The organism is Burkholderia sp. PAMC 26561 (genome assembly GCF_001557535.2).
Classification (GTDB): domain Bacteria; phylum Pseudomonadota; class Gammaproteobacteria; order Burkholderiales; family Burkholderiaceae; genus Caballeronia.
Genome location: NZ_CP014315.1, coordinates 1204214 through 1434899 on the forward strand (window position 1 = coordinate 1204214; position 230686 = coordinate 1434899).

The window sequence follows — 230686 nt, forward strand, 5'->3', positions numbered from 1 at the left end:
ACGTTTCGTGCGGCTGGCCGAGACCGGGCGCAAAACTTTCACGATCACCGTCGACGGCGTGGAACGCCAGGCCGCGGAGGGTGACACGCTGATGGTCGCGTTGCTGACCAGCGTGAAGTCACTGCGCGATTCCGATTTCGGCGATGGCCGGCGCGCGGGATTCTGCCTGATGGGCGCGTGCCAGGACTGCTGGGTGTGGACGGCGGGCGGCGAGCGGCTGCGCGCATGCAGTACGGTGGCGCAGCCGGGCATGTCGATCGTGACCCGGCTCGGGTCGCACGAGGAGGGCGTATGGCTCGGCGTGTGATCGTGATCGGCACGGGGCCCGCAGGCGTGCGTGCGGCGCAGGAACTGGTGTTGGGCGGGCTTCGCCCCACCGTGATCGACGAAGGCGTGAAGGACGGCGGCCAGATCTACAGGCGGCAGCCCGACGGCTTCACCCGTTCATATGCAACGCTCTATGGCACGGAGGCCGCGCATGCGCAGTCGTTGCATCTGGACTTCGACGCGCTCAAGGGCAAGATCGACTATCTGCCCCACACACTCGTCTGGAACATCACACCGGGCACGGTGCATCTCGTGAATGACGGGCAATACCGGACCATGGAGTTCGATGCACTCATCATCTGCAGCGGCGCGACGGATCGCCTGCTGCCGGTAAAAGGCTGGCAGCTCGCAGGCACCTACAGTCTCGGCGGCGCGCAGGTCGCACTGAAATCGCAAGGCTGCGCAATCGGTGCGCGTGTCGTGTTCATGGGTACCGGCCCGCTGTTGTATTTGGTCGCGGCGCAATACGTGAAAGCGGGCGCAGGCGTCATGGCGGTGCTGGACACGTCCACGTTTGCCCAGCGTCTTCGCGCCTTGCCGAAGCTCCTGGCCATTCCTGGTGCGCTGAAAAACGGTATAGCGCTGATCTCGGTGCTGCGGCGCGCGGGCGTCAGGATTTATCGCGGCGTGCGGCCGATGGAGATCACTGGCACGCCGGAAATCGGCGTCTCGGGTGTGCGCGCTGCATCGCAAAGCGGCGTGCCCGTCGATATCAAGTGCGACGCCGTGGCGCTCGGCTATCACCTTCGGCCCGAAACCCAGCTTGCGGATCTCGCCGGTTGCGAAATGCGCTTCGATGAAGCCGCGCAGCAATGGCTCGTCTCGACTGATGACGAAGGCCGCAGCAGTATCGATGGGATTTATATTGCAGGCGACGGCGCCCGCGTGCGCGGCGCGAATGCCGCCGAATGCAGCGGACGCATTGCCGCGCTGGCCGTGCTGAAAGCCGCCGGCATGCAGCCGGAAGGGATGGCCGAATCAATGTCGAAGCACAAGACCGAGCTAGCCCGCTTCACTCGATTTGCCAATGGCCTGCGCATTGCGTTTCCATGGCCGTCGCGTCTCGTGGCATCGATGCCCGACGAAACCATTGTCTGCCGATGCGAAGCGGTCACCGCCGGCGAGTTGCGCCGCGTGGTGCGCGAGACGGGCGCGAAGGAAGCCAACAGGGCGAAAGCGTTCTCGCGTGTTGGCATGGGGCGTTGCCAGGGACGATACTGCGCGCATGCGGGCGCCGAAGTGATTGCGGCAGCAGCTTCGGTGCCGTTGTCGTCAGTCGGACGGCTGCGTGGCCAGGCGCCGGTCAAGCCGCTGCCAATGGCGCTCGTCGAGGAGCCCGACGAATGACCGCGTTGAGTCAATCTGCCACCCGCGCCGATGTGATCGTGATCGGCGGCGGCATCATGGGCACGAGTACAGCGTTCTTCTTGCGGCGTCGCAATCGTTCGGTGATCCTGCTCGAACGCGGTCTTACGGGACAGCAGGCGAGCGGCGTAAATTTCGGCGGCATTCGAAGGCAAGGCCGCGCGCTGCCACAACTCGCCATGGCCAGCCGTGCGCTCAGGATTTGGCAGAACGCGCGTGAACTGCTTGGCGAGGACGTCGAATTCCTGCCGTCGAGCCATACGCGGGTCTGCTATCACGCACACGATGCCGAGTATTTCGACCGCTACGCGCAGGAGGCGCGCGAATACGGTCTCGATCTCGAGGTGTTGCACGGCGAAGCCGTGTTCAGGCGCTTTCCGTTTCTCGGCCGCGAGGTGCTGTCCGCGTCCATTTCTCCACTCGACGGTCATGCCAATCCGCGACTTGCCGCACCGACGTTCGGTCGTGCGGCGGCGCGTCTCGGCGCGTTGATTGTCGAGAATACGGAGATCGTTCGCGTCGATAAGGATGGCGATACATTCCGCGTGGAGAGCGCGAACGGGACCGTGTACCGCGCGGCGCAGGTCGTGATCTGTGCTGGCGCATGGGCGAGCAAGCTCAGCGGGCAGTTTGGAGAGCCCGTGCCCATTCGGGCTAGCGGCCCGCAGATGGCGGTGACCGAGCCAGTGCCTTACGTCTTCAAGGCGTCGATGGGCGTCTATACATCGATCAAGGAAGAAAGCGTTTATTTCAGGCAGATTCCGCGCGGCAACATCATCCTGGGCGGCGGTCCTCCCGGTCCCGCCGACGCCGCCACGCGCCGCGCCAGCGTGCTGCCCGAAAACACCGTGCGCCAGATGAAGCAGTTTCGCCGCATGGTGCCGGCGCTGGGCGCACTCAACGTGATTCGCGTATGGAGCGGCGTAGAGGGGTATCTGCCCGACGGCGAACCGGTGATCGGTCCGAGTTCGAAAGTGGACGGTCTTTTCTACGCGTTCGGTTTTTGCGGATCAGGTTTCCAGATTGGCCCGGGCGTCGGCGAGACGCTGGCTGAACTCATCGATACAGGCAGTACACCCATTGCGCTCGATCCCTTTTCCGTGCGGCGGTTCGCTGCCGAATCCATCATGCAACCCGCAGTGGCGCCGCCATGAAATCCACCGTAGCGCTCAGTGAAGCGCGCGCTTTCATAGAAGCGCATTTCGATGAACCCGTGACGCTCGCGCAGCTTGCCGAATTGTCGGCGTTGAGCGTGCCGCGATTCGTTACGGTATTCCGGCAACAGTTTGGGTCGTCGCCTTACCGGTACCTGTGCGGCTTGCGAATCGAGCGCGCGCAGATGCTGCTGCTGGCAGGCGTGCCCGGCTCCATGGTCGCGGCTGAAGTCGGCTTCTTCGACCAAAGCCATCTTGCGCGACACTTCAAGCAGTTTTGCGGCATGACGCCGACCGCGTTCCTGAAGCGCGCGCGCGGCAAGGCCACCACGCACGAGCACAGCGCCCTCGTCAATTCAGCACCAGCCCCGCGCTTTTGAGCGCATTGCGCACGCCAAGACCCGGATACGCGGTCTCGACCGTGCGCATGTCCGAGCGTGTCTCTTCGATGATCCAGTCGCGCACCGATTTGACGATCGGCCGCAGTGGCCGGTTGGGCGGCGAAACCAGACAGCAGCGGCGATGCGTTGCAATCAGTTCCTGCTCCGCCGGCATCAACGCGCCTTGCGCAATCCAGTGCGATACCACGTTAAGCCAGCCGAGCGCCACGCCCTGACCAAGCAGCGCGGCTTGAACCACGATGGCGTAATCGTTGAAACTGAGCATATGCGCTGCGCGCCGCCGATGTCCGGCGAACGCTGCAAAGCGGTCGTGCCAGCCGCGCTCTTCGTCGTCCATGACGATCACCGTGTCTTCGTGCTCGCCAGCTGAATTAATTAACCGTTGATCGTGATAGCGCTGGTTGCACACCGGCAGCAGGAGTTCGGGCATGACGAGGACGCTGTTTTCATCGATCTCGTCCTGAGTCACGAACCGCATGCCGAGGTCCACGTCGATCAGCGGACCGCCAATACGCCCCGAAATCAACTGGAATCGCAGGTCCACCGACGGAAACGCCTTGTTGAGCCGGTTCATTCGCGGCATCAGCCAGTGCGTGGTAAAGGCGGTGGAAACCGAGAGCGTCACGGATTCCACCCCGGTCGAACGCGCTTCGATCTCGCGAATCGCCCCCTCGATACCGTTGAACCCCTCCGAAATCTTCCCGTACAAAATGCGGCCGTTTTCCGTCAGTTCGATACCGCCGCGCGCGCGCTCGAACAACTGCACGCCGAGATGGTCCTCCATGCGCGCCAGCATGCGGCTGACTGCCGGCTGGCTCACATACAGTTCCTGTGCGGCGCGCGTGAAGTTTCCGCAGCGCGCCGCGGCCTCGAAAACAAACAGCGCGTTGGCGCTCGGCAGTTTCTTGCGTAGATTGGGCATGACCTCATGTTATGCCTGATCCAACAATTCGGGAATTGCCGCCAATAAAAACGCGCCGTATATTCGATTTGACCGATACATGAAAACCCATGTCCCGGCATGAATACCAACGAGAGAAACCAGCATGGATGCAAGGGCGAAAGCAGGAGTATCGATCCGGTCGGCTGCAAAGCGCTACGGCGCGGTTGTCGCACTCGACGACGTTTCGCTCGATATCGCGCCCGGCGAATTCGTCTCGTTGCTCGGGCCGTCGGGTTCCGGCAAGACCACCTTGCTCGGCATTCTCGGCGGCTTCGTCCAGCCGAGTTCCGGCTCGGTCTGGGTCGGCGATCGCGACATTACATTCGCGCCGCCGCATAAGCGTGACATCGGCATCGTGTTTCAGAACTACGCACTGTTTCCGCATATGAGCGTCGGCGAGAACGTCGCGTTTCCGTTGCGCGCACGACGTCAGCCAAAGGCCGGATGGGCCCGCAAGGTGTCCGACGCACTTGCCATGGTGGAACTCGGCGGATACGAGAGCCGCGGCATCAGCCAGTTGTCGGGCGGGCAGCGCCAGCGCGTCGCGCTCGCGCGCGCCATGGTGTTCGAGCCGCAACTGATCCTGATGGACGAACCACTCTCGGCGCTCGACAAACAATTGCGCGAAACCATGCAGATCGAACTGCGGCGCCTGCACAGGAAACTCGAGGCGACCATCGTCTACGTAACACACGACCAGCGTGAAGCGCTGACCATGAGCGACCGCGTCGCCGTGATGCGCAACGGCAAACTGGTGCAGATCGACACCCCGAGCGTCTCTACGACCGGCCTTGCGACGCTTTCGTCGCGAGTTTCATCGGCGAAGCGTCCATGTTGCCCGTCACGCGTGCAGGAGAAGACGCTGTGATGCTCGGCAACACGCTGTTGCGCACGGCACATCCGCTGCCGCATGGCGACACGCTCCTGCTTGCAGTGCAAACGGAGAAACTCGTCATCGATACCGCGCTGAACCACTCCGGCGTGAACCGGCTTGTCTGTCGCGTCACTGAAGTGCTGTATCAGGGCGAAAGCCTGCGCGTGTTCGCAACGCTTGCCGACGGCACGGCCATCAGCCTGCGTCAACCCGGCAGTCATGACGCACGTCAGCGCATCCCGGCTGCGGGCGCGCAAATGACGGTCGTGCTCGATCCGCAGGACACCATCGTCGTGCCTGGCTGAATCTTTCCAACGCGTATTGCGCAGGCTCAACGCGTGTTATTTGACGAACTATAGAGGATTACGAAATGAAACTGACGGACTTCAAGGTGTTGACGTTTGATGTGGTGGGAACGCTGATCGACTTCGAGCGGGGCGTGCTGGCTTCCGTGAGGCGTCTCGGTGGCGACGCGGCCCGCGACCTCACCGACGACCAGATCTTCGAGCCGTACATGCGTGGCCGTGCGGCTTTTCCAGGCCGTTCGAGCAAGGCGATGTCGAAGGTCTACCAGTCGCTTGCGAATGAACTCGGCCTGCCCTCGGACGATCAGACCGCTGCCGCGTTTCAGCGCGACGTGCTCGACTGGCCCGCATTCGAGGATTCGGTCGCAGCATTGAAGCGCTTGCGCAAGCACTTCCGGCTTGTCGCGATGACCAATGCGGACCGCGTCGCACTGTCGTCGTACGCACACACGCTCGGCGATCCGTTCGACGATACCGTCTGCTGTGACGAGACGGGCGTCGCAAAACCGAATCCGCAATTCTTCGCCTACAACCGCGGCCGGCAAGCCGCGTTCGGCTACAAGTTCGGCGAGATCCTGCATACAGCGCAAAGCCAGTATCACGATATCGGCGTCGCGACCGAACTTGGTTATTCGACATGCTGGATCGAGCGGCGTCAGGGACAAAAAGGATTCGGCGCAACGCCCACGCCCGATGCCGTGACAACGCCGACCTTCACGTTCGCGACGCTTGGCGCGCTCGCGGACGCGGTCGAAGCAGAAGCGCGCGCAGCATGATGAACACGCCGCCGGCACGGCCGCTTGCGCCATCGTTATGGCGGGCCATGGCGGGTCCGGAACCCGTGCCGCGCGCCCCGCTTGCAAGCGATATCGACACCGATGTCGCAATTATCGGCGCGGGGTATTCGGGTTTGTCGGCGGCGCATGCGTTGCATGAACGCGGCGTGCGGGCGGTCGTGCTCGACGCCAATCCGGTCGGCTGGGGGGCAAGCGGGCGTAATGGCGGCGTAGTGTCGTCGAAGTTTCGCTTGTCGTTTCCGGCCATCGAGCGCATGCACGGACTCGAAGCCGCACGCACGATGCACCGACTCGCGCATGACGGCGTGCGCATGGTGGAAAGGTTAATCGATGAATTCAAGCTCGAAAACGCGCGCTTCGAACATACCGGAAGCCTGCGGTGCGCCCATACCGAACGTGCATTGCAAGGCATCCGCGCGGAGGCCGACTGGGTGCGCACGCAACTTGGCGACACCTCCATGTCCGTGCTGTCGCGTGCCGAGACGCAGCACGAGACCGGCTCCAAAGCGTTTGTCGGCAGTGTGCTGAGTGCCGACGCCGGCACGATTCTTCCGCTTCACTATGTTCGTGGCATGGCCGACGGGCTGACGCAACGCAACGTCGCCATTCATGAAAATACCCCTGTGCTGGACATGCATCGCCTGGACGGCGGTGCGGGCGCTATCCTGCGTACGCCGAATGCAACCGTGCGGGCAAAGCAGGTGATTGTCGGGACGAACGCATACTCGAACCTGACGCCTGCGACATCGGACTATCAGCGCGAACTCGTGCCGTTTCGCAGCGCGATGATAGCGACAGCCCGTCTGTCTCCCGAACTCGATGCCCGCTTGATGGCGAATCACCGGAGTTATACGGAAACCCGGCGCATGATGAAGTGGTTCCGCAAGGTCGATGGCCGCATGTTGTTCGGTGGCCGCGACGCGTTTGGCAAGGAAGGGCAGACCACGGGTTTCGACGCACTGCAGCGCGCCATGGCCGAGCTGTTTCCGGAACTCGCGGACGTGCAGGTGGAGTATCAGTGGTCGGGATATGTAGGCATGACTTTCAATTCGTTGCCGCATGTAGGACGCAGCGACGACGTCACGACTTTTTGTCTGGGCTATAACGGAGCAGGCATTGCAATGGCGAGCCTGCTGGGTCAGCATGCGGCGGCGCTCGCGATGGGCGAGCGGCCGGAGTTGTCGCTGCTGGCTTCAGCCGGGCTCGATCCCGTGCCGTTTCATTCGTTGCGCGCGCCGGGGGTTCGCCTCGTCGCTGCGTGGTACCAGTTCCTCGACGCCGTAGGTGCATGATGTCAATCGCCAACCGGATTCTTTCAGGGCAGGGCACGAGCGTCATCGCGCGCTCCGATCCCTTTCGGCAATACCAGCGTCGCGAAGACCGGACGATGTGGCTGCTGATGACGCCCGCGCTCGTCGTAATCGTGTTGCTGCTGGTGGTGCCGCTCGTATGGCTGTCGTGGCAGTCCATCTGGAATCACGGCTTCACGCTCGCGAATTACGAGCGGGTGTTCACCGGCGTGTATCTCGATACCTTCCTGCTGACGTTCAAGCTCAGCTTCATCGTGACGGTCATTACGTTGTTGCTGGGTTATCCGGTCGCTTATCTCGCCGCGTCCGTCTCGCCCAGATTCAGCACGCTGATCCTCGGCATGGTGATCCTGCCGTTCTGGACCAGCGTGCTCGTGCGTACCTACGCCTGGCTCGTCTTGCTGCAGCGCACCGGAGTGGTCAACAAGCTGCTGATGGCGAGCGGCCTGACCGACCACCCGCTGCAACTCGGCTACAACCAGATCGGTACGGTAATCGCCATGGTGCACATCCTGCTGCCGTTCATGGTGCTGCCGCTCTATTCCGCGATGCAGAAGATCCCCGCGAACCTCTCGCATGCCGGCGCGAGCCTCGGCGGCTCGCCACTGCACGTTTTCTTGCGGGTGTTCCTGCCGTTGTCCATGAGCGGCGTGATCGCGGGCGTGACGCTCGTTTTCATCCTGTGCCTCGGCTTCTATATCACGCCCGAACTCATGGGCGGCGGCAAGTCGGTGATGGTGTCCATGGTCGTGAGCCGCAATGTGGAGATCTATAACAGCTGGGGCGCGGCGAGTGCAGTCAGCGTGGTCCTGCTGGTCTGCGTGTTCGCCATCTTTTATGCGGCGAGCCGCGTAGTGCCGCTCGAAAAGACATTGGGGGCAAAATGAACCGGCTCTCTTTCGCACGCGTGGCGCTGGCAGCCGGAGTGGTCGTGATCCTCGTCTTCCTGATGGTGCCGATCCTGATCGTCGTGCCGCTGTCGTTCTCCGACACCCGCTTCATGACCTTCCCGCCACCCGGATATTCCCTTCGCTGGTATCACACGTTCTTCGGCAATTCCGCTTGGATAGACGCGGCCCGCACCACGCTGATTGCTTCTGTGTGCGCGTCGCTGCTGGCCACGCCATTGGGCGTGGCTGCCGCCTACGCCATCCAGAACGGGACGCACCGGTTCATGCGGTACATGCGGACCTTGCTGATGCTGCCGTTGATGGTGCCGATCATCATCGTGGCGGTCGGGGTTTTCTTCGTGTACTCGCAGGCCGGTTACGTGAATACACTTGGCGGCCTGATCCTCGCCGATACCATGCTCGGGCTGCCGTATGTCCTGATCGCGGTCGGCGCGGATCTTCGCACTTTCGATCCCACGCAGGAAATGGTGGCGCGCAGTCTCGGCATGAACCGGTTTCGCAGCTTCATGACGGTCACGCTGCCGCAGATCCGCTCGAGCGTGATCTCGGGTGCGGTGTTCGTCTTCATTCAGGCGCTCGATGAAACCGTAGTGGCGCTGTTCGTTTCAGGAGGCGCCAACCAGACGCTGACGCGCCGCATGTTCGTCACGCTGCGCGACGAAATCGATCCGACCATTGCCGCGATCAGCACCATGCTGACGGCGATCACGTTATGCCTCGTGATGATCGTGGTGGTGAGCCGGAAGTCGGCCGCGCGTGTTTGAACGCATTAACCAAGAGGTCATTTCGATGAATCACGCGTTGCAGTTTTATATCGGCGGCGAGTGGGTGGAACCGCTGGGGTCGGCCCGGCTCGGCGTGATCGATCCGTGCACGGAGGAGACGTTCGCTGAGATCGCCATGGGAACGCCGGCCGATATCGACCGCGCGGTGGCCGCGGCTCGTCATGCGTTCGCCTCGTTTGCGGCGACATCGCCCGACGAGCGGCTTGCGCTGATCCGCAAGATCCTGGCCGCCTATGCGGACCGCTACGAAGAAATGGCGCTGGTAATTTCACGCGAAATCGGCGCGCCGCGCGCGCTTGCGCATGGCTGGCAAGCGGGACTCGGCACGCGCCATCTGAAGGAACTGATCCGCACATGCGAGGCGTTTGTCTGGCAGCGCATGAAAGGCACGACGCTGATCACGCACGAGCCGATAGGCGTGGCCGCGTTGATCACGCCATGGAACTGGCCGATCAACCAGATTGTCTGCAAGGTCGCGCCTGCGATTGCGGCCGGTTGCACGATGGTGCTCAAACCAAGCGAAGTGTCCCCGCTCAATGCGCTCCTGTTTGCTGAGGTGCTCGACGCTGCAGGGGTACCTCCCGGGGTGTTCAACCTCGTCAACGGTGACGGTCCGCTCGCCGGCGCCGCGCTGTGCAGTCATCCCGACGTGGACATGGTGTCGTTCACCGGTTCGACTCGCGCGGGTATCGAGATTGCACGGCTCGCTGCGCCCACGGTCAAGCGCGTGCATCAGGAACTCGGCGGCAAGTCCGCCAATATCATCCTCGGCGATGCTGAACTTACCGCCGCGGTCACATCCGGCGTCAACGCGTGCTTTGGCAACAGCGGACAGTCGTGCAACGCGCCCACGCGCATGTTCGTGCCGGCCGCGCGTCATGCCGAAGCGGTGGCGATAGCGCGCGAGGCTGCGCAAAAGCACGTCGTCGGCGCCGCTGACGATGCACGCACGACGCTTGGTCCGGTCGTGAGCGCGGTGCAATTCGACCGCATTCAACGGCTGATCCAGCAGGGTATCGACGAAGGTGCGGACCTTGTCACGGGCGGTACCGGGCGTCCCGAAGGATTGGCGCATGGCTATTACGTGCGTCCCACCGTCTTCGCGGGCGTGCGGCCCGACATGACCATTGCCCGCGATGAAATCTTCGGCCCCGTTCTGTCGATACTCCCCTACGACGACGAAGAGCATGCCATTGCGATGGCAAACGACAGCATCTTCGGTCTCGCGGCCTACGTGCAGTCCGGTGACCGCGAGCATGCGCGACGTGTCGCGCGCCGTCTGCGCGCGGGGAGCGTGCATATCAACTACCCGGCTTGGGACGCGGGCGCACCGTTCGGCGGTTTCAGGCAATCGGGCAACGGCCGCGAGTATGGCGAGTGGGGACTTGAGGCGTTTCTTGAAGTGAAGGGCATCGTGGGATACGCAGCGTGATCACGATGCTTCATTGAGCCGGTTCCGAGCGAATCATTTCCGCGATGCGCTCGGCAATCATGATGGTCGGAATGTTGGTATTTGCGCAGGGAATGGACGGCATGAGGGACGCATCGCAGACCCGCAGGTTCTCGACGCCATAGACGAGGCCGCATGAGCCGGTGACGGCATGTGGATTGTCAGGCGCGCCCATCCGGCACGTACCCGATGGATGCCACGTGCCACCGACCGAGCGCGTGACGAATTCTGTCATTGCCCGGTCGTCTCCAAGCAGCGTCTCAAGCGTTACGCCTTGCGTGACGAGCGTCCTGATCAGCCTCGCGCGCCAGGGCCCCGCAACATCCAGCAGCACGCTCAATGCGCCGCGCTGCAAGGCGTTCCATACGCCGGGCACTGCCACCCTCGCCACACGGGGGGAATAACTCGATGGAAAAAGCGCACCGGCCCACTCTGTCATCGCAGAATCGCTCAGTGCGGTCGCGCCAAAGCGAATCGCGAGCTTGAGCCGGTCAAGATCACGCGCGTCCGACAGCATGTTGAATTCGACTTTGGGCTCATCCCGCGCATCCAATGAAACCAGTGTCACCCGTCCGCGCGAGTACGACTTGTTGACCCAGAAAAACAGCGTTCCCAGTCGATACCCGATCGAGTGCCAGCCTGAGCGGGACAGGATCGCGCCGTGCATGTCGCCGGGAACCGTGTCGGGTAATCCTGAGGAAAACCGTACGATCGCCTGTTCATGATGTTCTTCCGGAAACAGGGTGCGCGCGGACTTTTTGAGGAACGCGGATACGGCGATCGACGGATGTTCCATCAGGTTGCCGCCGACGCCCGGACGGTCCGCGATCACTTTCATTCCCAGCGCGCGAAGGTCGTCCGCGGGGCCTATGCCACTGCGCAGCAGCATCGCCGGGCTGTGGATTGCGCCTGCGCAGACGATTACATTGCGTGCCTGGATGATTTCGCCGGAACCCAGCAGCGCGCCGGTCGCGCGCGTTCCGTCAAAGAGAATGCGATCAACGCTTGTGTCTGTCCTGATTGAAAGATTCGGGCGTTGGCGGACTTGATCGGTCAGGTAGCAAACTGATGCAGGAATGCGCTCGCCTTGCTCGCTGACCGCAATCGAACCGATGAAGGAGCCATCTTCCCAGGGGCCATTCTGATCGTCGCGATTCGGGTATCCCGAACGGTCCAGCACCTTCAGCACCGCGCGCACGAACGGCGAAATCCGGGCGCGCTCAGTACGCCCTATCCGGACCGGTCCATTTGTACCGTGTAGTTCACCCGTGAAATCGGTGTCCGTTTCGAGCTTGCGAAAAGCGGGCAGGCATGCCGCCCAGTTCCATCCGCTGGCACCGAGCGATTCCCATTCATCATAGTCCGCAGGTGCGCCGCGATTGGCCATCAACGCGTTGATCGCGGAACCGCCGCCGAGGAGTCGCGCCTGTTCGTATCGGCGAGGCGAAGCGGGCGTGCTCATGCGCGCCGAAAGACGCTTCCAGAGGTTGTCGGCGTCGAGATAGGCGCGCCCCGGGTAGCGGCTTCGCACTTCGGCGGGCATGGTCGCCGCGGATATATCACGACCGGCTTCGACGAGCATCACCTGTCTGCCGGTATCTTCGGAAAGACGCGCGGCCAGCACGCAGCCGGCCGACCCGCCGCCAAGTATCAGAGTGTCGATCACGAGGTATGTGGTGCGTGGAGAAAGGCGAACGCGCCCTGTAACACGGGCGCGGGAGAATCCGGACCTACGGACGTCATTGCATGAATTTCAGCCAGCGCGCCTTCGCCTGGATGCCCGGCTCCGAGGCCCACCATTCTTCCGACATCAGCGCCTGCTTCGCTGCGTTCTCGGGCGAGCTGGGCAGTTCGGCCGCACGCTTCGCGGTGATCTTGCCGGTCTTGAACGCAGCCGGATTGCCCGGACCATAGTCGATATACAAGGGCAGGTTGGCCTGCAGGTCCGGGGACATGGCGGTGTTCAAAAACTGGATCGCGGTCGGCAAATTCGGCGCGTTCTTGAGGATGCACAACTGCGTGTTCTGCAGGATGCCGTCGTTATACGTGAAGGCGACATCGGGATTGTCCTTTTGCACGGCGCTTGCGCGACCGTTCCAGATCATTTCCATATCGACTTCGCCGTCGTGCAGCAACTGCGCCGACTGGCCGCCGGACGTCCACCAGACCGTTATGTCCGGCTTGATCTGATCGAGCTTCTTGAACGCGCGGTCCACGTCGAGCGGATAAAGCTTGTTGCGCGGGACGCCGTCGGCGAGCAGTGCCGCCTCGAGAACGGTTTGCGGATCATTGCGCAATGCGCGCGTGCCGGGGAACGCCTTCACATTCCAGAAATCCGCCCAGCTCTGCGGGACCTTCTTCAGTGACTTCTTGTTGTAGCCGATCACCGTCGAATAAAACTCGTAGGCAACAGAATAGGGCGTGCGGTATTGCTCGGGCATGGCAGCGGCGTTCGGGATCTTCGAGAAGTCGAGCTTCTCCAGAAGACCTTCTCGGCCGCCGCGCAGACAGTTCGCGGTGGGGGTATCGATCACGTCCCAGATCGGCTTGCCGGTTGCGCCCTGGGCTTTGACCGCCGGCCATGCGTCGGGGATGCTGTCCTGGTTCACTGTGATGCCGAGCAGCTTCGCGGCAGGGTCGAGAATCGCCTTGGTCTGCGCTTCCTGGTAGCTGCCGCCCTGCGAGACAAATGTGATCTGACCGGCGGCAAGTGCCGGGACGCTGGAGGCGAGAAATATCGACAGAAACAATGCGACGGGGCGTAGCGGCAGATTTTTCATCGACGTCGGTCCTGGGGTCATTGGAAGGGCAGTTGCGCGGAGTGTTCGATGTAATGATCAAGCGTGACACGGTGGCCGGACTCTAGTCGGCAGGTCCTGCCCGCGCTGAGGAAAAATATAGGGCGCCGTTATGGGCGTGGCAACGCCGGAATTGTTTGAGGGGCTATTACATGAGGTTATGAAGGCGGCTTTGTTTGTGACGTGGGAAGGGTCAAGGCTGGTCGCCGCTCAGTCAGCGCAAAAGCGGTGAGCGGACGCTCGGCGGCCATTTTGAGAGATTCGACTGCCAGGACCCGCGTAAGCCAGCGGCCACTATTGCTGCGTGAGCATCAGGTTCAGGTTCTGAACCGCAGCGCCGGAGGCACCTTTGCCGAGATTATCGAAAACCGCGGATAGCAGCACATGCCCGTGCGCCGTGTTGGAAAATACGCTCAAGCGCATGTCGTCCGTACCGTTCAGCATTTGCGGATCCAGGTGCTTCAAGGCGCTTGATTCCTGCAGCGGCAAGACATGCACGTGCGTCGCCCCGCAATAGTGGCGTGTGAGGCACGCGTGTAATGTGGCGCCGTCTACGTCGGGTGCCAGCAGCCGTACATCCAGGGGCACCGTCAGCACGATGCCCTGCCGGAACGCACCATACGCAGGGACGAAGATCGGACGCTGCGCGAGTCCGGCGTGCTGCTGGATCTCCGGGGGGTGCTTATGCGCGAGTTCCAACCCATAGACCTGGTAAGAAGGCGCGTTGACGGCGCCCGGCCCCTCGTGCTCCTCCACGCCGGCGCGTCCACGTCCCGAGTAGCCGGACACCGCGTGAATGCAGACCGGATAGCTGTCTGGTATGAGCCCGGCCTGCAGCAGGGGACGCAGCAGGCCAATCGCACCGGTCGGATAGCAACCTGGGTTGGTGACCCGGCGTGCGTTTGCAATGCGTTCCGCCTGTCCCGCAGTCATCTCCGGAAATCCGTATGTCCAGCCCGGTTGTGTGCGGTGGGCGGAACTTGCGTCGATAACTCTGACGGCGGGATTGACAATGGCGTCCACCGCCTCGCGCGCGGCGGCATCGGGCAGGCAGAGGATAGCGATGTCGCAGGCGTTGATGGCTTCGGCGCGACGCTTCGGATCCTTGCGTTGCGCAGCGGGAAGCGTAAATAGCTTCAGGTCGCTTCGATCGCGAAGCCGTTCGTGGATCTGCAATCCGGTGGTGCCTTGGTCGCCGTCGATGAAAACGAGGGGAGAGCTCATGCGCGGAATACTCCGGTGACTGGGTCATGACAAAGAAAACGAACCCCTATCTTCTGCGCACCGCTAAAATAGTGAAAGTTGAATTTCACAACGCTGACATTCAGTTTTTCTGAATCAGGACCCTGACATGCGAGAGATCAGCCTGGACCGCTTGCGCACTCTGGTCGCCATTGTCGACCGTGGCTCATTCGCTCACGCGGCGCGTGCGCTGCACCTGGCGCCGCCAACGGTCAGCCTGCACATCGCTGAACTGGAAAACCGCATCGGGGCTCCGCTCCTGTCACGCAAGCGCGGACATGTTCGACCGTCGGCAATAGGCGAGATGTTGGTCGCGCGCGCGCGTCGACTGCTGGCCGACGCGGAACAGGCGCTGGACGACGTTCACCGCCAGGTAGACGGGCTCGAAGGGCGCGTGCGGCTCGGTGCGTCGACCGGCGCAATCGCGCACCTGTTGCCGCAAGCGCTCGAGGTGCTGCGTCAGCACCATCCGGCTATAGACATTCAAGTTGCAGTGCTCACATCGCATGAAACGCTGTCCCGACTAGCGGACGGAACGCTGGATGTCGGGCTGGTTGCTCTGCCTCAACCCCCGATTGCGGGGCTCACAATAAAGCCTTGGCGTCGCGACCCCGTCATGGCCTTCGTGCCGGCACATTGGCAATGTCCGGCTCGCATCACGCCCAAGTGGCTCGCGGCTCAGCCGCTCATTCTCAACGACTCCACCACGCGTCTCTCGCGTCTGACTGCGGGGTGGTTTGCGACCGGCGGTCACCACCCTGCGCCACGCATCCAGCTCAACTACAACGACGCAATCAAGAGCCTGGTCGCGGCGGGTTACGGGGCAGCGCTATTGCCTCATGAAGCCACTACGCCTTTGCCCGACCGGCGCATTGCCATGCATGCGCTGCGCCCTGCGTTGTGGCGTCGCCTCGGCGTTGCACATCGTGCGGGATACGTCGAACGTTCCACGCAACACGTACTCGGTGTGTTGTGGGATCTCCGATTGGCGTAGGAAAACGCCATTTGCCGCCTAGGCACTGGTTCTCGAGCAAGCTGGACGGCAGTAAGCAAGCGACCCTTGCTTCCATACATAGCCGTGCCGCAATCGGATGCGCCGACCCGGCAGAACAAAATAGCCTCGCCATCGGATGGCTCGCACGAAACCCGGGGGCGCCCACCCGATGGTCAACGCGACGCTCAGATGCCTTGGCCACCCGAGACTTCGATTCGCTGTGCATTCACCCAGCGGTTGTCGTTGTCGAGCAAGCTTGCAATCATCGGTCCCACGTCATCCGGCACGCCCACGCGGCCGAGCGCGGTCATGCCCGCGAAAAACTTATTGAACTCCGGTGTATCGCGCACGGCACCGCCGAAGAAATCAGTTTCAATCGCACCGGGAGCGACTACGTTGACGGCAATTCTGCGCGAGCCCAATTCTCTTGCCATGTAGACAGTCAGGATTTCAACCGCGCCCTTTACAGCCGCGTAGGCGGACCAGCCGGGCGCCGAAACTCGCGTCAGTCCCGTCGAGAGGTTCACTATACGGCCGCCGTCCGCGAGCAATGGGAGAAGCGTTTGAGTGAGAAAAAAGACGCCCTTGAAATGCACGTCGACGAGTTTATCGAACTGCGCCTCGGTGGTTTCTCCGATTGATGCGACCTCGCCATGTCCCGCGTTGTTCACCAGATGATCGAAGCTATCGCGTTGCCAGGTCCGCAGTGTTTCGCGAAGTCGATCTGCGAAACCTGTGAAGTCTGCGACTTTTCCTGTGTCGAGCTGGAGGGCGATTGCTTTGCGACCGAGCGCGGCGATGTCTGCAACGGTGGCGTCAGCCGCTTCGCGATTGCCGAGATACGTGAGGACGACATCACCACCTTTGCGGGCAATATTCAGCGCCGCACTGCGGCCAAGACCACGGCTGCCGCCGGTCACGAGAGATATGGTATTCATTGTCGGGCCCCTGTTCGTTTGAGAATGTGAGGCTATTGTGAGCAGTGCGGCTCGTCTGCAGTAGAGAGCGCGAAAGTGTTTGATTCACAACCAAAAGTTGATGATAGTGTGAAGGGTGCGATACGAATCAGCGACGCCGCTGTACCGCACGCGGCAGGCGTGCCGCTCGCAACTTCAGTTTCCTGTTCTCTGGCGCTTTGCCATTGCATGTAACTCGGGAACAGGAACGCTGAATGTCTGACTGCTTTGCAGCCGCTCGACTGTAAAGTCGATGAAGCGACGTACACGGCCTGGCATATCGGCGCGCTGCGCGTAGTAGAGATACAGGCCCATACGCGCACTCGTGTAGCGGACCAGCAAGGGGACAAGCTCGCCTGAAACCAGAAACGGCGTCGCGTTGATGCTGTCGATCTGACCAATACCCATGCCTGCCAGTACGGCCTGCATCTCGGCTTCCGGGTCGCTGCAGCAGACGGCGTAGGGCATCGCTTTCGAAATGGTTTCCGAATGCACCTGAAATTCCCATGGCATTGGGTGTCCCGTGCCAGGCTGCCGGTATCCGATACACCGATGACCGGACAGATCATCAATGCGTGTCGGCGTCGGATGGTCCTTGAGATACGCAGGCGCAGCACAAACAAGCAACTGAACCGCGAAAAGGCGACGCGACACAACCTGCGCAGTAGGCGCATTGCCGGCCTTGAAGCCAAGATCGATCCGGTCGGCGACCACGTCCGTTGCGCGATCTTCAAGTACGAGATCAAAGGTGACGCCCGGGTAGATCTTGCTGAATGCAGCAAGCAGGGGAATCAGGACTCTGCGGCCTACCGCACCGCCCGCGCTGATGCGGATAAGTCCTTCGTTTTCGTGCGCCGCGTCCTTGACCCGATCCATCGCGGTGCGCAATCCATCCATGCTTTCGCGGACGGATTCCAGCAATCGCGATCCTTCTTCGGTAAGCGAACTTCTGCGCGTGGTCCGATGAAAGAGTCGCACGCCAAGATGTTGTTCGAGTTGCCGAACGGTTTTGCTGACAGCTTGAGGCGTCACGCCATGCGCGTGTGCGGCCTTATTAAAACTACCGCATTCGGCTGTTCGAATGAATATGGATAATGCGCGGAGTTCGTCCAATACGGGCCTCAGCAACTTGAGCGGGAAGGCATAGCGTAAACCGGAATGTCAATGACGTCCGAGAAAGAAATTGTCGTGAAGTTTTGCCTGCCGCTCCCGCGTCGGAGCCATCGCAACGGCGCGGGGCGGTAACGTCATTGGCCGGTCTGCCAGCGCAGGACCAGATGCGTCGCTCCACCAGGCATCGCCCATACGCCTGCAGGACCGAAGTCATAAGACACAAATGATGCGGGCGTGCTCATCTGAGCGGTCGTGAGCCCGCTGGATGCAGGTATGGGCGTGCCATACACGGTGCCAACCGTAGCTGCCGTCGTGTCTTTGTTCCAGAATACGTCGTTTGTGATGGTGCCGAGATTCGTCCGTGCGATTCCTATAGGCTGATAGAACGGCTGGGTGACGAGGCCTGTCGCAAACGACTGGCTGATGGTCCCTTCGTTGACGACGACGAGTCCCGCGCCGCCACATGGCGTGCCGGCGCTTCCGCGGCAGTAGCCCTGAAGCAGGGTAGGGCTTGTCGAATACGACTGCGTGATCGATCCCAGGTTGTAGCCGACAAGGCCACCTGCGCCTTCGTTCGTATAGCCCAACGACGTTAGTGCACCAGTGGAGTACGACTGAATGATTGCGCCCACGTTTTCGCCGACGAGACCGCCGAGCATTCCGCCTGTGGTAGCGACGACCGCGCTCGACGAGCGCAGGATGGTGCCGAAATTGCCGCCCACGAGTCCGCCGGCAGTCGTTTCATCGACGTTCGTCGGTTGCGCAGGTCCCGCGTCGCCAATATTGAGGTTGCCCGATGCGCTGCCGCGGACGACCGTTCCGTAGTTGGCGCCCGCGAGCAGCCCGACATAGGCCCTCACAGAGGGACCCAGATGGCCATTGCCGTTCACGCTCAGGTCGCGCACCACCCCCTTCTCGCCAATGACGCCGAACATGCCCATTGCCCCCGGGCCGTCGCTAGCCGGGTCGCCAGCCACCAGCCGCCCAAGGGTCAGCGAACTCACCGTCTTGCTTTGCCCATCGAATTGCCCGGTAAACGGCGTGTTGATGTCGCCGAGCGGAACGTAGGAGCCGTCGCCCGTCGCACTGGCGTCGATATCCTTTCCCAACGCGTAGTTGCCGGCCAGATCGCTGGCAACACTTCTCAGGTCGCCAAGTGAATTGACAAGCTTGTAGGCGGTAAGCTGCGTCAACAAACCGCTGTACGGACCGGCTTTCCACGCGCTGTTGGCGAGGATGGTGCCAGGGCTGTAGCTGCCATTCATGTCATAGAACGACCTTACGAAACCAGTGCTGCTCGACCAGTCGACCATGCCCTGGTTGGCCACGCTGCCGGCGTTGTCGATGCCCGCCGCGTCCGCGCGCAAGCTCAGGTTGCCGCTGCCGGTGTTTTTAAGTGTCGTCGCCGGCGCAATTGTCACGTTGCGAAAAGCCCCGAGCGATAACGACGCTGGCCCTTGCCACTCCAGATTCGAACCAACGGTCAGGTCGCCGCTTGCGCCATTGGTGCCGGTCGCAATGGCATCGACGGACGTTCCGGCGTTCAGGCTGCGCATGAAAGCGCCGGCCGTGGCGCTATCGACGGTGAAATTCGGCGTCGATACGTTCCAAAGTCCCGCTTGCACTGCCGCGCCGCTTTGCAAAGCGAGCGTGTTGGCGAGTGTATCCACGGTGCCGCCGCTACCATCGACGTTTGTTGCCGCTATCGTTCCCTGCTGCGTGACGTGACCATTGTCGGCAACCAGCCAGATGTGGCCGTCGCGCATCGCCGTGCCAGTCGCGCGGATACGCGAGCCACTCCCGGCAAGCGCATAGATATTGCCGTCTGCTGCTTCGAGGTTGATCTGCGCGGCCTGCGTGATACCGCGATCAACTACCGTGCCTTTGCTGCTGATCTGCACGAATACCTGGCGGCTGCTCGACGACTCGTACAGCACCACTTGCTTTCCCACGACGTATTCGGCCGTGCCGTTCGGTGCGCTGACCGAACCTCCGTTCACTACGGCATCGTGCGCGATAAGAAAGATATCGCCGCCACTGGAACTGATCTTGCCGAGATTCACCACCTGCCCATTCGATGACCCCGCGAGCACGAGCGTCCCGCCATTCATGAATGCGGTATCGGACAGATCGAGTGTTGAAGCCACGAATCGACCGCCCGTGCTAATTACGCCGGTCCAACCGACCAGAATGCCTTGAGGGTTGACCAAATACACGCTGCCCGTTGCCTTCAGATTCCCGAGAATTGCCGAAGGCGAGCCGCCGGTCACCCGATTGAGTGTCGTGCCCGAGCCATTGTCAAAGGTGACCGTGTTGCCTGTGCCGATCGAGAAGCTGTGCCAATCGATCACGCCACGGGACGAGGACTGGTTGATCGTGAGCGAACCGGGGCCGCCGCTGATCGCGCCCTGGCCCTGGACAAAGCTGCCATTCTGCGGCAGCGGTCCGGCCGCGTGGGCTACCGGCATGCACCACATCGCGATCGCGAGCGGCACCGGTAATACAAGCGTCCGCTTGAAATGCCGGGACCGATACGCGGCAAGCGGTGCGCCGGCAAACCCCAATGTGAAGGGCAGCCCCTTGCGTGATGTCAATGGCGACTCGCTTGCCAGTCTGGATGATTGACGCAACATGACCGCTCCCGAAACGTGGTTCGTGGAAAGCCGGTGCGCGGAACGCAGGTTGTTGCGACCAGTGAAGGCGTGAAAGCCGCTGTACCGCACAGTACATCTAATCATAGCAGTGCGTTCGGAAGGCAAACCGGTATTTGTGCATGCATCCGGTGCTCGCCGGCGCCTTGTCAAGCGGGCTGTGCGCCGGTCGCATGCTCAGAACACCCGCTCAACATTTCACATTCCAATTCACCGCCCGAGCGGTTCGCGCCTTAAGAACCAGGTGATGTTTCGATGTCCGCACTAACTGATTGCAGCCAGTCGATGAACGCCCGCATATGAATCGGTTTGTCAGCGTCATGCGAGATCAACGCGTAGTAAGTAGACCCTAACGACCGCAGTTCAGGAAACGGCGTCTGCAGCCGGCCGCTTGCACAATCGGCCTCGAGCGTTGGAAATGGTCCGATGCCGAAACCTAATGCGTCGGACACGGCTTGCAGCGTCACAAAAAAATGATCGAACCTTAACGTGCGATTGGCTCGAAGCGTGGGGCATCCCGCGGCTTCGACCCATGCTTCCCAGTCGCCCGGACGGGTTTCGCTTGTCAACCAGATTTCATTGCTCAATTGTTCAACGGTCTTGACGCCTGATCGCAAAATCAGCGCGGGACTCGCAATGACTGTATTCGACTCCCGGAAAAGTGGCCACGTCTGATACTGTTAAGGATTGTTGGACGCCTGCCCTACACCGCAGGCGTGTGACTACCCCGGTGCCGGCGGGCGGGCGTCCAACAATCCTTACCAATTCCGGCCTTCGAGATCGCGGACTGGGTCGTTGGCAACCGATCATTCCGCTCGACTTTACCTGCTACGATGACTTTGTCCATTCAAGGAGAAGCGGTCGATGACGAACGTAGAAGCGCTTCGCGCATTTTATGCGCGATATATAACAGCGAAAGGCGCGTGCAGAGACCCGAGAATCCAGGACGCATTTGCGATGGTCGAAAGGGAAAAGTACCTGGGCCCCGGTCCATGGAACGCTTACACGCTGACGGGATACGTCTCGACCGACACGTCCGACCCTGCCGTTCTCTATCAGGACATTCTAATCGGGCTCAAGACCGATCAAGGCATCAACAACGGCGAGCCGAGCCTCCATGCACGCTGTCTGGACGCTGCGGCCATCTCGCCGGGCGAGACCATCACACACATTGGTTCGGGAACCGGCTATTACACGGCACTTCTCGCGCTTCTCACCGGGGAAGCCGGGCGCGTAACCGCTTATGAGATTAACCCGGGGCTCGGTGCGCATGCGACGTCGAACCTTGCTCATCTGGCGCACGTTCGGGTGCTGGATGAAAGCGGAGCTGATGCGGTGCTGCCGCGATCGGATCTGATTTACGTGAGCGCAGGCGCGACGCACCCATTGAATGGCTGGATCGAAGCACTCAATGAAGGCGGCCGTCTGATCTTCCCATTGACGCCGAACCGCGGTCTGGGCGGCATGCTGCTTGTGACACGCGTCGCCGCAGACTCATACGCGGCAAAGTTCATTTGCCCGGCGACGTTCATCGAATGCATCGGCGCTCGCGATGATGCGACCGGGGAATCTTTGGTCAATGCGTTCGAATCAAATACTCACGATGCCGTCAAGTCGCTGAGGCGAAAAACTCCCGCGGACCAATCTGCGTGGTTCGTGGGGGACGGTTGGTGGCTGTCGACCTCCGAGCCGCTCGATGCCGCTGATTGATATCGAGGTCGCATCGCCTGACGACGTTCAGTGCACTACTGCCGGGACGTCACGGCATCTTTGGTACCGAACAGCTCCGCGGTCAGACTCAACCGACTCACGTTTGAGCGAGCACGATGTCGCGGGCGCCTCCGGACTGAATCATGATGTACACCACGTCGTCGGCCGTCTCATTCCTGACGTGATGCATGACACCCGGTTCGACCGTGTGATGATCGAAGACTTGGGTTCTGTCGATCAGATCGCCGAGCTTCTTCTCGACGGTCAACACGCCTCGAACGACGACAAAGCGGTCACGCACGGTCGTATGGAAGTGCCATTGCGTTTCGCCGCCGGCGCGGACCGTGGTCCTGGAGACGCTGTAGTCTTCCTCTGTCAGCAAGGTTTCGTAGAGAACCTTGCTGTTTGCGAGCGGGATGTTTGTATCTGTCATTTGAGCTCCTTATGTCTCGCGGATGCGATGAACTATTCGTTGACGCGGCCTTAATGTAATTTCGGCGACGTTCCACGGGTAGCGATAAATTTGTGCACAATGCTGTGAGTTAAATCGACGTCCAAACCGCATGCGCCGACTTCCCCCGCTCAACGCGCTTCGCGCCTTTGACGCAGCCGCCCGGCAGTTCAGCATCTCGGCCGCCGCGCAGGAACTGCACGTGACCCACAGCGCCGTGAGCCATCAAGTTCGCCAACTGGAGGAGTGGCTCGGCAAATCCCTGTTTGTGCGCCACGCGGGCGGCGTGCGGTTGACCGATGAAGGGCAGAGCCTGAAGCAGGCCGCCGACCAGATTTTTACGCTGCTGGAGACCCGTTGTGCGGAGATCGCGCAGCACGCGCCGATAGCCGAAATCGTGCTGGGCGCTCCGGGCAGCTTCCTGTCGAACTGGCTCATTGCGCGGCTCGAGCGGTTCGAGGCGGCCAATCTGGACATCCGGGTCCGCTTGCAGACGAGTACGTCGATGGACGATCTGCAGCGAGATGTCGTTGATTGCCTGATCGTCAGCGACCGAACTTGGCCGGCGGATGTCGAGGCCGCGACCCTCTTCGAAGAAACCGTCGGTCCTGTCTGCGCGCCTGACTGGCCTCATGACATTGCGACGCCGGCAGATCTGATCGGTCAGCCGCTCCTGCATACGACTTCGCGTCCACACGCGTGGGCGGAGTGGGCGGCTCGGAATGGCGTGGATCCAGCACTGTTTGCGAGCGGTCGTCGGTTTGACCACTTGTCCTTGCTTCTGGAAGCGGCGGCATCCGGTCTTGGCGTGGCCATCGCGCCTGCGTTACTGGTCGAGCGCGAGTTATCGAAGGAAAGATTGATCGCTCCACTCGGGTTCGGACCGAGCGACGCCTTTTTCGCTTTCTGCACGATGCGCGGCCGGCCCGACAAAGCACTTCTCCGCCTGCGCGAGTGGCTCAAGACGCAGAGGCTGCATACGGCGACAACCACCTGATTTGAAGTGGGCGCCTCCGGCAGCCGACCGAAAAACCGGAACCGCAATGTGGAGCGATCAATTGCGCGAGTCGATGCGGACAAGCAGACACGCGAAAGCATTCGCCATCGCCTGCTAAGATGGGTTTTCGAAATCATGACAACCAAGCGAGCTTTATGCGCACTACGGTGCCAGACGATGCTGTGCGACCATCCGTGGCCATGGTCGACCCACCGCCGGTGCTGCACTGGTCATCCAAAGGGGGCGCGCACGCCACGCCTGAAACGCGTGAGGGGCGTACGCCATGCCGGTCTCCGGAATGCGGATCAACGGCGATACCTCGCGTCGTCTGGACTTACTGGAATGGGACGCCACTGCCGCGTATCGTCGATGCTTGCTTGCTGAGTTGGCGCAGACACTTGACGGGATACCGTGTTCGGTTGCTAGGTCCCGACAGTCTGCCGTCAGGCCTGCCGCCGTTGCCACGCGGTTTTGCGCTGTGGGCGCCACAGGTTCAATCGGACTGGGTAAGGCTGGCAGTATTGACGACGTTCGGAGGCGTCTGGATGGACGCGACGACGCTTTTGTCCAGCTTGCCGCACACCTCGGCATCAGCAGACGACAAGATGCCTTCCTCGCCGCTATCCTTTGTCGAGGCTCTGGACACGCTCGACCGGCCGGATCTTGTCGGCTATTTCAATTCGGAGCGCACGTACGACACGGCGTATCCAATGCTGGAGAACTGGTTTTTGGCGGCGCCTGCGCGTAGTGTCTTCATGATGCACTGGTTCCATACCTTCAGTGCCATGCTCATGCCGGACGGCCGCAGCGATATTGACCACGTAGTGAAGGGAGTGACGATCCCGGCCTTGTTGCAGGGTTTCAGCCATGCGCCCCAATATTTCGCCTGCCATGCAGCGGCACAGTGGGTCATGCGGCAACACGGCGGACGACTCGCGTTGATACCGGCCGAACTGGATGCATTCCTGGAACCTCATTCACGCGGGTGGGACTCTGAGCGCGTGTGCAACTGGTTGTGCGATGCGTCCGCGGATGGGAAGCGACCATCGGCAAGACCGCTGACCAAACTGATCAGCTTGCTGTGGCGTCCGCTGGAGGAGCGGTTGCAGCGCGGGGATTTCCACCGCGAGTCGATCCTTGGGGAACTCGGCTCCGCCTCGCACGCGTGACAATCGAACGCGATTACGAATACGCGGCCGTTCACGGCAAGCTTCCAAAAGGATCAAGGGTTAACACTTAGTTTCAACAATAATGCTTTGTCCTGTCGATGCTTAATACAGTGCGGCCCCCGGTCTAGACTTCAATCACTGAAACGCAAACGGGTGTTTGCGAAAAACCAAGTCTGGAGGTAAAGCATCATGAAACTCGTTCAATCGCTCATCGTTGCCGTTGCGTTGGTCGTTCCGGCTGTCTCGTCTTTCGCTCAATCAAATCAACCCGTAACCCGCGCCGAAGTGAAGGCGCAACTGGTCCAACTGGAAAAAGCAGGCTATAACCCGACTGGCGATCAAACGCAATATCCGGCCAATATTCAAGCGGCTGAAACGCGCGTGAACAGCGACAACGTGGCAGCCAGCAGTTTTGGCGGCGTGGCCGATGGAGCATCGGCATCGGGTAGCCATCATTCACTGCGCGCGGTCGAAGGCGATGTTGCTCGCGTCGGTCACAAGATTGGCTCGTCGGTCCGCCCGGATGCCAACGATGGAATGCAACCGGTGTATTTCGGTTCGTAAGGATTGAGACTGGTCAAAGATGCAAACTGAAGGCGCGCAAAAGATTGCGCGCCTTGTTTTTTTTAAGCGCTGGACCGGCAATCGGCGTTGTCTGCCCAGCCGATTGCCGCGGCCGCCTCCGGTTCGCATTAAATGAGACCAGCCAAAAATCGTGTTGCGTGCGTAGCGCGAACCTTGCTCAAGATTGTCGATGGACGACCGTTAACCCGATGAAGCGTTAGCAATAGTCGGGACATCATGAATCATCGACCGAACCATTTCGACACTCTCAAACTGACACACGATGCACCTGCGGAGGTCGTTCGCGCAGCATACAAGGCGCTGAGCCAGCGTTACCATCCGGACCGGAACGCTGCGCCTGAAGCAGCCGAGATCATGTGCTCGCTCAATCTTGCTTACAGCATCTTGAGCGATCCGCTGAAGCGCCAGGAATATGAGTATGAGCTGGCGCTTGCGAGAAATAAGTCGCCGTCGGGCACGCTTGCTCGTCGAACGAATCCATCCAGCGAAGATTATTGGCCCCGAGGCAGAACACGAGCACGCCGACGGCAGAGAGCCGTCACCCGCTTTTCCTTGCTGATGTGCCTCGTGTTCACTTCTGCCGTAGCGGCAGTTTTCATTCAATCGGAACACGCTTATGCCTTAAGCATGGGCACGCATGAGCAATCTTTCCCAATCAATGCGGCGCACTACAAGCAATCCGCGTTGCAAATATCGCGGGCAGATCGCTCGTCCGAGTAGGCCGACAGCCTGACAGCAGACAAGGACTCAAGGAAGGGGAGAGGCGCTTCCTTGTCCCTCACGAATATTCCAGACCATTGGAAACAGCGGATGTTCCATGGGCAAGCCTTCGGGCAAGTCTGCCGCAAGGCCTGGGAATTCCGGCGAGGTTCTCCACGGTCTCGGTGCATGCCGGACATCGTCGCCAATGAACCGTACTGAAAAAGCCCTGCGACGATGCGCACCCGGGACGCCGCCCGACGCATGCAGCGTCAGCATGTTGAAACACACCATGTCGCCAGGCTCGAGCGCCCAGCCGCGTACATCGAAAGCTTCACGATCGCCATCGATGTCAGGCAAATCCGCGAGACTCCCCTCCGGAAACCACTTCGCCTCGTTTTCCATGAACGTCCGGGGCATCAGCCACGGCCCGCGGTGTGAACCCATGACAAACTCGAGTGTGGACTCGCGCGACACCGGGTCCACAGGAATCCACATGCTGACGTTATCCGATCCCACGATATTGTAGTAGGGCTGGTCCTGATGCCAGGGCGTCCGCTGCCGCGTGTTCGGTTCTTTAACAAGCACGTGATCATGGTAGAGCCGCACTGTCTTCCCACCGATCAACGCCGCCGCGGCGGTCGGCGCTGGTGACTCGAAAATGAACTGCCTATATGCCGCGTTTTCCTGCCAGTTGCAAAAGTCTTCAAAAAACCAGCCGGGGTCATCGGGGCGGCTCGCAGTCTTCGCGCGAATACTGGGTTGCGCAATGTTGTGATCGATGCCGGAACGAAGCCGAGCGATCTCGTCCGCATTGAACAGACCCCGGATGCATACCGCGCCATTCTGGCGAAACTCTCGAACCGTGTTCGGCGTGACCGCTTTCGCCACGCGCGCTTCAAAGTCTGACGTCATCTCCGGCTCCCTCAGTCGCCATAAATATTGAAATCGAAGTACTTGTGGGCAAGCCGATTGTAAGTGCCATCATGTCGTATCGCGGCAATGCCGGTGTTCAGTTTCGCAGCCAGGGCGGTGTTGTCCTTGCGTACACCAATGGCCACACCGTCGCCCGCGACTCGCTTGTCTTTGACTTCTTCTCCTGCAAACGAATAACCCTTGCCACGCGGGGTCTTGAGGAAGCCGATGTCCGCTTGCACTGCAGACTGGAAGGCTCCATCCAGGCGACCCGTGGTCAGGTCCTGATAAATCGCATCCTGCGTAGGATATGAAATGACCGTCACGCCTTGCGGAGCCCACTCCGCCTTGGCGAAGGTCTCCTGCATCGAACCCTGGTCCACGCCGATTCGCTTGCCTTTTAGCGACGCGGCTTCAGGCACGAGCGTTGAGCCTGTTGCCGCTACCAGACGGGAAGGGCCGTTATAGATCTTGTCGGTGAAATCGATCTGCTGTTTGCGTACCGCCGTGGCGGACATGGCTGACAAGATGGCATCGAACTTCCGCGCTTGCAAAGCCGGGATCATGGCGTCGAAGCTCTGTTCGACCCAGACGCATCTGGCATGCAGGTTCGCGCAAATCGCATTGCCCAGGTCGATGTCGAACCCGACGAGCGTCCCGTCCGGCGCCTTCGATTCAAACGGCGGATAAGTCGGATCGACCCCGAAGCGGATCACTTTCGAATCCTGCGCGTGGGCAGCGAGAGGCAGTATCGCGAGAAGCAGCAGATTCAGTAAGCTATAGCGTTTCATGGTGCGATTCCTGGGTGAGTGGATCGGTCCGGCGCGTCTTTATCCGGGGGCGTTGAAGCGAGGGAACTCATCGCGCGAGCGAAGACCTGCTGTGCGCGCAATGCCGTCAACTCGCGCCAGTGAGTATCGGCGGGGAAGAAATGTTCCAGCAGTGCGGCCTTGATGCGACGGCCCGTTGCATCGAAGGGATCGCCGAACAGGTGCAGCCAGTGGTCGTCACGCAATAATCGATGCGAGCGCGCAGGGTCGTATGTGCCGCATTCGATAACGAATTGCATCAGGTCCACGTCACTGAGCTGGTCGAGCATGGCTTGCAATGTATAGCCCGTTGCTGTGGCAGCAATGCCGGTGTCAGTGGTGGATGATGGACTCGTGACAATGGTATGCAGCCACGGACCGTAGAGTGCCTGCATGCGTGACAGCATCGGGTAAGCCTTTGCAGTGATCGCCATTAGCATGGGATGGCCAAAAGCGCCTGCGCCAGTGTGCAAGTCAAAGCATATTGCCGTCTGCGCGTCGGCAACGTGCTTTTCCATGATCGCGCGCAGGGTGCGGTTGCTCCAGGCCGGCTCGCGGCCACCGAAAAACAGGCCGTCGGCGTGCACGTACTGTCCCGCTTCCACGACGCTCATCACTGCAGCATTGCCATCGCGGGCAATGCACGCCGCCAATGTTGCGTCGGCAATGCTGCGAGCCGGGCCTTCGAGTTCAGGACACAGGTAAATTGGGTGCATCGATTCATAACCGGCGTTAGCCGGGAGGGGGCGGTCGAACGCGACATAATTTCGATTCAGATCGACGTTATCTTCCGTTACGCGCCGCAGCCACGCCGTTCCCCACGGATTCACGAGATGGACGATCACAACGCTCACGCCTTCGGGGACGCCGTGTATTCGAAGGGAATCGAGTAGCGCGATCTGGCAGTCGGAACCATAAAAGCCCTCGACGCCATGGGTCCCCGACAGCACGACCAAGCGGGAGGGCGCTTGCGGATCGCCAAGCACCGCGACATCCGTAACGAGCGTTTCTCCCCGCGGTCCTTTCAACGGATGCAGCCACTCCGTCATGGATGCATTTGCCATGCGGGCAGCGTTTAGAAAGCGCTCGCGCTGGCGATCGAATGAGGGTGCTTCAAGAAAATACGAATTCATTTAGGTATCTTAAATGTAAAAAGATGACTGTTCCGCATTATCGTGTTGCTCTGCGTCGATCAGGCGTTGCACGCCCCGGCGAAATCGTGTTGGTCCCGCGTCGAGCGCGAGGTTGATATTCGGTGTCCGCCGGTTCGCCATCCCGGCATGCACGGCGGCGAGGATCACGCGATCTTCATCGAATGCGTGGCGCACGTCTTCATTGAATTGCTCCGACACGAGCGCGTCGCTCTGGTCGAAATTTCGAGCCTGGAACCAGTAATAGCGCGTGGTCGATTCGTCTACAGGCGTCAAGAAGTTATAGGAGTTCATGAGGAACACATCGGGATGCATGGGTCCGGACTCGCTGCCGCTGCCCGCAGGCGTAAAAACAGCCTTGATCACAGCGTGAGATGGAAAGCGCACTTCGTATTGCTGTTTCCGGTCGCAGCGCCCACTGAACTTGACATAGCGTGCGTAGAAAGGCGCGACCTCCACGTTGCGCATCCAGCGCGACACCGTCACACCTTTTCCGTTTTCCAGGGTGCTGAGCGGTTCGCCCTCGCACGCTGCATTGCCAAACGACGATGGATGCACCCATGCGACATGCGACGGATCGAGAAGGTTGTCAGTGACATACAGGTAGTGGCAATCGACAGTCATTGCGTCGCCCTGATTGATGCCCCACGCGGGGTCACCCCATTCCGGCACCTCGATAATGGCGGCTGGATCCGCATGTTCCGGCGGTCCCATCCATAGCCACACCAAACCATAGCGCTCGTGCGCCGGATAGCTTTGTACCCGTGCACCAGGCGGAATGCGCGCGTTGCCAGGCGCGCGAACGCACGTGCCCGCGCCATCGAATGTCAGTCCGTGATATCCGCATTCAACGTGTTCGCCTTTCAGGCGCCCCATTGATAACGGCAACTTGCGATGCGGACAGGCGTCTTCCAGTGCGGCTACGGACCCGTCGAGCTGGCGGTACAGCACGACCGCCTCGCCCAGCAGCCGCGTTGCGTGGAGCCCGGGCGGCGCGTGTCAAGGTACTTGTCGCCTCAGTCATGCAGCCAAAGGCTGTTTAAGTGTGGCGTGCGAGGCCATCGTGACGACTGACTCGCGCTCCGGATTGAGCGTGACGGCACCGATGGGCGTCCAGTCTCGCATGCAGCCTGACCAGCGGGCCGGGTTACGTTCCCGCGCCTGGACATACACCTCGTGACGAGCGGCGAGGATCGCGTGATCGTCTCCGTCATGGCGCTGCGCCGGGCTGACGTAGCGGATGCTGCTGTGACGGTGGTCGAAGTTGTACCAATGCACGAAGTCGCTCGCCCAGTTGCGTGCAGCATTGAGCTCGGCGAAGCCCGTGGCGGGGAACTCCGGGCGGTACTTGGCCGTGCGGAACAGCGCCTCGGCATAGGCGTTGTCGTCACTGACGCGTGGGCGTGAGTACGATGGCTTCACGCCAAGCCAGTGGAGCATGGCCAGCACGGTCGTGGCCTTGAGCGTGGAGCCGTTGTCTCCATGCAGCACCGGCTTGTCCGCCAGAGTAACGATGCCCTCGGCCAGCGCCGTGCGCCGCACCAGATGGGCAGCGTGACTGGCATCGTCGCGCTCGTGCACCTCCCATCCGACGATCTTGCGGCTGTACAGGTCCAGGATCAGGTACAGGTAAAACCATTGACCGACGACCTCGGCGGGCAAGTACGTCATATCCCAGCACCAGACTTCCCGTGGTGCGCAAGCGATGTGCGTGGTCGGCGGCCGGCCAGCCTTTGGCGCTTTGGCCCGGCCGCGGTGTGCGGTCTGCCCGTGCTCGCGCAGCACGCGGGCGAAGGTGGATTCGCTGGCGATGTAGACGCCCTCGTCGGCCAGCATTGGCACGATGCGCGCAGGAGGCATATCGGCGAAGCGCGCCTCGTTGGCCACGCGAAGCACTTCAGCACGCTCGACGGCGCTCAGCGCATGGGCGGGTTGCGGGCGTACCGAATTGGGCCTGCCATCGCCCGTGACGAGGCCCTCGCAGGCATTCCAGCGCTGCAGGGTGCGCACATCGATGCCGGCCGTCTCGCAGGCCAGACGCAGCCGTGCGCCGGCCTTGTGCGCGGTATGGATGTCATGGGCCAAGGACTGGCGATCTTCGAGGCCGATCATTCGTCCTCGCCCGTGCGGAAGATCGCCGCGACTTTTTTTGATAGCACCAGCAGGGCCGCCGTCTCAGCCAACGCACGGTCCTTGCGCAGCAGCTCGCGCTCGAGTTCCTTGATGCGCCGCCGGTCCTGCTGGGTTTGCTGTGGGCTGGCACGCGCCTCTTCGGGCTTAGCCAATGCTTGCGTGGCGCTTTGCCGCCAGGTGGCCAGCTCCTGTGGATACACGCCGTTGGCGCGGCACCACGCGCTCTTGCCAGCCTCGTCCATCGCAGCGGTCGTCAGCACGGCATCGAATCGGGCCGCCGCTGTCCAGGCCCGCTCGCGAGCGGGCCTGGACAGCGCATCACTGCGCCAGCGCTCCAGCGTCGCCACTCCCACGCCAACCTCACGTGCAACGTCTTCCAACGCCGCGCTCTCCGGCGGCAGCAACCGCGCAACCGCTCTGTCCTTGAATGCTTGTCCGTATTTTGCCAATTCGTTTTCTCATCATCGCCCCCGGTTCATCGATTCTATCGGGGCGACAAGTATTCTGACGCGGGGGCGGGTCCGACTTCGTCGCTGCGGGCAGCGACATACCATGCGTTTCTGACGAACATGAATGCATTCCTTGGCTTTCACCGGTTTCTATCCGGTCAATGTCCAAAGCTTAGGAAGTCAATATTCAAAAGAATAGAGGGTTGATTTTGCGAGTTCGTTTAGAATTTCTAAAATGACACAGCCGGAGAACTCTGATGGATACGTTGCCGCCTCTGCGCGCACTGCAAGTGTTCGATACGCTGGGGCGTTGCCAGGGCGTGATCGAAACCGCTCGACGACTGGGTGTTTCTCCGGGCGCAGTCAGCCAGCAGATCAAGCAATTGGAGGACTCGGTCGGCATGCGTTTGCTGGCGAAAGAAGGCAAGCGGTTGAGATTGACCGAAGCCGGGCGAATTTATCACGCCAGTTGCGCGCAGGCGTTCGAAAGTCTGCGGCTGGCGCGTGCGGAACTGGAGCGGGGCAAACTGAAGCGTAGCCTGAGCATCAGCGCGTTGCCGTCGGTCTTGTCGAAGTGGCTTGCGCCACGCATCTATTCCTGGCAGCGGGAGCATCCCGAGATCGACATCTTTCTCGATGGCACACATTCTGAACCGTCGCCCGATGGCCATCACATCGATTTCCGCATTACCTATGGCGAAAGCCTCGATCAATCCGGAACGCGCGCTGAACTGTTCCGCGACAAGGTCGTGCCTGCGTGCAGTCCCACTTTGATTGACGGGAAGGTGCTGGCTCACCCTGGCGACATACTCAATCATCCGTTGTTGTCGATTGACTGGCTGCCCAAATTTTCGTCGCCACCGTCATGGCGGGACTGGTGTGCGGTAAATGACGTGGACGACGATGGCGCTCGCGCCACCCGGCTGGTCTTTTCACTGTCGAGCCTGGCAATACAAGCGGCCATTGATGGCGAAGGGTTCGTACTCGCGCAGACGTCCATGATTGCCGCCGATGTTGCGGCTGGCCGGCTTGTCGTTCCCTTTCCCTCCGGTGTGGCGCTTTTGTCGCCGTACTTCGTCACGTGGCAGGCTAGTGCGTTCGATCACTCGCACTGCCGTGCGTTTCATCGATGGATTCTGACGCAGGGAAGGGAGCAACAGTCGGTCAACGACACGCTTGCCGGTTAAACGGTTCGCACGTCAGGCCGCTCATGTGGGTGGGTTGAACACGTTCTGGGAAATCCAAACCTGTGTCTCCGGAAACGACGACGCGTCGAGTTCTAAAATGCGATTTTACATAAGATAAATTATCCACTTTTTCGCATGTAGCAGCTAAGTTGTAATGTCCGCTTCTAGCCAGATTCAAATGTCCGCTTCTCGGCGGCTTAAGCTTAGCCGGCGTCGATTCCCACGGCGCCGGAGGCTACGATGGCGGCGACGGACAGAATCACCATGACGATGCGCGAGTTGGACCGGTTTAAAGTGATTCAGTCGGTGGTCGACGGGCAGCTCAAGCCGTGGCGAGCCGCCGAGCGATTATTGTTGACGACGCGCCAAGTTCGACGCTTGGCGGCACGTCTGCGCGAACAAGGACCGCCGGGGTTGAACTTGAACGGCGTCGTTCCTGATAACGCACGGTTGGACGCGCAAAACCTGCCGAAAATCCGCATGCCGAACCGAAACGGCTTCGTGTCGAATCTGCAGCCCACAGTACGTTGAATGCCCTTGCCTGCTCGCGCTGACGATCCACGTTGCTAAGCGTTTGGATTCGCGACCGGCCGTTTTTAGTATTGTTCTGCAGCCGACTGCGTGCACCGGCACTTCGCGTGTCTTTAAATCGCCTGGCTTCAGCTAAGGTGTAGGCGCTCAGCGGGGTCGTCGCTTCTGAATATCATGAGCGTTACTGTGGACACTGCGAGCGCGAATGACGGCCGTCAACGTCGGAGCCGCGCGATATAAACCATCGCACTTGCTCGCTCCTTCAGTTCCAGGGTATCGAAGGACTGAAAGACCGGCTGCGCGGTAGTCGAGCGATGCTTGGTTGAAGCAGGTAACAAAGTACTTCCAAATTCCAATGTACGGAAGCATACGGTAATCCTGTCGGAAGCTTAATAAGATATTGAAAGTGCACCGTGCGACCCCAGTTGCTGCGCGGCGGACGCCCGCGACCATTACCGAATACAACCGGTGCCTATGGCCGCCGTTTTTCATCCCTTAAAACTAGCATTGGTGATAATAAAAATGTGGATGCGGAGATATTCAGTAAAGGGCCCGGACTTTACCGGGGTCGTGAGCATGGGCTTGGTTCTTAACTTATTCCTGATGCGTCCAACGGCGCTTGGTGAAACATATACGTCTCTGGGCATGGTATTGGCCGTTCCGCTCGTGTACCTTCATATATGGCACAACACAAAACGAACTCGTTATTCGAATGCCGTGATTCGGTGGGACATTGCCTCGCTGCTGAGCTTGCTATGTGTGTATTGGCTGTATATTTGCCCCATCTCGATAGTCTTCGAAATGTCGCAACTCGACTGGGTATTAAAAGAGTTCGTCACCACTCTCATGATCGCGCTTGTCTATGGCATGTTCCTCATCGATGTGGAAGCCAACCGCAGATTTTTTAGGACTTTGTGTACGGTTATTTCTGTGCTCGGTCTATCCAGCGTCATTACCGTCGTACTGGCGGCAATACTCGGGAGCAAGGATGCGTTGTTTCTTTTCTCGTTGAACGTGAAAGGATATACCGAGATCACTCTGCACCAGGAGACATCGACAGGTGCTATCTATTTTCCCTTTTCAATGCTCTACGGTGATTACGTATCAGGAACCGTCAAGCTCGACCGTTATTGTGCCTTCTTCCGCGAAGCGGGCATCTATCAGGCAGTTGCATGTTTTTGCCTTGCATATGAAGCGTTCACGCGACGATCCAGACTTGTGATGTTTGGACTTGTTGGCGGGACGATTTGTGCGTTTTCGTCTCTAGGAATCGCTCTGCTTGCAATGAGCATTGGAACCATCTTTTTATTCTCGGGTTCGCGAGTCGCGTCATGGCGTGTAGTAATCACGGCGGTCATGATTGGGCTAGTGTATCCGGTGTCGATGTACACGCCTTATATCGGACTGGAAGACAAGGCACTTACGCACGGCGCCTCACTCTCAGACCGCTCGAGTTCAATCGAGCGGGGTCTCCGGGATGTGCGGCGCAATCCACTTGGCAATGGCCTTTATTCGAGCCTTGGCAAGAACGATGGGATCTGCCTGCTCGCGGAGCTGGGAATGATCGGACTGTTTGGTTTCGCGTGCAAGGTCCTGCTACTCTCCGGATTGAGACTAGGCCCTGGTCTGAGCTGGAAGAAAGTCGCGACTTGCGCGCCGTTGTTGATCACGGCGCTGGTATCGCAGCCGATCGAAGGAGCGCCCGTCATGCTTGTGATAGGCATGGCATTTGTTCCACGCGTCGTCAATCGAAAAAGTAGCGTAGTGCATCGCCTGGTGAAGCCGGGTATGTCCGCGGCGTTTGCAGCTAAGCAAACGTCATTGGAACTGCCCTTGCCGAAGTCGCCAATGGTCAATCAGTGATCGCTCTATTTATTTGACGACGTTCTGCCCGACTGCGCTGCGCTTTGACAGGCGCAGCGGCGTTGGGCAATCAATAATCGTATTTCCGGAAACCGAGCTTTCCGCTACTGCGTTGATGCCTTGCGCGAACCCCGAGACGTAGTTGCCGGTAATGATCGTGTCGGAGGTACCGGGGTCAGGCAGCAGGATGCCAGTGTTACCGCCGCGAGTCGTGGATCCTTGCACATGATTATCGGCAATGACCGCGCGGGTGACCGCCCGCGCGTCGTGACTGACGCTCGGATCCACGCCGAATTGAATCCCATTGTTCGCCCCAAGCGCGGTCACCACGTTTCCGGTGATGGTAATCGCCCCGCTCGCGTCTTCGACATGAAGCGTACCGTTCGCGCTCGCGCTGTTCGAAGCGACCGTGTTGCCGCGAATGACGAGATCGGTCACGTGCGCTACATTGAGCGGCAGATCGAGCTGCAGCTTGCCAGGCGTGATCGTATTTCCTTCAACGACAACGTTGGAGCACATGATATGAGGCGTGTTGACGCCGATGCTCGCGTCCACACAGCTATTGCCGCTGATGTGCAGATGCCGGGATGGTTTGCCCAGCGGGTTCTCCCTGACCCGCCTTTCCATGCCGTCTTGATTGTTGATTTGAACTCCATATGAGCACTTTTCAAACACATTGTCTTGTACATACAGACCGTTGAGCCCGGTGCCGAGGAACCACGGGCCAAAGATGTTTGACTGGGACTTCGACGCTTCCGTTGTACGCGAGAAGACACGGTTTCGAAAAAAACGCTGGTTGGAAGCGTCGTTGACCGCGTTGAGCACACCCTGCATCGTGTCCTTGCCGATGTTGGAAAGATCAAAGACCAGCTCCGTGACAAACGTATCGGATCCACCCCATTCAAAGGCGCAACTTGCTTTTGCACTGTCGACTTTACAAGTCAGGGTCGCCCCTTCACCGACAGTCGTGACATCGCGAGCGTAGATGCTTCCCTTGACAAGATAAGTGCGTCCACGCAAGAACACGGTGCGAATCGAAGTGCCCCGGACGTGCGCATACATTGCATTCAACGCGGCGGTGTCATCGGATACGCCGTCTCCTTTCGCGCCGAAACTCATCGGCGTGACAATGGAAGCGTTTCGCATGGCGACTTCGTGGGAAAACGTTCCGGTTTGCGGCGTTAGTGTTGCCGCATGCGCGATGTGCCGGGTCGCGAGGAACATGCCGCTCAGCACGGCGTTGGTACAAAAAAGGCGGCGTGGGTTTTGTGGACGCTTCATTGAGAGACATTGACAAGACAGGACGTTCGCGGGCAGTCGATTATGCGATGAATATGCAGCCCATTGTAGTTAATCCTCCCACAATCTCTACTCTTCAAAGCGCTCAAATTTGCCTTACATCGACAAGTCGTCAACCAAAGTTGTTGCTCTCTGTCCACTTGCAACTAGAGTTGAAACCTGACGATCGCGAATTTTCAGCATAATCACCGTATCGTTAGCCGCACGTTCAATCCAAGCGGCGCGCGGCGCATCCAGCATGATTGTGTTAGCGGTATGGAGCACCATCGAGAGCCTCAAGCCTTTTATGGTGAGTAGGCGCGCAGTGTCATGCGGGCCAGCATCCATGCTGTGAATGGGATTTGCTCAATGATGAGTGACGCGCCTGCCCGGCCGCGCGGCAATCTCGCGTGCGAGTTCCACGAACGCGCTCAACACCGCAGGCGGCGATGGATTCGTCCATGCGAGTTGCAATTCGCTCACCGCCTGGCGTTCGCGAAGCGGCCGGTACACCACGTTATCCATGTGCACGTGCTGCACCGAGGCAGGCACCAGCGCAATGCCGAAACCCGAGCTGACAAGTCCGAGCGATGCGTAGATCTGCCCCATTTCGAATAACGGCGATGGCGAAAAGCCGCCCAGCGCGCAGAGCTGATTGATGATTGCGTGATAGTCAGGCGCGACATCCTTGCGATAGTTGATCACGCGCATGTTCGCGCAATCGACGATCGAAATGGTGCGTTTAGTGGCAAGCGGATTATCTTTCGCCAACGCAACGACGAACGGCTCACGCAGGATCATCGTGGATCTTAGTTCCGTGTCGGGCGGCACGGCGCGCACGAACGCGACATCGACTTCACCGCGCGCAAGCGCGTTGAACTGCTCGGCAGCCGTGAACCAGCGCAACTCAATGGATACATCGGGAAAGCGCTGCTGGAACTCGCGAATGAGCGCAGGCAACAGCGTGTACGCGATGTGTTCGAAGAAGCCGACCGCAAGCCGCCCAATCTCGCCGCGCGCCGCGCGTTGTGAGTCGATGACGGCAGCATCTGCCGATGCCAGGATGCGCTGCGCGCGGTCCGCAAACACCATCCCCGCCGACGACAATGTCACACGCTTGCCCCGCCGGTCGAATAGTTCCACGCCAAGTTCATTCTCGAGTTCGCGAATCTGCCGGCTCAGCGGCGGCTGCGCCATGTGCAGATGCTCGGCGGCTTTGGTGAAGTTCAGGGTTTGCGCGACGGCCAGGAAATAGCGCAGATGACGAAGTTCCATGTCATACCTTTAAGGTACTGAAAGCGAACTAATTATATCTTTTACAACACTCCCCGATGCCGCTACGATCCGGCTTGAAAGAGATCAACCAGGAGAGATTCATCATGAAGCTCGGTGATGTACAACTGACCGCGTATGCGCGCGACGGGTTTGTCGTGCTGCCGTCATTGCTGTCCAATGTTGAAGTTCAGGAGATGAAGCGCGAGCTGAAACGCATTCAGCAAATCGATACCGACCATCTGGTTCGTGAAAAAACCGGTGGCATTGCGAAGACGATCTACAAGGTGCATGAAACAAAGAGTCCAACGGCGTCGCCCGTTTTCCACGCGGTATCGCGTGCACCGCGACTGCTCGAACCGGCACAACAATTGTTGGATGATCCGGCGCTCTACATTCATCACACGAAGTGCAATCTGAAGACCGCCATCGATGGTTCTGTATGGCAATGGCATCAGGACTTTGGAACATGGCACCTGGACGGTGTGCCAAACCCGACGATGACCACCGCGCTAGTCATGCTGGATGAACCCACTGAAATGGGGGGCTGTCTGTATTTCATTCCAGGAAGCCACAAGCTCGGCTCGCTGCAACCCGCTTTCGACGACGCGACCGGATACCGCTTTTACGTCGTGCCAAAGCCGAAAATGCTCGAAGTCTTATCGACTCATCCGAGAGCGGTACCGATCATCGGCGCGCCGGGAACGGTCGTATTTTTCGATGCCAATATTGTGCATTCGTCTGGCCATAATCTTTCGGGGGACGACCGCTGGCAAGCGTATATCGTGTACAACCAGGTCGCAAATCGTCCCGCCGAAGTGGAGAAGCCACGTCCGGATTATGTGCGTTCGACTAACTTCGTGCCATTGCAACCGGGTAGCGACGACATTTTGAACCGACCGCATACGGTGCACTACTGAAGGCGAGCTAGACGTCAATTCGATAAGGTAAATGGGTTCCACAATGCATGCAGCGCTGGCCACAGCTCGAGAACGATCCAATAGCTCATGCCGCTCGCAATGCATTATCGACTGCGTTGAGCAACGCTTCCGGCCCGACTGGCTTTCGTAGAATGATGGCATTGCCAATTTCATCCAGCGCGAGCGTATCTGCGTAGCCGCTCACGAAAATGATCGGAAGCGAAGGTTGCTTCAAGCGAGCAAGGCGCGCGACTTGAACCCCATTCAGCCCCGGCATGATGAAGTCGATGACAGCCAGCACCGGTTTGATCTCGTCGAGCACGCGTAGTCCGTCCGCGCCGTTTTCTGCTTCGGTCACGTCGTAACCGGCGCTACGGAACATTTCCGCGAGCGCAATACGTACATGGTCGTCGTCGATCACAAGAAGTGGCCCAGGGCGCGATGTTGCGAGAACAGGTGGCGCGCCCGGTTCGAGAGTACGCGGCCCCGCTGTTGCCCGCTCGGCAGTGAGCGGCAACAGCAGATCAATCGTGGTGCCCCCTCCCGGCGCGCTTCGAATGCGCAGATCGCCACCACACTGCTTCACCACCCCGTACACTTGCGCCAAGCCGAGGCCCGTGCCCCTGCCGCGCTCCTTCGTGGTGAAAAACGGATCGATCGCCCGCTCGATGACTTCGGGCGTCATGCCCACGCCGCTGTCACTCACGCGGATCATGGCAAAGCCTGCATCGCCTGGGTCGTGACGTAGCGAAGTGTCGTCCAGTGTGAGGATGCTGAACGTGCCGCCGGCGGGCATGGCATCACGCGCATTGAGCGCGAGATTCAAGATGGCGAGGTGAAGCTGGTCGGCATCGGCGCGGATCCAGGCACCGGGCGCGAGCAACTCGAGGTCGATCGCGACTGTTGGTCCAAACGCATGATCCAGCAAACCTCGCGCATCTTGCACGACCGCGTCGAGTTCGATTGGCCGCATGTCGAGCCGCTGCGTACGTGAAAACGCCAGCAACTGGGCGGTCAGTTTCGTTCCACGCTGAGTGGCGACTACAGCATTGTCCACGTAGGTACGCGCTGGATGCTCGTCACCCAGCCGGCTTTTGGCAAGGTGCAAGTTGCCCGAGACAGCCATAAGCAAGTTGTTGAAATCGTGCGCGATACCGCCGGTCAATTGCCCCACTGCTTCCAGCCTTTGCGCGCCGTACATTGCAGATTCGGCTTTCGCGCGCTCGGCGCTTTCGTGATTGAGTGCCGCCGCCTGCTCGGCAAGGCGGGCGGTGAGACTGTCTGCAGTCTGCTGCTTCAGTCGATCCGACAACTCCCGTTCCAGGTCGAGCGTGTCAAGCGTCTTGCCGTCGTGCAGGATCAGTGCGATCAAAGGGGCAATCGTGATCATGACGAGCAGTGCCATCGCGACGGCCGTCCCTAGCCTGCCACTGTGCATGGCTTCTAGCAGCGCACCACCCACGACTGGCGGCAGCAGCGTGAATGCAAGCTGATGCCGGGTTGCCGCGCCGCCCGTGCGCGAGGATGCAATCATCCGCGCCCAGCCGTGGTCTGCTTGCGCAAACACCGTGGCGAGTCCAAGCGCGAATAGCGCGGCGGCAGTGTGGACCGCCATCGTATTGAAAAGAAAGAGCGCGTAGAGGTCTCGAACGCCGTACGGGTCTCGAACGCCGTACGCGTAGCCTAGCAGCGCCGTGCCCGAGAGCAGCAACGCTGCACTCGCGAGCATATCGGCCAGGAGGTGCCGCCGCAGGAGCCGCTGATGTTGCGCGAGACCGACAAGCGCAATTGCGATCGCAGTAGCGATCGATGTACGCCCACTCTGCCCGGGCGGCAGGCCAAAAAGAACGTGCGCCAGGTTTGGACTGATGACGTCTCGCCCGAAAGCCGCATGGGAAGCCAATGCGACAATGGCAGCCAGGAGTGCAGTCCAGCCGGCGACCAACGCTGCCCGGCGCCGGACAAAGAACGCAAGGGCGGCGCATCCTATACCGAGGGCCGTCAACAGCGACATGCCCTGCAACGAAGGTGCGAACGTAATGAGCAGCGCAGAGTGGGTGACATACCCAATGAAGACAGCTGAGACGACCAACAGCGCCAGCGCGGCTAGAACCTGCGCGGATCGGGTCATCATTCTGACGTATATAAGGTTCACCGGCTTTTCGTTATCAGCGTTACGGGAATCAAAACCTACCGACACGGATGGCTATCCAAGGGAGCCACGCATCCAACCGTGGGGTCGTATGTAGCAACGATCAAAACCCATTTGTGCGGACACGCGATTCACTTGGGGGTAACGCCTCCATCAATTCAAATATCTTGCTGATCGGCACCGGCTTTGCAAAATAGTAGTCGAAACCGGCTTCGATCGCTTCCTTATGGAATTCAGCCGTCGTGTACCCGCTTAAGGCGATCAATGTCAGCGGCTCGTTATTGAATCGTTCCCGCAAACTGACCGCAACATCGAAACCAGACATGTCCGGCAACCCGATATCGACTATTGCAAATGTTGGTCGAAATCCCGCATCCAGGCTCAGCGCGGCTTTCCCACTAAGGGCGATGCGACATTCGTGACCATTCATGTTCAATAATGCTTCCAGTGAACTGAGCGAGTCTTCGTTGTCATCCACGAGCAGCACTCTCTGCGGTTGCCCTCCGTATGTTGGTGCGCAGTGGTCCGGTATGTCAGGCGCAAGGTTGTGAACACGCGGCAACTCGACTACAAAGGCGCTGCCCTGCCCAATGCCCGCGCTATGTACGCTCACAGTGCCACCATGATCGCTCACCAGGCGCTGCACGACCGTCAGCCCGATGCCGAGGCCGGCTTCCTGACGCCCAAGCCCCATGGACGCTTGAGCAAACAAATCGAACACGCGTGGAAGCATGTTGGCGTCGATGCCAATACCCCGGTCAACGATCTCCACGCGCACGCTATGGTCGTCGAAGTCGACTCGAATGGTGATCTCATCTGCTTGTGACGTATAGCGCGCAGCGTTGTGAATGATGTTGCCGAACACTTGCTTCAACCTGCCGACATCGACCCGAACCATGACAGGCTCGGGCGGATACTCGGTGACTACGCGGTGTCCATGGCGCGCCACTTCAGCAGCAGTCATTTCAACTGCTCCATCAATCAGCGTATCAACACGCGCAATTTCAGTCCTCAACTCGACTTTGCCACGTGTAAGCCGGGATACGTCGAGGAGGTCGTTGACCATGTGGGAAAGATGCTGCGTCTGGCGGCCGATCACCGCCAGGGTCTTTGTCTGATTCGCACTGAGCGGCTCGGCGCTGCGCTGCGCGACTTCGAGCGATAACGAGATTGCCGAGAGCGGATTGCGCAACTCGTGCGCGAGCATGGCAAGAAACTCGTTCTTGCGGGCATCCGCATCTTCAAGCTCGGCCTTGTTGCGGCGCAGTTCCTCGAGCGCAAGGAGCATCTCACGATTCTGCCGCTCGAGCTCCTCGACAGGCGTCTGTGCCTTCCTGCGCATCAACTGCTCGACCAATCGATTTAACTGGATGGTGGTAAGTCGGGGCGTATCGCGGGGAAGGAACATTTCCAACGATACCGTCGTCCCCTGGCCCGGTTGCGAACGGATAAAAAATCCGTCGGCCATACGCCGGCTGCCCGGAATCCCGATGGTCGACGTCCTTTCGGGCCGTGTCGCGTCGGCAAGCAGTTCGTCGATGTTCGTAATACCCGGCCCTTTGTCCGAAATCTGCGCCACCACGCACTGCATGTTGATTGCTTCGCTGGCGTCGCCGACAAGAAATGTCAACGTACCTCCACCAGCAAACTGTACGGCATTGCGCGCGATTTCAGAGATGGCCGTGATGAAACGCGTGCGTTGCAGATTGTCGAGCCCGAATAGTTCGCCCACCTGGCGCGACCGGTCGCGGATCGCGACGAGGCTCAGATTGGTGCTGATCGGCGTGGAAAGAATTCGATGAAGCATCTCAAACCGCCTTGACGACGACAACGGTCGCATCGTCCGTGTCGCGCGCGAAGTCGCGATGCAGGACTGCGGCAATCAGGCTTGGATGATGTTGAATCAGACCCGGATGGCGATTCAGGTTCCAGCGGGTCGACAAGCCATCCGTTGTCAGGATGATGACGCTTCGGGGCGTCCATTCGATCGAAGACTGACGCACAAGGCGCATGTTGTAGCCCACTGTTCCATCGGTGGAAAGCAGATGCTGAATGCTTTCGCCGGACGCCACGATCCCCACGATGTTGCCTACTCCGGCAAACTTGATCGAGCCGGTTGATGTATCGATTTGCACCACCGCCATGACAGCGCCGCGCGTCGATTTGAGGGCTTCATGCGAGCGACGGAGAATGCTTTCCGGAGTGTCGTTCCGGTCGGACTGACGGAAGATGTCCACTGCACAACTTGATGCAACGGACGCGAGGGGACCATGACCCAGGCCATCCAGAAGTACTGCGCGCATTAGACCGCCCCGCTCGTCGGCCCCCCAGGCGTCACCGCAAATTTCCTGGCCAGCCTTCGGAGTCGACCGTGCCCCGACGGCATATGACGACATGTCGGCGGCATGCGATTTCGAGTTCTGGATGCGTGCCAGGACGGCGGTGCCGGCCCCTGCAACGGAATAGATGTCGAACAAGTGCGAGTGACGCGACATCGTGCCGAATCCCGCACCCAGACTCCCGCCTGTCGAGAACCCGTCACGCCGGGCCGCGTCGAGGTTCGCGATACCTGGCCCACGGTCGAGAGCGAGCAATTCGAGGCCCAGGACGTCGCCGCTTGCATAGCGCCGCAGCAGGATCTCACCGCTCCCGGCGTACTTGATGATGTTGGTGGCCGCTTCGGTTGCGACCAACGCGGCGTCCGCCTGATAGCGCTCGGAAAATCCGAGGCTTTGCGCAAGCTTGATCGTTGCGCGCCGCGCTTGCGCCACCCCGCTTTGATCCGTGAGACTCAGCGCCTCTTCCATTGCGTAATGCTCACTCTAGTGCCGCCATTGACGGTCGATGTTATTTCGAATTCGTTGACCAGGCGGCGCGCGCCCCCTAGTCCCAGCCCCATGCTTTTCGCCGTGCTGTAACCGTCTTCCAGCGCCCGTTCGATATCCGGAATCCCTGGCCCTTCGTCCGCAAACACGAGCTTGATTCCGGTGCGCCCGTCGCGTTCGACCTCGGTGATCGTGACCGTGCCCCCTTTGCCGTGTACAAGCGTATTGCGCGCAAGCTCGCTCGCCGCTGTGACGAACTTGGTTCGTTCGAGCGTCCCGAAAGCAAGTTTGATTGCGAGTTCCTGTATGAATTTACGCGCACCGTTGACCTGGTCGGACGTGCGTATTTCAAGAACGGCAGGGCTCAGTGCAATTATGAGGATTCTCCCGTCCCGTCCGACGCGTCGAGCGCCCGCCGCAGCAGCGCCATGCCCTTGTCAACGTCGAGCGCCGTGCGAATTCCTTTTAACGACATGCCGAGTTCGACCAGCGTGATCGCGACGGCCGGGCGCATGCCGACAAGGACCGTAGTGGCGTCCAGCACGCGCGCCATGGCAGCAATATGTCCCAGCGTCCGTCCGATAAAGGAGTCGACGATCTCGAGCGCAGAGATGTCGATAAGCACACCGCGCGCCCTCGTCTTTTCGATGCGCGAGGTCAGGTCGTCCTGTAGATTCAATACCAACTCGTCGTGTAGCTCGACCTGAATCGATACCAGCAGGAAGTCGCCGAGCTTGAGAACCGGAATTTGCTCCATACTTATTCGCCTGTCTTGACGCTGCCCAGCTTGCCGACTACCAAACCTACCCTGCGCAACGCGATCTTGAGCGCTTCGGCCAAGGTGGCCTTGGTCACGACATCGCCAAGATCGACACCCAGGTGCACGATCGTTTGTGCGATCTGCGGTCGAATGCCGCTGATGATGCACTCTGCGCCCATCAGCCGCGCGGCGGCGACGGTCTTGAGCAGGTGCTGCGCGACCAGCGTGTCAACGGTCGGTACGCCCGTGATGTCGATGATCGCAATCGCGGCTTCGTTCTCAACGATCGAATCGAGCAGACTTTCCATCACGACCTGGGTGCGCTCGCTGTCGAGCGTGCCAATCAGCGGCAATGCAACGATTGAATCCCACAGCTTGACGACTGGCGTAGTGAGATCGAGCAATTCCTGCTGCTGCCGCTCGATGATCTGTTGACGGCTCTTCTGGTATTCGGAGATCGTGACGAGACCCAGTTTGTCCATCATCTGCGTCAGCTTCCAGAACTCGTCGTTCAGACGATCGATGTCCTCGCCCGAATCGCGCAAGCCGTTGAACAACGGTTTTTTCAGCGAGAAAATAAAGGTTGCGGTTTCCTCGGGGGAAAAACCTTGAAGCACACGTTCTCGCGAAAATTTTGACAGATGGGCTTTGACGTCGTCCCAATGAGCACCGCTAAGCTGCTCGTCGTATCCATTTTTTACTGCATTTGCCAATACTGACAAGAAAGCCCGCGATGCCTCCTTGACGTCTGCCTCCGACAACGCGCCCTGACGCGTTTCGCTGGAAAGTTGCTCCGCTACCCAGCTTGAAAGAATTTTTGCTTCATCTTTTTCGAAAATGCCAGCTAACCCTGCGTGCTTACTCAAGTCACTCTCCTAATCTTGTTTTGCGGATTTTTTCAGAATGTGATTATATGGGACATCTCGTCGGACCCCAATTTAAGGCGGTCGGGCGCCGTAGCTCCCTGCATACACGGGATTCAACGCCGCGGGCGGGACCGCATTGACCGCTCGCATTGACGAAGGCAGCAGCGCCAATGTGACGCTCAACGTCGGCATTCCTTCTTGTCGGGAAGGACAGTTCAAACAAGCGCCGGCGGCTTCGTCTTGCGCTTTCATTGGTCGCGGGTTCGCCCCTGCACGGCCGATTGCGCCCCTTCTTCAGGCGACTGCTGTGAAGTCGACATGAGACGACTAGGTGAAGATAGGGCTCGCTGCGGCGCCGGTTGGCAAAATCGTCTCCGATAATCGGATGGCGTAAGTCCCATGACCTTGCGGAACACGCGACGAAACCCGGTGGCGTCGCCGTAGCCAAGGCTCCAGGATATGTCTTCAACGGAAGCTTGCGAGAACTCAAGCATTTCGCGGGCTCGAGTGATCCGGAGCCGCTGCTGATACTCATTTGGCTTCATACCGGTGGCTGCAAAGAAACGACGCAGAAATGTCCGCTGCTCAAGTTCTGCATGCCGTGCCAGATCAGCAACGCTGACGTGACGCTCGCGTTGAGTGAGAAGCCATAGCTGTGCCTTTAATATGGCTCTGTCTCCGTGTTTCGTTTTTGGATCGAACTCGCAATAGAAGCGTTGCTCGCGTCCAGGAGGATCAACGAGCATAAAACGCGCTGTCTCCAGCATGACCGCTGTACCCAGAAATCTTTCAGTGAGTCGCAGCCCGAGGTCCGCCCAAGCGAGCACTCCTCCGGCCGTGACTACGTCTCCATTGTCAATGACCATGTGATCGGTTTCCGTTAAGACGTCAGGAAACTGCTCAGCAAATACATCATTGAAGGACCAGTGCGTCGTCGCTTGCCGGCCAGCAAGAAGCCCCGTTCTTGCCAAGATGAAGACACCACCACATACCGCTGCGAGGACAACCCCTTCAGCATGTTTTTCACGAAGCCAATGCAAGAGCGGGCTAATTCGTCCGGTCTTTTCCGGAGCTTGCACGCTTCCCGGAATCACCAGCAGTGACAGCGTATGAGTTGAACTCGGGCAACTGTCGTATGCACAGCGGACCTCAGTCGCGTCCTCGTCGTCCGCCCGCCAGTGCGTAATGCGGATAGCTGATCCTGCACAGCCGCCATGCCGTTTCGCAGCGAACTCGCCAGCATAGGTGAACAAGTCTGTCAGACCATAGATACCTGTGTTCGATGTACCCGCATCGCAAGCAAGTCCAATCTCAACCCATGGACTCGAAGTCAGTGCCGTTTTTGCCATGTTTTCTGTCATTTTCGTCCGTTGTGTTGTTCAGGCACGCCGAATACCCTGACGACGGCAGACCAAAATTTCAACAAAAAGCGAGGCGTGGGCAGCGCGGATCGTGCGCCCAGATTCTTGGGCCAACGCTGTCATCCACTTTACGACTCAATACTTGGTAACCGGCTTCTTGAAGTAGCGTCTGCGCTTGAACAACAGTTATCTCTTCGTCAACACCGTTTTTTAAGGATACGAAATGGAAGCGAATTCTGGAAGTTCATACGTGACGACCGCGGATGGAACGCAAATCTTCTACAAGGACTGGGGCACAGGCGATCCATTGGTATTTCATCACGGATGGCCTCTTTCCGCAGATGATTGGGACGCGCAGCTCATGTTTTTCCTGGACCACGGATATCGGGTAATCGCTCACGATCGCCGAGGTCATGGCCGGTCCACCCAAACCATTCGCGGCAACGACATGGACACCTATGCAGCAGACGTCGCCGAGCTCGCCAAGGCGCTCGACCTCAGGAACGCGGTGCATATCGGTCATTCAACAGGCGGCGGCGAAGTGACACGGTATGTCGCCCGACACGGCACCGGAAACGGTCGCGTAGCGAAGGCGGTGCTGATCAGCGCAATTCCCCCACTTTTCATCCAATCGGAAAAGAACCCTGATGGCGTGCCACGGAAAGTTGTCGACGAGATACGCAACGGCACGGCGAATCATCGATCGCAGTTTTACCAGGACATCACGATTCCGTTTTATGGTTTCAACCGGCCTGGCGCGTTGGTGTCCGAAGGAATCCGCGAGAACTGGTGGCGGCAGGGCATGATGGGCGGCATCAAGGCGCAATACGATTGCGTCAAGGTACTGTCGGAAACCGAGTTTTACGACGATCTGGCAATAATCGACGTTCCAGTACTTGTGATGCACGGCGAGGACGATCAAATCTGCCCGTTTCCCACCACGGGCGCAAAGTCGGTAAAGCTTCTGAAGCACGGGACGCTTAAATCGTATCCAGGATTGCCACACGGGATGCCGACCACCCATGCGGAGCAGATCAACGCAGACTTGCTTGCATTTATCAGGTCCTGATTGGTGACGGTTTCCCCGCTCCCTCACCGCTCGTCAAGGCATTATTGCCACCTCGTCGACCGGCGAAGCAGCGTACAGGAACGGCGTCGCCGACACTAAACAAACACGCCGTGACCCAGCCTTCGATCGAAGACTGGGTCACGGCGTTCCAGAATGACTTCCCTGCTGGGAAAGCACTGCTGCAAGGTATGCGTAGGCGAAGGCGACATCTGCGGGTCGATCCGGTGAACGCCGAGCGGCGTTTTCTGCGTGAGTGCCTCCACCAACTTCAGCTCAAGCGGCGGTTCGGGGTCTTGCCGCCTTTCGCGCTTCCTTCAGCGCCTGGGTAAAGCGGCTCCAGTTACACGTCGATTCGGTATTGAACAAGCCAGGGACGACTGCGCTTACAGTCACATGGCGTCAACATGGACGCCTCATGTCTCAACAGTCCCCGTTAATCACCACCGCTGCAACGCAAAAACACGATCCAACAAGGAAGGCGATCCTTACAGTGAGAGTAGCACTCGGTCATCGAAAATGCGCTTTGCATTGATGTAAGTGAGATTCCAGGTTGGAGTGTTGGGTTGATCAGGCGCTTCTAAACTGGTCGATCGCAGCCGGCGCATTGTCTGCAAAGAATGAGCGTGGTATCACCAGGCAAGCAGCGCCCCAATCGTCGTTATGTGCTTCTTGCGCTAGTGTTCTCTTTCCGCAAATCAAACGGAGTCGACCGCTTGCGTTGCCCCGTCGAACCATAAATGGCATTGGCGATAGCCGAAGTGACCGCCGGACTCGACAGCATGTTCCTGACATAGACAACAAACAGGGCGTGGTTGGTGACTCAAGGCGGACAAATTCGTTCAATACAAGACGCCCGACTTCAGCGGCCTGTCGGGCAGCGCGATGTACAGCCTCGGCAATCAGGCTGGACAAAATGAATGGAGAGATCAAGAGGCCCAATTTCCCTACTTTCATGGTCCGTTAGCAGCGACTGGCGTGTATCAGTACGTGAATGTCATTGAGACAACTGCTAACGGGTTTGCATTGTGGTGAAGAGGACTATCAGAGTAGCTATATACGCTGTATTCGCCTTGAACGCCTTGCTCTGGGGATATCTTCCGCCCTAACCTGTATTTGACGTTCAGCTATCCTTCCAATAGTTTCCGTACCGGCTATCTCATGCAATCCATACTCCTCAAAAGTCCGATTTTGGAAGACCAAGCGCCTGTTGGGGAAGACATGCGTGACAACCTCCTCTCCGTCATCGTTACGCGGAAATGGCAACTTGCCGAGATTTACCATGCCGTAGAAATCCAAGCTAAGTCCCGATCGGAGCTTCCCTCGTTTGACGATGGAGCTTGCGTCACGATAGTTCTCGACAACGCCGCTTATAAGGAGAGGATTTATCCTCTGTGCTCTTTTAGCTCTCAGCCATGGGCATATGTAATCGCAATGAGACATGATGATTGCGGCGCGAACACAACAACGGCGGACCCCTTGTTAAGCCAAGGAAACGAAATGTTTATCGGAGCGTTACAGAACCCTACTGTTGTTTTGAACTCTTGCACACGATCGATACTTTTTTCTGGTGGCGTAGGCGTTGCATCTATCGCGGGGATTGCGAATCAACTCGCCAATGCAGGTCAAATTTTCGAGCTGCACAACTTTGCTAGATCACCTGGACGCGCAGTCTTCCGGGACGAACTTGACGCGCTTGGAAGCGAAGGCAAGGTCAATCATCATTTTGGTTTGGATGCTGACCAAGTAGCGCAGACAATTTCTCACGCGATGAGCCCAGCACATCCGAATACTCAGATCTACTGCAGTGGTCCTCCGGCTTTTATGGACCTCATCGAGCGCCAAGCTCGCCACTGGGTGTATCCAGATAATATCCACCGAATCGTCTTGGGTGGCAAAAAAAGCAGTTCGTTTACTGGATATAGATGAGCTAGCGATCGGTGGGACGCGCGGAGCCACTACTGCAGCGACGGCTTTGTGGAGATCGACAACTTGCCGGCAGCACGCGCACCACGCGGCGTAGCGCTGCGCTGGCATAACTGATTTTCACGGGCTCGGATAGCGGTGGCTTGGGCAGCTGCCATCAACGCTACTCCGAAAGGGTATCGCGTCATTCGCGCACAGCGGTCAGATGCGCTGGCGCAGCGCTTCGGTGGTCTCGCCTGAACCATCCGCGCGCCAACCCGGCGGCAGGAACACGTAGCGAATAGCAGTCGAGACGCTGCCCGCCGATGCAATGTCGCGTGCAAGACTGGCCCAGTGCTCGAATTCGACGACAAGCGGATTGCGCGAGCGCGTTGGAGTGGTGAGACCGTAGCGGCACGGCTCCTCAGCGTGCTCTTCTACATACGTGCCGAATAGCCGGTCGAATATGACGAGCACGCCACCAAAGTTCGCATCGAGATAATCGATGTTCGATGCATGGTGCACCCGGTGCGCGGATGGCGTATTGAACACCCATTCGAGCCAGCCCAATTTCGGCATCCACGTGTTGTGCAGCCAAAACTGATAGAGCAGATTGAAGCTCAGTGTTGCGAGCACGATTTCCGGACGCACGCCGAGCCAGACGAGAGGCGTGAAAAATACTGCCGAGCCCGTCAACTTGCCTGTCAGCCCAAGCCGATAAGCAGACGAAAGCGTCAACTGGTTCGGCGAGTGATGGACAGCGTGCGTTGCCCAGAAAAAGCGGATACGGTGCGACGCGCGGTGGTACCAGTAGTAGCAGAATTCCTGGCCGATAAAAAGCAGGAACACCATCAGCGCGCTGTTGAGCGTGACGGTAAAGATCCTGTGATCCCAGGCAAGGGCGAAAACCGGCGCTGCAAGCGAGAGCGGAAGGAGTGCGAGCAGTTTGCGGCCGGCCATGTCGGCCAGCGAAATCCACACTTCATACCAGTCGAATGGCGTGTCGCTATTGCGCTGTTTGCGGGTGAGCACACACGCCTCGATCAACGAGACGCCAACAACGAACAACAACACAAAGACCGCGATTTTTTCAGTGGTGAACATGATGGGCAGCTTATGGGTGTGAGGAAGACGCGTGGTCTGCGGGTAACGGACGTTGTCGCTTCGGCTGAGGCTAATGTAATGGGCTGACCGGCAAAAAACCATGCGAAAACCATGTCGCCGGATGTCACGGAATTCGTACCGCAGCGGCGCACGCCAGGCGCGCGAACCTTGCCGCTCGGTGTAACACCGCGACATCTTTTCGAGCGCGATTATTTCGCGGACTCCTTTTATAGTTCGTCCCGTTGCCACGCCGCAGTGCGTGACTGAACCGAACCTTGAAGGATCCCTTATGAAACTCCGTTATCTCACCTCAGCCATCGCTTCGCTGCTCATCGCCGTCAGCACGCCCGCTTTCGCCGGATGGGCAAGTCACGGCACGGCCTACACGCCACACGGCGCCTACGACGGAGCGCGCTACGGCTCCTGCGCGGGCGGCACGTGCGCGCACGCTGGCGGCGTCCAAAACCCCTACGGCGGCATAGCCACCAACACCGGCTCAGTGACCCGCACCGCACCCGGGCAGTTCTCGAACTCCGGCACGGCCATCGGCCCCAACGGCCGTCAGGTCCAGCACTCGGGCGACACGAACTGCGCCGGCGGCACGTGTGACCACACCGGCAGCCTGACCGGCTCTGACGGCCACAGCGCCACCACATCAGGCAGCGTGACGCGCAACGCGCCGGGTCAATACTCGTCCTCGGGAACGATCACCGCAGCGAACGGCAACACGACCAGTCACTCGGCATCGACAGACTGCGCGGGTTCCACCTGCGTGCGTTCCGGCACCGTGACGGGCAGCGATGGCGGAACCGTTACTCATTCCGGCAGCGCGACGCGCGTAGCCGCAGGCGTGGTGGCGACGGGCACCGGCACGACGGTTGTACACAGCGGTACGGTGACCACGGGCGGCACCGTCACGGCAGTGGGCGGGACGGTTGCGGTGGGCACGGCACCGGTCGTTGTCGCGCCGCCGGTTGCCGTTGTATCGGCGCCGGTACCAGTGGTCGTGACGCCGCCGGCCGCGTACGTAACTCCGCCCCCGCCGCCACCTGCTGTCTACGTCGCGCCTCTTGCGCCGAAGACCATTTACATTGCGCCGCCCGCGCCCAAGGTCGTCTACGTCGCGCCGCCCCCGCCGCCGCGCCTCGTGTACGTCGCGCCGCAAGTACGAACGCTGTATCTCACGCCGCGTCCGGTGTATGTAGCACCCGTGCCGCGTGCCGCGGTGATGGTGCCCGGACACTGGGCCGGCCGTGTCTGGGTACCGGCGCACTGGGCGTAGCAGTAACGTCAGATCAATGAATCAACCCTGCCGGCCATGAGCGTCGGCTACATCACGGAGCAAATGATGAAAAAGATGATTGCGGTCCTTGTCTTGTGTATTGTTTCGGCAACGGCATCCGCTCAGGTCGGGCTGCCGCTTGTCGAACCCGCGCGCGGCGAGCGTGCAACGCAGCAATTGCAGGCTCGCTTTGCCAGCGCCAACACCACAAGCGACGGCAAGCTGACTCGGGACCAGGCGGCGGCCGGCATGCCAATGGCGGCGAAGCACTTCGACGAAATCGATACACAGCGGGTCGGCTACGTCACGCTGCCGCAGATCGAAGACCTGATGAAGCAAAAAGCAATGGCACGCTGAATGTAAGTGACCGTGGGAGACGCGTCATGGAACAAGTGAACAGGGTTATCGTGCTGGACGACGAAGCCGAGCTGCGCAACATGCTGCAACGGTTCCTGACAAGCCACGGCTTCTACGTGCGCGTCGTCGCCGACGGCAAGCAACTCGACCGCTACTTGCAGCGCGAACCGTATGACGTGCTGGTGCTGGACCTGATGATGGAACCGGAAGACGGGCTGACGGTGTGCAAGCGGTTGCGCGCCGAAGGACAGACGCTTCCCATTCTCATGCTGACCGCGAAGGGCGATGCGGTCGACCGCGTCGTTGGCCTTGAAACCGGCGCCGACGACTACCTCGCCAAGCCCTTTCTCCCCGATGAACTCATCGCGCGAATCCGTGCGCTCCTGCGCCGCCAGAAAATGGCCGCCGGCGTGCCGACCGTGACCTCGCAGACGCTGCGCTTCGGCGAGTACCAGTTCGACGTCTCAAAGCAGACCTTGGTGCTTCGCGGCGAGCCCGTCGAGATTCACTCAGCGCAGATGTTGCTGCTGCATGCGCTGGGTTCATCGCCGAATCGGCCGGTCAGCCGGGAAAACCTGCTTGCGCGGGCGCGCGGCCGAGATCATGAAGCACTCGGTCGCAGCATTGACGTACAGATCCTCCGGCTTCGCCAGATCGTCGAAGAAGATCCGGCCAAACCGCGCTTCATCAAGACCGTATGGGGTGTCGGCTACATGCTCGTTGCGGGCATCGAGCCGTGAGCACGTCATCGCTTTCGTACCGGCTCGGCGGATGGTTGCCGCGTTCGCTGCTGGCCCGCAATATCACACTGCTGGTGGCGCTTGTCGCGCTGACCCAGGCGTGCTCGTTCGCGGTGCTGCTGAATTTCGTGCAGCGCCCGCGCATTGACCGCGCCGCGATCATCTTTTCGGACTATGTGAAGACGCTCGATGGCGTGTTGTCCGCCATGCCGCCCGACGAAGGCCGCGCCGCGGCCGCGCGCCTGGGCGGCCAGACTGACTTACCCGAACATCTCGAACGCGAACCGCAGCCGAGCCCGCTCCGCTTGTTCCGCACTTGGCAACGCGACGTCTTCGTGGGTGCGCTGCAGCGCGATCTGCCGCCCGACATGCAGGTCCGCTGGCAGACCAGCGACGGCGAGCGGCTCTGGATTCGTCTGCACGTCGCGGGCGACACCCGCTGGATCGCGCTGCCGATGACCGAGGATGCGCAAGCGAGCGGCATCGTGACGACACTCGCGCTCTGCGCAGGTCTCGCGTTGCTGGCCGCTCTGACGGGCTACCTGATCCAGTTGCACATCAACCGTCCCCTCAAGGATCTCGCGCGCGCCGCGCGCCACGTGAGCGCCGGTGAGGCGTCCGTCACTCTCCCAACTGACGGGCCAACTGAAATCGCCCAGGTCAGCAGCGCGTTCAACCAGATGACTCATGCGCTGAAGCAAGCTGAATCAACACGCGCGCTGATGCTGGCGGGCGTTTCACACGACATCCGCACGCCACTCACCAAGCTTCGTCTCGCGATGGCAATGGCGATTCCGCGGGGTGCCGACGATACATTCGTGGCGTCGGCAGAGAGCTATATCGACCACATTGACACGATTCTTCAGCAGTTCATGGACTACGCCGGCAGCGGTGAACGCGAGCTGCCGCAAGCCGGTGAACTCAACGCGCTGATCGGCCGGCTCGCCGCGGATTTTGCCGGGCTGGGGCACGAATTCGAATTGTCGCTCGGAGACGTTCCCGTGTTCGCATACCGGCCCGTGAGCCTGATGCGGCTCCTCATGAACCTGATGCAGAACGCAATCGTCTATGGGCGCACCGGTCTCGCCGTCCGAACATGGACGGAAGGCAACATCGCGTGCGTCGCCGTGTGCGATCGCGGCACGGGAATCGCCGCCTCGGAAATGGAAAACCTGAAGACGCCGTTCAGCAGGGGTACGAACGCCCGGACGCATTCGGGCGGCTCGGGTCTGGGGCTTGCCATCGTTGAGCGCATCGCGCGTCTGCACGGCGGTGCCCTGGTATTTCGCGTGCGTGAAGGCGGCGGTCTCGAGGCATGCGTAACGTTGCCAATGAACCGGCATTCTTCATAAGGACGCGGGTAGCTGCCGTTCGCACGTGTCAGATCACGGCGACATCGCGCGACATAATTCCTGAATGGTGCGCACGGCCGCTTCCTTCCATACTCACGTTCGCGTGCTAAGGCACACCTCTCTTCCGACATCTTGGCACGACGGTGCCATAACAAACCACCATGCAAATCTCACTCAAATTTTTCATTCGTAATGCCAAGCATCTGACGGCCTCCGCGCTGGCGGCGGGGTCGCTAATTCTGGGTGGGTGCGCCTCGGCCGCCACCGAGACCATCGAGACCTACACCGCGCCGAACGTTCGCGCGGACGTTATATACGTATGTTCTTTCGGCGCCACGTCCAGCCAGGTGAAAATGGATAGCGGGCTGGCACACGAAGGCAAAACGCTCATCAGCGGCGGATCGTTGGTTCAAGAACAAGATCAAACAGCAACCGATACGCGTGAGCAGGTCGCGGATGAAATCGTGCGCAAGCTGCAATCAGCAGGATTGCGTGCAGTACGCGCAGACTGCGCTGCGCCGCCCAATCAGAACGCGCTGCTTGTCGAAGGCAAATTCCAAACCATCGACGAAGGCAAGCGACGCCGCCGCGTCCTGATCGGTCTTGGCGCAGGCAAAAGCGAAGTGAGTGCGTCGATCCAGATCCTCTACAAGTCCGCCGATGGCGCACTCATGCCACTTCGCAGCTTCGCCCTTGAAGCCGACAGCGGGCGCATGCCAGGTGTCGCAGAAACAGCGGGGGTTGGCGCGGTTGCCGGCAATGTTGCAACGGCTGCCGCGACGGGCGGGTCCTTGCATGGCGTGTCCGAGGCGAAACGCAACGGCGTCGCCGGTGACGCGAAAAAGCTGGGCGACTTGATCGCGAAGCAGATTGGAGCGGCAAGTTTAGCGAACGGATGGATGTCGGTCGAACGGACAAACTGATTTTGTGCTGTGCAAAAAAGACGCAAGCATCCTTCAGTTCGACGACAAAAAAAATAATTGAGCCCCCCCTTGAAATTTTTTGGCTATTTCCTATTTTGGATTCGAAAGCAGCCGCGGTTTTCGCGCTGCGTGTTTCGATTGGTTTGTCAGAGACTCGGCAGACGAACTGGAGCGCGTATGCCGGTTCGTCTCCTGCCACCTATAGGAGATTGCAGTCATGAGTGATGTTCTTTTCAATACCAGCTTGTTCGATGAGTTCGACCGTCTGCAACGCCAGATGTCGTCGGTGTTTGGTGGCCTGCCAACAAGCATCCGAGCATCGCGTTTCAGCGCCTTTCCCCAGATCAACCTCGGCAGCACCGACGATTCGGTCGAGATCGTTGCATTCGCCCCAGGCATCGATCCGGCAAAGATCGAAGTGACCGTAGACAAGGGGCTGCTCACCATCAGCGGTGAGCGTGCAGGCGTCGAATCTCCGTCCGAAGGCCGCACTTATGCGCAAGAGCGCTTCGCGGGAAGTTTTCGTCGGGCTATCGAGTTGCCGCGCGATGCAGATCCCGACAAAGTGAAGGCGCGCTATGTAAATGGCTGCCTTGCCATCAGCGTGGGCAAACGCGAAACGTCACGGCCGCGCACCATCGCGATCCAGTAATCAGCCTGTCACAACATTCGAGGAGGACAACATGAATACGCAAACTCAACTCGCGGAACGCAAGCTCAACGCTCTTGCGCGGACCAACGAAGAAAACGCACGAAAGGGACTCACGATCGCCCCGGCCGTCGATATCCATGAAGACGCTCATGGCATTACGCTGTGGGCCGATCTTCCCGGGGTGTCGCGTGATCGTTTGAACGTGCATGTGCAGGACGGGACACTTTTCATCGAAGGCGAGGCATTGATCGATACGCCGGGTGGGCTGCGCCTGCACCATGCAGAGATCCGTGAACCTCGGTTCGCGCGTGCCTTTTCGTTGAGCACCGATTTCGACACGTCGAAGATCGAAGCCAACTTGAACGATGGCGTGTTGAAGCTGAGCATCCCGCGCCGCGAGGAAGCGAAACCGCGCCGGGTAGAAGTGAGTGTTGGATAAGCACGAAGGGGCGCTCGCAGGCGATAGTAGCAACAGCGAGCGCCCAACGAATCGGGAAAAGCCTGTGGAATTCGAGACTACAGAGTTCCTCAAGCGTGATCGGATATATTGATTGATCACTCCTTGCCCGATAGGAATGCTTATCTGGCTCGGTTACAGCATATGTGGGTTCCGGTCGGACCCCGTAAAACGTCAAAGATTTACCCGCCATTTCGATCGTGCATTGAATCCTTGTGCATTGATGCTCACAGAAAGCCGTCCCTCCAGGATGAACGATGAATGACTCAAACGGACCGATCACTGAATGGCCGGAGAGACCGCTCAAGGCGAAACTCCGCTTGATCTCGCACTGATGTGCCGGATGGCAAACTCGATCGCTCGGTTTCGTTGATCATCCAATGCATGTGATTGATCGTCAGGACGATGAGGACGCGAATATCAATTCCCATCAACATATCCCACATGCTGCCAATACACCATACATCGCGCTGACATCCGCGTCGTCGGGTGCGCCCGAAGGACCGATTTTTGGCAGTTAGGCCCGGCACGTGCTATTACCTCACGGAGCGCGCCGATGGGATGGCATTGAGCGGGGAATGGATGAACTTCAGGGCAATCCTGCGGATAGCAATTCTGACTATCGCTGCCACGTCGGGCACGGCGCTGGCAACGTCATTGCACGCGGCTGAACCCAGCGTTATACAGCGGGGCGCGCAACTTGCAGCGGTAGGCGATTGCATCGTTTGTCACACCGCAAAGGACGGGGCGCCGTTTGCGGGCGGCTTACCGATTCATACGCCGTTCGGCGCGATCTATTCCACCAACATTACGCCGGACACGGAAACAGGTATAGGCAGCTGGACGCTCGATGCCTTCGCGCAAGCCATGCGGCGCGGCAAATCGAGCGATGACCACCTGCTTTATCCAGCCTTTCCTTACGTTCATTTCACCCACATGACGGACGCGGATATTGCCTCGGTCTATGCGTTCATGATGTCGCGTACGCCCGTTCGGGCAAATGCGCCGGCCAACAAGCTGATCTTCCCGCTTAATTTCCGGCCGCTGCTTGCCGTATGGAACCTGTTGTACCTGCACGCCGATACCTCCGAACCGATGTCCCGTACACAGGACGCGCAACTGGATCACGGGCGCTATCTGGTCGAAGGCCTCGGGCACTGCGCCGCCTGTCACACGCCGCTTAACGTGTTCGGCGCGGAAAAGAAAGACCGTGCATTCGATGGCGCCGTGATCGACGGCTGGGACGCGCCGTCGCTCAAGACGCTGCTGAGTGCGCCAACGCCGTGGACGCGCGAGCAACTGAGCACTTACCTGCGCACGGGTCTCGCAAGCGAACATGGCGCGGCCGCGGGACCCATGCTGCCGGTGACGCACTCGCTCGCAAACGCCTCGCAAGCGGACGTAGAGGCAATGGCCGCTTACATCATGTCGATACAACGCTCGTTCCCCGCCGCTCAGGCTGCGCCGGTCAAGCCTGCTGCCGGCATGCAGGGTGGCGCAATCCAGGCGGGTGCTACCCTCTTCCAGGCTTCCTGCGCTGCCTGCCACGCCGCACACTCACCGATGAACGTGGTCGGCGGCCGACCTCTGCTGTCGCAGAGTACATCGGTGAACAGTGACAGTCCGCGCAATGTCGTGCGCGTGTTGCTAGACGGACTGCCTGCGCAAGGCAGCACGGCCCGCCGCATCATGCCGCCCTTCGCCGGCATGCTGACCGACGCCCAGATCGCCGATCTCGCGAATTACCTGCGCGTGCAATACAGCAAACAGCCGCCATGGCAGCTTCAGGCCGATGACGTCGCCAAGTATCGCAAGGAAACGCCCACACCATGATCACACTGACCGTGAACGGCGAGCGCCATATGCTCGACATCGATCCATCCACTCCGCTGCTCTACGCGCTGCGCAACCAGTTGCAACTGCATGGCGCGAAATACGGCTGCGGCCTCGGGCAATGCGGCGCGTGCACCGTGATAGTCGAAGGCGAGCCGGTCTTCTCGTGCCTGATGCCGGTTGTGGCGATTGGCGAACGCCGCGTGACAACTATCGAAGGCCTCGGCACAGCGGATAAGCCCGGCCCGCTGCAACGCGCGTTCATCGATAAACAGGCGGCGCAGTGCGGCTACTGCATAGCGGGGATGGTGATGCGCGCGCAAGCACTGCTCGATCGCACACCTTCACCTACGGAAGCCGGAATCCGCGCGCACATGGAACCGAACCTGTGCCGCTGCGGCACGCACATGCGCATCATCGCGGCAATCATTTCGGCAATTCCGTTCGTCGCCCACCAGGCGAGACGCGCATGACGCCGGAACATGACGCCGCGCGCAGGCGCTTCCTCACTGCAGGCAGCGTGATGGTCGGCTTTACGCTATTGCCGGGAGCGGCGATGCGGGCGGTGGCGCAGACCTCGACCACGGAGGCAGGCGCGTTCACATCCGTCGCGCCGGATCTGCCTGGCAGCCTCAAGACCTCGCCCATGCTCGACGCCTGGATCCGTATCGACGAGCAGGGTCACATCACGGCATTCACCGGAAAAGCGGAGCTTGGCACTGGCATCCGCACCGCGTTCATGCAGATCGCGGCCGACGAACTAGGCATTGCGCCGTCGTCGCTCACACTGATCACCGCCGATACCGCCGCCACCCCGAACGAAGGCTACACGGCTGGCAGCCACTCGGTCGCCGACAGCGGCACCGCGATTGCAAACGCAGCAGCGCAAGTGCGCGTTCTGCTGCTGCAATCGGCGGCGACCAAGCTCGGCGTAGATGCGGCGACACTGACGGTCCGGGATGGTGCGGTGATGGCCGCCGATGGCCGCCGCCTCGGATTTGGCGAAGCCGTCAGCGGCGTGAATCTGCATCAGCAGGCGCAGCCGGGACTGCCGCGCCGAGATCCGCGCACGTATGAGAGCATCGGTCGTCCGATGCAGCGCGTCGATATTCCGGGCAAGGTCACCGGCGGCGCGAGCTACGTGCAGGACCTGCATCTGCCGGGCCTGCTTCACGCACGCGCTGTGCGCCCGCCCGCTTACGGCGCAACCCTCGCCTCGGTCGACATTGCATCCGTGCAGGCCATGCCCGGCGTGGTCAAGGTCGTGCGCGACGGCAGCTATCTCGCTGTTGTCGCCGACGACGAATGGCGCGCGATCCTAGCCATGCGCGCGTTATCGGCAGGGGCCCGCTGGAACGCCGGTCCGCCCCTGCCCGCGCAGGCAACCATTCATGCGGCCTTGCGCGCGCTGCCCGCGCAGGACATCGCGGTTGCCGACCGCTCGGCGCCTGCCGCGCCTGCCGTGCAGACTTTGCAGCGGCGCTTCACAAAGCCTTTCCTCACCCACGGCGCTATCGGGCCTTCGTGCGCGGTGGGGCTGATGGACGGCGATCGACTGACGGTCTGGACCCACACTCAGGGCGTTTTTCCGCTGCGCCACGGTTTGGCCGACATGCTGTCGATGCCGCCGGACAACGTCCGTTGCGTGCACGTGGAAGGTTCGGGATGCTACGGTCACAACGGCGCGGACGATGTCGCCGCCGACGCCGCGCTGATCGCCCGTGCAGTCCCGGGGCGGCCCGTTCGGGTTCAATGGATGCGCGAACAGGAGCACATGTGGGAACCTTTCGGCCCGGCGATGACGACCGACCTGACCGCATCGCTCGATGCAAGCGGCCAGATCGTCGATTGGACCTGTGAGATCTGGAGCAACTCGCATAACCAGCGCATCGAGAACGCCGGTCGCCTGATGCCCACCTGGTCGCTCGCCACGCCGATGACGCCCGCGCCGCCGAAAGAAATTCCGATGCCGGAAGGCGGCGGCGACCGCAACAGCGTGCCGATTTATCGCGTGCCGAACCTGCATGTGCACGAGCATTTCCTGCTCGACATGCCGATCCGTGGCTCCGCCATGCGCTCACTCGGCGCGTATCTGAATGTATTCGCGATAGAGAGTTTCGTCGATGAACTGGCGGCCGAGGCACGGCTCGACCCGGTCGAGTTTCGTCTGCGCCATCTGGACGATCCGCGTGCACGCGATGTCATCCAGAAAGCCAGTACCCGCTTCGGCTGGGCAGCAGCGCGAGCTGTTGCTCGCAGGCCGGATCACGGGGTGGGCTTCGCTTTCGCGAAGTACAAGAATTTGATGGCCTACTGCGCCATTGCCATGGAAGTCACGGTGGAGCGCAACTCCGGCGCCGTAAGCGTTGACCGCGTTGCATGCGCGGTGGATTGCGGGCAGATCGTGAATCCCGACGGGGCACGCAATCAGGTTGAAGGTGGCATCGTGCAGTCCCTGAGCTGGACGCTTTTTGAGCAGACGACCTTTGAACCTCACGGCATCACAAGCTTCGACTGGAGCACTTATCCAATCCTGCGGTTTTCATCAGTGCCGGGACGCATTGATGTCGACCTGATCGACCGTCCCGGCACACCGTTCCTCGGCGTGGGCGAAGCGTCACAAGGCCCGGCCGCCGCAGCGGTTGCCAACGCGGTTGCCGACGCTACCGGCAAGCGTGTGCGGGACCTGCCGCTCGCTGGCGACCCTCTGAGATCCTGATTAGGGGACCGCTTCGGAAGCGGTAGAACTTAAGTGCGCCACGATACCTACACTTTCATTCCCGCGACTTTCGAAGGCGACGATAGCCTTCAATGGCGGAATACGCATATCGAGTGAGGAGCCACCGAGTTCGAGGGATTGCAAGGCATTCGCTCTCGTGAAAGGCCGAGATCGGCAGCGTCCAAGACCTGGACTTCCCGGATGACAGCTCAGAAACCGAAGCGTGGGAAGCCCTCGCCTTGGGCGAGCAGCTTACCCAAGCTAAGCCCGGCTTTCTCCAGCCGGTGTTGTGGCATCAAACTCAGCTGATCATCGTGAAGCCGCAGCTGTGCTGTGCACAGCCGCCCTGCTGATCATCCATTGATCGCATCGAGGAATTGCTATCACGAAGTTTTGCCGGTACGGGCATGCCGGACAGCAGCAGATGCGGAGCCGATGAAAAGTTGGACAGTGCTGACGGCATCGACTCGCTTGTGCGGTGACCGGATCAACCGGCTGTCACCTTCGAGGACTACGCTGTGCAGGCCCGTGGCATCTATCTCGAGAAGGTTCAACAGTGCGCCGGGCGTATTCAACTTACCCCGTTCGCGGTAGACGATTTGATCTTCAGACATCGGACGTCTCTCCTTATTTCGCATGACAAGCCAGCATCGGAGGGCTGTCGTGGCCCGGCATGATCTAGATCATCTCAACGAAGAGCGCTAGCGGATAGCCTAGTCATGTTCGTTGACTCATTGCCCGGATTGCCTCGAACTCCGATCGATTCGTCCTTCTTTTCCAAGGGCTCACCATGAGCTGGAAAGTATCGCCGTATATGTCGATACAACCTGATAGTCCCGTGCCAGAACCTCCATTGAGATGAGCTTTGCCAGGCAATCCAGCGCGCATCTCGACGCAGTCTATGCCGCGTTCGATCGGTACCCGCGACCGTTCTAAGTGTTGGCAGATTTGGCTGAATATTACGCAATGCATCAGAAAGATGCGCTCGCAGCGAGCGCGCGTCGTGCGCGAGGATTTCGAGTCCGAGCTTGCGCCCCGGACGTTGAGGACGAATGGACCCTATGTGCATTGGACGAATTCTTTCCCGGCTCACGACCAATGCGTTGGGTCGATTGCTCGTGACCAGCCAAGTCAAGTCCGACAACCCTGAAACTTTTTGGGCGAACATCTCGCCGAAAGCCTCCCTTCGGCCACGCTGCCGATTCTGCTGTCTCACTGACATACGTGGCGCGCCCGCGCCTGGAACCTATCATGTCCACCTCAACCGTCTTGCCGGCCGCCCCCGCAGCTAATCGACTCGCCATAGCCGGCGTGTTGCCCTGGCTCCTTTGCGCAATCTTTTACTTCTACCAGTACGCGGTCCGCTCCGCGCCCGGCGTAATGCAGAATGAACTGGCACAAGCCTGGGGCGGAAACCATATTGGATCGATCGTTTCGGCCTACTACATGGTGTACGCACTAATGGCGCTGGTCGCAGGCGTCCTGCTCGACCGGTACGGTGCGCGCCGGACGATTCCATATGGCATCGCGATCGTCGCGATCGGATGCCTCGTGTTTGCACAGGGTAGCCGCGCGGCAGGCATGGCCGGCTTCATCCTGCAGGGCGTGGGCGCCATCTTCGCGTTCATTGGCTCGTCTTACGTCGCTGCGCGCTACCTGCCGGCAGGCATGCTGGCAATGTTCATCGGACTTACGCAGTGTCTCGGCATGGCGGGTGCCGCGTTTGGCTCAAAGCCCGTGCACATGCTGATCGATCCCGCCGGCAGCTTGCACATGCCCTGGCAGCACGTGTGGATCGCCTTTGCGGTGATCGGCGCGCTGCTCGCGGTGGGCACATGGTTCGCGATGCCCGATGAAGGAGCGGACAGTCATCACGGCACGCTTGGCATCGCCAACGTGCTGCGGCCATACCGAATCGTATTGTCGAACCCGCAGAGCTGGCTCGCCGGTGTGATCGGCGGCCTTTTGTTCGCGCCGACCACCATCGGCGCCCTCGTCTGGGTGACCTCATTCCTGCACGATGGCCAGCATATGGACATGGCGCAAGCCGCTGCCGACGCATCCATGGTGCCGATCGGCTGGGTAATCGGGTGTCCTCTGCTCGGTTATCTCTCGGACCGCTCGGGACGCAGGAAGCCAGTGCTGATTGGCGGCGCACTGGCGATACTCGCGCTCGGACTCGTCGCGGTCTTCATTCCAGCAGGCACTTTCCCGCGATATTCAGTGGCGCTGTTATTCGGCATTGCATCCGGTGCCGCAATGATTCCGTTTTCGACCATGAAGGAGGTCAATCCGCACGAGGTGAAAGGTACCGCGGCGGGCGTGATGAACTTCCTCGTGTTCCTGACAACGGGCCTGCTCGCGCCGTTCATTTCGCGCCTGATGGTGGCACAGCCAGGCAGAACCATGAACCTGCAGGCGTTCCAGCAAGCTTTCATTCCACTCGTGTTCGGTGTGGTAATCGCGGTCGTCCTATCGTTTTTCCTGCGTGAAACGGGTACGGCCGTGCGCACCGCTGTTCCAGCTAACTAACCGGTAGACCACGTCATGCGAGTTGCAATCTTCAGTACCAAACCTTACGACCGTGCAGCACTCAACGCAGCCAATGCACACGGCCTGCATTCGCCGACCTACTTCGAGCCGCGACTCGACGCCACCACCGCAAGTCTGGCGAAGGGGTTCGCGGCGGTCTGCGTATTCGTCAACGACCGAGTCGATGCCGCAGCAATCCGGATCTTGGCCGATGGGGGCACCCGCGTGATTGCGTTGCGCTGCGCGGGCTTCAACAACGTCGACCTGACGGCGGCTGAAGAGCGGGGTATCGAGGTAGTGCGCGTGCCCGCTTATTCGCCTTACGCAGTGGCTGAGTTCACGATAGGCCTGCTCCTTTCTCTTAACCGGAAGATCCACCATGCTTATGCGCGTGTTCGCGAGGACAACTTCTCGCTCGACGGTTTGCTTGGACACGACCTGCACGGCAAGACGGTCGGTGTGGTGGGTACCGGGCGTATCGGCATGCTCGTCGCGCGTGCACTCAAACTCGGATTTGGGTGCGACGTGCTTGCCTGCGATGTCGTAGAGGACGCTGCGCTCGTGGACATGGGCGTGCGCTATGTCACGATGCGCGCGCTAGTCGAAGCGTCCGATGTCATCTCCCTGCACTGCCCCCTGACACGCGACACGCTGCATCTCATCGACACAGCGGCGCTCGCTGCAAGCAAGCCGGGTATGCTGCTGATCAATACGAGCCGCGGCGCGCTCGTCGATACGCCGGCGTTGATCACGGCGCTCAAGTCAGGACAGCTCGGCGGCGTCGCGCTCGACGTCTACGAGCAGGAAGAAGCGCTGTTTTTCGAAGACCTGTCGCTGGACGTTGTGCAAGACGACGTTTTCCAGCGCCTTCTTACGTTCCCGAACGTCCTCGTAACCGGACATCAGGCGTTCTTCACAGCCGAGGCCATGGCCTCAATCGCTCAGACGACACTCAACAGTCTGTCCGAGGCGGATACGGGGCGCGCACTGAGTTGCCGTATTGCAGCGCCAGCCCAGATCACGACCGAATGAGAGGCACGCGCTTTCTAACTGTGGAACTTCGACTTTGGAGACGAATGCTTTAAGGAAGCAGGTAGCGCAACGACTGAGAAAAATCTGCTGGCATTGTGGCCGCGTCGCGACGCATGCGACTTTGATTAAGCTCTGACCCAGTCGTCGGGTACGTTGAGCTGACGTATGACCCGCGCCGGTGAGCCTGCGGCTAAACTCTTGGGGGGATTTCTCCTACAACTGTCGACCCTGCAGCGATTACAGAATGGCTGCCAATTTTAGCTCCCGCCAAGATCGTCGACCGCGCGCCAATCCAGACGTTGTCGCCGATTTCTACAGGCGCTTGCTTCGTAGGGCGCTCGGGCGTTACTTGGTGATAGTCGGTGTCGAAAATAAAAGTCATGTCTCCAATCTTGCAATTGCTACCTATTCTCACTGAAGTTGTCGCGCAAAGATTCGCACCATCGTTAAAAAACGCGTTCTGCCCGATCTCTAAACTCGCGCCCTCTGAAACCCAGATGAACGGGCGCGTCCGGTAAGAGCGGAAGGAGCAGTTTTTAGCCAAGTGGATGTACCCCTTGTTGCTGATTCTCGGCCACTTGCCCGAAAAGGCCGGTGGACCATCGAAGCGTACGTTTTTTGCCGTAAGAGCTACTCGGATGAAGACGCTCTTCACGCTGGACAAACTTCTAAGAATCGCTCTCTTCATGCATTAGTCCAAATAAGTAGGTCGCTGGCTGGTTAGCTTGAATCGTCGACTATCGGGCAAGGCAGTGATACGGGTTTTCGGGTTAGCCAATCACGAACAATACATATGATGAATAACCCGCCGTAAACACCCATCAGTGTGACAGCAAAACTTTTGCGAGCGTCACAAAAGAATTACCGCATCGGCAAGTTTGCCCATTCGGGTTCAATCAAACGGGTTTGTTGCGGGACGCGAACAAGTAAAGACGAAGACGCCTGACAAGACATCGCAGAAATCGAACAATTTCCAGGACGGAGATAGTTTTGCCATCGATGCAACCACCCCTGTCGGCATCATCGACGCTAAGCCAATACAATGAGCGTTACCGTACGGGTGCGTCTAACCACATTACGCGCAGCTAATAAGCAAACGGGGATAGCAAACGCTACCCCCGCTTTTCCAGCTCTATCACATCAAGGGTTAGATTCAGACGTCCGCATGTGACGCCGTGAATCCCGTGAACGCTGCGTACGGGGCGCTTAAGGGAGCGCCGTTGATCATGATGCCGTACGTGCTGTTTCCACTATCGAGCACGTAGTACATCACAGACTGAATGTTGTGGCTTTTTCTGTTTGCGTAGAAATTGGACAACTGAGTCGTGACGTAGTTTGCCCTGTACGCTTGCGTCTGCTCAGGGCCCGTGTTCCATTCCGTGATCATGAACGGAACTCCATAGCGAGCCTTGCAGTACGTTGGCAAATCAAAGCCTGGTCCGGCGCCGTCGATGCCAATATTAAAGATGTCGCCATACACTTCGTAGTTGTGCCATGTCGTGATGTCCCAGCGAACCTTAGGATGCCCCTGCGATCCATCTGGTTGTATGCCGTCCCATAAGGCATCTGACGCGCCCACATCTGCCACGCAGAAATTGATGCCGCACTTGGCGCCAGGCTGGACCGACTTCACGCCATCGATCATTCCGCGCATCACGCCGCGCATGGCTGGCCAGTTTGCATTATTGAAGTCTGCAACCTTGCAGCCCGCCTGAGTCGAGTCTACGACGGTCGAACTCTGACGAGTCAGCTCATTGCCGCATTCGTACATCGTGACCCCGTACTGCTTAAGTGCGTTTGCGACCGCCGATCCAACCGAATATGCTTGATTGTAGGCAACGCCCTCGCTGCTCAGCAAGTTGCCATTGTTGTCGTTCATGCCCTGGTTGATCAACACCAAGAGGGTCATGCCGGCAGACTGGAAAGCAGCGGCCAGCTTGGCCACTGCAGCAATCTGCGACGGATCGGAGCTGCAGCCCACGCGGTAGCTGGTGCAACCCATGCTTTTGAGAATTGAAACGATCTGGGCCGGGGTATAGGTGTAGTCCCAATGTCCGTTGACGCCGAAGAAACTGCCTGCGGCAGCGGAACCAGAGATACGCGGATCGGTGGAAGCAAGCCATCCCCCCGCGTTGGCCCATACGTAGAACTGACCACTTGTGTTTTTGTGCCACATCATGCCGCCGTACCAGAGCAACAAGGCGACGTTGTAGTTGACACCGACAACGGCACCGTCTCTATAGATAACACCGGCATTCACTGTCCATTTACGACCCTGCTTGTCGATGAGGACAGTACCTGACGGAATCGTGGCGCCGTCGGGAGAGATTCCTGCGGTGCGTGGATCGAGGCATGCCGTCCACCCAGAACCATTCCACGAGTAGAACTGGCCCCCGGTATTCTGATGGTACACGGTGCCGGCGTACCACAGCGCCAAGGCGACGTTGTAGTTCACGCCTGCGACTGCGCCGTTCCTGTACACCACGCCCCCGGAAAGCGTCCAGACATTGCCTGAGTTATCGACGATCTTTGCAGACGAAGGCAGACTCGTTCCATCGGCCGACGCAGTCGTAGCGGCGTTGACAACTGCATTTCCAACTGCGGCATTGTTTGTTGCGCTATTTGCGACTGCACCGTCGGCATTGCCGATTCCATCGCTGGAGCCACCGCCGCAGGCGGTCAGAAGATAGCTACCGCCGAACGCGGTAAGGCAACCGAGAAATTGACGTCGTTTGATCATGGCGAGTTCGTCCACTGTCGAGAAAAGCCCGACAGAAAATAAGCAAATGATTTTTAGTCTTCGACACACGAAATGCTGTTGGGAGCGTGGGCACCCGAACCGCTTTTTCTTTACTTCGTATATCTAACTAACCCAATGAATTATTGACCCATTCCGTGCTCAGTACCGGATGGCGCTTTAAACGATTGGGACGGCGTGCGACCTGGGAACACGAACGCGAAGGCACACCTTCCCGATGCGGTCACAGAAGCGACCACATGCCTTCGTCGTGTATTCGGAACGCTTGCGTGCGAACCCCGACCCCGGTATCGCGACTTGTCGAGACAGTCGCCTTATCGTCTATTACGCAAACGTTTAACCGAGAATGCCGCTTACTTCAGCGATTCGGCAAAGTCTACCTTTTCGTCTGACCACGGGTGTAAATGTACCCGGAATGTGCGGTAGACCACAAACGAATAAGTAATATTCTGTTAAATAGTGAAATTTTCCCTAGGCGCTGTTGCGATGCAAAAAGAACTGCTCAAAGGTGCCTGACATTAATCGAAAGATTTCGGTCAATATTATATTTAATCCAGAAATTAATTAAAAATTCGGTCGTAGATTCTACCCTGACAAATAATATGAGTCAGAAATGCGCGTAAAGTCCGCGTCGTTAATTTATACTACGAATATATATTACCGATTTTGGTCGTTGATCTGATCGCGCGAAAATCCGTGGCGTGGCCGTGAGCTTTAGGGGGCACACCCAAATCACTGTAGATGCAGCAGAACTGTTGCCGAATTCCCCGCTTGCTCGGGAACCGAAGAAGACTCAAAGGCGTCAGCCTTGCATGGCCACCATGCGGGTCAACTGGAAAGAAATCCTTGTCGCCAAGCATTTGCGTGGCCCGACTCGCTCGTGATCAGATCGGGCTTCAGGTCCACATGTCGCCTGCATTGAACATCTGTGCGACGGTCCAGCCGGTACCTTGTTATTAATGGATCGCATGTCGAGGCTTGGTTCAGAATGCCCGGCGCATCGGCGAGTCTCGTGCGTTTGAAGACGTTGAGTAATTGGCAAAATTTGAAGAGCTCATTTCAGGGCGAATGGGCAATCGAGACCGCGCCCGCTCCGCGAGCGATATTTTCCTGGGCCCGCCAGGGGCGCAATGGCAGGGTAAGAAAGCATATGTGATTTACAACCCAGACAATTAAGAAGCCGGGAAATTTAGCTGGAAGCCACGCGCGGTCGCGTCGTCGTAATTGACTATTCATTCCTATATCATTCGTGTGACGTGTTGATCGCTACTTATTTCAGAAGAAGCGCCGTGCCAGCAACCGAACGGCCCAATCCGATTTGAACACTAAGGCTTTAACATATTGCCGGTTGCACGCCCTTCGCAAACAATGCGAAGTCGCGAGTGAAATCTGGCATATCGTCTGATCGACGCTTTCGGCCAATAGCACACGAGTTTTAGCCGTTTCACTAATCCACCCTGCATTAAGTGTAAGCTTCATTTGAAGTCACCATTTAATATCAATTGTGTGATTAATGAGCGGCTACTGGAGCTTCCCGCTGTCCTTAATTGGGTAAGCGCGGTAATGCAATATCCGATATGCAACTGAACACCTCGTCCATAATCCTCAGTTGAAACAGCTAGGTGAGCTGGGGCGCGGATACAGTAACGTCGGATTTGAGCGCGTGCTACGGGGGCTGCGACCGTTAGGCCCGAAGGCAGCAAGAACTTGGAACAGGTCGCCCCGTTTGCGTTTGATTCCCATCCAAGTTGCTCCCGACGACGTTCGCACGTTTTGCCTTCTTACTAAAGCTTAAGGACTACACATGCCTGTTTTTTCGATTATTGTCCCGGCCTACAATGTGCAGGATTTTATTGAGGAAGCGCTGGAAAGCATTGCAAGACAGTCGTTTGCTGACTTCGAGGCTATCATTGTGGACGACGGATCAACCGACGGCACTGGGGATATTGCGAAGAAGTTTTGTTCGACAGATACACGGTTCAAATATCTTCATCAGCGAAACGGAGGTCTTTCGGCTGCACGGAACTCAGGCACAGATGTCGCGATTGGCACGTATATTTATTATTTTGATAGTGACGATGTCATCGATGCCGAGGCGCTAGCTTCATGCTACCGCGAGTTCCAAAATAATGAGATCGACGTTGTAATGTTTGAGGCCGAAGTTTTTCCGGTGGACTCGCCTGTTTATAAGATCGAAGAAAACTATTATAAACGGCCGGTAGGAAAGTCGCCTTTATGGTCTGACGATTTTATCGTTGAGTCACTTCGACAAGGACACTACTGCGTGCAGGCATGCTGCTTCGTTGCGCGCAAATCAGCGATAGGAGAACTCCGGTTTATCGAAGGCATGTTGTTCGAGGACAACCACTTTTTTGTTTCGCTCTTGCTGGAGAAAAAGCGCAAGGTGGCAATACTTCATGAAAAACTCTACAAACGACGGTTGAGGTCGGGCTCAATCATGTTTTCATCGAAGACGAAACACCATTACGACAGCATGAATCGCATGGTCCGGGAATTATCGAAGCTATCGTTCTTCGCTCTCAAGCCGCCTGAGAGATCAGCAATCAAAGAAGAGATCGTCGGCAACGCGCTCGGAGATCTGCACTTCGTTAGTTCCCTCGTTGGCGCCAGCATCAACCTCCGAAGAAGGAACATCACCGCCATGTGGCACGTCGCGCGGCATGTTTCGCCGCGCCTGTTTGCGCCAAAACGTCTCCTGCTCGCGTTGGTTCCCGAACTGTACAGTCTCAAAGCGGAGGCAAGGTTGCACCGTTAAGATTGGGTTGGGTGGGTGAGCGACCGGGCATGGCAAAGACCTCCGGACGCGCAGGCGGGCAAGTGAACTGAAGACGCTTAGCTTCAGCTTATTGTTGTTGTCCGAAGCGGATCAACAAAGTATTCGTGACTACCGGTCTCGCTTCGAGAACACGCCCAACAAAACTGCAACGATGCAGCGAAGGTAAATTATTTCCTCATAGATATGAACGTGTTCCTAAAGCGGATGGTTTGACCATCACGGCCGCTAGGTCCGTCATGCTGGAATGTCACGTGCGCCGAGCGGGTGAACAAGCGGAGAGAAGATCGGCATGCGCAGAATCGGTCAATGCACCTGAACTATAAGCCAACGAAGAATATGCTGAAAAACCTTATTGTTCTGGCGTGCGTAATGCTGTCGAACGTCGCATGTGCAGATGCAGTGAATCGAGAAACAAGGCATTCTGCCAACGCTCCCGGAGCCCGCACTGTACATCTCGGACAGTCCCACGCACATGTTCGACGCGATCAGGCTGACGCTGGCACCTTCGATCAGTCTAAAGCGGGTTTCACTAATGGAGTTGTGCTGCCGGAAACATATGGAGCAGTCGGTGACGGTAATACCTACTTCGACGGCAGCATGCAAGTTGGCGGGACAGCGACAGTTGCAACTTCGCATGCGGCAAATGACGCGAACCCGACGGCGCCACCGGTTTCGACCGGTGCATCGAACGACATGGTTGTGCACGTTATTGCGAATGCGCAGGCTTACTCAGTTACGCCATCGCTCGGGATGGTCCGGGCCAACCAGTCTTCAGAAAATGGCAGCCTTGGCATCATGGCGCTGGATGAAACTGTTGCGAGGCCTGCTCTTACAACTGCAGTCTCGGGAATCACACCGTTTGCATCTGGATGGCAGACAGTTTCCATTGCGCTCGCATCGATCGGAACGCCTTCCTTCATTGCCAGCACGACATACTACTCTGCGAGTACCGCCGATGTCGCTCTCCCCAAGCCACTCGGACATCGCACTGGTGATTATTTATTAGCCTGTAATGTCATTGACAACGACGGTACTCGGACCATAACGCCCCCGATCGGATTCAAGCCCATTGCAACTGGCTCGAATGCGGCAGATCGCTTGACTTGCTTCACCAAAGTGACCGGTGAGTATGAGCCATCGACTTACACTTTCATCCTCAGCGGGAACGGCTCGAGTAGCGCCGCAGGGCTTATGCTTGATTATCGCAATGTTAGCGGAGTCGATCCTACCAAGTTTGGCGAGACGAGCAGCACCCTGCACTCGGCGACGGCACATTTCACCTCTGACGACGTCGGCAAAAAAATTTGCGTTGCAAACATACAAGCGGCTTTACCGTTCAACAAGCAAAAATGCGGCAAGATCATCACCGTCGAAACCGAGAGTTCGATTGCCGTAGATTTTGCGACTGAACTAACCGGTGGCAATCTGCAATTTGCCTACGGAACAGATGACAGCGCCGCTTTTACAACAATGCTTTCGAGCGCGCCTTGTAGCACTAAAGGTTGCAGGATCGAACTTGGGGCAAAGCATTACATACTGACCGAAGAATTGATCCTACCGGCCAATATCCCGATCAGTCTTGTTGGAGTCGGACCAAGTGCTGCGAATACCCCAAACACGTTCATCAACGGAAATGTTCTCGTCAACGCGAACAACGGTTCGCAGCTTCATTATCTTACACAGGCACTGACTGGTCCTGCAGTTTCAATCACTGGATCCCTCCATGTAACGAGCACGGCCGCAGCTGATAGGCTGAGTAACTTCTCCATTGTTGGCGGCGTCGGCACTGCGCTTGACGGGGGTGGCCAGGATGGAATCGATGTTTTGAATTGGCAAAACGCGGTTGTTGATAACGTTTTTGTTTTCAACTTCGTCCGATACGGCGGCTACGTGGATGGGCGGGCTCAAAATTGAAGCGCAACACCAAAGCGTATAAGGTGTTGTAATGCATAAAGCAAATCAGTACGAGCAGTTGCAAGCTGAGGAACGTCTGGAGATTGCGAGCCTACGTCAACGGGGTTCTAGTATTCGGGCCATGGCCCGAATACTCGGGCGCTCGGCCTCTACCCTTAGCCGCGAGCTCAGGCGCAATAGCTCAGTGCTTGGTTATGTCCCAGCAGCGGCGCACGCACTCAGTTTGGCCCGACGATCCAACAGTGCGGGTGCGCCCAAACTCGGGCCTCACAGCGCTTGCTGGAGGGTCGTCCTTACGCTGCTCGAGTGGCGTTGGTCGCCTCAGCAAATCTCTGGAGTCCTCAAGCGTATGTTCCCAAACGATCCGACTTTGCAGGTCTCGCACGAAACGATTTACACCACTATCTACGCCCACCCAGGCGGCGAACTACGGCGTCAACTCATTGCTTGTTTGCGTCGTGCTCATCGCGCCCGTATGTCGCGTACACGGGGTAGTGATCGCCGCTGGCAAATTCCAAATATGGTCAGCATTCACGTGCGCCCACCTGAAATAGAGGATCGCGTGATGCCAGGGCACTGGGAGGGCGACTTCATTAAAGGCGAAGGCAATCGCTCCTCTGTGGGCGTGTTGGTGGAGAGAACCAGCCGTCTCGTGCTGCTGGCTAAGATGGACGATGCCACAGCCGAATCTGCACTGGCTGGCTTCTCTGCCAAGCTCAACTCGATCCCCGAGCACTTGCGTCACAGCTTCACTTACGACCAGGGGCGCGAACTCTCACGGCATCAAGAACTTGCCGCTCAAACAGGCGTGAACGTATATTTTTGCGATCCACACAGCCCGTGGCAGCGAGGAACTTGTGAAAATACCAACGGCCTGTTGCGCGAGTACTTGCCCAAAGGCACCGACCTTTCCGTCCATAGTCAGGCCGACCTCGACGTCATTGCAGACAGCTTGAACAACCGCCCTCGTGCTACGCATGCGTTTCATTCACCATTTGAGGTATTTGCCGCGACACTGAAAGCAGCGGATCTAGCAACGTCATCTAAACATTAGACCAGTTGTTGCACTTCGACTTGAGACCGCCATGCTTTGTCAGCGAAAGACTATCGAGACTACAGCGAAAATGTGCTGTTCAAGCATTTCTATGCGGCATACAACGGTGGTGGCGGTCTTAAAGTCGGTAGCGCCCGCGCGGTCTACAACATCGAAAACACTCAGTGCGTCTATTGCATCATCGAGGGAAATGGCGGACCTGGCGTCATCTTGGCCGGCGATAACATTCAAGGTCTCCGGTTGTCGGATTCGACGGTTCAATGGAACAATGTGATGGCGCCTGGCGCGGAGGTTTTCACGACCGGGACCGTTGTTGGTGGTGTGATTTCATCAAACTATTTCGAAGCCGATGGCAACATCGGATCACAAAGCAATAAGATCTTCAACAATGTGGCCGGCATGCTCGGTCTGCATGTGACAGGCGACAATTACTACACTCCGCAGAGCGCATTTTCACCGCTCACGTTCTCTGCAAATGGCGTCGCCTTGCCCGCATGCAATTTGAATAGTTCCATTACAGCCCACGCGACAGCAACGGTTTCGGATGCTGAGTCTTGTAGTCTTGGGACGAACTACGTCGGCGGCGGGTCGACAATCTGCAACGTCACTTGCGCTTCGGGCAACGTGTGGGTTGCGACAGGAACTGCCAGATATTAGCGACTTTAAAGACCCTGGACCAAGTTCGCGAACTGACGAAGTGTCATGACGTTTTGTCTGCGGTGTTGGTGACTTACCCCTGTTGCGCTGTCACGTGAAGCACAGCACCTAACTGACCGTTTGATGGTGGCATTGTCACAACCTTTGCACAGCGCTTAGTTGCCTTTATCATTGGAAGGATTGATCGGCGCCCCCTTGGAAGCCTTCGAATCCTAGGTGAACGCGTTCTCTTGTTTAACGGCCTCGACCGATGAAGCACGAAGCCAAGCGTGCGGTAGTCATTGAACGCTTTCACGTCCGTAACCGCCGACTATTCTTCGTGTCCAAATAACTCCGCAATTGTTGGCGGCGGCATGTACAGGACGAGAATTAATGCGGCGAGTACATTCAATATTGGAACGAAGCCCAGGACCGGAACAAGCATCGCCCGTGTAGTATTCGAGCTGAATCGTTGCAGTACGAACATAACGCTCGCAACACAAAAGAACGTCTTGACCGACACCCAATACCAGTGTCCGATGAAAGAAAGCACCACCAATATCTGTCTCCAATAGTTGAATTACACGACCATTAAACTCTACTCTCGCCGAGATTGCACTAGCTTGAAAAGATTAAGTAGCAGTGGTGTGTGCGGACGCACACAGACATTGATCAGGTTAAGCGGACGAGCAACAAATTGATGCAACGCGTGACGAACTTTTCAGGGGTTTGCCGGCAGCGTAGTTGCCGCAGATCCATTGAACTGATGCGGCGAGACCGGAGCCGGTAGTTAGCGTTCGGAGCCAGGACTTACTGTGATTCACTGTCAGCATGGCGCTCAGGCGTCGGTTTTCTAATTCAAGCGCTTCGGCTCGAAGTTCTTTTGAATGGCGTGTACAACGACATGTGCTGCTCGAAACCCGCCCGTTCCCAGCCGGTTCAATCTGAATGATACTAAGTGAGCCTTGAGCTTATCGAGTCGAATTCTTGCTAGCTGGGCGCCGCGTATTTTCTCTTATGGCGATACCCAGCCCCGCTGGATGAGGATTTTAAACATCGGTCGATACACATGAGAAGTCACCGCCACGATGAATTGAACAGGACGCCGCCCTGTATTTGCCAGAACCCAGGCGCTCAAGCCCGACACAACAGCCGCGCCGACTATGTCCATCGGGAAATGCACGCCAAGATAGATCCGCGACCACGACACCGGTATTCCGAGCAATGCAAGCGCAGTTCCAATTGGACGCGTGCGTTTATATGCCAGGAGGCTGAAGGCTGCGCCCCACAAACAGGTTAGATGATCGCTTGGGAAAGACGCATCAGGCGAATGCGCCATTAAATTGGTGCCGAGACCAAGCACGAACGGCCTCTGTTGCGGCCACGCAATCCCGATGATTTGTGCGGCCACCAGCGCCACACCCGTCGACAACGCAGCCTCCACCATGTGGTGACGCAACACGTCGTTTCCGCGAAGCCATCCCGAGATCAATGCAAGCGGCGCCAACCATATGGCATATACGGCAAATATGTGCGCCATCTCAACGACAAATGGTATTGGACGGGAAGAGGCGTTGATCAAGTAAAACAGCCTTAGATTTAACGTGTTCATCGCGTGTGAGAAGTAAGGGGAACGGTGGCATGGTACGGACCGAAACTTATCGAACGCTTAGGTTCCCTAATCCGCCGCCACGCTTGCACTAAAGCTGACGACAAACCGCTTCCAGGCGGGCACCGTCAGCTATCTGGATCTCGTCACAGCGCAAACCATCGCGAACGACAAGCGCGCACGTGGACAGACCGCCGCACGCCGACTCGATGCCAGCATGGCCCTTATCTGCGCTCCGGCAGGTACGCGACAAACCGGCGCCGGCAGCAGTCACTGATCCCAAGGCTACCGTCAAGCAGCGGATCGCAGCGTTGGCCGTACGACGTCCCTTTATGCATGCTACTTCGCTAACGCTGCGATCTGCCTGAGCCGGCGAGCGAGCGCCTTTGAAACCACAGGCGCCTTGCCGCCCTCACCCGCTTCAGCCGCCGCCTCACTCTCGCGCAAGAACATGACTACCTCACGCGCCACCGTTTCCCGCTCGTTGTCCGATGTAATCATGTGATACGAATCGTCGAGATAGATCGTGCGGATGAACGTCGACGCCAGATGCGAACTGACAAATCTCGCATTGGCGGGGCTGGAGGTTTCATCGTCGATGGCATGGACGATCAGGCAGTCGGCGCTCACGCCCGGCACGATCCGGCGAACGCTCCGCGCGAGGCGGCTGGCTTCGTGCAGTGCATTCAAAGAGATGGTCGCCGGACCGACTTCGCTGAGATCGCCTTTGAGCATTGCGCGAGCCACTTTCGAGCGTAACGCCTCGTTGCGAAGACCGAAGGGCTCCTGCTCGCGATACCGCCATCTGTTTCGAAGCGGCGTGAAATAGGCCCAGCCCAACAAGAACCGGTACCAGGGAATCGCCCAGCCGTCGTAGTCAAGCGTCACCGAAAGCAGAGCGACGGACTTTGCCGATGGCCGCTTGCTGACCAGGGCCATTGCGAGCGCCGCTCCGATCGACAAGCCGCAGACAGAGACGTGCGTGTACCGGCAACTCAGCGCGTCGAATTCACTTACAGCGGCGGCGACCCAGGCTTCCATGCGCTGTTCACGCGTGCCGGCGCTATAGCCCGGCAGCACCGGCGCGACCGTGGTGAAGCCTTCGCGATGCAGTGCACGGGCGAGGAAACGCATTTCCAGCGGTGAACTCGACAGGCCATGCAGCAGGAGAACGGCGTGATTGCCGGCTTCGAGATGGACAGGTTTGCCTTCAGTCAAACGGGCTCCCCGACGCGGCAGACGATGAAATCGCCAACGTGCGTGTTGAAACGCTCGCACGCGCAGTCGACCGCTTTTTCGGCGCCCCCTGCCAGGGCAAGACGCACGCGGTATGTGCCCGCATGCATGATTGCTGCCAGTCGCCTGAGATCTTCAGTTGCGACCTTCTCGTACAGAAAGCCGGGTGCAACGGCCGCCGGGATGCCGGCGCCATCGCCGTTATCGCCCAACACCGCGCTGTGCTTGCGATCGAGCGCCTTGATCAGCACAATGTCATGGTGATAATGCGGCAAATGCCGCAGCAGCCGGTGCGTTTCGTCGTTGCCGCGGATCGCGATGGCACGCTCGTTGTCCAGACGCAGCAGCATTTCATAGCGCGACTGCGCAACCTGCCCAAGCAGCTCCGCCTGAAATTGCGCTCGCCGCAAGCGCTCGATCAGGCAAATGACGAGGATGGTGACCACCGGGTAGGAAATGATCAGCGCAAGATCAGATTGATCGAGTACGTCGAACTGTCCATACGGCGGTACGAACAGGTAATCATCGATTCCGAGGCCGAGTAGCATGACCACGCATGCGGGTGCAATGCCGAAATAATATTCAATCAACGCCGCTGCGATACAGAACGCAGTGCCGGGCATGATGGGGCCAATGATCGGGTGCAGCAGCCAGCGCACGCCACAGGCAACCACGAGCGACAACGCCGCGAAGAGCCATGGCCGCGCGCCTCCCCGCGCCCAGCGCCTTGCATTTCTTATTCTCATGATGCGATGTATGGGTTGCGTTTTCACAAACCTCGACCGGTGAAAACGCAGGTGAAACGGAAGAAACTGCTGTTGGCGAAGTCCGTCAATTCCCGCTCGAGCATAGCGTCGCGTTGCTTAAGGAACGCTTACGCGAGCAAAACATCGGAAAATCGGAAATGCGTTGACTACGTGTGATGATTGGTCGGATCGTGTCGACGAAAGAAAAGACGGGACGACGCAGACGCGTCAGGCCGGCACTGTCGGCAACCGGTTCAGCCTGATGCTCAGTCCTGGTCCGTCGGTCCGGTTGCTCACGCAGAGCTCCGCGCGGTGACGCACCGCGATGCTCGATGCAATTGCGAGCCCCAGACCACTGCCTTGCTCCTTCACCGAAGCCCCGCGGTAAAAACGGTCGAAGACGCGTTTGATTTCGTCGTCGGCAATGCCGGGGCCGGTGTCAGCCACCTCCAGCGACACCCCTCCGGTCTGCGTGTCGCGCTTTAGCACGACATCGACCCGGCCGCCCCTCGGCGTATAGCGGATGGCGTTGTCGACGAGATTGTTTAGAAGGATGCCCAGCGCCTGTTCGTCGCCAAGCACGCAATACGCATCATTCCCGCTGCCCGGCCCTGCTGGTCCGTGCGCGTCAAGACCGAGGTCAATCTGCTTGGCCTCGGCCAGCAACGACAGATCGGATACCGATTGCTCGGCGACACAGCGCAGGCTCACGGGGATCATGGACTTCTCATGCGACGCGTCCTCGCGCGCCATGCTCAGCAGTTGTTGCGCCAGGTGAATGATGCGGTTGACGCGCCCCTCGAGACGCTCGATCACGCGCGCGTCGGAGCTGGCGAATGCATCGCGTTTCGCGGCCTGCAACTGCAATTTGAGCGCGGTCAGCGGCGTGCGCAACTCGTGCGCGGCATCGGCCACGAAGGTGCGCTGCGCCTTCGACGCCACGTTGAGTCGCTCAAGCAGATCATTCAGAGCGTCGACGAGCGGTCGAATCTCGACCGGCACCCGATCGTCGATCACCACCGGATCAAGCGACTCGATCGAGCGATTCGCCAGCGCCCGCGACAAGCCACCGATTGGCGCAAGTCCGCGGGCCACGATCAGCAGCACGAAAGCAATGGTGACGGGCACGAGCAACGCTAGCGGCCACAACGTGCGTAGCGCAAGACGCGCCGCGAGGTTGTCACGCACTGAATAAGGTTGTGCAACCTGCACATAGCGGCCCGCTTGTTGCACGCCAAAAACACGCCAGCGATATTCATTGCGCTCGATCGTCCGGAATCCTTCAGAGAGCTTCGGCAGCACCGGCTCCTTCGCCGAGTGATAGACGAGCGCGCCGGCCGCATCCCAGATATCGATGGCAATCCGGTCGTCGGCCAGGTCCTTGAAATCGTGCTCGCGCTGCTCGGCGCCGCTGGTTGTCGCGATGTTCGCGGGCATCGACAACGCCACCGTTCGCAGTTCATAGTCGAACAGCTCGCCCGCTTCATGACGCGCGGAATGGAAGATGCCGTAGCCTGCGATCAGACACGCGACGGCGAGGCCGAAGATCAGCCAGCCGAGCAACCATCGCCGAATGGACTTCATCCAAGCCTCTTCAGGCGGTAACCCACGCCGCGAATCGTCATGATCTCGTCCGTGCCGATCTTTTTACGCAGGCTATGGACATGTACCTCGATGGTGTTGCTGCCGACTTCCTCGCCCCACCCATAGAGCTTTTCCTCGAGCTCCGGGCGGCGAAACACGCGCGTCGGCTCTTCGATCAACGCCTGCAACAACGCAAATTCCCGCGGCACAAGCGGCAGCTTTACGCCTGCTTTCGTGGCTTCGTGCGAAGCCGGATCCAGCGCCAGGTCGCCGTGCGTATAGACCGGCTGCTTTTGTCCTGTGCGCCGCCGCAACAAGGCACGAACCCGTGCCGCGAGTTCATCGATATCGAATGGTTTCATCAAGTAATCGTCCGCGCCTGCGTCGAGGCCGCGGATGCGTTCGTCGACAGCATCGCGCGCAGTGAGGATGATCACTGGCGCCGCCCCGCCGGCGCGTCGATAGGTGTTCAGCACCTCGATGCCGTCGCGTTTGGGCAAGCCGAGGTCGAGCAGTACAAGGTCATACACGCCATTGGCAAGGGACAGGTCGGCGGCCCGCCCGTCAGCGGCGTGATCGATGGCGTAGCCCGCGCGGCGCATGAAGTCGACAACCGTCTCGGCAATCATGTCGTCGTCCTCAACCAGTAGCAAACGCATCGAATTTTCTCCTTTTAAGGCACGCATTGTCCGGGCTTTTAACTTAAGCGTTCCTTAAGCACGCGATTCGTAGACTCGCCCCGTCTGACTTGTCGGCGCGCCACTGCGGCGCGTTGTTCTTCTGCATCGGGATCCTACTTGGCGATTCTATCTTCATGCTTGTTCTTCGATCATTGCGCCTGTGCGGATCTGCCGTGGTCGTGGCGTCATTCGCCGCTTGTACGTGGTATCACGCGGATCCTCTCAAACCTGTCAACACCTCGACCAGCCAGGACAGCGTCGAGCGGGTCCGTATCGATCCCGCCAGCATGCCGCTCCCGGAGCTTGCCGCGCATACCTTTGACCCATCGGATGGTCTCGACATCGGCGAAGTCGCAATGCTTGCAGTCGCCAACAACCCTGACCTGAAACTTGCGCGCGACGACTTGGGAATTGCCCGGGCGCAAGCGTTCTCTGCAGGCTTGCTGCCCGACCCGCAACTGGCTGTTTCCAGCGATTATCCGGGCGCGGCAGGTGCAACACGCGCATTCAACTATGGGCTGAGCATGGATGTGCTTGCAATCCTCACGCGCAGCGCCAACGAGCAGTCCGCCGATGCAACCGTGGCGAAGACGGATCTCGGCCTGCTATGGCAAGAGTGGCAGGTCGTGGCGCAAGCACGCCAGTTATTTGTCAAAGCACGTTTTTCACAGAGCACGCTCCCCCTTCTTCAGCAGCAACGCGACCTCTCCCGCATGCGTTATGAACGCATGGCTGCCGCGCAACGCGAAGGTAACCTGACCGAGGACACGCTCACGGCGGCGCTGACCTCTTACTCCGATGCAAGAAAACTTTTTACGGACGCTGAACGTGCAGCCGAACAGACCCACCACGACCTGAACGCGCTGCTGGGATTGTCGCAGACGGTGCAACTGCAGCTCGTCGGAGATTTCAACGACACCACCCTCACCGACTCAACCCTCGACGACGCGCTGGAGGCATTGCCACAACGCCGGCCCGATCTGCTTGCGCTGCGCGCGGGCTACGACGCGCAGGAACAGAAGTACCGTGCGGCGATCATGAGCCAGTTTCCAACGCTGACGGTCGGCTTCAACAGGGCGCGCGACACCTCGAACATCTACACGACCGGCTTTCAGATCAACCTGAGCCTGCCCCTCTTCAATCGCAATCGCGGCAATGTGGCAATCGAGCAAAGCACCCGGCAACGGATGAAGGACGAATACCAGGTCCGCCTCAACCAGGCGTTCGCCGACGTGGACCACCTGCGCGCCGACGGCGCCATCCTTTCCCGCCAGCTCGCAGAGGCCGAAGTTGCATTGCCGGATGCCGAGCACGCAGCGCGGCACGCAAGCGCGGCCTTTGCCCAACACAACCTGGCGCTGAGCGCTTACACCGACGCGCAAGCCGCCGCCATAACGAAGCAAGTCGATATCGCCACTTTGCGCGAGTCCCTGACCGAGCAGCGCATCGGCCTGCAGGCGCTGCTGGGCGGCGCCATTCCTGACGCATTCTCAAACGATCATTCGTGAGCGCACTCATGCAGACAATTTTCTCCGCCGTCCGGCGGGCCCTGATTTGCGCGCTTGGCGTCTCGCTCGGCGCGCACGCTGATGACGTCACCGTCCAGGTGCAGACCATCCCGGTGCAGCGTGGCTCGATTGCCCAGCCGGTTCGCGGCTACGGCGTCGTTGCCGCCACGGCAGCGAACCTGACATCGGTCAGCGTTTCTTATGTCGCGCGGATCGTGCAGCTTCGCGTCCAGGCAGGACAAAAAGTGACACGCGGCGATCCGCTTTTCGTGGTGCAGGCCGATCCTGCTGCCACACTTGCGGCCACGCAGGCGAAAAGCGCAGCGACACTCGCCCAGGGTGAGCTCGCGCGCACGCAAGCGTTGTACGACCAATCGCTTGCCACCACCTCGCAACTCGCCATGGCAAGAAAAGCACTGGACGACGCCCGGCAAGCGCTCGCCGCGCAGATGGGCACGGGCATCGGCAATGGCAATGCGACCGTGAAGTCGCCGGTGGACGGTGTGGTCATCCAGGTCACCGCCGGGCAGGGCGAGCAGGTTGCAGCGGGCGCGCCCGTTTTGCAACTGGCGGCATCGAATAGCCGGGACGCAATGCGTTCGAACGTTACGCTCGGCGTGGAGCCATCTGGCGCCACGTCGGTCCGTGCCGGCGACGCCGTGACGCTGCATGCCCTGTCAGCATCCCTCGCGGACACCGCCGTGACCGGCCGCGTGGTGCTGGTTGGCGCGGCCATCGATACCCAGACGCAGTTGCTCGATATCGGCGCGGCCGTGCCGGTCAGCGGTACGCCGCTGATCCCGGGCACGAAGGTTTCCGCCGATATCGCGACTCGCACGGGCGTCCACTGGATCGTTCCGCGCGCTGCCGTGCTGAAGGACGACAAGCACGCGTACGTCTACCAGCTCGCGAGAAACAACAAGGCGCACCGGATCGATGTCGCGACGGTGATCGAAAACGGCGATCGATACGGCGTTGACGGCGCACTCGACGCCACACTGCCGCTCGTTGTCAGCGGCAACTATGAGTTGAAGGACGGCATGACCGTCCACGCTGCCGGGGGCGCCGCCCAATGACGTTCGGCTCCTGGATGCAAGCTCACAGGCGTTCGCTGCTGTTCGTGATCGCCCTCCTGGCTATTGCGGGCACATTGACGGGGTTGCAGTTGCCCACCTCGCTCTTTCCCAACGTTGCGTTTCCGCGCGCGGTGGTTTCACTCGATGCCGGCGACCGTCCCGCCGAACAGATGGCCACGCTAGTCACCACGCCGGTAGAAGAAGCATTGCGACGCGTGCCCAACGTGCGCGATGTCACATCGAAAACGAGTCGCGGCGCAGCCGAAATCTCGATCAACTTCGACTGGGGACGGATATGGCCCAGGCGACCCTGCAGGCGCAATCGGCGATCAGTGAAATCCTTGCGACGCTGCCCCCAGGCACTTCGATGCAGGTTCGCAGGATGGACCCGACCGTGTTCCCGGTGCTGGCATACAGCCTGACCTCGGCCCAGCAGTCGCTGACCGTGTTGCACGACGTGGCGCAATTCCAGATGCGCCCCATGTTGTCGTCGGTTACGGGCGTCGCGCGCGTGGAAGTCACAGGTGGTGCGCAAGACGAACTCGAAGTCGCCATCGATCCGGCGCGGCTGGCGGTCTACAAGTTATCCGCGGCGGACGTCGCCCGGGCGATTGGCGCGAGCAACGTGCTGATGGCGACCGGCCGTATCGAGGACCACGACAAGCTATATCTCGTCATTGCAAACTCGACCGTCACAAGCGTGGCCGCGTTGCGCAATGTGGTCGTGTCGAGCCCCGGCGCCAGCCAGATCCGTCTCGGTGAGATCGCATCCGTCACGCAGGGCACGTTGCCGCAATGGCTGCGCGTGACCGCGGACGGCCATGATGCAGTGCTGCTCAACATCTATCAGCAACCCGGGGCGAACAGCGTTGCGATGGCCGCCGCAGTCCGCGCCCGTCTTCGATCATTTCGGCAACAGATGCCGCCCGGTGTCAAGCTGGCAAACTGGTACGACCAGAGTGAACTCGTGGTGGCCTCGGCAACCAGCGTGCGCGACGCGATCCTGATCGGCGTGGTGCTGGCGGCGCTCACGCTATTCGCCTTCCTGCGCAACTGGAAGATCACGGTCATCGCGGTGGCCCTCGTACCGGTCGTGATGGCGTCGACCATCCTGTTGCTCGACGTTTTCGGCATGGGCTTCAACATCATGACGCTCGGTGGAATGGCTGCGGCGGTCGGGCTTGTGATCGACGACGCGATTGTGATGATCGAGCATATCGTGCGGCGGATGCGCGAAGGCGGCGGACGGCCGTTCCAGGGCCGCGTGATGGCCGCCGCGACGGAGTTCACGCGCCCGCTCGCGGGATCGTCGTCGGCTACGCTGATCATTTTTGTTCCACTCGCGTTTTTGTCGGGCGTGACCGGGGCATTTTTCAAGGCGCTCTCGGTCACCATGGCAAGCGCCCTGTTCATTTCTTTCCTCGTCACTTGGCTTGCCGTGCCGATACTATGCGATCACTGGCTCACGGCAAAAGACGCGGAAGAACATCGCGAAACCCCTTTTGCACGATGGATAAACCTGCGATACGACAAGCTCGTGAAACGCGTGACGACGCGCCCTTTGTTTGTTCTCGCCGGATTGATCCCGCTTGTAGTTGTGGCTGTATTGGCCTTTACGCGGGTCGGCAGCGGTTTTATGCCGTCCATGGATGAAGGCGGATTCGTGCTGGACTATCACACTGAACCCGGAACCTCGATCACCGAGTCGGACCGGCTGATAAAACAGGTCGAGACAATCATCAGCGCGAACCCCAACGTTGCAACTTACTCGCGACGGACCGGCGCCGGGCTTGGCGGCGACCTGCAGGAACCCAACAAGGGCGATTTCTTCGTAAAGCTGAAGCCGGGCAAGCGGGAGCCTATTGATACGGTCATGGAAGAGATTCGTACGTCCATCGAATCACACGTTCCCGGCGTTTCGTTTGAACTGGCGCAACTCATGGACGACCTGATCGGCGACCTCACCGCCGTGCCTCAGCCAGTGCAGATCAAGATCTTTTCCGATGACCAGACTACGCTTGATGCCACGGCCAGGAAGGTCGCCGCGGCCATCGGCAAAGTACAGGGGATCGTGGACGTCAACGACGGCATCAATCCGGCCGGGGACGCGCTGGAATTGCATATCCTGCCCGAAGCTGCGGCCGCCGAGGGCATGGACATCCAGAGCATTGCGCAGGCTGTGTCGGACATGGTGGAAGGGAACCTGGCGACGCAATACCAGGTTGGACCGAAGACCATTGGTATCCGCGTGCGCGTGGCGGGTGCTCTGCACATGACCGATACCGCGCTCGGCCAGCTACAGATCCGTGCGCCCGATGGTCATCTCTTCGCGCTGTCGCGCGTGGCCGAGCAAGTGGTGGTCACGGGTCAGCCCGAGATCAGCCGCGACAACCTCAAGCGCATGGTCGCGGTGACGGCTCGTATCGATGGACGTGATCTGGGCTCGACCGTCGCCGACGTGCAAAAGCTGCTCGATGGCAAACAACTATTGCCCGCTGGCGTGTATTACGAACTGGGCGGGCTTTATCAGCAGCAACAGATCGCGTTCAAGGGTCTGATGACCGTGTTCGGCGCTGCCGTGGCGCTGGTGTTCGCCCTGCTTCTATTTCTCTACGAGCGATTCGTGATTGCGCTCTGCGTGCTCGCCATGCCTCTGCTTGCGACGGGCGCGGTGTTCATCGGCTTGTGGCTGACAGGCATCGACTTGAATATCTCGGCCATGATGGGGATGACGATGATCATCGGCATCGTGACCGAGGTTGCGATTTTTTATGTCTCGGAGCTGCAGGGATTACTCAAGGAAGGCATGCCCCTGAGTTACGCCATCGTGACGGCAGGCGGCAACCGTTTGCGCCCGATCGCCATGACAACGATCGCAGCAATCCTCGCGCTGCTGCCGCTTGCGTTTGCACTCGGCCAGGGCTCGGCCATGCAACAGCCGCTCGCGATTGCGATCATCTCGGGGCTGATCATCCAGATGCCGCTTGTGCTGTTGCTGCTACCGGCGTTGCTGAAGCTGTTTTTAAAAGAGAAGACTGCCTTCTAAAGTGAATCTGCGATGTCGAACGGATTGTTCAAAGCTGGAAGAAGCCGAGTCGTTCAGCCGCAGGATTCACCGACGTTCGGTTTGGAGACAAGACCGTGTGGTGACGGGTCGGTCAAGTGCGTCGCCGGCATGCAGCACGAAGCGACGCACTCACGTTGCATTCAATGCACAGAGAACACTGAGATACCGCCGTTCGGGAACGCCGCGCTGCCCGCTTGGAACGGCACATAGACCTGGCCTGACGGACCATCGACCGCGACCGAATGTGCACCTGTGCCAACAGCGACCTGAGCGACGATCGTCCGCCTAGTGCCATCTACAATCGCCATCTCCGGGGTGAATCCCGATGCCGCCGCCGTGCCGCTCGTCACCCAATGTCGCGCGGGCAGGAAATAGCGATTCGATGTTTTGTCATAGGCGATCTGGTCGACGCCGCCAAACGGTAATTTGGCCAGCACAGCGCCACTCGTGCGGTCGAGGATCAGTGTTATCAGCGGATCGCCGGCGCCAGGATCGCAGCCCACCATGACATCCTGATTCGGTCCGAGTGCAAGTCCGGCTGGTGCGCACGCGCCGAGGGGAAAAGCTTTCGTCACAGCTGGTTGTCCCGCGGTCACCGAGCTCGCGGGGATGAGGTCAAGCTCGCCGTCCGGATTGACTGCCGTACCGTCGTTGTTGATCAGGAAGCTCTTCGTGCTGGCGTCGTACTCGCATGCCTCGAGGCCCGACGAACCGTTGAAGTTCAGCTTCGACACGACAGCCTGCGTGTCCGTGTTGATGAACGTAAGGAATGGTGGCGTGTCTGCCGGATTCGCCACTGCAACGAGGTGGTCGTCCGGATCGAAGCACCCTTCATCGGTGCGATTACCCGTGGTCGCGATCGGGATGGACTTAGTAAGAGTCTGACTAGAAGTATTGAAAACCTTGACGCCATTGACGTCACCCGCATACAGCGTGCTCGTCCCTGGCAAGCCTATCAGGCCATCCGGCCCGGAATCCGTGGTTGTTGCGCCATTGCCGGCAAAACCACCCGGTATCTGTGCGATGAGCTTGTTGGTGGTCGTATCCACGACATCGATGGCCTTGTTGTTCCGGTCCGCCAAGAAGTATTTGCCCTGGTCTGCGTAGCTGATGTCGAAACTGAACGCAGGGCTTACTGAGTTGGGCACCGCAATGTTGGTTATCAGATGGGGCGTCGAACCGCCGCCGTTGTCCGAGCCACCGCACGCGGCGAGCAGCAGAGCGACCATCGATCCGGCAGCGACTGATGCGCCGTATTGCTTTATCCGTCTTTTCATTTTTGTCTCCTGAAATCGCAATTGGGTATTCCCAGCTGACCGGCATGCGCGCCTGCCGTCAAATCGATCAACGGGAAGCATTGGATCAACACTCAGAAAAAATGCTCATGGTTATTTAAAAACTTCGCGACGTTAATGCGTTTAATACATCAATTGCTTATCGCCGATCAGACCCGACAATTAAAAATCCGGGACAATCTCCTGGTTGTCCGGAAAGACCATCTGATAGGAATCACGCAAGTTGATCGGATCGGGGATGTTGAAGCAGCGCAATAGACAGTGCGCCGACGTACGATGCTTGAGGCTCCCTTAAGGGACGCTTAGCTCGATACCGGGCGTTAATGTTGCAATAATCAAGCTGAAAGAACGCGGCACGCGTACGTAACCGGATGTCCCTGATTCCCGGTAAACAGACGACGTCCACGCTCGCATCATCGATGCCCGTCACGGCCTTTCGCCAGTAGGATATGGAGGCGCGTGCTCTCTTGTTGTAACGCTACACACACCACCTTGGACGCAGCGCCATGACTCGAGTCTAAAGATGCGCCTCCGGATCATCCCCTGAGCAACCGATGGTCACGAACAGAGCCTGAATCGCCGCGAGTGCCAGTTCCATATGCGCACTCGTCGCATACGACGAGGCCTGAGATAACAAACAAGTCGCCTGCTCAATCCCCTCGAACGCTCGCTCCGTATCATTGATGAGCCCCATCACAGAAACGAAAAAATCAACGTCATCCATCGCGCTTATTCTTGATCTGTTCTGAAGCGCTCTCGCTCTCGAACGCAATTCTAATAGTGTCGAGTTCTTCATTATTTAATGTTTTGAATCAGCATTGCGGCATCGAACGCCATCGCTTGATGTACTTCGACCTGCACGTTCGAATGTCATTTAAGGGACATAGCGATGCCATCGGACAGCGGATCATTGAATGCAGGCTCATCGTTGCGAACACTGTTCACGCCAACGCTCACCTCAAATGACCGGAACATTTGCCTTGGCATTATTGAATCAGCCGCTATCTTCTTCGCGAGGCCAAACGTAGTCTTTGGATGCAACCATCGGACGGCATCGAATGCATTCAAGACGACGGGTCGATGCGAATGACTGTTAACGATCCCGACGTCCGTACTGCTCGACACCATCACAAATCCGTCGGTCGCCTGGGCTTCTTCGTCGAATGAATAACTACTCAACGCCGCCAAGAACACGGGGCCGCCATCTTTTGGTTTTATGAAGTAGGGCTGTTCGACACCATCCGTCGCCAACCATTCGTACCAACCATCTGCCGGAACGATGAGACGTGCAATTCGACACATCGTTTTCCATGTCTCTGAGTTTTTGTCGTCAAGACGACAGCTTGTTAGCATAGGTCGTCTCGTACCTGCAAAGACAGGTACGAACCCCCAGCGGGCGGACGTCGGTCCGCCGCAATATATTACGGGTTGAACCGTTCCGGGAGCAATGTTCCAGGATTGAGGAAACAGCACCTCCGCGAAAAGGTCTTTGCCAAACATCGGTAGCGTATAAATTGCTGCATCACGGGCACGCGAATACCGCCTAACCATTTGAACCTCAATGTCCTATTCGTTATTCCATGCTAGTCGAGTTCTAACGTATCGGATGTGGCGCATCGCGCGTAGTCAATACCGCCGACGGTCCGTTTGCAGTAATTCCTCGGTTTCCGAGTCGCTCATAGCCTGTTCGACGTACCCAGGGAGGATCCGACGAACAAGCACCCTCGACCTATCAATGCCTAGGGACGGTAAATGTACCCGCCGACAGCAGAAGGGACAAAAAAACGGCGTGAACTTTCCACGCCGTAAAGTGTTGACCAAACCACGAGGCCCGGACAACTGAGAGACAACAAGCTTAGGGCTTCAGACTTAGGAGGCGCTTACGTCCCTAGACGGCCGCCGGGAAATCTTACTTCGGAGCCGTTCCAGCTCTGGTCCAACTTGCACGTCCCGGGACTCGAAGCTGGGATCATCTATCGGGCAGCGCTCATATATCCGTGACCTGAGTCGATCTCGACCGACCCCTTTTGCAAATAGTGCGAGAATTTCAATTTGACCAGTCAGCAGCTCGCACCATCTTGCAAGATCTCGGAAAACTGCTTTGGGTTACTAATCAAAGAACGTCGCGGAAATCAGCGAATCAGAGTGAAGTAGGTTCGCCTCCGAAATGGCGCGCATCATCGCCCTTGTCGACATTCCCTCTGGCCCTTCACTCGAAAATTGACATCCGTCCTCTACCCCGTCATGCGCGGCGCTCAAAACGTCACCGATCCTCTTGCAGCCCTGTCCCGCAAGGGTGACGGTTTGACACTACGCTACAGGCTCCCGGCTCATTGGGGCGCTTATGACCTGGTTCAAGAGATGCACTGGCCTGATCCACTATCGAAAAAGTCAATGTGACGCGAAGGCCGCCGCGCTCACTCCAGACTGCGTCTCCTAGCGCAAGTGATGCGCCTATCCGGGTCGCGATCGTCTGCACAATTGACAACCCAAGCCCAGACCCGCTTTGCCCCGAGCCAAGCACACGATAAAATCGGTCGAACACCCGCGCGCGTTCTTCCTCGGGAATGCCCGGACCGTTGTCTTCGACAACGATCGACGTACGACCGTCCTTCGTATGCACCGACAAGTCCACGCGCCCGCCCGCCGGCGTATAGCGGATTGCGTTATCGACGAGGTTCTTTAGCACCGTGCCCAGGTCCGCTTCGTTGGCGGGGACCCAAACGTCTGAATCTCCGGTCACGCCAATATCGATCTGGCGCGCCTGCGCAAGCGGAATCAGGTCTTCGAGCACGCGGCGAAATGCCGGCGCGACCGGGCTGAGATTCGCCTCAATGCCGTCGCCCTCCTGCGCGTGCGCGAGCGTCAGCAACTGCTCGACGAGCGCGCGCGTGCGCGTGAGGCCATTGCTCAAGGCAGTAAAGCGTTCGCGCGCCTGCGTCGACATTTCCGACAAATCCAGCCGCTCTGCCTGCAGCAAAAGCACGGTAAGCGGCGAGCGCAATTCATGCGCTGCGTCGGCTATGAAACGCCGCTGGAGCGCAACCGACTGGGCAACGCGCGCGAGCATGCGGTTATTGGCAACAAGAAATGGCACGATCTCGGCCGGAAGCTGCGGGTCGCCGGTAACCCGTATTTCTGAAAGATCGTGATCAGGGCGGACATCGAGTTCTGCGGCAAGCCGCGCGAGGGGCTTGAACATATGCCTGACCAACAGGAACACGACCCCGACCAACACCGGCGCCAGTACAAGAAACGGAATTAGCGTGGCGACAGCACTATTGCGGGCGATTTCGTTTCTATCGGAAGTCTGCTGGCCAACGGCTACGCGGGTACCCGGCGCCAGTGTGCGGACCACAACGCGCCATTCGCGGTTGCCGAGAGTCAGCGTCCTCATGCCATCAGACAGCGTAGGGGGCAAGTCGAGCAGGCGCTGCGTGTTGACGTTGCCTAGCTTTTGCACTACGACCTTCGCCTCCGGCTCGAACTCCGGCACATAATGCACGGAGCCTTCCGCCATGGAGTCCACATTTTCCGCCGTGACGAGCGTAGCCACTTCCTTGAGCTGCTGATCCTGGATCTCGTTGGCTTCGTGGAACGCGGCCTTGAACGAAAAAATGCCTGCCGCGACGGCACTCAAAAGAACGGCAATTGCGAGCCACATGGACAAGCGCAACTGGAGCGACTGCCCTACCCGCCTTTCGATACCATCCATCCGACACCCCTGACATTTTTGATCGTATCGCTGCCGAGTTTTCGTCGCAGCGAGTGAATCAGAAATTCAACTGCATTGCTTTCAACCTCTTCGTTCCAGCCGTAGATGCGGTCCTCGAGTTCGGTGCGCGACAGGATCGCACCGGGACGAATCATCAACGCATGCAGCAACGCAAATTCGCGTCCTGAAAGCCGTAACGATATCCCTGGCGAGCACGCTTCATGGGTGGCAGGATCCAGCGACATGATGCCATTGGTCAGCACGGGCGCAGCGACGCCCGCACGCCGCCGCACAATCGCACGCAAGCGCGCGAGCACTTCGGACATTTCAAACGGCTTGAGAACGTAATCGTCGGCCCCGCTGTCCAGCCCGCGAATGCGGTCGGCGACGCCGTCACGCGCCGTGATGATCAGGACTGGGGTGGCATTGTCGCTGGCGCGAATGGCGCTCAGGACGCTCATGCCGTCGGCCCTCGGCAAGCCAAGGTCGAGCAGGACGGCTTCGTAGGAGTGAACCTTGACGGCGCTTAGCGCCTGATGTCCATCGCGCACCCAGTCCACCCCGCATGACGCGTCCTTCAACGCGTCCCTGACCACCTCGCCGATCATCCAGTCGTCTTCAACCAGCAACACTCTCATCGGGGATCCCAGAATGCGCGGCACATGCCGATAGCCGCGAGTCCAACATGCCGCATCTTCAGCATACGGTCACCTGCAGTGTGGAGCTCGCGCAGGTCACTGCCAAGGCGATCGAACAAGCCGCGCAGCGCGGACGGCGAGGACGTAGTCAAATTCGCGGCCGAAAGGTTGTCGAAGAAATCGCGCATGCTGGCTCGAGCGTGCGCCGTCGCAATGATGAAACCGGCTGTGTCTTCGGGTATGTTTTTCACCGCGTTATTGGCGGCGGCATCCACGCGTCTCAAGATATGCTCGATATACGAGCGGTTGTAAGCCGCAGCGAAACGGGCGCGTTCACGCGCCGGCCCGCTTATAGCGTACAACGCTTGCCGTGCGAGCGCTTCTGCAAAATCGAAAGCATCCGTAGTTTCGCGGATGCGCTCAGCCAGATGCGCGCCGAATGCTTTACGCGCGCGTATGGCCTCCTGTGCGGGAATCGCGACGCCGAGCAAGATCCCGGCAACGGCCCCCACTCCATCCAGCCAACCGTTTGACATGACGCCGCACCTTCGAACCTGTTGAAACATTGTGCTTGCAACACGCCGACGGGGGACGCGTCGGCGTAGACGGGTGGGCCGGCCTGTCTTACCTTAACAGTCGGGGTTCGTATTCATTGTTGGCCTCCCCACTCCGAAGTCGACCCACGCCTCATCATAGGTTCAGAAGGCGAAACAATAATTAGCAGAGGCTTACATAGCATGCGAAAGCAGCCGGGCCTGGGTAAGTTGATCTCAGGACATCGACACGCCCAGCAGCTTGCCAACACCGAACGTAAACCCTGCCGCTACCATGCCGATCAGAATTTGCCTTCATGATTTGCGCTGCGACGCGCCTCTGCGGCGCCGAGCCCCTTCGACTGATAGATCAGCGCGAGTTCGTGTCGCTCCGCGTCGGGCGTATGTTCGAGTTCGTCGGCTTCTTTCGCGATCTGCGTACGCGCGAGTTCGCGTGCGTTCGTGACCGACAGCCATTCCCCAAGCGCCATGGAACAAGCTCCGGCCACGAGTCCGGCAAATGCAGTCAGCAAAATGGTTCTGGCAGGTGCGCACGCTCACGCCGTTGGCGCGCAGTTTCTCGGACCAGACGCGCGCATGGTCGCGCTCCGATGCCGCAAGTTTCGCATAAACCTGCTTGCGTTCGCTATCGTGCTCAGCGCCGGCAAGTGTTTCGTAGAGCGCGGCGCTGTCGAGTTCACCGGACAAGTTGCTGCGAAATCGTCTGAGCTCGGATTTTGATGCCATGCTGAGTCTCCGCAGTTCCGTGATTGAAAGATTCGCAGAATAACGGGCACGTATGCATAGAGACGCTACAACCCTTCGACCACGCTTGAGTGCGAATGAAAGTATTTCTCATCACGCACTCGGCGGCTTACTATGCGCTATCACGCGATGTGGGAAACATGCGTCGAAGGGTGGCGTCGCGAAGAACAAAATGATGGAAAACCGCAGCGGCCGCGTGCATTACAACAAGCGCGAGCAGAACCCAGGCAAAAATCTTATGCCAATCGCCAAGCGAGTGTCCGAATGGCGATCCTTCCGGCGAAAGCGCCGGCAACGGCAAGAGAGTGCCCAGGAAGCTCGGCCACCCTCTGGACGAGGCGTTGGCCCATCCCATGAGCGGCAGTGCTATCAGTAGGAGATAAAGCATCCAGTGTGTGAGGCGCGCAACCGCCGCTAATGGACGGGGGATGCCTGGCAACTCGCGGGGCGCCGGATGCGTGAAGCGCCAAACGATTCGCACGGCCACCAGCAGCAGGATAAGCATGCCAACCGACAAATGCCAAGCGATCAGACCGACCGGCTGGGTGCCGCGATGAACATCGGGCATGGTCCACGCAATCGCAAATTGGCTCGCAAGAAGCAGCACGGTGGCCGAGTGAAAAAAACGTGCGGTGCGGCCATACGCAGAGGGTGTGGTCGAGGAGTTCTGCCGCATATTGACATGTCCTGAAAGGTCCGGCTGGACCCGGAAGCTTGCGCCCAGATACTTAGGAAAGGCATAGTAGCGCGCGGGATTCTGAGGTTCAGCTTGCAATATCCAAGCATCGATCCATTTCACGTAGCAATGCTTACGTTCATGCAAACCTATGTAAGCGCGCTAATTGTATCCTTGAATGTCTATCTATGATCGAAAGCAGCCAGATTCACTATTCAATTGAACGGTAGGCATCAAGTCCCATCCAGCTTCCTGGTTTGATGACGACATGTGATCAGGATAGGCGGCTGTGGCTTAACACGTGAATGTCCGTCGCGACGGCTCCGGCCCGAATAGTCAGGCGGATTTCCCGGCCTGGAGCGCGGGTCGACCCCGTTTCCGATTTGAAATCGCAACGGCTGGATAATCTTCACCTCGATGCGCGCGTTGTCGGTCAGCGCGACGAGCGCCATTTCGATCCCGCCGATCGGCTCGGCGACATCGGTAGCACACTGTCGCGCCAGCTTGGCCTCAACGCCAACTGACGAATTGGTTCAAGTGACCGCTAAGACCCGGAACAAGAATTAACCGCCGACCTGACCTGCATCAACTGCGCACAGACCGAGACCGCAATGGACCCAGGCGCTTTATCGACGATTCCTTCAACGCCGATCGGGCAAATCATCTCCGTCAATCGCTCGGCGTCCACACCACGATCAATCAACCTCCGCTCGAACTTCACGCGTTTCGTGTTCGACCCGATCATGCCGAAGTAAGCGAAATCGGTGCGACGCATGATCCGATACGCCAGAGAAAAATCCAGCGAATGGTCATGCGTCATCACCAGGAAATAGGCGCCGGGCGGCGCCGAATCCACAATGGCATCCGGCGAATCGGTCGCCTCGATTTGCACGTTGGCGGGCACTTGATCAGGGAACAGTTCGTCGCGGGCATCGACCCATTGCACCACGCAAGGCAGCATTCCGAGCAAGGTAACAAGCGCATGACCGACGTGCCCCGCGCCAAACAGGACGATATGGGTCGGTGGTACGGACGGCCACGCGCGGCGAGCGCTGATAACCTCGGGTCTCGGAATGATTTCCATAGCGAGCCTGCAATCAACCCGCTGCAGCAACTGCCGCGCGAACGGCACCCACCGCTTTCAAGATTTCCTCGCTGGTCGCGGGCGCGTTCATCGGCGGGTTCACTGTGTAATTGCCGACGCTCGCCACCGCATCGCGGATCGCGAAGAACACCGAAAACGGCAGCAGCAAAGGCGGTTCGCCGACAGCCTTCGACCTGTGGATGCTGTCTTCCACATTGCGGTTCTTGAACAACCGGACATCGAACACAGGCGGGCAATCATTGACGGTCGGGATCTTGTACGTCGACGGTGCATGGGTCATCAGTTTGCCGTTTGCGTTCCACCACAATTCCTCGGTCGTGAGCCAGCCCATTCCCTGAATAAATCCGCCCTCCACCTGTCCCACATCCAGGGCAGGATTCAGCGACGCGCCTACATCGTGCAACGCATCGGCGCGCAGCACGCGCATTTCGCCGGTCAGCGTATCGATCACTACTTCGGAGACCGCGGCTCCATATGAGTAGTAGGAGAACGGCCGGCCTTGCATTTTCGTCTGGTCCCAGTAGAGCTTCGGCGTCTTGTAGAAGCCGTCGGACCACAGTTGCACCCGCGCACGGTAAGCCTGCATGATCACCTCGTCGAAAGGGATCGCCGCGTCGCCAACTACAATCCGGTCGTCGACGAAACGCACATCGCGCGCGTCGACCTGTCCTTTGCCATAGTGCTCCGCGGCCAGCGCGGCCAGCCGTTCGCGCAATTGCCGGGCGGCGTCTTGCGCAGCTTTTCCGTTCAGATCGCTTCCTGTCGATGCCGCAGTCGCCGACGTGTTCGCAACTTTGCTCGTATCAGTCGCCGTAACGCGTACACGATTGAAACGTATGCCGAGCTCGTGCGCGACTACCTGCGCAACCTTCGTGTTAAGCCCTTGACCCATTTCCGTACCGCCGTGGTTCACGAGAACCGAGCCGTCGGTATAGATGTGCACCAGTGCGCCGGCCTGGTTGAAGTGAGTTACGTTGAACGCGATGCCGAACTTCACCGGCGTCAACGCGAGGCCCTTTTTAAGCACGTCATTGTTCGCGTTGAATTCCCGAACGGCTTCTCGACGCGCGCGGTAGTTGCTCGTGGCTTCCAGCTCGTCGAGCAATTCGTGGATCACATTGTCTTCGACCGCCTGACCGTATGGCGTTACGTTGTGCTCGGTCTTTCCGTAAAGATTGCGGCGGCGTACGTCGAGCGCATCCAGCCCCAAGGAGCGCGCGACGTTATCGACGATATATTCGATCGCGAACGCGCCCTGCGGTCCGCCGAAGCCGCGAAACGCAGTATTCGACTGCGTGTTCGTCTTGCCGCAGAAGCCGTCAATGGACACGTGCGGAAGCCAGTACGCATTGTCGAAGTGACACAGCGCGCGCGTCATTACCGGGCCCGAAAGGTCGGCTGAAAAACCGCAACGCGACGTCATGTCAACAGACACGCCGTCGATCAAACCGGTGTCGTCATAACCGACTTCATACGTGTAATGAAAATCGTGACGCTTGCCGGTGACCATCATGTCGTCATCCCGGTCGGGCCTCAATTTCACGGGGCACTGGAGCTTCCATGCGGCAAGCGCCGCGCAGCACGCGAACAGGCCCGATTGCGACTCCTTGCCGCCGAAACCGCCACCCATCCGCCTGCATTCGACCAACACGTTGTGCGACGCGACGTCGAGCATGTGGGCGACCATGTGTTGCATTTCCGACGGATGCTGTGTCGAGCACCATACATGCATGCCGTCGTCGTCCTTCGGCACGGCGTACGAAATCTGACCTTCCAGGTAAAACTGCTCCTGGCCGCCGAGCAACATTTCGCCTGTTTCGCGATGCGCGGCCCACTCGATCTTCGCGGCGGCGTCACCACGCGCGAGTTTCATCGGGGGCAGCACCCTGGAGTCGGCCGCACGTGCCTGTTGCGGCGTGAGGATCGCCGGCAATTCCTCGTAGACGACCTCCGCCCGGCGTGCAGCGCGCCGGGCAATGTCGTGCGACATCGCGACGACAATGAACATGGGCTGGCCGACGAATTGCACGACTCCGTCGGCGAGGATCGGATCGTCACCATGAATGATCGGGCCGACGTCATTCGCGCCGGGGATGTCGTCGGCAGTGAAGACGGCGACAACGCCGGGCGTCGCCCGCACGGCATCGAACGACATCGATACGATCTTCGCGTGCGCCTTTGCCGACAATCCGAGCGCTGCGTGCAGCGTGCCGGCGACCACCGGAATGTCATCAGTGTAGGTTGCGCGGCCGCTGACATGCAGATGCGCGGATTCGTGCGGCCGGGAAACGTGGACCTGTGTAAAGTTTCCTTCGAGAAGGTCCTGTGCTTCCTTCATGTCCCTCAGAAACGGTTCTGCTTGCTGGTTCATTCTATTGTTCTCCGTGTCCTTGACGTTCAGGAAGCAATGACCGCGCGCACGTCGATCGCGGCTTTTGGCAACGGATTGTCCGGTCGCGTCTCGAGCCAGAAACGATGCAACGTGTTCTTCGCGGCTTCGAGCCGGTAGTCGCTCGACGCGCGCATGTCGGACAACGGCGCGTAGTCGTTCGCGAGCGCGGCCATCGCTGCCTGTGCAGTGGCCTCGTGCCACTCAGCATCGCGCAGCACCGCTTCGACGTGCGTCGCGCGCTTTGGGGTCGCAGCCATTCCGCCGAACGCGATGCGTGGATCGCGAATCATGTTGTCGTCGGCGACAAACGAAAGCGCCGCGCAAACGGCTGAGATATCCGAGTCGAATCGCTTCGACAACTTGTAAGTGCGAAACTGCAGATTCGCGCGCGACCCAGTGCGCGTCGGCACTTTCAGTCCGAGAACGAACTCGTGTTCCGCCATGTCTTTCTTCTGATACGCGAGGTACAGGTCTTCAAGCGGCATGACGCGCCCGACGTCGTTTCCGCGAACTATCACATGCGCGCCCAGCGCGATCAGGCCGGGCATCGAGTCGCCAATGGGTGAACCGTTCGCAATGTTGCCGCCGAGCGTACCGGCGTTGCGGATCGGCAGCGAAGCGAAGCGCTTCCACATTTCCGTCAGCTCGGGATAGTGCTTCGCGAGCTCTTCATACGCGCGTTCTACCGAGACTCCTGCGCCGATTTCAATCCAGTTGTCCGACGTTTCGATTTTCTGCAGTGCGCCTATTCGTCCGACGTACACAATGTCGCCGAGATCGCGCATCAGTTTCGTGACCCACAGGCCGATGTCGGTGCTGCCAGCGAGGATTCGCGTCGACGGTTGTGCAGCCTTGATGCGGGCGAGTTCGTCGACGGTGCTTGGCGCGTCAAAACGTTGGCCCGCATGTTGGTAGCTAAAAGTGTCTTCGCGTTCAAGCGTTGCGAGGGTACGAGCGATTGCAGCGATATCCACTGGCGCTTTTGGCGCAGGCAATTCAAACATCCGCACCGCCGCGTCGACGATGGGACGGTAGCCGGTGCATCGGCACAAATTGCCCGTTAACGCGTTAGAGATGTCGGCGCGCGACGGTACGGATTTGGTCGCGCATGAATGTTCGTGGCCGTGCTTTTCGTATAACGACCACATCGACATCACGAAACCAGGCGTGCAGAAGCCACACTGCGAGCCGTGGCATTCGACCATCGCTTCTTGCACCGGATGCAGCGATCCGTCCGGCTGACGCAGATCTTCTACGGTGAACAACGCTTTACCGTCGAGTGTCGGCAGAAACTGGATGCACGCGTTGACAGCTTTGAACTTGAGGCCGCCCGCGTCGTCGGGCTCGCCCAGTACCACCGTGCACGCACCGCAATCGCCTTCGGCGCAGCCTTCTTTCGTGCCCGTGCAACGCGCGTCTTCGCGCAGATACTGGAGCACGGTCTGGGTGACGGGCGCGTCGCTGACTTCGCGGATCGCGTTGCGGTGGTAGAAGCGGATGGGCTGGCTCATGTCTCTGTGCTCGCGTTGGTTTGCGCTGCGGCTTTTTTTGGGGGTCGTTGTAGCGTTATCGCTGCATCGCTGCTACGGCTTCTACCAGTCGGTCTGAACCGCGCCGCAGTGACGCTCCGAAAAGTACCACCATCAAAAGGCAGAACCCATAGCCACGGGGAAATGCGCGTTATATTGCCAGGGCGATAACGGCCATATTCGGTCGCGCCGGGAATCTCCTTATGTTGACGCCAGCGGTGCATGAAAAACGCTGCAACATGACTTCGGGTTCGGACATCAACGCTTCAGATATTTTCGCGTCAGCCATTCGCGTGCAGGCATGAGGCGATCCGTTGGCGGAAGTCATGCGTGTCCCCCCATATCGATGTGGGTCGTCACAGCCTTTCGGACTGCGCAACCAGACCATATCGGGATCCGGTCGCGCAACCCATCCTTGGGAGAGCAACAAGTCTATGTGCGAAATGACATGTGTTGACTGCGCGTGGCTTTGGAAGGAATGCACCTGCAATCGCACGAGGATGCCGCTCTGCTGATTGGCCTGCATCTCGGCATTTCGATTTAGCCGCAACGCAACATGGCAGGGATTTTTAGACTTGGGCGGTATAACAACGCGGCGTCATTTGCGTAAAGCAGTTGTCGAAAATACGTCTTTTGAATCCGACACTTGACCTTCTACCAGCGACCGTACTACTGCCTTTCGATCGCCCTACATAATTTTGATTAGCTTTACGACATGGATGAAGCAGGCATACAGTTAGCCACGCTGCGGTGCCCGCCGGCATCGGCCGCGCTTGCTCAAGGAGCCGTCCATCATGCTTTTCCGAATCATGGCTGCACTTCCGTTTATCGGCATCCTGGTAGGCGTTCCATTCGCGAACCACGTTGAGCCACTGATTCTCGGCATGCCATTCGTTCTCGCATGGATCGTCATCTGGATCGTATTGAGCGCGGTCATCATGGGGATCATTTATCGCCTTGATCCGGCAAACCGAGGGCCGATTGATCACGTAGGCGAGGTGCGGTCATGAGCAGCGCATTATTCATCATTGCCGCGGCGACCCTGTTTGCGCTTTATCTCGGAGTCCGCGCGCGTCGCGGACATGACATGGATCTTGAGCAATGGACGGTTGGAGGCCGCAGCTTTGGCACCGCGTTTGTTTTTCTGCTCATGGCAGGCGAGATCTATACGACCTTCACTTTTCTCGGCGGGAGCGGCTTCGCGTACGGCAAGGGCGCACCCGTCTACTACATTCTCGCCTACGGGACGCTCGCCTATATTCTTTCTTACTGGATGCTGCCACCGATCTGGCGTTACGCGAAACAGCATCGACTTGTTTCACAGCCTCACTACTTCGCCCGCAAATACGACAGCCCGGCCCTCGGCGTACTTGTCGCGGTCGTGGGCGTCGTTGCTCTCATTCCGTATCTCGTGCTGCAACTCAAGGGGTTGGGCATCATTGTGGCCACCGCGTCTTATGGGGCGATCTCTTCGACCACTGCGGTCTGGATCGGCGCTCTGGTAGTCACCGCGTATGTGATTCTTTCCGGCGTGCGGGGTTCGGCATGGAATTCCGTGGTGAAGGACATCCTGATCCTCACCGTAGTACTGGTGCTCGGGATATACCTTCCGTACCACCTCTATGGCGGCATAGGCGCGATGTTTCACGCCATCGACATTGCGAAACCGGGCTTCCTCACGTTTCCCGCCAAAGGATCGAGCGTTTCGTGGTTTCAATCCACTGTGCTGCTTACGGCGCTCGGTTTTTTCATGTGGCCGCACACCTTCGGTTCCGTTTTTACCGCTCGGGAGGAGAGGACCTTCCGGCGCAATGCCATCATTCTGCCGATCTATCAGCTCATCCTTTTGTTCGTATTCTTCGTCGGATTTGCAGCGACACTCAAGGTTCCGGGTCTGACGGGCGGTGACATTGACCTGTCTCTTTTCCGGCTGTCGATCCAGACATTTGATCCTTGGGTTGTCGGCGTCATCGGAGCCGCCGGTGTACTGACGGCGCTTGTTCCCGGCTCGATGATTCTCACGTCCGCCTCAACGCTTCTTGCAAATGATATTTACCGCGGCGCAATAAATCGCCAGGCGTCCGATACGCAGGTTGGCAAGCTCGCGAGATGGTTGGTCCCCGTCGTTGCCCTGGTCGCGATCTGGTTCACGCTTCAAGGCGGCTCGACGATCGTGTCACTTCTCTTGATGGGCTACAGCTTCGTCACTCAACTGTTTCCCGCGCTGATCGCGAGTCTCATGCATCAGACACGAGCGACAAAATATGGCGCGATGAGCGGTATCGTGGCAGGGGTGGCGGTGGTCGTCGTTACCACTACGATGCATCTAAGCATCGGAACGATGTTCCCTTCTTTTCCCGATTCGATCAAGGATGCGAATATTGGGTTACTTGCACTCGCCGTGAATATCGTGGTGTTCGGTTTGGTAAGCGGTCTGACGCAGTCGCGAGCGCTTGCTCAAGAGCACGCGTAACGCTCGGGGCTGCTTGACGACCAGACATGGCGCTGACGCGGTTGATCGGAACAGATATTCGCCTTACCAAGCCACGTCATCGCATCTGACAGGCAGAGCGCAGGATTCCCGAATAACGCTATGCGCTGATTCTGCGACGCGATAGCGATCCCTGCACCTCTTGCGGTCACCATATCCCGTCTCCTCGATCGCCGGATGTCGGATACGCAACCTGCATCTATTCAACGTCCGGCACGACGCCGACATAACGTGCCCGCGGACGGATCAGACGATGCGCTTCCACTTGCTCCAGCGCGTGTGCGAGCCACCCGACGCACCGGCCAAGCGCGAACAGGATAAACGGCGCCTCGGCTGGCAAGTCGAATGTCTCGGCAATGACGGCGAGCGCGAAGTCGATATTAGGCGCTTCACCAACAGAACGCGCCACATAGCCCAGGAGTTCCGTATAAGCCCTACGCGTTGGCAGCAACTCCAGCAACGCGGCGGCCCGAACGTCGCCGTCCGGATAAAGCGGGTGTCCGAACCCCGGTAACGTCCGTCCCTGCGCCAGCCATTCGCGTACGGCTTGCTCAACGCCAAGACGCTCTGTCGATGCGATCAGCGCATTGAGCGCCAGCGACGCTCTCCCGTGGAGTGGACCGGTCAGTGACGCAAGCCCCGCAAGCATCCCTGCCGCCAGGGAAGCGCCCGTCGAAATAGTCACGCGCGCGGCAAACGTGGATGCATTCAGTTCATGGTCTGCAAGCAGGACAAGCGCACGGCGAATCATGTCCTCCGCGTCCCTGCGTGCCCATAAGGTCGAGATATGTTCGCTCAGCGGGCGGTCGCCGCTTGACTCTTCGTTTCCAAGCATCGCCTGGGCTAAGGTCACGAGCACGCTTGCCGCCTCTTCGCGGAGAACGGGCAGCGCACAGCCTATTGACGGCAGGTCGTTTGCGCTTCGCTCCGACAACGCAATGAGTCCCGCACGCAAGGCGCCACCGGAACCGCCACGGCCATGAATGACACGATCGCCCTTGGTCGCGGGTCGCAAACGGGGCGCCTCCGGGCAGTCCCACAGCAAAGCGGCGACGTCTTCCAGCGAGGCTGTTCCTGAAAGCGCAACAGCGTCCAGACCGCGATACCAGAGCCGTCCATCGATCACCGTGGATATGGCCGACGGCAGCACAGGGTCACCCCACTCAATGGCTTGGGCGGCGACCGTCTCGACTTTCCTTCGACCGTTGCTACGCTTTGCCATTCGCAGTACGTCCTCGCGATGGTAGAGGCTGCGGCGGCTATCAGCCTTGTCCGGTTGCGCGCGGATTTTCCCCCTGCTTACGTTTGCGTAAAGCGTCTGCGGACGGACGCCCAAAATGCCAAGTGCTTCTGCTGCCGTAATCCAGCCCATCGTAATCACCGTGTTGACATTGACGATTCAAATCAAGATTGACGTCAACTTTATCAAGTTTATGCTGGGCGTCGAAACAGCTGCGCAGTCTTTTGATATCGGAATTCGCGGCAGCTTGACGACAACCGTTGCGGCGGCAATCGGCTTTTTTTAGGAGGGCAGCGTGACGAATTTATCGATGAGATTTCTGGAGACCGCCTTACAGGCGCTTCAATTCCCCACCGATGCGCTGACGCGTGTCACCTTGGAAGGCTCGGGCGAACTCACTTCTGCGTTCCCTGTCGCCGACTTTGCCGCTGAAGCAATAGCGGCAGCCGGCGTCGCGATCGGGGAATTGCTCAAGATGCAGCTTGACCGCGCGCCCGAGGTCGTCATCGACCGAAGACTTGCTTCGCTCTGGTTCGGCTGGTCAGTTCAACCCGTTGGCTGGACCTTGCCCGCCGCCTGGGACACGATCGCCGGGGACTATCGAACCCGCGATGGCTGGATCAGACTTCATACCAACGCGCCTCATCACAAAGCGGCGGCGCTGAGTGCGCTGCAATGTGCCGACAACAAGTCTGCCGTGGCAGGCGCCGTCGCAGGCTGGTCCGCCGAAGAACTCGAAACTGCGGTCGTCGAGCAGCAAGGCTGTGCCGCCGCGATGCGAACAAGCGACGCATGGAAGGCCCATCCTCAAGGCAAGGCAGTGGCGTCTGAGCCGCTGATTGCGTTGTCGTCCGTCGCCGCTGCGACCGACCCGCCAGCGTGGCAGCCTGAAGAAGCGAGACCGCTTGCAGGCATGAAAGTGCTCGACCTGACCCGCGTTCTTGCGGGTCCGGTCGCAACCCGCTTTCTTGCGGGATATGGTGCGGACGTCTTGAGAATCGATCCACCGGGATGGGACGAGCCGGCTTTGATACCCGAGGTCACGCTCGGCAAGCGCTGTGCACGACTGGACCTTGAAACGCCACATGGTCGGGAGATATTCGAGCAGTCATTGTCGAAGGCCGATGTGTTGGTTCATGGTTATCGGCCCGACGCCCTCGATCAACTGGGCTACACAGAAGCCGCACGCCGCGCAATCAACCCGGGACTCATCGATGTGTCACTCGACGCCTATGGATGGAGCGGTCCGTGGAGTGGCCGCCGAGGCTTTGACAGCCTGGTGCAGATGAGCTCAGGAATTGCGCATGGCGGCATGCAATGGAAACAGGCGGATCGTCCGGTGCCGCTGCCCGTTCAAGCGATCGACCAGGCAACTGGCTATCTGATGGCTGCGGCTGTGGTCCGGTCTTTTATCTGGCGCCTCACAGAAAATCGGGCAACGACGGCCAGGCTATCGCTTGCGCGAACCGCGCAGTCGTTGATCGACCTGCCTCGGACGCCAAGTGCGGCTGAGGGTTTGACTATAAGCAACGGCGACTTTTGCGCTTCGCTCGAGCAGACAGAATGGGGACCGGCGAAACGCTGCAGATCGCCTGTGTCAGTGAACGGCGTAGCTCTGGCCTGGCGGCTTCCGGCATCGCGCCTGGGCTCTGCCGCACCGGGTTGGTAAAGCGAGCAGCCGTCGTTTTGTGTCCCGGACGTTGAGAGATTTCGCGAGCTGGCGGCGAATTGGCAGCGACTGCAATGGCCACCTCATTGATACCAATCGGACGATCGCTCAAGCCGCTTGGTCTGATGGCTCGCCGCCCCTTACGAAAGTTCAAAGAAGGTTGATGTCGGGATTACGCGCAACGGACGTATTATGTATTGTAATGTGAGATATCAAAAAATATCGTTTTTCTAATTCGAAAGTGAGGAATACAGTGCGATGCACCCAAGTGATTGACGGAAGACCATGACAATACAGACGGTCGGTTTCATCGGGCTCGGCGCAATGGGAGAAGCCATGGCGCTGAACCTGGCTACAGTCGGCACGCCGCTCGTGGTCTGGAATCGCACTCAGGCGAAGACCGGGACGCTTGCCGCTGCCGGCGCATGGGTTGCACGAGATGCGGGCGAGGTATTTGCGCGCTCCTCGACGGTCATTCTGATGCTGGTCGATGGCGCCGCCATTGACGCGGTACTCGACCGTGGCGGTCTTGACTTCGCATCCCGCGTACGCGACCGTACGATCGTCCACATGGGCACGACCTCTCCGGCCTATTCACGTGGCCTGGAGGCCGAGATCCGCTCGGCCGGCGGGCGCTACGTCGAGGCGCCCGTCTCGGGATCGCGCAAGCCTGCCGAAGCGGGGCAACTTGTCGCCATGCTTGCCGGCGACGCGGTTACCGTGGAAGCGCTCCGTCCGCTGCTCGCTCCCATTTGCCGCGAGACCATGGTGTGCGGACCTGTTCCCAACGCCCTTCTGATGAAGCTGTCGGTCAACCTGTTCCTGATCGCACTCGTCACCGGGCTAGCCGAAGCCGTGCATTTCGCCGAGCGCAACGGCCTAGATCTCAGCCAATTCCTCGCCGTACTGAATGCCGGGCCGATGGCAAGCGATGTATCTCGCGTAAAGGCGCCGAAACTCATCGACCGGAATTTCGCGGTTCAGGCCGCGATCTCCAACGTGCTGGAAAACAACCGCCTGATCGCCGAGGCGGCGCGTGAGAACGGTATTGCCTCGCCGCTGCTGGACGTCTGCCACGCACTCTATGGCGAAACACTGGCACTTGGTCTCGGGGAGGCCGACATGGTCGCTGTGCTCACGGCAATCGAAGCGCGCAGCGGCCTGCAAGAATGATCGGCTTCTTTCTGCTCAGCTTGCCGGTCTTCGGAGTCATCGGAGTGGGATGGGCAGCCACGCGTGCGCATCTCCTGACCTCGGGCGCACTGGATGCGCTCAACGTATTCTCGTTTCGTTTTGCGCTTCCAGCGCTGGTTCTGCGGCTCATCGCGGCGCAGCCGCTGCGTCAGACGTTTAATCCGCGCTTCTATGCGGGCTACCTTACATCTGGCGTAATCGTCTTCGTGCTGGTTCTGCTCGCATCTCGTTTGGTCGCTGCGCGCACGGTCGCGGCGGCGGGCGCGCATGCGACCACGGCCACCGTCAGCAACCTGGGTTTTCTCGGGCCGCCATTGATGCTCGCCTTTTTCGGCGAGCGTGGGGCGGGCCCGCTGGCGATGGCGATCCTCGCAGAGATCATGGTGCTCCTTTCGCTCGGCGGCGTGCTCATGGGCGCGAATGGCAACGCCCGGCATGGCATCGTTTCGCTGATCCTTCGGGGTACGGTGTTCAATCCGGTCGTTGCTGCAATCGTGTTGGGCGCCGTGCTTGCAGGCACGGACGTCGCACTGCCTGAAGCGGTAACGCGCTTCCTCGCGTTTTTGGGCGGCGCAGCCGGTCCGACGGCGCTCTTCGCGCTCGGCGGCGCCCTCGCCTTGCAGCGTCTGGACCGGAACACCGCCGTCGCCGCATGCCTGATCAGTCTCGTAAAACTGTTTTTTTATCCGCTGTTGACATGGCTTGTTCTCAAGTACGTTTTGAAGCTTGAACCGTTCTGGGTACAGGCAGGCGTTCTGATCGCGTCCTTGCCCTCAGCCGGAAATATCTACGTGCTCGCGCAACGGTATGAGGCCGATCCGCCGCGGGTGTCGGCGGCCATTCTCCTGTCTACCATTGCCAGCGTGGGTACCTTTCCGTGTGCAGCGTGGCTCGTTCTTCATTGAGACTTGCCTGACCTGGAAGAGCGAATCGATGAACAGGTATTCGAGCTATCCGCTAAACCCTCACAGAAGAGAAAAAAATGAATGAGGTCCAGCCTGCGCCGATCACGATACATGCGGAGGACGGCTACCCGCTGAAGGGCCAGATATGGCTCCATCACGACGCGCCTGATGCTGGCGGACCCCGGCCCGTGGTCATCATCAACCCCGCCACATCGGTCCGATGCAGCTATTACTCACGCTTCGCCGCGTTCTTGTGTAAGCACGGATTCAACGTCGTTACCTATGATTATCGAGGCATAGGCGGTTCGCGCCCGGCGTCCCTCCGCTGCTTGCAAGCAGGATGGCTGGACTGGGGACGTCTTGATTTCGAAGCGGTATTGCAGATGGCATTCAGCACGTTTCCTCACCAGCCCGTGCAGGTCGTCGCGCATAGCATAGGCGGCGTTCTGGTAGGACTGGCCCCATCCAATCATCTGATCGACCGCGTTTTCACCATGGGCGCCCAATTCGCTCACTGGCGCGACTATGCCAGTCATAAACGATTAGGCATGCTGATAAAATGGCACGCAGTCATGCCGGCATTCACGGCCATTCTCGGCTATTTTCCCGGTGGCATGCTCGGCTGGATGGAAGACACGCCGCGCGGGGTGGTACGCGACTGGACTGCGCGCGAACCCCGTTTCGAGGATGCGTTCCGGAATGGTCCCCATGCGTTGACGGAGGAGGAGCGGGCGAAACTTGTCGAGGGCTTTGCGACGTTTCATGGATCCATGCTCGCACTCAGCGTAACCGATGACGAATTCGGCACGGCTTCGGCAATCGAACGTTTGCTCGCCTACTTCCGGAACAGCCCGATTACCCATTTGCGTATTGCCCCGGAAACGATGGGGTATCCCGAGATAGGACACTTTGCATTTTTCCATAGCCGCTTCGAAGCTTCGCTATGGCAGATCCCGCTCGAATGGCTGAAAGCCCGCTCGGTGCGTACGGACCTTGCGGGGTTTATCGTCAAGACTGGTGCCCGATGACTTGCTCTTTGCAAGAGCAAAAACGAGACCGCGATGCAGACCGAGACGAGGCCGTTACTGCAGCTTGTCGACGCTTCACGCCTTTCAGGAAGTAACGCATCAATAATGGTAGCTATTCTGCGCGGACTCCATGAACATCAAGGGAACTCTCTAAGTCGGCCGTCCGCTAGAATGTGTGCGTTGGCATGGTCTCGAAAAATTCGAAGTCACAGCAGGGCGCGAAGGGCAGACCACGCTGTACTCGCACTTTGCAGATCAATGAAGAGAGCAAAAAGGATGCAAACAAAAGTTACTGTCGCCCTGGTCGGTGACTATGATGACTCGGTGCCGGCTCACCTGGCTATTCCGCACGCTTTAAAGCGTGCGGCCGACACGATGCAGATCGAAGTCGATTTTGAATGGATTCCCACTGTCGAAATCGCATCGGTTTCGCGTATCGCTTCGTTCGATGGAATTTGGTGTACCCCCGCGAGTCCTTACCAAAACATGGAAGGCGCACTCCTTGCCATTCGCCACGCCCGAGAAAGCGCAACCCCGTTCCTGGGTACCTGCGGGGGATTTCAGCATGCCATCATTGAGTACGCTCGCAACGTGCTTGGCTGGGCGGATGCAGAACATGCGGAAACGGCGCCGGGCGCCGCGCGCGCAGTGATTTCACCACTTGAATGCGCCTTGGTTGAAACCATGGATCTCGTGCGTTTGTTTCCAGGCACTCACATCGCTGCCGCCTATGGAGTCAGCGAAATAGCGGAGGGCTACCGTTGTCGCTATGGACTTAACCCCGAGTTCAGAACGTCGCTGGTTTCAGGCCCGTTACGGGTCGCCGGAGACGATGCGGCAGGCGACGTACGTGTTATCGAAATGGTTCAACATCCGTTTTTCGTTGCGACACTTTTTCAACCCGAGCGCGCAGCGCTCAGGGAGCAGCCTGCACCGATCGTCAACGCGTTCGTATCGGCATGCGCAGCATGACGTCACGCATATTGCACCGCAGAGCTACCTTGGACTAAGGAGATCGCAGCCGGGGACCAACGCCTGTTGCAAGGAACATGACAATGATTTCACACGTATTCGTGGGTATTACCGACTTTGAACGTGCCTTTACGTTTTACTCAGCAGTTCTGGGAGATCTGCGACTCCAGTTGAAGTTTTGTGAGAGAGATAAACAATGGGCGGGATGGATGGCGGCGTCCACCCCCCGTCCGCTGTTCCTGATCGGCCGGCCATATGACGGCGATTCGGCACGCAGTGGAAATGGCCACATGATCGCGTTGCTTGCTCCTGATCGCAGCGCAGTCAATAACGCGCACGCCAGTGCTCTCGCGACTGGAGGCTCATGTGAAGGCGCACCCGGCTTGAGGCCCCAGTATCACCCGCACTACTATGGCGCATACTTTCGAGACCCGGACAGAAACAAGATTTGCGTTTGTTGTCACGACGCAATGCAACCATAGCGAGAACACGCAGTTGCAAAACACCTGCTTCAGCCGTCAATATTTCATCTCGGCTTTTTCTTGTGCGCTATACCAAGACACAAGATATGAGCGTCGTGAACTTATCAATGGAAAAGATCTGCCTTCCGCGCAACAGCAACGCCCCGAGGAAAACGCGCCAAAACGACACCGCGCGATCGACGACGTGCCCATCGCTTCTGATCAAAAGCGTTCGTCAAGCGGATTTCGGCGGATCCATCCGTGTCAATAATCAACCAGATTCGGTCGCCGCGTCACAGGCGAATCACGTCCCCTCGCTGAACCCGAGATGGCATTCCTCCAACTCCAACCTTCCATAGGGTGGCTGCCGTGCCCGCCGGATCCCTTTCACGCCGAGTCGTAAGGAGATATCCGCTTCAATCCAGTTGTATAACGCGGTGAAGTGAAATCACCGATTCGTTCGCAGCGTCGTAAATGCGATGTCGCGAGACGTCACGGGTTGCCATTTCGCCCGTGCAGCAGGAACGCCGGACGCTGGCTCAAGCGTTCAAAATAGGCGTGCACAGCGGGCAGATCCGGACGCTCCATTGGCGTCATATACCACCGGTTCGTGGACAGTCCCAGCACCACGTCGGCAAGCGTAAAGCCATGACCCGCTGCGAATGCGCCGGTTTTTTCAAGCTGCGCGTCGAGCATCCGCATGTGTCGATTCCAGTTGGCGACGCTCGCAGCAAGCACGTGTGGATCGGTGTGCGCAGGACTTTTGCGAACCAGCGCCATGAAGGCAAAGCGCCACGCGTTGTTCAACTCCGTGGCCTGCCAGTCCATCCATTGCTCGACGCGCGCCCGACCTTCAGGATCCGTCGGCAGAAGGTCGCTTCGGCCGTTACGGCTCGCGAGATATCTGCAGATGCTGTTCGACTCCCACAGCACGAACGACCCATCCTTGATCACGGGCACCATTGCATTGGGATTCAGCGCCACGAATTCTGGCGCTTCAGTCGACCTGAAACCTGAACCCCATTGCTCGTGCTCATAAGTCAATTCCATCTCGGCACACAGCCAGAGCACTTTGCGCACGTTGATGGACAAGGACTTACCGAAGATTTTGAGCATGGTAGTCACCTCTTTAACATGGCCGTTCAGGATGGAATGATCCGCGCGGTACCGGAGACCGGATCGAACTGCCCAAGGCCGGCGTGATTTCCGCTCGCAGGCAAGAACGCATACCCATGTCTTCACCTTGCACGACCTCGATGGCACCCGCATGCGGCCACCGGATGTCGCGCAGGTACCCGGCGAAAGCAGCCGTTGCTGCGCCGGTTGCCGGATCTTCGTACACGCCACCATACGCGAACGCATTGCGCGTGTTGAACCGCTGCTGTGTCTCAGCGTGCCCCAGCAGGACGGTTGTCCATCCTTCCTGGATCATTAGCTCGCGACCAGCATCGAAGTTGTACTTCATCGCCGCCAATGTCCGGCGGCTCTCGAGCATCAGCACGAGATGATCTGCACCTGCATGAATGAGGGCGGGCGGGATCCTGGGGTCCAGGTCGTCGTCCGTGAAGCCGAACAGACGCAGCGCCGCGGAGACGAGCAGGGCCGGCGCTGGGCTGCTGCGCGTGGGCGGAGATTGCAGGGTGGCCAGGATGAGGTTGCCGGTGCGCCGTGCCTCGACGGTTATCTCAGCGTGGTTGAGCACGAGGGCGAATGCACCTTCGCCATGCCTCAGAGCCAGCGCCGCGCCGAGGGCGATGGTTGCATGTCCGCAGAACGGCACTTCTGATGCCGGTGAAAAGTAGCGAACCCGCCAGCTACTGCCAGCCTCAGCGGCAAAGACCGTCTCGGAGAATCCAACTTCCGCTGCGATTCGCTGCATTTCGGTACTCGTCGGAAGTTCATCGGCAATGACGACGCCTGCGGGATTTCCCCCGGCGTCCCCGTCTGAGAATGCAGCAATCTTGAGGACATTCATTCGTTGTTCCCTGGTTCCTGATGTGTCAAGCGAGACAGCATGCCGTAATCGCGTTCGCCGAGCGAGCGCAGCAACATTGCATTTGCTTCGAGCACGACGGCCTGACCTTCGATCAACGCTACCCGAGGGTCGCGCGGCACGACGCCTTTGGAGGAAAGCCGATCCACACCCATGTTGAGGCCATGGAAGAACACGTCAAAGGTGTGTTCCCAAGCCTTCTTTAAAGCGGCGTCTCCGTGCGCTTAGCGCAAGCAATCGCAGGCGGCAAATTCTGTGGTCATCGTCGTATCCATCCGAGCCAATAAGCCGCCGTAGCAGCAAGCAACCGCCCCATCTTCAATGACTATCGTACCTCCGCGCAGCAAAAGCCAACGCCTTCCATATGGAGGCACTCACCGATCAGCGTGCGTACGGTCGCTCACTCGCGCAGCGACGCTTGGCCGGCGCAAAAAAACGTGTTCAGGCGTGCGGCAATCCCAGGCAGAAGGCCATTCATAGTAGAGGTCTGGCCAATCTATATGGTTTGCCGGCCAATGTTAATATCCAATTCAAAATTGGACCTACGAACGGAACCCGACATGGCGGTGACTGCAACGCTGGACAATCTTGGTTTCCAGCCCAATCCCGACGCTTCCGAGCCACACTACGTTCAATTGACTGTGGCCCTCGCTGACGCAATCCGTACCGGCCGCATCTGAGTGGGGGCGCAATTGCCATCAGACCGCTCTTACGCCGGGCAACTGGGCGTCAGCCGTACCACCGTCACTGCCGCCTATCAAGAGTTGAAGGCCTGGGACCTGGTACGGGGGTATGTGGGGCGAGGGGCAATCGTGGTCACCGACGACCCCGATCGAGCGTCCACTGACCGTTCTGCAACGACACAGAAACCCGGCTGCAGGCCATTCGGCGTTCGCCCCGGTGTAGTGCCTTGGCCGGACAACAACCGATTATCGACCTCGAGCGCTTTCCACCCTGGTCAGCGCGCGGCACCGTCATGGACCCTTCGATCTGCCCGCGCCGTCGAAAGAGTGATTCCGGGCGCATGCCTGTTTTGCATCAAGGCCAACCGCCACATCAGTGCGGCCGCGATCGATACAGCCACTGCAGTCCACAATGCAGCGCGCATGCCGGCCTCGAACGGATGAAGCGTCGCAATCAGTGTCCCGAAGATGGCAACGCCCAATGCAGCCCCGGTCTGCCGCGCTGAATTGAGGACGGCAGCAGCGACGCCTGCTCGATGTTTCTCCACGGTTCCCATGGCCGGAGCTGTGGCTGCCGGCGAGACGAAGCCGGAGGCCAGGCCGATCGCCAGCAGCGGAGCAACGGCAAGCCAATAAGGTGACGAATGGCTGGCTGAGAGCATGCCAAGAGCGCCCATGGCGTAGAAGCCGAACGCCGCACACATCGACCAACGTGCCCCACAGAGCCTCACGATGCGATTGGAGACCATGCTTCCCACCGCGACCATCGCCGTCATCGGCAGCAATGCGAGCCCGGCCCCCAAGGGGGCGTAGCCGCGAGCCTGCTGATAGTAGAGGCTGGTGACAAAAAGCAGGCCATAGAACACGAAAGCCGAGGCCATGGAAACACAGGTCGATCCGGTGAAAACACCACTTTTGAAAAACGAAAGCGGCAGCATCGGATGCGAGTTTCGCGCCTCGGCCGCAAGGAACGTCGCCCCGGCTAAAATCGTGACGACGATGCCCGCCATGATCAACGGTGAGTGCCACCCGAGCGTCTTGCCTTCGATAAGCACCCCGATGAGCGCGCCAAGCGCGACGATCGCAGTCACTTGTCCGAGAGGATCGAAACGGCCGACCTCGGCTGGCCTTTCGTCACTCGCAATGTGCCATGTCATCCATAAGCCGACTAATCCGATCGGTACATTCACGTAGAAGATGCTGCGCCAATCGAACAGATGGATCAGAACACCGCCGATCAGAGGGCCAGCCGCCATCGCAACCCCGCCGCAACCGACCCATATTCCGACTGCGCGTGCCCGCTGCTCCGGATCGGGACAGGCATGGTTGATGAGCTTCAGCGAGCACGGCACCAGCATGGCTGCGCCCACTCCCTGCAGGACACGGGCGGCAATGAGGCTCGGCAAACCCGGCGCTAACCCGCAGATCGACGAGGCGAGCGTAAACATCACCAGGCCGGCAAAGTAGACGTTTCGCGCCCCCCAGCGATCGCCTAACGTGCCACCCGTCAGCAGCATGCTGGCGAATGCCAACTTGCCAACGTATAGGCGGTCATTACCCATTGCAGACCCGCGATCTGGGTCGCCATCGACGCTGAAATGCGATCCAGGGCGACATTGACGATCGACGTGTCCAGAAGGACGACAACGTAGCTGACGCTGGTTGCCGCCAGAACCCAACGTTGGAGAGCGCCCTTACTCTCCGAATCCGGCGCGTTCACGTGGCGGGCTCGTCGAGGGCGGCAACGAGCGCCTTGAAACCGACCCAGCCCCAGTAGACCCGATGATGGGCGATCAGCCCGTGGGTGATGTCCATCACCTCGACAAGATCGACCTGATCGCCTTGGGGCGTATTGCGTGGATACTCCCAGGTGAGTTGCCGGCCATTGGAGAAGAACGTTCCCGTTCGATACCAGCGACCCAGATCGTTCTGCAATTTATTCAGGCCGGCCTCGAAAAATGCCCCGATCTCGGATTTTCCCTTCAGGATGCCCTGGGCTTTGTCTTTCAGGGTCGCCAGGATCAGAGGGGTTTCAAGGATCGCGTCTTCGGCATAGAGCGCCATCAGGCCGTCGAGATCGCGCCCGAGGATCGTTTCGTGCCAGCGTTCGTAGACGTGGAGGATTTCGGCATCGTAGCTTTCGGTCATTGTTGACTCCCATCGTGAGCATGATCGAAAGTCTACGGTGGGTTCGATGCAAGATGTTTCGACACGTATCGAAACATGCGAGCAGCGTCGGTGCTATCTTGACCGGACATCCATGGAGTTCGCCGATGAACCCGCAACCGAATATCGCTTCCGCCGCCTTCTTGATCGCCGATCCGGCCCGTGCTGCCATGCTCATGAGCCTGCTCGACGGACGTGCCCGGCCTGCCGGCGAGCTGGCCTTTGCCGCCGGCGTAACACCACAGACCGCCAGTTCGCATTTGGGAAAGCTTCTTGCGGGCGGCCTGCTGGTAGTCGAAACGGAGGGCCGGCACCGCTATTACCGGTTGGGCGGCTCTCACGTCGCCTCAGTGCTGGAAAACCTCGCCTCGATCGGCGTGACAGAAGTCATGCGACGCAAGCCCCCAAGTAAGGAAGCGCAAAGGCTTCAGTTCGCGCGCTGCTGCTACGATCACTTGGCGGGGCGCATTGGTGTCGCTATCACTCACGGCCTGCTAGCACGCGGCTTCCTGATTGCTTCGGCAGACAAGCGATACGACATGACGCCAGATGGCATCGAATGGTTTTTCCGCATGGGTCTGGATGTGACGAAACTCAAGCCGAACCGCCGCGGCCTTGCGCGCCAGTGCCTCGACTGGACCGAGCGGGAGCATCACCTCGCCGGCCCGCTGGGTGCGCAATTCATGAGCTTGCTATGTTCCAGTGGCTGGCTGCGGCGCTCTGAATCATCGCGTGCCGTTCAAGTTACGTCGAAAGGATCGAGCGGCCTTAGAGAACAGCTCGGCGTTGATACGGGCTCGCTTGCAATTGCTGCCTGACGTCTGGAAGCACAACCAAGCGAACGGCTGTAACTACCTCACACCGGTCCTGCAATACCCCGAGGCTTAGATGCAGTCCCGGTTCTCATTCCGGCGCATTTTTTCCGCCAGAAACAACCGCATATCGATCAAGTCGAAACGCAATAGTCTGCCTTCGGCTTTGTCTAAGTCTGCCATCGGAAATGCCCGATTGTGAAGAGCATGAATGGCACTTAGGATACTTCACGCAAGACCACTCTTTAGTTAGGTAATCGCGCAAGAAAGACGGACACAGGCCGACGCTTTGGTCAAAGCCGCTTCTTGCGTATCTGATCGCGCCCGTAACCTTGGCAGTGTCATCGGACCAACCAAACTCTGTTCACGCGAAATATTCCAAGCCAAGGAATCAAATGAATGATTACTTTTCGCCGACCGTCCTGATCATCGCATTGACCTTTTTTATCGCCGGCGGCGTCAAGGGGGTGACAGGAATGGGATTGCCTACCGTTGCCATGGGTATCCTCGGCGTGGTCATGTCGCCCGTCAGCGCCGCGTCGCTTTTGATCATCCCGTCTTTCGTTACCAATTTCTGGCAGCTCTTCACAGGGCCGGACTTCGTTTCGCTAATCAAAAGGTTGTGGCTCATGATGCTTGGCATAGTGGTCGGCACCATCGCCGGCTCATCGCTTCTGACGAGCGCCAGCACTAGATGGACAGGCGTTGGACTGGGCGCCGCCCTGGTGTTCTACGCCGTACACAGTCTCTTGGCAAAACCATTGTCGGTGCCGGCGCGTACGGAGCGCTGGTTATCGCCAGTCATTGGGCTGATGACAGGCGTGATCACCGGAGGAACGGGAGTATTTGTCATTCCCGCTGTCCCTTATCTCCAGGCACTCGGCTTCAGTAAGGACGACCTGATTCAGGCACTGGGACTATCTTTCACGATCTCGACCATAGCGCTTACCGCGGGACTGGCCCGCGGCGGAGCATTCCATCCTGGAAATATTGCGCTGTCCACAGTTGCTGTCGTCCCGGCGCTGCTAGGCATGTGGGGCGGGACCGCAATTCGCAAGCATATAAGTATCACCACCTTCCGCCGCTGGTTCCTGATCCTCCTCGTCGTCCTCGGCCTTGAACTCGTTGTTCGGCCCTTTTTCTGATGTCGACGATGCTGCACGGCCAGGTAGACAGCTGACGCAGACCAAGCCCCCGTCCCATCGGCGGAGTCCGCACCTTTATGCAGCGATATGACGGGCTTGCCGCGAGGGGAACGATCGAGCGTGATTCCGCGCAAGCCCGGATTGTGGCCGCGCTCGATGCGCTTGCTGGTCAGCTAGGCGGGCACCAAATGAAGCATTCGCGCTTTGGTCGGTTTCGTGCTGTCACCGTGTAGCAGCCACTGAAACTCCCGTCAGCGCACGGTCGCCACGGTATGAAATGCCTGCAGGTCCGCCACCTTCCGGTCCGGGCGAATCCAGAGTGTCATGATCGCGCCCACCAGAAGAAAACCAATCGCGCCGGCAAAGGGCAAGGTCCAGCTTCCGGTGCTGTCGATGATCGCCCCGAACACGATCGGCGAAATGATGGTCGCAATCGCCGCGCCAAAATTAAGCATGCCGCTCGCAGTGCCCGCTTCTCGCGGTGCAACGTCCATTGGAACAGCCCAGATCGGACCGATCGTCAATTCGAGGAAAAAGAATGCTGCGCTCAGGCACAGCGTGATCGTCATGACATTGTGGCTGATGAGGACCGGCACGAAGAACGCAAGGCCGCCAAGCAGGCTGACCGCAATCACGCCCTGCCGAGCCAACGTGATGCGGCCAGTGCGCTTGAGAATGAAGTCGCTGATTAGTCCGCCCGATACATCGCCCAGCACGCCGGCCAGAAACACGCCCGATGAATAGATAGCCGAGCTCTTGATGTCGAGGTGCTGCGACTGCATGAAGAAAATCGGCATCCAGCTGAAAAACAGCGTGTTCGACCAGACCATGCAGAAGTAGACGGCAATGGTCGGCCGCATGCGCTTGAGGATCGCCCACCAGGAAGCCCGTGCGTTGCCCTCGTGACGATCGGGAACATCGAGGAGCGGCAGGTCCGCGAGTTCATCGGCGGAAACGCCTTTGTGGCGCGCCGGATCGTCACGATAATAAAAGATCCAGACGAGAAGCCAGATCGCCGTGAGCACACCGACCACCACGAATGCCGCGCGCCACGAGTGCCAGGCAATCAGCGCGACCACGACGGGTGGCGCGACGGCGTTTCCCAGACGCGAAAACGAGTGAGTCAAGCCCTGCGCCATTCCGCGCTTCGGACTCGGAATCCAGTTGGCGATGGCACGGGCCTGCGCAGGCAACGCAGCGCCCTCGCCCACGCCCAGCAGTAGCCGTACCGCGCACAGAGAAGCCAGGCCGCCGACAAACCCCGTCAGCATGGTTGCCACGACCCAGATGCTGGCGCACGCAATCAACGTGCGCCGCGCGCCGAACCGGTCAGCCATCCAGCCCCCGACGAGCTGGAAAATCGCGTAGGTGTAGCCGAATGCGGAAAACGCCACGCCGAGTGTCGTGTTGCTCAGGCCGAGTTCGGCCTTGATCGGACCGGCAGCGGCCGCGAGATTGACACGGTCGAGATAAATGATGAATGACATCGCGCAGAACATGATGAGCATGTTCCGGCTGACGTGTGAACGCGTCCTCAAAGCTGTCTCCTGATTTTTATAGCGGACGTCTGTCCGATTAACTCAACTCAGTTTCGACTATGCTTCCAACGCGCGTCAGGACGCTATCAACCTTTCGACGCATCAGCTTTCACGAATTGTCAACGCGGCGGCAGCGGCATGCCGGTAAGCGATGAAATGACGCTATCGGCCGCGAGCGCCAGCGATTGTCTCGGCTGATGGCACAGGACGAAGCGGCGCGCGGCCCAGTCATCGGCTATCGGCAGGTGGTGAAAGTGCGGTGCGTTGGCTATCACTTTCGCCACGGCCTCGGGCATCAATCCAACCCCGATGCCGGCCGCGATCATCGCCGCCATGCTGTCGAAGCTGCCCACGCGAATGCGCATCTTGAGCGGCTTCTCCGCGCGAGCGGCCAGGCGTCCCAGCGTGATCGTGACCGACGCCCCTTCCGTCAGGCCGATCAGTTCGTGCGCGAGCAGGCTGTCTATCGTGACAGCTTGGCCGTTTGCGGCATCGCGGGCGAGCGGGTGGTCTCCGAGCGTCACCACGCACAGGCGGTCATCGCGGTAATGGAGCGTTGGCATCGCCACCGATCCCACCGAGCTTTCGTACACGCCCAGATCCGCAACGCCGCGCTGCACGGCACGCACCACGCCTTCGCTGTTCATCTCCTGCAGGTCGATATGGATATTCGCGTTGGCCGCATTGCATGCACGGATGTCATCGGGGAGAAATTGCAGTACAGCCGACGTGCACGCTGCAATCCGCACGATACCGCGGCCGCCGTGCAGGAATGCGGCGGCATCGTCCTGCATTCGTTCGACCGCGTGAAGCATGCTGCGCGCATGCGCGAGCATGGTGCGGCCAGCGTCGCTCAAGGCCATCCCGTGCGGAAGCCGGACAAAAAGTGCGAGGCCAAGCTGTTCCTCCAGGTCGCGAATTCTCCGCGATGCCGCCGCCGGCACGAGATGCAAGGACGCCGCAGCGCGCGTCACACCGCCAAGCTCGGCCGTGGAGACGAAGAGCCGCAGCGTGACGAGATCGAAACGCATTGCGCTCGTCGGTTGATGGAGCGCCGGGGATGCGGACCTGGATAATGAGGCGTGGGACCGGTCTTTGTTTGTTTGCGTAGGCATATGCACTGTAAGCCGTGTAAGGAACCGCCCGGCTCAAGTCGGACGGCCTGCACGGATAGTACGATGCCTTCACGCAAATCAGGCTGCGAACCGGCGTGCCGGCCGCGGCGGTTGACGGCGCTTGAGGCTCAGCGTCCGCGCGACTTGCGGCTGCCGAGTCCCATCCGGCATGCAAGGTTGAACGCGTTGCGCATGGCGGTTGTTTGCGCAATGCCCTTCCCCACAATGTCATAGGCCGTGCCATGCGCCGGCGTCGTCACCGGGATAGGCAACCCGCCCTGGACCGTCACGCCGATGTCGAAACCCAGCAGCTTGGTCGCAATCTGGCCCTGGTCGTGGTACATGGTCACGATTCCGTCCAGTTGGCCGGCACGTGCGCGCAGGAAAATGGTATCGGCTGGAAACGGGCCTTCGGAGGCGAAGCCGTCCGCAAGCGCCAGCTTCATGCCCGGCTCGATGATCCTGCCCTCTTCGTCCCCGTAATTACCGTTGTCGCCATTGTGCGGGTTCAAGCCACATACGCCGATGCGCGGCGACTCGAAGCCGGCATCCTGCAACGCCCGTGTCAGCATAGCAATCGCGCCCGCGACCTTTTGCGGGGTCAAAAGTCCCGATACCGCCGACAACGGCACGTGCGACGTCACGCGAGCGGTCCACAGCCGGTCGAGCACGTTGAATTCGCCGCATGTGCCTGTGTAATCGAGCTCCCTGGCAAACCAGCGCATCTCGTCTTCTTCCTGCATGCCGCCGCGCCGCATTGCGCCCTTGTTGAGCGGGCCGAAGCACAGCGCGTCAGCGTCGCCGTGCGTGACCAGGCGTGTGCCGACCCGCAGCGCCTCCAGAATGAAGGCCCCATTTTCCGCACCCGCGACGCCAGGTGCGAATGCCCCGCCCGCGCCCGGCCAGTCGACTATATCGAGCCAGTCGGACGCTTCCGGCACCGCCAGGCCCTTCGCCGACGCCGCAGCCTTGAGCGCGGCATCGTTGCCAATTAGCGTCACACGGGCGGTCTCGCGAATCGATGGGTCGGCGAGCATGCTTACGATGATCTCGGGGCCAATGCCCGCCGGGTCGCCGATTGCAAGCGCAATGTGGGGAAGGCGCTGCGCGCCTGACGCTGCCCGGTGAACGTTGCCGGGGGTACTGGTTGTGCTGGTGGTTGACATGCGCTTCGGTCCTGTTTGGAATCCGGAGTCGCAAGAGCACTCCGGCAGACGTTCACTATGCCGCGAGTATGCCGGGGCGACCAGCATCGAATCGCAGCAACAGGATTCGCGGATCGTGAACGCCCACTCGGCCGGCGTTCTTCATTTCTCAGGTCACCGCGTTGACCCGACGCCCACGTCCGCGCAGCACCACTGCAACCAGCAAGGCCCCGAGCACGAGGCCGCTTGCCACCACGAGCAGCGCAATATCGGTGCGTCCCGTCAGGTCCTTCAGATAGCCGATCATGTACGGCGATGCAAAACCGGCCAGATTCCCGATTGCGTTGATCATCGCGATGCCTGCCGCCGCCGTGACACCGGCAAGGAACGCGGTCGGTACGCTCCAGAACAGCGCGGGAATCGACAACACGCCCATGTTTGCCAGACACAACGCGATCACGCCAAGTACCGGATCGTTCTGCCACGCCACGCAAAGCGCGAAGCCCGTCGCCGCCATGATGAAAGCCGCGATCAGATGCCATTTGCGTTCATTGTGGCGATCCGCGCTGTAGCCGAACGCCAGCATGCACACGATGGCGCAAACGCCGGGAATCGCGGTGAGGATACCGATGGTCAGCGCGTCGGTCGTCCCCATTTTCTGTATCAGCGTGGGCATCCAGAAACTGATTGCATAGAGTCCCATGTTGTAGACGAAGTAAATGACAACGAGCGCCCATACCCGCGAATTCGTAAGCAGCGCGGAGAATCCATGGGCGAGCTTGTTGCTGTCCTCTTTCGCCATCATGGCGCTCAGATAATTCTTCTCGTCACCGCGCAGCCAACTGACCCGGCGAATGTCCTCGCTCATGCGAAAGTAGATATAGATGCCAAGCAGGATGGTCGGAACGCCTTCGCAAAGGATCAGCCATTGCCAGCCGCGCATGCCACCGACCCCTGTCATAAACTTCAGGATGGACCCTGACAGCAGGCCGCCGATCACCCCGGACGAAGCAAGCGCGATGTAGAACGTGCCCCACGCGCGCCCCCGGCGTGCGGACGGATACCATTGCGCCATGGTGTAGATCGCGCCGGGAATAAAACCCGCTTCGGCCAGTCCCAGAAGAAAACGCATGATATAGAACTGCATCGGTGTACGAATGAAAATCGTGGCGCACGAAAGCAGGCCCCATGAAATCATGATGCGCGAGATCCATCGGCGGGCGCCTACCTTGTGCAGGATCACATTGCTCGGCACTTCGAGCAGGAAGTAGCCAAGAAAGAAAATGCCGGCGCCGAAACCGTAGACGGCATCGCTGAACTGCAAATCGCTCGCCATCTGCAGCTTCGCGAAACCCACGTTGACGCGGTTCAGATAGGAAAAGAAAAACCCGAGCATCAGCACTGGCAAGACGTGCAGCGAAACTTTCTTGAACAGATGGTTTTCGTCGACTGTGGTCACGGCGGTCTCCTGAATACGTTTGTCTATTTGAATTTGTGCGCAGCGTCAGGTCACACGATAAAACTGCTGCGCCGTGCCCGCGAACAATCGCCGCAAGTCGGTTTCGGTGGCGTGTGGCAGCGCGCCGATGACATCGGCCACGATCTGCGTGAAGGTAGCGGACAGGTTGCCGACAGGCAGGTTGCTGGCAAACATGCATCGCTCGTAACCGAACAGGTCCACGGCTTCGCCGATCACACGGCGGTTGCTCGCGCTGTCCCATGTGCCATTGGGCAGGCCGAGTTCCGATACTTTCAGGAAGACGTTTGGACAGGAAGCCAGCGCCTGCACGCCACGCCGCCAGATCGCAAGCCCTGCATCCGAGCGGTCCAGCGGTAAGCCGAGATGATTGGTCACGATGGGCGTATTCGGGAACGCACGCGCGACCTCGGCGGCTTCTTCCAGGTGCCAGTACGGGACCCGCAAGTCCCACGAAAAACCGAATTTTTCGAGCAATGCCAGGCCGCGTAGCCACGCGTCGTCCTGCATGGTGCCCGGCTGGCCGCGCACCGATTCCCCCGGTCCCGACGAGATCTCCGGCTTCGAGCGAACGCCCCTGGCGAGCGGGCTTTTTGCATGTCCTTCGAGCACGGCCTCGCAGTCCGGCTGCACGAAAAATACATGGCCCACGATCGCGCTCGGCAAACCGGTTGCCGCATTGAGCCTGGTGAGGAATTCAGTCTCGATCACCTGTTCGCGGCGCGAGCGTTCCGCTTCCACATGAACGGTGCCGATGACATCGAAACCGGCCGTCGCCGCAAGGTATTCGGGCGGCAGGAAGTTCTTGCACATCCGCCGGTAATCGCCGAGGAAAAAGGACGTGTCGTATTCGTCGGTAAGCCACGGGAACGTGCCGTCGGAGAGGTCCCAGAAATGATGATGGGCATCGAAGATGGGAAGGTCGAAGCCCAGTTCGTTGTGCGGCTGCGAGGTCATGAGGCGTTCCTTGTTTTCGGTTCCGTCAGACCGCTCGGGCGATACACCCGCGCGGCGGTACCGTGGAAAAATGCACGTTGCTCCGACGGCGGCCAGCCACGTACGAGCTGTTTGAAGCCGCCGATAAGCATGTCGAGCGAACCAAAGAGTTCATCGACGGGAAAGTTACTGCCGAACATCAGGCGATCGGCACCGAAGGTCCGGTTGAGCGTGTGCAGCACCGGCTCGTTCGCTTCAACACTCCACGGCTTGCCCGCCTGGCCAAGCCCGGACACCTTCACCACGACGTTGGGACAGTTCGCGAGTGCTTCGAGTGCGCTGCTCCAGCCCGCGAGCGTGGCGCTCGATCGGTCGCCCGGCACGCCGGCGTGATTCACGATCAGCAGCGTATCCGGGAAATCCCCGGCAAGCCTTGCAGCTTCGGCGAGTTGACGCCACGGCGCCTGCAGATCGAAATGCAGGCCGTGCCGCGCGAGCTGACTGTAACCGTCGCGCCATCTGGTATTGGACATCAGCGTGCGGCCCGATGCATCGGGGTCACCCGGCTTGTGGCGCACGCTGCGCACGAGCGCGAAGCGCGCCTGTCCGGCGAGCAGCGATTGAATGTTGTCGTGGTCGAGCCACGCCTGGGCGACCATCGCGTTCGGGCGGCCGGTTGTCGCAGCAAGCTGCGAGACATAGGCCGTCTCGCCGAGCGGATCGTCGGGCGTCCACTCAGCTTCGACATAGACGCTGCCGATGACATCGTGACCGGCGGCATCGCGCAGATAATCGGCCGGCAGATAGTCATGCTTGATCCGCGAATAATCGCCGTAGCGATGCGGCACGAGCGTGTCGGGCGCAAGCCACGGGTAATGATTTGCGCCGAGGTCCCAAAAGTGCTGGTGCGCATCGATTATCGGACCGTCGTAAAGCGTATGCAGATGCGTGCTCATGCCTGCCCTCCCGGCGCTTTCTGACCGAAGTCGATCAGCAGCGACCCGATCAGATAGGTAAGCGCGGCCGCAGCAAAGAACAGGATGACCGCGTTGTAGCCGCCGGTCATGTCGACCAGCATGCCGACTGCAATCGGTACGATGATCGCACCGCCCGTTCCGGCGAAGTTCATCACGCCGCCGACCAGTCCGACCTGTTCCTGAGGCGCGAGCATGGCGGGAATCAGCCAGTACAGCCCGCCCCAGAGATGGAAAAATACGCCTAACGCCAGGACGGCAACGGCGAGGCGGATATCATCGACGAACGGCAGCGCGAGCAGGCACACGAGCGACATGCCGCCGGACATTCCGAACAGGATCTTGAACGCGGTGCCGCGCGCAAAACGCTTTTGCAGCCAGTCGGCCGTCATGCCCGACAACACCTCTCCAATCGCGCCCGCGAGGAAGATCAGGAAAGTTGCAAAACCCATGCTGCGGATATCGAGCCCGCGTCCCACGGACAGATAGTTCGGCCCCCACGTGACGAGACCGAAAAATACCATCGCCCAGCCGATGCGCCCGACGACCATCGCGGCTATCGTGCCGCGCGAAAGCGGCGCTTTTTTCGCACGTGGCGTTTCCCCGGCGGCGACTTTCTGGGCGCGGATGTGCTCTTTTTCGACGGCGTCGATATGCGGATGTTGCTCGGGTGTATCGCGCAGCAACCGGTACACGATCAGTCCCAGCCCCACCGTCACCACCCCGACGATGATGAACGCCGAGCGCCACGATCCCGACAGCGAGATCAGCGCGCTAATTGCGAGACCGCCGATGGCGGAGCCAAGTGGCGCGCCGCTGTCGATCAGCGTGACGCCGCGCGCGCGTTCGGCCGGCGGCAGCCACGACGCCGTGAGCTTGGTAGCAGCCGGCATGTAGGGCGCTTCGAACACGCCGAGCCCGATACGCGTCAACAGCAAGGTCACGCCGTTGACGGCGAAGCCGGCAAGACACTGAAAGCCGCCCCAAAGTGCGGCTGAGATGCCGATCATGCGGCGCGCGCCGTACCGGTCGGCGGCCCATCCGGCTGGAATCTGGAAGGTGCTGTAGGTCCAGAAGAACGCGGAGAGAATCAGGCCCTGCATGGTCGCGCTGAGATGGAACTCATGCACGATGGAAGGCATGCCCACCGACAACGACATCCGGTCGATGCAGTTCACCGTGTACAGCACGAACAGCAGCAGGACCATGCGCCAGCGCGTGGTAGCGAGGAGCGTCCGGATCGAGTGCCGGGCGCCGGTTACGTGTATGTCGGTCTGCATGTCTCTTCCTTGTTGATATAAGAACCGCTTTATTTGCTACCGGTTCGCGCTGAAGGCCGTTCGCAATGCGGCGAGCGATTCGATGACCGTCCTTACAGCGACGGATTGCGCTGCCACGCGTCGTACAGCGCCGAGCCCTGCAGATCGAGCGCATCGAGCGGCACGAGGGTGCCCTTCGCAATATCCGCCATCAGGCGCTTGTTCGCCGCGAGATAGAACGGTGCGGCGTTGCCGGCCTTCGCCTGGTCGATCAGAAGCGCGTCGGCGCCATCGATCGTATGGTGATGGCCCCCCATGCTGAGCGTCTCTCCTGCCTTGAAATCGCGGCTCGTGCGCGCAACCATGCGGGCATGCGGCAACTGCTTGCTGCTGCCGGTCGGCCGGCCGGTCAGCACCGCGGAAAAGAGGCTTGCCGGCGTTTCGAGACCCATCAGGTGATACGGCAAGTAGATGCACGCATACCCGCCGTTCTTGTTGACCAGATGTCCTTTCTGGCGCAGCAGCTCCCAGGTTTCGTCGTCCTTGCACCGGACGACGACGAACACGCCGCCGCCGAAGCTGACGTCGTCGGGCCGGCGCAGACAGTTGAAGACATCGACCACGCCCGTGCGCTCCAGAATGCCGCCGTCTTCCTTCGGCACGAAGATGTCCGCAAGTTCGGTCAGGCGTGCGAGCGGATAGTTGAGCGCATCGGCGGCGGGAAGAAGGCCCGTGGAATTGGCGACCACGTTGAGCTCGCAGTAATCCGGCGTCGCGCTCTGGGGCAACATGGCGAGCGCCTTGCTGCGCGCCGCGAGCGTGGCGGGAATGTCGTCGCCCAGTGTCCAGCATGAAGCGAGCGACGCCGCGTGACGCTGATCCAGATACCCGATGCTCTTTTCATCGGGATCGTAGATGAAGTCGTATTCGCTTGATTTTCCCGCTGCAACGACCTCGAAACCAAGCACGCGCGCCCAGGTGACGAGGCCAATCAGGTTGCTCGGCTGGTCGCCGTCAGGCGTCGTGTAGACCACATTGTTGTCGAGCGCCAGCTGGTTCAGATACGGTCCTGCGACCGAATCGGTTTCCTTGGTCGCCATCGCGACATGCACGCCCCGTCTGAGCGCCGCCTGCGCAATCTTGATGCTGACTTCCGGCTGGCCGGTTGCTTCAACGACGATATCGAGCGCTATGTCATCGAGCAACGCATGGTCGCCCACCAGCGCAATGCGGCCGGCTTCGCGAGCAGCGCGGACATCGGCTGCGTTGTTGCAGACCTTCGCGGCGTCGGCAGCAAAGCCAAGCGATGCCAGCGTGGCGAGCGTGCCGTCCAGGTCGAGGTCGCAGAGCGCCGCGATTTCGAGTGCAGGCAACGCACGGCATTGCACCAGCAGCGAACGGCCGAAACCGCCTTTCGGGCCGACCAGCGCCATGCGGATGGTCTTCGTGGCGAGATCGGCAAAGAGGTGTTCGTAGTTCATCGTGGGGCCTTGTGAGGTGTTGAAGGTAGTGGAATTAAAGTACTGCGCTGTCAGCCGACCACGGCGTTGAGCAGCATGATCATGGCGAGGGCAAGCAGTGACTGAAACGAGACCAGCAGCGTCCAGGTCTTGAGCGTGTCGCCAACACTCAGCCGGAAATACTCTTTGAACAGCCAGAAACCCGAGTCGTTGAGGTGCGACAACATCAGGCCGCCCGAGCTGACTGCAAGCACCAGCAGTTCGAGATTGACGCCGGGTGTCGCGGCCGCGATCGGCGCGACATTCCCGGCCGCTGTCGCGGTCGCGACCGTCGCGGAACCGATCGCTATGCGGATCAGCGCGGCAACACCCCAGCCAAGCAGCAGCGGAGAGACGGACCACTGCGCCGCACCGTGCGCGATGGCATCGCCCACATGGGTTGCGAGCAGCATTTCCTTGAGGCCGCCGCCCGCACCGAGGATCAGGATCACAACGGCACCGGGCGCCACGCTCTCGCCGAGCAGCTTCTGGATCTGAGCCAGCGACAACCCGCTGCGCACACCTAGCGACCAGATGGCAAAAAGCACGGCAATCAGCAACGAGACGATGGGGTCGCCGACCGTTTCCAGCATTTCGCGTGCGAACGTGCCGGTGGGCGCGAAGCCTCGGCCGAAGGTCCGGATCATCATCAGCACGGGCGGCAGCAGGACGGTTGCCAGCACGAGGCCGAACGGAGGGACCGGACGCGCTTCCCTGCTGACGTCCGCAGCGGCGGCGCCGGGGTTGAACATGCCCTCTCCAGGCGTCACGGGCAGAAAGCGCATCGCAAACGCAGTGAAGACCGGCCCGGAGAGAATCGCCATCGGCACCGCGATCACCAGCCCGTAGAAAATCGTGCGGCCGGCGTCGGCATGAAGCGCCGCCAAAGCCAGCGTGGGCGACGGATGCGGTGGCAAGAGCCCGTGCGAGACATACAGGCCGGCGGCCATCGGAATGCCGATCGCGAGCAGCGGGCTCCTGGTGCGGTTGGCTATAGCGTAGACGAGCGGCACGAGCATCACGAAGCTGACATCGAAGAGATGAGGCAGACCGATCAGCAGCGACGCCGCGCAAATTGCCGCTGGAATCCAGCGTTTCGAGCCGAGGCCAATGAACGTATTTGCAATGCGGTCCGCGCCGCCCGACTCGAGCAACAGGCCACCGAGCATGGTGCCGAGCCCCACCACGAGACCGACCGAACTCAATATGGAGCCGAAGCCCTTCTCGAAGGTCCTGATTACAGCCGTCGGCGCCAGTCCCGCCGATACCCCCAGAAACGCCGATGCAAGAATCAGCGCCAGGAAGGGATGCAACTTGACGCGAGTGATGAGCAGGATCAGCAGGACGAGCGTGATGACGGGTGCGACCAGAGGGTGAAGCATCGACTGCATTGAGGGTCCCGAGTCAGGCAAATCGCCGGTTTTTGAGATGATGGGTAGAGAGTAACTAAATTTTGGTATACCAACTAGGATAGTATTTACCCTATCATCAGTGATTGCTGGAAGAGCGATTTGAACCGATTTAGGGACGTTGTAATAAATTATTACCTAATATATTCATTTATTTACGTGATTTTTCGAAACAATTTTCTCATGGATAAAATGGTGTCATGTCCACTTCTAGCTCGCGGATAGAAGACGACGTGAAACATCCTCATTCGTTTGGTATACCAATTACGTGGCACCAGACACGATGCGTTTTCGTCCACTCCGTGATTCCGGAAACGTCCCGCTGCTAAGATGACGGCTGGTTGCTCGCATGCTCGACGCTTTGCATTCAGGTACAACATGACGCTGGAACAGGAAGACGAAAACGACATCCCCGCGGGCATCGACCCGGTCGACGAACTGCTCTCCCAGCAGATCGCGCAGCGCCTGCGCACGTTGATTGCCACGGACGAACTCAAGCCGGGCGAGCGCCTGCGCGAGCGCACGCTCGCGGAACGGCTGCAGGTGTCGCGCACGCCGTTGCGGGAAGCATTGAAGGAACTGGCGGGAGATGGACTCGTAGTGGTGTTGCCCAAGCGCGGCGCCGTGGTGGCCGATCTTGGCGCGCAGCAGATCAGCGAGAAACTCGATGTGCTCGGCGTGATCGAGGCGTTCGGCGGCGAGCGGGCCTGCAGTCTCGCAACGGAAAACGAACTGGCGGAAATCCGCGCGTTGCACCATGAGATGCATGCGGCCTATGAGCGGCGCGACCGGTTAACCTACTTCAACCTGAATCAGGCGATACACAAGAGCATCATTGCTGCGGCGAAGAACGAGACGCTTCAGCAGATGCACGAGCGGCTGAACCGCCAGTTGTATCGATACCGGTTTCAGGGAAGCGTGACGTCCGAGACCTGGCATACCGCCATCGACGAGCACGAGGTCATCATCAAGCTGCTGTCCGCGCGACGCGGCAAAGAGCTGGGCGAGTTCCTGCAGCGCCACGTGCATAGCACCTGGGAACAGCTTGCGCCCGCGGAAAATGACGGAGCACCGGTCGCGGCGGGGAAGTTGTCGGTGGCTTGACTGGAAGTCGGGATGCCAATGGAACCGATTGCTCGCGGCTCGCCGAGTGACGCATCTTTCTATCTTCAAGCCGGCCGATACAACCGCTTGATGAATTGAATGCTTGTCATGCATTGGACATGCCCGATAAGGTTCGCCGCGCCAGCCTGCGCGCTTACGGTCATTCCTCAGGCGCCAGATGCGAGCGCAGCATGATCGCCAGCGGAAAGATCGCCAACGCGGTCAGAGCGGTGGCGAAAGTGGCGCCGTGTACGCCGATCCGGTCGCCAAGAAAACCATAGATGACCGGTGAGATCGCACCGGACGCTATCGTTCCCGTATAGAACAACGCGAAGGCGCGCTCAGTGCGCTCGGGAGCCGCCATTTCCGGAACTGTTCCATAAAGCACGGAAGACGTTCCGTTGAGCATCATGCCCAGGAACGGCAGCAGCACCATGGTGAGCGCCAGTGGCAAAAACATCACCGCGACGATGCAGGCTGCCGTGCCGCCCTCGGTGATCAGCACCGTACCTATCACCCCATGCGTGCGCCAAGCCAGCCGCAAGCGAACTTGCCGGCAGCACCACCTATGAAGACCAGTGCCAGCGCGGTCCCCACCATCGACGGTGAGACGCCTTTTGCCTTGAGCAAGAACGGCAAGAAAGTGAGCAGGCCCATGCGCACGGCCGTATCGAGCACGCCAATCGCGAGCAGCATCGGAAAGCCCGTTCCCGCATTGCTGCGCCCGTGGCCGGGTGCATCGGCGTCCACGGGCGCGGCGCGTGGTATCGACGGGAAAAACAGCGCGATGACTGCAGCAATCACACAGCCCAACGCGGAGACGATCCACAACGCATGACGCCACGGCATCATGGTCACGAGCAGCGAAATGGCAGCCGGCAGCGCCGATTTGCCGAGGTCTCCGGAGAAGTTGTAGATGCTCAGAGCGCCTCTGGCATTGCGACCGTAGGTACGCGAGACGGCGCCCGAGGCGATCGGATGCTGCGTGCTCGAGCCGCTGCCCGAAATCGCCAAGGCCACGCACAGGCCGAGCAGGCCGCCCGACATGCCGGCAACCGCATAGCCAAGCGCGGCCAACAACGTACCGAGAGCCAGCGTGGCCCGGCTGCCCAGCCACTGCGCCAGGCGTCCGGCCGGCAATTGGAGCGTGGCCATCGTGCCGGCATAGATACCGCGCAAAATCGCGAGGGCCGCAAAATCAAGACCAAAGTCCGTCTGCCAGACAGGGAGCAACGCGTAGATCATGTCGGTGTAGCCATCGTGCATGGCGTGAGCGACACATGACAGCCATAGCACGCGCGACTTTGACGGCGCGAGCGGCTGGCCGGCTGAATCAACTTGGTGTGCGGGCGACGGGGAAAAAACGGGCAAGCGCATAACAATCCTCTTGTTGCGAGGCGACCCGCCAAGGCGAGGTGCCGTGGCGCGTTCAGGCTCCATATGGCAATTTTATGTCCGGACAATCGCGCATTCAATTGAGCTAATATGGCGTCAACGGAGAGAAAAAGTCACGTCATGGCTAGAGACACAGACCCTGCGAAGGACCGGGACAAGCTGCCGCCGCTCAACGGGCTGCGCAACTTCGAAGCGGTAGCCCGGCACGGCAGCTTTGCCGGCGCCGCGACTGAATTGCACGTCACGCACTGGGCCGTCGGAAAGCAGATCAGGATGCTGGAAGACTGGTTCGGCTTGCCGCTGTTCGAGCGCCGTCCGCGCGGCGTGGTCCTTACTGACGAAGGCGCTGCGCTCCTGAACGATGTGACCAACGCGTTCGAGCGCCTGGGCAGCGCGGCGGCGCGCCTGCGCCACGACGAATTTACGCGCCGGGTGTCGGGCATCGTGCGTGTGAACGTGCTGGCGAGTTTCGCGCTGTGCTGGCTGCTGCCGCGCCTCGCAGACTTTCAGGCGCGTTTCCCGGACATCAAGGTGCGGGTGTCAACCACGTCGCGCAAGTTGCGCTATATCGGCGATGCCTTCGACATCGGGGTTCGCTCCGGACCCGAGCAAGGCGCCGGCGTCGTGTCGCGCACGCTGATGGCCGACTTGCGTCTGCCCGCCTGCAGCCCTGCACTGCTGCGCCAGCGTCCGATAAAAGCCGTGGCAGACCTGCGCCATCAAACCCTGCTGCATTCCGCCAGCACACGCACAGCATGGTCGCACTGGCTTCGGGAAGCCGGTGCGCCCGACCTGCGGGCCGCCGGTCATGCCGAGTTCGACCACGTGAACCTCCAGCTTGCCGCCGCCGTGGAGGGCCTGGGGGTAACGCTGGCGTCGCTGCCGCTGATAGGGCGTGACATTGCTTCAGGGCGCCTCGTGTGTCCGATTGCGGCGCCGACGTGGCGCGCCCCCGACTACACGCTGGTGGTCAATGCCGATCGCGTCGGCGATGACGCCGTCATGGCATTCGAGCAATGGATCACGCTGATGGCCAGCCGGGAGGCCGGACCGTTCGAGCCAGCTTAGGTCCGCGCGTTGCGCGGCGAACACTCATGCGCTGCCGGTACCGTCGGCTTCATCGCGATAATGCTTTGACGCTTCAAGCAGCCAGTCCCGAAAGGCGCGAATTGCCGGCGATGCCTGCTTCTGCTCCGGCACGACGAAATAATAGTCTTTGGCACCCGGCACCAGCATCTCCCAGGGCACGGTCAACGCGCCAGCGGCAAGCTCCCCCTGAACATAGGTGCGCGGCACCAGCGCGACGCCAACCCTTGCGCGAGCGGCTTCGATCAACAATGCATACATGCTGAAGCGCGGGCCGCGCAACGCCTTCGAATTCGGCGCACCCGCCAGCTCGAACCATCGGGACCAGGCTTCGGGCCTGCCCGTCTTGTGCATGAGCACAAAATCGAAGAGATCAGAGGGGCCGCCGCACTTCAGTCCGCCGATCAGGTCGGGACTGCACACGGGAATCAGCTCTTCGGTGAAAAGATAGGTCGTGGTTGCATTCGCCCAGACGGGGTGGTCGAAATGGATGGTGGCGTCGAATGCCTCTTCGGAAAAAAGAAACGGTTCTTCACGCGCGGTGACGTTGATGGTGATATCTGGATGCAGGGTCGAAAACTCCCCCAGACGCGGCATCAGCCACTTCAGCGCGAACGTTGGCAGCACCGCCAGCTCGAGCGCGATACGCCCCGTGTCGTAGCCCATCGCGAGCGTCGTGTCCATCTCGAGCTTGTCGAGACTTTGCTGCACGAGAGCACTGTAGGTCTTTCCTGCATCGGTGAGTTGAAGACGGCGCTTGACGCGACTGAAGAGCTGAACTGCGAGGTACTCCTCCAGCAGTGCAATCTTTCTGCTGACCGCGCTCTCGGTCACAGCCAATTCGTCTGCTGCACGGGTAAAACTCAGATGACGCGCCGCGGATTCGAACGCAATCAACATGCTGGTGCTCGGAATTTTTCTGCGCATTGCTTCCCTGCCGGATGGTCTCGTCGACAAGGCCGTTGCGCAAGCACGCAGTCGATAAAAATAAACCCCGTGACGATGGTGACCGAGTCGCCCAATGTACCGAGCAAGTTTATACCAGTCGGCGAGGCGACCCGGTTACCCGAGTCGCCGAGCCTGTCTCGGACCGACGCATGGCTGTGCTCGCGCGATGAGCACGCATCTCGCCTACTGCTTGGCGAAGGTGCAACTGCCCTTCGCTATCGACGGATACGCTTCGTTACCCGGAACGACCTCTCTCACGTTGTAGTAATCCCAGGGTTTCTTCGACTCGGCCGGCGTCTTCACCTGCATCAGGTACATGTCGTGCACGAGCAGACCGTCCTTGCGGATCACGCCGTTTTTCGTGTACATGTCGTTGACGGGCGTCTCTTCCATCTTCTTGATGACAGTGGCCGAGTCATCGGTTCCAGTCGCCTTGATGGCTTCGAGGTAGTGCAGCGTCGACGAATAATCGGCTGCCTGGATCGCCGAAGGCATCTTGCCCATGCGCTTGTAGAAGCGCGCAGACCATTTGCGCGTCTCGTCGTTGAGATCCCAGTACCAGCCCTCGGTGATGTACAAGCCTTGAGCGGTGTTCAGGCCAAGCGCATGAACGTCCGTGATCAGCACGAGCAATCCGGCGAGTTGCTGCTTGCCCGCGCCGAGCAGGCCGAACTCGCGCGCCGACTTGATTGCGTTGATCGTGTCCGAGCCTGCATTCGCCAGGCCGATGATCTTCGCGTGGCTCCCCTGCGCCTGCACCATGAACGACGAGAAATCCGACGCGTTGAACGGGTGCTTGACCGAGCCCACGACCTTGCCGCCGTTCGCCGTGATGACGGCAGAGGTATCGCTTTGCAGCGAATAACCGAACGAATAGTCGGCCGTGAGGAAAAACCAGGTGTCGCCGCCCTGCTTGACGATGTACTTGCCCGCGACGTTTGCAAGCGACGCGGTGTCGTGGTTGTAGTGCAGGCTGTAAGGCGTGCAGTCCTCGTTGGTGATGCGCGTGGTTCCCGCGCCCGTGACGATCGCGATGCGTTTTTTATCGTTGGCGATCTTGATGGTCGCGAGCGCCGTTGCCGAGCCGGAATTGTCGGCGAGCATGTCCACGTGCTTCTGGTCGATCCATTCGCGCGCAGTGCTCGCGGCAATGTCGGCCTTGTTCTGGTGATCCGCCGAGATGACCTCGATCGGCTTGCCGTTCACCTTGCCGCCGAAGTCTTCCACCGCCATCTTGACTGCTTCCACGGCGCCTTTGCCGGCGAAATCCGAAAACGTGCCGCTCATGTCGGTCAGCACGCCAATGCGCACGACATCGTCGGAAATTCCCGGCTGCTGTGCAATGGCTGCCGCGCTGAAGAGCCCAAGTGCAGCCGTACTCAACGCCGCCCCGATCACGCAATGTTTCCTTACCGCTGTCATCTTAGTCTCCGTTGATTCTTGCTCGCCTCGCAGGGCGCTCTTATGTCGGATGTTCCACGCTTTCAACCGGCGCCTGGACGCTACGTCCCGTTCGCCGACGCATGTGACGAAGAACGCGCTGCAGCATGTTCGCCCGCGATCTTGCCGAACACGGCGCCGCGCATGACGGACGTCGCGCCGGTGTACACCTGGTAGTAAAGTCCGGCCGCCTCACCTGCTGCATAAAGACCGGGGATTGGACGGCCGTCGGCGTCGATGACCTGTGCGCTCGTGTTCGTCTTCACGCCGCCGTAGGTGAAGCAGATGCCCGGAATGATCGGGTACGCGAAGAATGGCCCCGTGCCGATCGGACGCGACCAGTTCGACTTCGGAATCTCGAGGCCTTGTGTCGCGAGCCCGTCGACTTCGAGCGGCGAGAATCTGCCTTCAGGACAGGCGGCGTTGTACTCGCGGACAGTCTTCATGAACGCGTCCACCGGCAGCTCGCAGGCTTCGGCCAACGCTTCGAGAGACTCGGCCTGGATCACAGGCTGGTCGGTCCGGATGCTGCGCTTCCAGTTCGGCACGTCGTCGATGCGCTTGTCGAACACCACATACACCTTGCCCTTCGGCTGCTCGCCGAACGCCCGGGAGATGTGGTCGTAGTGAACATCGACAGGACCAGGGGCTTCGTCGACGAAGCGCTTTCCAAGCAGGTTGATCAGGATACCGTAGGAAAAATTCATGACCAGCGCTTCGGTCGCGCCTGAACGCGGGTCAAGCGGCTCCGCATGATAAGAGCCAAAATCTCCGGCGGGCGCTGCACCAGCCGCGAGCGCCATCTGGATGCCCTCGCCCTTGTTGTAGTAGCCGCCGCGCGCAACCGGCCGCACGAACCTTGCCGCTTGTCCGAGATAACGCGTCATCATTTCCGGATTGCCCTGGAAACCGCCCGCCGCAACGATCACGGAGCGCGCATCGAACGCAAGCGCCTGGCCTTCGGGCCCGGTTGCCTGGAGGCTCATGTCACCATGGCTGTTTTCACGCGCGAGATGGCGCGCCGTGGTGCGGTAGAACACCTCCACACCAAGCTTCTTCGCCTGCACGAGCAGCGCTTCGATCATCGCGAGGCCTCCGCCGACGGGCATCAGCCGCGGCGCTGCGGCTGTGACGAAGTAAGTCGGCAAGGTATCGAAGCGAATGCCGAACGTGCGCAGCCAGGCTACCGTGGGGCCCGCATGGCTCGACAATGCGAACACCAGTTCCGGATCCGGCATGCCGTGCGCCTTCACATAGGGCGGCCATGTTGCGTACTCTCCGCCCATTGCTTCGACGATATTCGGATCGAGGTTGTCCCCCGCATTCGAGATGAGGCGTTCTTCAAAGTCATCGCTCACTTCGCTTTCGCTCTTCATCCGGAAGTACGCCTCGGTCCAGCGCGTGTTGCCGCCGTATTCCTCTTCGTTCGCGCGCTCGACAATCGCCACCTTCGCACCCGCGTTCGCTGCCGCCACCGCCGCCGACAAACCTGCTATGCCGCTGCCGATCACCACTACGTCGAAGCGTTGCTGCCCGTTCGTCTTATCCATTGCTGTCTCCCTCTCCATCGTTCGTGCGAGACGTCCCCGCTTGGGGGTCCGGCCTGCTCAGTGCGACTTCGCCAACGCTCAATACTTGCGGACGAACGGATCAGGCATGTCGAGATCCGTTGAGATCCATACGCTCTTGGTCTCGAGATATTCCTTCACTGCCTCAATCCCGCCTTCCCGGCCAATACCGCTATGCTTGTAGCCGCCGAACGGCGTCGTGAAACTCGTCGACCGGTAGTTGTTCACCCACACGGTGCCGGCCTTGAGGCGCTCGGACATGTACATCGCGCGGTGCAGGCTCTTTGTCCACACACCAGATGCAAGGCCGAAGCGAATATTGTTGGCGATGCGGATTGCATCTTCCTCGTCCTTGAACTTGATCACCGAGAGCACGGGTCCAAACACTTCTTCCTGCGCGATGCGCATGCTGTTGTCCACATCGACGAAGATGGTCGGCTCAACGAACTGGCCGGCGCCGAAACCTTCGCCCGAACGCGAATTGCCGCCGAACACGCAGCGCGCGCCCTCCGCTTTCGCAATGCCGATGTACTCCATGACCTTGTCGAACTGCGGCCTGGTCGCGACCGGTCCTACCTGCACGTCGGGCAGCGACGGATCGCCGAGCTTCGCCTTGCTGCTGATCGCTATCAGGCGCTCGACGAATTCGTCGTGGATGCTTTCCTGAAGCAGCAGGCGCGAGCCCGCCATGCAGGTCTGACCGCCTGCGGAGAAAATGCCGGTGATCACGCCGTTGGCCGCGCGGGTGAGATCGGCGTCATCGAAGATGATGTTGGGGGACTTCCCGCCCAGTTCGAGCGAGACGCGCTTGAAGTGCTGTGCGCCGAGCACGTTGACGGCCTTGCCTCCCGCATCGCCGCCGGTGAACGCAATGCGTGCGACCTTCGGGTGAATCACGAGCGGCTCGCCCACTTCCTTGCCGAAGCCAGTCAGCACGTTGAACACGCCTCGCGGGAAACCGGCTTCCACGAAGAGCTTTGCAAGTTCGAAGAGCGAGGCCGAGGTGTATTCGGACGGCTTTGCGATCACCGTATTCCCGGCGCACAAAGCGGGTGCCAGCTTCCAGGCGGTGAGCAACAGCGAGGAGTTCCACGGCGTGATGGTCGCCACCACGCCGAGCGGCTCATAGCGGGTGTAGTTGAATACCTTCGGCTTGTCCATGGGGATGACGGCGCCCTGGATCTTGTCCGCGAGGCCGCCATAGTAGTAGAAGTATTTCGCCATGTAGCGGACCTGCCCGCCCACTTCGCTGCGCAGCTTGCCGTTATCCCGGCTTTCCACTTCGGTCAGCGTGTCCGCATGCTTTTCGATGAGCGCGCCGAGCTTGTGCAGCAGCAGGCCGCGATCCGTCGCCGACATGTGGCCCCACGGACCATCGAGTGCGGCCGAGGCGGCCTCGACCGCACGGCTGACATCCGCTTCATTCGCGCGTGGAATCTCCGCCCACGGTTCACCCGAAAATGGATCGAGCGAGTCGAACCACGTATCGCTCGCCGGGTCGACCCATTCGTTGTTGATGAACAGTTGATATCGTTGAACCATGCTTCGACTCCTGTAAATGCCATTGGATGTGCAGCGATCCGTTCGGACCTTGCGAAAATTATGGCTATCTACAGAGGTCTGCAACAAGCGACGTTTAGTACTGACATGATTCCGAAATGGCATTCAACGAAATGCCCGGAGTGGTTTTTGGAGGGCGCAGGCGGCCTTTCTGGATCGCTGTAACGCGTTCCCGTAGGGGCTTGAGAACATTTCGCACTCGCCAGTCACATCTTCGGTGAAATGACGAAACCTTACCAACCGGCATGACCCACGCCTATGGGCATGCTCGGGGAAACACCTAGCTTTCTCATGAAATCCGCGACGAATACGACGAGCAATCCCGTCTATTCGAAGAAAAGCCGCGCATGCCACTAGATTTAATCTCGTGCTTGCATCGCATACAATACGTATACCGATACGTTCTCGAGCGCTGAAAAAATTGACATCGTCATTACAAACGAATCCAGAGAAACTGGGCGAACTGGCGTACCAGACTTTGCGCCGGATGATTCTCGACAAGGCCTTGCGCAGTGGCGGCGCAGTCGTCGAGGGACGCCTTGCTGAAGAGCTCAACATTTCCCGCACGCCCATGCGCGAAGCACTGCTGCGTCTCGAAGGCGAAGGGTTGCTGGCAAGAGCGGGAGCCCGCTCGTATTCGGTGCGGTTCGTCAGTGCCCAGGAATATTTCCAGGCCATGAAAGTGCGCGAGCTGCTGGAAGCGGAAGCAATCGGCCTTGCGATCGGCAAGATCGAGAAAAAGCTGATCCAGCAGTTGATCAAGAAGGTCAAGGCGCTGCGCAGCGGTCACCAGGAACAGGAGCACTGGCAAGTCGACGATCAAGTCCACACCATGATGGCGCAGGCGAGCGGCAATGACGTGCTCGCCCGTACCATTGAAGTCGTGCGCACGAACAGCCGCCTGTTCGAACTGACCACGCCGTTCAATCGCATTGAAGAAGACCGCTCAGAACATCTCGCGATCCTCGAAGCTTATCTGGCCGACAACACCGAAGCGGCTCGCGCAGCGGTTCGCACGCATCTGCAGAATCTGCGCCGCTACGTCCTCGACCGTTTGAGTCAGGACAGCGGCGCGTGATCAGTCATGCTGGCGCGAGAAGATCCGCAAGCGCGAGCGCGATGGTCTTTGTCGCCACGCGAAGGTCTTCGAGCGCCACACGCTCGTCTGCGCGATGCCCGTTCGCCTCGAGCAGCGTGCGCGGTCCCGCGCCGTAGATGACAGTGGGAACACCGGCCTCGCAGTACAGCCGGGCGTCGGTATAAAGCGGCACGCCCTCGGTCGGGATATCGCGGGAAAGCGTTTGCCGGGCGGCGCGTTGCAACGCCGCCGACAAGCGCTCTGCACCCTCGATCGCCCGCAACGGCGACGTGACGAGGATTTCGCGGACATCGACTGAAATCCCCTCATATCCCGCAACCGATGCCTCGATCAACGCGGTGAGCTGCGGCACGACAGCGCGCGACGTCTCCTCGGGAATCACCCGGCGATCAAGGCGCAACGTCACCTTGTCGGGCACGACATTCGTATTGATCCCCCCTTCTATCAGCCCGACCACGAGCGTCGGATGCTCGATCCCCTCTGTAGCCGAGCGGATCAGTTTCAACGCTTCCCGGTGTTTGTACAGCGCGTTGAGCACGGCCGTTGCAGCTTCGAGGGCATCGTGCCCGGTGTCGGGGCGCGCGGCGTGCGCGGACTTGCCGCGCACGGTCACTTCCAGATGGATCGCGCCGTTGTGCGCGGTCGTGATCGCATAAGAGAATCCCGCGCAGATCGCATAATCAGGCTTGACGATACCTTGCGCAAGCAACCATGCCGGACCGATCAGGCCGCCGCTTTCTTCGTCGTAGGTGAGGTGCAACTCGACGGTGCCGGCAAGCGGCGCATGACTGTCGATTAACGCCTTCAACGCAAACGCATAAGTCGCGAAATCCGACTTCGATACCGCCGCGCCGCGCCCGATCATCCAGCCATCGCGGATTTCGGCGCCGTATGGATCGGCGCTCCAGCCATCGCCGGGAGGCACCACGTCGCCATGCGCATTCAGCGCGATCACAGGGCCGTCGCCAAAGCGATGCCGCACCACGAGATTCGTCGCACTGGTCATGCCGGCGCGCGTCACATCGGCTTGCGGTACGGGGTGGCGTTCAACCTCGAAGCCGAATGATTCCAGCGCGAGCGCGGCCATTTCGGCGTGTCCGGCGCAGTCGCCGGGCGGGTTGTCGGAAGGCTTGCGTACGAGCGCAGAGAGAAACGAAACTTCATGGTCGAAGTGCTGGTCGATCTGCGCAAGCAGCGCCGCGTTGAGAGTGTCTGAGCTCATGTTGTCTGGCGAAGGTGCATGGGTAAGGGACGCAATAACTATCAATGGCGCAGTATCTTGCTCACGAATTCCCGCGTGCGGGTTTCTCGTGGTGTATCGAAGATTTCCTTCGGGGATCCTGTTTCTATCACGTGGCCACCGGCCATGAATACGACTTTCGACGATACCTCGCGCACGAAACTCATTTCATGCGACACGATAAACAGCGTGATGCCCTCCAGCGCCAGCGCGCGAATGGTATCGAGCACTTCGTTGACGAGTTCGGGGTCGAGCGCGGCGGTGACTTCGTCGAGGAACAACACGTTGGGTTTGAGCGCAAGCGCGCGCGCAATCGCGACACGCTGCTGCTGCCCGCCCGACAGCTCGTCGGGATAGGCCTTGAGCCTGTGGCCAAGCCCCACGCGCGTGAGCAGGCGGACCGCGTTTTCCTCGACTTCCTGCTTCGGCCAGCGCTTGATCTTGAGCGGCGTGATCATCACGTTCTCGAGCACGGTCATGTTCTGAAACAGGTTGTATTGCTGGAACACGATTGCGATCTCGGCCCGCAACGCGCGCACCGTCGTCTTGTCGGCATAGTTCACGAGCTGCCCATTGATTCGAACCGTGCCGTGCTCCGGCGGCAACAACCCCATCAGCACTCGCAGCAAGGTGCTCTTGCCCGAGCCCGACGGCCCGATCAAGCTCACGATCTCCCCTTTCTCCACCGAGAGATTGATACGCTCGAGCACGGTATGCGGTCCGTACGAAGCCTTCAGATCAACGATTTCGAGTTGCGGCAAGTTTTCTCTCCAGACGTTTGCCGATCCGTGAAAGCGGATATGACAGTGCAAAATAAAGGACCAGCACGGTGCCGTACACAAGCCACGAAGAAAAGCCCTTGTTCGTAAGCACTTTTCCCGCCGAAGTCAGCTCCATCACGCTGATCTGCGACGCGAGCGCGGTGTCCTTGATGAACATGACAAAAAAGCCGAAGGTTGGCGGCACCACGACGCGCCATGCCTGCGGCACGATCACGAAGCGCAACGTTTCGAAGAACGAGAAGTTCAGCGTCAGTGCCGCGTCCCATTGGTTTTTGTGTACCGACTCGAGCCCGCTGCGGATGATTTCGCCGAGATACGCAGATGCAATCAGGCACACGCTCACCAGCGCCACGGCAAACGTGGACAGCTTCGCACCGGAAGACTGGCTGGCGTAGAACACCAGCATGAGGGTCACGAGAAACGGTACGCGCCGAAACAGGAAGCAGTAGGCGAAGGCGACCCATCGCAAGGGGGCGGCCGCGCGCGCACGCGTCACGCGAATGACCGCGACGACGAAGCCGACCGAAAATCCCGCCAGACACCCGATTGCCGAGAGCACGAAGGTCGCGGCCAGACCCTGGGCCAGCAGGAGCAGGTTGTAATAGGAAAAAAGCTGCGCTATTTCGGCCTGTGGAGAAGCGAACATCAGAAGACCTTGATTTTGGCGCGGCACAGGTGCCGTCCGATCATCACCAGGGCGAAAGTGGCGATCAGTGTAATAACGATGTACAAGAGCGCAGCGACGCTGAACGACTCGACTGACAGATACGTCTGCGAACTCAGGTTGAAGGTGCGCCCGGTGAGTTCCTCGACACCGAAGACGGACGCCATGGACGTCCCGAGCGTCATCACGATGAACTGATTTGAGAGCGGCGCAAACATGACCTTCATGACGTGAGGAACGATGACGTAGCGCACGATCTGCGCGGTCGAAAAGCCGAGCACTTCGGCTGCCTCCACCTCCATGTGCCTCACCGATTCAAAGCCTGCACGCTGGATCTCGCAGAGATATGCGCCGGCATTGAAGGTCGCGCCAATCAGAACGGCGGTGAACGGCGACAAGGTCACGCCGATTTCCGGCAATGCGAAAAACAAAAAGAAAATCTGGACGAGCTGCGGTGTGTTGGTCGCAAAAATCACATACCCGCGAACGATGCCGCGCAGCCACGGCGTGCCATAACGCAGCATGGCGGCGCAGACGAGGCCGATCGCCATGCCCATCGCGAACGCGAGCACGGCGATCTGCAGGCTCAGCCACGCGCCGCCAAGCAGATAAGGCCATTGATGAACAATGGGCGCGAAATTCAGGGACATCGAAGAACTGCTCCAGCGTTTGTTGAATCGCGGCTGCGCGTATGGTTGCCGATAAACCCGTGGATCAAACGCCGGTCATTCGCGCAGCAGGCTCAATTCATTGGGCCGCGGGTGCCGCGGTCGGATCGTGCAGCATGGCGCTACCAAACCACTTCTTCCAGCTCGCGGCTACAAAGCCGTTCTTCTGCAGCGTGCCAATTTCCGTGTTGAGCCGCTGCGTCAGCGCGGTATTGCCCTTCTGCACGCCTATGCAGTCGTAGTCCACTTCAATGGGTGCATCGACGACACGCCATTTCGTCGGATAGTTCTTCGTATAGCTCAACATGAAGTCGAGGACGTCGATCAGCGCATCGGCCCGGCCCTGGGCAATCGCGCGAACGGCGTCCGGATAGTTGTCGAGGATCAGCAATTGCGCCTTCGGCAACTTCTCCTGGATCAACTGGATCGGCGTCGTGCCGCGCACCTGCACCAGCCGCACCGCCGGATCGTTCAACTGCGTCCAGTCCTTGTACGGCTTGCCTTCGGTCGTGAGTACGCCAAGCACTTCGGTGTTCACCGGATCGGTGAAGTCGATCACCTTCAGCCGGTCGGCGTTGCGGGTCATGCCGCCCATCACAGCATCGATCTTGTCGGTCATCAGATACGGCACGCGGTCGTTCGAGCCGACCGGGACGATCTCCAGCTTCACGCCGAGCGAATCCGCGATCTTCCGGGCAATCGTCACATCGAATCCGTCGATGTTGTTCTTCGCGTCATAGGTGCCGAGCGGCGGCAGGTTCGGGTTGATGCCGAACACGATCTTCTTGGACGCAAGGATCTCATCCAGCGAACGTGCCGAAGCGTTGATCGAGCCAAGCAGCGCGAAGGCAGCAAGGCCCGCGGCAAATACCCGGCTAAAGACAATCCTGGATTTCATGCGGTAACTCCGTCATCGGTTCGAAATGGGTGAAGGGCAGAAAAGACACTGCCGGGCAATACCAGCGCGTGGTTCGGGAAAATTCCGGACCGCTTTATTTTGGTCGTTTTGCGTATACGCATCGTATACGTTAGTATCAAAACATCGACGAAATTAGTTGTCAAGCAAGGCTCTGCAATGCGCACCGACGAAACCCCTCCCCTCATTCAGGCGCACGAACGCATGAGCGCGGCGCCCGTCACGTTGATGTTCTGCGGCCAGCCGGTAAGCGCACACGCCGGTGCGAGCGTGGCGGCGGCGCTCTTTGCGGCGGGCATCAGGACGCTGCGAAACAGCCCGCGCAATGGCGCACCGCGTGGCATGTTCTGCGCAATGGGCTCGTGCCAGGAATGCCTTGTCATGATCGGCACGACGCGCTCGCTCGCATGCAAGACCACGGTCGCTGAAGGAATGTGCGTCGAGCAGGTGCCGGAGGCCGGCGCGGATGAATAGCTTCGACGTACTTGTAATAGGCGGTGGTCCCGCTGGCGTGCATGCTGCGCTGGCGGCGGCATCGTCGGGACTCGAGGTCGCGCTCTTCGATGAAAACGCCGCCGCCGGCGGTCAGGTGTATCGCGCGCCGAGCGTGGCCGATCACGCTGAGACACATGACAGCCGGGCCGGCGATGCCCTGCGCCACGCCTTGAACAACAGCGCAGTCACCGTCTTCTTCGGGCATACCGTGTGGGCGGTGACGGGCGATTACCGCGTGGATGCGTCAGGTCCGTCCGGTCCTGTTCATTGCACGGGGCGCGCATTGATAGTGGCGTCCGGCACCACCGAGCGTGTCGTGCCGTTCGAAGGCTGGACCACGCCGGGCGTGATCGGACTCGCCGCCGCGACGATCCTGCTCAAGTCGCAAGGCATGGCCCCGGGCAGCACCACGCTGGTCGCCGGATGCGGACCTCTGTTGGCCGCGGTTGCCGCCAAGACGATCGACATTGGCGGCAAGGTCGAAGCAATCGTGGATATTGCGGGGCCGCTCGACTGGGCGCGTGCGCTGCCTGCCATGGTCTCGCGGCCGGATCTCATGCGTGAAGGTTTCGACTGGTGGCGCACCATCCGGCGTGCGGGCGTCCCGATATATTCGCGCCATACGATTGTCGAAGTGAACGGCGACGGCAGCGACCTGATGGCGACGCTCGCACCGTGCGATGCCGCCGGACGTCCGGTCGACGGGCCGCGCCGCATGGTAAGCGCCGATTGCGTCACGGTGGGGCATGGGCTGACGCCATCGACCGAAATCACGCGGCTCTTGCGGGCGAAGCATCGCTATTCCCGGGATGCGGGTGGCTGGATAGCGCAGGCGGACGGGGATGGACGGACATCGCGGGATCGCCTTTATGTTGCCGGTGATGGCGCGGGCATTGCCGGAGCGGCCGCGGCAATCCATCACGGGACGCTGGCAGGACTTGCCTGCGCGCTGGACCTGGCCACCGGAAAAACGCAGCCACCTGATTCGGAACTCGACAACGCCCGCCGCGCCCATGCGAAATCCGCGCGCTTTGGCCGCTCGATGTCGCGGATGATGGCACTGCGCCACGGTCACATCGACAGCATTGGACCGGACGTGATCGTGTGCCGCTGCGAAGACGTGACGCGCGGCGAGATCGATGCGGCCTGCGACGCAGGTGCTCGCGATGCGGACCAGCTCAAGGCATGGACACGATGCGGCATGGGACCGTGCCAGGGACGGACCTGTGGCGACATCGCTGCAGAAATTCTGGCGGCGCGAACCCCGGGAGGGTCACGCGAACAAGCCGGCTCTTTTTCCGCGCGCACCCCGTTGCGCCCGATGACCGTGGAAGCGCTTACGGGCGACTTCACCTACGCCGATATCCCGATCCCGAAGGCGGCGCCGCTATGAGCGATCTTCAAGCGAACCGCACATCGGCAAGCCGCTTCGACGTGGCCATCGTCGGTGGCGGCGTGATGGGCTGTACGACAGCGCTTTTCCTCGCGCGCGCCGGAATGCGCGTCGCAATTGTCGAGCGCGGCGCGCTGTGTCGGGGAGCGTCGGGAGTGAACGCCGGAACGCTCACGCTGCACATGACGCGCGCCGCGCTCGTGCCCTATGCCATCGAAGCCTGGAAGATGTGGACGAACACCGGCGCATGGCTCGGGCAAAGCGTTCTTGCCACGGCGGCGCCGGGTTTGTCGCTGGCATTCACCGAAGCCGAGCGTGGCCTGTTGCAGCAACGCGCCGCCGCCCGCCGCGAGTTCGGCGCACAGATCGACCTGCTGGACCGGCACGCGGCGCTCGCCATTGAACCGGGCCTGAATCCCGCCATGCTCGAGGCAGCGTATTGCGCCACCGACGGTTTTGCCAGCGCCTATCTGACCGGCCGCGCTTACCACGCCGCGTTGAGCGACGCGGGCGTTCGCATCATCGAGCAGACTGCGGTGTCGGGTGTCGAGCGCGTGAAGGGGGTTTATCGCATCCGCACCGCCGATGAGACCGTCAGCATTGAAGCCACCCGTCTCGTCATGGCCGGCGGCGTCTGGCTCGAACCCTTGCTTGCGATGCTCGGCATCGACATTCCAGTGAAGACGCTCGTCAACCAGTTGATCGTCACCGAGCGCATGGAGCCGGTCATGCGCTCGGTGCTGAGCATCGCAAACGGGCTGCTTTCCATGAAGCAGTTCGCGAACGGCACCGTGCTGATTGGCGGCGGCTGGCAGGGCATTGGCGATCGGGAACGCGGCGGCGTCGAGACTGTGCCGGACAACCTGATCGGCAATCTGCGGCTCGCGCAGCACGTGATCCCCGCCCTGGCCCGCGCGCGTGTGAACCGTATCTGGCTCGGACTCGAATCTGAAACCGCCGACGCCATGCCCATGCTTGGCGCGCTGCCCGGCTTGCCCGGCGCATGGGTCATCGGCTGCGTGCATTCGGGCTATACGAGCGGCCCTTACATGGGCCGGCTGCTGAGCCAGGCCATCCTTGGCGAAGAACCCGCCATGCCGCTCTTCGATCCTGCGCGGCTGATCGTGCCGCCCGGTTCATCGACCGCCAATACTGTCAAACCTGCCTGAACCCGAGACCACGAGAATGATCCCGACGCACGACGCTCCCTATGACGGTATTTACGCCGCCACCCTTTGTCCGCTCGACACCGACGGGCGCCATGTGGACGAAGCCGCGCTCGAGCGGCACATCGCGGACGTATCTGCAGTGGACGGCATTGCCGGACTGCTCGTGAACGGCCACGCCGGCGAGAATTTCATGTTGTCAGCGGCGGACAAGCGCCGCGTGGTCGAGATTGCGCACGATGTATGCGGCGACCGGCTGATCATCGTGGCGGGCGTAAATTCCGAGGACAGCTACGAGGCGCAGTCGCACGCCAACGATGCAAAACGGGCCGGCGCCGATGCCCTGCTGCTGTTCCCGCCGTTCTCATGGGCATTGTCGACGGATCTCGATACCGTCCTCACCCACCACCGGATTGTGAACGCCGAAGCCCGCATGCCGATGATGCTGTATCAGGCCGGCGTCGGCACGGGCGGCATGGCGTACACGCCCGAGATGCTGACCGCGCTGGCCGGCTTGCCGGAAGTCGTGGCGATCAAGGAAGGCAGTTGGGAAACCGCCGCCTACGAGGCGAACCGGCGGCTGGTCAAAACGGTCGCGCCCCATGTCGCCGTGATGGCTTCCGGCGACGAACACCTTTTCACCTGCTTCGTCACGGGCACCGAGGGCAGTCTGGTGAGCCTCGCTGCGGTCGTGCCGGAACTCATCGTGGCGTTGTACCGGGCGGTGAAGAACGGCGATCTCGCCGAAGCTCAACGCCTGCACGAACGCGTTTATCCGCTTGCGAAAGCCATCTACGGCACGGCGCCCGGCGCGCATGCAAACGCGCGCCTGAAGGCTTGCCTGCATCGGCTGGGCCGCTTTCCCAACGCGGCGATGCGTCCGCCCATTCCGCCGCTGTCGGCACTCGAACTTGCGCGTCTCGATGACGCCCTGAGCATCGCAACCCGTCTTTAACGATTCTGACAAGGAGCCACGCATGACACGAACCCTGATCAAAGGCGGCCGCATCATCACGGCGGTGGACGATTACGTGGCCGATATCCTGGTGGAAGGCGAGCGCGTGGTCTGCATTGGACTGAACCTGGAGGGCGGCGAGGACGCGCGCGTGATCGACGCAGCCGGCCTGCTCGTGTTCCCCGGCGGCGTGGATTGCCACACGCATATGGAAAACACCTTCGGGCCTTCGGTCACCGCCGACAACTTTGCGTCAGGTACACGGTCCGCCGCGTTCGGCGGGACGACCACGATCATCGACTTCGCGCTTCAGACGGCCGGCACGAGTCCCCTCGATGCTATTGCGCGGGCACGCGGCAAGGCGGATTCGAAGGCGAGCATCGACTACGGGTTTCACGTGATCGTCACCCATGTCGACGAGCGCGTGCTCGGCGACATGCAGTACGCAATCCGGCACGAAGGCGTGTCGAGCTTCAAGATGTTCATGGCGTATCCCGGCACCGTCATGTCCGACGACGCCGCCATCTTCCAGGCCATGCGCATGGTCGGCCAGCACGGCGGAATGATTGCGCTGCACGCCGAGAACGGCACGATCATCGACCTGCTGATCAAGGAGGCGCTCGCGCAAGGTCATACCGCGCCGAAGTATCACGCGCTCACGCGTCCTGCCATCATGGAAGGCGAGGCGACGCACCGCGGCATCAAGCTCGCCGAACTGGCCGAGGCGCCAGTGTACTTCGTGCATTTGTCGGCGAAGGAAGCGTTGAAGCATGTGATCGAGGCGCGCGATCTCGGCATTCCCGTGTTCGCGGAAACGTGCCCGCATTACCTTTTCTTCGATGAGTCCGCTTACGCCGACGAAAGCTTCGATATCGCGCGCTACGTGATGAGTCCGCCGCTGCGCTCGAAGGATGCGCAAAACGCCCTGTGGACCGCGCTCAAGACCGACGACCTGCAACTGATCTCCACCGATCATTGCCCTTACTGCATGAAGGAAGGGCATCTCGGACGCGTCAACCAGAAGCCCTTCGGCGCCGACGATTTCTCGAAGATCCCCAATGGCGTGCCGGGCGTCGAGACCCGCATGACAGTGGTCTACAACGGGGGCGTGCGTCCCGGCAGGATCTCCCTGAATCGCTTTGTCGAGTTGATGTCGACTGCGCCCGCAAAGCTCTTCGGGCTGTTTCCGAAGAAAGGCACGATCGCCGTTGGCAGCGATGCCGATATTGTCCTGTTCGATCCCGACGAGTCGCACACCATCAGCGCCGATACCCAGCACAGCGATTGCGATTTCACGCTGTTCGAAGGACATCGCGTAACCGGTCGTGTGAAGAAAGTGCTGCTGCGCGGCGAACTGCTGATCGATGACAACGACTGGGTCGGCCGCTCCGGTGGAGGAGAGTTCGTCGCGCGTGGCGAACTCGGCGCGCACTGGTAAGCGTCACGCCAGGCTACAAGCCTGCAGGCGCACCGTCATGCGGCGTTCAGCCATTGCAGGATACGTCGCCAGTCCTGCGGCCTCATGGCGCCCATCCAGGTGTCGTGATCGGCGGTGGGCAACAGCATGAGCCGCGCACGGTCGTGTTCGCTCGCAAAACGTTGTGCGTGCGCGACCGGAATCAGCGTGTCCTGCTGCGCACCGACGATGACGAGCGGCCCCGCGTAACGCGCTACGGCTGCGACCGAATCGAATCTGTCGTGCAGCATCCACTTCACCGGGAAAATCGGATACTTCTCCCCGGCCACGTCGGCAAGCGAATCCCAGGGCGTAATCAGAACGACGCCCGCGACTGACGACTCGTTGCCCTTCACCACTTGCGAAGCCATGCCCGCGCCCAGCGATTCCCCTACCAGATAAACCGGTGCGCGCCATTGCGCACGCGCAGCCGCAAAGACTTCGCGCGAAGCGGCGACCGCTGCCTTCATGGTGCGCTCGCCTTGTCGCCTGCCATGCCCAGGGTACTCTGCAATGACAACACGATACCCGGCGCGAACGAATACGTCGGCGAGCGGCAACTTGGTCTCCGCCGACTCTTCGTTGCCGTGATAAACGATAAAAGTACCGCGCGGTGCTTGCCCCGCTGGCGTGATCACGTAACCCGCGTACTCGCCGCCCGCCTTCCACACATCGATGCGCTCGCCCGCAAGCGAGACCGTGCGCAGATCGGCTGCGTCGGGCGTGGAGGGCAGCAGCAAGCGATCCTGCATCAGATACAACGCCAGCGCCGCCGTCAGGTAGGCAGCGACAGCAAAGCGTAGGGTATAGTCAAGCAGGCGCATGCCATGTCTCGCGCGGTAGTTTTCATGAAGGTCCCGGCCAGTATAAGTACAATCCCCTACCCGATGCACCATCCGCAATGCCCCGGTTGCGAACACACTGCATTTGTAGCGGTACTGTTTTATCGGAATCTTGAGACGCAGCAGGTCACGTAATTAAAGTGTTTTGCATAACAGCCGTTAGATAGGCGAACGTTATCTCGTAGCGGAAAAAGAATCGAATGGAAGTCAGGAATTCTCGACGATGGGCTCCGCGCGGCCGCAAACGATGGATGATCGCGACAGCCGCACTATGTACCGCAGCCGTCGTCCGATTGATTCTTCACCCGCTGCTCGGCCCGATCATGCCCGGGACTGCTTTTCTTATCACCGCCGTGCTCGTGGAGTATTACTGTGGCCTCGCGCCTGCAATCTGCGTGATGCTGGCGGGGCTGTGTCTCGCAGATTATCTGTTCGTACCGCCGTACGGACGCATTGACATCATCGACGCGTCGGATATCCGGCTGCTGGTCTCGTACCCGCTCATTACCATGGTGGTCATTACACTGGTCGAGCGCCTGAGGCGCGCACAGTATCGCGCCGAGATGCTGGCAGCAGTGGCGCACTCCCGCTATGAGATGCTGCTGCGCGGCGATAACGAACGCCTGCTCGTGCGTCGCGCCACGGACGAAATGCATCGCATGCTGCATCACATCGCGCAGCACACCCGCTCGCTCATACTCATCAAGGCGCTCGATCCAGCAACAAGCGCACCGCCCAGCAGTTTCGTCGCGGCCGCGGTAAGCTCGACGCCCGGTGGCACGACCGACGACGCATCGTTCCGTGCAGGCATTGCCTACGGCGCCAGGCATTCGCAAGTGCACCAGGAAGATCTTGCCCGTGTAAGCGACCGGCTGGTGCCGGGTCACCACCGCATGCGTTTTCTGTCTGGAGCCGAGGATTGGCGGGCAGTCGAATGTATGTGCGAACGCTTCACCACGCCGTCCGGCGATTTTCTCATCCTCCGGGCGGAAGACTGACCATGAACGCGCCTCAAGGTCTCCCCGCCCGGAGCAACGATCACGCTGTGCTGCTGCTGCACGGGCTGTCGAGTTCCGCGTCTGAATTGCGGTTTCTTGCACGCCTTCTGACCGAAGAAGGCTTCGTGACGCACACGCCGGAACTGCCTGGCTACAGTGCGGGCACGGGACACGTGCCGATGGAGCAGTGGATCAGTGCAGCGGTTGCCGAATTCGATGCGCTCGCCGCGCAGCACCAGCACGTATCGGTCTGCGGACTCTCCATGGGCGCGACGCTGGCCGCCGCCGTGGCGCAGCAGCGCCCGGCCGCACGCGCCTTGCTGTTGCTGTCGATCACGCTCAATTACGACGGCTGGGCTATTCCCTGGTATCGATTCCTGCTCGACTACGCCTATTACACCCCGATGCGCTCGCGCTATCGGTATCGCGAGCATAAGCCCTACGGCCTGCGCAACGAAGCGTTGCGCTCGAAGATCGCGCGGGCGATGCAAAGGGGCGAAATCAGCGAAGTCGGGCCTGCATCCATAGCGCTGCCTGCGCTTCACGAAGCAAGCCGGCTGGCGGGCTCGGTGCGCAAGAAGCTGAAAACCATCAATGCCGATTGCCTCATCATTCACGCGATTGACGACGAGACGTCGAGCCCGCACAACGCGCGCTTTGTCGCGGCGAACGTCGGGGCGTCGTTTCTTCGCACCATCTGGCTCGATGACTCCTACCATATGATCACATCGGACAACGAACGCGAGGTCGTCGCCCGGGAGTGCGCGCTCTTTCTGCGCGAAAGCGCAGCGGCATCAGTGTCGAGCAACAATCCGACGCCCGTCGTTTCACGCGCGCTTGCGCGGCGATTGAGGCAGTTGGCGACCGTTGCGGGGAAAGCGTGAGGACCCGCAAGGCATCGATTAGTCGCCATTGCACCGCGCTCGCAGCGGCACTTGCGTGTTGCACGATGGGATTCGCGCACGCCGATGAAACGCCGGCCGACAGCGACTGGAAGATCTCGGTCGGACCAGGCGTGTATCTGTTCCCGAAGTTTCCGGGTTCCTCGCAGCTTCAAGTGCTGCCCTTCCTCGTGCAGGACATTTCGTGGCGGGACCGCTTGTTTTCGCAGGGTCCGGATGTGCTTGGTGTCAATGTGCTGCGAAGCGAGAATTATCATGTCGGCATGTCGATGAGCTTCGACTTCCAGTCAAGATCATCCTCCGACGATGCGCGGCTCAGGGGCCTGCCCGATGTGCACTACGGACCGAAGCTGCGGCTCTTCGCCGATTACACGTGGTGGGCGTTCACCGGCGCGGCGGCGGTCTATCAGGACATTGCGGGAACCGGACAGGGCCTGACCGCGATGGGCGATCTGTTCATATCGGCGCCTGTCGGCAACTTGCTTCTTTCAATGGGCCCCGGCCTCACCTGGGCGAATGCGACCTATACACGTACCTTGTTCGGCATCTCGCCGCAGGAAAGCGCGGCATCGGGATTGCCGCATTACGACACTGCTTCAGGCTTGCGCGATGTTCACTTCAACGTGAACGCAACGTACAAGATCAGTCCGCACTGGTCGGCGAACGTCGCGGCAGTTGTGGGACGCCTCGAGCGATACGCCGCCGGCAGTCCGATCACAGAGCGCCGGCTCGACCTCAACGGCATGGCGTCGGTGCTCTACCGCTTCTAGCACCCGTGACGAAGTGCGTCCACATACCCGCAAGCCGCTCGCGTTCGCGTTCGAAATCGGCGGCGGACAGCGGGGCGAAGCCCTTTTGCACGCGGCCATAAGTGAGCAGCGGCGCAAACGCAATGCGCTTCATGCTCAAAAATCCAGCTTGGCCGTGACAATCACTTGCCGGCTTTCGCCGATGTTGATGAACGGCGTGCCCGTGCAGCAACTGCCCGTGTAATACGTGGAGTTGAAGATGTTGCGCGCGTTGAGTTGCCAGTCGATGTACTGCCCGAAGATATGCGAATTCCATGATACGAACGCATCGGCGACATGACCCCACGGTAACTGATACACCTTGCCGGTGCCATCGCCGACCGCCATGCTGCTGAACACGCGCACGCCCGCCCCTGCGCGCACGCGCCCGCTTGCAGGTCCGAACCCGACGTTGCCGAAATCGCGCGCGAGATAAAACGCGCCTTCATGCTTGGGGGTGTTGGGCAACGGGTTGCCGCCCACGAGCGGATCGTCCTTGTAGCGCGCTTCGGTCGCCGCGTAGCTCGCGATCACGCTCCAGCGATCCGTGAGTTGACCGTTCACATCGATTTCCAGGCCACGCGAGCGCGCATGGCCTGCGTTGCGCACGAAGTTGACGCCGTTGATGGTCTGCGTGGTCTGGATGTTTTTCTTGCGGATGTCGAAGAGCGCAACGGTGCCGGTGATGCGGTTGGTTTCGAGCTTTGTGCCGATCTCGTATGCAAGACCCTGCTCAGGCGGCAACGTGCCGATAGGCGCCGCGATCGACGTATTCGGCCTGAACGATTCGCTGTAGCTCGCATACGTGGACCATTCCGGCGTGACCTTGTAGACAAGACCGGCATGCGGCACGAACTTGCTGTCGCTTTGCGTGGACCCGACAACAAACGGCCTGCCCTTGCCTGTCAGTTCCTGGAAGTCGTCATAACGCACGCCGCCAAGGAGAATCCACCGGTCGCCGAAATGTATCGCGTCCTGGATGAATGCGCCGCGCTCAATCAGCTTGTCGGTCTGGTCGCTGTCAGCCGGAGACAACGTGTTAGTGGCCGGCAGCGTGCCGTAGACCGGCGAGTACATGTTGAACGTGGAGTTGTTCTTGCCACGATACAAATCCGCCAGCACGCGGTAATTGCGCATGTAGTCGAAGCCGGTCAGGATATCGTTTCGCAATCCGAACCACGTGACCTTGCCCTCGAGATTCAACGTGAAATTGTGCGTGGACTGCACACCGTTTTGCGTGGAATCGACCCGTCGGGTAAGAATGCCGGTCGTGAAATTCGGAGTCAGCACGCGCGCCTGCTGATCGTTGTAGTACGTGCGGTTCCAGCCGTACCCCGCGTGCACGGTCCAGTCCTGACTCAGTTTGCGATCGACCCGTACGTTGAGCGCGTCGGAGCGGCCCGCGGAGATGTTGTAGTTTTCGTCGAACCGCTCTTTTGGCGATACCGACACCGGGTTGCCCGTACGCGTATCGATGATCGTCCCGCGGTCGATCGGCACAGAGTAGTTCATGTGCTCGTACTGCACGAGCACGCTTGTATCGCGTCCATACCATGCAAGCGACGGCGCAATGGTGTCTTGCCGGTTGTAGCCGAAGTTGCGCCAGTAATCCACGTTCTGGTGATCGGCAATGAACCGGTACGCGAGGCCCGAGGTGCCGATCGGCCCGGTCAGATCCGCCTGCGCGCCACCGCCGCCGTAGCTGCTTGCAAACCCGGAGACCGAATTGGCGCGTTCCAGTTGCGGCTTCTTGGTGACGACGTTGATGAGACCGCCCGGGTCCTGAATACCATAAAGCATCGACGCCGGGCCTTTCAGCACTTCAATGCGTTCGGTCGTCGGCGTGAAGTTGCGGGGCTGCACGGACTGCAGGCCATCGCGAAGAATCGAGTTGTCGCGGTTGTCCCCGAAACCACGCTTGACGAGGGCGTCGAGCGTACCGCCGAGCGTGTTGCCCATGCGCACGCCCGGCACGGTTTCGAGCGCCTCAGCGAGGCTATCCGGCGCGCGATCCTGGATCGACTGCGATGTGACCACGTTGACTGCCTGCGGTACGTCGACCAGGGGCGTGTCGGTACGCGTCGCGACCGATGCCCGCCGTCCCTGGTAACCGCGCTCGGGCTCGCTTCCGTTGACACGGCCTGCGGTTACCCTGACTGCTGGAAGCGCACCTTCCGCGTCTGGGGCGGAGGCCGCGGTGGGCGCTCCAGCGTTTGCAGTTTCATCCGCAATTGCCTGCGCGACCGATGCAAATACCAGCGTCAGCGCAACCGCGACGGGTCTGTAGCAGGTGCGCAGATGGTCGCGCTTCTCGGCCTTCATCGAATGCATTCCTCGTTAAACGAACGTTTACAATTTGCGGCATCGTATCGTTAACGATAATGATTCTCAATATTATTAGAAAGAATTTTGTCGGAAAATCTCCTTTAAAACTTCGATGAACGTCCGGAATGCGAAAGCTCCAGCCATCTGGGTACACTCGAAAATTACAGATTTATATACAAAAGTAATTGTGCGCACGCTCTCTTGTCCGAGTACCAGCAACAGGTTTTTTGCTCGGATAAGCTGTCGCAATGCCCAAAGTGATCGATTACCTCAACCCCGCCCTTCCCCGAGGGCTGCGACGCGTGTCGATGCCTGTAGTCGACGCCACCCCTGCCGCGCTCGATGGGTTTGGCAAGCTTGTGAACGACCCGGGCGAGTGCTCGATCGAGATCGTGCAGTGGCCCGCAACCGGGACACGGCCCATTGACGCTGGAACGGGGGACGAAGCAGGCACCACCGAAGGGACGTTCGTGAGCGAATGGCGCGGAGACATTCTCTATGGTCGAAACGAGGCTGTAAGCGGCAACTACATCCTCGCGTACGCGACGGAACCTGAAGAAGCTCGCGACGACAGTGCCAATGCCCCGGGAGAGATGCTGCTCTGGCACGCGAACTACCACCCGGACGGCGGCCAACTGTTTTTCCCTCTCGACCATCGTCCGTTCTACGTTCCATTGGCCTTGCCGGGCGATGACATTGCACCAGAGAAATTTGTCTGCTTTCGCTTCGACGGGCAGCAGGGTCTCTACATCCACCCGAACGTCTGGCACGAAGGTGTGTTCGCTCTTGCAGGAACACAGCGATTTTTCGATAAACAGGGTGCGGTCCATGCCCGCGTCTCTGTCGATTTTGCTCGCGAGTTCAGCTGCCTTCTCGAGGCGCCGATTCTCAAGGACTTATGAAGGTTCGCAGTCGAGATCCTGCGTTCCGTGCTCATCGAAGCATCCGCGGCCGAGACGACGCGCTGATTCAAAGCTGGTGATCCACGAGACTGCGTCGCATGGCGTCTAGAGGCGAGTCCTCGAACCAGTTCAATAAAGCGTGAACCGGCGCCGGCCGCGCGATGAGGAAGCCTTGCAACTCTGCGCAATGCTCATGCAAAAGCGCCTGCCTCTGTTCTTCCGTCTCGACACCTTCGGCAATGATCGGAATGCTCAAGCTTCTGCACAGCCCGCTGACCGCGCGTACGATCGCTGCCGATTTCGGGTTCTGGCCCAGGCCGCTGACGAAACCACGGTCAATCTTGACGCGCGTAAAGGGAAAGCTCTGCAGCATGCTGAGCGAAGAATATCCGGTACCGAAGTCGTCCATCGCAACCCCGACACCCAGCGCGCGAATCTCGTCGAGGATGCAACGCGGCGCGGCCGCCGATTCCAGCAGAGCGGTCTCGGTGATCTCGAGTTCCAGACGATGCGGCTGCAGCCCCGACACGCTGAGTGAGCGCTGGACCGTCCCCGTGAAGTCCTCGTACAGCAACTGAGCCGGCGAGACGTTCACGCTGAGCCGGATATGCGCCGGCCATTGCGATGCATCGCGGCACGCTCTCATCAAAACCCATGCGCCGAGTTCGGGCATGAGCCCCCGCTCTTCAGCGATGGGAATGAATTCGACTGGCGACATGTTTCCGCGCCGCACGTGATTCCAGCGCAATAGCGCCTCGCACGCGGTGATCTGACCTGTCTGGGCGTCGACGATTGGTTGATAGTGCACCGCCAGTTCGTCTGCACGCAGGCTTCTGCGCAGCTCGTCTTCGAGCTCGTTGCGCAGACGAAGCGGATCGTTCATGCCCCGTTCGTATAGCCGATAACAATTGCGGCCTTCACGCTTGGCCTTGTAGAGCGCAAGATCAGCTTGCTGCAACACGATACTCGCATCGGTGCCGGCGTTCGTGCAGTGGACTATGCCGATACTCACGCCAACATTGATCTCGTTGCCCGCTATATCGAACGGCGCAGCCAGTCTGGCAATGCAACGCTCGGCGAGAGACGCTGCGTCTTCCGGGGATTGGCTGGCGGCCTGGAGGATGGTGAATTCGTCACCGCTCAGACGAGCAAGCTGGTCGCTCGCTCGCAGCGACGCACACAGGCGCTGAGAGACCGCTTTCAGCAGTTCATCGCCCGCGTGATGACCCAACGTGTCGTTGACTACCTTGAAGCGATCCAGATCGAGATACAGCAGCGCAAAGGGACGGTCTTCCGAACACGTGCCGGCTAGCTGCTGGAGCCGTGCCTGGAAGGTGACGCGATTTGGCAGATCAGTCAGATGGTCGTGATGTGCAAGGTAACTGATGCGTTGCTCTGCGACCCTGCGCTCGGTGACATCCTCGATGGTCGAGACCCATCCACCGTGCGAAAGCAGTCGTGTCACCACCCCGATACTTCGTCCCCGATGCTGGAACTCGATGTGTTTCTGAGTCTGCCCCGGTTCCGTGGCGCGTAACAGCTTGCGGGGCAAGTCGGTGATCGTCGCCGCTGTTTCGCCTATTGGCGCATGGCCATGCTCGCAAACGCGGCGCAGCAAAGTGCGCAAGGATATGCCGCCAGGCAGGCTGTCGGCTGGAATGGACAGGATGCGGGCGAACTGGCCGTTGCACAACACCAGCCGTCCGCGCTTGTTGAAGAGGCTGAGGCCCTGCACCATGTTGTCGAGTGCGAGGTCCAGATTGCGGGTCGTTTGCTCAAGCGCAAGCGCTGTCTCGCGCTGATCGGTGCAGTCGCGCGTGATCTTGGCAAAGCCGAATAGCTGGTTGTCATCGTCGTAGATCGCTTGAATGAGGACATGCGCCCAGAACTTCGTGCCGTCCTTGCGGACCCGCCAACCTTGCGCCTCGAACTTGCCCTGCGTGCGCGCTGTCTCCAGCCCGGCTTGCGGCAATCCCAGCTCGCGGTCGGCCGGATCGTAAAAGCAGGAGAAATGCTTGCCCACGATTTCGGACGCCACGTAACCCTTTGCGCGCTGCGCCCCGGCGTTCCAGTTCGAGACGATGCCATTGATATCCAGCATGTAAATGGCGTAGTCGGTCACCCCTTCAATCAACAAGCGAAAGCGCCGCTCGTGATCGCGCGTCTGCTCCTGAAGCGCACGCGCTTCCGTACGATCGCGCGTCACCTTCGCGAAGCCGAAGAGCTCACCATCATCGTCAAAAATCGGGTCGATCACGACGTGCGCCCAAAAGCGCGTGCCGTCCTTGCGCACTCGCCAACCTTCAGTCTCGAACCGTCCGTCGTGAAGCGACTTGGCGAGGCTGCGCGCCGGCAGCCCGGCATCACGATCCTCGGGCGTATAGAAACAACTGAAATGCTGGCCAACGATCTCGTCCGCCGAATAGCCCTTCGTGCGCTTGGCACCCGCGTTCCAGTTGGACACGATGCCGTCCGTATCCAGCATGTAGATCGCATAGTCGGTCACACTTTGCACGAGATAGCGGAAGCGCCGTTCGTGATCGATGGCGTGGTCACGCATGCGTCGCTGTTCGGTGAAGTCGCGCGTGATCTTCGCAAAACCGAACAGACGTCCATTGGGGTCGCGCAGCGCGTCGATAACCACATGCGCCCAGAAACGGGCGCCGTCCTTGCGCACCCGCCATCCCTCGGCTTCATACTTGCCTGTGGTGCGCGCGGTTTCGAGATTGCGCCCCGGCAGATCGTCGAGCCGTTCGTCGACTGAATAGAAGCAGGAGAAGTGCCGTCCGACGATTTCGCTCGCTGCGTAGCCTTTGGCTTTCTGGGCGCCGGCGTTCCAGGTGACGACCATACCGTCCACATCCAGCATGTAGATTGCGTAATCCGTTATGCCTTCTACCAGGCGTCGGTAGACGTCATCGCCGGCATTCAAGAGGCTGCCTTGAAGACAGGCCACATGGTTCCTTGAATCTTGCTCGCTCGTGTGTGATTGCATTGTGGGTCTTTGGTCCCGCTAAACGGTTCGATGTACGTTAGCAGACAGTTCAGCACTCAGCATGGTCTTGATTTTAGAACTCTTCATGCATCGATGCACCGACCGGGCTACGCCGTTGCCGTGTTCTGAGTCAGACGAAACAGCGAAACCGCTTGTGTCAACCGACGGCCTTGGGCATCGAGCGATTGCGATGCCGCCGCCGCTTCTTCGACCAGGGCGGCGTTCTGCTGCGTCACCTGATCCATTTGCGAAATCGTCTGGCTCAATTGCTCGATACCATTGCTTTGCTCGTTCGATGCCGTTGCGATTTCACCCACGATATCGCTGACCTTCGAGACCGTTTCCAGTACCTGCGCCACGGTCATGCCCGCTTCTCCAGCAAGCGACGAGCCTTCCGAGATGCAGCCCACCGACGCCTCGATCAATTCCTTGATCTCCTTTGCCGCGCTGGATGAGCGTTGCGCCAAGGTACGTACTTCCGCTGCCACGACGGCGAAACCACGCCCCTCTTCTCCAGCGCGGGCGGCTTCGACGGCTGCATTCAACGCAAGAATGTTGGTCTGGAATGCGATACCTTCGATGATGCCGGTAATATCCGCGATCTTTTCCGAGCGCACGCTGATCTCCGACATGGTCGCAACCATTCGGTTCACGGCCGTATTGCTCTGGTGCGCGACAGTAGTGGCCGTCGACGAAAGCGCTCGTGCCTGGTGCGCATGCTCGGCGTTCTGCCGAACCGTCGACGTGAGCTCCTCAACGTTCGATGCCGTCTCTTCGAGCGAAGCGGCCTGTTCTTCAGTACGAGTCGAAAGATCCGCGTTTCCTGCTGCGATCTGATTCGATCCAGTGGCAATGCTGTCGGCTGATGCCCGCACGTTGGCGATGAGTTCGACGAGCTTGGTTTGCATCGTGCTCATTGAAGCAAGCACGCTTGTCGGGGGCGCCTTGTCCGCGCCCGCAACGGCACTCAGGTCACCGCTTGCAACCCGCTGCACCACCTCGCTCAATGTATCGGGCTCGGCACCCAGAGCGCGCAGGATGCTGCGTGTGATGACCGCACCTGCAATCGCCGCCGACAGGGCCGCTGCCACACAGGCAGCGATCAGCAACAAGCGCGATATCGCGTAGTGTTGAGCTGACTCACGCACGAGCATTGCTTCGCGCTGACTTGTCATATCGGAATAGTCCTGCGTTGCCTTGACAAGCGCTGCGAGTAACGGGCGGCACTCGTCGTTCATCTTCGCAATCGCTTCATCATGCCTGCCCTTGAGCGCGAGATCGACAATGGCAAGTGCGACGGGACCATATAACGATTCAACCCGATTGATCTCTTCGACGCGTGCACGCACTTCGGGCGTCACGTCCTTCGCGCCCGCTACCAGGTTGTCGAAGTTTCGGAGATTGCGCTGGACGTCTTCGTGAGCCTGGATGACCGCGGCCTTTTCGATCTCGAGATCAGCAGGCTTGGTGACAAGCACGAGATTGCGCGCGGCAATCGCTCGCCGGTCGACGGCGGTACGAATTCTTTCCGCAATGTTCGCCCGGGTGTTGATCCCGTTCACAAAGGATTCGAACCGCTGGTTCGATGCACTGAGCGATTGAACCGATAATGCCGCAACGATCAGTACTGCGCCGGTGAGCGCGCCGAAGCCGGTTGCCAGCTTCGTTTTTACTTGCATACGTTGGAGATTCATTTTTTCGTGTATTGGGTGCGTCACGAGAAATTAAGTCCTGTTCGCGACGTTAATGGCCAGCCTTCGTCGTGCAAGAGAACGAAAGCGAATGTACTGCACATTGCTTTACTTAACGGGGCCTGCCACGCCAACTTTAGTGTCGACAAATGTTGTGCAGGAAATACAAACGTTTGCTGGCGATTTTATTTGCGTGAGAAGTCCTGGTGCTTGCAGCCCCGCCCATGCGGACAGCGCATGCGTTGCCTTGTTACTTGACCCATGCGGAGGCAATCGCTGCTTACGACGCAAGCTTGCGGATCGAATGGTTATTTCGATCGACGCGAACGCCGAATCACACGCCGCAATACCAATCGGCCGGGTGAGGTTGCGAACTTCGTTGTCAACGAGCGGTCATGGATAAAAAAATGGCGGAATGCAGGCATTCCGCCATTTCATCGATATCGAATCGACTTTACTGAGCAGATAAAAAGAACGCCTGGTCGCGTTGCGGCGTGACGCCAACAACCGTGAGCAGCCCATTTACTACGGTCGCTTCAACGGGCATCGATTCGTTGTTGAGAGCGCACGACAGACCCGTGAAATTAAGCGTACCGTCCAGCAGATGTTTGCCAGTCGAGCGCGGTTTGAAGCTGCCGGTAAACGTGCATGCATTTTGCGAACCCGTTGCAGTACCATCTGCGGCCACCGTGATTGTGGAGATTGGCGAGACCCCCGCGCCGCTGCTCCAGGTGCGTGCAACGTCGCTGACGGCGATCGGTGTATCGTACGTCGCGTTGTAGTTGCCGTTGAAACTCGTGGCTGTCGTATCCGGACTGACGAAAAGACTCGTCGTCGCAGTGAGTGCGCTCTTGTCGGTGAAATTACCTGATAACGTGCCGGCGCGAATCGCTCCGAATGTATGGAAGCCGACCGTTGCAGAATCAGTGAACGCGCCATCGGTCGCGGTCATGATGCCCTCGATCAACCAGATAAACGAGCCGTTCTGCGTGTAGATGCTGTAATACTGCCCTGACTCCAGGACGATGGTTTGCGCCGCGACCGACTGCGCCGAATTCACGGAGCCGTACCAGAAACCTTCAGGCAATGCGTGTGAAGGGTTGGCGACGCACGACTTTTGTAGATTGGCAAGGTCGGTCGTGCAGGTCTTGCTGTCGCCGCCACCGCCGCCGCAGGCAGCAAGTATGGGCAGCGTCAGCAACATGAGCTTTGAGAGCAGTTTCATGAGTTTATTGTTAGGTTTTTCAGAAGGGCACAAGCTGGCGTCGTCGAAGGCACATCGACAATAAATTAACGGAACATATCCGGAAAACTTTAGGCAAACGTACAAAGCACAAGTATCTTTTAAATCGACCAATCGATTAGGTTACCGAACTAATCGCGGACATCTATACAGCGCGAAGACGCTTTGGCCCTGCGCTGATCTGCTTACCGAACGGGCGCATTCGCTGATCTCATTGCAAACGGACTACTGCTGATCACGTAACGAAAAGTCTCCCTTTATTACATCCGAAAGGCACATGCAATTGCGAAACTCTCCGCTCTAACGGCGCTATAGCCTCCGGACTTTAGCGGCTCGGGTTTTCAAATGCGGCAAATCGCTAGCCACTGATTAAGGACACGGAATCAGCGGAGCGGCCCTGGCGAACGAATGAACCTCTCCGGCCGCGCTCATCATTCCTCGGTCGGCACTTTTCAAGCGATTTGGTGGCTGAGATTCGCAACCACGTAAAAGTCAGGCAGCGAATATCACCCAACGCCGGCTTCGCTTGATTGCGCGACGATCTGGCAGTCGTGCTGGAAATGTCGTTCTCGAGCCCTATTATGGACGGACCTCGAAAATATTTTTTCAACTAGTCTGCGGCCGTACTAATTACTGATTCGCTGCTCTTTAACATGCCGCAAACGATTGCCGCACCCGCCACTGCTAAAAGAAAGTAACGCTCGAACAGACTGTCCAGCTTTAATCCAACCGTTTAATGAGCGTTGTTTCCGCTTGGCGTCATTGCTCCCCTCAAGTTCGTTTTAAGCACGCCGTAAATAGGCTCACCACCTACCTTCCGAGCTTGTCCGGAGAGATTCGTCGGCGGGGACGGTGGGGAAGTTCTTGGCCGGCTCGCACGCAATGGGCGAGTCAACTACCTACCGTTATAAGGATGTACAAGATGCGCAAGGTCTTTAAAGCATTTGTTCGCGACGAGCGTGGCGTAAGCGCCATGGAATACGCAGTGTTGGCAGGCATCGTAGTGCTCGCTCTCGGCGGCATATCAGTTGCATTCAAGAGCAGCACGACTTCGATGTTCAGTGGATTGTTCACCAAAGTAACCTCGGCGCAAGGCAGCTAATCGCCTCGCTGGAGATCCGGCTGCCCGCTGGCCGGATCTCCGCCCTACTCGCCTCCGGATTGTGTCGATCGTGCTACTCCCCCTGACCCTTCGCCTGATTGTCCTGTGTGCGCTGTTATGGCTCGCGGTATTCGACATCCGGTTCCGGCGTCTGCCCACCAAGGCCGTGCTCGCCATAGGGGCGCTATTTTTCATCGAAGCATTGTTTGTCCGGATGCCGCTCGGGGATGTGCTGCAACACGTGTTGCTCGCCCTTGGCGTGTTTCTTTTTTGCGCGCTCCTGTTTGCGGCGAACCTGCTCGGCGGTGGCGACGCAAAACTCGCAGCAGTCATTTTCCTTTGGGCTGGACTAAGGTTGTGGATGCCTGCGCTGACCTTGATTTCCGTGATCGGCACGCTGGTGTCACTCATCAGTCTTGCCACGAAACGAATGAACCCTGAGCACCGATCCACGTCGATGCGCGTTCTAGCAATGTTCTCAGGTGCGCGCGGTGTGCCTTACGGCGTTGCGCTCGCATTAGGCGGCGGTACGGTCATTGTGCTGCCAGTTTTGCTCTCAATGTTTTTAACGCGATAGTACGGCGTCCTATGTCCAACATCATCAAATTCAGCGTGCTTCTGGTAGGCGCAGTCCTGATCGCGTTGATCGTGCGCGTCGTCGTGGTCAGTGCATCGCACTCGGCGGCCAAGCCGGTCAGTACAGAAAAGGTCCTCGTCAGCGCAGCCGATCTGCCGCAGGGGTTATTGCTGCGAGACGAAGACCTCACGTGGAAAAAGTTCCCGGTCGAAAGCATTCCGCCCAACGCGATCATTTCCGGTGCGCCGGGCGCCGCTGACCTCAAAGGTGCATTGCTACGCCACCCGGCAGCGATCGGCACGGTCCTCGTCTCTGACGATGTCATCTTGCCGAACGCACCAGGCTTCCTGGCGGCGACGCTCAAGCCCGAGATGCGCGCCGTGTCGGTCGCCGTGGATGACGTATCGGGAAACGCCGGTCTGATCCAGCCCGGTGACTACGTAGACCTGTTGCTGACGCAGCAAATGGAACGGCGCACTGATTCGCCGGACCTCGCCGTGTCGAGTGAAACGGTGGTCGAGCGTGTACGCGTCCTCGCAGTGGGTTCGGAAATCAAACGTCCCAAGACAGGAGATGCGCCTGACATCAACAACCGCGCCCGCACGGTCACCCTGGAAGTGACGCCGCGCATGGGCGAAGTCGTCGCGGTTGCCGCGCGGCTCGGCAGCCTGTCGCTGGCGTTGCGCAGCTTCGCCACCGTTACTCGCGACACGGCGGCGCCGTTTGCAGGCAGTGCCGCGACGTCAGCGCCGGTGTGGGCCGGCGACATCTCGCGTGCGGTACGCGACTTGCCGCGAGCGCACGTCATCCCGGCCACCTCGTCGATATCCACTGTGTCGGTTTCGGCCATGCCCCGCGCGGTGACGATTTACAGAGGTTCCGAAAAGGCAGACGCGACAACGAGCGTCGCTCAGGCCAACGGCACACCGGCGCCCGGCGATGTGCCGCCACTGCCTGCCGTACCTGCACCGCGCTGATACACGCCCAAATCGGTGGGATCAAACCCACTTGCCAGGATAGAAAGTCATGAAAACGCAGTTCGGTTCGATTCGAAAGGAGCTCGGGGCTATCGCCTTTGCCGCCGCATGCAGCGGGACATGTGTCGCGCCCGTATTTGCTGCGTCGCCCGTGTCGTCGTCGCAGGCCGCGCATGAACTCGCGCGCACAGGCATGCCCCGCTCCGCTGCTGCACCGGCGAACGCTGACGCCAACTCGCCTTTGGCACCGACGCAAGGCACGCTGGAAGTGGGCGCAGGAAAAGGCGTACTGGTTCGACTCAATGAGGACGCGGTGTCCGTGTTCGTCGCCGATCCGAACGTGGCCGACGTGCACGTACCCTCGCCAAAGGCGGTGTTTGTACTGGGCAAGAAGGCCGGCACCACAACGCTCTATGTGCTCGGCGCAAACAACAAGACACTGGTTCAACGCACCGTGTACGTGGGACGCGATATGGACTCGTTGCGCACCATGATCACCGCGCGTTTTCCAAACCTGAACGTGCAATTGACAACCGGACAGGGTTCGCTGATGGTGACGGGACAAGCTCCAAATTCCACCGATGCCGACGCGGTCGTGGATTCGCTTACGCCCTATCTCGCAGACAAGGAGGTGCTGGTCAATCGCATGACAATCGATCGTCCTTTGCAGGTGCAATTGCGCGTGCGGATCACGGAAGTGGATCGTAACGTCACGCAGCAATTGGGAATCAACTGGCAGGCAATGGGCAATGCCGTCGGCAATATATACGGCGGAATTTTCAGCGGCCGGTCGATCTATAACCTCAACCAGCCGCTGACCAACGCAGCCGGCGGCACCACGTACCCCGTCAATTTGCCGACCAACAATGCATACTCGTTGTTCGGCGCGTTCAAGACGAACAATGTCGATATCCGCGCGTTGGTCGACGCGCTGAATCAGGAAGGCCTGCTGACCGTACTGGCAGAACCGAACCTCGTGGCACTCTCGGGACAGACAGCGAGCTTTCTCGCGGGCGGCGAATTCCCGATTCCGGTATCGCAGACCAACGGCGCGATTTCGGTTGAATTCAAGCAGTTTGGTGTAAAGCTAGATTTCACGCCGACCGTGTTGAACGATCACCGCATCAGCCTCAAGGTACGTCCGGAAGTCAGTCAGATCGATACGTCGGTGAGTGTCACCACGGGCGGCATCACGGTGCCGGGACTGAGCGTTCGTCGTGCCGATACCACCGTGGAACTCGGAAGCGGCCAAAGCTTCGCCATTGGCGGGCTGCTCCAGAGCAATACAACGGACATCATTTCCCAGGTCCCGGGCATGGGCTCGATTCCGATTCTGGGCAAACTGTTTTCATCGACGAACTATCAGAACAACAAGACCGAGCTGGTCATCATGGTCACGCCGTATCTGGTCGAGCCAACGGACCCGTCGAAACTGCGCTCGCCGCTGGAATCGCTGACGTCGCCGAGCAATGACGTCGAATACAGCTTCAGCCGTCAAGCCGGCGCACCGGCCGACGCCGCACAACCGCGTCTTGTCGGCGCAGCCGGTTACGTTTACTGAGCCAGACACCATGAAATCAGCCCGCCTTCTCACCCTTGTTCTCGCGTGCACCTTCGCTGTCGGACTCAGCGGCTGTTTCAAGCCGCCGCGCGGCATGCCGGACCAGACAACTATCGGCTTCGACGGCAAGTCGGCGCTGCCGCCGGACTGCGACAGCCTCTCCCGACCCTCCCTGCTCACGGACGCCGGCTGGCATCGGCCGGACATGCAATGGGGCTGCGCGACCTACACCAATCTGGCTGCTCAGATAGCGAACCCGAAGGACCTCGTCGCGCCTGAAAAGCTCGGACCTGCCGACGCAGCTGTAGCTGCGGGCGCCGTTCACCGGTACAAGAACGGCCGGGTCATTCCCCTCGACACATCGACGTCGCGCGATTCCAAATGACCCCGGTCAGCGACACCTTCGAGAAGAGCACATGAGCACAACAGAGTTCAGGGTATCAAAAGCGAAATCGGGCGCGCGCGTTGCCGATTTCATCGCGTTCGTGACGGATCGGACGACCGAGCAGATCCTCAAGAGCTTCGTCCTCGAAGAGGCAATGCCGCACGTGCATATCGTGCTCGGCAACATTGACGAAGCCATTGTGTATCTGTCGAAGATAGAACGCTCACCGCAATTCCTGCTCGTCGACCTGCATGGCTCGACCATGCCCTTGTCAGACCTCGGCCGGCTCTCCGAAGTCTGCGAGCCATCCGTACAAGTGGTCGCGCTTGGTGAGCGCAACGACGTAGGACTGTTCCGCAGCCTGCTGAAACTCGGTGTGCGCGATTACCTGGTCAAGCCGCTGACCGTTGAACTGCTCAAGCGCACCTTCAGCATGCAGGATGGAAAGGTCAACCCCGTGACGCTGGCGCGTGCTGGAAAAACCATTGCGTTCGCGGGCGCACGCGGCGGTGTGGGCGTCACCACGCTCGCGCTCAACGTAGCGCGGCACCTTGCCGAAGAGACACATCGGCGGGTCGCCTATGTCGACCTGAATATTTACGGCGGCGCAGCGAACAGCATGCTCGGCATTCAGAGCAACAATGGCCTCACCGATGTACTGCATAACGTGAACCGGCTTGACCCGCAATACGTAGAGCGTACGCTGGTCGCGAAAAGCCGGCGTCTGTTCGTATTGTCTTCGGAACTCGATCTGGGTGCGGCCGCGCCGTTCGAGGCGGCTGCTCTTCCGCGCGTGCTGGACCTGCTGTGCGACAGTTTTCACTACGTGATACTGGATATTGACGCACCCTCCACAACGCTCGCACAACAAGCTTTCGACCATGCAGCGCGCGTTTATCTGGTCGCGGACCGCACCGTGCATTGCACGCGTGAAAGCATGAGGTTGCTGCGGTTCATCGAAGATCGCGATAACAATCCGCCGACTTCGATCTTGCTGAACAATCCAAACTCTGCGACGGCCGGCAAGGTTCAGCCCGCAGATTTCATGCAGGCTGTGGGCCGCTCCACTCTTTACGAAGTTCCGTTCGAGACGAAAGCCGTATCGATTGCGGAGAATCTCGGCGAGCCGGTCATGGAGAAAACGCCCGCAGGGTTCAACCAGACCATCGCGCGCATTGCACGGGATCTGACGGGACAGCACTCCGCTGCGAAACTCACGTTCTTCCAGAAACTCAAGTTGAGGAAAGGCTGATGTTCGGTCAGAAACAACTCGTCCAACCCGGCCCCAAGCTCGCGGATAGTGCGCTTGTCGATCCGCTGGCGTCGCTCGAGGCCGTCATCGCCGCGGCTACGCAGTCGACTGAGGCACCGCGTCCCGCTCTGTCTTCATCCCCCGCTCCGGCGGCTACCGACGGCAACGAGATGCTGGTCCGCTCGGAGCTTTTCAAGACCATCCGCGCGGCCGTGTTTGCGTCCATGAACGCCTCGGCCGTAGTCGGCAAAGGCCGCGAGCAAATGAAGCCGGGCGTCGATAAGCTGGTTGGCGAGATTGCCGAACGCGAGCGTCTGAATATCACGGTCACCGAGCGTGGGCAGATTGTGGGCGAATTGCTCAACGACATGTTCGGCCTCGGTCCGATCGAACCGCTGCTCGCCGATGAAACCATCACGGACGTGCTCGTCAACGGTCCAGACCAGGTCTATGTGGAGCGCCATGGCCGCCTTGAATTGACGCCATACAAGTTTCGTGATAACGCGCACGTGGTCAACGTGGCGCAGCGCATAGCGGCAGGCGTGGGTCGACGTGTCGATGAAAGCAGTCCGATGGTCGACGCGCGTCTCGCCGACGGCAGCCGCGTAAACGTCGTATTGCCCCCCCTCGCCATCCATGGCGCCACCATCTCGATCCGGAAATTTTCAAAGCGCAACATCACGCTGCACCGGATGGCGCAGCAGGGCAACATGTCGGCGCAAATGGCGAACGTGCTCAAGCTCGCGAGTACCTGCCGCCTGAATATCATCGTGTCGGGTGGCACGGGTTCCGGCAAGACAACCTTGCTCAACGCGCTTTCGCATTTCATCGATACAGGCGAACGCACCATCACCATTGAAGATGCGGCCGAGCTGCAACTCGTGCAGCCGCACGTGGTCAGTCTTGAAACGCGACCCGAAAACGCCGAAGGGCTTGGCGGCGTTGCGCAACGCGATCTCGTTCGTAATGCGCTGCGGATGCGTCCAGACCGGATCATCCTCGGCGAAACGCGCGGGCCTGAAGCGTTCGACGTCCTGCAAGCCATGAACACCGGCCACGACGGTTCGATGACCACCATCCACGCAAACACGCCGCGCGACGGCATCACGCGACTGGAGAGCATGGTCATGATGGCAAACGGCAACCTGCCGCTGTTGTCGATCCGCCGCCAGATTGCGAGCGCCGTGCACATGATCGTGCAGATCGAGCGGATGCGCGACGGCATGCGCCGTGTCACACGTGTTACCGAGCTTGTCGGCATGGAGGGCGACGTCATCATCACGCAGGACCTCTTCACGTTCCGCTACGACGCGACGGCCTACAGCGAAGAGGTCAAGGGCGTGTTCGAGGTGGGCGCCATGCGTCCGGCTTTTATCGCGCGGGCTGCTTATTACGGGCTAGAAGACGCCCTGCTCGATGCAATGAAGTCATGAGCACTGTCGACCTCCTGACCATGTGTTCGTTCGCCGCCGCCCTGCTGCTGGGCGTGATGGTGTTCACGCTCCAGGACATTCGCAAGAACCAGCCGGACGCGCGCGTCAAGGCGCGCATGCGCCTCGCATTTGCGGTAAGCGCCGCGAACAAGAAAACACCGGGCAAGTTCGAAACCGACTTCTTCAACGTGATCCAGAGCGACAACGCCATGACGCGATGGACCCGGCCAAAGCTCGCGCGGCTGAACACGGTGGCCGGGGCCAAGGGTTTGCGCATCGTGATAGCGGCCACGATCGCAGGCGAGTTGCTTGCGCTGGCCATGACAACTTTCATGCCGTTGCCGGACATCGCAACGCCCATCCTGATGACCGCATTGCCTGTGCTCGGCGCAATGCAGGCGTATCGCTTCCTGATTGACCGCTTTCGCAAACGCTTTCTCGATTCCTTCCCCGATGTGATCGACATGATCGTTCGCGCAGTGCGTGCCGGCGTGCCTGTCACGCACGTGATCGGCACCGCGGCCGATGAATGCCCGGAACCGTTGCGGCGCGAATTCAAGCGCATGAGCGACGCGCTCCAGGTCGGCCTCGATCTAGAGGAGGTGCTGGCGGTCGCGGTCAGCCGTATCGAGATCGCGGACTTCTCCTTTTTTTGTGTATGCCTGCTCTTGCAACGCGAAACTGGCGGCCAGCTCGGCGAGACGCTGGAAAACCTGGCAGGTATCGTCCGCACCCGGCGTGAAATTCGTCAGAAAACCAAAGCGCTCACCGGGGAAGCGCGCATCACGACCAAGATCCTGGCGGCGATTCCCGTGATCATCATGTTGAGCATGTATGCCCTCAATCGCGATTATCTGATGGTGCTGTTCGGAACGCCTGCGGGCCACAAGCTGATGACGTTCGCGGCCATCTCGATCTCGATCGGACTCATGGTGGTGAACAAGATGTCCAAACTGGATACATCGCGATGAGCAATGAAAGCATTGAAACACTCATCAACCTGACGATGCTGCTCGCGCTATTCGCGGTCCTGGCGATATGGTGGGCAACCAAGCATGGCGGCAAGCGCGGCCGCATCGCCGAGCGGGCCCGCACAGCCGCGCTCGAGCTGCGGGTGGGCCATAGTCGTGGCGCCGAGGAGGACGAGACGCCGGCGAAACGTGCGAAGGCCCTGCTGCGGCTTGCAAGGATTGGCGACAGACTCCCGCTCTTCGACGCGAAGTACCGGATGAAGCTGAAAAAAACCATGGTGCGTAGCGGATATCGCGGCCCCCGCGCTGTCTCCATCCTGCTCGCCGTGAAGTTTGTCTTCGGTCTGACATGTGCGGCGCTGACCGTCATGCTCGGGTCGGATATCCCCGTGCTCGGCGCGTACCCGGCGTTCCGCGGCATCCTCATGCTGGCGGTGTTCATCGTCGGCATGATCGTGCCGGAATATTTCGTTGCGTGGCGTTCGTCGCGGCGCCGCAAAGCGATGGCCGGATGCCTGCCGGATGCGCTCGACCTGCTCGTGATCTGCACGAACGCGGGCAACAGTCTGGGCGTCAGCATCCGGCGCGTCGCCGACGAACTCGCGATGATCTGCCCGCCGCTCTCTGACGAATTCGCCCTGACCGCCGACGAACTCAAGCTCTCTGGCGACAGCACGCGCGCACTGCAGGAACTGGCGGAACGAATCGACCTGCCTTCCATTCGCGCGTTGATCTCCACGCTTACGCAATCGCTGCGTTACGGCACGCCGATCTCATCGGCATTGCGCACCCTATCGCGCACCGAGCGGCTTGCTCACATTCTCTCGCTCGAAGAAAAGGCCGCGAAGCTCGCGCCGAAGATGGTCGTACCCATGATGCTGTTCATCCTGCCAGCGGTCGTCGCGATCGCGGCTGGCCCCGCTGTCATCCAACTCCTTGCTTATGTGGCCACCCAATGAAAACCGATAAAGCTCCCGACGCCACGTGCCTGTCCGCCGCTGGCGGCGCGGCCCGACGTTTTTATGCGCTGGCTCTGGGCCTCCTGACCCTTGCAGCATGCGCCGCCTGCACCACCACGACACGGCAAGTTTCCGAAGTAAGGCCCGTCCTCCAGAACAACATGCCGAGCAGCATGAGCGAATTGCGGCTCGCGGACTCCGCACTCGACTCGGGCAATATTGAACTCGCGACCACGTTGTACAACAAGGTGCTGCAGGCAAACCCCAAGTCGGTCGCGGGGATCACTGGACTCGGTAACACGCTTTACGCCGTGGGCGATTTCACGCGGGCGGGTGTCTACTATGACCGCGCAATCAAGATCGATGCGGATGCGGTGACGCCCATGATCGGGGCAGCGCGCGTGGCGATACACCAGCGCCGTTTCAACGACGCGATCAAGACATATCGCGACGTACTCGCCCGCGCTCCGAATGACCCGACAGCGTCTGCCGGGCTTGGCGCCGCACTCGACCTGAACAACGACCACGCCGGCGCTCAGGCCGTCCTCAAGCAGGCTCTCGTCGCGAATCCCGGCGATCCCATGCTGAGCGTCAATCTTGGCTTGTCGCTGATTCTCGGCGGCAATCCACGCGAAGGCGCCAACGTGCTGCTCGATGTCACGCGTTACCCGGGCGCTCCGCCACAAGCACGCCAGAACCTCGCACTTGCCTATGGGCTGATGGGTAACAGCGAGGCCGCCGCAGAGATTCTGGGCCACGACCTGCCGAAGGCGTCTGTACAGGACAACCTCCGTTTCTACGACATTCAGCGTGCGCATCTGCCGCAAGCCGGAGGTACAGCGCCAGCAGCGTTGCCCGTCGCGACCGTTCAGCGTGTCCCGGCGGTGGCAATCCAGTCGGCGAGCGTTCGATGAAAGCGCGTGGACCACACCGGCCGCTCGCGCCGTTTGCGCGAATGCTGGCGGACAGCCGCGGCGTTTCGGCCATCGAATTTGCTCTTGTCGGACCGGTCGTCTTCATCCTTATCCTCGGGACGCTGGAAATAGCGCTCGACATGTTCGTGGATGCATCCGTTCAACTTGCCGCACAAGCCGCTTCGCGGGTCGGACTGACTACCGTGGACCCGGCTTCGGGAACCCGCGCGGATCAGGCCAAACAAATTGTGATGGCCACTCTCGGACGCTGGCAGAAAATAGGTGCGACCGTGACCATTGCGACGCTCGACTATGGATCCTATGGCAATGTGGGCACCAGCAACTACACCAGTGACCTTGGCGATTTCGGCAACGTGGTGTCCTACAACATTACCGTGAAAATGCCTGGATTCTCCGGGATTCCCCAGTTGCTCGGCGTTAGTACGCTGACCTTCCAGCGCAACTACATCGTCCAGAACGAAAAATGAAAAATACGTTCAAGAGCCGGCGGCCGCTCTCGATCACACGCGTTGGTTCACATGCACGATTGCGCCGCTTCCTGCGTGCAGACGGCGGCAGTGTCGCGATCGAGTTCGTGCTCATTGTTCCATTGATGTTCCTCGTGCTGCTTGGGTTCACAGAAATCTACCTCTATATGCGGGCAGTTAGCATTGTCGAGCGCACGGCATTTACGCTCGCCAATTCGGTCGGTCAGATGACCCAGGTCATCAACGATCCATCTACCGCCACTGCCAGTAATCTCGGCGCAATCTGGCAAGCGGCGAGCGTGATCGCCGCACCCAACGACCTCCAGGGGAAAGGTGGCGTGATACTCACGTCCATTTGCGACAACACTAACAACTGCGGCGCGAATGTGGTGCAGTTGATCCCGCCCACGAAAGGCTCGCCAACGATTTCATGGTCCCAGAAAGCCTCCTGGATGAGCAAGAACGGACCATCTTCAAAAATCACATCGTCCAGCATCCTGCCCAGCGGCTGGCCATTCTATGCGGGTGATTCCGCCACTGCCGTCGAGGTCTTTTACACTTACACGCCGTTCGCGATGACCGCTCCCTTCTGGAGCAATGCGCCGCTCACGCTAACCATCTACAAAGTGGTTTATGTGCGCCAGCGTTCGGGCCAGCCGCTCAAGCTTGCTGCGTCCAGTTAGCCGCGCGGCGCTCTGGAAACATCCAATGATACCCATCCCCGATTCTTGCGCGCCAGCCGCGCCTTCACCCTCTGTCACAGCGCTCATGACTGGAGACAGCGGCGTCGTCACGATGATGTTCGCAGTCTGTGCAAGCCTGATGTTCGGCGCAATGTGCACGGCGCTTGATCTGATCGACTACGAAATGACGCAAGCGCGCATGCAGATGGCCCTTGACGTGGCGACGATTTCCGCAGGCGTCGATCTCGCGCACTATGCCGATCCGGCCGGCAAGGATTCGTCGGCATGGAAGGCGGACGCACGCGCGTTTTATAACGGTAACATGCCGAAGGGCTACCTGGGCCTGACCATGCCCGACGCCAACTTCAAGGCTGCGGTCAGCGGAGCCCCGGCGACTGGACAGACTATCCAGCTCACGGCTGCTGGCTCGATTCCGTTGCTCGCGCCGTATTTCTTCGGGAACGCTGCGGGTAGCGGAAGTAGCGGGACGGGTTCCGGGTCAGGGTCGTCGAATACACCGACAACAAGCACCGTGTCCGCCGCCAACTCCGCGTTTCGCTTGCCGCAAAGCACGCTGGAACTTGCGCTCGTGCTCGACAACACCGGGTCGATGGCCGATTACGCCAGCACCGACCAGAGCCAGGGAACCAAGATCGCGGGATTGCGCTCTGCGGCAAACACGCTCGTCGCAAGCGTGCTCGGCCAGTCCGGCAATCGCTCGTATGTGGGCCTTGTTCCGTTCACGACCATGGTCAACGTCGGTTCATCATTGTCAGCATCCGGCAGTTGGCTCACCCCCGCGGCCAGCGACAAAAACAGCTACAACTCGGCGGGGATTTCGTCGAAGTATCAGTCGTCGGGAACGGGATCGGGCTGGGCCGGATGCCCGGTAGAACCGCGGGTCGGGAGTGCGAAGCAACTGTTTCCGAAGGCCTACGCACCAGCCGATTCGCCAGGCTTCACGCCGTTCTACTACAACGTGCCGCCACAGGGCTTCAAGATCACCAACTACGACAGCAGCAAAACCAAGTGCGCGGTAACCAGCGTCAACAGCGTGCTTAATGTACCCCTGACCTACCAGACCAACGGTTCGGCCAGCTACTGCGGCACGGTAAGTGCAACCCCTGTCTACAACGCGTGGGGACAGCCGGTCGCCACCGGCAGCACGCTGCCCGCAACGACCACGTGGGATCAAAACGGCACCTCGGGATCGCGGCCGTGTTCGATCCAGCCAATGCAGTTCCTGACGCAGGACATCAATACACTGAACAGCGCGATCAACCAGATGCAGGCCAACGGTTCGACCATCATCCCTACCGGCTTGCTGTGGGGATGGCGCATGGTCTCTTCGGCGTGGTCGCCGCAAGTGTCAGGTTCAAACGGCTGGATATCGTCCGATGCCAACCTGCCCCGCCCTGAAGCGACCACCCAGGGATTGCAACGCGTGGTGATCGTCCTGACCGATGGTGAGAACGACCCGGGCACGGCAAACGGCATCATGCCTTCCCCGTCGTTCAACGGTCTGTCCGGCGTCGGGAACAGCACGCTGACAGCGCCAACAGGCGGCCCGACCAACGGTTCGATGACATCCGTGTCGGACATCAACACGTTCCAGCTTTCTGTCTGCAACGCGATGAAGAACGAAGGCATCACCATTTATTCCATCACGTTCGGGACCTACGGGACCGACTCGGCAAGCAAGCAAGCGCAGCAGACCATGCAAAGCTGCGCGTCACCCGGTAACTACTACCATGCGCCGACCAACGCGGCGCTCACCTCGATCTTCCAGCAGATTGCCGGCAATCTCGGCATCCTGCGGCTGACTCGCTGAGCTTCATGCGGGCGATGCCAAGGCGTCGCCCGTTTGCCCGAAAAATTCAGGTAGTACTTAGGTTTCCTGATGTATATCACTCTGACCAGCGAACTCTCTTTCGTTTCAACACGCTGCTTCTTGTCGGTTAATTATTCTGCCTCGAGCACAAACACAGGCTTACCCACCGGCATCTTTTTCTGCTTGTGCTTGATCCCATTTCAATAACTGCCGTACACCCGTCAACAAACTCATCTGACTATCAAGATTCTTCTGGCCAGGCCGTTAGAAGCCACATACAACCCGCAACGTAACGTCTTGATGATGAGTAGAAACCGCCATTTGCATCAGTGGATCACCGGCACCGCCAGCATCGCCGCGATGGGACTGCTTTGCGCTTCGTACGTCTCTTCTGCCTTGGCGGAGGACACCCCGGCTCCGGACAACGCACAGCACATGTTCACGCTGAGCGGCTTCGGAACGCTCGGCATGACCCATTCGAGCCTGGACACAGCCGACTTCACGAGTACCGCATTCGAGCCGAACGGTGCCGGCCATAGCCGCAAGTACGACTTCGCCGACGACAGCAAGATCGGCCTGCAGCTCACCGGCCAGTTCACCGACAAGCTATCGGCTGTTGTCCAGATTGTGTCCGAGCATCGCTACAACAATACGTTCGTGCCAACGCTCGAGTGGGCCAACGTAAAGTACGCCATCACCCCCGACCTGAGCGTGCGCGCCGGGCGGATCGAACTGCCCACCTTCCTGAACTCGGATTACCGAAACGTGGGTTATGCAAATCCCTGGGTGCGGGTGCCGATCGAGGTGTACAACACTGTGCCGATCACCAATAGCGACGGCGCGGACATGTCGTACCGGTTGCGTCTGGGCGCTGTCGCGAACACTGTTCAGCTGCTCTACGGCTACAGCTCGTTTCACGTCAACCCGGGCATGCTCAAGGCATATGGAACCGCGATAACCGGTGTGTTCGATACCGTCGAATACGGCAACCTCACGCTGCACGCCGGATATCTTCACGCCAACGTCAAGCTGGATTTCCTGCCTGAAAAAGAACCGGTGAATGTCTACAGCATCGCCGCGGCCTACGACAGTGGCCCGTGGTTCGTTCAGGGCGAACTCGCACGCGTCACCGTGAACCAGGTCACGCCGGGCTACGTGAGCGGCTATGTGACAGGCGGTTATCGCCTGGGCAAGTTCACGCCGTTCGCCACCTACTCGCAAGCGCATTCTCTTGACCGCCCCACTCTCGCCTACAACTACAACATGGGGCAGAAGGACATTTCGTTCGGGTTGCGCTGGGACGTCGTCAAGAACGTGGATCTTAAAGTGCAGTACGACCATGTCTGGCTGCCCGCAAACTCAACCGGCTCATTCATCAACTTCCAGCCGAACTATCAACTCGGCAGCGGCACGAATGTGATCAGCGCCGCGCTCGACTTCGTCTTCTGATGAGTGCACCGTGAAAAACGCCCACCAATACATCAGGTCAGCATTGATCGCCATGCTTCTCGGGTTGTCCGGGGAGTCGGCAATGGCCCAGCTCATCGTGGTCGTATCCACCAAGAGCACGCTCACGGCATTGAGCGAACAGCAGATCGCGGACATCTTCCTCGGCCGCGCGGCCTACTTCCCGGGTGGCGGCAGCGCCATACCCGTCGATCTGCCCGAGGATGCAGCCGCGCGCAGCGAGTTCTACCGCAGGATCACGGGGAAGTCCTCTTCGCAGATGAAGGCTTACTGGTCCAAGCTGATTTTCACCGGCCGCGGCCAGCCGCCCCGCGAAGTGCAGGACCCTGCGGCAATCAAGCGAGCGCTTGCCGAGACGCCGAACGCCATTGGATACATGGATTCCCGCGATATCGATGCAAGTGTCAAACCGCTGCTGACGCTCAACTAGCGCAAGCGGCACGGCATGATAAAGGCGCTCACAAGGCGCCTTGTCCCCCATATATGCAGAATGCGATTTTTTCCATATCGCGCAGTGAGATACCGGAATTGGCACGATGAACTTCAATCGCCGAGAGTCACCCGCGAAACGCGGTACTTCAGATCGACAGCCGGAAAGTGCCAGCGATGCAGGCAATGCTGCCGCGAAACGCGCGCAATTAGTCGTGCGGGGAACGCGTGCAATCGTGAAACGGCTTGCCGAGGCCTACATCCTGATACCCGTTTTCACGGGCCTGCTGCTTTGCATTGCGTGGGCAGCGGTGTTCCATCTGATTTCGGTTGAAGGCGATGTTGCCGAAGATACGGCTGCGCAGTCGAGCCGTGAGATCGCCGACACCTATGAAGCACAACTGTGCGCAACCTCAGTTCAATCGACCAGACGCTCAAGACGGTCAAGTACGCCTACGAAACCAAAGGCGGCACAGCCATGGACGAGCTGCAGGCGAAGGGCCTGCTGCCGCCGTCCATCGTTTTCCGAGTGTCGGTCGCGGGGCTGACGGAAGCGTGTTTGCAGCGTCCGGGTCGCATGGGCCCTCGAATGTCTCGACGGACCCGTGCTTCGCGGCATTGCGTGCGCAGATCGATGCATCGATGCCCTGCGTGAGCCGCGTCAGCCTCAATCACGATACTGACACGCCCGAGATCACCTTCAGCCGTCGCCTGGAGCACGCCGATGGCAGCTTCAACGGCAGCGTGATGCTCGCCATGGACCCGGCCTATTTCACGAGCGGTTATGAATATGCCCGCATGGGCGACAAGGGCATGCTGCTGCTCGCCGGGACGGACGGCGTCGTGCGCGCCCAGCAAACGGGCGAGTCCACGTCGTGGGGCAGGTCGATATCGACCGTGGCAATTGCAGTCGCGCAGCAGGCGCTTGTGAGCGGTGCGAGGGTCGGCCCGTGGGACCAGGGCGTGCGGCGTTACACCACCATCCGCGCAATCCACGGCTTTCCGCTGATTGCGATGGTCGGGCTCAGCCAGGGCGAGCAGTTATCGGTTTTCCGCAAGCACAGGCACAACTATGTCCTGTGGACGGCCATTGCCAGCGCCTTGCTGATCGTGCTTGCCGCTGCGCTCAGCCGGTCGAGCTGGCAGCTTGCCAACAGCCGCCGCCGCGCACGGCAGGCGCAGCAGACCTACTACGCGGCATCGGAAAGAAGCCTCGACGCGTTTTTCGTCTTTCGTTCGGAGCGCGATGGCGCCGGCAATCTTCTCGGCTTCGTCATGACCGACGCCAACCGGCGTGGCAGCGTCGTGCTCGGACTGCCCCGCGAGATGCTGGTTGGCCGCAGTCTCGACGCGATCTTCCCCGACGCGCGCCAGAACGGCATGTTCGATGAATTTGCGGCTGTAGCGGAAACCGGAACGGTCCACGAACACGAATGGATGCACCTGTGTACCGACGACACGAAAGTATGGCTCCAGCGTCAGGTAGTGCGCGTGGACAACGGCGTGGTGGCGATCATGCGCGACATCAGTTCGCGCAAGCGCGCGGAAGTGCGCCGCGCCGAGCACAATCGAGTGCTCGAAATGATCGCGACCAGCACGCCGCTGGAAGAGGTCTTGTCCTATCTTGCAAGCCTGCTCGAATCGCAGATCTCGCGTGTTGCGTGCGTCGCGTTGCTGCGTGACGACGACGGCCTGCATCTGAAACTGGGCGCCGCGCCGGGGCTTTCCGAGCTGTACCGGAAGCGGATCAACGGCTCGCCCGTGAGCCTCGATGCAGGTCCGAGCGGCCGGGCAATTCACACACGCCAACCCGTCTACATTCCGGACGCAAGCAAGGACCCGGCTTTCATGGAGCAGATGCAGGCGTATGGCTTGAGCGGCTTCCAGGCATGCTGGGCGATTCCCATCCTCGCGCACGACGGCAGCGCCTTGGGCGCGCTCACATTGTTCGCCCAGGACGCGCACGAGCCCAGTGCGATCGAATCGCAAGTCATCGCAATGGGAACCCGCATTGCGGGCATTGCCATCGAACGGCATCGTGCCGAAGAGCGTATCCGGCACATGGCCAATCATGACGCGCTGACAGGCTTGCCCAACCGTACCTTGCTCTCCGACCGCCTGAATCAGGTACTGCTGCATGCGCGGCGATACGAGCGCGGCGTCTCGGTGGTGTTCATCGACCTTGATAACTTCAAGCTCATCAATGACAGCCTCGGGCATCGCGCGGGCGACGATCTGCTGCGCACGGTCGCGGCTCGCATGTCCGATTGCCTGCGCGCAACGGATACGGTGGTTCGTCTTGGCGGCGATGAATTCGTGATCGTCCTGTTTGACGAAGAGCAGAATGGGCCGGGCATCCACAAGACCATCGAGAAGATCCGCGAACGGATCATGGAACCGGTCGAACTGAACGGCGAGCAATATCGGGTGACGTGCAGCATGGGCGTGGCGAGCTATCCGGCCGACGGCGCCAACGCCGAAAGCCTGCTGATGAACGCCGATGCCGCCATGTACCGCGCCAAGGAACTCGGGCGCAACAACTACCAGATGTACACGCACGAGATGAACATCAAGGTGCACGAAAAACTGCGGCTGCAGGAGCAGTTGCGCGTGGCGTTATCGAACGGGGAGTTTCATCTGGAGTATCAGCCGCAAGTCGACCTGCGCACGGAAAGCGTGTTCGGGGTAGAGGCGCTGCTGCGCTGGCAGCATCCGACCGACGGCAACATCTCGCCCGCCACGTTCATTCCGGTTGCGGAGGAGACGGGCCTCATCATTTCCATCGGCGACTGGGTGCTGCACAAGGCCTGCATGCAGAACAAGCTGTGGCAGGACATGGGCTTCGCACCCATGACGGTGTCCGTCAACGTATCCGCGCGGCAATTCCTGCAGAAGGAACTCGTGTCGCGCGTCGCGCATGCGCTCAGCGAAAGCGGCCTGGATCCTCAGTATCTCGAGCTGGAGCTGACTGAAAGCGTGATCATGCAGGATCTCGACGGCGCCATCGCGACAATGCGGCAGTTGCAGGAGATGGGTGTGCGGTTGTCGATAGACGACTTCGGCACGGGATATTCGAGTCTCAGCGCGTTGAAGCACTTCCCGATCGTGCGCCTCAAGATCGACCAGTCATTCGTTCGCGAACTGCCGGCAAGGACGACGACCGCGCAATCGCAATGGCCGTGATCTCGCTTGGGCGCCAGTTGAATCTCAAGGTGATCGCGGAAGGTGTGGAAACAGAAACGCAACTCGCCTTCCTTCGCGACAACGCCTGCAACGAGATCCAGGGTTATCACTACAGCAGGCCGTTGAAATCGCACGATCTGGAGCAGCTTCTCAGCCAGCCGTTCGTGTGGCCGGTCGCGGCTGCAGCGCTGGTGGATTAGCGTAGTGCGCCGTCTTGGCAGGTGCCTTGAGCACGGTCAGGATGACGGGTCCAGCGCGACACCTGTCCCCGCCTCCGCCTCCGCGCGAAGGAAATCGATCAGGGTATCGAGCATCCTGTGGCGGCGGGTCGGTCCACGGCGCAGGACAAACCGCCACGAAGCCGGACGTGAAAGCTCTGGAAACAGGCGCACCAGCCGGCCGCTGCGCAGTTCCGGCTCGATCAGCGGCGAGCGGCCAAGCGCGAGTCCTGCGCCGCCCACTGCCGCGCCGATCACCTGACTGAAGCTGCTGTAGCGGACAATCTTGGTATCGAAATCGTCAGGCAGCCCGAACTCGGCCGACCAGTTCAGCCAGTTGAGTTCAGGGAAATTTTCGTGCGCCTCCTGCAGCAGGCGGCAACGACACACCGCCGTGGATGCAAACGGATGCAACTCGGGGCTGCATACCGGAAAGACGTCCTCTTGCAAGAGGACGATGTCATCGGGACGCAACGCGTGATCGGCGACATGCACGACAGCGAGGTCTATGTCGTACCGGGCAAAATCCGGCTCGCCATCCTGAATGATGGCGTTGAGCGGCGTCGCGGGATTGGAACCCGAAAACTCGGCAAGACGGCGCGCAAGCCACATGGCGGAGAACGGTGCGTTGGCCGAGACGGTCAGTCGCCTCGCGACGCCCTTGATTTCCGAACATGCGTCTTCCAGCAGTGACAGTGCGCCGCTCGCTGCAGGCAGCAGGCTCGCCCCCGCCGCCGTCAGGCGAATCCCGCCGATACCCGTGCTGCGCTCGAGCAGCCGCACGCCCAGCGTATCTTCCAGGCCACGTATCTGATGACTCACCGCGCTGGTCGATACGTTCAGCTCGGCAGCCGCGCGAGCGAACCCGCCGAGCCGCACCGCCGCCTCGAAGGCCCGTAGCGCTGTCAGAGAAGGAATATTGGACATCGGGGTATTGTAGGATATTCAACACCCCTTGAAAAACCATCTTTTGCCTCGCCCTGCGGCCCAAGGTAAGGTCCTATCGACCGAAGCAGTGACCAACCGGAGGCAGGGATGTATTTCGATGGCAAGTTATGGATGATGATGGCAGGGCTGCGGCTGCGTGTGGCCGGCGCCGTGGCCCTTGGTTTGATCGCCATGGGATTTGGCGTCCTGCGCTTCGTCTTCCTTGGCCGCGTGCTCGCGCTCGCGCTGGAAGGCGCGCCGCTCGGACAAATCGCCCTTGCCGCAGCCGGCACGGTCGCCTGCATGATCCTGCGGGCCTGGCTCGACCATCGGCGGGTCGTGCTGGCGCAGGGCACGGCCGGACGGGTCCAGTCGGTGCTGCGCGCCCGGCTGTTCGACCGCATTGCCGAACTCGGGCCGGCGTGGTTCGGCGCCGAGCGCACCGGCGGCGTGATGCTGGCTGTCATCGACGGTGTGGAGCAGTTGCAGACCTTCTTCGGCGCGTACGTGCCGCAGCTGATCATTGCCACCTGCGCACCCGTGGTGATCTTCGCCGTGCTGGCCTGGTGGGATGTACCGACCGCAGCCGTGCTGCTGGTTGCCGCGCTCGCCACGCTCGCGCTGCCCATGCTGATCCACAACGCCGACAAACACGCGGCCATTGCCCGCGCCGCGGCGTTCAAGTCGTTTGGCGAAGAGTTCCTCGACGCAGTGCAGGGCCTGCCGACGCTCAAGGCGTTCGGCCAGAGCGGCGCCTTCGCGCAAAAGCTCGCCGGCCGCGCGCGGGCGCTGTCCGACAGCACCTTCTGGGTGCTTGCGCTTGGCCTGCTCACCCGGTTCTTCACCGACCTCGGCACGGGCCTGGGCGCAGCGGCCGCCATCGCACTCGGCGCCTGGCGCGTGAGCCACGGCGAAATGAGCCTGGAAGCGTTGCTGATCATCCTGATGGCCGGCACCGAGATCTTCCGTCCCCTGCGCGACCTGCGTTCCGTGCTGCATCAGGGCATGGTCGGACAGTCTGCCGCGAACGCCATCCATGCGCTGCTGGAAGCGCGCAGCGATGCACCGGCTGCGGGCGCGCCACATGTGGCCGGCCTTGCTGCGAGCATCGCGTTCGATAACGTCGGTTTCGCTTATCCCGGCCGTCGCGCCGATGCGCATGCCGCGCTGAGCTTCGAGATCGCCGCCGGCGAGACGGTCGGGATCGTCGGACCCAGCGGTGCGGGCAAGTCCACCATCCTGCGCCTGCTGCTGCGCCAGCACGATGCGCAGGCAGGCGCGATCCGCATCGGCGGCCATGACATTCGCACCCTGGACCCCGATCAGGTGCGAAGCATGATCGCCATCGTGGCGCAGGACACCACGCTCTTCGATGGAACTATCGCCGACAATTTGCGGCTCGGCCGGCATGATGCGAGCGACGCCGACATGATTGCAGCCGCTGCGGCCGCCAACATTCACGACTTCATCGCCGGCTTGCCCGACGGCTACGAGACACGCATAGGCGAGCGCGGCGCCACGCTGTCCGGTGGGCAACGCCAGCGCATCGCCATTGCCCGGGCGCTGTTGCGCGATGCGCCCATCCTCGTGCTGGACGAAGCACTTTCCGCCGTCGATGCCGAAAACGAAGCGGTCATCCAGCAGGCGCTCGACCGGCTCATGCGCGGGCGCACCACGTTGATCCTGGCGCACCGGCTATCCAGCGTGATCGGCGCCGACCGGATTCTCGTGCTCGATCACGGGCGCGTGGTGGAGAGCGGCACGCATGCCGAGTTGATCTCCCGTCCCGGGGCGTATCGCCGCCTGATGGGTCCGCAGGCCGGCGCGGCCGGCCAGCGTCCGGCTGCGGTGGAACGGTTGGTCGCGGCGCCTGCGTCATCGTCTTCAGGTCCGCAACAACGGGCGCTTGCCGAGGATGCCGCCGAAATCGGCTGGGCCGATACCTTGCGCACCCTGTTGCGCTTCGTGCGGCCGTGGAGAACGAAACTGGCGCTGACCGTGCTGTGCGGTATCGGGCGGGTGCTGAGCTTCATTGGCGTCGGCGTGCTGGGCGCGCTCGTGGTTGCGGGTGTGGCGTCCGGACGGCCGGTCTTCGGGCTGACCGTCGGGCTGCTGATCGCGGCGCCCGCCGCGGCAACGCTGCACTGGCTGGAATCCTGGCTTGCGCACGACATGGCTTACCGGCTGCTGGCGGAAATGCGCATCGCACTGTTCGCCAAGCTGGAGCGCCTCGCTCCCGCCTACCTGCTGCGCCGGCGCTCCGGCGACCTCGTGGCGCTGGCGACCCAGGACGTCGAGACGGTCGAGTACTTCTACGCCCACACCGTGGCGCCGGCTTTTGTCGCCATCGTGATCCCGGCCAGCGTGCTGGCGCTACTGGCATGGGCGGCCTGGCCGCTCGCGCTCGTCCTGCTGCCCTTTCTCGCCTGGGCCGGACTGACACCGGTATTCGCACGCAGCAAGATCGACCGTCTCGGCAGCCGGGCGCGCGCAGCATTGGGACAACTCGGCGCGCATCTCACGGAGACGATCCAGGGTCTCGCGGAACTCGCAGCCTTCCAGGCGACCGGCCGCCGTCGCGCCGTTTTCCTCGCCGACATTGAGGCATACCAGCAGCAGCGGTCCGCCCTGCTGGACGATCTCTCGCGCCAGAGCGCCGCGCTGGAAATCGCAACCGGACTGGGCGGCCTGGCGGTGGCCCTGACGGGCGCCGTGCTCGCCGCGAACGGCTGGTTTGCGCCCCAGTGGCTGCCGTTGCTCGTGCTGGTTTCCGTGGCCGCCTTCATGCCCGTTGCCGAGATCGGCCAGGTTGCACGCCAGTTGGCCGATACGATCGCGTCCACGCGCCGCCTGCATGTCGTCGAAGCAGAGACGGAGCCGGTCACCGATGGCGATTTGCCGGTCCCCGCAAACCCGCAAGTACGGCTCGAGTCGGTGAGCTTTGCGTACCCGGGCCGCAGCGCACCGGCGCTCGACCGCGTGAGCTTTGCCGTGCGTCCCGGCAGCACCGTGGCGCTGGTCGGCGCCTCGGGCGCGGGCAAGTCGACGGTAGCCAATCTGCTGCTGCGTTTCTGGGATCCGCAGCAAGGCGTCATCACGCTGGGCGGCGTCGACTTGCGCCGGCTTCGTCTCGCTGACTTGCGCAGTCATATCGCGCTGGTGGCGCAGGACACGTATCTCTTCAACGATACGCTGGAGGCCAACATCCGTCTGGCCGGCCAGGATGTTTCAGACGCAGATGTACGCCGCGCGCTGGATCGTGCCGCGCTGAGCGATTTCGTCGACCGGTTGCCGGATGGCCTTGCGACCCGGGTGGGCGAGCGCGGCGTGCAGTTGTCGGGCGGGCAGCGTCAGCGGGTGGCGATCGCCCGCGCGTTCCTGAAGGACGCGCCGATACTGATCATGGACGAAGCGACTTCCCATCTCGACACCATCAGCGAGCAGCAGATCCGCACGGCCCTTGGTGAACTGATGAAGCAACGGACCTCGATCATCATCGCGCATCGGCTGTCGACGATTCAGAATGCCGACACGATTCTCGTGATGGACGGCGGCCGGGTCATCGAGGCCGGCAGCCATGCCGAACTGCTCGCTGCGCGCGGCGCATATGCGAGACTGGTTGCGCATCAGTCGGGCGGGCTCGCCGCGTAGGGCATCGGCGGTGGATGCAGGGGTTGCTGCGCCCCATTTGGCAAAACGGCGCGCGCCGCAACGCTCACGCCCGATACCACTTGGGGTAGAACTCCCTGACGGCATCGCCATCGGTTCTCAACGCATGGCAGCCGTCGAGCTGGAATGGTTGCTGGCTGTTCGACGCGTTGATCTCCTCGCTCATTGTCTGGAACGCAGCCGTCGCCACGCCGCCGATCAGCTCGGTCAGATGCGTGCAGCCCTTCGTGCCGCCAAACAGCGCACGTGTCTCGCGCGTGAAGCCGGCCGCGAGCTTGAGGCCGATCAGCTTCCTGTACTCCGGCCCGATAACATCGCAGAAACCAGGATACGGCACGACTTCGGATTCCGCGTGTGCATCGACGATCAGGAAATCCGTGTTGACCGTGATCCGCAAGCGCATCTGGTGGATCGCTTCACCGGCCAGACGCACGACACCGCTCGAATGACGATCGTAGGTTTTCGTATCGCGCAGCACACCTTCGATGTCATACAGCCCGTCTTCGCGCCGATAGCCGCTGAGTTCGATACGCCGCACATGCAGGAGTTGACGTTCCATGGGCTCAGCGCGTGAAGCTCGCAATAATGCGTTTCGCCTTGTCGACGATAGGTTTGTCGACGAGCTTGCCGTCCACGGCGATCGCGCCCCTCGGATTCTCGGCGAGCTTTGCCAGCACGCGCTCGGCCCAGGCAAAGTCCGCATCGCTCGGAGCGAAGCCGCGATTCACTGCCTCGACCTGCTTCGGATGAATGCACAGCTTTGCACCAAAGCCGAAGCGCCGGCCGGAGGCGGCATCGGCGGCGATCAGGTCGGCATCGTCAATCGATAAAGTCACGCCGTCGACGGGCGCCGCGAGCCCCGCATAACGCGACTCGATCACGAATTGCGAGCGCACGTAGTCGAGCTCGCGGCCGCTGTCCTCCACACCTGCATCGACGCAATAATCGAACGAACCGAATGCAAGCCGTGACACCGCCTTTTCATGCGCGATCGCCCGCATCTCCACCACGCCCGCCACGCTCTCGATCAGCGCGATGAGCGACACCGCCTTGCCGCAGCGCGACGCAATATCCGCCAGTTCGCTAGCGGCTTCGGCCTTTGGGACCATGATGCGCGTGACCGATGACTCGCGCAGCATTTTCACATCGTCCTCGTGCCAGGGCGTGCCGTATGCGTTGACACGAATCACGACGCGTTCCTTGTCGATATCCGGCAAGCCATCCCGCAGCCACTTCGATAAACCCTCGCGCGCCTGGATCTTGCCCTCGGGCGCGACCGCATCTTCCAGATCGATCACGACCTGATGCGCGGCCGTTGCAAGCGCCTTGGAAAACCGCTCCGGACGATCGCCCGGTACGAAGAGATAACTATGAAGCGGCATGCATGTCTCCTGACTTGAGCATCAACCGGACGTCCAGTCGCGCTGGAATGTTTCCGAATAACTGAAACGGTCGGCCGGATGGATGCTGAACGCGGCTTCGACAATCTCGCCGCGCCGGTTGAGATATCGGCGGCACAACCAGAGCGCGGGTGAACGCGCCTTTGCGTTGACCAGCGAGGCGATGGCCGCCGGCAAGGCGATCGCCCGGATCTCCTGCTGCACTTCCACTATCCGCTCGCCGAACTGTTTTTCGATAAGCGTATAGATCGGCACATGCGATTCGCGTTCGCTCACCACGAGCGAACGAAATGCCGGTTGAATGAATACTTCGGTATGGCAGATCGGATCGGGGCTGTCGCCCGAACGGCGCAAGCCCGCAATGCGCAGCCACGTCTCGCCGGGGCCGGCCTTCAGCAGCTCGCAAACGGCGGGGTCGCGCACCTCGGTCGTGTCCTTCGTCAGGATCTCGAGAACGGTGTCCGCCGTATAGCGATGCAGGTCGCTCAACTGCTGCATGACCTGCCGATACCCGCCTTCGGATCGAACCGCCTTGACAGTCGTGCCGACCCCCGCCTGCCGCACGACCATGCCGAGTTGCACCAGTTGCTTCACGGCCTCGCGCACAGTGGAACGGCTTGCGCCGAACTGCTCGCATAGCTCGAACTCGGTCGGTATTGTCGAGCCCACCGGAAACCTGCCGCTCTGAATTTCGTTGACGAGCGTCTGCGCCAATTGCACATAACGCGGTTGCTGACCCAGGACTGTGACCATCGGCTCTTGCGTGAGTAAGGGTGAACGGATTAAACGGGGTGAATGCGCCCGTTCGGACCCGTCACGCAAGCCTTCGGAGCTCATTGCACGACGGCCTTCTCGCGAAGCGAGGCGATCCGTTCAGCATCGTAACCGAGTTCCGCGAGCAGCCTGTCCGTATCCTGGCCCAGATCCGGGGCTGCGCGCAGTGGCAGCGCCTCATCCACGCGCACCGGCGCCGCCACGCCGCGGATCTTCCCGAAGCGCGGATGCTCGGCATTGACCACGCCCTCGCGCTCCGCCACGAAAGGATTGTCGAGCGCCTGCCTGACGTCGTAGACCGGCGCCGCGGGCACACGGCCCCCGAAACGCTTGAGCCACTCTTCGGTCGTTGCCGTGGAAAGCGCGGTATCGAGTTCCTTTTCAAGCAAGTCCCGGTTGAGCAGCCTCGCCTTGAAATTGTTGAAGCGTTCGTCCGTGACCCACGACGGTTTGTCGAGGACCTCGGCCAGCACGCCCCAGAATTTCTCCTTGTTGCACATCAGGAAGATCCAGCCGTCCTGTGTCTTGTACAACTGGCTCGGCGTGAGCGAAGGATGCGCCGAGCGGCGATCGCGCCCCGTCACCACGTCGCCGTTCAGGTACCACGTGGCGACATAAGCGAGATTGTGCATGGCGACATCGAAAAGACTGACGTCCATGTCGCGGCCGATGCCGGAAGCGCGCGCCTGCACGATTCCCGCAAGCAGCGCCATGGCGGCGGTCGTGCCCGTCATCAAGTCGATGATCGACAGCCCGAAGCGCGCCGGCGGACTGTCAGGCTCGCCGGTGACCGACAGATACCCTGCTTCCGCTTGCATCAGGTAGTCGTAACCCGGCCACGACGCACGGCTTCCGGTGCGCCCATACGCCGACAAGTGACCGCAGACGATCGCCGGATTCGACTCTTTCAGCTGGTCGTAAGTCAGCCCGAGCTTTGCGGGCAGATCGCCGCGCAGGTTGTTGAAGACCGCGTCGCTTTTCTTCACCAGGTCGAGAAGGACGCCGCGTGCTTCCGGCTTCTTGAGATCGAGCGTCAGGCTGCACTTATTGCGGTTGAACGCCTCGAAAAAGTGGCTGTCGCCTTCGCCAAAAAAATATGGACCGACCGCGCGCCCGACATCGCCGCCTTCGCGGAAATTCTCCACCTTGATGATTTCCGCGCCGAGATCGGCCAGATGCTGCGTCGCGAACGGACCCGCGCCGTACTGTTCGACCGCGACAATACGCACGCCTGAGAGCGGCAAAGTCATACCGGATTCCTCGCAATAAGGTTCTTGGCGATGATGATTCGCTGCATCTCGTTGGTGCCTTCGCCAATGCACAAGAGCGGCGCATCGCGGTACAGGCGCTCGACGTTGAACTCCTTCGAGTAGCCATAGGCGCCATGAATTCGCATGGCCTCGATGCTGTTCTCAAGCGCAGCTTCAGTGGCGAAGTATTTCGCCATGCCGGCTTCCATGTCGCAGCGTTCGCCGCGGTCGTAAGCAACCGCCGCCGCTTCGGTCAAAAGACGCGCAGCCTGCAAGCGTGTCGCCATCTCGCCCAGCTTCAGCGCAATCGCCTGATGTTCGCAAATCGGCTTGCCGAAAGTCTTGCGCTGCTGCGAATAGGACACGGATTCATCGAGCGCTGCCTGCGCCACGCCCACCCCACGCGCGGCCACGTTGATGCGCCCCAGTTCCAGGCCGCCCAGAATCTGTTTGAGTCCTAGTCCTTCTACGCCGCCGATCACCTGCGACACCGGCACGCGAAAATCCGTGAAGGTCAGCTCGCACGTATCGATACCCTTGTACCCGAGCTTTTCGAGCTTGCGGCTCACTTCGAAGCCCGGACCCTTTTCGACGAGCAGGAGCGTCATGCCCTTGTGCCGCGGCTCCGCCTTCGGGTCGGTCTTCACGAGCAACGCCAGGACGTTCCCATGCAGGCTGTTCGTGATCCACGTCTTGTTGCCATTGACTACATACTCGTCGCCCTCGCGCCGCGCCACCGTGCGGATCGCCTGAAGGTCCGTGCCGCAATCCGGCTCCGTCAGCCCGATGCCGCCACGCAATTCGCCGGTCGCCATGCGCGGCAGATAGGCACGCTTCTGTTCCTCGGTGCCGTTGCGCTGCACGGTCATCGCCATGATCAGATGCGAGTTGATGATGCCGCTCACCGACATCCAGACCGCCGAGATCCGGTCGACAATCTTCGCGTACGTCGATGTGGAGAGACCCAGTCCGCCGTATTCCTGACTGATCAGGCATCCGAACAATCCCATGTCCTTCATTTTCTCGACGATCTCGTGCGGGTACTCGTCGGCCGCTTCGAGTGCGTGGACATACGGCTTCACTTCCGTCTTGAGAAAACGATCGAGCATGTCGAGGATCAGCACCTCGTTAGCCTTCGCCTCTTCTGCTGTTTCAATCGTTTCTACATCGATGGTAGCCATGAAAATCTCCTGCCCTGACGGGCCCTGAATGCATGCAGCAACAATTAGCCGGGACGGCGCAGCACGTCTGCGAGCGTGGATACGGAAGACCGTTCGAGATTCAGCACGGCGTCGCGCACCTGCGCGGCGCGATCGCGCGAGACCACGCGCTGCGCGTTATCGAAGAACTTGGCGACGATGTCGTCGTTGGTCAGCGGCCGATCGGACGAGCCGCGATTGATCGCCTCGCGATGCGCAAGACGGCGGCCATCGCGTGTGAAGACAATCACTTCGCCGGTGTAATGGCGCGGGAACGTGGACTCGTGATCCACTTCGTAATTGACGCGTTGCGCCAGGGCCAGCACGGCGGGATCGGCGAGCGCCGCGTCGTCGAGGTCATCGAGCGTGAAGCGTCCCTTGAGCAAGCCTGTCGCCACGATGTACGGAATGCTGAACTGCGCGTCGTAGCTGTTCGCCGGATGCTTCTTGTTCGCGACCGGCTCGCAGATCACGTTCACGGTCGCACCCGGCACGCGCACGACGACGTTTTCGATTTCATCGATGCTGAGGCCATGCTGCTTGTGCAACTCGACCGCGGCATCGGACGATGCATGGGTGAAATGGCATGCGGGAATCGGCTTGAGCGCAACATGGTCGATCTCCCATTGCTCGCCGAGCCCGTTCGTCGCAATGGAAAGATCCGGCGTGGCATCGTCATTCAGGTGCAGCGAATAAAGCCCATAGCGGCCTTCATAAGGCGCGCCGGGACCCACGAATCCATGCTTTGCAAGCGACGCCGCAACCGTGCCGCTGACCGCGGCCCAGCCCGGATGCAGACGCTTGGTCCACGCGCCGTCCTGCAGGAATTCCAGGCTGCCCGACGCCATGGACAGCGCAATGCCCTGCGCATGCGTCGCGCGTGCTTCGTCGAGACCCAAGAGACGTGCGGCCGCCAGCGTGCAGCCGAACGCGCCGGCCAGTCCCGTGGGATGAAAACCCGTCTTGTGGAAACCACCTTGCGCAACGGCGCCCACCCGGGTCGATACTTCCATCGCACAAAGATAGGCGGCGAGCAGATCGGCGCCGCTTGCGTTCTCGCGCTCGCCGAGCCCGAACACGCAGGGCAAGGCGCTCGCGGTCGAATGAATGACGCCGCGTGCGTGGGTATCGTCGAAATCGAGGCCGTGGATCAGAAGGCCGTTGAAAAGCATTGCGTCGCGCATGGCAAGCCGCTCCGAATGCGCGAACACCGACGCGTGGCCGCTGTCGAGTTCCTGCATGGCGGCAAGCGTCGCACGCGAATAGTTGAACGTGGTCGTGGCAAATGCGAGACCGATGCTGTCGAGTATCAAATGCTTGGCGCGTTCGCGGACGGCCTGGGGCACATCGTCGAGCCGCAGGTTCGTCGTGAAGCGGGCAAGCGCTGCGGAGATGGAAGTTGAGCTCACCGTGCAATTCCTCCTTGCTTGAAATCCAGTTGGGTATCGAGCGCATCTTCGTCGGGCGAGGCCGCTTCGAGCGAATACTGGTTGGCATCGACACCCAGTGAAATGACCGCCACGATCAGCAGCACCAGCACGCCCGAGACCATGCCGAGCACCCCGAATAACCCGAACTGCTGATACAGCAGCACGGCGGCGTACGACGTGGTCATGGACGCAAGCCGGCCGCATACGCCCGCGGCACCCGTTCCCCGCAAGCGCAAGGCAGTCGGGAACAACTCGGGCACGTAGCCGAAAAGGCCCAGCGTGACGATGGCGAAGATGCAACTCACCAGGACGAAGCCAACGCACGCAATCGCCACGTTCGCAACCATCTGCGGATAGATGAAACCGAGCACGATGGTCATCGCCGAGAAAAACACGAGACCCTTGGCGCGGCCCAGCCGGTCGGCGCTGAGAAAGCCGAGCACCGCGCCAAACGGCGCGCCGAACGACATCAGCGTGGTGAAGCCCAGCGATGTCACGACGTCCCGGCCTTCCCTCACGAAGAAGGTCGGCAGCCACGCAACAAAGCCGTACACCGCGACATTCACCGCGACCGCGGTAAGCGCCGCCGTCAGCGTGCGGCCGATCATGCCGCGCCGGAACAGTGCGCTGAACGGCAGTTGCGGGACTTCGAGATTCTGCGTGCGCGCGCATTCGGGCAACGGCCCGCGCTGCTTCGCCACCTCCGCTTCGATTGCGCTGACAGTACGCTCCGCTTCTTCAAGGCGGCCGACCGATTCGAGCCAGCGCGGCGACTCCGGCATGCTGTGGCGCAAGGCCCAGACGATCATCGCGCCGATCCCCGCAATGCCGAACATCCAGCGCCATCCGAACATCGGAATCACGACATAGCCCACACTCGTGGCGATCACGAGCCCGGAGTTGACGATCAATCCGAGCAACGAGATCCATCGTCCGCGATACGCCGGCGGAATGAATTCGCACAGCGTGCCGGCCGCAACCACGAGTTCCGCACCGAGCCCGATGCCCATCAGGAAACGGCAGCCGATCAGCCAGTAGATGCTCGGCGCGAACGCGGCGGCAATCGACATGACGCCGAACAGCGCGAGGTTGAACTGGTAAGAAGAGCGGCGTCCGAACCGGTCGCCGAGATAACCGGACAAGCCCGCACCGATCACCATCCCGAAAAATCCCGCCGATACAAACAGCGCGTTCAACTGAAGCGTCGAGAAGCCCTGCTTCATCATCGCCGCGGCAACGCCACCGGCGAGATACACGTCGAATGCATCGAGGCACGCTCCCGCGCTGATGAGGCCGAGGATCTTCCAGTGGAAGCGCGCCATCGGCAATCTGTCCAGGCGCGCGCCTGAGCTTACGAGTTGATTCACAGTCGTCTCCTTACTGTGAGAGTGAGTTGAAACGCCGTTCGTTCTTGGGCCGAATCGTCATCTCCTGCGGGTTGAAACGGTGTTCTAATCCCCCGTGCCGTGACCGCGTTTCGCGATCAGCGCGGTGCGCACGAAGTCCATGACCGCGGTGCCGTCCTGCTTGAATGCACGCGTGTGAACCGTGACGATGCCTTGCGTGGGACGGGATTTCGATTCACGCTTTTCCAGCACTTCCGACTCGGCATACAGCGTATCGCCGCAAAACACCGGACCTGTCAGCTTGATCTCTTTCCAGCCGAGGTTGGCGATGGCTTTTCCGCTGACATCGTTGACGGACATGCCGAGCACGATCGCAACCGTCAGGCCGCTATTTACCAGCAACTGGCCAAATTCGCTTTTCGCCGCGTGAGCGGCGTCGCAGTGCATCGGATGAAAGTTCATCGTCAGCAAAGAGAAATGGATGTTGTCGGCCTCGGTGATCGTGCGGCCCGGACGATGTTCGTAGATATCGCCGACCGTAAATTCCTCGAAATACCGGCCATAGCTTGCGCGATACCGCTGCTTTCCCACTTCTTCGGCTTGCATGCTCGATGCTCCCGTCTCAATTGTTAGTTTGTACGGACAAAGTATCGGCTTGAAGTCGGGCAGCGTCAATCGAGGGTATTCACCGACGACGTTCCTTGCTTTTGACCACAGCGCGGGGGCGTGGCCTGGTGGCTGGCGTTGCGGGCTCAGGCTGCGTTTGAAAGACAGTCATCCGTTCCAGGATCCACTTCAGCAACTCTTTGGCGGCTGCGGCGAGCGGCCGCCCTGATTTCACCAGCACCCGCGCCTTCGCTGCCTCGAAGACCGGATGCCTGATTGGCAGCGCCACCAGTTCGCCCGCGGCAATTTCCCGATACACCGAGAACGCGCCGATCAACGTCGCGCCCTCGCCGCGCTTCACGAAGTGACGTAACACCGCCAGCGAATTCGTCGTGAGTGTCGGGCGAATTCGCAGATTCTCTGCATACGCAAGCAGTTCGACCACTTGACCGAGACCGAAGGCCGGCGGCATCAGGGCGAGTGGACACTGCAGCATCTCATCGACGGTCACGGGACCGCCGCGCTGTGCGAGCGGATGCTGTGCATGGACGAGCAGCACGACGGGCTGCGACGCGGTTGCCCGGTATTCGATCTCCGCATGCGCGGGCGGGTTATAAGCGAGCCCGATGTGCGCGCGACTCTCCGCCACCTCGACCTGCACGTTGTTGACCGGCAAGATGTCGACGGCCACGTCCAGGTTCGGGTATTGAATGCAGAAGTCCGTGAGCACCTGCTCCATCAATCCGTCTATGTACCCCTCGCTGATCGCGAGCCTGATCTGCCCGCGCTGCAGGCCACGCAGTTCCTGTAGATGGTCTTCGAGTTGTTCCTGCTGCGACTGGCAGCCGCGCCAGTATTCAAGCAGATGCGACGCTGCGTCGGTCGGCTGAACCCCTCGGGCCTGACGCTCGAAGAGCACCGCGCCGATCTCTTCCTCGAGCAACCGGATCTGCCGCGTGATGACAGACGGGGCCGTGTTGAGACTGTCGGCTGCCGCACGGATCGAGCCACAGGTAAGCACCTCGTAGAAATAGCGCAACCGCCGTTGATTCAGTTCTCGCATTCGCTCCTCGCCGGTCAGATGCCGCGTGTAGGTCAGTGTTGCCCGCAAGGCAACGATAGCCAACTTCGGTTGCTCTTGCTCGCCTAATTTTGGATGCCGACGATTGGTTTTGCAACGTTTTCGCGCCGTGCGCGCCCCATGTCTTCCGGAGACTGCCTTGTCCGCCATCCCTTCCACGCTGACCGACGACCGGCATGCCGCCTTGTACCGCAAACTGAACTGGCGACTACTTCCGTTCCTGCTGCTCTGCTATACCTTCGCGTATCTGGATCGGGTCAACATTGGCTTTGCCAAATTGCAGATGCAGAGCGATCTTGGTTTCTCCGATGCAGTTTATGGACTCGGCGCAGGAATCTTCTTCCTCGGCTACGTGCTGTTCGAAGTGCCGAGCAACCTGCTGTTGCCGAAGATCGGCGCACGCAAGACCATCAGCCGGATCATGGTGCTATGGGGGCTGACATCGGCGGCCATGCTGTTCGTGCGCAACGAGCCGATGTTCTATGCAATGCGTTTCCTGCTCGGCGTCTTCGAAGCGGGCTTCGCCCCCGGCATGATCTTCTACCTGACCTACTGGTACAGCCGCGCACGCATGGCACAGGTCATGGCGATCGTGATGCTCGCGGGCCCGTTAGGCGGCATGTTCGGCGGCCCGCTTTCCACCTGGATCATGACGTCGTTTTCCGGCGCGCACGGTCTCGACGGCTGGCAGTGGATGTTCCTCGTCGAAGGCTTGCCCTGCGTGATCTTCGGCATTCTCGCGCTGTTCGTCCTCGACGATCGCCCCGCCGATGCCCGCTGGCTGAACGACGCAGAGAAGCGTCTGCTTGCATCGGAAGTCGAATCGTCGAGCACTCATCATTCGTTCGCGCAGGTCGCGAAGGACCCGCGTGTCTATCTGATGGCCGTGCCGTACTTCTGCTTCATCTGCGGGATCTACGCGGTCAGCTTCTGGTTGCCGACGATCCTCAAAGCCGATGGCGTCACCGACACCATGCAGATCGGCCTGTATTCCGCGATCCCATACATTGCATCGGCGATTGCGATGACGGTTGTCGGACGCAGTTCCGATCGCCGCGGCGAGCGCCGTTATCACAGCGCCATTCCCGCGCTGATCGGTGCCGTGACGCTTGCGATCGCCACGTTCTACGGCGGCCAACTCGCGATCTCGCTCATCTGCATCACCATCGCCACCGCAATGATGTGGGTTGCCTACACGGTGTTCTGGGCGATGCCGCCGGACTACCTCAAAGGCGATGGGGCCTCGGGCGGTATCGCCCTCATCAACACGATCGGCCTCACTGGCGGCTTCCTCAGTCCCACGATCATCGGCTGGGCGCGCACCGCGACGGGCAGTCTCCAGGCCGGTCTGTACGTGATGGCCGGCTTGCTCGCGTTCGGTGCGCTCGTGTTGATCATGATGCGCCCGGCGGCCGCGCCGGCATCGCGCTGACGCCTACTTTCTTCGAGAGGTCTTATCTTGTCTCATCAAGCACGCACCATCCTGTTCGCAGGCTTCCAGCACGAAACCAACACCTTCGCTCCATCGAAAGCGGCCTACGAAAACTTCGAGCGCGGCGAGGGATTTCCGCTGATGTCGCGCGGTGCAGACGTCCTCGGGCTGCGCGACGTCAACATTCCCGCAGGCGGTTTCATCCGCGCGGCCGAAGCGGCCGGCCATACGCTCGTGCCGGTGATCTGGGCGGGCGCGAGTCCCTCGGCGCATGTGACCGTCGACGCATTCGAGCGGATCACCGGCGAGATCGTCGAAGCGGCCCGCACACGCAAGTTCGACGCGGTGTATCTCGACCTGCATGGTGCGATGGTGGCCGAGCATGTCGATGATGGCGAAGGCGAACTGCTCGAGCGGGTGCGTAATGTGATCGATGTGATCGACAAGGTGGCTGGCAAGCACGTACCGATCGTGGCGTCGCTCGATCTGCATGCAAACGTGACTGAGCGCATGTTGCGCTCGGCCGATGCACTCGTCGCGTATCGGACGTATCCGCATGTGGACATGGCCGATACCGGCGCGCGCGCCGCCGCGCTGCTCGAGCGGCTGATGGCAGGCGAGACCCTGCACCGCGCATCGCGGCGCCTTCCCTTCCTGATTCCGATCAACGGCATGTGCACGTTGCTCGAACCATCGCGCGGCATGTACGAGCATGTCGGTGCATTGGAAACCGGCGAGGTCGTGTCCGTGTCGTTTGCGCCGGGCTTTCCGGCGGCCGACTTTCCCGAATGCGGGCCTGTCATCTGGGCTTATGGTCATACGACGCACGCAGCGCAAGCGGCTGTCGATGCACTCTTTAACCGCATGATCGATCAGGAAGCCGCATGGCGTGTGCCGTTCTTGTCGCCCGATGAAGCCGTACAGGAAGCAATGCATCTGGCCACCGGGGCGAGCCGTCCGGTCGTTATCGCCGATACCCAGGACAACCCCGGCGCCGGTGGCGACGCCAACACCATGGAGATGCTGCACGCGCTCGTGCGGCATCGCGCGCAAGGCGCAGCGTTCGGCCTCATCTGCGATCCCGAAGCGGCGGCAGCGGCGCATCGGGCCGGCGTGGGCGCGCGACTCGATCTGTCGCTCGGAGGCTGGTCGGGCGTACCGGGCGATACACCGTTCAACGGCAACTTCGAAGTGATGTTCCTCTCCGATGGACGTTGCCGCTACGATGGTCCAATGATGAACGGCATGCAAGCCGAACTCGGTCCCGTTGCGTGCCTGCGAGTCGACGATGTGCTGGTCGCCGTGAGTTCGTCCAAGGCGCAGATGCTCGATCGCAATCTGTACCGGGTAGCCGGCATCGAGCCGGAATCCATGAAAGTGCTTGTCAACAAGAGTTCGGTGCATTTTCGTGCCGATTTCGAACCCATCGCCCATGCGGTGCTTGTCGCGAAGGCGCCCGGACCCATGACCGCCGATCCCGCCGATCTGCCGTGGAAGCGCCTGGCGAGTGGCATGCGCACGAGCCCTTGCGGCCCCGTGTTCGTGCCGGAGACGGTTGATGAATAAAGCCGGCAGGCAGTGCAGGCCTTGTCCAAAGGCCTGCGGCAGGCGGTAAGGCCCCGGAGCGGGAACTGCCTCCCCTGTCACGAAACCCGCACCAACCGTTCGCGCACATATCGGGCGAACTCCTGCGCGATGAAGGGCGCGACCGATGGCAAGCGCAGACTGATCGCAAAGTTTGGCAAGGCCGGGAGATCATCTTCGCCCCGCAGGATTGCGAGGTCGCCGGGAATCGTCGATGCAAGCCATGCGGTGACCGCCATGTCGCTGCGCACGGTGGCGGTCGTCGCCTCGATGTTGCCGCTCTCGAACACGGTGCGCCATTCGATGCTCCGTTCCCGCAGCGCTCCAAGCACGACGGGCCTGAAGCAACACGAATCGGCGACCATCGATATAGGCAGCGGCCGCCTGAGATGCGCATTCCCGCCGCGCGCGCCGACCCAAACGAGTTGCTCGATGCGCAGGCATTCGCCGCTCGCAGCGTCGGCGGTCTCCTCTACCACGGCGAGGTCGAGCGAGCCGGCGCCGATCGCATCGATCAGTTCCGGTGACGTTGCGCACATGAGTGAAACCTCGACGTTCGGATAAGCCTCGCTGAACGCCTTGAACACCGGCGGGAAATGGGTCCCGACCAGATCGTACGGCACGCCGACCTTCAGCTTGCCTTCGAGCGGGCGGGCCGTCATGTCGTTCCAGATCTCGTCGTTCATGCCAAGCAGCAGCTTTGCCTTGCCGAGGAAACGCTCGCCGACGGGCGACAGTTCAAGCCGCCGGCCGTCGCGCTCGAACAGGAGGCAATCGAAAGTTTCCTCAAGCCGCTTGATTTGCTGACTGACTGCACCCTGCGTCAGGTGGAGTGCATTAGCTGCAATGGTCATACTGCCGGTGTTGGCCACCGCCACGAATGTGCGGACGAGCGTAATGTCGAGATTTCGGTTCATAGGTGCATTATGTCTCGTAATGGACGCCATCATGATTCGTCGTTTCACTAATGGACAGCAAGTGCTTACACTCCGGTCTCCTGCAAGGATGGCCATGTCTGCCCACTCGATCGCCCCACTCGCGTTGTTTGTCACGATTGCCACGCTATCGCCCGGCGGCGCAACGACGCTCGCGACCGCATCGGGCGCGCGCTTCGGATTCATCCGGTCAACGCCGCTTTTGGCCGGCATTGCAGTCGGGCTCGGTACGCTTGCCGCTGCCGCCGCAGCGGGTCTGGCGGGCATCCTGCTCGCCGCGCCCTCGTTGCAGACCGGCATGAAAGTCATCGGCTCGGCTTACCTGCTGTGGCTGGCCGTGAAAATTGCGCGCAGCGGGCCGCCGGCGGCGGGCAAAGGCAGCGCGGTGCCCGCCACGTTTGTCGGCGGTGCCTGTTTGCTGTGGCTCAACCCGAAAGGCTGGGCCATGGCGCTTGGCGCGGCGGCGTCCTTCGCCATGTTGTCGGACGGTCCGCTGCACCTCGCGGCGCTGCTTGGAGGCGCCTTCGCGTTGGCCGCGTGCGTGTCCTTGTCTATCTGGTGCGCCGCCGGCGTGATGTTTGCACGCTTATTGAAGACGCCGCGACAATGGCGGCTTCTGAACGGGTCGATGGCCCTTTTGCTAGCGGTATCGATCATTCCAATGTGGAGATGAAAAATGAACACGATGTTGTTTGCCGAATCCTTCGACCTGATGTCCGCCTTCGACGCAATTCAGGACTTCTGGTCGCCGAAGGTCGTGGCCCAGGTCAACGATCAATACGTCAAGGTGGCGAAAGTGCGCGGCGAACTGGCATGGCATAGCCACGAGGGCGAGGACGAGTTGTTTTATATCGTGCGTGGCAACCTGCGCATGGAGTACGAGAACGGGCGTGTGGTGCCGCTGGCGCAAGGCAGCATGCATGTCGTGCCGCGTGGCGTGCTGCACAACCCGGTGGCGCAAGAGGAGTGCTGGATCGTCTTGATCGAGCCGGTCACGACGTTGCACACGGGTAACGTGGATACGCCGCTTACAAAGACGCTCGCTCAGCAGCTTTCCTGATCCGTCACGGTCGCCACGCCTGGCGCGTGGCCGTCGCCGTCAAAACCATCGCTTTTGATTCAATGCTTCATCATCTCTTCCCGTTACACGCATCACTCCAATAAGTTCCATTGATTCGCTTTCCTTATTTTTCCGTAGCGCAATGCTTTGAAAACCTCCGCGCGGTTGGCCGAGATCGACTTGCCTATGCACCAGGCTGTTTTTACGATCGCACCAAATATCACACTTATCGCCAAGATTGACTTGACCTTATAGGGGCTGCAGGGTGTCTACTGGATGCACGATTCCAGCAAGGAAGTCACCATGTCCGATACAAGTTTCAAGCCCGATCGCCCAACGCAAAAGCTCGACAGTCCGCAGCAAGCCGGCAAGAACGTTCGTACTCCGATCCGTATCAAGCAGATGGATTGTTCGACGGAAGAAGCATTGATTCGAAAGAAGCTCGGAACAATGAAATCCGTCGAAGGCATGGAGTTCAATCTCATTCAGCGCGTCATCACGGTCGAACATGCCCCGGACGCACTCGAGTCCATTGCGGACGCGATCCGGTCGCTCGGATTCATTCCTGAATTGCCGAACTCGACTGGCCGGCTCGACACCGCGGTGGCCGCAACCAGCAAACCATGGTGGCCTCTCGCGCTGGCCGGGGTTGCTGCCATCGGCTCAGAAGCGGTGGGCTGGCTGGGTGCGTCGATGTGGTTATCCGCGGCCCTGGCAATTCTTGCTGTCGTTGCCTGCGGGTTGACCACGTATAAAAAGGGCTGGGTCGCCCTCTCCAACGGCAACCTGAACATCAACGCGCTGATGAGCATCGCCGTTACCGGCGCGCTCGTACTCAGACAATGGCCCGAGGCCGCGATGGTGATGGTGCTCTTCACCGTGGCCGAACTCATCGAGGCGAAAGCGCTCGATCGCGCGCGCAACGCCATACAGGGTTTGATGCAACTCACGCCGGCCAAAGCGACGGTGCGCCAGCCGGACGGCACCTGGGAGGACATCGATGCCAAGGCGGTCGTCATAGGCGCGATCGTTCGGATCAAGCCCGGCGAACGTATTGGTCTGGATGGCACGGTTGTATCCGGACGGTCAACCGTCAATCAAGCCCCGATCACCGGCGAAAGCTTGCCTGTCGACAAGACCGAGGGTGACTCCGTATTTGCGGGGACCATCAACGAAGCGGGCTCGTTCGAGTTCCGGGTCACGGCGATCGCCGGCAATACGACACTTGCGAGAATCATCCATGCAGTGGAAGAAGCCCAGGGTGCGAAAGCGCCGACTCAACGCTTTGTCGATCAATTCGCGCGCATCTATACGCCCATTGTGTTTGCGGTCGCGCTCGCCATAGCAATCGTGCCACCGCTTATTTCCGGCGGTAGCTGGCAAGACTGGATTTACAAGGCGCTTGTATTACTCGTGATCGCGTGTCCGTGCGCGCTCGTCATCTCGACCCCCGTCACGATCGTGAGCGGCCTCGCCGCAGCAGCGCGCAAGGGCATTCTGGTCAAGGGCGGCGTCTACCTCGAAGAAGGCAGGAAGCTGACGTGGCTCGCACTCGACAAGACCGGAACCATCACCCACGGCAAGCCTGTCCAGACCGACGTCCAAACGGTCGATGACCAAGCCGATCTCGAACAATGCAGGCGGATTGCATCCAGTCTCGCCGGCCGGTCAGATCACCCGGTCTCCCTGTCGATTGCCAAGGCAGGAGATACCGCCGGGTTCATTCGCATGCCGGTCGACAGTTTCGAGGCGATTCCCGGACGCGGAGTGCGTGGCGTGGTGGAGGGAAAAACTTATACGCTTGGTAATCACCGGCTCGTTGAAGAGCTCGGACTATGCTCGCTTTCACTCGAGGCAACCCTGGAGTCGCTGGAACGACAAGGCAAGACCGTTGTCATGTTGAGCAGTCCGACCCATGTGCTCATTCTGTTCGCAGTCGCCGATACGGTGAAAGAAAGTAGCCGGGAAGCGGTCGAAGACCTGCACGCGCTCGGCATCCGCACCGCCATGCTGACGGGCGACAACCCGTACACCGCGAACACGATCGCAAAGCAGGTCGGGATCGATGAAGCGCGCGGAAATCAGTTGCCTGAAGACAAGCTCAAGGCGATTGTCGATCTCTCCGCGGACGGGTCGGTGGTCGGGATGGTCGGCGACGGCATCAATGACGCGCCTGCTCTTGCGCGCGCCGACATCGGCTTTGCAATGGGCGCCATGGGAACCGACACGGCGATCGAAACGGCCGACGTCGCGCTCATGGACGATGACCTTCGCAAGATCCCTGCCTTCGTGCGTTTGTCGAAAGCGACTCATAGCATCCTTGTGCAGAACATCACGCTCGCGCTTGGCGTCAAAGCGGTTTTCCTCACATTGACGCTGATGGGAATGGGCACGATGTGGATGGCGGTATTTGCTGACGTCGGCGCAAGCCTGCTGGTTGTCAGCAACGGATTACGCCTGCTGCGCAAATGACTCGCGGGTAATTTCTGCACGCGAGATGCAAACAACTGAAAACGGAGCACGATATGGGACTTCTGGACAAGCTATTGAGCGGTTATCGCGCTGGTCACGGCGGGGGTGGGCATGGCGGAGGCCACGGTGGAGGTCACGGCCGCAATCGCGACGGCCACCACGACTCTGGTCAGGGATGGGGAACAGATGGAGGGAACCGTCCGGAGTATCGGGAGTCCCCTCGGGCTCCGGCCGACAGCGTTCGGAACAAACCTGATCCGGGACAGGGATGGGGCCGGGACACCGCGCCAGGCGTAACGTGCCCCAAGTGCAGCGCCGCTAATCTTGCCAATGCGAAGTTCTGTTCGCAGTGCGGAGCATCGATCGCACCTTCTGCCTGCTCCAAGTGCGGCGTTACACTGCCTCTCGGCGCGAAGTTTTGTAGCGGGTGTGGAGAGCAAGCCGCCTGAGACCGGATGAATCGGCTCAAGTGCTTACTTGCAACAGCATGGCGCATGCCGATCAAAGCTGGCCGCGCGCTGTCAACGATGTCTCGCCCGATCGGACAGCACCATTGTTCGGGAAGATGAGTCTGAACGTTGTCCGGACATTCGGGATGCTCGTGACAGTGCATTCGCCTCCGTGCTCCTGCATGATTGAACGCACAATGGCAAGCCCAAGTCCGGTCCCCGTCGCGGAGCCATGCCGGGATGGATCGACCCGATAAAAACGATCGAAGATACGATCCATGTGCTCGGCGCCAATGCCCCGGCCAAAGTCGGTGACACTGACTTCGCTGGACGTTCCGCGAGCCTCGCAGCGTATCTCTACCGCCGTGCCGTGGGGCGCATGAGCAACTGCGTTGGAGACCAGATTACTGATAGCCCGCTGAACGAGCAGTGGGTCTCCAGGAAACTGCACTTCCCCGGTCACATCGATGTTGACGCCGGCATCCTCGGCCGAAATCTCATAGAAGCCCGCGATGCGATCCGCTTCCCTGCGGCCATCGATCCGGACGAAGACAAGCTTTTTCTGCGAATTGTCGCAACGGGCAAGGAACAGCATGTCATCGATCATGCGCGACAGCCGCTGGCACTCGTCAACGCTCGATTCAATGACCATACGATATTCGTCGCCGCTACGAGGCTGCGTCAAGGCAACCTGCGCTTCCGCCAGCAAATTGGTCAAGGGCGTCCGCATGTCGTGTGCAAGATCTGACGAAAAGCGGTTGAGGCGGCCAAAGGAATCATCGAGCCTTGCGAGCATGCGGTTGAACGCCTGACTGAGTTCCTTGAGCTCTCCCGCCATGCCTGCCTCGGCCAACGGCTGCACCAGCCGGCTACTCGAAACCGCTTCGGCTTTTGCCGTCAGCCGGGCAAGCGGACGAAGGCCGATGAAAGCGATCATGTAAGCGACTGCGGCCGTAACCAGGGTGCCGACCACCACTACGAACAGCACACTGAGCGCATACGCTTTTAAAAGCGCGCGCTCACTTCTTCCGTCGTACTGGACCGCTACGCGCACGACCGGCCCTTGCACGCCGTCCAGGGGCACGAGCGCAACGAGATACTTGAGGGTAGTCCCCGGAATGGAAATGGCTTTGGGCGCAACGCCGGGTTTCGCAGCAAGAACCGCGCTGTTCGCGCGAAATCCACTGGTACCTGTGAGTCTTCGCCCCTGCATGTCGTAGAGCGCCAGATCCACATTCTGGTGACCGTGAAGGGGCGCGGCCAGTGGAGCGCCTTCTGACGCAACCTCCTCGATGGTCCTGATTTCACTCAGGTGCGAGCGCGCTGCCGTCAATGTCGTCGTCATTTCCTGTTCGGACATCGAGGCGATGTTGGTCTTCAGTGCCTGGTAAAGCAACAGCCCGCTGACAGCCAGAAGCATCGACGTCGAGACTGCAAAAAGTATTGTCAGGCGAGCACGCAGTGTTCGAGGCAGCAGACTTGTCATCATTCGGACGGCCGCGCTCGCTCTTCAAGGACATAGCCCATGCCACGAACCGTGTGAATCAGCTTTGGCTCGACGTCGTCGTCGACTTTGGCTCTCACCCGGCGGATCACGGCGTCCACCACGTTTGTGTCGCTATTGAAATTCATGTCCCAGACTTGCGACGCAATGGTGGAGCGCGGCAGGATCTCGCCCTGGCGCCGCATCAACAGCCAAAGCAACGCAAACTCTTTCGCCGTCAACAGAATCGTCTTGCCGTGCCGCGTCGCTTTTCGGCGGGTCACGTCAAGTTCCAGGTCCGCCACTTTCAATGTGGACGAGTCGCGACTTTGCCCACGGCGCAAAATGGATCGCACTCGCGCCACCAGTTCGACAAAGTCGAACGGCTTCGCAAGATAGTCGTCCGCTCCCAGCTCCAGCCCTTTCACTCGATCGCCCACATCATCACGCGCCGTCAGAAACAATACCGGCGTGAGACGCGTCTTGCGCAATTCTTGGAGAATGGACCACCCGTCCTGCCCCGGAAGCATTACGTCCAGGATGATCAGGTCGTAGTCTTCCGTTTGGGCCTGATGCAGACCGCTCACGCCGTCGGCCACCCAGTCCGCGACGAACCCCGTTTCATTCAGGCCCTTGCGAAGGTAGATTCCCGTCTTGGCCTCGTCCTCTACGATCAGGATTCTCATATGCTTTCCCCAGCCGACTGACCAAACCGGCGACGCAACCGCGCTGGAACCAGCGGACGAAGCAGGTCGATTGCCGCCCCCCGGAAAGACGTGGAGTGACACGCCCGATACAACACAGGCAGCACCAGCAAAGTCAATGCGGTAGACGAGATAATGCCGCCGATCACAACAGTCGCAAGCGGCCGCTGAACTTCGGACCCGGTCCCTGTGGCGAAAGCCATGGGCAGGAAACCAAGCGAAGCCACCAGTGCGGTCATCAGAACCGGTCGAAGCCGGGTGAACGCACCCTCTGTCACCGCGGTGTCGAGGTCTCGTCCTTCTTCGCGCAAACTACGAATAAATGCAATCATCACCAATCCGTTCAGAACGGCCACACCGGACAGTGCAATAAACCCGACCGCTGCGGAAATGGATAACGGAATACCGCGCATCCATAGCGACAGCACGCCACCGCTCAATGCAAACGGAATCCCGGTGAATACCAGCAGGCCGTCTTTGACGTTATCAAACATCATGAAGAGCAGCAAGAAAACAAGTAACAGCGCAACCGGGACCACGAGCTTCAACCGTGCGGTGGCCGTTTGCAACTGCTCGAACTGGCCGCCCCAGGAGACCCAGTAGCCTGAGGGAATCTGAACGCCCTGCTGCAACTTCTCTTGCGCCTCAGCCACGAATGATCCCACATCCCGTCCGCGGACATTTGCGCTGATGACGATCCGGCGCTTGCCGTCCTCGCGGCTGATCTGGTTCGGTCCGGGCGAGACGTCGATGTCAGCCAGCTCTGCAAGCGGTACATACGGGGCTTGTACAGGTACTGCGCTCGCGCCTGCACCCGAACCGATCGCGGTGGTTGGCAAGGCGATCGGCAATCGCTTGATCGCTTCAATATCCGTTCGCAGGTCATCAGGAAGCCTGACGACAATGTCAAAACGCCGGTCACCTTGAAACAATGTTCCGGCCGTCTGTCCGCCGACTGCGGCTGCGACCGTGTCCTGAACATCGGCAATGTTCACGCCGTAGCGCGCGAGCTTCTCGCGATCCAGGGTGACGGTCAGCACAGGGAGGCCCGTGGTCTGCTCGACCTTCACCTCGGACGCACCGGGCACTTTCTGCAATATCGCCGCAGTTTTCGAGGCGGTGGCGTTCAACACGGCCATGTCATCGCCGAATATCTTTACCGCGACGTCGCTTCGCACGCCCGAGATCAACTCGTTGAACCTGAGCTGGATCGGCTGCGAGAACTCGAAGTTATTGCCAGGGAGCGTCTCGACCACCTCTTGCATTTCCGCGAGCAGCGCCTCACGCGATTTTTTCGGATCTGGCCATTGATCCGCCGGCTTCAACATGATGTACCCGTCGGAGACGTTCGGCGGCATCGGGTCGGCGGCAATCTCCGCGGTCCCGGTTCTTGCAAACACGCGCTCGATCTCCGGGAAGCGTTCCTTGAGCGTCTTCTCGACCGCTTTCTGCATCGTGACGGATTGAGTCAAGCTGGTACTCGGGATGCGCACCGCTGCAAGAGCCATGTCGCCTTCGTTCAGACTGGGAATGAATTCGCTTCCAAGCCGCATCGTGAGCAACAAGGTCAACATGACGATGACGACCGCTCCCCCCAACACCCGCTTGGGACGCGCGAGGAATGCGTGCAGCGCCGGCTCGTATGCACGTTTGGCCCAGCCCATCACGCGGCTTTCCTTCTCGGCGACGCGGCGGCCGATGAACAGCGCCACCGCAGCCGGAATAAACGTCACCGACAACACCATGGCGGCCGCCAAAGCGATGACGACCGTGATCGCCATCGGGTGGAACATCTTCCCCTCCACACCTGTGAGGGCAAGGATTGGCAGGTAGACCACCATGATGATCAACTGGCCGAAGATCAGGGGCCGGCGCGCCTCCTGAGAGGCAGCGAACACCTCTGCGAATCGTTCTTCAGGCGAGAGTGGCCGGCCCGCTTTGGTTTGCGCGTGCGATAACCGTCGAATGCAATTCTCGACGATCACGACCGCACCGTCGACGATGATGCCGAAATCGAGTGCACCCAGACTCATCAGGTTTGCACTGATCTTGCCGTTCACCATACCTGTGAACGTGATCAGCATCGAAAGCGGAATCACGGCTGCCGTGATGATCGCCGCCCGAATGTTGCCGAGGAACAGGAACAGGACCGCGATCACCAGCAATGCGCCTTCAAACAGGTTCTTTTTGACTGTAGAGACCGCTTTCTCGACCAGGACGGTACGATCGTAGACAGTGATGGCACGAACTCCGGCAGGCAGCGAGCGATTGACGTCCTCCATCTTCTTCGCGACTGCTTTTGCAACCTTCCGGCTGTTTTCCCCCATCAGCATGAACACCGTGCCGAGGACCACTTCCTCGCCATTGGCCGTCGCGGCGCCCGTTCTCAACTCGCGGCCAATTTCGACCTGGCCGACGTCCTTGATACGCACCGGCACGCCGCCCACGTTGGTCAGTATGACGTTGGCGATGTCGTCGATCGACTTGGTCTGTCCCGGCACACGGACAAGGTATTGTTCCCCTCGCTTTTCGATGTAGCCGGCGCCCACGTTCGCATTGTTGCGCTCCAGCGCGCGAACCACGTCGCCAAGCGAGAGACCGTATGACATCAGCTTGGTCGGGTTGGGAGCGACTCTGAATTCCTTGACGAAACCGCCAATCGAATTGACCTCGGTCACGCCGGTCACATTGCGAAGTTGTGGCTTGATCACCCAGTCCTGCAATTCCCGCAGGTCCGTTGGTGTGTACGCGGTTCCATCGAGCTTGCGCGCGTTTGCATCTGCTTCGACAGTCCAGAGATAGATTTCGCCGAGGCCGGTCGATGTGGGACCCATAGCAGGTGTTGCGCCGGGCGGGAGCTTGTCTTTGGCCTCCTGCATCCGCTCATTCACCAGTTGCCGCGCGAAATAGATGTCGGTGCCTTCCTTGAAGATGACGGTGACTTGCGAAAGTCCATAGCGGGAAATCGAACGCGTCTGCTGGAGATTGGGAAGACCGGCCATGGCCGTCTCGACCGGAAACGTAATCCGCTGTTCGGATTCGAGCGGTGAATAGCCGGGTGCGGCCGTATTGATCTGGACCTGGACGTTGGTAATGTCCGGGACCGCATCGATCGGCAGCTTTTGATAACTGTAGACGCCGAGTGCCGCGGCGCCAAAAACCGCGATCATCACCAGCCAGCGGTGCACGATGGCAAAACGAATCAAACGCTCAAACATGGTACGTGTCCTTCCCGAAGGCCGTGAGCCGTCAAGTTGTTGTCGGGGTCGATGACCGTGAGGCGGGAATTGGCTCAATGCCCTTCGGCACTGCCTTTTTCAAGTTCGGCTTTTAAAACGAAGCTGTTCGCAGCGGCATACCGCTGACCCACCTTCAGCCCCTTGGTGATTTCGACAAAACGGTCGTCACGGCGGCCCAGTTCGACGCCTTGCGCCACGAATCCTTTCGAGGTCTGAACGAAGATCGCAGGCTTGCCGTCGATGTCCTGCAACGCGTCGGTGGCGGCTGCAACAGGCGCGTCCTTTGAACCTGCAGTTACCGAGACATTCACGAACATGCCGGGGCGCCATGATCCGTCTGGATTGGCGAGCACGACCCGCGCGGGTGCGGTTCGGGTCTGCTCACCAAGCAGCGACCCGACATACGCGATTTTCCCCGAGGCTTTCGACTCGAACGCCGCCGCACTGATCGTGGTTTCCCGGCCAACCTGGACTTCGTTCAGCCGTTGTGCGGGCACAGCCATCTCGGCCCATACCGTGTTGAGGTCGGACAGGACCAATACATTCGCGTCAGCCGCAACCGCTTCGCCAACAGTGACGTGCTTTTCAACGATCGTGCCCGTAAATGGCGCCCGCAATTCATAGCGACTCAGCGCGCCAGTGGCAGCAGAAGCATTGAGCGCCAGTAACTTCTGGCGAGCACTCGCAGTCGCGATCTCCGCTTCGCGCAACTGTGTCTCGGCCAGCAGATAGTCCTGCTCAGCCGATATTTTTTCCAGCCACAACGTTTTTTCCCGCGCATACGTGGCCTGTGCGGCCCATAGCCTGCGCTCGGCTGTCAGCAATTCGCTGCGGCGATCTGCAAGGTCAGTGCTCGCAATGAGCGCCAGCACCTGGCCTTTCTCGACACGCTGACCCAATGACACGGAGACCTTCTCAACGATTCCGGCGACGCGAGGCACGATATGCGCGGTGGCATCTTCGTTGAATCTGATTTCGCCGGGGAGAACAAACGAACTGGCGACCGACGCCGGCCCCGAGTTTTTCATCGCGATGCCGGACGCCTTCAACTGCTCCGGCGACAATCGAATTGCACCGTCTGCGCGAGACACCTCATAGCTCGCATTTGCGCCGGCGGCACGGACATTCAACAAGACGTCGAATACATGAGGCTTCGCAATCGGTCCGGGCAAAACAAATTTTTGTCCGGATGCAACCAAATCGACCAGTTGCTGGCTGCCGTCATAGCGCTTTATAACGCCCGATATGGAAACACCGGCGGGACCGATGGGCTTGCCTTGGGAAAGGGGATATACCTCAAGTTGCACGGCGTCCCCCTGCTCCACAAACACGACCTCTATGGACTGTGTCCCGCTTGTCAGCACTGTGCCTCCCCGGGGACCCGCGGACGGGTCGGTCGCGGGTGCGGCATTCGCTGCGCTTGTGCCGTTGATGTCCGCGCCGAAGTAGTTCGCTGACAACAACAGGAATGCAACTACGACGGCAGATCCGCCGGCAGCCAGAACCAGACTTTTTTTGCTTGCCATGACGTGCCTTAGGGTTGTGCAGAGGGGGGTAATGACGATGCCAGTTCGATATTTCCAACGAGGCGCTCGAGGTCGGCGTAAGCCTGTCGCGCCGCGATCAAGGCCTTGAGGTACTGCGATCGTGTCTGGAAGAGCGTGCGTTGTGCATCGAGGACATCTATGAAACCGAACTTGCCCAGGTCGAATCCGCGTGACGTGGCGTCCAGCGCCTGCCGAGCGGCTGGGAGCACTTCGCTCTTCAAGCGCCGCGCCTCTGAGCTCGCCGCGTCATAGCTCGCGTAGGCTTGAGCGATGTCCATGCGCATTTGCGCGAGCGCCCCGTCACGATCCGAGCTGGCTTTTTCCGCACGATGCCTGGCCTCGATCACCGCGCCTCTATTGGTATCGAAAATGGGCAACGGGATCGAGATACCGACCACAGCCTGATTGCTTGATATCCCGCCTGCGACGATGCGTTTCATGCCGGCGCTCACGGTGATGTCCGGCGTGCGCCTCGCGCGCTCGAGGGACAGGATCGCGTTGGAACGGCCTATCTCTGCGAATGCTCGACGGGCCGCCGGCGAATCTTCGATCCTCTGTTGCAGCGCCGACAAGCCGATAGGCACCTGCAGCGCTTCGGCGTCCCCAGTCACGACTCGATCCGTCAAATCAGGGATTCCCATGGTCGACGCAAGCTTTACTCGCGTAGCCGAAACGAATGCGTTCGCGCTTGTCAGGGCAATTTGAGCTTCGGTTGCCGCGACCTGCGCCCGGGTTGCTTCAACCGGGGAGACTTTGCCCGCTGTCGCACGTCGCTGGACCAATTGCGCCGAGCGGGTTGCAATGTCGGCCGAGTCCCGGGCGAGTTCGACTGTCTTTTGCGCGAACAACACCCCGTAAAACGCTGTGCTCACATCGGCGTGCAATACGGCGACCCGTCCATCGAGTGATGCGAGAGCACCCTGCCGCGCGTATGAGGCAGCATCCAGGCGGTAGGACCGTTGACCCGCAAGTTCGATGCGCTGGCTCAAGAGCCCTGTCGAAGTCCGTTCGGCACTCTTGAATCCCTCTTGCAGGAATGACACTTCCGGATTCGGGCGAGCACCGGCCTGCATATATGATCCTGCCGTTGCGTCTGCTTCCGAGCGAGCGCTTAGCAGCAGCGGATTATTGTCGAGCGCGATACGCTGCGCTTCGTCCAGCGTCAACGGCACTGTCTGAACCGTGTTACCTGCGGTTTGCGTGACTGCATCAAAGCGCAGCGGCGGAGAACTTTCTGTCGCCGTGGTTTGTGCTGCGACCGTGCCGGCAAGCGTGGCCGATACGGCCACTCCTAAAAGGCGTATACGCATTTTCTTTACTCGATTAACTCTTGAATATGTGGGGTCATCATACGAACCGGCTACGCTGCCAAGATGAGATGAACATGAGATTTTTGTCATGTTCGTGATTGATCCCCGGGTGGTCTCTTTAAACGATAATTTCCGCGCGAAACTCAGCGCGGGGGACACGACGGCAAGCGAACGTGCAGGTTCTGACACGGATAGTCCGGCCTCAGTTGAGGCGTGCGCTTTTTGACTGCAGGGGTCGCTGACGAGGCGCTGTTCTTGTGACCATCTGCATCGAAAGACGAGCAACCCGTCAACATGACGACCGCGGCCAAGACGATGGAGACGCTCAAGGCGCGGATCGATCGCAATGGCCGCGCAGACGCTGCAGCACTGTCTTTACGGTCCGGATTCGGCTTGATTGATTTCACGATCAGCACCTTTGGTTAATAGTGCAACGAGTTGATGAACGCATGACGCGGCAAGTGCGGACGCGCGATTCCCCAAACGCCCGTGGCCGATCGATTTTCTTGGACGCGGGCGGTGGCCTCAACCTAGTAACGATCGTGCAGGGCGTGTGAAATCTTTGGCGGGGAACGCGTTTCGGCCCCTGGTATCAAGGCCCGACCCTGTGAATCAACTTGCTGACAGAGGGATCGGCACTAGCACCATCGACCTTTTCCTGAAGTGCATCGTCAGGCATCGCTTTTGAAGGCAGCTTTTCGGTGGAGGGGTCCGTTCGGCCGGCATCGGGCGTCTGCGCGGGATAACTCGGTCTGTCGAGGATACGTGGCGGATAGTCGTGCCCACCATCTGCGAAGCTATTCGAGGAAAGGGTTACCGCAAAAACGGCGATCAGAATGAGAGCTGGCTTCATGAGAAATACCTCCAGACAATGCGGACCGAAGCGGTCTTCGATTGATCCCAGTCTGAGGCGTTGCTTCCCATGTGAACATGACGACCAGATGATTTTTTTGTCATCCGGATTTAGAAGTCCGAACTGTATTAAATGGTCTATAAGTTTTTTCTATATGACAAAATTATCATGGCGCGATCATGGTCGTGCACCGTCGGCCGTACAAACTTCTCTCCAAGCCGCCACATCGGCGGTCCTTAATCGAGAGAAACCAAATTATGAAAGCGTCGAAAAATATTCCCGCAGTTCTGGTTTTGACATGCGCGTCAGTGGTTGCGTTTGCTCAAACGCCGCCAAGCGGAAAAACTCGCCAGCAAGTGCAGCAGGAACTGGTACAAGCGCGGCACGATGGCATCATTCCGACTACGAAGAACGACTATCCGCCCAGCGCGGCCACCGTTGCGCGCAATCAGGACGTCCATGCTGTAACAAAACATCCGGGTGAGCGAGTGCCGGCGCAAGCGGACCTTCACGACACTGCGAAGTGACGTGAAACATGCAAAAGGGTCAACGCGAACGGTAGCTACGCTTCCGTTCGCGTTGGGCGTCATGACAAGGCCGTTTCGGCGTAGTCTCAGCTGGGGCCGCCCTCCGTCAACAAGCCCAAGGATCCCCATCACGAAAGTTAAACTAACACGAACCCCGAATAAATCTGGATTGCTTGCGGGCCACACGATCGATATCCTTCCGTGGCGCATTCACGCGAAATCCGCCACGCTCCGGCCGGAACAATTCATCCTCAGGACGGCGTCATGCTCAAGAACATTGCAACCGGTTTGCTTGACATCGCTTACGAAGAACAAGGCGATCCCAACGGATGGCCGGTGATCCTGTCGCACGGCTTTCCATACGATATTCACGCCTACGACGACGTCACACCGCGCCTGACGGCCCAGGGCGCCCGGGTCCTGACGCCCTATCTGCGGGGCTACGGACCGACGCGCTTTCTTGCGTCGACGACACCCCGGTCAGGTCAGCAGGCAGCGCTCGGGGCGGACCTGCGGGCGCTGCTCGACGCACTTCAGATCGAACAAGCCGTGCTCGGCGGATACGACTGGGGCGGCCGCGCGTCGTGCATCGTGGCAGCGCTCTACCCGGCAAGAGCGCGAGGTCTGGTTTCCGTGAACGGCTACAACATCCAGAATCTGGCTGCCGCTACGCAGCCCGAAAGTCCAGAGAAGGAATACCGGCTTTGGTACCAGTACTATTTCCACGGCGAACGCGGCCGGGCCGGACTGAGCGAGAATCGTCGTGAGTTCTGCCGGCTGTTATGGTCATTGTGGTCGCCGACCTGGCATTTCAACGACGACACGTACGCGCGTTCAGCCGCTGCATTCGACAATCCGGATTTCGTCGATGTCGTCATCCATTCGTACCGGCATCGCTATGGACTCGTCGACGGCGATCCGCAATTCGACGACATAGAGCGCCGCTTGGCGGTCATGCCATCCATCACGGTGCCGGCCATCACGCTGCAAGGCGATGCCGATGGCGTCAGTCCTCCAGGCGGCAGTCAGGCCGGCTTGAAGCGGTTCACGGGCCGTCATGAGAACCGCGTGGTTCCGAATGCCGGTCACAACCTTGCGCAAGAGGCGCCGGATGCGTTCGCCGACGCGATTCTTGAGGTCAATGCCTGGGCGGGATGATCGGCGCATGAAGCGGAACAGGATCCGGATGTTTATCGTCACTGCTTCTGCTGAGCGGCAAAGCGCGGTTTGCTCCTCTCCCCCGCGGCCCGCAAAACGAAAGCGAAGGCGGTGAACACGAACCCAACCGCACAGACGCCGGACCATCCGGACAGCGCCCAGGCAGCGCCTGACAATGCGGCGCCGAGCGCGCCGCCGACAAAGAATATCCCGACGAACAAGCCATTCAGTCGCCCGCGCGCAGTCGGGTCCATCAGGTTGATTGCCCGCCGGCCGAGCGTCTGGTCGGTGACAACACCGGCATCGAGCGCGCCCGCGCCTACGACCAGCATCGCGACAGCCAATACCGGATGCGCCTGCGCCGAAAAGCCTCCCCAGCCGGCACCGGCCACGCCGATTACCAGGAGCGCAACGAGCATCGTCAGATGGCCGGCCAGCAGCATCTTGCGGCTCCATCCCCGGTCGCCCGCACGACCGGCGAGCGGTGTCACGATCGCTCCTGCCGCACCGGCGAGCGCAAACAACGCAATGCCATTCATGCCGAAGCCGAACGGCGGTTGAACGAGCCGCAGGCCGATCGCGGTCCAGAACGCGCTGAACGCACCCATGACCAGTGCCGCCGATGCAGCATTGCGTTGCAGCACAGGCTCGGTGCGCACCAATGTCCAAAGCGAATACAGGAGAGCGGAATACGATGTCCGGTTACCAGGCGTGCGCACGGGAAGCTTCAGATACAGCACGACGGCGACCAGCGCATCAGTAAGCGCGGCGAGACCGTAGAAAGCACGCCAGCCGACTGTCCCCGCTATCAGGCTCGCGGCCGGACGCGACAACAGGATCCCGAGCATCAAGCCGCTCATCACATTGCCGACCGCGCGTCCGCGATGAATTTCCGGCGCCATTGAAGCGGCCATCGGGACGAGCATCTGGATGGCGCTGGACGCAACGCCTGCCAGCAATACAGCGACGAGAAACAAGACGCGCGAATCGGCGACCATCGCCATTGCGAGAAAGACGGCCCCGCAAGCCAGCGTCCACACAATAAGCCGACGGTTCTCCAGCAGATCGCATAGCGGCACGAGCAGCACCAGTCCGATTGCGTAGCCAAGTTGCGGCAGCATGGCAGCGAGGCCGGCGAACTGCGGTGCAAGGTGCAGGCTCAAGCCGATCGCGCCGGTCAGCGTTTGAGCGGCAAACAGGTTCATCACCATCACGCCGACTGCGGTCGCGAAGAAAACGGTCAGCGGGACAGTGAGCGTAGGCGTGGCGTCGGCTTTCGGCACCCTACTGACGACGGGGGTGGTTTCTGCGGTGGGAAGCATCGAATGTTTTCTCTGGACTGGATCAGAGAAGCATCCTAACGATGCGAACGTTATGCGACAATTGAAAAATGTTGATAATGATTATGCGAGTTAATTGTGAACACCCGGGACTTGCAGGCGTTTGTCGCAGTCGTAGAAAGCGGTTCGATGGTTCGTGCCGCGGAAAAGCTCCATCTTACGCAGCCGGGTTTAACGCGGCGCGTGCAAAACCTCGAGACCATGCTGGGCGTGGAACTGCTCGAGCGTCAGAGCAAGCCGCTGAAGCCATCGGCTGCCGGCAACGAGGTGTATGCGCTCGCGCGAACCGTGCTGCGCGCGGTGGACGACTTGTTGTCGGTTGCATCGCTCGACAGCGAACCGTCCGGCGAAATGCGGATCGGGATGCCGCCCTTTCTCGGCAAAGTGGCGCTGGAGAAGCCCGTTGACCGTCTGCGCTGCATGTTTGCGCGACTGACGCTGCGTGTCACGGCGGGCTGGTCGCCATCACTCGTGCAAGGCGTCGAACGCGGATCGCTCGATGCAGCAATCGTATTGATGCCACCCGGCTTCGCGCCGCCGGAGGCATTGCACGCAGCACGCCTCGCGTTCGTGCCGACGGTGATTGTCGCGGCGCGTTCTCTCGGGCTTCCTGATGTGCCGGCAACGCTCGCAGAGTTGAGCCGCCACGAATGGGTGCTGAATCAGGATGGCTGCGGAATGCGCTCGGTGTTGAGGCGCGCGCTGCAAGCTGCCGGCCTGCCGTTGAACGTCGCGGTCGAAGCGTTCGGCTCCGAACTTCAACTGTCCCTTGTTGCACGCGGGCTCGGTATCGGGCTTGTCACGCCGGACATACTGGAGAGGAGTTCGCACCGGGCGGCGCTGCAGATCATCGATACCACCGATTTCCGCACTGGAGTGGATGTGTGGTTCGTCCATGGTTCCGTTCCGGGCCGGTTGATGCGGGCCATCGACCTGTTGCGTTCTTCATTGGACGACGTGCTTGCCGAACGCGGCATCGCGCCGCTCGCCGAAGAAATGGAACCGGCCGGTCAGGTCGCTCAGTAAGGGCTGTGTGTTGACCTGGGTCAACCGGGGAGTGGCGATGTGGACTACCTTCAAGGATGGTCCTCATTCGTTCATCGCCGGGCTTGATCCAGCGCGTGATCGACCTCCTCCTCTTGGAATCGGAAAATCATGCCAGGCAACCGTACAGAACGGCGACACGCCGTTCCATCGAACCTCGCCGCAAGCTCGAGCAGGGCCCTGGGCACGACTGACTCGTGGAGCATCCCTTGACCGTCTCTTCGCCCGGCCCGGCCGATGACAGCATCACCCTTTCGGTCCCGCAAGCGGGTGCACCGAAGCTCAAGACAACCGGTGCCGCCGGCCTCAGCACGGCCGAAGCCGCGCTGCGGCTCACACAAAACGGTGCGAACGCCGTCGCCGATATCACGCCTCACCCGCTATGGCGCGCGGTCCGGAAATTATGGGCACCGGTTCCGTGGATGCTCGAAGCGGCAATCGTCCTGCAACTGGGACTGGGCGATTATGTCGGCGCGGGTATCGTCCTGTTGTTGCTGCTCTTCAACGCAGGGCTCGGGCTCTTCCAGGAAGGTCAGGCGCAAGCCACCGTCGATGCCCTCAAGTCACGTCTCGCGCTGATCGCGGCCGTGCGTCGCGACGGCCAGTGGACCACCGTCCCCCGGCGCTTGCGCTAGTGGCGGGCGATATCGTCAAGCTGTCGCTTGGCACCGTCGTTGCCGCCGATGTCCGGCTGAGCGCCGGCTCCGTCCTGCTCGACCAGTCGATGCTCACCGGCGAATCCGCCGCCACCGAATCCGGCGCGGGATCGCTGGCCTTTGCCGGCGCGCTGGTGCGTCGCGGCGAAGCCGTGGCGGAAGTGATCGCAACCGGCGAGCGTACGAAGTTCGGCCGCACGGCGGAGCTGGTGCGCACGGCCAAGGTCGAAAGCTCGCAACAGAAGACGGTCCTGCGTGTCGTGCGTAATCTGGTGTTGTTCAACGGCGCGGTGACCCTGCTTCTTGGCATCTATGCCTTTTCGGTTTCCATGCCGATCGGCGAGGTCGTGCCGCTGCTGCTCGTCGCGCTTTTATCGTCGATTCCCGTGGCGTTGCCTTCCATGTTCACGCTCGCCGCCGCGGTCGGCGCACGCTCGCTCGCAAGCCGCGGCGTCTTGCCGACAAGCCTCTCAGCCGTCGATGAAGCCGCCGGCATCGACATCCTTTGTTCCGACAAGACCGGCACGCTGACACGCAACGAACTCGCGGTGATCAACGTTCGCGCGCTGCCGCCCTACGACGAAGCCCACGTCCTGGCACTGGCCGCGGCCGCGAGTTCGGACGGCGGCCGGGATCCCGTCGATACCGCCATCCGCCGCGCATCGGCAAGCCAGCCGGTCAAGGACATCCCGGCGTTGATCACGTTCATCCCTTTCGATCCCGCCCTGAAACGCTCCGAAGCCACAGTGCGCGGTGCAGACGGCGCGCAACAACGCGTCCTGAAAGGCGCATTCCCGACCATTGCGGCACTTGCGCAGCCGAGCGCGAATGCTGCGCCAATCGTGGATGAATTCGAGGCCAAGGGGTTACGCGTACTGGCCGTCGCGGCGGGAACATCCGGTGCCCTGACGATAGCCGGGTTTATCGCCCTGAGCGATCCGCCCCGCGACGACTCCGCTGCGCTGGTCACCGAACTCGACGGGCTCGGCGTGCGCACGGTCATGGTGACGGGCGACGCGCGCAAGACCGCGGAAACAGTGGCGGCATCGGTTGGCATCAAGGGCGCTGTCTGGGACAAGAGCCCGATTCCCGCCGACATGAATGCGCAAAGCTACGCGGTCTTCGCGAGCGTGCTGCCGGAGGACAAGTACCAGCTCGTCAAGTCACTGCAGCAGCGCGGACATATCGTGGGGATGTGCGGCGATGGCGCGAACGACGCGCCCGCGTTAAGGCAGGCGCAGATGGGCATTGCGGTATCGACGGCCACGGATGTCGCGAAATCGGCCGCGGGCGTCGTGCTCACGGAAGCGGGCCTTGGCGGTATCGTCGCGCTGGTCAAGGAAGGCCGGACCACGTTCCAGCGCATCCTGACCTACACGCTGCGCTCGATCATCCACAAGATCGTGCAGGTCCTGTTCCTTGCCGTCGGCCTGATTCTGACGGGTCACGCGATCCTCACACCGGCGCTCATGGTGCTGATGATGGTGACCGGCGACTTCCTGGCCATGTCGTCTTCCACCGATAACGTGCGCCCCTCGCCACGCCCGAACATCTGGCGCATCCGCAACCTGACCATCGCGGGTATTGTGTTGGGAATCGTGGATCTGCTGTTCTGCGTTGCATGCCTCGCGACGGCGAAATTTGCACTGGGCTTCGACACCGGCATGCTGCGCACAGTGGCAGTCGTGACGCTCGTATTCAGCGGTCAGGCGGTCTTTTATGTCGCGCGGGAACGGGAACATCTTTGGAGTTCGGTGCCGGGGAAATGGCTGATCCTGTCGTCCATGGTGGATCTGACGTTCATCAGCATCCTGGCAATCAACGGCGTTCTGATGGATGCCGTGCCGCTCGTCGTCATTCTCGGCTTGCTGGGCGCCGCGGCGGTGCTCGCCCTCGTACTCGATTCAGTCAAACAAGTCTTGTTTCATCGAATGACGGTGGCGTGACTTCAGACGCGCGGGCCGAACGTTCGATACAAACGAAAAACCAGGCACCAGGCCATTATGAATAAGCCCTTACCGGATTACGATGCAGAAGGTCCCGATCCCGTAATAGGCCCGACCAAACCGCATCTGCTGGGCGTGCTGGGTCCCGGCCTCATTACAGGCGCCTCCGACGACGACCCCAGCGGCATCGCCACGTATAGCCAGGTGGGCGCGGCCTTCGGCTATGGGCTGTCGTGGACGCTGCTCTTCAGCTATCCGTTGATGGTCGCCATCCAGATGATCAGCGCCCGCATCGGCCGCACTACCGGCCACGGCATTGCGGGCGTCCTGCGCCGGCACTATCCGGCATGGCTGCTGCAATGGATCGTCGTGCTGCTGCTGATTGCGAACATCGTCAACGTGGGCGCCGATCTGGGCGCCATGGCCGATGCACTCTCGCTTTTACTGCCGGGTCCCAAATGGCTGTATGTGCTGCTGTTCTCAGTGATCTGCGTCGCCATGCAGTTGTTGCTGCAATACACACGCTACGTGGCCGTGCTCAAGTGGTTCACGCTCTCCCTGTTTGCTTATTTCGCCGTGCTGGCCGTGGCGCATGTCGACTGGTCCCGGCTCGCAAGCAGCCTGTTTATTCCGCGTCCGCTCTGGACATCGGCATATCTGACTGCTGTTGTTGCCGTGTTCGGAACCACTATCAGCCCCTATCTGTTTTTCTGGCAGTCCGGCGAAGAAGTCGAGGACATGCGCGTGCATCCGCGGCGCGTGGATCTCTTCGATGCACCCGAGCAGGGTCCGGCGGCGCTGCATCGAATAGAAGTCGATACGATGGCCGGCATGGGGCTATCCAACATGGTCGCCCTGGCGATCCTCGCGACCACGGCGGCGACGCTGCACGCGGGCGGCATTGTCGATATTGAAACCTCCGCGCAGGCAGCCCAGGCGCTGCGGCCGATTGCCGGCCCGTTCGCTGCGCTGTTTTTCACGGTTGGGCTGATCGGGACCGGCTTCCTGGCCGTGCCGGTGCTGGCCGGATCGGCGGCTTATGCGATCGGCGAGGCGCGCGACTGGCCGGTGGGTTTCACCCGCAAGATGCAGGAAGCGAAGGCGTTTTACGCGACTATCGCGATTGCCACGCTGATCGGCATGGTCATCAATTTCACTTCCGTCAATCCAATCAAGGCGCTCTACTGGAGCGCGGTGCTCAATGGCGTGGTCGCGGTGCCCGTGATGTTCGTGATGATGAAAATCGCGTGCCGCCCGGACATCATGGGGAGATTCGCCGCTCGGGGCTGGCTGCGCGCGCTCGGCTGGATTGCGACGGCCGTCATGCTGGTGATTTCGGTCGCCATGGTGGTGACGTCGATTTGACGAATGTGTGCGCGGCTCGCTGAAGTCGCGTTAGTGCGCTTGGAATGGGTATTGCTGAATTGTCGTGGCCGACAGTGAGACGGCTGAAGGGTGCTCACGGATCCCGGCTAACGAACATTCAGGAGCTGCAAATGAGAGCCTTGCGCTGGCATGGAAAACACGACATTCGATGTGACACGGTGCCCGATCCGGTCATGGAAGAGGGGCGCGACGCGATCATCAAGGTGTCGACTTGCGCGATCTGCGGCTCCGACCTGCATCTGTTCGACGGCTTCATGCCGACGATGGAAAGCGGCGACATCATGGGCCACGAGTTCATGGGCGTAGTGGTCGAAGTAGGCAAGGACAACAAGGCGCTCAAGGTTGGCGACCGGGTCGTGGTTCCCTTCACCATCTTCTGTGGCGATTGCGACCAGTGCAAACGCGGCAACTTTTCGGTTTGCGAACGCAGCAACCGTAACAAGGACAAGGCCGACAAGGTGTTCGGCCACACCACGGCGGGGCTGTTCGGCTACTCGCACCTGACCGGCGGTTATGCGGGCGGCCAGGCTGAGTACGTCCGCGTGCCCATGGCCGACACGACCCACGTCAAGATTCCGGACGGCCTGACCGACGAACAAGTCCTGTTTCTGGGCGATATCTTTCCGACTGGCTGGCAAGCGGCGGTCAATTGCGACATCCAGCCTGACGACACAGTCGCAATCTGGGGCGCGGGCCCGGTCGGCCAGATGGCGATACGCAGCGCCGTGCTGCTGGGCGCAAAGCAGGTCGTCGTGATCGACCGGGTGCCCGAACGCCTTGCCATGGCGAAGGCTGGTGGCGCAATCACCATCAACTTCGACGAAGAAAGCGTCCTCGACCGGTTAAAGGAACTGACCAATGGCAAGGGACCGGAGAAGTGTATCGATGCGGTCGGCATGGAATCGCATGCAACCCGTTCTGTCGATGCCGTCTACGACCGCGTCAAGCAGGCCGTGATGCTGGAGTCTGACCGTCCGCACGTGCTGCGCGAAATGATCTACGTGTGCCGTCCGGCAGGCATCCTCTCCGTGCCAGGGGTGTATGGCGGCCTGATCGACAAGATCCCGTTCGGTGCATCGATGAACAAGGGACTGACCTGGAAGATGGGCCAGACTCATGTGAAACGCTGGACGGACGATTTGCTGAACCGCATTCAGGAAGGCCAGATCGATCCGTCTTTCGTCATTACCCACACGGTTTCGCTGGAAGACGGTCCTGCGATGTACAAGACGTTCCGCGACAAGGAAGACGGGTGCATCAAGGTCGTCCTCAAACCCTGAGGGCAGGTAAGCCACCCCGTGTGGATTCGGACGGCTGTTCATATGACAATGTGGGCTCGATTCAATAAAGCGGCGCCGGCCCTGGCCGGCTGCACGCGCACAATCAACCCTGTTGCATGGGAGACAGCTTGATGAAATGCACGATCGTAGGATCGCGGTATTTCGGCGCCTTGGTGCTGGAAGCGTTTCTGGCCGATGGAATCGAGATCGCCGGCGTGGTGGCGCCCGCCGCCGACGACCGCCTCGCCGTGGCTGCCCGGGCGGCCAGCTTGCCGACCTTCATCCACGAGAATCCGAAGTTCATCGACGGCAGCGCCATTCCCGAAGACACTGGTCTGATCATCGCCGCGCACACTCATGCGCGCGTAAGCGACGAGGCGTTGGCGCGCTCGCGCCTGGGCGGTGTGGGCTATCACCCTTCGCTGCTGCCTCGTCACCGCGGCATTGCGGCGGTCGAGTGGACCATCCTGGAAGGCGACCCGATCGCCGGTGGCTCCATCTACCATCTCTCGCACGGCTGGGATGCGGGCGCGATTGCCGCGCAGGACTGGTGCTTCGTCAAGAAGGGCGAAACCGCACGGGAACTCTGGGAACGCGCGCTCGCGCCAATGGGGCTCGAGCTTTTGCTGCGCGTCGCCCATCACGCTCGTGAACATGGCGAGCTGCCGGCGAGCGTGCAGGACGCGCAGTTCGCCACGCGTGCGCCGATCATTCGCCGGCGCATCGACATCAGCGAGGAGCCGGCTGGACCGCTTGCAACGCTCGTCGTCACGGCGATCGGCGCGGATCGTCCGGGTATCGTGAATCTGCTCTCCGAGCGCGCGCGGGCTTTCGGCGCCAACTGGACCGGCAGCCGCATGGCGAGCATCGGCAGCCAGTTTGCCGGCATGGTGCAGTTCGAAGTTGCAGAGCGTCACGCCGATGCGCTGACTACCGCATTACGCGATCTCGAAAGCGCGGGACTGCGCGTCGTGATCGCACGCGGCGACCTGCCGCCGCTCGAAAGCGGCCGGCGGCGCGTGTCGCTGGAGCTGACGGCACCCGACCGTCCGGGCATCGTGCAGGATCTGTCGGCGAGTTTGTCGGCGCACGACGTCAGCATCGAGAAACTCACCACGGAACTCGCGTCCGGACCCGCGCGGGCGCATCAGTTCGCGGTCAAGGCAGTGCTCGCTGTGCCCGAAAACATGTCAGTCGACGCCCTGCGCGCCCTGCTCGAATCGCTGGCTGCCGACATGCTGGCGGACATGGCTCTCGGGGAAAGCGGCGCATAACCGCGTTGACCCAGCTTCCCCCGTTCCATCAGCGAAGATGCCTCCCGGCCGATACCCGCGGCACGGCGTTTGCTCCACGATGGGGCACGCCACTGCGCGCATACACCAGGACACATTCTTAACGCCTTCGGCTTCCGTTCAATCAGGAAAACTTATGAAACTGCTCAATACTCAAGACGGTCTGCCGCGCCTTTCATGGGGTTCCGTGATCGCTGGCGTGATTCTCTCGTCCATCGTCTATCTCATCATGAGCGTGCTTGGTGCCGCCATAGGCGCCTCACTGCTGTCTCCGTTGTCCCAGCCCAATCCCATGCACGGATTCGGCTTTGGCTCAGGCGTCTGGGTGATCGTTACAACGGTGCTCGCTGTTTTCATCGGCTCTTATTTTGCCGGCCGATGCGCACCCGTCCTTGGCTGGCTGCACGGTCTCCTTTCATGGGCCGTCATGACACTTTTGATTGTCTTCGGCATGACCTCGCTGATCGGAAGCGCCGTGAGCACGGTTGGCAGTGTCGCCGCCACGAGCGCGCAAGTCGGCGCGACGGCCGCAAACCAGGCTAACGCAGACCCCTCCATGATGAATTCCGCGAAGCAGCAATTGCAGGCTGCGGTTGCATCGGCTGCGTCCGCCGCCTCGAGCCCCGACGCCGAACAGGATGCAAGGCAGACCGCCGATACCGCCGCACGCGGTGTCGCTCGTGCAAGCTGGTTCTCGTTTGCCGCCCTCCTTGTTGGAGCAATCATCGCCATTGTTTCGGGCGGCGCGGGGTTCCGTCATCAGCCTCCGTACGAGGATGTGGGCGGAACGGCCGTAGGCAACGATGCAATTTCCGCACGCAGCCGCGTGGTGCGTCCAGGAACCGGAACGCTGTAAATCTTTGGGCCAACCTGAAGCGGGCCGAAGCAAATCGCTTCGGCCTTTTTCGTATGGAACGTGCATTGCTGCGTACTTGGCCGACGACCAATCGTTTTTTTCAATTCGCCGAGGAGCACGCATGAGCACCGAAAACCAGTACGCAATGCAGGACCCCACCAAGCAATATCCCCAGCCCGAATTCGATAAGCAGCCGCAGTCTGCTCCCGGACTCACCGCCGACATGAGCCCCAGGCCCGATCACGGCGAAACCAGCTACAAGGGTTTTGGCAGACTGGCCGGCCGGCGCGCGCTCATCACCGGTGCGGACAGCGGCATTGGCCGGGCCGTCGCGATCGCGTTCGCACGCGAAGGCGCAGATGTCGTGCTCAACTACCTGCAAAGCGAAGAGCAAGATGCGCGCGAAGTCGTGAGCCTTGTCGAGCAAGCCGGCCGCAAGGCGGTCGCACTTCCGGGCGATATCGGCGACGAGTCGTTTTGCAAGTCGCTCGTATCCCAGACGATCGAGCAGTTGGGCGGGATCGATATCCTGGTCAATGTGGCGGGCAAGCAGACGGCGGTCGAAGACATCGCCGATCTGAGCACCGAGCAGTTCGAAGCCACGCTGCGCACCAACGTTCTTGCCATGTTCTGGCTCTGCAAGGCAGCGCTGCCGCACATGCCGCCGGGCGCGACGATCATCAACACGACCTCCATTCAAAGCTACCAGCCAAGCCCGAGCCTGCTCGACTATGCGCCTTCCAAAGCTGCCATCACCGCATTCACGCATGCACTGGCGAAGCAAGTCATTGGCAAGGGCATTCGTGTGAACGCCGTTGCACCGGGACCGGTGTGGACACCGCTGCAGCCAAGCGGCGGACAGCCACAGGAAAAAATCGTCACCTTCGGTTCCGAAGTACCCATGAAACGCCCCGGCCAACCGGCGGAACTGGCGCCGGTTTATGTGTTGCTGGCATCGCAGGAATCGAGCTTTACGACAGGCGAGGTCTATGGCGTGACGGGCGGCAATCACTTGCCTTGAGCGTCATTGAACGAATCGTTGGACCGGGGTTTGTGCGGACTTGATGTCCGCGCGCCCGAATCCCGCACGACTCGAATGGGTCGATATGCTTTCGCGGACCGCCAGCAATGACTCGCGCTGAACAAAACGTTCAGGCCGACATCACGCGGCGCGGCGTTGCCATTGAGCAAGCACAGCGGGTAACTCAGCCATGTTCCGAAATACCTGGACCACACCCGTCTCGCGAAGCGCTCTCGGCTCGCTATGACCTTCCTCATGCGGGCTGTAGCCAAACACCGTGGCGCCCGCAGCAACGCCGGCAGTCGCACCCGTGACCGTATCTTCCACAATGGCACAGCGCGCCGGATCGACACCCAGCGCCCTGGCCGCCGCCAGATACACGTCCGGAAACGGCTTGGTGTGCGCCATTTCATGGCCGCTAAAAACCCGGCCATCGAAATAATCGATCATGCCGACCTTTGTCAGTTGCATCTCGACCTTGAAGCGGTCGGCGCCGGAGGCCACTGCAATGCGTCCATCGAGCGCCCGGTGCAGTGTTTCAACGGCCGAAAGTGCTCCATCAATGGCGACCAGCCCGCGCTCGAGCGCCATATTGCGCCGCTCCCGGAACTGCACGAGCCACTCCTCCGTGAGGGGCACGCCGGTATTGGCTTCGATCAGCGGCGCCTCGTCCTTCACGGCCTTGCCGATAAAGATCCGCATGGTTTCCTCGACGCTCAGACGCCATCCCAGTTCGCCCAGCAATTCGCTGAGTACGCGATTGGTGATGAGTTCGGAATCGACGAGCACGCCGTCGCAGTCAAACAGTACGGCATCGAAAGGAAGCTTGGACATGGGGGATAAGAGTGGTGGTCCGAGGAACAGGCAAGGATACCGCACCCCGCGCGCAGCTTCTGTGTGACTGACGTCAGCGCTTGCTGGTCGCGGGACTGCTACAATTCCTGTTCTTTTTGCCCGGACGGACGTAATGGGATTCGAACAGCTAGCAAAACTCAGGGATCAGCTTTCAAAATCGGCTAAGACGAAGGCCCCCGCGCGCGCAGACCGCAACCGGGTGCCGTCCGCCGTTTCGAAAGCGAAACCGGCTGCGGATGGCAAACCCGACGTCAGGTCCGATCGCAAGCCCCATCCGAGACCCGCGAAACCGGTATCGAAGGCTCCGCCGCAGCCGAAACCGCCGGTCAATGCCAAACCGGTAGATCCGGTCGTGGTGCATATCGGCCGGCTGCAAAAGCTTTTCCCGGAAGCGTTCCCGAAAAATCCGGCACCCAAGGTTCCGCTCAAGATCGGCATTTTCGAGGACCTGATTGCGCATATCGCGGAGTTGAAGGTGACACAGCCGGAACTGCGCGACGCCATCAAGGTGTGGTGCCGCGGCAGCCGCTACTGGAGCGCAATGAGCGTCGACGCGATTCGCGTCGATCTTTCGGGCGCAGAGGCCGGCCGCGTATCCCCGGAAGATGCGGTTCGCGCGCAGAAGCTCGAGGAAGCGCGGGTAGCCCGCGTTGCGGCCAAGGCGCAGGCGACGACTGCAGCACCCGCCGAAGCCGCGCCTGCCGAATCAGCGCCGGCAGCGGCTTCCGAGCCGAGCGAGTCTTAATCGGCTGGCGCGTACTGCATTTCACCGTTCCCGAACGACCAGTTCTCGCGCTGGACATCGATCAGACTGATCCACACGTCCTCGATCCGCACCCCCGCTTTTTGATGAACGCCTTCTGCAACCGCTTTGTAGAAGGCTTTCTTTGCATCGACCGAGCGCCCTGCATTCCACGTCACCTGTATAAAAACGATGCCTGGCGAATAATCGATGCCCAGGTATCCCTCCGTGGGATACACGAGCTCGCCCGGCGCGTGGCGCGTGATGATCTGAAACCGGTCGTTCGCCGGAACATTCGCAACGGCGAGCATGGCTTCATAGATGACATCGCTGATGGCTTGGACGCTATCAGCGGAGGCTTCTTTCGAGACGTTGATTCTGACCAAAGGCATATCGGCTCCTTACATGATCAAATGCATAGCAATGGATGTTGCTCGCTTGGATTATGCGGCAACTCCAAATTTTCGACACAACCGGCCGGCCACGAAAACGGGCGGCAGGCGATCCACAACAGAGACCGCGCGCCGCCCGCAAGACGTAAGGAACTGCTGTTTTTTCTCTTGCGACGTGACGTTCAACCTCCTGCTTTCGTCACGCGCCAGACGGTGTTGCCGGCATCGTCGGCGATGATGAGCGCGCCGTCCTGACCCTGCGCGAGCCCGACCGGCGCGCCGCGCAGCTCCTTCTCGTCGGCGGTCACAAAGCCCGTCACAACAGGTTTCGGCGTGCCGACCGGTTTGCCGTTTTCAAACGCCACATACGCGACCGCGTAACCGCTCAGCGGCGAACGATCCCAACTGCCATGCTCGCCGATAAAAGCCCCGCCCTTGAACTGTGCCGGAAGGTTGTCGCCGGTATAAAACAACAAGCCGAGCGGCGCAACGTGCGAGCCGATCGCATAATCCGGCGGGATCGCCTTCGCGACCAGATCGGGGCGTTGCGGCTGCACGCGCCGGTCCACATTCTGCCCATAGTAGCTGTACGGCCAGCCATAGAAAGCGCCGTCTTTCACCGAGGTCAAATAGTCCGGAACAAGGTCTGCGCCGATTTCATCGCGTTCATTGGCGACTGCCCAGAGTTGTCCCGTTTTCGGTTCCCATTGCAGCCCGGTCGGATTGCGTATGCCGGCCGCGAAGATGCGGCTGCCGCCAGTGGCGATATCCACTTCGAGGACGTTAGCGCGGCGGTATTCGACGTCGAGTCCGTTCTCGCTGGCATTGCTGTTCGATCCGACGCCGACAAAAAGCTTCTTGCCGTCCGGGCTCGCGAGCAGCGCCTTGGTCCAGTGATGGTTGACCCGGTCCGGAAGGTCGGTCAGTTCGACACCGGTCGTGGTAATGGCCGTATCGCCGGATTTGTACGGGAACTTGAGGATGGCGTCGGTATCGGCCACGTACAGCGTGTCGCCGACCAGTTGCATGCCGAACGGCGAATGCAGATGATCGATGAAGACATGCTTGTCCCATTCGCCGCTGCCATCGGTGCGCTTTCGCAGCAACGTGATGCGGTTGCCACCCTTCGCTTCCTTGCCCGAACGGCTCTGGACCATGCCCGCAATCAACTGCTTCGGCGTGGTTACAGGTTCGGCATCGGGGCTGCTGGATTCCGCCACCAGGATGTCGCCATTAGGAAGCCCATACACCTGCCGTGGATGTTCAAGCCCGGACGCGATCTTCTCGATCTTCAGGCCGTCCGCGACCTTGGGTGTTTCGTTGTTCTGCCATCCAACATGCTTGGGTACCTGCATGGGCGGCGTGAAAAAACTCTGAGCGCTCGGCAATGGCGGATTGGCGCCGGCCTGATGCGCGGAATCATATTTGGCTTTCTCGTCGCATCCGCTGAACGAAGCCGCGACGGCCACCGCGATCACGCTGGTCAAGATGGATCTATTCACGAGCCGTCTCCTTGAAATCGAACTTGTCGAACGCGAGCACGATTTGAGCAAGGATCAGCAACGCGACTGTAATGACTGAAAGAATGACGCTCAGCGGAACCTGGGCATAAGCATCGCGGCTATGAACGAATGCGTTCACGATTGCCGCGACGATGCCGAGCAGGTTCAGCCAGAAGGCCAGCCTCTCGCGATTTTTGCCTGCGTAGCGGTATCCGAACCAGACGTGGCCGAGATTGATGAAGCGTGGAATGATCGCGAAAATGAGTCCGACGGTTACGAGCCACGCAGCGCCTTTAGCCCAGAAAACATTTTCTGTTATCGCGTAGATAATGTCGAAGATCAGGGTGCCGACGAAAAGTCCGTACGGGATGGGATTTAAAAGATCGAAGAGTGATGTCGCCAGTCTTGACCGATATCTCGGGCTGGTTGGAGTCATGGGTAAGTCCTTCACTGAAGGTAAAGATGCGATAAACGATGCACCGGTGACAAAAGTCTAATCCACGGTGCATCGTTTTCCCGGCTCGTACCGCTCGGGCATCGCGTCACGCAACTCAAACCCCGCAGGGCATGCGGTCATCAGAGATGCGGCACGCCTTCATCGAAAGGATTTTGCAAGCGTTGGGATCCAGAACGATCCGAAGCTTGGGCGCAGGTCATGCAGGCAGCGTTTTCCAGTTGGACGAGCCCCATGCGTCACGCACATCACGTGCCCGAGGCTTTGGCTTTTAATTATTTTGCGTTCGGGGAAGGCAAAATACAGCCTCACGACTGTATCGAGGAATGACAGTCCACTGGCTGTATTTCTGGAGATACTACGCAAGGCAGGCGTGCTGAAGGCTTAACCCTTCACGCCTTCCCGCAACGCTTCGAGAAACCTTAAATACGCGGTAGCGCCCGGATCGGCATGTCCAATGCTGCGTTCCTGCACCCATGCCGCGCGTCCCTTTTGTGATTGCAGCCCCGCTGTCGCCTCCACGCGTTCCTGCGATGTCGCGATCATCGCGGCCAGCAACGCATCGGTATCGCCGTCTGATTTTTCGAGAGTATCGAGACTTGGAACGAGCGCGTCGAGCACGGTCTTGTCACCGACCTGGCTCTTCCCGCGTTCGATGATGCGCCCCGCAACCGCACGCCCGATGGTCAACGCCTCGTTCTTGCCGACCGTGTCCTTCCCCGCCATGGTCTTCGATGCCGCCAGCAATCCGCCGCCTATCAATGCCGCGAACGTGGATGGATTCGCGGTCGAAAATGCCTTCCCCGCGGCGAGCAGCACGTCGGCCACGGTCGCCTCGCCAGGCAACGCGGCAAGCGCCTTCACGACCGCCGCCGATCCCGCTTGCACGGTAATGCCGAGATCGCCGTCGCCGAGTGCGGCATCGAGTTCGCGCAACTCTTCGGCATGGCCCGGCAGCGTGGCGAGCGTGCGCGCGAGCACGTCGCGCAGTTCAGTGGAAGAAATACTCATGACGTCCCCCGTTCAAGCCTGCGACCATTCGCGAAAGAAAGGCGAACGCGCCGGTGCGGCAAGCAGCGCTTCGAGTTCGTCATCGACAAGCATGATCGTGATCGACGCACCCGCCATTTCGAGGCTCGTCACATACTCGCCCACATACGAGCGTGCGATCGTCAAACCCTGCTCGCCGATGATCGCAGCCGATCGCCGATACAACAAATACAGCTCTTCAAGTGGCGTCGCGCCGAGCCCGTTGATGAGCACCGCGACGCGCGATCCTTTGGGCGCATTGAGGTCGGCAAGGATCTCGCCGGTCAGGCGCGTTGCAATCTGATCGGCGGTTTCGAGTGCGCCGCGATGCGTGCCCGGTTCGCCATGAATGCCGATGCCGATCTCCATCTCGCCTTCAGGCAGCGTGAACGTAGGTTTGCCCGCAGCCGGCAGAATGGTCGGCGAGAGGCCCACGCCCATGGTGCGGCACTGGTTGTTCGCCTTCGCTGTGATGCGGGCGACTTCATCGAGTGAATCGCCTCGTTCCGCCGATGCCCCGCGCACTTGAACGCAAACACCATCCCTGCCACGCCCCGGCGTTCAGCACTGCGCGCGCTCGGTGCCGACGCCACGTCGTCAGTGAGCAGCACTGTCTTGATATCGATGCCTTCCGGTTCCGCCAGATCCGCAGCGAGGTCGAAGTTGAAGACATCGCCGCCATAATTGCCGTACACATACAGCACGCCGGCGCCGCCATCGACGGCTTTAGTGGCTTCGAAAATCTGTTCCGACGACGGCGATGAAAACACGTTGCCTACTGCCACGCCGCTGCACAAACCCTCGCCCACGTAGCCCAGGAAGCCCGGCATATGCCCCGACCCGCCGCCGGTCACGATGCCCACGCGACCCTGCTTCGGTGCATCGGCGCGCACGAGCGCACGGTTGTCAGCGGTCGCGGATTTGATCCAGCCCGGATGCGCGAGCAACAGCGCATCGATGACTTCATCCACGAACTGATCCGGCTGGTTGATGATCTTTTTCACGTGATGCTCCTTGAAAGGAAACTGCGATGGCTCACACCTTGCGGCGCTGGCTGAGCGCGTCGAGCATGACGGCGGCGAAGATGACGCCGCCCTGAATGAATTGCGTCCAGAATGGATTGACGCCGAGCAGCGACAGGCCCACGTTGATCACGCCGATCAGCACCACGCCAATGAACGTGCCAATGATCGAACCGCGCCCGCCGGCAAGCGACGTACCGCCGATCACAACGCCGGCAATGACCTGAAGCTCGAGTCCGTTTGCCGCAGAGGGCAGCGCCGAATTCAGCCGTCCCGCGAGCACGATGCCTGCAATCGCCGCCGTCACACCGGCAAGCGTGTACGTCAGGAAGATCACGCGCCGCACGGGAATACCGGCGAGCCGTGCGGCTTCCTTGTTGCCGCCGACCGCAAAGACCTGATGCCCGAAGGTCGTCTTGCGCAACAGCACATGCCCGACAATAAAAACGACCAGCATGACGATCATCGGCGCGGGAAGCCCGGCAACCGTCTTTGCCCCGAACGCGGTGAACGCGTTCGGGAAGTCGAACTTGGTGCGGCCATCGGAAATGGCGAGCGTGAGGCCGCGCGCCATCGCCATCATGGCCAGCGTGACAATGAACGGCACCAGCCTGAACCACGCGACCGAGAGTCCGTTCAACGCGCCCACGCACGCGCCCACGGCAAGCGCCACCGCAAGTCCGCCGATACCCAGCCCGATGTTCCCCGGCACCGATCCCGCCATGACCGTCGCTGCGACCATGCCGCTCAGCGCGACCAGCGAGCCGACCGACAGGTCGATCCCGGACGTGATGATGACGAACGTGCCGCCGACCGCCGCGATGCCCACCACGGAGACCTGCACCATGATGTTGGTGAGCGTGCTCGTCGTGAGAAATTCGGGCGATGCGATCGACAGCACCACGCATATGAGAATGAGCGCCGCGAACAAAGGTCCGATACCGCTGCGTAACTGCCGGATGAAACGGCGCGAGAGCGCCTCCTGATCCGCCTGCTTTGCTGCTGTCGACGTCATGCGCCTACTCCTGTCGTAGCCCATTGAATCACCGTCTCGGAGTCCGCCTTGTTGCGTGCGATCTCCGTGACGATGCTGCCTCTGTACATCACCAGCACGCGGTCGGACATGCCGAGCAACTCCGGCAATTCCGAGCTGACCATGATGACGGCCGCACCGGCGCGCGCCATCGATACCATGTGCGCATAGATCTCGGTCTTCGCGCCTACGTCGATACCGCGCGTGGGTTCATCGAGCATGATGACGGCCGGTTGAGTGGCCGTGGCGCGTCCCAGGATGACCTTCTGCTGATTGCCGCCCGAGAGATTGCCCGTGATCTGCATGACCGATGGCGAACGCACCGCGAAGCGCGTGCTCGCTTCCTGCGCGAGCCTGCGTTTTCTTGCGTTGCTGGTGAAGCCGCCGGTTGCAAGCGCCTTCAGGCTCGAAAGCGCGACGTTCTCCTCGATGCTCGCCTCGAGCACGAGACCTTCGAGCTTGCGGTCTTCGGCGGTATAGACGAGTCCGTGCCGGATGCCATCGGTTGGCGACTTGATGCTGACCTTCTTGCCGCGTATCAGGAGTTCGCCCTTCGTCACGGGCAGCGCGCCGAAGATCGCTTTCAACAACTCCGTGCGCCCCGCGCCCGCAATCCCCGCGATACCCACGATCTCACCCGCCCTCACGCTGAGGCTCGCATGCCGCACGATTGGCGGGCTCGCCAGATCGCGCACTTCGAGCACGACGGGCCCGTAGTCGCGCGGCTCCCACGGATAGAACGAATCGAGATTGCGCGCGACCATGGCCTGCACGAGCTCCTGCTCGGTCCACTGGTTCATCGGCCGCGAACTGACGGTTGCGCCATCGCGCATCACCACGGCCGAGTCCGCCAGCTCGAACACCTCTTCCAGATGATGCGAGATGAAGATGATCCCCATCCCTGCCGCGCGAAGCCGCCGGACCACGGCGTACAGATTGGCGATGTCGCCACGCTGCAGCGCTGCCGTAGGTTCATCCATGACGAGGATGCGGGCGTCGCGTGCCACCGCCTTTGCGACTTCCACGAGCTGCCGCTTGTTCAACGGCAGATCGCCGAGACGCATGGACGGCGAGACGTTATCCAGTCCGACTTGCGCAAGCGCCTGGCGCGCGTGTTCGTTGGCTTCGCGCCGCATCACGAAACCGCCGCGCGACGGCATGCGCCCGAGGAACAGATTCTCCGCGACGGTCATGTCGTTGATCAGCGACAGCTCCTGGTAAATCACGGCGACGCCGGCATCGATCGCCGCATTGGTTCCGCGTGCAAGCGGCACGCCGTTGATCTCGATGCGGCCTTCGTCCGGCTCATACGCACCCGACAAGGTCTTGATCAGCGACGACTTGCCTGCGCCGTTCTCACCGACGATCGCCATCACGTGACCCGCCTGCAACGACAGGCTGACGCCCCGCAACGCCTTCACGCCGGGGAAACTCTTGACGATGCCCTCCATGCGCAGCAGCGGCACGTTGCCGCTCTCCGGCGCCTCTTGCACGCCGCCGGAAAGATCGGGCGAACTCGTTTCGGCACTCATGATCGGATCTCTCTTGCGAGGCATGCGCTCCGCGCCATCGGAGACTTGCGGACACGCATGCGCTTGGTCGATTACGGCGATTACTGGCTGACCTGCAGCGACCAGAGACCGTATTTCTTGGTGGTATCGGAGTCGATATTCGACTTGTCGATCAACAAGGTCGGCCATGCGTAGTTCGCCGGCACGTCCTTCTTCGCCGTGTAGTCCTTGATGAAACTCAGCGCCTTCGCCGCCATTTCGATTGGGTTCTGCGAAATGGTTGCGTCCTGCTTGCCGGCACGAATCGCGGACAATGCCTGCGCCGTGCCGTCGGCACCGATCACCATGATGTGCTCCTTGTCGCCGAGCGGCTTGTAGCGGTTGGCGTTGTCGATAGCTTTTTCCGCACCCACGGTGTTGTCGTCGTTCGCACCGAAAACTGCATCGATTTGCGGGTACTTTTGCAGGATGTTCGTCATCGCGTTGAGTGACTTTTCCTGGTCGAACGCGCCTTCCTGGCGGGCCACGACCTTGATGTCCGGATACTTCGCGATTTCATCGGAGAAGCCTTTCTCGCGGTCGGTGGCAGCCGTCGTCCCGACCAACCCGATCAGGTCGACCACGTTGCCCTTGGGCGAGCCATAACGCGTCTTCAACTGATCCGCGATCCACTTTGCCGCCGTCGTGCCGAGCGCCACGTTGTCCGACGCCACGAACGACGTCACCTTGCCGCCATCGGAGCCGCGATCCAGCGTGAACACGGGAATGCCCATGCTGTTGGCCTTTTCGACCGCCGGAATGATCGCCTTCGAGTCGATCGGATTGAGCACCAGCGCAGTCACGCCCTGGCTCAGCAGGTTGATCGCGTCATTGACCTGCTGCTGTGCGTCGCCGTTTGCGTTCGTCTGGACCAGATCGAAGCCTTGTTCCTTCGAACCCTTTTCCACCCCGAGTTTCAAGCCGACGAAGAATGCGTTGTTCAGCGTAGACACCGAGAAACCGATCTTCGTCTTCCCGCCCGATGCCGCCGTGGCCGCGGGAGCAGCGCTCGCGACTGCGGCGGGACTTGCGCTTGCGTCGCTTGCGGCGGTGGTCGTCGAAGGCGATTCGCTTTTCGAACAGCCGGAGAGCGCGGCTGCCGCGCATAAGACCGCCGTTCCCGTACGTGCACCCAGCTTGCTCCATGCGTCAAATCTTCCTGAATTCCAGGCCATGACTGTCTCCATTTTTCAAGTTATAAAGGCGGTTCTGTTGCGCGCTGCGGGTACAACATTTGAAGAAACTTATTCAGGTATCCTTGGTTCTTCGTGGTCCGTAGTTCCTGAACTTGTCCACGACTTCGTTCATCTGTTCATCCGATAAGACGGGCGGCGTTCCCAATTGGCACGCCAGCAGATATTGCTTCGCCAGTACCTCGACTTCGTGTGCGAGCCATAGCGCACGCGCGAGATCCCGACCCAGTGCAATCACGCCGTGATGCGCCAGCAGACACGCTGTGCGGTCTTTCAGCGCCTGCATCGCGTAATCGGACAACTCCTTGCTGCCGAAGGTTGCGTACGGCGCGCATCGGATGGAATTGCCGCCCGCGGCCGCCACCATGTAATGGTGCGCGGGGATGCCGTGTGAGTGAATGGCGAGCGCCGTGGCCGAGCTGGAATGCGTGTGAACCACTGCGCCGATCTCCGGCCTCGCCTGCAAGATGTCGCGGTGAATGCGCCATTCCGACGATGGCCGCAACTGCGCAAACAGCGACGAGGAAGCATCTATATTGATCGGCAGGAACGCGATCGAGGCCGGGTCCAGTTGTGCCGACGGGATGCCGCTTGGCGTGATCAGGAAACCATCGCTGAACCGCGCGCTCACGTTGCCCGACGTGCCCTGATTGATGCCGAGACGTTCCATCTCGCGCGCTGTCTCCACTATTCCCGAACGCAGCGCGGCCTCGGTCATGCTGCGTCTCCTTCCATGGCGAACAACGCTGCCAGGTTAATATCGAACGGTT

General features: G+C 60.2%; 196 protein-coding genes and 11 pseudogenes (2 of these 207 cut by a window edge). 102 read left to right on the forward strand and 105 right to left on the reverse strand.

The genetic code is table 11. From position 1 onward, the window contains the following. The 4 genes in view from AXG89_RS40080 to AXG89_RS40095 are tightly spaced (each overlapping or abutting the next) and all read left to right on the forward strand, a layout consistent with a single transcriptional unit that may run on beyond the window. A protein-coding gene (locus AXG89_RS40080; RefSeq protein WP_075357585.1) for a (2Fe-2S)-binding protein crosses the window boundary here: on the forward strand, positions 1-307 show its 3' portion. It extends 8 nt beyond the left edge of the window; only the last 307 of its 315 coding nucleotides appear in the window; its start codon lies off the left edge, out of view; its stop codon occupies positions 305-307. Continuing rightward, a complete protein-coding gene (locus AXG89_RS40085; RefSeq protein ID WP_075357584.1) occupies positions 292-1674 on the forward strand; it encodes an FAD/NAD(P)-dependent oxidoreductase in 1383 nt (460 codons plus the stop codon). Before AXG89_RS40080 ends, AXG89_RS40085 begins: the two co-directional genes overlap by 16 nt. Then, the gene (locus AXG89_RS40090; RefSeq protein WP_075357583.1) at positions 1671-2846 is read left to right on the forward strand and encodes an NAD(P)/FAD-dependent oxidoreductase; all 1176 of its coding nucleotides are present in this window, start codon (positions 1671-1673) and stop codon (positions 2844-2846) included. Before AXG89_RS40085 ends, AXG89_RS40090 begins: the two co-directional genes overlap by 4 nt. Next, positions 2843-3226 (forward strand): helix-turn-helix domain-containing protein, encoded by a 384-nt coding sequence (locus tag AXG89_RS40095; RefSeq protein ID WP_062001912.1) that lies wholly within the window; start codon positions 2843-2845, stop codon positions 3224-3226. Before AXG89_RS40090 ends, AXG89_RS40095 begins: the two co-directional genes overlap by 4 nt. On the opposite strand, the gene AXG89_RS40100 is transcribed toward AXG89_RS40095, so the two are convergent. Next, positions 3198-4169: a LysR family transcriptional regulator gene (locus AXG89_RS40100; protein WP_075357582.1), complete on the reverse strand. Its 972-nt coding sequence runs from the start codon at positions 4167-4169 to the stop codon at positions 3198-3200. The two genes, AXG89_RS40095 and AXG89_RS40100, sit on opposite strands and share 29 nt — an antisense overlap. 124 nt (positions 4170-4293) lie before the next feature. Here AXG89_RS40100 and AXG89_RS40105 point away from each other — a divergent pair. From AXG89_RS40105 to AXG89_RS40130, 6 genes and pseudogenes are all read left to right on the forward strand, one after another. Then, positions 4294-5369 (forward strand): annotated as a pseudogene (locus tag AXG89_RS40105) (ABC transporter ATP-binding protein). Between the two features lie 65 nt (positions 5370-5434). Beyond that, entirely contained in the window at positions 5435-6145 is a 711-nt protein-coding gene (locus AXG89_RS40110; RefSeq protein WP_062001910.1) for an HAD-IA family hydrolase, read from the forward strand. After that, entirely contained in the window at positions 6142-7458 is a 1317-nt protein-coding gene (locus AXG89_RS40115) for an NAD(P)/FAD-dependent oxidoreductase (RefSeq protein WP_178391827.1), read from the forward strand. The genes AXG89_RS40110 and AXG89_RS40115 overlap by 4 nt, the downstream gene beginning before the upstream one ends. Continuing rightward, a complete protein-coding gene (locus AXG89_RS40120; RefSeq protein ID WP_373408595.1) occupies positions 7455-8363 on the forward strand; it encodes an ABC transporter permease in 909 nt (302 codons plus the stop codon). The genes AXG89_RS40115 and AXG89_RS40120 overlap by 4 nt, the downstream gene beginning before the upstream one ends. Then, positions 8360-9151: an ABC transporter permease gene (locus tag AXG89_RS40125; RefSeq protein ID WP_062001908.1), complete on the forward strand. Its 792-nt coding sequence runs from the start codon at positions 8360-8362 to the stop codon at positions 9149-9151. The genes AXG89_RS40120 and AXG89_RS40125 overlap by 4 nt, the downstream gene beginning before the upstream one ends. A gap of 25 nt (positions 9152-9176) precedes the next feature. Then, the gene (locus tag AXG89_RS40130; RefSeq protein WP_075357579.1) at positions 9177-10604 is read left to right on the forward strand and encodes an aldehyde dehydrogenase family protein; all 1428 of its coding nucleotides are present in this window, start codon (positions 9177-9179) and stop codon (positions 10602-10604) included. Positions 10605-10614: 10 nt separating this feature from the next. Here the strand turns inward: AXG89_RS40130 and AXG89_RS40135 are convergent, their stop codons facing one another. From AXG89_RS40135 to argC, 3 genes are all read right to left on the reverse strand, one after another. Then, on the reverse strand, positions 10615-12288 hold the full coding sequence (locus AXG89_RS40135; protein ID WP_075357578.1) for a GMC family oxidoreductase: 1674 nt from the start codon (positions 12286-12288) through the stop codon (positions 10615-10617). 73 nt (positions 12289-12361) lie between these two features. Beyond that, entirely contained in the window at positions 12362-13402 is a 1041-nt protein-coding gene (locus AXG89_RS40140) for an ABC transporter substrate-binding protein (protein WP_075357577.1), read from the reverse strand. A gap of 312 nt (positions 13403-13714) precedes the next feature. Next, the gene (gene argC, locus AXG89_RS40145; RefSeq protein ID WP_075357576.1) at positions 13715-14644 is read right to left on the reverse strand and encodes an N-acetyl-gamma-glutamyl-phosphate reductase; all 930 of its coding nucleotides are present in this window, start codon (positions 14642-14644) and stop codon (positions 13715-13717) included. A 127-nt stretch (positions 14645-14771) separates the two neighbouring features. On the opposite strand from argC, the gene AXG89_RS40150 reads away from it, so the two are divergent. Beyond that, positions 14772-15656, forward strand: coding sequence for a LysR family transcriptional regulator (locus AXG89_RS40150; RefSeq protein ID WP_075357575.1), 885 nt, complete (start codon positions 14772-14774; stop codon positions 15654-15656). A 185-nt stretch (positions 15657-15841) separates the two neighbouring features. On the opposite strand, the gene AXG89_RS40155 is transcribed toward AXG89_RS40150, so the two are convergent. From AXG89_RS40155 to AXG89_RS40170, 5 genes and pseudogenes are all read right to left on the reverse strand, one after another. Next, positions 15842-16594, reverse strand: a complete 753-nt coding sequence (locus tag AXG89_RS40155; protein WP_075357574.1) for an SDR family oxidoreductase — start codon at positions 16592-16594, stop codon at positions 15842-15844. Positions 16595-16768: 174 nt separating this feature from the next. Further along, positions 16769-17533, reverse strand: a complete 765-nt coding sequence (locus AXG89_RS40160) for a substrate binding domain-containing protein (protein ID WP_373408596.1) — start codon at positions 17531-17533, stop codon at positions 16769-16771. A gap of 66 nt (positions 17534-17599) precedes the next feature. Next, positions 17600-17740, reverse strand: a pseudogene (locus tag AXG89_RS45195) (helix-turn-helix domain-containing protein); the annotation flags it as partial. Positions 17741-17859: 119 nt separating this feature from the next. Beyond that, on the reverse strand, positions 17860-20193 hold the full coding sequence (locus AXG89_RS40165; RefSeq protein WP_075357691.1) for a two-partner secretion domain-containing protein: 2334 nt from the start codon (positions 20191-20193) through the stop codon (positions 17860-17862). 416 nt (positions 20194-20609) lie between these two features. Further along, the gene (locus AXG89_RS40170) at positions 20610-20993 is read right to left on the reverse strand and encodes a LysR substrate-binding domain-containing protein (protein ID WP_236873633.1); all 384 of its coding nucleotides are present in this window, start codon (positions 20991-20993) and stop codon (positions 20610-20612) included. A gap of 247 nt (positions 20994-21240) precedes the next feature. On the opposite strand from AXG89_RS40170, the gene AXG89_RS40175 reads away from it, so the two are divergent. After that, positions 21241-22086, forward strand: a complete 846-nt coding sequence (locus tag AXG89_RS40175; RefSeq protein WP_075357571.1) for a protein-L-isoaspartate O-methyltransferase family protein — start codon at positions 21241-21243, stop codon at positions 22084-22086. Between the two features lie 97 nt (positions 22087-22183). Here AXG89_RS40175 and AXG89_RS40180 read toward each other — a convergent pair whose 3' ends face one another. Continuing rightward, positions 22184-22519: a cupin domain-containing protein gene (locus tag AXG89_RS40180; RefSeq protein WP_075357570.1), complete on the reverse strand. Its 336-nt coding sequence runs from the start codon at positions 22517-22519 to the stop codon at positions 22184-22186. A 130-nt stretch (positions 22520-22649) separates the two neighbouring features. On the opposite strand from AXG89_RS40180, the gene AXG89_RS40185 reads away from it, so the two are divergent. The 5 genes and pseudogenes from AXG89_RS40185 to AXG89_RS40200 all read left to right on the forward strand — a co-directional run bounded on the left by AXG89_RS40185 (position 22650) and on the right by AXG89_RS40200 (position 26008). Continuing rightward, positions 22650-23534, forward strand: coding sequence for a LysR substrate-binding domain-containing protein (locus tag AXG89_RS40185; RefSeq protein ID WP_075357569.1), 885 nt, complete (start codon positions 22650-22652; stop codon positions 23532-23534). 200 nt (positions 23535-23734) lie between these two features. Further along, a pseudogene (locus tag AXG89_RS45200) lies at positions 23735-24070 on the forward strand (hypothetical protein); the annotation flags it as partial. A gap of 9 nt (positions 24071-24079) precedes the next feature. Continuing rightward, complete coding sequence (locus AXG89_RS42690; RefSeq protein WP_083637597.1) at positions 24080-24703, forward strand: hypothetical protein; 624 nt, start codon at positions 24080-24082, stop codon at positions 24701-24703. A gap of 189 nt (positions 24704-24892) precedes the next feature. Further along, entirely contained in the window at positions 24893-25267 is a 375-nt protein-coding gene (locus AXG89_RS40195) for a DUF4148 domain-containing protein (RefSeq protein WP_075357567.1), read from the forward strand. 237 nt (positions 25268-25504) lie between these two features. Beyond that, entirely contained in the window at positions 25505-26008 is a 504-nt protein-coding gene (locus AXG89_RS40200) for a J domain-containing protein (RefSeq protein ID WP_075357566.1), read from the forward strand. Positions 26009-26035: 27 nt separating this feature from the next. Here the strand turns inward: AXG89_RS40200 and AXG89_RS40205 are convergent, their stop codons facing one another. The 5 genes from AXG89_RS40205 to AXG89_RS40225 all read right to left on the reverse strand — a co-directional run bounded on the left by AXG89_RS40205 (position 26036) and on the right by AXG89_RS40225 (position 31444). After that, on the reverse strand, positions 26036-26902 hold the full coding sequence (locus AXG89_RS40205; protein WP_075357565.1) for a phytanoyl-CoA dioxygenase family protein: 867 nt from the start codon (positions 26900-26902) through the stop codon (positions 26036-26038). An 11-nt stretch (positions 26903-26913) separates the two neighbouring features. After that, positions 26914-27693 carry an ABC transporter substrate-binding protein gene (locus AXG89_RS40210; protein WP_075357564.1) on the reverse strand — a complete coding sequence of 260 codons (780 nt, stop codon included), beginning with the start codon at positions 27691-27693 and terminating at the stop codon, positions 26914-26916. Further along, entirely contained in the window at positions 27690-28844 is a 1155-nt protein-coding gene (locus AXG89_RS40215) for a DUF2817 domain-containing protein (RefSeq protein WP_075357563.1), read from the reverse strand. The genes AXG89_RS40210 and AXG89_RS40215 overlap by 4 nt, the downstream gene beginning before the upstream one ends. 9 nt (positions 28845-28853) lie before the next feature. Continuing rightward, positions 28854-29813: an aromatic ring-hydroxylating dioxygenase subunit alpha gene (locus tag AXG89_RS40220; protein WP_236873634.1), complete on the reverse strand. Its 960-nt coding sequence runs from the start codon at positions 29811-29813 to the stop codon at positions 28854-28856. Positions 29814-29882: 69 nt separating this feature from the next. Then, a protein-coding gene (locus AXG89_RS40225; RefSeq protein ID WP_119024700.1) for an IS3 family transposase occupies positions 29883-31444 on the reverse strand; the annotation gives its coding sequence in 2 pieces (ribosomal slippage) (positions 29883-31006 and positions 31006-31444; 1563 coding nt in all). Positions 31445-31701: 257 nt separating this feature from the next. On the opposite strand from AXG89_RS40225, the gene AXG89_RS40230 reads away from it, so the two are divergent. The 3 genes and pseudogenes from AXG89_RS40230 (at position 31702) to AXG89_RS40240 (ending at position 35025) form a co-directional block, all read left to right on the forward strand. Beyond that, entirely contained in the window at positions 31702-32631 is a 930-nt protein-coding gene (locus AXG89_RS40230) for a LysR substrate-binding domain-containing protein (RefSeq protein WP_075357561.1), read from the forward strand. Between the two features lie 240 nt (positions 32632-32871). Then, a pseudogene (locus AXG89_RS40235) lies at positions 32872-33090 on the forward strand (ISNCY family transposase); the annotation flags it as partial. Positions 33091-33636: 546 nt separating this feature from the next. Then, the gene (locus AXG89_RS40240; protein ID WP_075357560.1) at positions 33637-35025 is read left to right on the forward strand and encodes a hypothetical protein; all 1389 of its coding nucleotides are present in this window, start codon (positions 33637-33639) and stop codon (positions 35023-35025) included. 9 nt (positions 35026-35034) lie between these two features. On the opposite strand, the gene AXG89_RS40245 is transcribed toward AXG89_RS40240, so the two are convergent. The 3 genes from AXG89_RS40245 to AXG89_RS40255 form a co-directional block, all read right to left on the reverse strand. After that, positions 35035-36249, reverse strand: coding sequence for a glycosyl hydrolase family 28-related protein (locus AXG89_RS40245; protein ID WP_162916242.1), 1215 nt, complete (start codon positions 36247-36249; stop codon positions 35035-35037). A gap of 171 nt (positions 36250-36420) precedes the next feature. Continuing rightward, positions 36421-36591 carry a hypothetical protein gene (locus AXG89_RS40250; protein ID WP_162916243.1) on the reverse strand — a complete coding sequence of 57 codons (171 nt, stop codon included), beginning with the start codon at positions 36589-36591 and terminating at the stop codon, positions 36421-36423. A gap of 78 nt (positions 36592-36669) precedes the next feature. Further along, positions 36670-37578 (reverse strand): LysR family transcriptional regulator, encoded by a 909-nt coding sequence (locus AXG89_RS40255; protein ID WP_075357556.1) that lies wholly within the window; start codon positions 37576-37578, stop codon positions 36670-36672. A gap of 104 nt (positions 37579-37682) precedes the next feature. On the opposite strand from AXG89_RS40255, the gene AXG89_RS40260 reads away from it, so the two are divergent. Further along, complete coding sequence (locus tag AXG89_RS40260; protein ID WP_075357690.1) at positions 37683-38495, forward strand: phytanoyl-CoA dioxygenase family protein; 813 nt, start codon at positions 37683-37685, stop codon at positions 38493-38495. An 85-nt stretch (positions 38496-38580) separates the two neighbouring features. Here AXG89_RS40260 and AXG89_RS40265 read toward each other — a convergent pair whose 3' ends face one another. From AXG89_RS40265 to AXG89_RS40295, 7 genes are all read right to left on the reverse strand, one after another. Continuing rightward, positions 38581-40629, reverse strand: coding sequence for an ATP-binding protein (locus tag AXG89_RS40265; RefSeq protein ID WP_075357555.1), 2049 nt, complete (start codon positions 40627-40629; stop codon positions 38581-38583). A gap of 121 nt (positions 40630-40750) precedes the next feature. Next, positions 40751-42454, reverse strand: coding sequence for an ATP-binding response regulator (locus AXG89_RS40270; protein WP_075357554.1), 1704 nt, complete (start codon positions 42452-42454; stop codon positions 40751-40753). 1 nt (position 42455) lies between these two features. Beyond that, on the reverse strand, positions 42456-43454 hold the full coding sequence (locus AXG89_RS40275) for an ATP-binding SpoIIE family protein phosphatase (RefSeq protein WP_075357553.1): 999 nt from the start codon (positions 43452-43454) through the stop codon (positions 42456-42458). Then, entirely contained in the window at positions 43439-43855 is a 417-nt protein-coding gene (locus AXG89_RS40280; RefSeq protein ID WP_075357552.1) for an anti-sigma regulatory factor, read from the reverse strand. The genes AXG89_RS40275 and AXG89_RS40280 overlap by 16 nt, the downstream gene beginning before the upstream one ends. Next, positions 43846-44229 (reverse strand): STAS domain-containing protein, encoded by a 384-nt coding sequence (locus AXG89_RS40285; RefSeq protein ID WP_062001821.1) that lies wholly within the window; start codon positions 44227-44229, stop codon positions 43846-43848. The genes AXG89_RS40280 and AXG89_RS40285 overlap by 10 nt, the downstream gene beginning before the upstream one ends. A 2-nt stretch (positions 44230-44231) precedes the next feature. Further along, positions 44232-45098 (reverse strand): STAS domain-containing protein, encoded by an 867-nt coding sequence (locus AXG89_RS40290; RefSeq protein WP_075357551.1) that lies wholly within the window; start codon positions 45096-45098, stop codon positions 44232-44234. A 248-nt stretch (positions 45099-45346) separates the two neighbouring features. Beyond that, complete coding sequence (locus AXG89_RS40295) at positions 45347-46459, reverse strand: GlxA family transcriptional regulator (protein ID WP_205583111.1); 1113 nt, start codon at positions 46457-46459, stop codon at positions 45347-45349. Positions 46460-46682: 223 nt separating this feature from the next. Between AXG89_RS40295 and AXG89_RS40300 the strand changes: the two genes are divergently transcribed. Both AXG89_RS40300 and AXG89_RS40310 read left to right on the forward strand, forming a co-directional pair. Next, positions 46683-47528 carry an alpha/beta fold hydrolase gene (locus tag AXG89_RS40300; protein WP_075357549.1) on the forward strand — a complete coding sequence of 282 codons (846 nt, stop codon included), beginning with the start codon at positions 46683-46685 and terminating at the stop codon, positions 47526-47528. Positions 47529-48686: 1158 nt separating this feature from the next. Beyond that, positions 48687-49454, forward strand: a complete 768-nt coding sequence (locus AXG89_RS40310) for an oxidoreductase (protein WP_236873635.1) — start codon at positions 48687-48689, stop codon at positions 49452-49454. 198 nt (positions 49455-49652) lie between these two features. Here AXG89_RS40310 and AXG89_RS40315 read toward each other — a convergent pair whose 3' ends face one another. Then, the gene (locus tag AXG89_RS40315; protein ID WP_075357688.1) at positions 49653-50534 is read right to left on the reverse strand and encodes a sterol desaturase family protein; all 882 of its coding nucleotides are present in this window, start codon (positions 50532-50534) and stop codon (positions 49653-49655) included. A 289-nt stretch (positions 50535-50823) separates the two neighbouring features. Between AXG89_RS40315 and AXG89_RS40320 the strand changes: the two genes are divergently transcribed. The 10 genes from AXG89_RS40320 to AXG89_RS40365 all read left to right on the forward strand — a co-directional run bounded on the left by AXG89_RS40320 (position 50824) and on the right by AXG89_RS40365 (position 60849). Further along, a complete protein-coding gene (locus tag AXG89_RS40320; RefSeq protein WP_075357548.1) occupies positions 50824-51816 on the forward strand; it encodes a hypothetical protein in 993 nt (330 codons plus the stop codon). A 66-nt stretch (positions 51817-51882) separates the two neighbouring features. After that, positions 51883-52173 carry an EF-hand domain-containing protein gene (locus tag AXG89_RS40325; protein WP_119024874.1) on the forward strand — a complete coding sequence of 97 codons (291 nt, stop codon included), beginning with the start codon at positions 51883-51885 and terminating at the stop codon, positions 52171-52173. A 26-nt stretch (positions 52174-52199) separates the two neighbouring features. Further along, positions 52200-52913 carry a response regulator gene (locus tag AXG89_RS40330; protein WP_075357547.1) on the forward strand — a complete coding sequence of 238 codons (714 nt, stop codon included), beginning with the start codon at positions 52200-52202 and terminating at the stop codon, positions 52911-52913. Further along, positions 52910-54265: an ATP-binding protein gene (locus AXG89_RS40335; RefSeq protein WP_075357546.1), complete on the forward strand. Its 1356-nt coding sequence runs from the start codon at positions 52910-52912 to the stop codon at positions 54263-54265. The genes AXG89_RS40330 and AXG89_RS40335 overlap by 4 nt, the downstream gene beginning before the upstream one ends. Before the next feature lie 161 nt (positions 54266-54426). After that, positions 54427-55188 (forward strand): DUF4410 domain-containing protein, encoded by a 762-nt coding sequence (locus tag AXG89_RS40340; protein WP_075357545.1) that lies wholly within the window; start codon positions 54427-54429, stop codon positions 55186-55188. A 217-nt stretch (positions 55189-55405) separates the two neighbouring features. Further along, a complete protein-coding gene (locus AXG89_RS40345) occupies positions 55406-55840 on the forward strand; it encodes an Hsp20/alpha crystallin family protein (RefSeq protein ID WP_075357544.1) in 435 nt (144 codons plus the stop codon). A gap of 31 nt (positions 55841-55871) precedes the next feature. Continuing rightward, positions 55872-56279, forward strand: coding sequence for an Hsp20/alpha crystallin family protein (locus AXG89_RS40350; protein WP_075357543.1), 408 nt, complete (start codon positions 55872-55874; stop codon positions 56277-56279). 600 nt (positions 56280-56879) lie between these two features. Continuing rightward, the gene (locus AXG89_RS40355) at positions 56880-58130 is read left to right on the forward strand and encodes a c-type cytochrome (protein WP_075357542.1); all 1251 of its coding nucleotides are present in this window, start codon (positions 56880-56882) and stop codon (positions 58128-58130) included. Continuing rightward, entirely contained in the window at positions 58127-58603 is a 477-nt protein-coding gene (locus AXG89_RS40360; RefSeq protein WP_075357541.1) for a (2Fe-2S)-binding protein, read from the forward strand. Before AXG89_RS40355 ends, AXG89_RS40360 begins: the two co-directional genes overlap by 4 nt. Further along, positions 58600-60849, forward strand: a complete 2250-nt coding sequence (locus AXG89_RS40365; protein WP_075357540.1) for a xanthine dehydrogenase family protein molybdopterin-binding subunit — start codon at positions 58600-58602, stop codon at positions 60847-60849. Before AXG89_RS40360 ends, AXG89_RS40365 begins: the two co-directional genes overlap by 4 nt. 383 nt (positions 60850-61232) lie before the next feature. Here the strand turns inward: AXG89_RS40365 and AXG89_RS40370 are convergent, their stop codons facing one another. Then, complete coding sequence (locus AXG89_RS40370; RefSeq protein WP_075357539.1) at positions 61233-61463, reverse strand: hypothetical protein; 231 nt, start codon at positions 61461-61463, stop codon at positions 61233-61235. A 637-nt stretch (positions 61464-62100) separates the two neighbouring features. Between AXG89_RS40370 and AXG89_RS40375 the strand changes: the two genes are divergently transcribed. Both AXG89_RS40375 and AXG89_RS40380 read left to right on the forward strand, forming a co-directional pair. Further along, the gene (locus AXG89_RS40375) at positions 62101-63381 is read left to right on the forward strand and encodes an MFS transporter (protein ID WP_075357686.1); all 1281 of its coding nucleotides are present in this window, start codon (positions 62101-62103) and stop codon (positions 63379-63381) included. Positions 63382-63396: 15 nt separating this feature from the next. Next, on the forward strand, positions 63397-64413 hold the full coding sequence (locus AXG89_RS40380; RefSeq protein WP_075357538.1) for a 2-hydroxyacid dehydrogenase: 1017 nt from the start codon (positions 63397-63399) through the stop codon (positions 64411-64413). A gap of 190 nt (positions 64414-64603) precedes the next feature. On the opposite strand, the gene AXG89_RS40385 is transcribed toward AXG89_RS40380, so the two are convergent. After that, positions 64604-65101, reverse strand: coding sequence for an acyltransferase (locus AXG89_RS40385; protein ID WP_205583112.1), 498 nt, complete (start codon positions 65099-65101; stop codon positions 64604-64606). A 465-nt stretch (positions 65102-65566) separates the two neighbouring features. Continuing rightward, on the reverse strand, positions 65567-67153 hold the full coding sequence (locus AXG89_RS40390) for a hypothetical protein (RefSeq protein ID WP_075357685.1): 1587 nt from the start codon (positions 67151-67153) through the stop codon (positions 65567-65569). A 1822-nt stretch (positions 67154-68975) separates the two neighbouring features. Between AXG89_RS40390 and AXG89_RS40395 the strand changes: the two genes are divergently transcribed. From AXG89_RS40395 to AXG89_RS40410, 4 genes are all read left to right on the forward strand, one after another. Continuing rightward, on the forward strand, positions 68976-69947 hold the full coding sequence (locus AXG89_RS40395) for a glycosyltransferase family 2 protein (RefSeq protein ID WP_075357536.1): 972 nt from the start codon (positions 68976-68978) through the stop codon (positions 69945-69947). 327 nt (positions 69948-70274) lie between these two features. Beyond that, positions 70275-71882, forward strand: a complete 1608-nt coding sequence (locus AXG89_RS40400) for a hypothetical protein (RefSeq protein ID WP_162916244.1) — start codon at positions 70275-70277, stop codon at positions 71880-71882. A 31-nt stretch (positions 71883-71913) separates the two neighbouring features. Beyond that, positions 71914-72936: an IS30 family transposase gene (locus tag AXG89_RS40405; RefSeq protein ID WP_062174602.1), complete on the forward strand. Its 1023-nt coding sequence runs from the start codon at positions 71914-71916 to the stop codon at positions 72934-72936. A gap of 36 nt (positions 72937-72972) precedes the next feature. Beyond that, the gene (locus tag AXG89_RS40410) at positions 72973-73593 is read left to right on the forward strand and encodes a hypothetical protein (protein ID WP_119024844.1); all 621 of its coding nucleotides are present in this window, start codon (positions 72973-72975) and stop codon (positions 73591-73593) included. A 994-nt stretch (positions 73594-74587) separates the two neighbouring features. On the opposite strand, the gene AXG89_RS40415 is transcribed toward AXG89_RS40410, so the two are convergent. The 5 genes from AXG89_RS40415 to AXG89_RS40435 all read right to left on the reverse strand — a co-directional run bounded on the left by AXG89_RS40415 (position 74588) and on the right by AXG89_RS40435 (position 79406). After that, positions 74588-75184 carry an undecaprenyl-diphosphatase gene (locus tag AXG89_RS40415; RefSeq protein WP_075357534.1) on the reverse strand — a complete coding sequence of 199 codons (597 nt, stop codon included), beginning with the start codon at positions 75182-75184 and terminating at the stop codon, positions 74588-74590. 336 nt (positions 75185-75520) lie between these two features. After that, complete coding sequence (locus AXG89_RS40420; RefSeq protein WP_086386312.1) at positions 75521-76315, reverse strand: alpha/beta hydrolase; 795 nt, start codon at positions 76313-76315, stop codon at positions 75521-75523. Between the two features lie 80 nt (positions 76316-76395). Further along, positions 76396-77163: a DUF4118 domain-containing protein gene (locus tag AXG89_RS40425; RefSeq protein ID WP_119024845.1), complete on the reverse strand. Its 768-nt coding sequence runs from the start codon at positions 77161-77163 to the stop codon at positions 76396-76398. A gap of 228 nt (positions 77164-77391) precedes the next feature. Further along, on the reverse strand, positions 77392-78747 hold the full coding sequence (locus tag AXG89_RS40430; protein WP_075357531.1) for an ATP-binding protein: 1356 nt from the start codon (positions 78745-78747) through the stop codon (positions 77392-77394). Beyond that, on the reverse strand, positions 78744-79406 hold the full coding sequence (locus AXG89_RS40435; protein ID WP_075357530.1) for a response regulator: 663 nt from the start codon (positions 79404-79406) through the stop codon (positions 78744-78746). The genes AXG89_RS40430 and AXG89_RS40435 overlap by 4 nt, the downstream gene beginning before the upstream one ends. A gap of 155 nt (positions 79407-79561) precedes the next feature. On the opposite strand from AXG89_RS40435, the gene AXG89_RS40440 reads away from it, so the two are divergent. From AXG89_RS40440 to AXG89_RS40450, 3 genes and pseudogenes are all read left to right on the forward strand, one after another. Then, entirely contained in the window at positions 79562-80935 is a 1374-nt protein-coding gene (locus AXG89_RS40440; RefSeq protein WP_075357684.1) for a TolC family protein, read from the forward strand. After that, a complete protein-coding gene (locus tag AXG89_RS40445) occupies positions 80932-82011 on the forward strand; it encodes an efflux RND transporter periplasmic adaptor subunit (RefSeq protein ID WP_236873637.1) in 1080 nt (359 codons plus the stop codon). The genes AXG89_RS40440 and AXG89_RS40445 overlap by 4 nt, the downstream gene beginning before the upstream one ends. Next, a pseudogene (locus AXG89_RS40450) lies at positions 82008-85057 on the forward strand (efflux RND transporter permease subunit). The gene AXG89_RS40445 and the pseudogene AXG89_RS40450 overlap by 4 nt, the downstream one beginning before the upstream one ends. A gap of 161 nt (positions 85058-85218) precedes the next feature. On the opposite strand, the gene AXG89_RS40455 reads toward AXG89_RS40450, so the two are convergent. The 8 genes and pseudogenes from AXG89_RS40455 to AXG89_RS40490 form a co-directional block, all read right to left on the reverse strand. Beyond that, entirely contained in the window at positions 85219-86355 is a 1137-nt protein-coding gene (locus tag AXG89_RS40455; protein WP_075357528.1) for a hypothetical protein, read from the reverse strand. Positions 86356-86890: 535 nt separating this feature from the next. Next, on the reverse strand, positions 86891-87097 hold the full coding sequence (locus AXG89_RS40460; protein ID WP_075357527.1) for a hypothetical protein: 207 nt from the start codon (positions 87095-87097) through the stop codon (positions 86891-86893). Between the two features lie 146 nt (positions 87098-87243). Next, positions 87244-87924 carry an SOS response-associated peptidase gene (locus AXG89_RS40465; RefSeq protein WP_083637587.1) on the reverse strand — a complete coding sequence of 227 codons (681 nt, stop codon included), beginning with the start codon at positions 87922-87924 and terminating at the stop codon, positions 87244-87246. 712 nt (positions 87925-88636) lie between these two features. Then, the gene (locus tag AXG89_RS40470) at positions 88637-90088 is read right to left on the reverse strand and encodes an ATP-binding protein (RefSeq protein ID WP_075357525.1); all 1452 of its coding nucleotides are present in this window, start codon (positions 90086-90088) and stop codon (positions 88637-88639) included. Next, the gene (locus AXG89_RS40475; protein ID WP_075357524.1) at positions 90064-90726 is read right to left on the reverse strand and encodes a response regulator transcription factor; all 663 of its coding nucleotides are present in this window, start codon (positions 90724-90726) and stop codon (positions 90064-90066) included. The genes AXG89_RS40470 and AXG89_RS40475 overlap by 25 nt, the downstream gene beginning before the upstream one ends. Further along, entirely contained in the window at positions 90723-91262 is a 540-nt protein-coding gene (locus AXG89_RS40480) for a hypothetical protein (RefSeq protein ID WP_075357523.1), read from the reverse strand. The genes AXG89_RS40475 and AXG89_RS40480 overlap by 4 nt, the downstream gene beginning before the upstream one ends. Before the next feature lie 317 nt (positions 91263-91579). Beyond that, positions 91580-92006: pseudogene (locus AXG89_RS40485) on the reverse strand (VIT1/CCC1 transporter family protein); the annotation flags it as partial. A 130-nt stretch (positions 92007-92136) separates the two neighbouring features. Further along, positions 92137-92823: a cytochrome b gene (locus AXG89_RS40490; protein WP_236873638.1), complete on the reverse strand. Its 687-nt coding sequence runs from the start codon at positions 92821-92823 to the stop codon at positions 92137-92139. Between the two features lie 182 nt (positions 92824-93005). On the opposite strand from AXG89_RS40490, the gene AXG89_RS42695 reads away from it, so the two are divergent. Beyond that, positions 93006-93224, forward strand: a complete 219-nt coding sequence (locus AXG89_RS42695; protein ID WP_143325514.1) for a hypothetical protein — start codon at positions 93006-93008, stop codon at positions 93222-93224. Between the two features lie 20 nt (positions 93225-93244). Here AXG89_RS42695 and xdhC read toward each other — a convergent pair whose 3' ends face one another. From xdhC to xdhA, 3 genes are read right to left on the reverse strand one after another with little or no spacing between them, the layout of a single operon-like run. Continuing rightward, positions 93245-93784, reverse strand: a complete 540-nt coding sequence (gene xdhC, locus AXG89_RS40495) for a xanthine dehydrogenase accessory protein XdhC (protein ID WP_075357519.1) — start codon at positions 93782-93784, stop codon at positions 93245-93247. Positions 93785-93797: 13 nt separating this feature from the next. After that, the gene (gene xdhB / locus AXG89_RS40500; RefSeq protein WP_075357518.1) at positions 93798-96176 is read right to left on the reverse strand and encodes a xanthine dehydrogenase molybdopterin binding subunit; all 2379 of its coding nucleotides are present in this window, start codon (positions 96174-96176) and stop codon (positions 93798-93800) included. Between the two features lie 26 nt (positions 96177-96202). Further along, a complete protein-coding gene (gene xdhA / locus AXG89_RS40505) occupies positions 96203-97708 on the reverse strand; it encodes a xanthine dehydrogenase small subunit (protein WP_075357517.1) in 1506 nt (501 codons plus the stop codon). 812 nt (positions 97709-98520) lie between these two features. On the opposite strand from xdhA, the gene AXG89_RS40510 reads away from it, so the two are divergent. Both AXG89_RS40510 and AXG89_RS40515 read left to right on the forward strand, forming a co-directional pair. Next, entirely contained in the window at positions 98521-98736 is a 216-nt protein-coding gene (locus AXG89_RS40510; protein ID WP_062001782.1) for a DUF3311 domain-containing protein, read from the forward strand. Next, positions 98733-100199, forward strand: coding sequence for a sodium:solute symporter family protein (locus AXG89_RS40515; protein ID WP_075357516.1), 1467 nt, complete (start codon positions 98733-98735; stop codon positions 100197-100199). The genes AXG89_RS40510 and AXG89_RS40515 overlap by 4 nt, the downstream gene beginning before the upstream one ends. 217 nt (positions 100200-100416) lie before the next feature. On the opposite strand, the gene AXG89_RS40520 is transcribed toward AXG89_RS40515, so the two are convergent. After that, on the reverse strand, positions 100417-101439 hold the full coding sequence (locus AXG89_RS40520; RefSeq protein ID WP_236873639.1) for a citrate synthase: 1023 nt from the start codon (positions 101437-101439) through the stop codon (positions 100417-100419). A gap of 115 nt (positions 101440-101554) precedes the next feature. Here AXG89_RS40520 and AXG89_RS42700 point away from each other — a divergent pair, with 115 nt between their 5' ends. From AXG89_RS42700 to AXG89_RS40550, 7 genes are all read left to right on the forward strand, one after another. Then, on the forward strand, positions 101555-101743 hold the full coding sequence (locus AXG89_RS42700; RefSeq protein WP_162916230.1) for a hypothetical protein: 189 nt from the start codon (positions 101555-101557) through the stop codon (positions 101741-101743). A gap of 24 nt (positions 101744-101767) precedes the next feature. Then, entirely contained in the window at positions 101768-103126 is a 1359-nt protein-coding gene (locus tag AXG89_RS40525) for a CoA transferase (protein WP_075357514.1), read from the forward strand. A gap of 285 nt (positions 103127-103411) precedes the next feature. After that, entirely contained in the window at positions 103412-104299 is an 888-nt protein-coding gene (locus AXG89_RS40530) for an NAD(P)-dependent oxidoreductase (protein ID WP_075357513.1), read from the forward strand. After that, positions 104296-105225: an AEC family transporter gene (locus tag AXG89_RS40535; protein WP_075357512.1), complete on the forward strand. Its 930-nt coding sequence runs from the start codon at positions 104296-104298 to the stop codon at positions 105223-105225. The genes AXG89_RS40530 and AXG89_RS40535 overlap by 4 nt, the downstream gene beginning before the upstream one ends. 77 nt (positions 105226-105302) lie before the next feature. Further along, positions 105303-106253 carry an alpha/beta hydrolase family protein gene (locus AXG89_RS40540; RefSeq protein WP_075357511.1) on the forward strand — a complete coding sequence of 317 codons (951 nt, stop codon included), beginning with the start codon at positions 105303-105305 and terminating at the stop codon, positions 106251-106253. A gap of 276 nt (positions 106254-106529) precedes the next feature. Next, on the forward strand, positions 106530-107225 hold the full coding sequence (locus tag AXG89_RS40545) for a CTP synthase C-terminal region-related (seleno)protein (protein WP_075357510.1): 696 nt from the start codon (positions 106530-106532) through the stop codon (positions 107223-107225). Positions 107226-107308: 83 nt separating this feature from the next. Then, positions 107309-107707, forward strand: a complete 399-nt coding sequence (locus AXG89_RS40550; RefSeq protein ID WP_075357682.1) for a VOC family protein — start codon at positions 107309-107311, stop codon at positions 107705-107707. 471 nt (positions 107708-108178) lie between these two features. Here AXG89_RS40550 and AXG89_RS40555 read toward each other — a convergent pair whose 3' ends face one another. From AXG89_RS40555 to AXG89_RS42705, 3 genes and pseudogenes are all read right to left on the reverse strand, one after another. Beyond that, entirely contained in the window at positions 108179-108802 is a 624-nt protein-coding gene (locus AXG89_RS40555; protein WP_062001772.1) for a glutathione S-transferase family protein, read from the reverse strand. A 26-nt stretch (positions 108803-108828) separates the two neighbouring features. Continuing rightward, a pseudogene (locus AXG89_RS40560) lies at positions 108829-109661 on the reverse strand (PhzF family phenazine biosynthesis protein). Continuing rightward, complete coding sequence (locus AXG89_RS42705) at positions 109658-109855, reverse strand: hypothetical protein (RefSeq protein WP_143325513.1); 198 nt, start codon at positions 109853-109855, stop codon at positions 109658-109660. Before AXG89_RS42705 ends, AXG89_RS40560 begins: the two are co-directional and overlap by 4 nt. 504 nt (positions 109856-110359) lie before the next feature. On the opposite strand from AXG89_RS42705, the pseudogene AXG89_RS42900 reads away from it, so the two are divergent. Then, positions 110360-110434 (forward strand): annotated as a pseudogene (locus tag AXG89_RS42900) (hypothetical protein); the annotation flags it as partial. 203 nt (positions 110435-110637) lie between these two features. Here AXG89_RS42900 and AXG89_RS40570 read toward each other — a convergent pair. From AXG89_RS40570 to AXG89_RS40575, 3 genes are read right to left on the reverse strand one after another with little or no spacing between them, the layout of a single operon-like run. After that, positions 110638-111879: an MFS transporter gene (locus tag AXG89_RS40570; RefSeq protein WP_236873641.1), complete on the reverse strand. Its 1242-nt coding sequence runs from the start codon at positions 111877-111879 to the stop codon at positions 110638-110640. After that, complete coding sequence (locus AXG89_RS44020; RefSeq protein WP_236873642.1) at positions 111870-112082, reverse strand: hypothetical protein; 213 nt, start codon at positions 112080-112082, stop codon at positions 111870-111872. The genes AXG89_RS40570 and AXG89_RS44020 overlap by 10 nt, the downstream gene beginning before the upstream one ends. Continuing rightward, a complete protein-coding gene (locus AXG89_RS40575) occupies positions 112079-112510 on the reverse strand; it encodes a nuclear transport factor 2 family protein (protein WP_062001769.1) in 432 nt (143 codons plus the stop codon). The genes AXG89_RS44020 and AXG89_RS40575 overlap by 4 nt, the downstream gene beginning before the upstream one ends. A 125-nt stretch (positions 112511-112635) precedes the next feature. Here AXG89_RS40575 and AXG89_RS40580 point away from each other — a divergent pair, with 125 nt between their 5' ends. Continuing rightward, positions 112636-113346: an ArsR/SmtB family transcription factor gene (locus tag AXG89_RS40580; protein WP_075357681.1), complete on the forward strand. Its 711-nt coding sequence runs from the start codon at positions 112636-112638 to the stop codon at positions 113344-113346. A 389-nt stretch (positions 113347-113735) separates the two neighbouring features. Beyond that, positions 113736-114485: a sulfite exporter TauE/SafE family protein gene (locus tag AXG89_RS40585; protein ID WP_075357506.1), complete on the forward strand. Its 750-nt coding sequence runs from the start codon at positions 113736-113738 to the stop codon at positions 114483-114485. A gap of 251 nt (positions 114486-114736) precedes the next feature. Here the strand turns inward: AXG89_RS40585 and AXG89_RS40590 are convergent, their stop codons facing one another. From AXG89_RS40590 to AXG89_RS40630, 9 genes are all read right to left on the reverse strand, one after another. After that, positions 114737-116023, reverse strand: a complete 1287-nt coding sequence (locus tag AXG89_RS40590) for an MFS transporter (protein WP_305954586.1) — start codon at positions 116021-116023, stop codon at positions 114737-114739. Positions 116024-116142: 119 nt separating this feature from the next. Then, positions 116143-117054 carry a LysR family transcriptional regulator gene (locus tag AXG89_RS40595; protein ID WP_075357504.1) on the reverse strand — a complete coding sequence of 304 codons (912 nt, stop codon included), beginning with the start codon at positions 117052-117054 and terminating at the stop codon, positions 116143-116145. A gap of 212 nt (positions 117055-117266) precedes the next feature. Then, positions 117267-118304, reverse strand: a complete 1038-nt coding sequence (locus AXG89_RS40600) for a 4-hydroxythreonine-4-phosphate dehydrogenase PdxA (RefSeq protein ID WP_083637581.1) — start codon at positions 118302-118304, stop codon at positions 117267-117269. Between the two features lie 148 nt (positions 118305-118452). Further along, positions 118453-119742: an MFS transporter gene (locus AXG89_RS40605; RefSeq protein WP_236873643.1), complete on the reverse strand. Its 1290-nt coding sequence runs from the start codon at positions 119740-119742 to the stop codon at positions 118453-118455. A gap of 45 nt (positions 119743-119787) precedes the next feature. Further along, complete coding sequence (locus AXG89_RS40610; RefSeq protein WP_075357502.1) at positions 119788-120717, reverse strand: amidohydrolase family protein; 930 nt, start codon at positions 120715-120717, stop codon at positions 119788-119790. Next, a complete protein-coding gene (locus AXG89_RS40615) occupies positions 120714-121652 on the reverse strand; it encodes an amidohydrolase family protein (protein WP_075357501.1) in 939 nt (312 codons plus the stop codon). Before AXG89_RS40615 ends, AXG89_RS40610 begins: the two co-directional genes overlap by 4 nt. After that, positions 121649-122950, reverse strand: coding sequence for an MFS transporter (locus tag AXG89_RS40620; RefSeq protein ID WP_075357500.1), 1302 nt, complete (start codon positions 122948-122950; stop codon positions 121649-121651). Before AXG89_RS40620 ends, AXG89_RS40615 begins: the two co-directional genes overlap by 4 nt. A 92-nt stretch (positions 122951-123042) precedes the next feature. Beyond that, positions 123043-124410: an NAD(P)H-dependent oxidoreductase gene (locus tag AXG89_RS40625; RefSeq protein WP_075357499.1), complete on the reverse strand. Its 1368-nt coding sequence runs from the start codon at positions 124408-124410 to the stop codon at positions 123043-123045. A 50-nt stretch (positions 124411-124460) separates the two neighbouring features. Further along, a complete protein-coding gene (locus AXG89_RS40630) occupies positions 124461-125819 on the reverse strand; it encodes a GntT/GntP/DsdX family permease (protein ID WP_075357498.1) in 1359 nt (452 codons plus the stop codon). A 396-nt stretch (positions 125820-126215) separates the two neighbouring features. Here AXG89_RS40630 and AXG89_RS40635 point away from each other — a divergent pair, with 396 nt between their 5' ends. Beyond that, complete coding sequence (locus AXG89_RS40635) at positions 126216-126941, forward strand: GntR family transcriptional regulator (RefSeq protein ID WP_083637578.1); 726 nt, start codon at positions 126216-126218, stop codon at positions 126939-126941. Positions 126942-127101: 160 nt separating this feature from the next. On the opposite strand, the pseudogene AXG89_RS40640 reads toward AXG89_RS40635, so the two are convergent. Further along, a pseudogene (locus tag AXG89_RS40640) lies at positions 127102-128318 on the reverse strand (MFS transporter). A gap of 138 nt (positions 128319-128456) precedes the next feature. On the opposite strand from AXG89_RS40640, the gene AXG89_RS40645 reads away from it, so the two are divergent. Beyond that, positions 128457-129404 (forward strand): LysR substrate-binding domain-containing protein, encoded by a 948-nt coding sequence (locus AXG89_RS40645; RefSeq protein WP_075357678.1) that lies wholly within the window; start codon positions 128457-128459, stop codon positions 129402-129404. Between the two features lie 24 nt (positions 129405-129428). Here AXG89_RS40645 and AXG89_RS40650 read toward each other — a convergent pair whose 3' ends face one another. The 4 genes from AXG89_RS40650 to AXG89_RS40665 form a co-directional block, all read right to left on the reverse strand. Continuing rightward, positions 129429-130322 (reverse strand): LysR substrate-binding domain-containing protein, encoded by an 894-nt coding sequence (locus tag AXG89_RS40650; RefSeq protein WP_162916246.1) that lies wholly within the window; start codon positions 130320-130322, stop codon positions 129429-129431. A 231-nt stretch (positions 130323-130553) separates the two neighbouring features. Beyond that, positions 130554-131792 carry an ABC transporter substrate-binding protein gene (locus AXG89_RS40655; protein ID WP_075357495.1) on the reverse strand — a complete coding sequence of 413 codons (1239 nt, stop codon included), beginning with the start codon at positions 131790-131792 and terminating at the stop codon, positions 130554-130556. Between the two features lie 80 nt (positions 131793-131872). After that, complete coding sequence (locus AXG89_RS40660; protein WP_075357494.1) at positions 131873-133360, reverse strand: FAD-dependent oxidoreductase; 1488 nt, start codon at positions 133358-133360, stop codon at positions 131873-131875. Between the two features lie 78 nt (positions 133361-133438). Then, positions 133439-134920 (reverse strand): aldehyde dehydrogenase, encoded by a 1482-nt coding sequence (locus AXG89_RS40665; protein ID WP_075357493.1) that lies wholly within the window; start codon positions 134918-134920, stop codon positions 133439-133441. Between the two features lie 439 nt (positions 134921-135359). Here AXG89_RS40665 and AXG89_RS40670 point away from each other — a divergent pair, with 439 nt between their 5' ends. Continuing rightward, complete coding sequence (locus tag AXG89_RS40670) at positions 135360-136016, forward strand: GntR family transcriptional regulator (protein ID WP_075357492.1); 657 nt, start codon at positions 135360-135362, stop codon at positions 136014-136016. A gap of 4 nt (positions 136017-136020) precedes the next feature. Here the strand turns inward: AXG89_RS40670 and AXG89_RS40675 are convergent, their stop codons facing one another. The 5 genes from AXG89_RS40675 to AXG89_RS40695 all read right to left on the reverse strand — a co-directional run bounded on the left by AXG89_RS40675 (position 136021) and on the right by AXG89_RS40695 (position 140289). After that, entirely contained in the window at positions 136021-137259 is a 1239-nt protein-coding gene (locus AXG89_RS40675) for an ArgE/DapE family deacylase (protein WP_075357491.1), read from the reverse strand. Between the two features lie 41 nt (positions 137260-137300). Next, positions 137301-138038, reverse strand: a complete 738-nt coding sequence (locus tag AXG89_RS40680) for an amino acid ABC transporter ATP-binding protein (protein WP_062001751.1) — start codon at positions 138036-138038, stop codon at positions 137301-137303. Continuing rightward, entirely contained in the window at positions 138016-138705 is a 690-nt protein-coding gene (locus tag AXG89_RS40685; protein ID WP_075357489.1) for an amino acid ABC transporter permease, read from the reverse strand. The genes AXG89_RS40680 and AXG89_RS40685 overlap by 23 nt, the downstream gene beginning before the upstream one ends. After that, positions 138705-139373: an amino acid ABC transporter permease gene (locus AXG89_RS40690; protein ID WP_075357488.1), complete on the reverse strand. Its 669-nt coding sequence runs from the start codon at positions 139371-139373 to the stop codon at positions 138705-138707. Before AXG89_RS40690 ends, AXG89_RS40685 begins: the two co-directional genes overlap by 1 nt. A gap of 97 nt (positions 139374-139470) precedes the next feature. After that, positions 139471-140289, reverse strand: a complete 819-nt coding sequence (locus AXG89_RS40695; RefSeq protein WP_062001748.1) for a transporter substrate-binding domain-containing protein — start codon at positions 140287-140289, stop codon at positions 139471-139473. Between the two features lie 177 nt (positions 140290-140466). Between AXG89_RS40695 and AXG89_RS40700 the strand changes: the two genes are divergently transcribed. Genes AXG89_RS40700 through hydA form a run of 5 tightly spaced genes read left to right on the forward strand, consistent with a single transcriptional unit; the run spans position 140467 to position 145754 of the window. Then, positions 140467-140781, forward strand: a complete 315-nt coding sequence (locus tag AXG89_RS40700; RefSeq protein ID WP_075357487.1) for a 2Fe-2S iron-sulfur cluster-binding protein — start codon at positions 140467-140469, stop codon at positions 140779-140781. Further along, complete coding sequence (locus AXG89_RS40705) at positions 140774-142195, forward strand: NAD(P)/FAD-dependent oxidoreductase (RefSeq protein ID WP_075357486.1); 1422 nt, start codon at positions 140774-140776, stop codon at positions 142193-142195. The genes AXG89_RS40700 and AXG89_RS40705 overlap by 8 nt, the downstream gene beginning before the upstream one ends. Continuing rightward, entirely contained in the window at positions 142192-143364 is a 1173-nt protein-coding gene (locus AXG89_RS40710) for an NAD(P)/FAD-dependent oxidoreductase (protein WP_075357485.1), read from the forward strand. Before AXG89_RS40705 ends, AXG89_RS40710 begins: the two co-directional genes overlap by 4 nt. 16 nt (positions 143365-143380) lie before the next feature. Then, the gene (locus AXG89_RS40715; RefSeq protein ID WP_075357484.1) at positions 143381-144316 is read left to right on the forward strand and encodes a dihydrodipicolinate synthase family protein; all 936 of its coding nucleotides are present in this window, start codon (positions 143381-143383) and stop codon (positions 144314-144316) included. Between the two features lie 22 nt (positions 144317-144338). After that, on the forward strand, positions 144339-145754 hold the full coding sequence (gene hydA / locus AXG89_RS40720; protein WP_075357483.1) for a dihydropyrimidinase: 1416 nt from the start codon (positions 144339-144341) through the stop codon (positions 145752-145754). A gap of 35 nt (positions 145755-145789) precedes the next feature. Here hydA and AXG89_RS40725 read toward each other — a convergent pair whose 3' ends face one another. Beyond that, complete coding sequence (locus tag AXG89_RS40725) at positions 145790-146596, reverse strand: alpha/beta hydrolase (protein WP_075357482.1); 807 nt, start codon at positions 146594-146596, stop codon at positions 145790-145792. A 218-nt stretch (positions 146597-146814) separates the two neighbouring features. Here AXG89_RS40725 and AXG89_RS40730 point away from each other — a divergent pair, with 218 nt between their 5' ends. From AXG89_RS40730 to AXG89_RS40740, 3 genes are all read left to right on the forward strand, one after another. Further along, a complete protein-coding gene (locus AXG89_RS40730) occupies positions 146815-147612 on the forward strand; it encodes a DUF4118 domain-containing protein (RefSeq protein ID WP_075357481.1) in 798 nt (265 codons plus the stop codon). A gap of 2 nt (positions 147613-147614) precedes the next feature. Beyond that, positions 147615-148496 carry an alpha/beta hydrolase gene (locus AXG89_RS40735; RefSeq protein ID WP_075357480.1) on the forward strand — a complete coding sequence of 294 codons (882 nt, stop codon included), beginning with the start codon at positions 147615-147617 and terminating at the stop codon, positions 148494-148496. Positions 148497-148561: 65 nt separating this feature from the next. Continuing rightward, positions 148562-149284: a MipA/OmpV family protein gene (locus tag AXG89_RS40740; RefSeq protein ID WP_083637574.1), complete on the forward strand. Its 723-nt coding sequence runs from the start codon at positions 148562-148564 to the stop codon at positions 149282-149284. A gap of 135 nt (positions 149285-149419) precedes the next feature. On the opposite strand, the gene AXG89_RS40745 is transcribed toward AXG89_RS40740, so the two are convergent. Continuing rightward, positions 149420-151624 carry a TonB-dependent siderophore receptor gene (locus AXG89_RS40745; RefSeq protein ID WP_083637625.1) on the reverse strand — a complete coding sequence of 735 codons (2205 nt, stop codon included), beginning with the start codon at positions 151622-151624 and terminating at the stop codon, positions 149420-149422. A 251-nt stretch (positions 151625-151875) separates the two neighbouring features. On the opposite strand from AXG89_RS40745, the gene AXG89_RS40750 reads away from it, so the two are divergent. Next, positions 151876-152529 carry an ureidoglycolate lyase gene (locus AXG89_RS40750; RefSeq protein WP_075357478.1) on the forward strand — a complete coding sequence of 218 codons (654 nt, stop codon included), beginning with the start codon at positions 151876-151878 and terminating at the stop codon, positions 152527-152529. 67 nt (positions 152530-152596) lie between these two features. Here AXG89_RS40750 and AXG89_RS44025 read toward each other — a convergent pair whose 3' ends face one another. From AXG89_RS44025 to AXG89_RS40775, 3 genes are all read right to left on the reverse strand, one after another. Then, entirely contained in the window at positions 152597-155485 is a 2889-nt protein-coding gene (locus tag AXG89_RS44025; protein WP_236873644.1) for a bifunctional diguanylate cyclase/phosphodiesterase, read from the reverse strand. Positions 155486-155631: 146 nt separating this feature from the next. Further along, positions 155632-157218, reverse strand: coding sequence for a methyl-accepting chemotaxis protein (locus AXG89_RS40770; RefSeq protein WP_083637571.1), 1587 nt, complete (start codon positions 157216-157218; stop codon positions 155632-155634). A 451-nt stretch (positions 157219-157669) separates the two neighbouring features. Continuing rightward, on the reverse strand, positions 157670-158572 hold the full coding sequence (locus AXG89_RS40775) for a hypothetical protein (RefSeq protein WP_236873645.1): 903 nt from the start codon (positions 158570-158572) through the stop codon (positions 157670-157672). Between the two features lie 808 nt (positions 158573-159380). Between AXG89_RS40775 and AXG89_RS40780 the strand changes: the two genes are divergently transcribed. From AXG89_RS40780 to AXG89_RS40855, 16 genes and pseudogenes are all read left to right on the forward strand, one after another. Further along, on the forward strand, positions 159381-159560 hold the full coding sequence (locus tag AXG89_RS40780; protein WP_075357676.1) for a Flp family type IVb pilin: 180 nt from the start codon (positions 159381-159383) through the stop codon (positions 159558-159560). Positions 159561-159630: 70 nt separating this feature from the next. After that, the gene (locus AXG89_RS40785; protein WP_236873646.1) at positions 159631-160137 is read left to right on the forward strand and encodes an A24 family peptidase; all 507 of its coding nucleotides are present in this window, start codon (positions 159631-159633) and stop codon (positions 160135-160137) included. Between the two features lie 11 nt (positions 160138-160148). Further along, positions 160149-161114: a Flp pilus assembly protein CpaB gene (gene cpaB / locus AXG89_RS40790; RefSeq protein ID WP_075357475.1), complete on the forward strand. Its 966-nt coding sequence runs from the start codon at positions 160149-160151 to the stop codon at positions 161112-161114. Positions 161115-161163: 49 nt separating this feature from the next. Continuing rightward, complete coding sequence (locus AXG89_RS40795) at positions 161164-162675, forward strand: type II and III secretion system protein family protein (RefSeq protein ID WP_075357474.1); 1512 nt, start codon at positions 161164-161166, stop codon at positions 162673-162675. 10 nt (positions 162676-162685) lie between these two features. Then, positions 162686-163060 carry a CpaD family pilus assembly lipoprotein gene (locus tag AXG89_RS40800; protein ID WP_075357473.1) on the forward strand — a complete coding sequence of 125 codons (375 nt, stop codon included), beginning with the start codon at positions 162686-162688 and terminating at the stop codon, positions 163058-163060. Between the two features lie 31 nt (positions 163061-163091). Next, complete coding sequence (locus AXG89_RS40805) at positions 163092-164312, forward strand: AAA family ATPase (RefSeq protein ID WP_075357472.1); 1221 nt, start codon at positions 163092-163094, stop codon at positions 164310-164312. Next, complete coding sequence (locus tag AXG89_RS40810; RefSeq protein WP_075357471.1) at positions 164312-165745, forward strand: CpaF family protein; 1434 nt, start codon at positions 164312-164314, stop codon at positions 165743-165745. The genes AXG89_RS40805 and AXG89_RS40810 overlap by 1 nt, the downstream gene beginning before the upstream one ends. Then, positions 165742-166716, forward strand: coding sequence for a type II secretion system F family protein (locus AXG89_RS40815; protein WP_075357470.1), 975 nt, complete (start codon positions 165742-165744; stop codon positions 166714-166716). Before AXG89_RS40810 ends, AXG89_RS40815 begins: the two co-directional genes overlap by 4 nt. Then, positions 166713-167675, forward strand: a complete 963-nt coding sequence (locus tag AXG89_RS40820) for a type II secretion system F family protein (RefSeq protein WP_075357469.1) — start codon at positions 166713-166715, stop codon at positions 167673-167675. The genes AXG89_RS40815 and AXG89_RS40820 overlap by 4 nt, the downstream gene beginning before the upstream one ends. After that, positions 167672-168589, forward strand: coding sequence for a tetratricopeptide repeat protein (locus AXG89_RS40825; RefSeq protein ID WP_083637569.1), 918 nt, complete (start codon positions 167672-167674; stop codon positions 168587-168589). The genes AXG89_RS40820 and AXG89_RS40825 overlap by 4 nt, the downstream gene beginning before the upstream one ends. 41 nt (positions 168590-168630) lie before the next feature. Beyond that, entirely contained in the window at positions 168631-169077 is a 447-nt protein-coding gene (locus AXG89_RS40830; protein WP_236873647.1) for a TadE/TadG family type IV pilus assembly protein, read from the forward strand. Further along, positions 169074-169760, forward strand: coding sequence for a TadE/TadG family type IV pilus assembly protein (locus AXG89_RS40835; protein ID WP_075357467.1), 687 nt, complete (start codon positions 169074-169076; stop codon positions 169758-169760). Before AXG89_RS40830 ends, AXG89_RS40835 begins: the two co-directional genes overlap by 4 nt. A gap of 85 nt (positions 169761-169845) precedes the next feature. Continuing rightward, a complete protein-coding gene (locus AXG89_RS40840) occupies positions 169846-171591 on the forward strand; it encodes a VWA domain-containing protein (protein WP_236873648.1) in 1746 nt (581 codons plus the stop codon). 300 nt (positions 171592-171891) lie between these two features. Further along, a complete protein-coding gene (locus tag AXG89_RS40845; RefSeq protein WP_143325512.1) occupies positions 171892-173040 on the forward strand; it encodes a hypothetical protein in 1149 nt (382 codons plus the stop codon). 10 nt (positions 173041-173050) lie between these two features. Then, positions 173051-173488 carry a phosphate ABC transporter substrate-binding protein gene (locus AXG89_RS40850; protein WP_144029358.1) on the forward strand — a complete coding sequence of 146 codons (438 nt, stop codon included), beginning with the start codon at positions 173051-173053 and terminating at the stop codon, positions 173486-173488. 1325 nt (positions 173489-174813) lie between these two features. Beyond that, a pseudogene (locus AXG89_RS40855) lies at positions 174814-176870 on the forward strand (putative bifunctional diguanylate cyclase/phosphodiesterase). Between the two features lie 36 nt (positions 176871-176906). Here the strand turns inward: AXG89_RS40855 and AXG89_RS40865 are convergent. After that, positions 176907-177815: a LysR family transcriptional regulator gene (locus AXG89_RS40865; protein WP_075357464.1), complete on the reverse strand. Its 909-nt coding sequence runs from the start codon at positions 177813-177815 to the stop codon at positions 176907-176909. Positions 177816-177923: 108 nt separating this feature from the next. Between AXG89_RS40865 and AXG89_RS40870 the strand changes: the two genes are divergently transcribed. Beyond that, on the forward strand, positions 177924-181466 hold the full coding sequence (locus AXG89_RS40870; protein WP_119024851.1) for an ABC transporter ATP-binding protein: 3543 nt from the start codon (positions 177924-177926) through the stop codon (positions 181464-181466). Positions 181467-181530: 64 nt separating this feature from the next. On the opposite strand, the gene AXG89_RS40875 is transcribed toward AXG89_RS40870, so the two are convergent. From AXG89_RS40875 to AXG89_RS40915, 9 genes are all read right to left on the reverse strand, one after another. Continuing rightward, positions 181531-182043, reverse strand: coding sequence for a DUF2889 domain-containing protein (locus AXG89_RS40875; RefSeq protein WP_075357462.1), 513 nt, complete (start codon positions 182041-182043; stop codon positions 181531-181533). 4 nt (positions 182044-182047) lie between these two features. Next, positions 182048-182866, reverse strand: coding sequence for an HpcH/HpaI aldolase/citrate lyase family protein (locus AXG89_RS40880; RefSeq protein ID WP_075357461.1), 819 nt, complete (start codon positions 182864-182866; stop codon positions 182048-182050). Between the two features lie 21 nt (positions 182867-182887). Next, complete coding sequence (locus AXG89_RS40885; RefSeq protein WP_062001719.1) at positions 182888-183637, reverse strand: GntR family transcriptional regulator; 750 nt, start codon at positions 183635-183637, stop codon at positions 182888-182890. An 80-nt stretch (positions 183638-183717) separates the two neighbouring features. Beyond that, complete coding sequence (locus AXG89_RS40890) at positions 183718-184908, reverse strand: CaiB/BaiF CoA transferase family protein (RefSeq protein ID WP_075357460.1); 1191 nt, start codon at positions 184906-184908, stop codon at positions 183718-183720. Beyond that, positions 184905-186089, reverse strand: coding sequence for an acyl-CoA dehydrogenase family protein (locus AXG89_RS40895; protein ID WP_075357459.1), 1185 nt, complete (start codon positions 186087-186089; stop codon positions 184905-184907). The genes AXG89_RS40890 and AXG89_RS40895 overlap by 4 nt, the downstream gene beginning before the upstream one ends. Before the next feature lie 44 nt (positions 186090-186133). Beyond that, a complete protein-coding gene (locus AXG89_RS40900) occupies positions 186134-187516 on the reverse strand; it encodes an MmgE/PrpD family protein (RefSeq protein ID WP_075357458.1) in 1383 nt (460 codons plus the stop codon). Continuing rightward, complete coding sequence (locus AXG89_RS40905) at positions 187513-188859, reverse strand: MFS transporter (protein WP_062001715.1); 1347 nt, start codon at positions 188857-188859, stop codon at positions 187513-187515. Before AXG89_RS40905 ends, AXG89_RS40900 begins: the two co-directional genes overlap by 4 nt. Positions 188860-188988: 129 nt before the next feature. After that, on the reverse strand, positions 188989-189489 hold the full coding sequence (locus AXG89_RS40910; RefSeq protein ID WP_062001714.1) for a MaoC family dehydratase: 501 nt from the start codon (positions 189487-189489) through the stop codon (positions 188989-188991). Positions 189490-189568: 79 nt separating this feature from the next. Continuing rightward, positions 189569-190552, reverse strand: a complete 984-nt coding sequence (locus tag AXG89_RS40915) for a LysR family transcriptional regulator (RefSeq protein WP_075357672.1) — start codon at positions 190550-190552, stop codon at positions 189569-189571. Between the two features lie 157 nt (positions 190553-190709). On the opposite strand from AXG89_RS40915, the gene AXG89_RS40920 reads away from it, so the two are divergent. Beyond that, positions 190710-192002: an MFS transporter gene (locus AXG89_RS40920; protein WP_075357457.1), complete on the forward strand. Its 1293-nt coding sequence runs from the start codon at positions 190710-190712 to the stop codon at positions 192000-192002. Between the two features lie 27 nt (positions 192003-192029). Then, complete coding sequence (locus AXG89_RS40925) at positions 192030-193568, forward strand: M81 family metallopeptidase (RefSeq protein WP_075357456.1); 1539 nt, start codon at positions 192030-192032, stop codon at positions 193566-193568. Positions 193569-193645: 77 nt separating this feature from the next. Here AXG89_RS40925 and AXG89_RS40930 read toward each other — a convergent pair whose 3' ends face one another. Next, complete coding sequence (locus AXG89_RS40930; RefSeq protein WP_062001711.1) at positions 193646-194503, reverse strand: LysR family transcriptional regulator; 858 nt, start codon at positions 194501-194503, stop codon at positions 193646-193648. A gap of 94 nt (positions 194504-194597) precedes the next feature. On the opposite strand from AXG89_RS40930, the gene AXG89_RS40935 reads away from it, so the two are divergent. The 4 genes from AXG89_RS40935 to AXG89_RS40950 all read left to right on the forward strand — a co-directional run bounded on the left by AXG89_RS40935 (position 194598) and on the right by AXG89_RS40950 (position 198502). Next, positions 194598-195194, forward strand: a complete 597-nt coding sequence (locus tag AXG89_RS40935) for a LysE family translocator (RefSeq protein ID WP_075357671.1) — start codon at positions 194598-194600, stop codon at positions 195192-195194. A gap of 3 nt (positions 195195-195197) precedes the next feature. Then, on the forward strand, positions 195198-195581 hold the full coding sequence (locus AXG89_RS40940) for a cupin domain-containing protein (RefSeq protein WP_075357455.1): 384 nt from the start codon (positions 195198-195200) through the stop codon (positions 195579-195581). A 303-nt stretch (positions 195582-195884) separates the two neighbouring features. Then, positions 195885-198053: a heavy metal translocating P-type ATPase gene (locus AXG89_RS40945; RefSeq protein ID WP_236873649.1), complete on the forward strand. Its 2169-nt coding sequence runs from the start codon at positions 195885-195887 to the stop codon at positions 198051-198053. Between the two features lie 53 nt (positions 198054-198106). After that, a complete protein-coding gene (locus AXG89_RS40950; RefSeq protein WP_075357454.1) occupies positions 198107-198502 on the forward strand; it encodes a zinc ribbon domain-containing protein in 396 nt (131 codons plus the stop codon). A 52-nt stretch (positions 198503-198554) separates the two neighbouring features. On the opposite strand, the gene AXG89_RS40955 is transcribed toward AXG89_RS40950, so the two are convergent. From AXG89_RS40955 to AXG89_RS40975, 5 genes are all read right to left on the reverse strand, one after another. After that, the gene (locus AXG89_RS40955; protein WP_075357453.1) at positions 198555-199991 is read right to left on the reverse strand and encodes a heavy metal sensor histidine kinase; all 1437 of its coding nucleotides are present in this window, start codon (positions 199989-199991) and stop codon (positions 198555-198557) included. Further along, positions 199988-200671 (reverse strand): heavy metal response regulator transcription factor IrlR, encoded by a 684-nt coding sequence (irlR, locus tag AXG89_RS40960; RefSeq protein ID WP_062001708.1) that lies wholly within the window; start codon positions 200669-200671, stop codon positions 199988-199990. Before irlR ends, AXG89_RS40955 begins: the two co-directional genes overlap by 4 nt. Next, a complete protein-coding gene (locus AXG89_RS40965) occupies positions 200668-203907 on the reverse strand; it encodes an efflux RND transporter permease subunit (RefSeq protein ID WP_119024852.1) in 3240 nt (1079 codons plus the stop codon). The genes irlR and AXG89_RS40965 overlap by 4 nt, the downstream gene beginning before the upstream one ends. Positions 203908-203981: 74 nt before the next feature. After that, positions 203982-205454 carry an efflux RND transporter periplasmic adaptor subunit gene (locus tag AXG89_RS40970; RefSeq protein ID WP_075357451.1) on the reverse strand — a complete coding sequence of 491 codons (1473 nt, stop codon included), beginning with the start codon at positions 205452-205454 and terminating at the stop codon, positions 203982-203984. Between the two features lie 8 nt (positions 205455-205462). Then, on the reverse strand, positions 205463-206785 hold the full coding sequence (locus AXG89_RS40975; RefSeq protein ID WP_083637557.1) for a TolC family protein: 1323 nt from the start codon (positions 206783-206785) through the stop codon (positions 205463-205465). Between the two features lie 294 nt (positions 206786-207079). Here AXG89_RS40975 and AXG89_RS44235 point away from each other — a divergent pair, with 294 nt between their 5' ends. Then, positions 207080-207211: a hypothetical protein gene (locus AXG89_RS44235; RefSeq protein ID WP_257792717.1), complete on the forward strand. Its 132-nt coding sequence runs from the start codon at positions 207080-207082 to the stop codon at positions 207209-207211. Positions 207212-207377: 166 nt separating this feature from the next. Here AXG89_RS44235 and AXG89_RS40980 read toward each other — a convergent pair whose 3' ends face one another. After that, complete coding sequence (locus AXG89_RS40980) at positions 207378-207638, reverse strand: hypothetical protein (RefSeq protein WP_075357450.1); 261 nt, start codon at positions 207636-207638, stop codon at positions 207378-207380. Positions 207639-207895: 257 nt separating this feature from the next. Between AXG89_RS40980 and AXG89_RS40985 the strand changes: the two genes are divergently transcribed. Then, positions 207896-208165: a DUF4148 domain-containing protein gene (locus AXG89_RS40985; protein WP_075357449.1), complete on the forward strand. Its 270-nt coding sequence runs from the start codon at positions 207896-207898 to the stop codon at positions 208163-208165. Between the two features lie 264 nt (positions 208166-208429). Continuing rightward, positions 208430-209323, forward strand: coding sequence for an alpha/beta fold hydrolase (locus AXG89_RS40990; RefSeq protein ID WP_119024875.1), 894 nt, complete (start codon positions 208430-208432; stop codon positions 209321-209323). 38 nt (positions 209324-209361) lie between these two features. On the opposite strand, the gene AXG89_RS40995 is transcribed toward AXG89_RS40990, so the two are convergent. Continuing rightward, the gene (locus AXG89_RS40995; protein ID WP_075357447.1) at positions 209362-210645 is read right to left on the reverse strand and encodes an MFS transporter; all 1284 of its coding nucleotides are present in this window, start codon (positions 210643-210645) and stop codon (positions 209362-209364) included. Positions 210646-210741: 96 nt separating this feature from the next. Here AXG89_RS40995 and AXG89_RS41000 point away from each other — a divergent pair, with 96 nt between their 5' ends. From AXG89_RS41000 to AXG89_RS41030, 8 genes are all read left to right on the forward strand, one after another. Further along, positions 210742-211689 carry a LysR family transcriptional regulator gene (locus AXG89_RS41000; RefSeq protein WP_075357446.1) on the forward strand — a complete coding sequence of 316 codons (948 nt, stop codon included), beginning with the start codon at positions 210742-210744 and terminating at the stop codon, positions 211687-211689. 227 nt (positions 211690-211916) lie between these two features. Beyond that, positions 211917-212342 carry a cation-transporting P-type ATPase gene (locus tag AXG89_RS44030; protein ID WP_236873650.1) on the forward strand — a complete coding sequence of 142 codons (426 nt, stop codon included), beginning with the start codon at positions 211917-211919 and terminating at the stop codon, positions 212340-212342. Next, positions 212312-214309, forward strand: a complete 1998-nt coding sequence (locus tag AXG89_RS41005) for an HAD-IC family P-type ATPase (protein WP_236873651.1) — start codon at positions 212312-212314, stop codon at positions 214307-214309. The genes AXG89_RS44030 and AXG89_RS41005 overlap by 31 nt, the downstream gene beginning before the upstream one ends. Positions 214310-214366: 57 nt before the next feature. After that, positions 214367-215674 carry an NRAMP family divalent metal transporter gene (locus AXG89_RS41010; protein ID WP_075357445.1) on the forward strand — a complete coding sequence of 436 codons (1308 nt, stop codon included), beginning with the start codon at positions 214367-214369 and terminating at the stop codon, positions 215672-215674. 131 nt (positions 215675-215805) lie between these two features. Continuing rightward, positions 215806-216975 carry a zinc-dependent alcohol dehydrogenase gene (locus AXG89_RS41015; protein ID WP_075357444.1) on the forward strand — a complete coding sequence of 390 codons (1170 nt, stop codon included), beginning with the start codon at positions 215806-215808 and terminating at the stop codon, positions 216973-216975. A gap of 131 nt (positions 216976-217106) precedes the next feature. After that, positions 217107-218249 (forward strand): ACT domain-containing protein, encoded by a 1143-nt coding sequence (locus tag AXG89_RS41020; RefSeq protein WP_075357443.1) that lies wholly within the window; start codon positions 217107-217109, stop codon positions 218247-218249. A 154-nt stretch (positions 218250-218403) separates the two neighbouring features. Beyond that, on the forward strand, positions 218404-219123 hold the full coding sequence (locus tag AXG89_RS41025; RefSeq protein ID WP_075357442.1) for a TIGR04086 family membrane protein: 720 nt from the start codon (positions 218404-218406) through the stop codon (positions 219121-219123). A gap of 121 nt (positions 219124-219244) precedes the next feature. Further along, a complete protein-coding gene (locus AXG89_RS41030) occupies positions 219245-220144 on the forward strand; it encodes an SDR family oxidoreductase (protein WP_075357441.1) in 900 nt (299 codons plus the stop codon). A 141-nt stretch (positions 220145-220285) separates the two neighbouring features. On the opposite strand, the gene AXG89_RS41035 is transcribed toward AXG89_RS41030, so the two are convergent. Beyond that, positions 220286-220978 (reverse strand): HAD family hydrolase, encoded by a 693-nt coding sequence (locus tag AXG89_RS41035; protein ID WP_075357440.1) that lies wholly within the window; start codon positions 220976-220978, stop codon positions 220286-220288. 133 nt (positions 220979-221111) lie between these two features. Between AXG89_RS41035 and AXG89_RS41040 the strand changes: the two genes are divergently transcribed. Next, positions 221112-221744 (forward strand): ProQ/FinO family protein, encoded by a 633-nt coding sequence (locus AXG89_RS41040; RefSeq protein WP_075357439.1) that lies wholly within the window; start codon positions 221112-221114, stop codon positions 221742-221744. Here AXG89_RS41040 and AXG89_RS41045 read toward each other — a convergent pair. The 10 genes and pseudogenes from AXG89_RS41045 to mtnA form a co-directional block, all read right to left on the reverse strand. Further along, positions 221741-222133: a tautomerase family protein gene (locus AXG89_RS41045; protein WP_075357438.1), complete on the reverse strand. Its 393-nt coding sequence runs from the start codon at positions 222131-222133 to the stop codon at positions 221741-221743. The genes AXG89_RS41040 and AXG89_RS41045 overlap by 4 nt on opposite strands. Before the next feature lie 182 nt (positions 222134-222315). After that, positions 222316-223635 carry a PQQ-dependent sugar dehydrogenase gene (locus tag AXG89_RS41050; protein WP_062001692.1) on the reverse strand — a complete coding sequence of 440 codons (1320 nt, stop codon included), beginning with the start codon at positions 223633-223635 and terminating at the stop codon, positions 222316-222318. Beyond that, positions 223628-224071 (reverse strand): DUF2231 domain-containing protein, encoded by a 444-nt coding sequence (locus tag AXG89_RS41055; protein WP_075357437.1) that lies wholly within the window; start codon positions 224069-224071, stop codon positions 223628-223630. Before AXG89_RS41055 ends, AXG89_RS41050 begins: the two co-directional genes overlap by 8 nt. Positions 224072-224473: 402 nt before the next feature. Further along, complete coding sequence (locus tag AXG89_RS41060; protein WP_075357436.1) at positions 224474-225100, reverse strand: DAK2 domain-containing protein; 627 nt, start codon at positions 225098-225100, stop codon at positions 224474-224476. 12 nt (positions 225101-225112) lie between these two features. After that, positions 225113-226122, reverse strand: a pseudogene (locus tag AXG89_RS41065) (dihydroxyacetone kinase subunit DhaK). 31 nt (positions 226123-226153) lie between these two features. After that, positions 226154-227155 (reverse strand): ABC transporter permease, encoded by a 1002-nt coding sequence (locus AXG89_RS41070; protein WP_062001688.1) that lies wholly within the window; start codon positions 227153-227155, stop codon positions 226154-226156. After that, complete coding sequence (locus AXG89_RS41075) at positions 227152-228705, reverse strand: sugar ABC transporter ATP-binding protein (protein ID WP_075357435.1); 1554 nt, start codon at positions 228703-228705, stop codon at positions 227152-227154. Before AXG89_RS41075 ends, AXG89_RS41070 begins: the two co-directional genes overlap by 4 nt. A gap of 80 nt (positions 228706-228785) precedes the next feature. Further along, complete coding sequence (locus AXG89_RS41080; RefSeq protein ID WP_075357434.1) at positions 228786-229898, reverse strand: substrate-binding domain-containing protein; 1113 nt, start codon at positions 229896-229898, stop codon at positions 228786-228788. 73 nt (positions 229899-229971) lie between these two features. Next, complete coding sequence (locus AXG89_RS41085) at positions 229972-230634, reverse strand: class II aldolase/adducin family protein (protein ID WP_075357433.1); 663 nt, start codon at positions 230632-230634, stop codon at positions 229972-229974. After that, positions 230631-230686: the final stretch of an S-methyl-5-thioribose-1-phosphate isomerase gene (gene mtnA / locus AXG89_RS41090; RefSeq protein WP_075357432.1), read on the reverse strand. The gene runs 1024 nt beyond the window's last position; only the last 56 of its 1080 coding nucleotides appear in the window; its start codon lies off the right edge, out of view — the gene reads right to left on this strand; it ends in the stop codon at positions 230631-230633. The genes AXG89_RS41085 and mtnA overlap by 4 nt, the downstream gene beginning before the upstream one ends.

Coding starts and splice junctions, on each gene's coding strand:
- AXG89_RS40085 (WP_075357584.1), top strand. CDS start 292: ATGGCTCGGCGTGTGATCGTGATCGGCACGGGGCCCGCAGGCGTGCGT.
- AXG89_RS40090 (WP_075357583.1), top strand. CDS start 1,671: ATGACCGCGTTGAGTCAATCTGCCACCCGCGCCGATGTGATCGTGATC.
- AXG89_RS40095 (WP_062001912.1), top strand. CDS start 2,843: ATGAAATCCACCGTAGCGCTCAGTGAAGCGCGCGCTTTCATAGAAGCG.
- AXG89_RS40100 (WP_075357582.1), bottom strand. CDS start 4,169: ATGCCCAATCTACGCAAGAAACTGCCGAGCGCCAACGCGCTGTTTGTT.
- AXG89_RS40110 (WP_062001910.1), top strand. CDS start 5,435: ATGAAACTGACGGACTTCAAGGTGTTGACGTTTGATGTGGTGGGAACG.
- AXG89_RS40115 (WP_178391827.1), top strand. CDS start 6,142: ATGATGAACACGCCGCCGGCACGGCCGCTTGCGCCATCGTTATGGCGG.
- AXG89_RS40120 (WP_373408595.1), top strand. CDS start 7,455: ATGATGTCAATCGCCAACCGGATTCTTTCAGGGCAGGGCACGAGCGTC.
- AXG89_RS40125 (WP_062001908.1), top strand. CDS start 8,360: ATGAACCGGCTCTCTTTCGCACGCGTGGCGCTGGCAGCCGGAGTGGTC.
- AXG89_RS40130 (WP_075357579.1), top strand. CDS start 9,177: ATGAATCACGCGTTGCAGTTTTATATCGGCGGCGAGTGGGTGGAACCG.
- AXG89_RS40140 (WP_075357577.1), bottom strand. CDS start 13,402: ATGAAAAATCTGCCGCTACGCCCCGTCGCATTGTTTCTGTCGATATTT.
- argC (WP_075357576.1), bottom strand. CDS start 14,644: ATGAGCTCTCCCCTCGTTTTCATCGACGGCGACCAAGGCACCACCGGA.
- AXG89_RS40150 (WP_075357575.1), top strand. CDS start 14,772: ATGCGAGAGATCAGCCTGGACCGCTTGCGCACTCTGGTCGCCATTGTC.
- AXG89_RS40155 (WP_075357574.1), bottom strand. CDS start 16,594: ATGAATACCATATCTCTCGTGACCGGCGGCAGCCGTGGTCTTGGCCGC.
- AXG89_RS40165 (WP_075357691.1), bottom strand. CDS start 20,193: ATGCCGGTAGCCCACGCGGCCGGACCGCTGCCGCAGAATGGCAGCTTT.
- AXG89_RS40175 (WP_075357571.1), top strand. CDS start 21,241: ATGACGAACGTAGAAGCGCTTCGCGCATTTTATGCGCGATATATAACA.
- AXG89_RS40180 (WP_075357570.1), bottom strand. CDS start 22,519: ATGACAGATACAAACATCCCGCTCGCAAACAGCAAGGTTCTCTACGAA.
- AXG89_RS40185 (WP_075357569.1), top strand. CDS start 22,650: ATGCGCCGACTTCCCCCGCTCAACGCGCTTCGCGCCTTTGACGCAGCC.
- AXG89_RS42690 (WP_083637597.1), top strand. CDS start 24,080: ATGGACGCGACGACGCTTTTGTCCAGCTTGCCGCACACCTCGGCATCA.
- AXG89_RS40195 (WP_075357567.1), top strand. CDS start 24,893: ATGAAACTCGTTCAATCGCTCATCGTTGCCGTTGCGTTGGTCGTTCCG.
- AXG89_RS40200 (WP_075357566.1), top strand. CDS start 25,505: ATGAATCATCGACCGAACCATTTCGACACTCTCAAACTGACACACGAT.
- AXG89_RS40205 (WP_075357565.1), bottom strand. CDS start 26,902: ATGACGTCAGACTTTGAAGCGCGCGTGGCGAAAGCGGTCACGCCGAAC.
- AXG89_RS40210 (WP_075357564.1), bottom strand. CDS start 27,693: ATGAAACGCTATAGCTTACTGAATCTGCTGCTTCTCGCGATACTGCCT.
- AXG89_RS40215 (WP_075357563.1), bottom strand. CDS start 28,844: ATGAATTCGTATTTTCTTGAAGCACCCTCATTCGATCGCCAGCGCGAG.
- AXG89_RS40230 (WP_075357561.1), top strand. CDS start 31,702: ATGGATACGTTGCCGCCTCTGCGCGCACTGCAAGTGTTCGATACGCTG.
- AXG89_RS40240 (WP_075357560.1), top strand. CDS start 33,637: ATGGCCGCCGTTTTTCATCCCTTAAAACTAGCATTGGTGATAATAAAA.
- AXG89_RS40245 (WP_162916242.1), bottom strand. CDS start 36,249: ATGTTCCTCGCGACCCGGCACATCGCGCATGCGGCAACACTAACGCCG.
- AXG89_RS40250 (WP_162916243.1), bottom strand. CDS start 36,591: ATGGTGCTCCATACCGCTAACACAATCATGCTGGATGCGCCGCGCGCC.
- AXG89_RS40255 (WP_075357556.1), bottom strand. CDS start 37,578: ATGGAACTTCGTCATCTGCGCTATTTCCTGGCCGTCGCGCAAACCCTG.
- AXG89_RS40260 (WP_075357690.1), top strand. CDS start 37,683: ATGAAGCTCGGTGATGTACAACTGACCGCGTATGCGCGCGACGGGTTT.
- AXG89_RS40265 (WP_075357555.1), bottom strand. CDS start 40,629: ATGATGACCCGATCCGCGCAGGTTCTAGCCGCGCTGGCGCTGTTGGTC.
- AXG89_RS40270 (WP_075357554.1), bottom strand. CDS start 42,454: ATGCTTCATCGAATTCTTTCCACGCCGATCAGCACCAATCTGAGCCTC.
- AXG89_RS40275 (WP_075357553.1), bottom strand. CDS start 43,454: ATGGAAGAGGCGCTGAGTCTCACGGATCAAAGCGGGGTGGCGCAAGCG.
- AXG89_RS40285 (WP_062001821.1), bottom strand. CDS start 44,229: ATGGAGCAAATTCCGGTTCTCAAGCTCGGCGACTTCCTGCTGGTATCG.
- AXG89_RS40295 (WP_205583111.1), bottom strand. CDS start 46,459: ATGACAGAAAACATGGCAAAAACGGCACTGACTTCGAGTCCATGGGTT.
- AXG89_RS40300 (WP_075357549.1), top strand. CDS start 46,683: ATGGAAGCGAATTCTGGAAGTTCATACGTGACGACCGCGGATGGAACG.
- AXG89_RS40310 (WP_236873635.1), top strand. CDS start 48,687: ATGCAATCCATACTCCTCAAAAGTCCGATTTTGGAAGACCAAGCGCCT.
- AXG89_RS40315 (WP_075357688.1), bottom strand. CDS start 50,534: ATGTTCACCACTGAAAAAATCGCGGTCTTTGTGTTGTTGTTCGTTGTT.
- AXG89_RS40320 (WP_075357548.1), top strand. CDS start 50,824: ATGAAACTCCGTTATCTCACCTCAGCCATCGCTTCGCTGCTCATCGCC.
- AXG89_RS40325 (WP_119024874.1), top strand. CDS start 51,883: ATGAAAAAGATGATTGCGGTCCTTGTCTTGTGTATTGTTTCGGCAACG.
- AXG89_RS40330 (WP_075357547.1), top strand. CDS start 52,200: ATGGAACAAGTGAACAGGGTTATCGTGCTGGACGACGAAGCCGAGCTG.
- AXG89_RS40340 (WP_075357545.1), top strand. CDS start 54,427: ATGCAAATCTCACTCAAATTTTTCATTCGTAATGCCAAGCATCTGACG.
- AXG89_RS40345 (WP_075357544.1), top strand. CDS start 55,406: ATGAGTGATGTTCTTTTCAATACCAGCTTGTTCGATGAGTTCGACCGT.
- AXG89_RS40350 (WP_075357543.1), top strand. CDS start 55,872: ATGAATACGCAAACTCAACTCGCGGAACGCAAGCTCAACGCTCTTGCG.
- AXG89_RS40355 (WP_075357542.1), top strand. CDS start 56,880: ATGAACTTCAGGGCAATCCTGCGGATAGCAATTCTGACTATCGCTGCC.
- AXG89_RS40360 (WP_075357541.1), top strand. CDS start 58,127: ATGATCACACTGACCGTGAACGGCGAGCGCCATATGCTCGACATCGAT.
- AXG89_RS40365 (WP_075357540.1), top strand. CDS start 58,600: ATGACGCCGGAACATGACGCCGCGCGCAGGCGCTTCCTCACTGCAGGC.
- AXG89_RS40370 (WP_075357539.1), bottom strand. CDS start 61,463: ATGTCTGAAGATCAAATCGTCTACCGCGAACGGGGTAAGTTGAATACG.
- AXG89_RS40375 (WP_075357686.1), top strand. CDS start 62,101: ATGTCCACCTCAACCGTCTTGCCGGCCGCCCCCGCAGCTAATCGACTC.
- AXG89_RS40380 (WP_075357538.1), top strand. CDS start 63,397: ATGCGAGTTGCAATCTTCAGTACCAAACCTTACGACCGTGCAGCACTC.
- AXG89_RS40385 (WP_205583112.1), bottom strand. CDS start 65,101: ATGAAGAGAGCGATTCTTAGAAGTTTGTCCAGCGTGAAGAGCGTCTTC.
- AXG89_RS40390 (WP_075357685.1), bottom strand. CDS start 67,153: ATGATCAAACGACGTCAATTTCTCGGTTGCCTTACCGCGTTCGGCGGT.
- AXG89_RS40395 (WP_075357536.1), top strand. CDS start 68,976: ATGCCTGTTTTTTCGATTATTGTCCCGGCCTACAATGTGCAGGATTTT.
- AXG89_RS40400 (WP_162916244.1), top strand. CDS start 70,275: ATGCACCTGAACTATAAGCCAACGAAGAATATGCTGAAAAACCTTATT.
- AXG89_RS40405 (WP_062174602.1), top strand. CDS start 71,914: ATGCATAAAGCAAATCAGTACGAGCAGTTGCAAGCTGAGGAACGTCTG.
- AXG89_RS40415 (WP_075357534.1), bottom strand. CDS start 75,184: ATGAACACGTTAAATCTAAGGCTGTTTTACTTGATCAACGCCTCTTCC.
- AXG89_RS40420 (WP_086386312.1), bottom strand. CDS start 76,315: ATGCGTTTCCTCGCCCGTGCACTGCATCGCGAAGGCTTCACCACGGTC.
- AXG89_RS40425 (WP_119024845.1), bottom strand. CDS start 77,163: ATGAGAATAAGAAATGCAAGGCGCTGGGCGCGGGGAGGCGCGCGGCCA.
- AXG89_RS40430 (WP_075357531.1), bottom strand. CDS start 78,747: ATGAAGTCCATTCGGCGATGGTTGCTCGGCTGGCTGATCTTCGGCCTC.
- AXG89_RS40435 (WP_075357530.1), bottom strand. CDS start 79,406: ATGCGTTTGCTACTGGTTGAGGACGACGACATGATTGCCGAGACGGTT.
- AXG89_RS40440 (WP_075357684.1), top strand. CDS start 79,562: ATGCTTGTTCTTCGATCATTGCGCCTGTGCGGATCTGCCGTGGTCGTG.
- AXG89_RS40455 (WP_075357528.1), bottom strand. CDS start 86,355: ATGAAAAGACGGATAAAGCAATACGGCGCATCAGTCGCTGCCGGATCG.
- AXG89_RS40460 (WP_075357527.1), bottom strand. CDS start 87,097: ATGGATGACGTTGATTTTTTCGTTTCTGTGATGGGGCTCATCAATGAT.
- AXG89_RS40465 (WP_083637587.1), bottom strand. CDS start 87,924: ATGGTTAGGCGGTATTCGCGTGCCCGTGATGCAGCAATTTATACGCTA.
- AXG89_RS40470 (WP_075357525.1), bottom strand. CDS start 90,088: ATGGATGGTATCGAAAGGCGGGTAGGGCAGTCGCTCCAGTTGCGCTTG.
- AXG89_RS40475 (WP_075357524.1), bottom strand. CDS start 90,726: ATGAGAGTGTTGCTGGTTGAAGACGACTGGATGATCGGCGAGGTGGTC.
- AXG89_RS40480 (WP_075357523.1), bottom strand. CDS start 91,262: ATGTCAAACGGTTGGCTGGATGGAGTGGGGGCCGTTGCCGGGATCTTG.
- AXG89_RS42695 (WP_143325514.1), top strand. CDS start 93,006: ATGTCCGTCGCGACGGCTCCGGCCCGAATAGTCAGGCGGATTTCCCGG.
- xdhC (WP_075357519.1), bottom strand. CDS start 93,784: ATGGAAATCATTCCGAGACCCGAGGTTATCAGCGCTCGCCGCGCGTGG.
- xdhB (WP_075357518.1), bottom strand. CDS start 96,176: ATGAACCAGCAAGCAGAACCGTTTCTGAGGGACATGAAGGAAGCACAG.
- xdhA (WP_075357517.1), bottom strand. CDS start 97,708: ATGAGCCAGCCCATCCGCTTCTACCACCGCAACGCGATCCGCGAAGTC.
- AXG89_RS40510 (WP_062001782.1), top strand. CDS start 98,521: ATGCTTTTCCGAATCATGGCTGCACTTCCGTTTATCGGCATCCTGGTA.
- AXG89_RS40515 (WP_075357516.1), top strand. CDS start 98,733: ATGAGCAGCGCATTATTCATCATTGCCGCGGCGACCCTGTTTGCGCTT.
- AXG89_RS40520 (WP_236873639.1), bottom strand. CDS start 101,439: ATGGCAAAGCGTAGCAACGGTCGAAGGAAAGTCGAGACGGTCGCCGCC.
- AXG89_RS42700 (WP_162916230.1), top strand. CDS start 101,555: ATGCCAAGTGCTTCTGCTGCCGTAATCCAGCCCATCGTAATCACCGTG.
- AXG89_RS40525 (WP_075357514.1), top strand. CDS start 101,768: ATGAGATTTCTGGAGACCGCCTTACAGGCGCTTCAATTCCCCACCGAT.
- AXG89_RS40530 (WP_075357513.1), top strand. CDS start 103,412: ATGACAATACAGACGGTCGGTTTCATCGGGCTCGGCGCAATGGGAGAA.
- AXG89_RS40535 (WP_075357512.1), top strand. CDS start 104,296: ATGATCGGCTTCTTTCTGCTCAGCTTGCCGGTCTTCGGAGTCATCGGA.
- AXG89_RS40540 (WP_075357511.1), top strand. CDS start 105,303: ATGAATGAGGTCCAGCCTGCGCCGATCACGATACATGCGGAGGACGGC.
- AXG89_RS40545 (WP_075357510.1), top strand. CDS start 106,530: ATGCAAACAAAAGTTACTGTCGCCCTGGTCGGTGACTATGATGACTCG.
- AXG89_RS40550 (WP_075357682.1), top strand. CDS start 107,309: ATGATTTCACACGTATTCGTGGGTATTACCGACTTTGAACGTGCCTTT.
- AXG89_RS40555 (WP_062001772.1), bottom strand. CDS start 108,802: ATGCTCAAAATCTTCGGTAAGTCCTTGTCCATCAACGTGCGCAAAGTG.
- AXG89_RS40570 (WP_236873641.1), bottom strand. CDS start 111,879: ATGCTGCTGACGGGTGGCACGTTAGGCGATCGCTGGGGGGCGCGAAAC.
- AXG89_RS40575 (WP_062001769.1), bottom strand. CDS start 112,510: ATGACCGAAAGCTACGATGCCGAAATCCTCCACGTCTACGAACGCTGG.
- AXG89_RS40580 (WP_075357681.1), top strand. CDS start 112,636: ATGAACCCGCAACCGAATATCGCTTCCGCCGCCTTCTTGATCGCCGAT.
- AXG89_RS40585 (WP_075357506.1), top strand. CDS start 113,736: ATGAATGATTACTTTTCGCCGACCGTCCTGATCATCGCATTGACCTTT.
- AXG89_RS40595 (WP_075357504.1), bottom strand. CDS start 117,054: ATGCGTTTCGATCTCGTCACGCTGCGGCTCTTCGTCTCCACGGCCGAG.
- AXG89_RS40600 (WP_083637581.1), bottom strand. CDS start 118,304: ATGTCAACCACCAGCACAACCAGTACCCCCGGCAACGTTCACCGGGCA.
- AXG89_RS40610 (WP_075357502.1), bottom strand. CDS start 120,717: ATGACCTCGCAGCCGCACAACGAACTGGGCTTCGACCTTCCCATCTTC.
- AXG89_RS40615 (WP_075357501.1), bottom strand. CDS start 121,652: ATGAGCACGCATCTGCATACGCTTTACGACGGTCCGATAATCGATGCG.
- AXG89_RS40620 (WP_075357500.1), bottom strand. CDS start 122,950: ATGCAGACCGACATACACGTAACCGGCGCCCGGCACTCGATCCGGACG.
- AXG89_RS40625 (WP_075357499.1), bottom strand. CDS start 124,410: ATGAACTACGAACACCTCTTTGCCGATCTCGCCACGAAGACCATCCGC.
- AXG89_RS40630 (WP_075357498.1), bottom strand. CDS start 125,819: ATGCAGTCGATGCTTCACCCTCTGGTCGCACCCGTCATCACGCTCGTC.
- AXG89_RS40635 (WP_083637578.1), top strand. CDS start 126,216: ATGACGCTGGAACAGGAAGACGAAAACGACATCCCCGCGGGCATCGAC.
- AXG89_RS40645 (WP_075357678.1), top strand. CDS start 128,457: ATGGCTAGAGACACAGACCCTGCGAAGGACCGGGACAAGCTGCCGCCG.
- AXG89_RS40650 (WP_162916246.1), bottom strand. CDS start 130,322: ATGTTGATTGCGTTCGAATCCGCGGCGCGTCATCTGAGTTTTACCCGT.
- AXG89_RS40655 (WP_075357495.1), bottom strand. CDS start 131,792: ATGACAGCGGTAAGGAAACATTGCGTGATCGGGGCGGCGTTGAGTACG.
- AXG89_RS40660 (WP_075357494.1), bottom strand. CDS start 133,360: ATGGATAAGACGAACGGGCAGCAACGCTTCGACGTAGTGGTGATCGGC.
- AXG89_RS40665 (WP_075357493.1), bottom strand. CDS start 134,920: ATGGTTCAACGATATCAACTGTTCATCAACAACGAATGGGTCGACCCG.
- AXG89_RS40675 (WP_075357491.1), bottom strand. CDS start 137,259: ATGAGCTCAGACACTCTCAACGCGGCGCTGCTTGCGCAGATCGACCAG.
- AXG89_RS40685 (WP_075357489.1), bottom strand. CDS start 138,705: ATGTTCGCTTCTCCACAGGCCGAAATAGCGCAGCTTTTTTCCTATTAC.
- AXG89_RS40690 (WP_075357488.1), bottom strand. CDS start 139,373: ATGTCCCTGAATTTCGCGCCCATTGTTCATCAATGGCCTTATCTGCTT.
- AXG89_RS40695 (WP_062001748.1), bottom strand. CDS start 140,289: ATGAAATCCAGGATTGTCTTTAGCCGGGTATTTGCCGCGGGCCTTGCT.
- AXG89_RS40700 (WP_075357487.1), top strand. CDS start 140,467: ATGCGCACCGACGAAACCCCTCCCCTCATTCAGGCGCACGAACGCATG.
- AXG89_RS40705 (WP_075357486.1), top strand. CDS start 140,774: ATGAATAGCTTCGACGTACTTGTAATAGGCGGTGGTCCCGCTGGCGTG.
- AXG89_RS40710 (WP_075357485.1), top strand. CDS start 142,192: ATGAGCGATCTTCAAGCGAACCGCACATCGGCAAGCCGCTTCGACGTG.
- AXG89_RS40715 (WP_075357484.1), top strand. CDS start 143,381: ATGATCCCGACGCACGACGCTCCCTATGACGGTATTTACGCCGCCACC.
- hydA (WP_075357483.1), top strand. CDS start 144,339: ATGACACGAACCCTGATCAAAGGCGGCCGCATCATCACGGCGGTGGAC.
- AXG89_RS40725 (WP_075357482.1), bottom strand. CDS start 146,596: ATGCGCCTGCTTGACTATACCCTACGCTTTGCTGTCGCTGCCTACCTG.
- AXG89_RS40730 (WP_075357481.1), top strand. CDS start 146,815: ATGGAAGTCAGGAATTCTCGACGATGGGCTCCGCGCGGCCGCAAACGA.
- AXG89_RS40735 (WP_075357480.1), top strand. CDS start 147,615: ATGAACGCGCCTCAAGGTCTCCCCGCCCGGAGCAACGATCACGCTGTG.
- AXG89_RS40740 (WP_083637574.1), top strand. CDS start 148,562: ATGGGATTCGCGCACGCCGATGAAACGCCGGCCGACAGCGACTGGAAG.
- AXG89_RS40745 (WP_083637625.1), bottom strand. CDS start 151,624: ATGAAGGCCGAGAAGCGCGACCATCTGCGCACCTGCTACAGACCCGTC.
- AXG89_RS40750 (WP_075357478.1), top strand. CDS start 151,876: ATGCCCAAAGTGATCGATTACCTCAACCCCGCCCTTCCCCGAGGGCTG.
- AXG89_RS40770 (WP_083637571.1), bottom strand. CDS start 157,218: ATGAATCTCCAACGTATGCAAGTAAAAACGAAGCTGGCAACCGGCTTC.
- AXG89_RS40780 (WP_075357676.1), top strand. CDS start 159,381: ATGCGCAAGGTCTTTAAAGCATTTGTTCGCGACGAGCGTGGCGTAAGC.
- cpaB (WP_075357475.1), top strand. CDS start 160,149: ATGTCCAACATCATCAAATTCAGCGTGCTTCTGGTAGGCGCAGTCCTG.
- AXG89_RS40795 (WP_075357474.1), top strand. CDS start 161,164: ATGAAAACGCAGTTCGGTTCGATTCGAAAGGAGCTCGGGGCTATCGCC.
- AXG89_RS40800 (WP_075357473.1), top strand. CDS start 162,686: ATGAAATCAGCCCGCCTTCTCACCCTTGTTCTCGCGTGCACCTTCGCT.
- AXG89_RS40805 (WP_075357472.1), top strand. CDS start 163,092: ATGAGCACAACAGAGTTCAGGGTATCAAAAGCGAAATCGGGCGCGCGC.
- AXG89_RS40810 (WP_075357471.1), top strand. CDS start 164,312: ATGTTCGGTCAGAAACAACTCGTCCAACCCGGCCCCAAGCTCGCGGAT.
- AXG89_RS40815 (WP_075357470.1), top strand. CDS start 165,742: ATGAGCACTGTCGACCTCCTGACCATGTGTTCGTTCGCCGCCGCCCTG.
- AXG89_RS40820 (WP_075357469.1), top strand. CDS start 166,713: ATGAGCAATGAAAGCATTGAAACACTCATCAACCTGACGATGCTGCTC.
- AXG89_RS40825 (WP_083637569.1), top strand. CDS start 167,672: ATGAAAACCGATAAAGCTCCCGACGCCACGTGCCTGTCCGCCGCTGGC.
- AXG89_RS40830 (WP_236873647.1), top strand. CDS start 168,631: ATGCTGGCGGACAGCCGCGGCGTTTCGGCCATCGAATTTGCTCTTGTC.
- AXG89_RS40835 (WP_075357467.1), top strand. CDS start 169,074: ATGAAAAATACGTTCAAGAGCCGGCGGCCGCTCTCGATCACACGCGTT.
- AXG89_RS40840 (WP_236873648.1), top strand. CDS start 169,846: ATGACTGGAGACAGCGGCGTCGTCACGATGATGTTCGCAGTCTGTGCA.
- AXG89_RS40845 (WP_143325512.1), top strand. CDS start 171,892: ATGATGAGTAGAAACCGCCATTTGCATCAGTGGATCACCGGCACCGCC.
- AXG89_RS40865 (WP_075357464.1), bottom strand. CDS start 177,815: ATGTCCAATATTCCTTCTCTGACAGCGCTACGGGCCTTCGAGGCGGCG.
- AXG89_RS40870 (WP_119024851.1), top strand. CDS start 177,924: ATGTATTTCGATGGCAAGTTATGGATGATGATGGCAGGGCTGCGGCTG.
- AXG89_RS40875 (WP_075357462.1), bottom strand. CDS start 182,043: ATGGAACGTCAACTCCTGCATGTGCGGCGTATCGAACTCAGCGGCTAT.
- AXG89_RS40880 (WP_075357461.1), bottom strand. CDS start 182,866: ATGCCGCTTCATAGTTATCTCTTCGTACCGGGCGATCGTCCGGAGCGG.
- AXG89_RS40885 (WP_062001719.1), bottom strand. CDS start 183,637: ATGGTCACAGTCCTGGGTCAGCAACCGCGTTATGTGCAATTGGCGCAG.
- AXG89_RS40890 (WP_075357460.1), bottom strand. CDS start 184,908: ATGACTTTGCCGCTCTCAGGCGTGCGTATTGTCGCGGTCGAACAGTAC.
- AXG89_RS40895 (WP_075357459.1), bottom strand. CDS start 186,089: ATGGCTACCATCGATGTAGAAACGATTGAAACAGCAGAAGAGGCGAAG.
- AXG89_RS40905 (WP_062001715.1), bottom strand. CDS start 188,859: ATGGCGCGCTTCCACTGGAAGATCCTCGGCCTCATCAGCGCGGGAGCG.
- AXG89_RS40910 (WP_062001714.1), bottom strand. CDS start 189,489: ATGCAAGCCGAAGAAGTGGGAAAGCAGCGGTATCGCGCAAGCTATGGC.
- AXG89_RS40915 (WP_075357672.1), bottom strand. CDS start 190,552: ATGCGAGAACTGAATCAACGGCGGTTGCGCTATTTCTACGAGGTGCTT.
- AXG89_RS40930 (WP_062001711.1), bottom strand. CDS start 194,503: ATGAACCGAAATCTCGACATTACGCTCGTCCGCACATTCGTGGCGGTG.
- AXG89_RS40935 (WP_075357671.1), top strand. CDS start 194,598: ATGTCTGCCCACTCGATCGCCCCACTCGCGTTGTTTGTCACGATTGCC.
- AXG89_RS40940 (WP_075357455.1), top strand. CDS start 195,198: ATGAACACGATGTTGTTTGCCGAATCCTTCGACCTGATGTCCGCCTTC.
- AXG89_RS40945 (WP_236873649.1), top strand. CDS start 195,885: ATGTCCGATACAAGTTTCAAGCCCGATCGCCCAACGCAAAAGCTCGAC.
- AXG89_RS40950 (WP_075357454.1), top strand. CDS start 198,107: ATGGGACTTCTGGACAAGCTATTGAGCGGTTATCGCGCTGGTCACGGC.
- AXG89_RS40955 (WP_075357453.1), bottom strand. CDS start 199,991: ATGATGACAAGTCTGCTGCCTCGAACACTGCGTGCTCGCCTGACAATA.
- irlR (WP_062001708.1), bottom strand. CDS start 200,671: ATGAGAATCCTGATCGTAGAGGACGAGGCCAAGACGGGAATCTACCTT.
- AXG89_RS40965 (WP_119024852.1), bottom strand. CDS start 203,907: ATGTTTGAGCGTTTGATTCGTTTTGCCATCGTGCACCGCTGGCTGGTG.
- AXG89_RS40970 (WP_075357451.1), bottom strand. CDS start 205,454: ATGGCAAGCAAAAAAAGTCTGGTTCTGGCTGCCGGCGGATCTGCCGTC.
- AXG89_RS40975 (WP_083637557.1), bottom strand. CDS start 206,785: ATGCGTATACGCCTTTTAGGAGTGGCCGTATCGGCCACGCTTGCCGGC.
- AXG89_RS44235 (WP_257792717.1), top strand. CDS start 207,080: ATGACGACCGCGGCCAAGACGATGGAGACGCTCAAGGCGCGGATCGAT.
- AXG89_RS40980 (WP_075357450.1), bottom strand. CDS start 207,638: ATGAAGCCAGCTCTCATTCTGATCGCCGTTTTTGCGGTAACCCTTTCC.
- AXG89_RS40985 (WP_075357449.1), top strand. CDS start 207,896: ATGAAAGCGTCGAAAAATATTCCCGCAGTTCTGGTTTTGACATGCGCG.
- AXG89_RS40990 (WP_119024875.1), top strand. CDS start 208,430: ATGCTCAAGAACATTGCAACCGGTTTGCTTGACATCGCTTACGAAGAA.
- AXG89_RS40995 (WP_075357447.1), bottom strand. CDS start 210,645: ATGCTTCCCACCGCAGAAACCACCCCCGTCGTCAGTAGGGTGCCGAAA.
- AXG89_RS41010 (WP_075357445.1), top strand. CDS start 214,367: ATGAATAAGCCCTTACCGGATTACGATGCAGAAGGTCCCGATCCCGTA.
- AXG89_RS41015 (WP_075357444.1), top strand. CDS start 215,806: ATGAGAGCCTTGCGCTGGCATGGAAAACACGACATTCGATGTGACACG.
- AXG89_RS41020 (WP_075357443.1), top strand. CDS start 217,107: ATGAAATGCACGATCGTAGGATCGCGGTATTTCGGCGCCTTGGTGCTG.
- AXG89_RS41025 (WP_075357442.1), top strand. CDS start 218,404: ATGAAACTGCTCAATACTCAAGACGGTCTGCCGCGCCTTTCATGGGGT.
- AXG89_RS41030 (WP_075357441.1), top strand. CDS start 219,245: ATGAGCACCGAAAACCAGTACGCAATGCAGGACCCCACCAAGCAATAT.
- AXG89_RS41035 (WP_075357440.1), bottom strand. CDS start 220,978: ATGTCCAAGCTTCCTTTCGATGCCGTACTGTTTGACTGCGACGGCGTG.
- AXG89_RS41040 (WP_075357439.1), top strand. CDS start 221,112: ATGGGATTCGAACAGCTAGCAAAACTCAGGGATCAGCTTTCAAAATCG.
- AXG89_RS41045 (WP_075357438.1), bottom strand. CDS start 222,133: ATGCCTTTGGTCAGAATCAACGTCTCGAAAGAAGCCTCCGCTGATAGC.
- AXG89_RS41055 (WP_075357437.1), bottom strand. CDS start 224,071: ATGACTCCAACCAGCCCGAGATATCGGTCAAGACTGGCGACATCACTC.
- AXG89_RS41060 (WP_075357436.1), bottom strand. CDS start 225,100: ATGAGTATTTCTTCCACTGAACTGCGCGACGTGCTCGCGCGCACGCTC.
- AXG89_RS41070 (WP_062001688.1), bottom strand. CDS start 227,155: ATGACGTCGACAGCAGCAAAGCAGGCGGATCAGGAGGCGCTCTCGCGC.
- AXG89_RS41075 (WP_075357435.1), bottom strand. CDS start 228,705: ATGAGTGCCGAAACGAGTTCGCCCGATCTTTCCGGCGGCGTGCAAGAG.
- AXG89_RS41080 (WP_075357434.1), bottom strand. CDS start 229,898: ATGGCCTGGAATTCAGGAAGATTTGACGCATGGAGCAAGCTGGGTGCA.
- AXG89_RS41085 (WP_075357433.1), bottom strand. CDS start 230,634: ATGACCGAGGCCGCGCTGCGTTCGGGAATAGTGGAGACAGCGCGCGAG.